The sequence below is a fragment of the Clostridium sp. MT-14 genome, from assembly GCF_042436595.1.
Lineage (GTDB): Bacteria > Bacillota > Clostridia > Clostridiales > Clostridiaceae > Clostridium_B > Clostridium_B aromativorans.
Genome location: NZ_JBHMIY010000004.1, coordinates 1 through 202,182, shown reverse-complemented (window position 1 = coordinate 202,182; position 202,182 = coordinate 1). Strand labels below are relative to the sequence as shown.

Genomic DNA, 202,182 nt, shown 5'->3' with positions numbered 1-202,182 from the left:
CTGAAAATCCTCGTGTCCCTGGTTCGATTCCTGGTCTGGCCACCAGAAGTTTCAGAGTTTATCTGGAACTTTTAATTTTTATATAGAAAAAATGTGGGAATTATGTCATAATTGATAATAAATATAATAATGTTAAGGAGAAAATATATGCAAAATAATGTGTTGGCAGTTGTCAATGGAATGGAAATAACAGAACAGGATCTGCAAAATACGATAAGAAGATTTCCAGCAGAAAGACAGCGGTACTTGGAAACTGAAAATGGTAGGAAACAATTGTTAAATGAAATAATATCTTTTGAACTCATTTATAATTATGCTAAAGATGAACACATGGAAAGTAGCGAGAGTTATTTAGCTAAATTAGAAGCCGTAAAAAAAGAAATGATGACTCAAGTGGCAGTAGATAAGATTCTGGAAGATGTCAAGGTCACAGATAAGGAAGTTGAAGATTACTATAAAGCTAATAGAAACATGTATAAAAATCCCGAAAATATAACAGCAAGACACATACTGGTGGATTCCCTTGAAAAAGCAAATGAAGTATTAGAAAAGGTAAAAACCGGGTTATCTTTTGAAGATGCTGCTAAAAAATACTCTTCGTGTCCATCAAAAGCACAAGGAGGAAACCTTGGAAAATTTACAAGGGGACAAATGGTACCTGAATTTGAAAATACAGCTTTTCAGCTAGAGATAGGAGTAGTAAGTCAGCCTGTAAAAACCCAATTTGGATATCACCTTATAAAAGTTGAAAATAAGGAAGAGGCTTCAATAAAAACTTTTGATGAGGTTAAGGATGCAATTAGGAGAGGGCTATTACAGGAAAGACAGGCTTTTAAGTATAGTCAATTTACTGAAGGTTTGAAAAGTAAATATGAGGTGGAACTTAAATAGCACTGGGGAAAATGCCTGGATTTGATTTATGCAAATCCAGGTATTTTTTACTTTCCGGGTAATTTCCTGAGACAGTCTTGTTTATATTATTCTTATAAAACACTTTTTAAAACTGTACCTATTTTATCATGTATAACTATATCAGCTCTGTTATCATAAGGAGTAGATGATTTATTTATAAGAACGAGTTTTTTGCCTTTAAAATAATTAATTAATCCTGCAGCAGGGTATACTACCAGGGATGTTCCACCTACAATTAGGATATCAGCTTGACTTATGTATTTAACGGATTTATTCAATACATCCATGTCTAAGCTTTCCTCATATAAGACTACATCAGGTTTTACCAGTCCGTTACATTTATCACATTTAGGTATGGTATCAGGACTATTTATTATATAATCCAGATCAAAAAACTTATTGCATTTGGTACAGTAATTTCGATGGATTGAACCGTGCAGCTCCAAGACATTCTTTGATCCGGCCATTTGATGAAGGCCGTCTATATTTTGAGTTACTATGGCTTTTAATTTTCCTTGCTTTTCTAATTCAGCTAGAGCATAATGTGCGTCGTTGGGCTTTGCATCTTTATATATCATTTTTTTTCTGTAAAATTCGAAAAAGTCTTCAGTATGAGACATAAAAAATGAATGACTTAACATTACTTCAGGAGGATATGAAAAATTATTTTTAGTTTTGTAAAGGCCTGCTTCGGATCTAAAATCAGGTATATTTGATTCTGTAGAAACTCCCGCACCTCCTAAAAATACAATGTTATTACTATTGTCTACAGCAGATTTTAAATTTTCATAACTCATAATATCACCTCTATGTAGTATTATAACATATATCGGTAGATACTTTTTTTATAGCAATAAATTCAATTTATGGAATAAATTTATCAAGAATTAATTGGATAAATTTGGATTGACAGAGCATACATATTAATGCTATAATAAATTTCGTTGAATATTAGACATGGCGCTATAGCCAAGTGGTAAGGCAGAGGTCTGCAAAACCTTTATCCCCAGTTCAAATCTGGGTGGCGCCTCCAAATTTGATATTGTTGATAGTTTAAAAATAGCTTATACTATAACTTCTAAAAGAAGTTGATAATATAAGCTATTTTGGCTTGTTGTAAGAGTTTTCGAGGTTGCACAAATGGCTTATAATTGCGAAAAAGGTTGGAAGACATAAATACCTTAATGCCATTTTTTAATTTTAACGTAATGCACCCTTAAAAATAAAGTTATTATAAAAGTAATTCCTACTATAAAAGCAATGCCTCCCATTTTATGATGTGGAAGATAAGTCCATACAAACAGAAAAGGTACACATATGACAAAATCGCAAAACAGAAAAGCCATTAATACTAATTCGAATTTTTTAGCAAAATAATAATAATAGAAAGCTATATCCCAGATAGCCAGAGAAATCATGAACAGCAAATATGAAATATTTTTAAATCCATTTTTACTTAACTCTCCGCTAAAATAATTAAGTAATTCATTGTTGTAGAACATACCGATGATTTGAAATAAGCAGCCTATAATAAAAATAACAGCTCCTGCCTTGATGAGCATTTTTGTAAATACACTGCGATTGTTTAATACGTGGTTCATTTCGGCTACTACGGTTTTTTCTTGCCCAAAGCGTTGTAAAGCCCTAGATATACTCTTTTCTTCACTCAAGCCCTGCTTTTTTAATTCTTCTACTTCTTCATACAGATGATCTCTCATTTCTTCTTTTAATATCTTTGTATTTTTATCTGAATTATCAAAATTTACATAAATGCTATCAATATATTCTTCAATTTTATCGATCATAATATAACCTCCATAAAATTATTTAATAATGATTTTAAAAATCTCCATTCTTTTACCTTTACTGAGAAATAATTTTTGCCTTCATCAGTGATTGTATAGTATCTTCTTCTTCCACCTCCACTACCTTTATCATCATTCCAGTAGCCTTTTAAGTAGTTCTTTTTTTCTAAACGTTTTAAAGATACATATAAAGTAGCTTCTTTCATTTCAAATTCTTCTTTTGATTTTTCTTTTATCTTTTTAGCAATTTCATATCCGTACATATCATGATTTTGTAAAACACTTAATACTATTATGTCAATATATCCCTTTAGTATTTCTTTATCAAATTGCAATGGTTGAACCTCCTTAGTAAAATTATATTATTATGTATATTACTTTATACTATATAGTAGTATTATTATACTATATAATAGTCAGAATTGCTACATTCAGCGATATAGTTTTATACGACTTATTTATAAGTTATTTTACAAAAAACTATCTTTAAGAGACATTACCTATAGCTGACTAAGTTGTGAGAATGTAAGCAAACTATAAAATAAACAGGAGAGCTTAATTGAACTTAACTCTCCTGTTCGTTTATTTTATATACTAAATTATTTCAATTATTTTACTACAGGTTCTAACAAGTTAATTTTTCCCTCTTTAAAGTCTACTTCTACATTGGCGCCAATTGGAAGAGTTATTCTGGGATATGAGTGACCGGATTGAAAATTAATTAGAGTAGGTTTTTTTAAACTCAATATTCTATCTTCCAATATTTCATTTAGAGTAAGGCTTCGTTCGTAATTGGGAAGCTGGCAATTTTTGAATTGTCCCATAATAAAACCCCTGCATTTGCGAAGATCTCCACTTAATATAAGTTGGGTAAGCATTCTGTCAATTTTATAAGGCTCTTCATTTACATCTTCTATAAACAATATCTTGTCCTCAGTGTTTACAGCATAAGGAGTGCCGAGAAGACTGCATATTAGGGAGAGATTACCTCCAACTAATTTTCCACTGGCATAGTCGCCGTTAAAATGATCTGTAGATATATTTTCAGGATTTTCTATGGTAAAAGGAGTGTAACCGGACATTATGGTATTCAGAAAACTTTTTAGTGTAAAATCATCGAAATCTGTGTTGCACATGGGAGAATGGAATGTAATAATGTTGCATTTCTCAAATATGCTATTGAGCAGAGCGGTTATATCGCTAAAGCCTGCAAATATTTTGGGATTTCTTTTTATGATATCAAAATCCATAAGATCGAGAAGTCTCGCAGTACCATAACCGCCTCGTGTGCATAATACCATATCTACCTCCGGGTCCAAAAACATGTCCATTAGATCCTGAACCCTATCAATATCTTTTCCCGCCAGGTATCCCCATCTATCATATATGTGTTTTCCCTCTTTTGTTTTAAAACCAAGGCCATTTAAAAATTTAATGCTATCCTTTATTTTTTCAGGTTCTAAGGCGCCTGAAGGAGATACAATACCTATAGTATCTCCACTTCTTAATCTTTTTCCAAGCAAAGTATCACATCCTAAAATTAAAATAAGTTCTTTTTTTTCAAGAATATTATACATATTATACAAATAAGAGCCGTTATTGCATATACGGTCCAAAAACCATTTTTATAAGCAGCAAAAGGTATTCCAGGTATATTCATTCCAAAGGAGCCGAATATTATATTGGGAATAGCCATAACTATAGTTACAGAGGCTAAAAATTTCATCACTATATTTAAATTGTTGGACACCACAGAAGCAAATGCATCCATAGTTCCACCTAGAATATTACTGTAGATGTTAGTCATCTCTATTGCCTGTTTATTTTCAATAATGACATCTTCGAGAATATCCTGATCTTCAGGGTATTTCTGTAAAATTTCTAATTTCAACATCTTTTCTAAAGTTATTTCATTTGCTTTTAAAGATGTAGAAAAATAAACAAGAGATTTTTCTAGTGATAAAAGCTGAATAAATTCCTTATTTTTCATAGACCTATGAAGTTTTTGCTCTATCATTACACTTTTTTTATCTATTTGTCTTAAGTAGAGTAGATAATAACTTGCTATTCTGTATAGTATTTGTAAAATAAATCTGGAGCGTTTAAAAGTGTAAAAAGATTTAACTTTTCCATCTATAAAATCTGTAAGTATCTTGCTATTTTTTAGGCAAACTGTTATCAGATTAAATTCTGTATGAATAATTGCCAGGGGATAAGAATCATAGGTTAATGAGTTGACCTCCATTTCTGTAAAGGGTATATCAACTATTACTAGCAAATTGTTATCTTCAGTGTCTATACGGGATGTTTCCTCCTCGTCGAGGGCCGCTCTTAGAAAATCTAATGAGACTCCAGATTTTTTTGATATTAAAAGTAAATCTTCATCTGAAGGAGCTACAATATTGATCCAGCACCCATGTTCTATGGTATCTAGAGCCTGCAACTTATTTGATGTATCCATAGTCTTATAAATTGAAATCATGTGATAATTTCCTCCGCGTAAAAGTTGAATTAAATAAGGTAATTTATTTTAGCAATTACTTTTATTATAACTTATAAAATGAAAATTTAAATATATTATTATAATATTTCATATGAATATAATAATAAAAAATAAAATTATTTATGTGGACAAAATAAATTTGAGGATAAATTGAATATTATATTAATGTAAGAAAAAAATTAACAGTAAAATTGAATATCATATACGTTAAAAGGTAAGAATCTAAATGATAAAATTAATTTACTAATTTACAAATAGGACTTACTAGGAGGATATGAATGAAAAAAAAATATTGTATCATATGTGGAAAGCCTTTAAGTAATGGTATAATAATATATGGCAGAGGAATTTGTTCCTGCTGTGAAGAAAGATTAATTAAGTTGGAAAATAATTTGGATTTTTACGAATACTATAGAAAAAGAATAAAAAAGACTATAGTTCATTATATAATAAGAGGAGAGACAATACATTGTCAGAATTACCGCTTTTAGAGGGAATTTTAAAATATATTAAAGAGAATAATATATCATTTTGTATGCCCGGACATAAAAATGGAAGGGGATTTTATAATACTTCTATAGGAAGGGAATTTGCGGACAATATTTTAAAGTTTGATATTACAGAAGTAGATGGGGTAGACAATCTTCATAATCAAAAAGATATAATATTAGATGCAAGTGGACATCTTAGAGATTTTTACGGAAGTAAAAAATCTTACTTTTTAGTTAATGGCAGTACCTCCGGAAATATGATAATGCTATTTAGCAGTTTTAATGAAGGCGATAAGATCTTGGTGGAGAGAAACTGTCATAGTTCTATATTTAACGGTATAATTATGAGGAAGTTAAAACCTGTATATTTAAAAAATATTATAAGTAAAAGATTAAATGCTCCTATTTCTATAGATCTGGAGCATTTTTTACAGGTTTTAAAAAGAAATAAAGATGCAAAGGGCATTGTAGTAACCTATCCTAATTATTATGGTATATGCAGCAATTTGAAATTTATAGTTGAAGAGGCTAAAAAATATAATATGAAGGTACTAGTGGATTGTGCCCACGGAGCCCATTTTGGAGTTCATCCAGATTTACCGGAAAATGCAGTAAAATTGGGAGCGGATATGGTAGTTACAAGTGCTCATAAAACCTTATGTAGTTTGACCCAAAGTGCTTATCTACATGTTAACAATGAAAATGATGTTGATAAAGCAGATTTTTACTTCGATGCGTTTTCGAGTACAAGTCCTTCTTATATAGCACTTTGCTCTATGGATTACGCTAGATTCTATTTAGAAAAATACGGATATAGAGATTATGAGAGACTTATTAAAAGAAATCAGTATTATAAGGGGAAAATAGATTCTATAGAGGGATTGAGCATAATTGGTAAAGAAGATATATTAAAATTTAATAGGAGCTGTATTGTAGATAAAAATATTTCAAGTGTATGGGATATAGATACAACCAGGTATACTATAAATTTGAATAAAAATTTTAGTGGGAATCTGTTGTTGAAGTACTTGAGAAAATCGGGAATACAGTGTGAAATGGGTGACAGTTCCAATGTAGTGCTTATTTTTTCGCCTTTTAATAGAGAAGAAGAATATGAGAAATTATACAATTCGTTGAGAAATTGCAATTTAAATTATTTTAAGTGTAGGAAATCAAGTATAATTGAGTATGGTGTACCTGAGATTAAGATGATGCCCTATGAAGCTTTAGAAGCGAAAAAGAAAAGCGTCAATTTAAATGAGTCTGTAGGGAAGATAAGTGGAGTAAATGTAATACCGTATCCGCCGGGAGTACCAGTATTGTTAATAGGAGAATTGATAGATAGAGATGTTGTAAGAGTCATTAAATATTATATTGATAGTGGATCGGATCTAATAGGGGTAAAAGATAATAAGATAAAAATTATAAAATAGATTTTGGAGGAAATTAAATTGAGCACATCATTAAAGGGAAAACTTATAGTTATAGAAGGATGTGATGGAAGCGGCAAGGCAACCCAGACAAAAATGCTTTATGAAAGACTTCTGAATGAAAAATATAATGTGAAAAAAGTGGAATATCCTGATTATACTAGTCAATCTTCAGCTCTGGTTAAAATGTATTTAAATGGAGATTTCGGGAAAAACCCCGAAGATGTAAGCGCCTATGTGGCTTCTACTTTTTATGGTGTCGATAGGTTTGCATCCTATAAGATGAAGTGGAAAGAGTTCTACGAACAGGGTGGAATAGTATTGGCAGATAGATATACTACGGCAAATATGATACACCAGGCTTCTAAAATTGATGATATTAAAGAGAAAAATAAGTTTTTAGAGTGGCTGTGGAATTTCGAATTTTGTATATTTGGTCTTCCGGTACCGGATTGTGTGATATTTCTGGATATGCCCCCTGAATACAGCAGACAACTTGTTATTTATAGAGACAATAAATTTACAGGGAATTCTGTAAAAGATATACATGAAAGCAACTATCATTATTTAATTAAATCCTATGAAAATGCGCTGTATATTGTTAGTAAGTATAACTGGAATAAGGTTTCTTGTATACAGGATAAGAGGATAAAAAGTATAGATGAAATACATAAAAATATATATTTTTTAGTGAAAAATATATTAAAATAAATATATAAAGAAATTTAGGAATATACTAGAATTAAGATCCGAGATCATATAATGTGACAAAATTATGTTATAATTATTATGTTAATTTAAAAAGTGATCCTTAGATAAAAAAAAGTGAGAAGGAGGAAACCTCATGAAGTTAATTATAGCTATTGTTCAAGATGACGATGCTGGCGATTTGCTAGAAACTTTGACAGAAGGTGGATTTGAAGTAACTAAACTTGCTACTACAGGAGGCTTTTTAAAGGCAGGTAATACCACTTTGATAATAGGTGTTGAAGAAGAGAGTGTAGATAAAGTAATAGGACATATAGAAGAAGTATGTAAAACTAGAAAGCAGATTATAACAACTCCTTCATCTGTTGCTAGTTCTACAGGTGTATATATGCCATATCCTGTGGAGGTGGAAGTTGGAGGAGCTAATATATTTGTGGTAGATGTAGATAAATTTATAAAGATCTAACGGGAGGAATATTTGGTGGACTCTTATAGAGTAATAGGACATCAGGGTATAAAGTTACAGATAACAAATTCTATAAAGTTAAATAGATTTTCACATGCTCATATTTTGGTGGGAGAAGATGGTATAGGAAAGAGTATGATTGCTAAAGAGATGGCTATAAGGGTACTGGGCAAAAATGAGTTAAAACCTTATGTTGATATAATTGAATTTAAAATACCTAAAGGCAGAAAATCCATCGGGATAGAAGAAGTAAAAGATATAGTTGAAGAGATAAATAAAAAGCCTTATGAAGGTGATAAAAAGGTAATAATATTATATAACTCTGATAAAATGACGGAGGCGGCTCAAAACGCATTGTTAAAAACTATAGAGGAACCGCCTTCAGGAAGTTTTATGATACTTTTATGTGAAAAGTTAGATGGTATTTTAGATACAATAAAATCAAGATGTCAGGTGTATAAATTTAACAGATTAAGTCAGGAGGATATGCTTCTATTCTTAAAAAATAGATTTCCCCAGTTATCTGGAGAAGAAGTTAAGGCTGTCTTGGCTTTTAGTGATGGGATACCGGGAAGAGCAGAAAAATTCATTTCAGATTCTTTTTTATGTGAGATAAGAGATACCGTTATAGATATGCTTAAAGAATTGAAGGATAATGATTTGGAGTATTCTTTAAAATTTTCTAATTATTTGGTTAATATGAAAGATGAATGGCAGGAAGCACTTACTTGTATTTTATCATATATACGTGATGTATTTATATATAAAGAAACGGGTAATCAAGAATTGATTATAAATGCGGATAAATTTGAATGTATAAAGACTATAGGAGAAATGTTTTCATTTAATAAATTAAATGATATTATTGATATTGTCAAGAATACGAGAGAGAAACTGGAGAAAAATGTGAATCCAGCGTTAGTTTTTGATTCTATGTTGGTGAAAATGCAGGAGGTATAAATGAAATATGGTAATGGTGGTAGGTGTACGCTTTAAAAAAGCAGGTAAGATATATTATTTTTCACCGGCTAATTTAAATGTACAAAAAGGAAATAATGTAATAGTGGAAACGGCTAGGGGAATGGAATTTGGCAAATGTGTCATAAAACCTAAAAATATAGATGAAAGCGATGTAATTCCACCTCTTAAAAATGTTTTAAGAATAGCTACAGAAGAGGATGTAAAAAAACATGATGATAATAAAAGAAGAGAAAAGGAAGCTTTTGAAATATGTTTAGAAAAAATTAAACAGCATAACTTGAAAATGAAACTTATAGATGTAGAATACACATTTGATAACAATAAGGTGATATTTTATTTTACTGCAGATGGAAGGGTGGATTTTAGAGAATTAGTGAAAGATCTTGCCTCGATTTTTAGAACTAGAATAGAACTTAGACAGATAGGGGTAAGAGATGAGGCAAAAATGATAGGTGGGTTGGGGCCCTGTGGTAGGGTTATGTGCTGCTCTGCATTTTTAGGAGATTTTGTACCTGTATCCATAAAAATGGCGAAGGAACAGAACCTATCTTTGAATCCTACTAAGATATCTGGCATATGTGGAAGGCTTATGTGCTGTTTAAATTATGAGCAGGATGCTTATGAAAAAATAAGACAAAGGTTGCCGAAAAAAGGTTCTGTTGTAAATACGGTTTATGGCAGGGGAGAAGTTATGAGTAATTCTGTAGTGAAGGAAAGTGTTAAAGTTAAAATAAAAAATGAAGATGGTGAGGATATGATAAAAGAAGTATTGATAAATCAAATTGAAATGGTTTCGGGTGGATTTGAGGGTAGTATAAATGATGAGGAAATAGAAGTTGATGTGGGAAATGAAAATTCAGATGTAATTAAACAATTATTTAAGGAAGAGTAGAGAGGTGGCGTATGAAGTCTGTACTTAAAATTTCTGATATGCGTACTGCTGAGGATGTTAATAAAATAAGATATTGTATCTCTAATAATGAAGGAATTATTGCTTTTGAGATAAATAAAGAAAAGAGTGAGGTAAGCATAGTATATGATAATTATTTTGTAACAAAGGATAAAATAATCCAATGTCTTGAAGATATGGGGTATATGGTATTATAAAATTCTCTTTAAAAGTAATTATAAATATGATAGAATAGCAAGGGATAGGATAAATAACTTGTAAGATCATAAGGAGGTGTGACGTAAATGGCATATAAAATTACAGATGCTTGTGTAAGTTGTGGCTCATGTGCTTCAGAATGCCCTGTTGATGCTATAAGTCAAGGGGATACCCAATTTGTAATAGATGCAGATACCTGTATAGAGTGCGGAAACTGTGCTAATGTTTGTCCAGTAGGAGCACCAGTTCAAGAGGATTAATCTTTAAAAAGGCTGCCTAAATATGGTGGTCTTTTTAATTTGGACAAGTATTTAATTTATCAAGTGATTCTTAGGTTCAGATGGTGTTCGCTAACAGGAAATGCTCTTTAATTGATATTTGTTCTTTGCACCTTGTACTTTGGATTTTGAATTTTATAATAAAGAGGGAGCGTTAGGATAAAAGGTGTAAGTACTATGAACGTTAAAAAATTAACAGATATGAATAAATTTATATCTTCGTATAATGTTACATTAACGGTAAAGAGTATAAAATTTTATACGAATATTTATATAGACATAATAAGTGTAAACTAAAGGCGAGGATTAAATTAACTAGATGGAGGAGAAAAAATGGATATATCTGTTATTATATTTTTGTTTTTTGGGATACTTTCAGTAGTAGTTGGTTATATAATAGAAGGTGGACAGGCAACTGCACTTTTAGGAGCTACTGCAGCCATAATAGTTTTTGGAGGAACAATTGGTGCTACAGGACTATCTTTCCCAATGGATATATTAAAAAGAATTCCCAAAATATTTAAGGTGCTTTTTAATCCCAGAAAAACAGATTTACCAGCTTTAATTTCATATTTTAAGGATGTATCCTACAAAACAAGAAAAAATGGATTATTGAGCCTAGAAAGCGAAGTGTCTAATGATCCAAATTTGGATCCTTTTATAAAAAAGGGTCTTCAGCTTGTTGTAGATGGAGTGGATCCGCAGGCTGTGAGAAGCATATTGGAATTAGAACTTGATTCTACGTCTGAAAGGCATAGAGAAGGTGCTGATATATTTGAAAGTGCGGGCGGGTATGCACCTACTATGGGTATTGTAGGTACAGTTATGGGACTGGTTCATGTTTTAGGAAATTTGGAGGATACTTCTACCTTAGGACCAAAAATAGCGGTGGCATTTTTAGCTACATTATATGGTATTGGATCTGCAAATCTTTTATGGCTTCCTATAGGAAGTAGGCTGAAACAGGCAGATGAGAGAGAAGTAAAAGAAAAGACACTTATTATTGAAGGTGTGCTCTATATTCAAGAGGGAATAAATCCAAATACGATAGCGGAAAAATTAAAGAGTTTCTTAAATAAAGAGGAGTTATTGAGATATGAGGCATTAGAAGGGAAGGCTGAGATATGAAAAGAATGAGGAAGCCGGGAAAAAAGCCAGAGGGCCTAAGATGGATGCTAACTTATTCTGACTTGATAACACTGCTTATGATATTTTTTGTTGTTATGTATTCCATGAGCCAGGTAGATCAGACCAAATACAAGCAGCTTTCTGAATCCCTAAGTGTGGCTATGGGAGGAGGCAAAACTATAATAGGCAGTGAGGATAATCCCAGTATTAAGGAAAATGTAAACAAAATGGATAATTTGAATTCTACGCAAGATGAAGAAAAAAAATTATCAGAATTAAAAGCACAAGTAGATAAATATCTTAAGGAAAATGGAATGAGTAAAGACGTATCCACTACTGTAGACGAAAGAGGCTTAGTAGTGAGCATGAATGATACTTTATTATTTGATACGGGCAAAGCGGATATAAAACCACAATTTCAACAGGAGCTTACGGAAATGGGCAAGATTTTGAATCAATTGGGTAATTATATCAGAATAGAAGGACATACGGATAATGTGCCTATTAGTAATAGTGAATACTCTTCTAACTGGAAATTATCCTGTGATAGGGCATCCAATGTTACTGAATTTCTTATAGCAAAATCCGGAATTCAACCTCAAAAGCTTTCAGCAATTGGATATGGTGAATACAGACCTATTGCTGATAATTCTAATGAAACAGGAAAGGCTAAAAATAGGAGGGTGGATGTAATCATATTAAACAGCAAATTTAATGCAGTTGAAAATAACAGTTCAAGTTCAAAGTCCTCTGGAAGTAAAGATAATACAGAAAGTCAAAATACTACAAAAAGTAATAAGTAAAATGGAACTACTATTCCCTGGAATGTTTATCTAGGGATTTTTATTTTAGAGTATTTAAAAAAAACAGTGGATTGACAGTGTTATTTATTTAAATCATAATTATAAATATCAAGTAATGAAAATTTTTGATATAGTGAAAACTGTGAGTTAGATTAGAAATGAGGTATTGAATTTGAATAGTACTTTCTTAAAAGAAGATGAAACCTTAGATGATCTGCAATTAAAGGGACTATATGTAATTCAGAAAAAAAGTACCTTTAGGTTTGGAATAGATGCAGTTTTGCTTGCTAATTTTGCCGATATAAAGAGAAATGCAAGTGTAATAGATTTATGCAGCGGTACTGGTATAATTCCTTTTATACTGGTGGGAAAAACACCTGTGGGTAAAATAATCGGAATAGAGATACAAAAAGACATGGTAGATATGGCCAATAGGTCTGTGCAATTAAATGATGTACAGGGGAAAATTGAGTTTATCCATAGAGATTTAAAGGATTTGAAATATCTAAAAACTCTACCTAAAGCGGATGTAGTTACTGTAAATCCACCTTATAAATTAAAGGATTCTGGAATTGTGAGTTTAAAAGACGAGGATGCCATTGCCAGACATGAAATTTGCTGCGATCTAGAGGATGTTATAAAAGCTGCTAAAATTGTTTTAAAAGATAATGGAAAGATTTATATGATCCATAGACCTGATAGATTTGCAGATATTATATGTACCATGAGGAAATATAAGATTGAGCCTAAATTTATAAGGATGGTTCATCCCAATATAAACAAAGCTCCCAATATGGTATTAATAAAAGGACAGAACAATGCGGGCCGTTTTTTAAAATGGGATGCACCGCTGTATGTACATAAATTGGACGGAAGTTATACAGATGAAATAGATAAAATATATGGAAGAAGTAAGAAAGGATATGGTAGATGATGGGGAAACTTTTTTTGGTGGCAACTCCTATAGGTAATTTACAGGATATAACCTTACGTGGATTAGAGGTACTTAAAAATGTGGATTTAATAGCTGCTGAGGATACAAGGCACAGTTTGAAATTATTAAATCATTTTAATATAAAAAAACCACTTGTCAGCTATCATAAATATAATGAAAATGAAAAATCTATGGAACTGATTAAAAAATTAAAAGATGGATATAACATAGCCTTGATAAGTGATGCCGGAACCCCTGGTATATCGGATCCAGGCAGCATTATGGTGCGCAATTGTATAAAATATGGAATGAATTTTGAAATAATTCCTGGAGCTACTGCTGTTACTACAGCCTTAGTTTATTCAGGATTAGATACTTCAAAATTCATTTTCATTGGTTTTTTGCCTAGAGATGTTAAAAGTAAGATGGGCATTTTAGAAGATATGGCTGAAAGAAGAGAAACACTGATATTTTATGAAGCTCCACATAGATTATTGAATACTTTAAAACAGATGAGAACTGCTTTGGGTAATAGATATGCAGCTGTTTGTAGAGAGCTTACTAAGATTCATGAAGAAATATTGAGATCCACTTTAGAGGAAATACTAAATTATTATGAAAATAGAGAGATAAGAGGAGAATTTGTAATTGTAGTAAAGGGCAAAAGTGAAGAAGAATTTATGAGAGAAAAAAGACAAAAGTGGATAAATTTGTCTGTAGAAGAGCATATAAAAATGTATATGGATGTAGGATTGAGCAAGAAAGAATCCGTGAAAAAAGTAGCTAAGGATAGAAATGTTTCTAAATCTGACATATATATCCATTCTATTAATTTACAATAATTGAAAATGAATGCAAGATGGTGCTGGACACAATTTCCATATTGTTAATAATATTACTTAAAAACAATCAGATTTTCAATAAATAACCGGGTTTTATTAAAGAAATCTAATATTTTTAAGAAAAATTTATTACAGGCGTTGAGATATACTATGATTTAATGCTATAATAAACATATGTTACTTTTAAATTTAAAATTATGCTCCTAGGAGTATCATTTTAAATTTATTTAATGTGGGAGCCCAAATTTATAATTTGGAAGGGGTAATTTAAAAATATATTAGTAGGAGGTAGATAAATTGAATAGAAAGACCTTATCTGTTGCAATGGCTCTAACATTGGCATTGTCAACAGGGACAAGTGTTTTTGCAGCATCGGGTAATTCGGGTTCACTGACTCAAGTTAAACAGCAAAAACAGGATTTGGAGATTAAAGTTGAAAAATTAGATGATGAGATAGGACAAGTTATACAGCAAATTGACAATAATAAAAAAGATATTGGCAAAGTTTCTGATAATATAGAAAACACGCAGACGAAGATGGAGTCAACGGAAAAGGATATAAAAAGCCAGCAGAAAGTATTTAATCAAAGAGTAAGGGCTATGTACATAAATGGCGTGGATAGTTATTTAGGTGTAATACTAAACGCTGACAATTTAAATGATTTCATATCTAGATTGGATAATGTAGCAAAAGTGATGGGGTTTGACAAGGGCGTTATATCGAACTTAACAGATAAAAAAGAAGAATTATCTGCCCAAAAGGAAAAATTAAATAGTGAAAATAAAAGGCTTTTAGCATTGAAGTCCGATAATGAAGAAAAATTGTCCAAGCTTAAAAGCGATAAAAACAGTCAAACCGCATTGATAACATCTTTGGACGCTAAAGAAAAGGAACTTGCAGCAGCAGATGGAGAAACTTCAAGGCTAATTGCTTCGGCAGCAAATAATGTACAGCAGATTAGAAATGCGGCACCAAGAATTACTGGCTCAAATCAGAGTATTTCAAGAGGTGGAAGCGCATCAGTATCTTCAAATGCAATAGTAGCATATGCTTCTAATTTTTTAGGGGTTCCCTATGTCTGGGGAGGAACTTCACCATCGGGCTTTGATTGCTCGGGGTTAGTTTACTACGTATATGCACATTTCGGAATTAATCTTCCAAGAACTTCACAGGCACAGCAAAATGTTGGAGTGCCTGTGTCTAGAAGTCAGCTTCAACCTGGTGATTTGGTGTTTTTCGGTTCACCGGCACATCATGTGGGAATATATGTGGGTAATGGATCATTTATTAATGCGCCTAGAACCGGAAGAAATGTATCCATAGATCCTTTGGATAATAGATCGGATTTTAGCGGTGGAAGAAGGGTCAGGTAGTCAATAAAGTATAATATTAATATATTTAGGAATTTAGACATATTTAAATAAAAAATATACATACATAGTTAAATTTCAGTGGTATTTTACAGAGTTTAGCTATGTCTTTTTTTTATATTTATGGTGATAGATAGTTAGTGTATTATAGATATAAATGGACTTCAAAAAAGCTGATATGAAATTTCCATATCAGCTTTTTTAATAGATATTACTTGCCTTCTCTTAGTTCATTTAAGCATTTCTTACAAATATTTTTACCTCTGTAATTTACTACATCCCTTGCATCACCGCAGAAAATACATGCTGGTTCGTATTTCTTTAATATAATTTGTTCACCATCAACATATATTTCTAAGGCATCCTTTTCAGCAATGTCTAAAGTTCTCCTTAATTCTATAGGAATTACAATTCTTCCCAGCTCGTCCACTCTTCGAACAACACCAGTAGATTTCATTTGTGCTCTCCTCCTTTAATTCCATAATTCGACATAACTACAATTAAATAATAGCAAAAATTACATTAAAAGTCAACATATTTTCATAAAATATTTTACAAATTTCTTATGAAATTCCATCTAAAGTTAATATACTACCAAAATATACAAAAGTCAATAATAATTAAGGTGCTTTGATTTCTGATATACACTTTGAAAGTGGGCTAATATTGGGGGTTAAGGATAAAATTAATATGGATAGAGATAAAATAAAGATAATGTTGAAGGTAATTATGAATAAAATTATAACAAATATTTATAAATAAAATAGTAATTAAATGGATAATTCAATATTATGTGTCGAAATAATTTTATAGTTTTTAATTGAGTATGCTATTTGTAATAAAAAATATAAGCTGGAGTTTTTGCTAATATTATAAAATAAATTATTTTATATGGTAAAATAATAGAGGAGTAGGTGATTGATTTGAATTATTTGAAAAAGTTTATTTATGATTTGAGAGAAATAGTAAATAATATGGAATTAGAAATTTATCTAGTAGGTGGATATGTAAGAGACAAATTGATGAATATAAAGGCTGAACCTAAAGATGCAGATTTCGTAATTAAGGGAGATATTCATCAATTTATAAAGGAAATTGGTAAAAAAGGATATAGATTTTTCACTATAAAAGAAAGTGTAGGTATATATAGATGTGTATTAGGTGAAAATACAATAGATATTTCATCTATGAGGGGTAATTCTATCGAGGAAGATTTAAGAACCAGAGATTTTACTGTAAATGCGATAGCTATGAGAGTTATCCACAATAAAATATTTGATCCATTTTATGGAAGAAGAGCATTGAAAAGTAGAATACTTAAAAGTGTAAGCGATAAAAGTTTGGAAGAGGATCCTGTTAGGATATTGAGAGGCATAAGGTTTTATATAAAATGTGGAATGCATTTTAATTTGGAGACGGAAAAGCAGATTGAAAAAATATCGGATAAAATAATGGAATCACCTAAAGAAAGAATTTGTAGGGAGATAATGCTTATAATAAAAGAAGATCAACTGGGGATAGCTTTTGAAACTATGGATAATTACGGAATACTAAAAAACATTATACCCTATATAGACGAGTTAAAAACCATAGGAAAATGCAAATATCATATGGAAGATGTATTCACGCATATGAATTTGACATATGGAGTATTTAAAGATATTTTAAGGGAAAAAATTAAGTTGAGGAATTTGGATTTAAGTATCTTTGATTGTAGAATAGGGGAATTTAGTCTTAAAGAATATCTAAGTCTGGCTTGTTTTTTGCATGATATAGGTAAATATGAAGCTTATAAAAAGGAGAATAATAAAATAAGTTTTCATGGACATGATATAAAGGGAGCCAGCATATGTAAGGCTTTTTGCGATAATTTGAAATTTCCTAAAAGAGCAGAAAAATATATAGAAAGTATAGTAAAGGGACATATGTATCCACTGGGACTTTTTAAAAACGAAGCTTTTAACAGTAAAAAAGCTACCTACAAGTTTTTTTACAATTATGGCATATGCGCAATTGGAATACTTACTACTGCATTTTGTGATAATTATGCTACTAGAATGAATCTAGATAGGCAAAATGAAAAAGAAAGGTTTAAAATATTTATTGAATATATGTTAAAAGAATATAAACTTTACTGTAAAATGAAGGAAGATAGACTTTTGAATGGAGAAGATGTTGTAAAAATTTTAGGGCAGGAAGGTCCCGTTGTGAAAATTGCTCTTGAAGATATCCACAGACTTAGATATTTGGGAAAAATAAATAATAGAAGAGAGGCAATTGATTATTTAAAATCACAGCCATTTTAAAGTACATTGAAGAAGTATTAACAACAAGAGTTATCCACGGTGTGGATAACTCTCCATTAAATTGTTGTAAGTACAATAATATCAATAATGTGACTTATCCACAGAAAATGTGCATAAAGTTGTGATTTTTGTGGACAAGTATTTGGAATTATAAACTATATTATAGATTTTGGAATAAAATGGAAAAATTACTTATCTACACTTTGAAAAGTAGAAACTATAAAATCAAACTCGTGAGCATCTGTAATTTCTCCATAACTGTCTTCAGAAATTCCAGGATAATAATAAAGTATAAACTTTTCCTTGGACACTATATTTTTAATTATAATATACTTTTTATCCAATTTTATATCTTGTAATGTAGCGAGAACAAAATATCTGTCATTTTCACCAGTCCTATTATTTACAAGATTAATTGAAAAATTATCATGTTTTGTTAAATTTATTTTTTCCCTGTCACAATATATGATGTTTGAGCCGCTTTTACATCCCAGGCAGCTGTCAAATTTACAGTCAGCGGTACAGTTTAGGCATTCGCAATCAGCGCATTTTTCAAGTTGTGATAAAGATTCTAAATGGTCATTTTTATAGGATTCCAATAGAGAAATATATTTATCTGCGTTTAATCTTTTAAAAAAATTTTTTGTATTAAGGTCACTTTCCGCAGCCTCTATTAGTTCTATATATTTTTTTAAAGTTGCTATTTTGGCAGTATATTTTCGCCTGGTCAAGATTTTTTTATCTACAAAAGGTGAAATATTGTCTATAGCATAGGTTATATCCACAAATATTTTCCCGTATTTATTCTTTTGAAGCTTTATAAATTGATGAACTTTATCCATGATATCACCTAATTTTGCTTATATTTTTTTAATTCTTCATCAATATCAACTTCATCTAATTTTTCAAATTCCTTCTCCAAAGTATCTTCTTCCTTTAAATCTCCAAGTCCTTCAGCTAGAGCTTCTTTCTTTTGAATTTTTCTTTCGATATCATCTAAGTTTATCCTATTGTTCCCCGTATCTACATTGGCCATTATTTCATTTACTTTTTTACTGGCTTCAGCATTGTTAAATCTTGCGGCAGCTTCATCTCTGTATACTCTGGTTTTGTGAATTTCCTCTTCTAGTTCCTTTAATTTGACTTTTACTGATTCAGCTTTTTCGCAGGCATCTTTGTAACTTGCCTCAAGAGATGTATAGCTTTTATCAGCCTCTAATTTTCTAGCAAGAGCCTTTTTAGCTAATTCTTCATTTCCTTTACTTAGGGCAAGTTTTACTTTGCCGTCGAATTCAGCAGATATTCTCTTTGATTCTTCCATCTTTTTTTCAATTTCGTGAACATTTCCCAATATTTGAGCTGAAGATAATTTAGCTTTATTTAAACTGTCCTCCATATCTCTTAATTTTTGATCCAGTAATTCAATGGGGTTCTCCACTTCATCTAAAGTGCCATTTACCTTTGCTCTGAAAATATTGGATATTCTCTTCAACACGCCCATAAAAAATCCTCCTTAAATTATCTTTTCCTTTTAAATTTATTTATTCTATTTATGATAAAAATTATTATGAGTACTAATATTACAAACTTAGCAAAACCCCAGAAAAAACTTGCTAAAAGACTGCTTCCTCCATAATATCCGTTATTATATCCCCAGGGTATGGGAATTGGTATAGGGAAAAAAGATCTTCTGCTTTCATTGTTATAGTTTCCCTTAGACTGAGAAGTGCTGCTGCTGGCTTTGTCATTGCTGGATTTTGAAGAAGAATTAGGTGCATTGGAAAAACTACCTGATTTAAAATTTCCACTAGAGCTGTTACCACTGGAGCTTTTATGAAAGGTAGACTTAGGTGAAGAAAAACTACCTGATTTAAAATTACCTCCGGAAGATTTTGAACTACTAATATGTGAAATAGAAGTTCCAAAACCGTGTCCGCTGGAGTGTGAACCTTTGGCATAAACAATACTGGAATTATTGTTTACAACTAAATTAGCGGACTGTATGTTAAAAATACCTGCTGATAGAAATAGGAAAGTAAGCAATAATGATATAATAAAGTATTTTTTATTATGCTTAATTTTAGTCACCCCCTTAAGTCCTCACATCTCTTTCATAGTAACATAATATTTGGTTGATAGCTACTAGAACAATTCACAATGCACAATTCAATATCGTTATGTTATTTATTATATAGTATTAAATAACACATAACAAGTCTTAAATTAACTTATTTTAGGTAACTTAAGACGATTTACTTGTAAAAATATTATATTTTTATGTATTTTATAAATGTTTAGTTTGTAAAGATTATAAATATGCCATATAATATTAGTATAAATTGAGTTTAAATAATAGAAATTTTAATGTGCTGATGAATATGTTATTTGGGAGGTTGTAAAAATTGAATGAGCAAAATTTTGAAATGAAATATATAAATAAAATAGCGCAAAACATATCAAATAATACAATAATACCTTATGAAGATTTACCGAGATATGATTTGTTTTTATCTCAGGTTATAGATTATTTAAATGATAAATTTGAGGAAGAAAACTATACCAATAACATAGTGCAGAATTATATTAAAAATGAAGTTATATCTAAACCGGAAGACGGGAAAAAAAGAGGATATACAAAAGTTCACCTAACTCAGCTTATTCTGTTAAGCTATATGAGGCCTATATTGACAACAGAAGAAATAAAGAAAGTGTTTGCATTGGCTTTTAATGAGATAAATAATGGAGAAGATGATATAATATCCTGGGAAGATGCATATAAGATATTTTCAGATCTTCAGAAAAACAGTCTTAAAGATTTGATGGCAAAAGAAAGTTTTAATGAAAAAAAGTTTCAGAATATAATGAAAAATATGCACTTGAAAATTGAGGGAAAAGAAGAAGAGAGAATAATGGTATTTTTCGTAGTTATGTCTTTGATCTGCCAGGCAAGTGCGATTAAGAAATTAGTTCAAAATATAGTTAATAATTATGAAGATAAATAAGAACTTTATGTTTCTGTTTATTTTAAAGCAGACAAATTTTTATTCAATAGACATATACTTTGAGCAGCTATGCCTTCCCCTTTTCCTGTAAATCCTAACCCTTCTTCAGTAGTGGCCTTTATGCTTATTGAAGATATGTCTATGTTTAATGTTCTGGCTATATTTGCTCTCATATATTTGATGTAAGGTGATAACTTGGGTTTTTCAGCTATTATGGTAGAATCTATGTTTTCTATAATATAGTTATTATCTCTAATTAAATCCAATACTTTAGATAATAAGCTGAGACTAGATACATCTTTGTATCTTTCATCCTGATCTGGAAAGTACTTACCAATATCGCCTAGACAGGAAGCTCCTAATAAACTATCCATTATTGCATGAGTGAGTACGTCAGCATCAGAATGACCAAGTAATCCCCTGTTGAAGGGAATGATTACTCCACCTAATATAAGATGTCTATTATAAACTAATTTGTGAACATCATATCCAAGTCCAATTCTCATGATTAATCCTCCTGTGAATAAACTTAATTTTAGTAAGAATTACTTTATTGTATTTTATCATATATAATAAAAAGGTGCATTTACAAAGCACCTTAAGATATATCCTTAGAATAATATATTATTTTTTTAGTGTCTTTATCTTTTGTCGTGGTTTCTTTAGGAGTTTTATTTGCAGAGCTAAATAATTTTGATAAAAATAATTTTGCTGAAGATAAAAATGACATATCCTTTTTCTTAACATTTTTTGAAAAATCCACTTTGATAACGTTATCTTTCATAAACTAGCCCCACCTTTCATTAAAAGAATTTCTTTACTTTTATAATATCATAAAAATAAAGAAGTGTTAAGAAAATTATGAAAAATATTCTTATTATTTTTATATTGAGATCATAAAAATTGAGGAGATGGTAAATCCCCTCAATTTTGTGAGATAGAAAGGTATATTACTTTGTATTAGGAAATGTTAACTTGTAATCTATGAGCTTTGTAATTGTGTGGATAATAATATTATATGAAGATTGCTCTAATTTGGTTACTATAATTTAAAAATTATACACATGTTGTCCACAAAAATGTGTATAATGTGTATAAGTAACAAGTTATTTACAATAAAATAAGACAAATTAATTATTGAAAATAGAAAAGAAATAAATAATAACAGGTTATAAACAAAATATGTGTGGATAATGTGTATAAGTAAAAATTTTGTTTTACTAATCAAGCATATATATATTATAATAAATGGTAGAATGTATAGGTTTAATATTAAATTGCCTTATATGATAGTTTTATTATAAAATGGAAACGTAGCACATCAAAGTTCTTTTAAGGTTCTTGAAAAAGTTTTTTCTTGTAAGCAAGTTACTGCGAACCTAAGAATGAGCTTATCCAGACGCTCAGCAGTGCCTATCTTCCTTTAGAAAGTTGGGAGTATTGGCAATGGTAGCCTTCGGATAAAATAATATGTGTCGGGAAAGTGAAAAGGATGATACATAAAAAAATTTTAATTACAATAATTTTAATATTTTTTGCTGCAGCTGCAGCCTATAGTATATATAAAATTCAAAATTGTAATAGGAACTATGGGGAAAAAAGCGGCAATAAAGTAAATTCGAAGATAGATCATCAGACTGAAAAAAAAAATATAAATGACAATGCTAATCAATTGAATATAGCTGAGGATAGGATATTTACGGGAGGAGATTTAAAATACAACACCCAGTCTATTCCAGTATTATATTATCATTCAATAGATTATGAAAAAGGAAATGAATTGAGAATTCCAAAGGAAAAATTTAGAGAGGAGATGAAGTTTTTAAGGGACAATGGATATACTACTCTTACTATGAATGAGTTCTATAATTTTTTAGCCTACAATAAGCCTATACCAAAAAAATCGGTGGTTATAACTTTAGATGATGGATATGAGGATAATTATGAAAATGCTTTTCCAATATTAAAAGAATTCGGATTTAAAGCTACTATATTTATAATTACAGGTGCAATAGATAATGGAAAAAATATCTTAACTTCAAGCCAGTTGAGAGAGATGGAACACTATGGTATAGATATTGAAAGTCATACAGTAAATCATGATAAGTTGGATAAACTGACTTATAATGAACAGTTAAGTACATTAAAAAATTCCAAAAATTTTTTGGAAAAATTATTGGGTAAAAGAGTGAATTATATTGCGTATCCCTATGGGGAATGGAATGGAGATACTGTAAAAGCTGTAAAGGCTGCAGGATATAAATTAGCTTTTACCACAGCATCGGGATGGGCTAATAAAAATGAAGGATTATATACATTAAGTAGAGTTTATATAAGTGCAAACCATAAAATGGAGGAGTTTAAAAGACGATTGACAAATGAAAAATATAATATTTCAAATTGAATTAACACATTTTGAAAAAATAGTTAAAAATTTTTGTGATTAAGTGATAATATATCATTGTGGAGGCGGAAAAATTGAGTAAAGGGAAAAAAATAAAAGTATTTATTTTGGGAGTGGCTTTTACAATTTTAATCTTCCAATTTAAGACGTTGGCACAATCTTCAGTTGGAACTCCTAGAGTGAATATAGACACCAATAAAGAGTGGACTGTTAAATTTAGTAGAGCCCTGAATCCAAGTACTGTAAATAGTTCCAATATATCTGTTACGCATGTTATAGATGGGAAAAATGTTACAGTACCGGTGATGGTAACTTTGGGAAGTGATCCCACGACTGCAATAGTGAGCCCTAGAACAGGCGGATATGAGCCGGGGGAAAAGTACAATCTTACCATAAGTGGTTCAATAGAATCAGCATCGGGAAAAAAGCTGAATAATTCTGTGACTTTACAGTTTGTTACAGATAATGCCTATTCTGATGGGACAAATTATCCGGATCTTCCAAGCATAAGTTCTAATCAGTTTGAGTATACACCACTTTTATCATCTCAAAAGCAGGGATTTTTTCTAAACGGTAATAATGGGACAAGTGTTCAGTATAGAGTATTTGTAAATGCACAAAATGAAGCGGGAGAATCCTATACAGAACTTACCAGTGGTTATACCAGTGAGGAAAATGGGAAAATAACATCTTTGAAGACATTGAGTTCGGGGTCTAATGGAGAGAAATATAAGGCAATTATCTATGTGAAAAGAACGGGAGCTCCAGGAGCACATCGAGATGCCAATACAGATTATGATAACTACTATATAGATTATTTCAGGTGTGTAGACAGTATTGATGTAAATTCTGGCGATTATGTAGATTATAATTTATCTCTGGATGACATAGTTAATACTCAGGTAAATTTAGACAGTAATAGTACTCCTGTATTTGTAGCTGACACTGCAATGGATAATGCAGCTTCGAAAAACCAAATAAAGTATTATGTAAATCCCGATAATTTTTTAGACAGCTATGGTAAATATCAGTTTTTGAAACTTACATATGAAGATGGAATCACAGTGGACAGTTTGAATAATTTTTTAAAGGGAAAAGGGATTTTCGAAGGAATGGGACAATCTTTTTTGGATGCAGCCGAAAATAATAATATAAGCGTGGCTTATTTGGTATCACATGCCATGCTTGAAACTGGAAACGGTGAATCACAACTTGCAAATGGTGGAGCTCGTGACAGCAAAAATAAGTATGTTTATGGTAAGGCTGTATACAATTTTTTCGGCATAGGGGCTACAGGCGAAGATGCTGTGCTCAATGGAACTAAAACAGCTTATGAAAATGGATGGGACACCCCGGAAAAGGCTCTCAGTGGAGGTGCCAAATGGATAGCAGCTCAGTACATAAATAATCCTTCATACAATCAGGACACGCTTTATAAAATGAGGTGGGATCCTGCTAATCCAGGACAACATCAATATGCCACGGATATAGCCTGGGCTTATAAGCAGATATCTAATATAAAGTCATTGCAGGATATATTGTCGGGATCCAATGTCAATTTAAAGTTTGAAATACCTAGATTAAAAAAATAACATTGAGATGTATAAAATAAGAAGACAGTCTTGAAATAAAAATATTTTTTATTTCAAGACTGTCTTTTCATTTTTAGGAAATAATCTGTATTATATTTCAATTAATTTAATATGTTTTTTATATTTTTCGTATTCTTATCCTTTACGAAAGGAGCGCAAAATTGAAACGTCTTTTCATGACCGCATTCGGAACAAATACAGTCACATATGTCATAGGGGATACCATTAATCACAGCTACATCTGAATCCTTAGCTATGTAGTCTCCGCCGCATATTTCACAAGGAGTATCATTTATAACAGAATATTCACTTTCAATATATTTCATCATATCTTTAATGGTCATTAGTAGCCTCCAATAAAAAAATTATCATAATATAAATTTAACACTCTTAAAGGGTATTTTCAATAGAATGAAGGGGCTTTTTAAAAAGAGTATTATAGAAATTAGACTAGCATGAGCATTAGAAACATAAGCTTGTTCTAATAAATAGGCTTATATATGCAGAATATATCATATATTAAATATATAAAAAGTAATTAGGATGTAATATTTGTCCAAACGCTGCCAGGTTTAATTTAAAGAGGTGAAATATTGTGATTAACATTATATGGTTTTTTATTTTATCTTTTGGAATATGCTTCGGAGTATTGGGGGGAAGGGGAGAAGAAATATCTAAAGCTATTATTTTATCTTCAGATTCAACGGTAAAACTTGTCATAAGTCTAGCAGGTATAATGTGCTTATGGTGCGGTGTTATGAAAATAGCAGAAAGAAGTGGGCTCATGGGGAGAATAGCTAAAATAATGAAACCAATTTTAAAAATATTGTTTAAAAAAGCTGCTAGAGATGAAAAGAGCATTGGAGCAATAGTTATGAATCTGACTGCCAATATGATGGGATTATCTAATGCAGCTACGCCATTTGGAATAAAAGCTATGGAAGAACTTAAGCGGTTAAATGAAAGAAAAGATGAAGCAAGTGATGATATGTCATTGTTTCTGGTATTAAATGCAGCCTGTATACAATTTGTACCTACTACGGTTATTTCCATAAGGGCGGCTGTTGGATCAAAAAATCCAGCGGAAACTATAGTGCCGGGCATAATAGCAACTTCTGTAGCAGCAATAGTTGGAATAATATGCTGCAAAGTAATGGAAAAATATTTTTGATTAAAATTTAGGGGAACAAAAGGGGGAGAATGATTTGGAATACATTGTAAAGGCTATAATACCTATAATAATATTTGTTATAATTACATATGGAGTATCCAAAGGGGTTAAAGTCTATGAATGTTTTATAGAAGGGGCAAAGGAAGGTATTGGAATATGTATCAAGATATTTCCATACTTACTGGCTATGATAATAGCAGTAGGAGTGTTCAGGGAATCTGGGGCTTTAAATTATTTCATATCTCTTATAAAGCCTGTTGTAAAAGTCATAGGACTTCCTCCAGAAGTGGTTCCCCTTGTACTTATAAAGCCATTATCGGGAAGTGGTGCTTTAGGAGTATTTGCTGAGACATTAAAGGAATTTGGGCCAGACAGTTATATAGGCAGGATATCTTCTATAATCATGGGGTCTACAGAAACTATATTTTATACTATTACAGTTTATTTTGGAGCAGTGGGGATAAAAAAGATAAGGCATACGTTATGGGCTGCTGTAATGGCTGATATAGCTTCTGTTATAGCTGCAGTTACGATAACTAGAATTATGTTTTAATGTAGTATTCCTATAAAATCATATTAGTTGTATAATATATAATATAATTGATAGGTATAGTTTGAGGTGAGAATTAAATTGCTAAAGTGGAAGGAATTATATGAAGAATGTGTAAATTGCCATAAGTGCGGTTTAGGTGACAATAGAACCAATATGGTTTTTGGGGACGGCAATCCTAGGGGAAGAATCATGTTTATAGGAGAGGCACCTGGTGCAGATGAGGATAGAACCGGGTTGCCTTTTGTAGGAAGGGCCGGGCAGCTTTTGACCAGAGCCCTTGAATCCATAGGCCTGTATAGAAAAAATGATTATTACATATGTAATATTTGCAAGTGCAGGCCGGAAAACAACAGGACACCTTATGGACATGAAGAAGAGGCCTGTATTCCATATTTGAGGAATCAAGTGGCACTGGTAAAACCTAAAATAATTGTCTGTCTTGGAGCAACTGCTATGAACTGTATACTGGGAAGAGATTGGAGAATTACAAGAGACAGGGGAAAATGGGTGGAAAGAAAAGGATTTTATATGACTGCTACCTTCCATCCTTCTGCAGTGCTTAGAGATGAGAATAAAAAGGATGCGTTTTGGGAAGACTTGAAAAACATAAAGAAAAAATATGAAGAAACTTTTGATAACAAAAATATTGACAGCTAAAAATATATGACATATTATATTGTTAAATGCGGTGAAGGAAAGAGTAGTAAGTTAATTTATGCGAAGAGAATCGACAATTTGGTGAAAGTCGAAGATAAAACAACTTATGAATATGGCTCCAGAGCAGGCTGTTTGAAATAATAGTAGAGTGACACGGCAGCAGCCGTTATAGTGCAGGGTAATAGATAATCTTGATGTTCTGGATTTTAGTTACCTGTTGAGGTTTTTATTGTAAAATAAAAATAAAATAGAGTGGTAAAGCGTATTTGCGCCTCTATATGAAGATATTTTCTTCATATAGAGGCTTTTTTAAGCCTGTTGCTGCTAAAAATACATTTATTTTACTATAGAATATTTTGTATTCACATAAAATTAAGAGAAAAAGGAGAGAAAAATATGACTAAAAAAACTTATTATATTACTACACCTATTTATTATCCATCTGCAAATCTTCATATAGGAAATACCTATACTACTGTAGCGGCAGATGCTCTTGCTAGATTCAAAAGACTTACTGGGTATGATGTCATGCTTTTAACTGGCACTGATGAGCACGGGCAGAAGATTCAAAGATTGGCAGAGGCCAAAGGAGTGAGCCCTAAAGAGTATGTAGATGAAATAGTGGCTGGTATCAAAGAACTGTGGAAAATGATGAATATAAGTTATGATAAGTTTATAAGGACTACAGAAGATTATCATGTAAAGGCAGTTCAAAAAATATTTAAGAAATTGTATGATCAGGGAGACATATATAAGGGAAAGTATGAAGGTTGGTACTGTACACCCTGTGAATCCTTCTGGACTGAAACTCAATTGGTAGATGGGAAATGCCCCGATTGTGGAAGACCTGTAGAAAAGACAAGTGAGGAAGCTTATTTTTTTAGAATGTCAAAATATGCTCCAAAGCTTATAGATTATATTAAAGCACATCCGGATTTTATACAGCCCGAATCCAGAAAAAACGAAATGATAAATAATTTTTTGAAACCTGGACTTCAGGATCTATGTGTCTCAAGAACATCTTTTAATTGGGGTGTACCTGTAACTTTTGATAAAAAACATGTAATATATGTTTGGATAGATGCACTGGCAAATTATATAACTGCATTGGGTTATGGCAGTGAAAATCAGGAATTATATAAAAAATACTGGCCGGCAGATGTGCATTTAGTGGGAAAAGATATACTGAGATTTCACACTATCTACTGGCCTATAATGCTCATGGCGTTAGGAGAACCTATTCCTAAAAAGGTATTTGGACATGGATGGCTTTTGGTAAATGGGGGAAAAATGTCTAAGTCTAAGGGGAATGTTGTGGATCCTGTAGTTTTAGTGAATAATTTTGGTACAGATGCTGTAAGATATTATCTTTTGAGAGAAATCCCATTTGGCGCCGACGGATTATTCAATAATGAGATATTTATAAATAAGATCAATTCAGATTTGGCTAATGATTTGGGAAATCTTTTATCCAGAACTTGTACTATGATAGAAAAATATTTTGATGGAATAATACCAGTGCCGTCAGAAAAGGAAGCTGTGGACAGTAAGCTTATAGATATAGCTCTTGATACACCTAAGAAAATGGAGAAAAATATGAATGATCTCAGGATACCTGATGCACTGGACAGCATATGGGAACTTGTAAGTGCGGCAAATAAATATATAGATGAGACTACACCTTGGATATTAGCTAAGGATGCAGATAAAAAGAACAGGCTGGGAACTGTACTTTATAATCTCTCTGAATCTTTGAGAATAATAGCAATCTGCATTTCACCATACCTTCCTGAAACCAGTGAAAAGATGTATAAACAGCTTAATGCAGACGTCGTTTCCTGGGACAGTATAGCGTCTTTTGATGGCACCAAAGCTGGAACTAGAATTCATAAAGGGGAGATTTTGTTCCCAAGGATAGATCTGGATAAAAAAATAGAGGAATTAAACGCATTAAAGCAGCAGAATTCTACAAATATACCTAAAGCAAAAGCCTGTAAGAAAGAAGTAAGTATAGATGATTTTGAAAAACTTGATTTGAGAGTGGCTAAAGTATTGAAATGTGAAGCTATAGAAGGATCAAATAAATTACTTAAATTTCAATTGGATTTAGGAAAAGAGAAACGACAGGTGGTTTCGGGAATAGCTAAATACTATAAACCGGAAGAACTTATTGGGAAAAATGTAGTTGTCGTAGCAAATCTGAAGCCTATAAAGTTAAAAGGCGAGATTTCACAGGGAATGATTTTGTCTGCAGCATCGGAAGATAATAAAAAGTTGTTTACCGTATCTGTTCCTGGAGAGCTTCCAGCAGGAAGTACAATAAGCTAAAACAAAATTTGATATTATAATCAGACAAAATACTATCAAAATTTATGGAAATTTGATAGTATTTTGTTGTAATTAAAATAAAGAGATTTGAATGTGAGGAGGGTAAAAATTGAATATAAGCATTTTTGATGCACATTCACATTATGATGATGAAGAATTTGATGAAGACAGAGATCAAGTCATAAAAGAGCTTAAAGATCACGATATAGTGGGAGTACTAAACTGTGGTTCTTCCATAGAGGGTTCTAGGTTCTCTGTAAAATTGACGAAAAAGTATGATATATTTTACGCAGCTGTTGGAATACACCCAGAGTATGCATACAAATTTAATGATGATACAATAAAAGAATTACGAGAACTGGCCAAAAATAAAAAAGTAAGGGCTATAGGAGAAATAGGTCTTGATTATTATTATAGAGAAAATCCATCGAGGGATGTACAAAAAGCTGTATTCATAAGACAGATGGAGCTGGCAAGAGAATTGAATTTGCCCGTAATTATACATGATAGGGAAGCTCATGAGGATACCCTGAATATAATAAAGCAGTTTAAGGATGTTATCGGTGAGATCCATTGCTTTTCAGGAAGCGTTGAATTTGCAAGAGAGTGTTTGAAATCAGGGTATTATATAGGTTTTACGGGAGTAGTGACTTTTAAAAATGCAAAAAAAGTGATAAATGTAGCAAGGGAAGTACCAGTTGATAGGATTTTAGTTGAAACTGACTGCCCTTATATGACACCAGTTCCCTTTAGAGGTAAAAGAAATAGATCTGAGTATATCCAATTTATTATGAGTAAAATTGCAGAAATAAAAGAATTAGAAATAGAGGAAATAAGTAAAATAACAATTTCCAATACAAAGCACTTGCTTAATTTGTAATAATAGTGTAAAATAGGAAAGAGGTTTTAGCATTTTTTATTTAAATTGTATATTTTAGTAATTAAATTTGTAGTTATAACATAGTCTATATAAAAAACCACCAAAAGATAATAAAAACTGTGATTCAAATAAAAAACTATATGGGAGATTCTGGAATAGGGATCATTTTTATATTGCAATCATAAATAAGTATTTTATTTATAAGTTTTATGCATAGGATGCATTGATATTTTGAAAAACAGTTTTATACAGGGTGATATTTGACATGAATTTAGATTCCATTTATAATGGGATATGTCGCTTTTGCCCAGAGGAGGTATTTTTATGGTGGAGAAGTTTAAAGCTTGCTTGAAGAAATATTTTCCCCGTGGTCCTAGAATAGAATTTGTTATATCTATAAGTTTAGTAATTTTGGTTTTAGTAATGTTTAGTATAAAAAAAACGGTGACAATTTCAGTAGATGGTAAGAATATAAAGGCTGTTACATTCAGCCATAACTATGGAAAGGTTTTGACCAGTAATGGAATTAAAATAGGACCGAGGGATAAGGTAATACCTAGTCTAGACAGTGAAGTGAAAGATAAAAGTAAACTGATAATTAAAAGGGCAGTAAAAGTTGAAGTAGCAGTTGATGGTAAAAAATTAAGTATAGAGTCAGCAGAAGATAATGTTGAGAATTTGTTAGAAAATGAAAATATTAAAACCTCAAACATGGATAAAATATATCCGTCTAGAGAGCATGCTATTGTAAAAGGAATGAAAATAGTAGTGACTAGGGTCCAAATTAAGGAGCTGAGGGAAAGTAGACCGATAGAGTATGAAACAGTTTTGAAAAGTGATGCACAAGTTAAATACGGAGCTAAAAGGCTTTTACGAGAAGGACAAAAGGGTGAAAAAGAGATTACAACAAGGGTAATATATGAGGATGGTAAGGAGGTTTCCCGAAAGATAATAAGAGAAATTGTGAAAAAGGAGCCTGTGCAAAAAGTAGTGGCTATAGGCACATTAGCTAACAGTACTCTTTCAAGAGGGGGAAGTACTAATTATGCCAGACACATTAAAATGAGAGCAACTGCATATACTGCAGATTATCAAAGTACAGGTAAGAGACCTGGAGATCCGGCGTTTGGCATAACAGCTTCAGGAACTGTTGCAAAAAGAAGTATTGGCAATTATAGTTCTATAGCAGTTGATCCTAGAGTAATACCACTTGGTACAAGACTTTATGTAGAGGGCTATGGCTATGCCATAGCAGAAGATACAGGCGGAGCAATTAAAGGTAATAGAGTAGATCTATTTTTTAACTCAGGATCAGAAGCTATCAATTGGGGCGTGAAATGGGTTAATGTTTACGTAATTGGGTAGGAGCAGGCGCTCCTATTTTTTCTTTAAATAATTGATTTACCATAGGAGGAAAATATGATTAAAGAGATAATAGTAGTTGAAGGAAGGAATGATGTAAGGGCAGTTAAAAGGGCTGTAGATGCGGAGATTATAGCAGTAGGTGGATTTGGAATAAATAAAGAGGTTATAAATAGAATAAAGGAAGCTCAAAAAAGACAGGGAATTATAGTTTTAACTGATCCAGATTTTGCAGGAGAAAAGATAAGGAGGATAATATCAAAGAGGGTTAAAGGAATAAAACATGCATATATATCTCAGAAGGATGGGGTAAAAAACGGAGATATTGGAGTGGAAAATGCACTTCCAGAAACAATAATAGATTCTCTAAAGAATGCAAAGTGTGAGCTCAAAGAAAAACATTGTGAATTTGATATAAATGATATGATATTTTTTGGACTTACAGGAGAACAGGATTCTAAGGAGAAAAGAGATATCTTAGGTAAAGAGCTTGGCATAGGGTACGGCAATACTTGTCAGTTTTTATTCAGGTTAAATAATTATGGAATAACAAAAGAAGAGTTTAAATTAGCTGTTAATAAAGTAAATAGAAGGATGAATAAGGTGAAGCAATATGAATAAGCTGTCTACAGAAAGTATAGTAAAAAAATACGGATTTAGATTTTCCAAAGCTTTAGGACAGAACTTTTTAATAGATACTTCAGTATTACAGGATATAGTAAATAGTGCAGAAATAGATAAAGGCGATGTAATTATAGAAATAGGTCCTGGAGTGGGAACTTTGACGAGAGAACTTTTAAAGTCTGCAAAAATGGTATATGCTATTGAATTGGATATGAATTTAATTCCTATTTTAAAAGAGGAATTAAAGGAATTCACCAATTTTCAATTAATACATAAAGATGTACTAAAGATGGATTTTTCTCAAATAATAAATGTTGAAGATAATATAAAGATTGTGGCAAATTTACCTTATTACGTAACTACACCTATTATTGCAAAAATGCTAAATGAAAACTACAATTTTAAGACTTTTATTATAATGATACAAAAGGAAGTAGGAGAAAGAATTGCAGCAAAACCTAGTTGTAAGGAATATGGAGCTTTGTCTATACTTGTTCAATATTATTGTGATGTTGAATTAATAAGAAAAGTGAGTCCTTCTTCTTTTATACCTAAACCTAAAGTGGATTCTATAATCATAAAATTAATTAAATTACACAAGCCCAGAGTTAATGTGAAAGATGAAAAGCTATTTTTTAAAGTTGTAAGATGTGCTTTTAATATGAGAAGGAAAACATTGTGGAATGCGGTAAAGCCGTTGAATATATCTAAAGAGTGTATGAAAGAGGCCTTTAATACAGCGGGAATTGATCCTAAAAGAAGGGGAGAGACATTGTCGCTGCAGGAATTTGGCAGGTTATCTGATTGTATACATGAAATATCCGAGAAATTATAATTAACAAAGCATGATTTTTGTATGGAAGTTAAAACTATTTGTTCACTTTTTGAAAGTTTCTTCATATATTATAATGAATATAATATATGGAGGTATAGGAAATTGGCACAAAAAAAGAGTTATAGTAGATACTTTATAATATTACAAGAAGATGAAAAAGGATACTCTTTAGCTTCTGATAAAATTGCTTCAGGATATGCAAAATTGGAGATGAAAAATAATAAGTGCAAAATATCCTATTATGTACAAAATCTCAAGAAAGAAAAAACACCCTATTACATGATGCTTATATGCAATAAAAAAGATATAAAAAATATAATTAAAATAGGTGAAATGAACATAGATGATTATGGAAGAGCGGATATATGTTATGAATATCCTATGGATGATGTGGCTGGCAGCGGCATATCTATGGATAAAGTATCAGGAGCTGCTATAGTCAGAATACTAGATAATAACATAATATCTGTAATGAGCGGATTTGCAAGCACAGAAATACCTCAATGGAAGAACTTTACAATGTTAGAAGATAGGAGTAAGAGCTCAAAAGAAGAAAGCGAAAAAGTTGAAGAATTGGAGACTATTGATACAGAAAAAATTGAAAAAAAGAGTGTATTTGATAAGTATGAAGAGAGTATAGAAAAAGCTAAGACAGATAGAGAAAATAAAATCAAAGAGGATGCAAAAGAAGAACATGCAGATAAAAAGGAAGAGAAGGCATCAGTAAAGGTCGAAAATCAAGTAGAAGAAAAACCATCCACGAAATCGGAAATAAAGAATGAGGAAAATAAATCAGAAGATGATAAAGAGAAAGTTGTTGAGGATACTTTTGAATCAAGAATTAAAAAAGATCTAGAAATGAAAAATGAGTCTGTAGAAGAAGATAATTCTATATACGTAGATGATTCTGTGACTGAGTCCTATAAAAAAGCAGAGATAAATAGGCATAAATGCAAAAAAATAAAAGGAATAAGTCAACCTGGTAATTATCCTCAGGGACCAGAAGGGGACTTTTTTAATAACCTTATGAATGGATTTAAGGAAATTAAAAATATAAGTAAAGAATTAAAAAGATGCAAGTGGTATAAAGTACCTGTGAGTTCTATGGAAGATATGTATAATATGAACGATTATAATAAATATGCCCTAATATATTATCCTATGATAAGTTATTATCCCTATGTAAAAAAGCACTGCCATTATTTATCAGGATATAAATGTGATAAAAAAGGTAGAGTGAAATATCTGGTGTATGGAATTTTAGGTACTAAGGATAAAAGAGATCAGCCTTATGGAGGTAAATCCGGGTTTGTTACATGGGTGTCTTTAAAGGATAAAAATAAAGTGGGATATTGGCTAATGTTTTATGACTTTAAAACAAATACAGTAGTAATACCTGTAAGAAAATAGTACTGGGTATTATTTATGAAAGTGCTATTCATAAATAAAAGAAAACTTGGAGTTACAATAATTATAATAGGGCTTATGACAATTCTCTTTGGGCTTGAGAAAAATTTTGATGTGAAATTAAAATTTACAGCTTTAATGCAAAATGACATAAAATCATTAACTCAGTACAGCGGGTTGAAAAATAGATTAAAATATAAATTACCTTCTAATTGGGATTGTAGAGTTCAGGATATATTTGGAGATGAGATAGTATACCACAGTAATTTTAAAAGCGCTGATGGCAAGATAAATGGTTTTGTCCAGGTTTGGAATTTAAAGGGAAATTTAAAAATATTCCTGCAAAATAGTAGAAGCATATCTGAAAAACAGAATTTATATAAAAGTTATAATATGAGTAGGATTAATATAAATGGCAGAAATGGTTATTTAGTTGAGTATATTATTACAAAAGAAATTGGAGATAGTTACAGGGGTATAGAATATTTTATAGAAGAGGGAAAACAATTTTGCAGATTTTCTTTTTTTGTAAAAGATATGGATTTTAAAGAAAACATGCCCACTATATTTGAAACCATTGTGAAAACTCTAGAGTATAAATGAAAAAATATATATTATCCCTTTCAGGTTTAATTGCGTGAAAGGGGATTTTTTTGTTACAAATATGCTATAATATTCATAGATTTTCAGCATGAAATAGCATAATTAATTAGGTCAATAAACGAAATTTGACCATAAAAATTGATAACATTTAATAGCAGGTGAGTAAATTGCAGCAGAAAATTAAAAAGGGATTGAGTGTATTTTTAGTATTGATTACTTTGATGACATCTATTTTATTGAGTGGCTGCGATAAAATAGATGAGCTAGAAGTTAAGGCTGGCTTAAAAAATTCGGATTTTGAGTACATAAGAGAGGGAAAAGTTGATAAAATAGTTATTCAGAATATAAGGGATCAGGGATTTAAATTTGTGGTTACTGATCAGAATGCAATTAAAGATCTATATGATATATTGTCTTCGGGTAAAAAGGTATCAAGGAAATCTTCATTGCAGCCAGATTATATATTTGAGATATATGAAGGGAATAATAAAATTCATAAATTTAATTATATAGCGGGTCTTGATAAAAAAGATTTTGGAAATCTTTATAGTAACAATCAAATATATATTGTATCAAAAAGGATAGATAATGATATGATCAACAATTTTTGGAATATAAGAATGCCTCCAAATAATTTTAAACAGGTTTATTATGGATCAATAATGAACACTTTAAATGAATATTTTAGAGACAAAGATAAAAATAAAAAGATAGGAATAAATTTTAGAGATGACATAGATGGATCCAGGTTTATACTATCTACAGAGGTAGAAGAATTTAAGTCGGATCTCAATGATAAATTTAAAAATGCCGGTATTGGTAATAACAATAAGGATAAATACGATATATGGGTTACAATAAAGACTGAAGGATATAAATCTACACTGTACAAGGCGACTATTACATTTTGGGATAAGAAAAATAAGAGTGAAAAAATTTATTATATATATGACACCTACAGCGGTGCCGGATGGGACATAAAAGTGTATAAAAATGAACCTGAGAATTTTTAAATTGTAGGAGGAAAAAAATGAGTAATTGTGATAACTGTTCAAGTAGAGCAGCATGCGGTAAAAATCAAGATGAGTGTAATTTTATATTGCCAAAATATGGCGGTATAAAGCATATAATAGGTATTATGAGTGGAAAGGGTGGAGTTGGAAAGTCTACAGTCACAGGAATACTAGCTGTAAAATTAAAGGCTGCAGGCTACAAAGTAGGAGTACTTGATGGTGATATAACAGGACCATCTATGCCCAGGTTTTTTGGAATAAATGATAAAAGAGCAGATATAATTCAAATTGATGAAGAACAGCAGGTAAAATTTCTACCCGTAGAAACCTCTTTTGGAATAAAGGTAATTTCTTTAAATCTTTTAACAGAGAAGGAGGAACAGCCCGTTATCTGGAGAGGACCTATGATAGCAGGAGTTTTAAAACAAATGTATTCTGATACAGAATGGGGAGAATTAGATTATCTTCTCATAGATATGCCGCCTGGGACAGGAGATGTAGCACTTACTATAATGCAGGAATTCCCACTAGAAGGAGTAGTTATAGTGTCTACTCCTCAGGATATGGTATCCATGATAGTAAAAAAAGTAGTCATAATGGCAGAGGAAATGGATGTAAATGTTATAGGAGTAGTGGAGAATATGTCTTATGTTAAGTGCAGTAACTGTGGAGAAAAAATAAAACTATTTAGTAAAAAATCCGCAGAAGAACAGGCTCAATATCTTGGCTTGAAACTATTAGAGGAAATGCCTGTAAATTCTGAGTTAGTAGAGAGCATGGAAAATGGGAAAGTGGAAAGCTACATAGGCAATTCTCATGATTACAATGATTTGTTGGATAATCTTATAGCTCTATCAAAATAATTCAAACGTGGATATAATAAATTAGTTTTATGGCAATAATACAGATGAAAATTATTTTATTATTGCATTATGTATTAAATTTATAAAAAGAGAGGTGAAAGTCCTGTTGTCCAACAGGAGATATTATGAAAGCGGTAGTTGATAAAGATGTCTGTATAAGTTGTGGACTATGTCCAAGTACATGTCCTGAAGTATTTGAAATGGATGAAGATGGTAAAGCAGTTGCAATTACAGGCGAAGTACCGGAAGAGTCTCAAGGCTCGGCAAAAGAAGCTGAGGAAAATTGTCCTGTTTCTGCCATTACTGTAGAATAAAAAAGTATATTGAATTGATTTTGAATCAAATAGGGAAGTGCGTTCTGAAAAAGCTTAATGGGTTTAGTCAGAACGCATTTTTGTATAATATTTTTTTAGGAAAAATTAAAATATATTCATGAGTGAAGTATTTCCAAACTTATCATTTAACTTAGATGTAAAATTTGGATTTATATTTACAGTATCTCCTATTTTTATGCTGGCAGGTAAATGAGAGATACCTATATCGGCAGTTGATCCATCTTGAAAACTTATAAGTGCTTCTGTAACATTTAAATCTATTATTTTACCAATCATATAGATTCCTCCTATAAAATTGAGTTTTTATTAGTTTTATCATTATTTTGATTCTTATTCCTAAAATTTAAAAATTGATTTTTTATATGTGGTATAGTATAATAAACCAGGTAGATATACAAGATATAGTGGTCAGGAGGAACAATATATGCTACATGTTGTGAAAAGAGATGGAAGGAAAGTTGACTTTGACTCTGTCAAAATCACCAATGCAATAAAAGGTGCTTCTGAAGAGATAGGGTATGAGTTGAAAGAGAGCGAATTTATTGATTTAACTCAGAAAGTTATACAGTGTTTGGAAAAGTTAAATTTGAAAGAAATAAATGTAGAGGATATACAAAATATAGTTGAAGAAGTGCTTTTAAAAAGGGGATATTTGAAGATAGGATTATCCTACTCAAATTATAGAAAAGAGAGAAATAATATAAGAGAGATAAAATCCGATCTTATGAAAGCCATTGACAAAATAGGAATTCAGACAGATAGGGATAATGCTAACGTAGGAAATAATTTTAGTGCCAAGCTTTTGAGAATAGCAAGTGAGTCCAATAAGTGGCACAATTTAGCTACTATGCCAAAGTATCTGGCTAAATTACATGAAAATGGAGATATATATTATCATGATTTGGATTCTTATAATCTGACTGTAAATTGTCTTCATATACCGACTAAAAAAATGCTTTTAGAAGGCTTTAATACAGGATATGGGAATATAAGATCGCCTAAGAGAATAGAATCTGCTGCAGAACTTTCCTGCATACTCTTGCAGTCATCACAAAATGATATGTTTGGGGGACAGTCTCATCCGGATTTTGACAATGACATGGCTGTTTTTGTTGAACCCACTAGAAAAGAGATAATTGAAGATCTAAGGGCAGTGGGAGTGGAAGAGAATAAAATAGCTAAAATTTTGAATAAGAAATTAAGGCGAAGTATAGAACAGGCCATGCAGGGAATAATTTATAATTTAAATACAATGCATTCAAGAGCTGGTTCACAGGTGCCTTTTAGTTCTATAAATATAGGTATACCAAGATCAGAAGATGCGGCTTTAGTCTGTGAAATATTTTTACTTGAATATGAGAAGGGACTTGGGAAAGGCGAGCAGCCCATATTTCCGAATATAATATTCAGAGTCAAAAAGGGTGTAAATAAAAATGAGGAAGATCCATACTACTATTTATTTAGCATAGCTTGTAGAGTGGCCTCAAAAAGAATGAATCCAACTTTCATGAATTTAGATGCGGATTTTAACAAGACTTATTATGACAAGGGAATTATACCTGCTACTATGGGATGCCGGACTTACGTTTGCTCTAATGTAAATGGAGAACCAGGCCCGGAGGGAAGAGGAAATATAGCTCCAGTTACTATTAATTTGCCCCGCATTGGCATTATTTCTAAAGGTAATATAAATAAATTTTTTGAACTGTTGAATAAAAGACTTGAGCTTTCCAGGCAGTCTCTCATGCATAGGTACAGCATATTAAAAAGATTGAAGGTCAGAGATTTACCTTTTGTAGCCGGACAAAAACTTATGAGGGGTGCTGAGAATTTAGAAAGCGATGATTCCATAGAGCCGATATTGAAACAGGGCACCTGGGCAATAGGTTTCATTGGTCTTGCAGAAACGTTGGTGGCATTGACCGGGAAGCACCATGGTCAGGATGAAAATTCAAGAGAACTCGGGATAAGAATAATTTCTCATATCAGAAATTATACTGATAGGCTTACAGAAGAAACTCATTTAAATTGGAGTTGTTATGCCACCCCTGCAGAAGGTCTAAGCGGGAAATTTATAATTCACGATAAGAAAATATTTGGTGAAATACCGGGAGTTACAGATAAGAATTACTATACTAATTCTTATCACATTCCTGTGGGATTTCCAATATCTATAAAGGATAAAATTGATATTGAAGCTCCTTACCATAAATTGTGTAATGGCGGACATATAAGTTATGTGGAAATAGACGATTATCCATCAGAAGAAGTGGTAAAAAATATAATTAATTATGCCTACGATAACACGAATATGAGCTACATAGGGATAAATTTTCATATAAGATATTGTAAAGAATGTGGTACTTATTTGCAAGGCGAAGAAGTATGTCCTAAATGCGGCAGTAGTAATATACAGGGAATATCCAGAGTAACGGGATATTTATCACTGGACGAGAGATTTGGAGAAGGAAAGGCCGCAGAAAGAGCAGATAGAGTATCTCATAGGAATAATGAACTTATATATTCTTAAATCATCATCTATGGGGGTAAATTTTAATGGTAAGAAAAAAAATTAGATTGGCAGGTATTGTATATGAAAGTTTGGTCAATGGCCCCGGGATGAGAAGGGTGTTTTTTGCTCAAGGATGCAGACATAATTGCAGAGGATGTTTTAATCCTTCCACACATGATTTTAATGGGGGAGAGCTTAGAGATACAGATGAATTGATTGAACAGATAAAGGGTAATCCGCTGATAACTGGAATTACATTTTCAGGAGGCGATCCCTTTGAACAGGCAGAAGAATTTTCCTATATGGCAGATAAAATTAAAGCATTGGGTTTGAATATATGGTGTTATACAGGATATACTTTTGAGTATATCCTGTATAACACTCAAAATGAATATTGGCAAAGTCTGATAAATGACATAGACGTATTGGTTGATGGAAAATTTGAAGAAAATAAGAAGGACTGCAGATTAAAATTCAAAGGTTCAAGCAATCAGAGAATTATTGATGTAAAAAAAAGTCTAAAAACTCACAAGGTTGTAGAGATATTTTATAATTAAAAGTAGTACTATTGTGATTTTAGTTGAAAGGATCCAATTAAATATATTATAATACTTCTAGTAGGGAGTTGATAATGTGAAAGATAATTTGGGAATTGAAGTGTGCTCCTGTACTGAACTTCATGAAGACTGTATAAAGTGCGTTAAAGAGAGTATGCTGGATGAAAAAGTCTTTAGGGATCTCTCCGGTCTCTTTAAAGTGTTAGGTGATTTCACAAGAATTAAAATAATATATGCACTGTTTAAGAAAGAACTGTGTGTATGTGATATAGCAGAGATACTTCAAATGAGCCAATCCGCTATATCACATCAACTTAGAATTTTAAAGACAGCTCGACTAGTTAAATTTAGGAGAGATGGTAAATCTGTATATTATTCATTGGATGATGAACATATAAATAGGCTGTTTAATGCAGGATTAGAGCACGTAGAGCACAATTAATATTTTGATGGATATCAATGTTGGTGCTTGTTTGGCAATTATTTAAAATCAAGTATTTTAACTGAATTGTATTCTTGTAAATTATTTTCTATAATTAAAGTGTTGTTCTTAACTCTTTCTGCATTTCTTGCGTATTTAAGGAATTTTTCTAGACCATCTAATTCGAAAGTTAAAGGGGAAGTCTTATAATGCATTGGAATTACTATGTGGCTGTTAATGGATTTAGCAAGTGCTGCAGCTTCTTTACCATCTATAGTAAAATTGCCGCCTACCGGAATAAATAATACATCTATGCTTCCTAATTCTTCTACTTTATCCCTAGACAATACGTATCCAATATCTCCTAAATGGCATATTCGATAGCCGTCCATTTCTATTATAAATATTATGTTTTTTCCACGTTTTGCTCCATTGACCTTATCGTGATAAGAAGGTATACCAATAATTGGTATGCCGCATAGGTTAAAAGAACCCGGCTTGTTTATAATATGGCTGTATTCTATATTTTTCGTATAATTATGATCAAAATGACTGTGACTTATTGTGATTAAATCCACCTTACCACGAAATACCTTATACCCTACAGTTTCATCAAAAGGATCTGTTAGAAGCTTGTGACCCATTGAATCTTCCAATAAAAAACTAGAATGACCTAACCATTTTATTTTCATAAAAACATCTCCTCAATGAAAAAATTTTTTATATTTATAATATTATATCATTATTATGATCATTCTATTAAAATATGATTATTTTAGATTAGTATAAAAATATAACTATATTTATGTATAAAATTAATACTTTTTATATTATAATAAAATAATGTAAGGTTTATATGGAGGTGATTGATTGAAAAATATAAAAACTTATATGGTACTGCTAGTAAGCTTTGTATTAATGTTTGCAGCACTTGCAGGAATTAATATTGTACAAGCAGCTGACTATGATGGAGCGATCATAGGGAAAAATGTTGAGCCCAATAAATCATGGAATGTAAAGTTTAGCATGAAGGTGGATACAAGTACGGTAAATAATTCTAACGTGGTTGTAACGGACAGCGAAGGGAATATAGTTCCAGTTTCTTTACAGGTTGGAAGTGATGGAAGTAGTGTGATAGTTAGTCCTGAAACTCCATATACATATGGTAAAACTTATAATTTGATTATAAAGAGCGGTTTAAAATCAATAAATGGCAGGAGCTTAAAAAAAGATGATATTAAAATGCAGTTTATAATAAAAGCCAAGCCAGCTTCCAATGGAAAGTATACTGTTACTATTGATCCAGGACATGGTATGGGACAAGATGTAGGTGCTACGGGAATAAATGGTCTTCAGGAGGATGATATCACTTTAGCGGTAGGATTAAAAACTGGAAAGATACTTGAAAGCAAGGGAATAAATGTGGTGTATACCAGAACTACGGATATGCGTTCTACTCCAATGAGTGTTATAGAGAGCCTTCAAAAGCGCTGTGACATATCAAATAATGCAAATTCTAAGTATTTTGTATGTATCCATGCCAACTATTTTGATGAACCTGGTGCCAATGGTACTGAAACTTATTATTATCCAGGAAGCTCTGAAGGTCAAAGACTGGCCTCAAATATACAAAACAGCATAATAAGAGAAGTTGGAATGTATGACAGGAAGATAAAGGAGGACGAAAGAGGGCTTTACGTACTCAAAAACACCACTGCCCCGGCAGTTCTTGTAGAATTGGGATTTGTAACTAACCCAGGTGATGCGGCAAAACTAAATAGTGATGCATACAGGCAAAAATTTGCACAAGCTATAGCTGATGGTATATTACAAACTCTCGGTTATTGATAGAAAAATAAATTGACAATAAAAAGCTCATATAATATAATAAAAGGAAATTATATCATGATTGTTTTAAAAACGTTGAAGAAGGAGAGTATCCAAGTTTATATTACTTACAGAGAGTGAGGGTGTTGAGAACTCATAGAATAATTTGGAGAAAATCACCTTGGAGTTTGGAAGTTGAAAGATGTTTTATTATTTTGAGTAAGCTTTCACGTAATTCTGCGTTAAAGAAAAGAATATAATAGTAAAAAGTATTACCATAGGTGGTATAACGAATAAAACTTCGTCCTATTTGGATGAAGTTTTTTATTGTAAATAATTAAAGTTATATATTGCATTTCGTACTGTGTATAAAATAAACATAGTAGTAAAAACTTAACAATAAGAATAGAAAGGGGTCAAATCATGTATAAAAAAATTGACAATGATAAAAGTTTTGTAGAGAGGGAGAAGGATGTTCTGAAATTATGGGAAGACAAAAAAATAGAGGAGAAGAGCTTTAAAGAGAATGAAGACGGAGAATATTTTACTTTTTATGATGGACCTCCAACTGCCAATGGAATGCCTCATATAGGCCATGTTTTGACTAGAGTTGTAAAAGATCTTATACCAAGATATAAAGCCATGAAAGGGTATAGAGTCTTAAGAAAAGCAGGATGGGATACACATGGACTTCCAGTAGAACTTGAAGTTGAAAAAAGCCTTGGAATATCAGGAAAACCACAGATAGAAGATTATGGAGTGGAAAATTTCATAAAAAAATGCAAAGACAGTGTATTTACATATGTGAGCCAGTGGAGAAAAATGTCTGACAGAATAGGTTTCTGGGTTGATATGGATAATCCCTATGTAACTTATCACAATGATTATATAGAATCAGAGTGGTGGGCATTAAAGAAAATTTGGGAAAAGGGTCTTTTGTATAAAGGTCATAAAGTTGTACCTTATTGTCCGAGGTGTGGTACTGCACTTTCCTCTCATGAGGTTTCGCAGGGATATAAGGATGTAAAAGAGACATCAATATATGTTAAATTTAAACTCAAGGGTGAAAATAAATATATGCTTGCCTGGACCACAACTCCATGGACACTTCCCAACAACATGGCACTGGCGGTAAATGAAAATTATGATTATGTGGAAGTGCTAAATAGAGGAGAACGTTTAATATTGGCAGAGGCCCTTTTAGAGAAATTAGAAGACGAATATAAGGTTTTAAGAAGATTTAAGGGGAAAGAACTGGTAGGATTAGATTATGAACCAATGTTTAATTTTGCATCTTTTCAAGGAAGAGCACATTATGTACTTCATGCAGATTATGTGACATTGACAGATGGAACGGGAATAGTTCATACAGCTCCTGCTTTTGGTGAGGATGACAGTAACAGCTGTAAAAAGTATGGTATACCTATGACCAATTCTGTAGATACACAGGGGAAATTTAAGGAAGAAGTTACACCATGGAAAGGACTCTTTGTGAAAGATGCAGAACCTAAAATAATAGAATATTTAAAGGAAAATGGAATACTCTATAAAACGGAAAAATTCACCCATTCCTATCCATTTTGCTGGAGATGTGATACTCCTCTCCTGTATTATCCAAGAGATACCTGGTTTATTAAAATGTCATCAGTTAGAGATAAGCTGGTTAGGAATACCAATAATACAAATTGGTATCCTGATAATATAAGAACAGGTAGGTTTGGAAAATTCGTAGAAGGAGTGATAGACTGGGGGCTCAGCAGAGAAAGATATTGGGGTACTCCACTTCCAATATGGGAATGCGAATGTGGTCACAAAGAGTGCATAGGAAGCATTGAAGAATTAAAAGAAAAGGGGATAAATGTACCTGAAAGTATAGAACTTCACAAACCGTATATTGATAGAGTTAAATTGAAATGTCCAAAATGTGGTGGAGAGATGAATAGATCCTCAGATGTAATTGACTGCTGGTTTGATTCAGGATCCATGCCCTTTGCGCAGCATCATTATCCCTTTGAAAACAAAGAACTTTTTAAAGAAAATTTCCCCGCTCAATTTATATCTGAAGCTGTAGACCAGACCAGGGGATGGTTTTATACTCTTATGGCTATATCCACGGTTCTGTTTGACAGAAGTCCTTTTGAAAATTGTCTGGTACTAGGGCATGTACTGGATAAGCATGGATTAAAAATGTCAAAACATAAGGGGAATGTATTGAGCCCAGAGGTGGCACTGGAAAATGAGGGGGCGGATGCAACTAGATGGTATTTTTATACTGAAAGTGCACCTTGGCTTCCATCACGATTTTACGAGGAAGCAGTTCAGGATAGTCAGAGAAAGTTTTTGGGTACTCTGTGGAATGTATATTCATTTTATGTGCTCTATGCGGATTTAGATAATTTCAATCCACTGGACTATAAAGGGTTTACAAGCAAAAATATAATGGATAAATGGATAGTTTCAAGATTAAATTCACTTATAATGGAAACTGAAGATCATCTGGATCATTATAGAATTACTCAGGCAGCCCAAAATATTGGAGATTTTGTGGATCAGCTTTCTAACTGGTATGTGAGGAGAAATAGAACAAGATTCTGGAGTGACCATTTAACAGAAGATAAAATAGGTGCTTATGTAACTCTGTATAAAGTATTGAATACGCTGATTTTGGTGGCTGCACCCTTCGTACCATTTATGACAGAGGAGATTTATCAAAATCTTGTGGTAAACCTTGATAAAGATGCTCCGGAAAGTATACACCTATGTAAGTGGCCCAAATATGATGCCAGTGCTGTTAATGAGGATTTGGAAAAGGATATGGCAGAAGCTTATAAGATAGTTAAGCTGGGAAGAAGTGCTAGAAACACCGCCAATATCAAAAATAGGCAGCCTCTTTTAGAAATGCTTGTAAGTATAAAAACTTTACCTCAATATTACGGAGATATAATAAAAGAGGAGTTGAACATTAAAAATATTGAATTCAATGCGGATCTATCAAAATATGTCAACTTTAACATAAAGCCCAATTTGCCTGTATTGGGCAAAGAATATGGAAGATTGATACCTCAAATAACGAAAGAGATATCTTCTATGGATCAGGTAGAGCTTGCACAAAAGGTAAATAACAACGAAGCTGTAAAAATAAACGTAGGAGGTTCTGAAATAGAATTGAATTCAGATAATCTTCTTATTACTATGGAAGGTCTTGAAGGTTTTGCATTTGCAAGCGAAGGAAGCATAGGAATTGTTCTGGAGACTAAAGTTACAGAACAACTTAAAGAAGAGGGAAATTTAAGAGAAATTTTAAGCAAAATACAAAATATGAGAAAAGAAAGCGGTTTTGAAGTTGCAGATAAGATAAACTTGTATATTTCCGGAAATGATAAACTTGAAACTGTAGTAAAGAAATTTGAAAACCGAATTAAAAAAGAGACTCTTTCATTAAATATTATTTATAATGCCGATAGAAAATACAATAAATGTAATATTAACGGGAAGGAGCTTGATATAGCTGTTGAATTAGTGAAATAAATTATATTGTTCAGATTCCCAGATTTCAGAAAAATTATTTGTTTTATCCGAAATCTGGGGTATCAAAATTAATTTTATGGCTTAAAATAATGATAATTGATAAAAATATGTAAATTATCTTGTAATAATGTAATTTTATAAGTATAATTATAAAAAACGCAAATTGGTAGGTGGTATAAAGTGGCGGCATCAATTAAAGACGTGGCGAGAGAAGCTGGAGTTTCGATAGCTACAGTATCTAGAGTACTTAATGATGTAGACGTTGTAAATGAAGAGACTAAGAAAAGGGTATTGGCAGCTATTAAAAAATTGGGATACAGACCCAACATAGTGGCAAGAAGTCTTAAGACACAGAGGACTAGAACTATAGGGATAATAATTCCAGATATATCCAATCAATTCTACCCTGAAATTGTAAGGGGAGCCGAGGATGTGGCAAATATATATGATTATAATATAATGCTGTGTAATACTGATTTAAATATAGAAAAAGAAATGGAGTATTTAAAAGTTCTAAAAGAAAAAATGGTAGATGGAGTTTTATATATGAGTAATTCTCTTGAACCAAATATTCTGGAACTCATAAAACAACTTGAATTTCCTATGGTTTTAGTTGAAAGTACAAATAAAAAAGAAAATATCCCCAGTGTAACCATTGACAATGAAAAGGCAGCCTATGATGGAGTTGCATATTTGATAAAAAAAGGCAACAAAAAGATAGCATACATAGGTGCTGGAGAAGATACGGTCAATGCCAGTGCCGTGAGGTATAAGGGATATAAAAGGGCTCTTGAGGAAAATAATTTAAAACTTGACAGAGATAAAATTTATTTTACCAGTTCCAAAGCGAAAAATGGATATAAGGGGATAAATGAAATATTAAATAAAGCCAAAATAGATTCAATATTTTGTACTAGTGATGAAATAGCCATAGGGGTTATAAATGCACTTAGAGATAATGGAATTAGCGTACCTGATGATATAGATGTTATGGGCTTTAACAATATATATTTGGCATCCATATTTTATCCTAAATTAACTACTGTATCACAACCTATTTATGATATGGGATCTGTGGGTATGAGAATGCTTATAAAGATGATAAACAAAGAAGAATTAAAAGAGATAAATTATGTATTGCCACATGAATTGATTGAAAGAGATTCCTGTAAAAAATAGTTATGTCTAAAAGTACTATTTTTCCATAGATCGTTAGTAATATATATGCATCCCGGCAAGAGAGGAAATAGTAATGGTAGAAAAAATAATAAATGTAGTTATTTTTGTTTTGGATAAAACTGGATATACAGGCATATTTATGGCGATGGCTTTGGAAAGCGCCTGTATACCTATTCCAAGTGAAGCTATATTGCCTTTTGGAGGATATTTGAGCTTTACGGGAAGACTGAATCCAGTACTTGTTATAATTTTTGGAACATTAGGTGGAACGATGGGATCTATAGGAGCCTATTATATTGGGAAAATAGGAGGAAGGCCTTTAGTGGAAAAATATGCGGATAAGCTTAGGCTGTCTAGATCTCACCTTGAAAAGAGTGATTATTATTTTAATAAGTATGGAGAAAAAATTGTGTTTTTTTCCAGACTATTACCTATAATCAGGACCTTTATCTCCCTTCCTGCAGGCATAAGTAAAATGGAGATTAAGAAATTTGTTGTTTATACTCTATTGGGTTCCCTGTTATGGAGTATATTTTTAGGATATGCAGGATATAAAATGGGAGAAAAATGGACAATTATACGGGAATGGTTTCATTTTGCCGATATAGCTCTGGTGGTTATAATAATAGGGTTTGTGTTCTATAAAATAATAAGGAGAAAATTGAGGAAGTAAGTTTTTACATTAAAACTTACTTCCTTTAATTTTTAAATAATTGTAGAAAAATACCGTCATGAATGTTTGAATTTTGTTTAACGAAATTTTTGAAATTTTATTTATTTAATGGTATAATTTAACATAAAAGTAAATATAATATTTAGTTGGCCATTATTAGGAGGGGAAATCATGGATTATAGGGATAGAGTAAAAAATATATTTTCTTATTTATTGAGCTTAAAGAAGTTAAATCAGAAGGTTATAAAAAGTGTTTATGATTATGAAAAATTATATTGGGAAGAGGAATTTTTTCATGTACAGGGATGTAGTGTAAACAAATTGGCGGTAAATGAACCTTGGATTGAGATAAATGCGAAATGCGGCAGACTATATGAAGAGTTTTTCCATATATATCAGGAGAATGAGAAAAACGAGGAAGGTTTTGAAATAGTTTTTGGACAAGGGTTACTCATATGGAAGAGAGAAAATGAAAAGATTATTCATCCTATACTAAATACCAGGATGAAAATAGAATTTAATAAAAGGAGGGAAGTATTTGTCTTAACACCTTCAAATAGGACTGTACTGGAAATTTCTTTATTTGAAGGGTTTGAGGAATGTAATATGCAGGGCATTTTTGCACTGGCCGATAAAGTGAATAGAATTAATTTGGATCCAAGAAACTTGAGACAGATCGAGGGCATATTTTTAAAACTTCTTTCTCATATAGATGCTCCTGGGGAATTTAAAAAAAGTAGTTTTTCTAAAAAAAGAGTTGATTTTCAGCAACGTCCAAATATCTATAACACATCCGTCATTTTTGTAAGAAAAAATAATGCTAGATTATGGCAAGTTGAGATAAATAATATAATTAAAGCCATAGACAATGGATGTGAAATACCTGAAACTGTAAAGGCATTGGTAAATGAAAAGACTATAGATTGTGATGAGAAAGAAAGACGTGAGTGGGAGAAAGTCGGGGAAAATGTACTTTTCCCATTACCTGCAAATTTAGAACAGAAGGAGATAATAAAAAAGATGGCCCAAAATTATGGGGTAGTTGTTCAAGGACCTCCAGGAACAGGTAAAAGTCATACTATAGTTAATTTAATATGCCACCTTCTTGCCCATGGTAAAAGGGTATTGGTGACAAGTCAAACGGGAAGGGCACTTAAAGTACTGACAGAGAAGATACCTGAAGAAATAAGACCATTATGTATCAGTGTATTGGGTAATGATCCCAATTCCTTAAACAGACTCAATGAATCAGTGCGGAAAATAACGGATACTTTATCTGTGGATGCTGAGGGTATATGTAAAGAAGTTGAATTATTAAAAAAGAAGTTGGATTTTTGTAAAAAAAGACAGGGGGAACTATATGGAAAATTTAGGGATATACAGGAGCTAGAAAATAGGGGCATCAGTTATAACGGCAGAGAATACAGCTCCATGGATATTGCTAAATGGGTTAGAAATAATAGGGGAAAGTATTGTTGGCTGGAAGATGAGATCCATATGGATGACATTATGCCATTATCGGAGAAAGAATTCAATTTATTAATATATTTGAGAAAAATATTGAATAAAAATCAAAAACGTAAATTTGATAATGTTAAGGGAATAATAGAGAAATTGCCTGATGATGATGAAATTTGCAATAGGATATCAGAGTATAAAAAAGTGAGATTGGAATATCATAAACATATTGAAATTTTAGAAGGGTGGCATATACCTTGTAACAATAGGTGCAACTATGATAAATTATTAGAGCTGCTAGATGAGTGTAGGAATAAAATTGCAGTGTTAGGAGAAGGCGTGTGGGGTGATATATTTAATAGTTATTATAGCAGTAAATTGGTAAGGCAGACTCTCAAAGATCTTCTGTATAAGAGTAATAATTGCATGTTGATACTCAGTAAAGTTAGAGATCAGATTAGAGATCACAAAATAGAAATTTCCGATGATATTGATACTGATAAATTTTCAGAGAGTTTTGATATATTATATAATTCCTTTGACAGGAATGGCAAAATAGGAAAGTTATTTACACTTATACATCCTGAATGTAATTATGTATTAAAAAATTGTAAGATAGACGGAATGCCTTTGAAGAATATGGAACAAGCAATAATAATTAGACTACATGTTCGACAGAAACAGGTTATTAATGAATTGAGAAATATGTGGAATAATACTATGCGAGATTATGGGCTAAAGGTAATGGCTGCTTCCATAAAACCTTCTGATATAATTTTGATGGAAAAGAATCTAAGCTATTTGTACGAAATTGTAAATTGGGATGTAAAATATAAAAGGCCAATAGAAGAAGGACTGGGGAGGATATCAGTTCCGCGGGACATGGACTGGCACAAGAGAGAATCCTATGATTATCTACTCAAATGTGTATCAGCTATAAAAGGCATTGATATATACAATAATGATAAGGCCTACATAGAAGTATTTAAAAAGACAATAAATAATACAGGAGAATTAAAAAAACTCTATGAAGCTGTGAACAATTTGAATGTAAACCAAGTTAAAGCGACATTACAGGAATTAAGAGAAATTAAAGGGGTAAAGAATAAATGTCTTAAGGTAGATGAGTTAATAGGTAAATTAAATAGAATATGTCCTAAAACTGCTAAAAATATAATAGACGACTGGGACTGCGGAAAAGAGAAATTTAATGATTGGACAAAGGCTTGGAAATGGGCACAGTGGAATAGTTTGTTAAATCACATGTATAGCCTAAATCTAGAAAAAATAGAAGAGGCCATAGGAATAGAAAAGAATAGGGAGAAAGAAATCATAAAAGATATAGTTTCAAAAAATACATGGTATAATCAAATACTTAGAACTACGGAAAATGAAAAGAGAAGTTTGTTTTCATGGATGCAGGCAGTGAAGAGGATTGGAAAGGGCAGAGGTAAGATGGTACCTGAGTACAGAAAAATAGCCCAGAGGGAAATGGAGAAGTGCAAAAAGATCATTCCAGTATGGATTATGCCATTAAACAGGGTTATAGAAAATGTAAAGCTTTCAAAAAATATGTTTGATGTAATAATATTTGATGAAAGCAGCCAAAGTGATTTGTTTTCATTGTGTGCGCTAATGAGAGCCAAAAGGGCAGTTATAGTAGGAGATGATAATCAGATAAGTCCAGAAGTTGTGGGTGTTGATCAGAGGACTATGTACAATTTAATAAATAAATATTTAAAAGAAATACCTCAAAGACAGTGGTTTGATTTACAGACAAGTCTTTATGATACGGCACTGAGAGTATTCCCAGCTAGACTTATGCTGAAAGAACATTTTAGATGTGTACCTGAAATAATAAACTTCAGCAATAATTTGGTTTATTCCGGAGAAATGTTGACTTTAAGATATCCTAGAATCAATGAGAGATTTTATCCTGTTATAAATACAATTAAGGTAGAGGAGGGAGTTAGGGATTCCAGCAAACCGGTAAATATTAAAGAAGCTGAATGTTTGGTAGATAAAGTTGCAGCCTGCTGCAGGGATAGCAAATATTCAAATATGTCTATGGGTGTTATATCACTGCTTGGTGAGGCACAGGGACGACTTATTGAAAATATGTTAAAGGATAAAATAGGTGTAAAAGAAATTATAAGGAGAAAACTTATATGCGGAGATGCTTATTCTTTTCAAGGTGATGAACGGGACATAATGTTCTTGTCTATGGTGATTTCTAAAAATGTAAAATTTGCACCTCTTACAAAAGAAAATGATATTAAGAGGTTTAATGTGGCAGCAAGTAGGGCTAGAAATCAAATGTGGCTGTTTCATTCTGTAGATCTGAAAGATTTAAATGAGGAGTGTGTACGGTATTCTCTTCTCAATTACTGTCTGAACTATAACAAACATGATAAAAATAGTGGAAATGTAGAATATATATTTCAAACTGAATTTCAAAAAGATGTCTATAATCTTATAAAAAGTAGAGGGTATAAAGTCACTCCTAAAGTAGAAATAGGTAAATACAATATGGATTTTATTGTAGAAGGTATGCGAAATAGGGTTGCCGTAATATGTGACGGCGATGTTCCATCTGAAGAATATAATTGGAAGGAGGCAGTAGAAAGACAGCTGGATTTAGAAAGAGCAGGATGGGTGTTTTATAGGATAATGGGGGGTGAATTCTATTATGAACCTGAAAAAACCATGGAAAAGCTGTGGAATAAATTGAATAACATGGGAATTGAAAGATATAGTTTACAGACATCAGATACGGAAGCCCTAAAAGTAGTATAATTATAAGCAGAATCTGTTTAGTAGAAAAAATAGTTCTTGAGAAATTTTTAAAGGACTATTTTTTATTTATGACTAATTGATTTTAAGAAATAGTTTAAATGTATGCTCAACTAATGATAAAATAAGTATGCAGGTATATTTTATATATGTATATTTAAAAATATAGGTAGGTGAGTTAATGAGTATTTTTGAATTAGTTTATAAAGTTAGGGATATAATGACGCAAGGGCTTGTAAAGGTATGCAGTAATGAGACTATAGAGAATGCTATTGATAAAATGACGCAGTCTTATAGAAATGAAGTTTTAATAATGGATGATGATGAAAAACTAATTGGTATATTTACTATGAAAGACGCAATAAGGATCAGAAATATGGGAATATCATTTAAAGATTTTGTAATTAAATATGCCTCTAAGGATGTGTCAACTATAGATTGTAATTCATCTGCTAGATATGCAAGGGATTTGATGATTAAAAAAAATATAGGAAGATTACCTGTCGTAGAAAACAATCACATTATTGGGATTATTACAAATAATAATTTTAGAGACATATTTTATATAAAAATGGATGAGCTTTTTAAACTCCAAAATTATGTATTTGATAATTTACATGAAGGCGTGTGCATGTGCGATGAAAAGGGAATAGTAAAGTACTGGAATAAAGCTTCTGAGAGAGTATATGGTGTTAAACTGAATAATATATTGAATAGATATATAGGAGATTTTTTCCCAAATGCTATGCTTTTGAAAGTATTGAATACGGAAAAGAGAATTGATAATGTGTTTCACGAGCCAGTTAAGGGCAAGTTTGTAGTACTGAGTGCTTTTCCAATATATAATTCGGATAAAAAGTTGGTAGCCGTGGTATCAACAGACAGAGATATGACAGATGAAGTGAATTTAACGAAACAGCTGGAAGATGAAAAAAAGAAGGTAGAATTCTTTAAGGATGCCTATAAAAATGAGCTGTCTTCCAAGTATAATTTTTCATTTATAATAGGCAAAAACAAAAAGATAATAGATGCAATTTCCATTGCCCAGAAAGTGGCTCCTACATCCACCAGTGTTTTGATTACAGGGAATAGCGGTACAGGGAAAGAGGTATTTGCAAAAGCAATACATAAGGCCAGTGAGAGAACTGGAAGTTTTGTAGCCATAAATTGCAGTGCCATACCTGTAAATTTATTTGAAAGTGAATTATTTGGATATGTGGAGGGAGCTTTTACGGGAGCTATAAAAAAGGGTAAAATAGGCAAATTTGAACTTGCCAATAAAGGCACCCTATTTTTGGATGAAATTGGTGATATGCCTATGGAAATGCAGGCAAAGCTGCTGAGGGTACTGCAAGACGGAGTTATATACAGGCTGGGAAGTGAAAAATCTATCATTACCAATACCAGAATAATATCCGCTACAAATAAAAACTTAAATGAATTGATATCGGAAGGTAAATTTAGAGAGGACTTGTTTTATAGATTGGCTGTGGTGCAGATAAAATTACCAGATTTGAAAGATAGAAGGGAGGATATAAGGGATTTATCTAATTTATTTTTTAGGCAGGTATCGAAAGATGAAGGTATAGAGATAAATTATATTGATGAGAAGATATATAAAATTTTAGCTGATTATAAATGGGATGGCAATATTAGAGAACTAAAAAATGTTATCCAGAGAATGGTTGTATTATCGAACGATGGGAAAATAACTGTGAAATCTATACCTGAATATATAAGAAATGAAAATATAAGAAATTATGAATATAATGATGAAAATAAATATGATCTACAAAAAATAACAGAGAATATAGAAAGAAAAACCATAGAAAAAGTGATGAAAATGGTACATGGGAATAAAAATAAGGCAGCAAAGATATTGAATATAAAAAGAAGTACTCTTTATTATAAATTAAGTAAATTTAAGTGAATATCTATCGTTTTTTAAAGTACACTCCAAATGTTAGATGAAATCTAATATTTGGAGTGTTTTTTTGTAGGCAATCGAAGTGTCAATAATTTAACAAGTGTGTTAAATTATTGACACTAAAAAAATAAAGTATAATTGGGACATGTAAAGGTTTATAAAAGATTAATGAATTTACGACTGCAAAAAGTGTCAAAAAATAATACATTCACTCATATTTATAGAAGCTATAAAAAAAACTTATAGCTTCTAGATATAGCATTAGTAAGCATTATAGCATGTATGTATAAAATAAAGCGTATTGGCATAAAATATGCTTTTAAAATTTAGTAGGCAGTTGAATTAGCCTAAATACTTAGGAGGGATAATATGGAACAGTTTTATAGTTTTCCCCTTAAAATGCATGTAGGAGGCCCTGATACACCTATTGTAAAGGAAGGCCAGAGAATAAAAAGGGGAGAATGTATAGCAGAACCAAAAGGTCTTGGAGCTAAAATACACAGCAGCGTTTCAGGAAATGTAGTAAAAATAACTGATTCGGCGATTGTAATTAAACCAGATGACAAACAGTCAGAAGAATATGTAAAAATTAAAAAATGTGATAGTATTGCCGATACGGTTTATGAAGCAGGAGTTGTAGGTGCTGGAGGAGCAGGATTTCCAACTCATATAAAATTAAAGACTAAACTTTCCAATGGATATATAATAGCCAACTGTGTGGAGTGTGAGCCAGTACTTCACCACAATATAGGGAGAATAGAAAAGAAACCCGAGGAAATAATAAAAGGGATAAGATATGCTATGAGTTCTACTGGCGCCAAAAAAGCCTATATAGCAATTAAGTCTAAACATTTAGAAGCTATAAAAGTATTAAAAAATTGTTTGAAAAATGACAATTCCATACAAATTAAGGAATTGCCTGACATGTATCCTATGGGAGAGGAAAGAGCTATTATTCATGCAATATTTGATAGATGGCTTGAACCTACTCAACTTCCAGCAGATGCAGATTGTGTAGTTCTGAATGCAGAGACTCTTTTTAACATAACTATGGCGGTAGAATATGGGAAGCCGGTAATAGATAAAGATATAACAGTTATAGGAAAATTGAAATCAGGAATAGAACCTAATGTATTTTTTCAGGTACCTGTAGGAACAAGCATAAAAAGTCTCATTGAAAAATGCGGCGGCATAGATGGTGAATACGGTGAATTGATAATAGGAGGACCCTATACAGGGACTTCACAGGATATTGACACTGCAATAGTGACGAAAACTTCAGGGGGAGCTATTGTAACCATACCTTTTCCTGAGTACAAGGGCCCTATAGGACTTTTGGTATGTGCTTGCGGAGCTAATGAAGCAAGACTTAGAGATGTGGCTTCCAAAATGAATTCCCAGGTAGTTGGTGTGACTAAATGTAAAAATGTAGAGGAAATTAAAGGTGCGAACAAATGTAAAACTCCAGGGCATTGTCCGGGTCAGGCACAGGCAATTATGTACTTAAAGAAACAAGGTGCGAAAAGGGTTCTTATATCCAACTGCAGCGATTGTTCAAATACGGTAATGTGCTGTGCACCTAAGATGGGATTGCCTGTATATCATCATACAGATCATGTATTTAGAACAGTAAACTATCCATTAACAAGAAGGCTTCCAATGGAACATGAATCTTAAAATATAAAAATCAAGGAGGATGATTTAATATGTCAATGAGTGCTGAACATGCAGAAGAAGTAAAGGATGAAGTAGCTGTTGTATGCTGCAGAACAGAAGAAGGTACCATTATCGCAGCTGAAAATCTGGAAGATCCAGATATATTTCCAGATATGGTGGACTCAGGATTGCTGACTATACCTGATAATTGCCTTAAGGTAAAGGAAGTAATAGGGGCAAAGCTTACTAAAACCATAGATTCCCTAACTCCACTTACTCCAGACATTTTGGAGGGAATTAAGACTGCAGAAAGTAAGAAGGAAGATAAAGAAGAAGTTAAAGAGGATTCAACAGAAGATAAAGTCCCTCAAATAGACAACATGGTAAATGAGGGAAATGCATCTGTTTCAGTAGTTGGTGGAACTTTGAAAATACAGATAGAAGAAGGCAGGGGAATAGATATTGAACTTCCTTTTTATATAGGGTAATAGCTGTATAAAGAGGATTTAAATATAAATTAAGTTTTAAAAAGTTCAATAGAAAATTTAGGATCAAAGAACCTTGAAAAACGAATAAGGAGGTATTATGAATGAATGCTGAAGGAGAGAAGAAGGCAGTTCTAAAGTACAACAAAAAAGCAGGAGATACTATAGAAGCTGCTGATCTGGAAAATCCAATGAATTTTGAAAAACTTGAAGATTCACTATTAATTAAATTGGATGAAAATGTGCTTTCAAGAGAAGAAGTCATTGGAAAAAAACTTAAAGTTGATGCATCAGCTCTAACGGTTGTAACTGGAGATATTCTAGAAGGCTATGTTAAAAAAGAAAGGGCTGGTAAATCGAGCAGTGTTTCTAGCGGAGTTCTTAAAATTAAAATTGCCGAAGGCAAGGGAATTAATATAGAGCTGCCACTGGGAGGATTAGGTGCAGTATCTTCTGCAAATGGGGTTACAGTACCGGCAGTAAAATCTATATCTGGTGTTAATGGTGTAGTGGAAAGCAAGAGTGGAAAAGAAGCTCCAGAAGAAGAAAAAGTAATGAGAACACTTACGAGAAAACATTATAAGATCGACGAAGTAGAATTTGGACCAGAGACAAAAATAGAGGGAACAACTCTTTATATAAGAGAAGCTGTTTGCAAGGATGCTGTAGATGAGAGCCAACTGGTTAAGGATATGAAGATTGACATAATAACACCCGACAAATATCACACTTACAGTGAGACCATAATGGATGTACAGCCAATTGCCACAAAAGAGGGAGACTCAAAGCTGGGCACTGGGGTAACTAGAGTATTGGATGGCGTTGTGATGATGCTCACAGGTACTGATGAGAATGGAGTTCAGATTGGAGAATTTGGTTCTTCAGAAGGATATTTGGATGAAAACATTCAATGGGGAAGACCAAGCTGTCCAGACAAAGGAGAAATATTTATCAAAACTCAGATGACTATTCAAGCCAAGACAAACATGGAGAGAAGAGGACCTTTAGCTGCTCATAAAGCTACAGATGTATTGACGCAAGAAATAAGAGAGGCACTTAAAAAGGTCGATGATGAATCTTTGGTGGTAAATGTAGAAGAGTTTAAGCATGTCAGAAGACCTGGTAAGAAAAAGGTTATAATAGTAAAAGAGATAATGGGCCAGGGTGCAATGCATGATAATTTAATATTACCTGTAGAGCCCGTTGGATTCCTTGGAGGAAAACCAAATGTAGATTTGGGAAATGTTCCTGTAATGTTATCACCTCTTGAGGTAGCTGATGGAGGAATTCATGCACTGACCTGCATAGGACCTGCATCTAAGGAGTGCTCCAGGCATTATTGGAGAGAGCCTTTAGTACATCAAGTTTTAAATGATGAAGAGCTGGATCTCTGTGGAGTATTATTTGTGGGAAGCCCTCAGATAAATACTGAGAAATTCTATGTATCAGAGAGAATGGGAATGATTGTAGAGGCACTTGACGTAGATGGAGCTTTTGTCACGACAGAAGGATTTGGAAACAATCACATTGACTTTGCCAGCCATGTGGAACAGATAGGTATGAGAGGAATACCTTGTGTAGCTTTCTCATTCTGTGCAGTTCAGGGAGCTTTGGTCGTTGGGAACAAGTATATGAAGTATATGATAGACAATAATAAGTCTGAAGCAGGAATAGAAAATGAAGTACTTGGCTGTAATACACTTTGTCCGGAAGATGCTGTAAGAGGTGTTGCTATGCTTAAGGCAGCTATGGCAGGAGAAGATGTTAAGAAGGCAGAAAGAAAATACAATAGAAACGTGCTTGAAAATAACCTGGATCTTGTAGAAGAAACTGCTGGTGAAAAAATAGAAAGAGCTAAAAATGAACAGTCACTTCCAATGAGTAAGAAGAGGAAAGAGAAATATTCTTAATATAAGAGGGTAAATTAGATGAAATTAAAATACGGTGACAAGATCATTGAAATTCAGGGAATAATTGTTCAGGTCGAAGATGGTGCCGTTGGAATAGATTTGAAGGGAAGACTAGGATATTTGAAAATACCTCTCAGGATGTTGATAACGGACTACCCATTAAAATTAGGGCAGGAAGTTGGATTTAAAATGAGTTTCCCAGAAGTACTTTCATTAAAGGCTAATGAGAAATATATAAGTAATATTGATAAAAAGAACGGAAAGGAAGGTAATCTATAATGGATTTAACGGTTGTTAAAGGGTTGCAATCAGAAATATATGTGCCCATAACTCCTCCTCCAGTATGGGCTCCGGTGACAAAAGAACTTAAAGATATGAAAATTGCCATTGCTTCTGCAGCAGGAGTACATTTAAAGACAGACAAAAGATTTAATTTGGCAGGAGATTTTACATTTAGGAGAGTCCCTGGTGATACTAATACTGATGATCTTATGGTTTCTCATGGAGGATATGATAATGGAGATGTAAACAAAGATGTGAACTGTATGTTTCCATTGGATAGATTGAGAGAATTGGCAAAAGCAGGTTTCATTGGTTCAGTAGCACCAACTCATATAGGATTCATGGGCGGCGGTGGAAACCAACAGAAATTCAGGGAGGAAACTGGCCCAACTATAGCTAAAATATTGAAAGATGAAGATGTAGATGCAGTTATAATGACTGCTGGATGAGGAACCTGCCACCGCTCTGCAGTATTGGTGCAGAGAGCAATAGAACAGATAGGTATTCCTACTATAATTATAGCAGCATTACCTCCTGTAGTTAAGCAGACAGGTACTCCAAGAGCAGTTGCTCCAAGAGTTCCTATGGGTGCCAACGCAGGTGAACCCCATAATATAGAGATGCAGACTGGAATAGTAAAGGACGCACTTACACAGCTTACTAAGATAACTACTCCAGGCACAATAGTACCACTTCCTTATGAATATGTAGCAAAAGTTTGATGCTTATAAAATGGTGCTCGATTTAAGAATTCTTGCTAAATGAAATGTTTTATTTATGGCAATTACAGACTGAAAAGTTTGTAATTGCTATAAGACAATTTAAAATAGGGTGAGATATATGGATAAAGAGAGAAAAATGAGAAGACTTGTTATAAAAACTTTTTCTATAGATAAGGTGGAATTTGCAGATAATACATCCATAGAGGGTAAAAATTTATATATCAAAAAGGATATAGCGGATAATATAGATATAAATGAAGATCTTATTGAGAAAGTAGATCTAAATATAATTGAACCTAATAGACATGACATTTTTGTAAATTCCATAATGGATTTTTCACCTATAGCTGTTAAGGTGCTGGGTAGAATTGGTGAAGGAATAACACATGTTTTAACAGGTGTATACGTTATGCTGACAGGCGTAGATGAAGATGGAGTCCAAGTTGCTGAATTTGGTTCTTCTGAAGGAATACTTGAGGAACAGGTAGTATTTGGAAAAGCTGGAACACCTGATAAGAATGATACTATTATCAATGTAAATGTCACATTAAAGTCTGGGAAAGGAAGCAGCCGACCGGGACCTATGGCAGCTCATGAAGTTTGTGATAAGATAATTCAGGAAATAAGAGAACATTTAAAAAAAGTACATGGTGAAAAATGTAGTGAAAAATATGAGTATTTTGATAGAATAAGATATGGTAAAAAGAAAGTTGTTATAATAAAGCAGGTGGCGGGACAAGGAGCCATGTATGATACAGGGGTTTTTGCTAAAAGTCCAGGTGGGTTCATAGGATGTAGATCTGTAATAGATATGGGAAATATACCTATAATACTAAGCCCTAATGAGTATAGGGATGGCGCATTGAGAGCTATGAATTAGAGGTGATAAAAGTGGGAATTGGACCATCTACAAAAGAGACTACGTTACATCATTTTAGAGATCCGCTTTTAGATGTGGTATCAAATGACGATGATGTAGATCTTCTGGGAGTCATTGTTGCAGGAACGCCTCAGGAAAACCAGGATAAGGTTTTTGTAGCCCAGAGAATAGCAGCCTGGGTGGAAGCCATGAGGGCTGATGGGGCTATAGTATCTATAGATGGATGGGGAAACAGCAACATAGATTTTGCCACAGCTATAGAAGAAATAGGCAAAAGAAATATACCCATAGTGGGGATGAGCTTTGTGGGAACTCAAGCGCAGTTTGTAGTTACTAATGAGTATATGGACACCATAGTAGATTTTAATAAGTCGCAAGAGGGTATCGAAACTGAAGTGGTTGGAGAAAACAATGTGACGGAATTGGATGCTAAAAAGGCATTAGCTTTTTTAAAATTAAAAATGAGAAATAAGGAGGATTAATCATGAACATTGAAAGGACTATATTTGCAATTGACTCACATACAATGGGAGAGCCTACAAGGGTAGTTGTAGGGGGAGTTCCGAATATTCCTGGCAATACAATGCCAGAAAAAAAAGCTTATCTTGAAGAGCATATGGACTATTTGAGGACAGCTATAATGCTTGAACCGAGAGGGCACAATGATATGTTTGGATCCATATTGACACAGCCAACTACAGACAAGGCTGATATAGGAATAATATTTATGGATGGCGGCGGATACTTGAACATGTGTGGGCATGGCTCCATAGGTGCATCTACAGTAGCAGTGGAGACTGGTATTGTAAAAGCTGTCGAGCCGGTTACAAAACTTACTTTAGAGGCTCCTGCAGGGCTTATACAAGCATCTGTAAAAGTAAAGAACGGAAGTGCAAAGGAAGTTTCTATAACCAATGTACCAGCATTTTTATATAAAAAGGATGTAGAAGTAGAAGTGCCTGACGTGGGAAAAGTTGTGATGGATATATCTTTTGGAGGAAGTTTCTTTGCCATAGTTAAAGCTAAAAATTTGGGAATAGAAATAGAACCTAAAAATGCACAAAAATTAATAGAAGTAGGAATGAAAATAATAAAGTCAGTAAATCAGCAAGTAGAGATACAACACCCTACCCTTTCCCATATAAAAACTGTGGATTTATGTGAAATATGGGGACCCGCAAAAAGTGAGGATGCTACTTATCAAAATGCAGTTATATTTGGACAGGGACAATTAGATAGATCACCTTGTGGGACAGGTACTAGTGCTAAAATGGCTACTCTCTATGCAAGAGGAGAGCTTAATGTAAATGAAGACTTTGTATATGAAAGTATAATAAATACAAAATTTAAAGGAAAAATACTTGGGACAACTAAAGTTGGAGACTATGATGCAGTTATTCCTCAGATAACTGGTTCTGCTTATATAACAGGACATAATCAGTTCTTTATAGATCCTGATGATCCAGTTAAATATGGGTTCATCCTTAAATAAATTAAAAAATATATAAATTTAGTACTGTATTGATTTTTGCAAAATATTTATAATTATAAGAAAAAAATAAAGGGGGTCTTTTAGTGGTAAAAATAATTTTTGGTATCCTGCTTATTTTGGTATTGTACTTTGCATTTTTATTCTTTAAAGATTATGCAAAAGCCGTTAAAGAAAAAAAATTGGAAAAAGCAAATTTCTTTGCACTAGGTGGAGTTGGATTTATAGCAAATTTTTTTGATACTCTTGGAATAGGCAGTTTTGCAACCAGCACAGCATTGTTAAAGTTTTTCAACCTTACGAAAGATAGAACTTTACCCGGTACTTTGAATGTATCTTGTACTATTCCTGTAATTGTTGAAGCACTTATATTTATAACAGTTATAAAAGTAGAGCCTGTAACACTGTTTGCCATGTTGATTTCGGCAACTGTGGGTGCGGTAATAGGTGCAGGAATAGTTTCCAAACTGGACGAGAGAAAGGTAGAATTGGGGATGGGTGCTGCATTGATTGTAGTGGCATTTGTAATGCTGGCAGGTCAGTTAAATCTTATGCCCGTAGGTGGAACTGAAATAGGACTTACAGGGGCAAAACTTGTAGTTGCTGTAATAGCTAATTTCATATTGGGAGCTCTTATGACACTTGGCATAGGACTTTATGCACCTTGTATGGCATTGGTGTTTGCACTTGGAATGAGCCCTAAGGTAGCTTTCCCTATAATGATGGGCTCCTGTGCATTTTTGATGCCGGCTGCTTCAGCTAAATTTATAAAAGAAGATTCTTATGACCGAAAGGCCTCTATGGCTATAACTATATTTGGCATTATAGGTGTACTGATAGCGGCATATATAGTTAAGTCACTACCTTTGAATATTTTGAAATGGGTTGTAATTGCTGTTTTAGTTTATACATCTGTAGCTATGTTTAGATCCGCATCAAAGCACAAGCAAAAGACTGTAGAAGCATAAAATTTATAGCTATAGAATTAATAAAATAATAGAGCTATCATGAAATCTCACACTGATATTTATAGAATATTCTCATATGTGTAAAAACTGGAATTGATATTATATAAGACCTCGTTCCCATGTGAGTGGGATACGAGGCCTTTCAATACACTGCAAGTTAAATAATAAATTTATGCAAAACAATGTTAAGTTATTAACTATGTAAACGAATAATCAATTATAGGAAGGAATGATGTGAGTGATTAAAATTTTAATGATATTACTTATTATTTCAGCATTATATTTTTTAGCAGTGTTTATTAAAGACTATATAGATAGGATAAAAAACAAATCTATTGATAATAGAAAATTTTTGACTTTTGCTGTGAGTGGCTTTATAGTTAATTTTTTTGACACTTTGGGAATAGGCAGCTTTGCCATCTTCACAGCCATATTAAAAAATTTTAAATTAACTGAGGATAGAACTATACCCGGTACGTTAAATGTTTCCTGTGCAATACCTGTAATAGTGGAAGCTATGGTATTTATAAATGTGATCAAAGTGGAACCTTTTACTCTGATATCTATGATTGTAGCGGCTACTCTTGGAGCCGTACTTGGAGCTGGATTTGTAGCTAAATTGGATGAGAGAAAAATAGAAATAGGTATGGGTTCTGCGCTTTTAGTAGTGGCTTTTATAATGTTTGCTGGACAAATAAATTTAATGCCATCGGGAGGAGCTTCAACTGGCTTAACAGGTGTAAGGTTGATCATAGGCTTAATTGGAAATTTTATATTTGGAGCATTTATGACTCTTGGTATAGGAATTTACGCACCCTGCATGGCTCTAGTATTTACTCTTGGTATGAGCCCTAAAGTAGCATTTCCAGTAATGATGGGTTCCTGTGCTTTTTTAGAAGCGGCAGCCTCTGTAAAATTTGTAAAAGAGGGAGCTTATGATGCCAGAACGCCTCTTCCTGTTATGATATTTGGATCAATTGGTGTATTGATAGCTGCTTATGTAGTTAAATCACTTCCGCTTTCCATATTAAAATGGGTAGTTATAGGGATTATAGTATATACTTCTGTAATTATGTTTAAATCAGCAAAAGGTAAGAATAGAAGCAAAATTCAGCCAGTTTAAAATGTGAAATTATTCTGTTTCACACTTAGAATGACTTACACATATTATAAAACATAGTAAGCATTATATTTGGAGTGAAGTTATTGTTATATGCGCTAATTCTTGCAGGAGGCAAAGGAACAAGGCTATTTCCATTATCTAGAGCTAAAAATCCAAAACAATTTTTAAAAATTGTAAATGATAAGAGTTTTTTACAAAATACCATAGATAGAATTATACCTCTGGTGGATAAAAAAAATATATATGTAGTTACAAATGAAGAATATATAGATAAGGTCCAAGAAGAGCTTTTAGATATAGACAAAGAAAATATATTTGCAGAACCTGAAAATAAGGAAACTGCCACTTGTATTGGCTTTTCGGCGGTGAAACTATTAAAAAGAGATCCTGACGCTACTATGATAATTTTACCTTCGGATCATTATATAGAAAATAAAAAGTTGTTTTTAGATACTGTTTCTCAGGCTGTACAGATTGCGGAAAAGAAAAGGGGCCTTGTTACCATGGGAATTAAACCTACCAGACCTGAGACTGGATATGGTTATATAGAAATGGGGGAAAAGGTTAATTTAGGAACTGCCACTTTTAAAGTTGAGAGATTTTTGGAAAAACCCAATATAGAAGTAACTAAAGATTTGATATTAAAAGGCACATATCTTTGGAATAGTGGAATATTTGTGTGGAGGGCAGATGTTTTTTTAAGAGAAATGCAGAAGTATCTTCCTAAGATGTATAAATGTATGTTATCTATGTATCAAAGCTTGAATACGAAATGGGAGGAGGAAACTGTAAAGGAGCAATATGAAATTATAGATGGAATATCTGTTGATTTTGGAATAATGCAAAAAACCAGAAAGGCATATGTAATTAAATGTGAGTTCTTTTGGGATGATATAGGAACTTTTACTGCTTTGGGAAGGCTTTTTAAAAATTTTGATGGAAATAATGTAAAGGGAAATGCGGTACTGCAGTCCAGCGAAAACTGTACCGTATTTGGAAATGACAAACTTATAGTAATGTTTGGAGTAAAGGATTTAATTGTGATAAATTGCAAAGATGTACTTTTAATTATGGATAAAAATAAAGATCAGGAATTAAAATATTTAGTGGACATTTTGAAAAATAAAAGCAATTTCCAGAAATATCTGTAAATATTAAACGTAAAGTTAATTGTAGATCTTTATTGACAAAAGGGGTTTAGTATTAAAATCGACTGATTTTCTAATACTAAATCCTTTATTTTATTATTAAAAGGTGGAAATATTTTGCGTAAATCTATCTTCTAAGTTCAATGATTTGATCAATTTTAATTTTTCCTCACGTTTCATTTTTTTTATTGAATATTCTCTATGTAAGGCCTCTTTTTTTAGGATAAATTCTTCAAAATAAACTAACTTTACAGGAGTCCTGCCCTTAGTATACTTGGCCCCTTTTTTACTGTTATGAGCTTTTAGTCTTTTTTTTAAATTATTAGTATATCCTGTATAAAAAGTGCCATCCCTACACTTTAAAATATAGACGTAATTCATGTTATAAAAATCGCTTTCATAAATTTATTTGACAGATACATAGATATTATTCTCTATATAAAATCTCCAGGGATAATCTGCTGCCTCCTGAGCATAACTGATACCTATACGTTTAGCATTTTTTATATTAAAATTGCTGAAATTATCTTCTGCAATATATAAAGTATTGCCGTAAAGATCCAGCTTATTTTCAGTTTTACCTATGGCTAGTCCCTTACATAATTTGCCGGGGCCGTTGGTCAAATTTTTTATTTGGGTCTTATTTAAAGAAGAAAATAATCTATTATATCTGTTTAGAGATATTTCATTTAAATTTTCCAGAGGTTCAACGGCTCGTATTAATACTGCCTCAGGTATGTCTTTTTTTTCAGTTACTATATTGAAACAATAATACATTCCATATATCATGTACACGTATGAAAAACCGCAGGGACCGTACATGACTTCAGTTCTTTTGGTCCGCCTTCCACCGTAGGAATGAGCGGCTTTATCTGTAATACCTTTGTAAGCTTCTGTCTCAACTATTCTTCCGGATAGCCTTTTGCCATTGATAGTGTGAACCAATATTTTGCCAAGAAGATTTTTTGCCACAGACAGAGTGTCTTTATTATAGAAATTCCGCTGTAATTTTTTCAATAATAATACAACCCCTTTTATGTTATACGAGAGATATATAATAAATTATATACTAGGTGATTGTTTTGTCAAATTAAATGTGAAAATTTCACATTTTTGATAAGAGCGTTTCAACTATGCAAAATATTCATATTTATGGTAAAATTATATTATCACATTATTAGACAAATGATTATAGGAGATTAAAAATTATGAAGATACTTTATTACGACTGTTTTTCTGGAATAAGTGGAGATATGAATTTGGGAGCACTAATAGATCTAGGAGTGGATGTGGAATATTTAACAACAGAGTTATCCAAATTAAAAGTTAAAGGATACGAAATTAATACACATAGGGATATAAAAAATGGCATATCAGGAACTAAGGTGGATGTAATTCTGAAAAAAGAACATGACCATGCTTCCCATCACCATAGAAATTTAAATGATATAGAAGATATAATAAATTACAGTGATTTAAACGTAAGGGTTAAAAATATAAGTGTGGAAATTTTTAAAAAGGTAGCAGAGGCTGAAGCCAAAGTACACAATAAACCCTTAAATGAAATACATTTTCATGAAGTAGGGGCGGTGGACTCTATAGTTGATATTGTAGGGGCTGCCGTATGTTTTGATTATTTAAAAGTGGATAAAGTGGAAGCCTCTAAAGTGGAAGTTGGCAGGGGATTTGTAAAATGCGCCCATGGTGTATTTCCGGTACCGGCACCTGCCACAGCGGAAATATTAAAGGATATTCCCATTAAATCTGAAGTACCATTTGAGGCTACTACTCCGACAGGTGCAGCAATATTATCTTATTTTTCTTCAAAATATACAGAGAATAAAAATTTTAAAATAGCTAAAATAGGCTATGGCATAGGCAATAGAGATAATGATGGCATTCCAGATGTACTGAGGGTCTTTTTAGGAGAAACTATTCCTGCAGAAAACGATGGTAAACGGAAAAATTTTAGTGAGAATAAAAATCATAAAATTGAATATATATCAATTGATAGGGAAAAACTAGGTGAACATGATTTTAATAATAAAGATTATAAGGTAGAGGATATACAGGTTATAGAGTGCAATATAGATGATATGAACCCCGAAATGTATCAATGTACAATGGATGCTTTACTGGAAAATGGGGCGTCAGATGTATATTTGACGCCTATAATCATGAAAAAAGAGAGACCTGCAGTAAAGCTTACTGTGTTATATAAATCTGAAATAGAGGAAAAAATGAGAGAAATTATTCTGACACAAACCACAACTATAGGTTTTAGAAAGTATAAAATGCAAAGAAATATTTTGAATAGGGATTTTACAAAAGTAATTACCAAATATGGAGAGGTCAATGTAAAAAATGCCTATTATAAAGGAAAGAAGATAAAGAGTAAAATTGAGTATGAGGATTGTAAAAAACTTGCGCTGAAAAATAAAGTGGGTATACAGGAAGTATATAGAGAAACTATGGCTAAGTTGTTAAAACAATGAAGGTTTAAGGACCAATTTTAGTATATTAGAGTGGTTTATATGAAAATTATAAATCATAGACTGTAGTTGTTTGAATTGAATATTGACAAATATATGTTAAAAGCTATATTATATTGGTATATAAATAACATATATTATATGATAATGTTTTTATTGTTTTTATATCCTATGTATTTAAAAGAGAAATGGATGTTTTGAAGCATTCGTTTCTTATATTATTATTATTTAGGAGGAATGCCGTATGAAGGTAACTGCAATATTGGAAAAGACAGCTAAGGATGCATTGGTTAAAGCTGGTGTAGAGTTACTTGACAGGGATCCGGAACAAAATCTTGATAAAATATTTGCACTAATAAAAAGGACGGTAAAAAATGATGAGGACAATTTAGCTAAAGTGCTTAGAGTTGAGGAATTGTATAAAACAAATCCTGCAATTCACAAACTAGCTATAAGCATTGTTAAAGATTCCAATAAAAAATGCATAGATAAATTTTTTACTAATTTTTTTGCAAATTCAGCTTGGTATGGGATACCAAAGAGAGAAAAATTTTTTCGAGAAACAGGAACAAAAACTCCTTTTACTATTTTGATGAGTCCATCTATGAGATGTAATTTAAGGTGCACTGGATGCTATGCTTCAAGCTACAGCAAGGAAGATGATATTCCTAAAGAAGAGGTAGATAGAATAATTGGTGAGGCCAGAGATCTTGGAATTTACTATTTTGTAATTCTTGGAGGGGAGCCTTTCATAAATAGCTATATGCTTGATATATATGAAAAATATAATGATTGTATGTTTACTCCATTTTCTAATGGAACTTTATTCGATGAAAAACTGGCAGATAGAATACAAAAACTTGGCAATGTACTTCCCATGTTTTCATTGGAGGGATTTGAAAAGGAAACAGATGAAAGAAGAGGCAAGGGGATATTTAAGAAAGTTATGCATGCAATGGAGCTTCTGAGGGAGAGAGGAGTTTTATTTGGAGTTTCTACGGCAGTTAGCAGGTATAATATAGATACAGTTACATCAGATGAATTCATAGATATGCTAGTGGAAAAAGGCGCTAAAATGAGCTGGTATTTTATATATATGCCTGTAGGTAAAGAACCTGATGTGGATTTGATGCTTACCCCCGAACAAAGAATACATCTTGGAGAAAGGGTTAGAAAGATAAGAACTACAAAACCATATTTTGCCATTGACTTTTTTAACGATGCTCCTTATGTTGGAGGATGCATAGCAGGTAAATTTTACTGTCATATAAATTCAGAAGAGCAGGTAGAGCCTTGTATATTTGCCCATTTTGCAGTGGACAATTTGAAGGGCAAAAAACTTGTGGATGTATTCAAGTCAGATTTTTTCAATGAACTGAGGCACAGACAACCTTATAATGACAACTTATTGCTGCCTTGTATGATGATTGACAATACAGAGCAGATTAGAGAAATTGCAAAGAAAACTGGAGCGAAACCTACAGATGAAGGTGCTAGGAGGATGCTGGAAGATCCTGAATTTCAGAAAAAATTGGATAAATTGTCAGCAGATTTTAAACCTTATGCAGAAAGTGCATGGAAAGAAGATTTTAGCTGTAATGGAAATTATAAAATGTCTAAAGGTTAAATCTTTAAAACATCCGAAGAAGAATGACTTCTCCGGATGTTTTAATTTTTTAAGATTTCTTAGATGCAGTATAAAGTTGAAAGATGTATTTTTATTTGTTAAGATTAGTATAAAATGTGTATGCTAAGTTATAATTAATGAAAATGTAGGGGAGTTTTTATGAACAGATGTGTAAAGAGGGTATTATTTTTAGTACTAGTGATAATTTTAATTTCTACTGTTTCTTGTAATGGACCTCAAGGTAAAAAAGACAGTAAAGAATTGCTTCAGGGAAATATTAAAATTGTGACTGATATGGAACACGGGCCACAGTTAAAGTTTGCGGCAAATAGATTTAGTGAGACATATAAAAAAGTTACTGTAGATGTCATAACAGTAAAAGGTACGGATGATAATATTAAGTCCATATTGGATAATTCTAAGTATCAAGCAGATATATTGACAGTGAATGACAGTTATGTGAAATATATTCTATCTGCGTATTCAGACAAAATTTTAAAAATAACAGATTCGGTGAGTTTATATAAGAATATTTTATTAAGCAATAAGGTAAACAATGATACTATAAAGGGCTCAATTTATGCATTACCTTGGGATACATGTCCTGAAACTTTAATATATAGAAAAGATATATTTGCCAAAGAGGGTATTGATGAAAATAATATAAAAACCTGGAATGATTATATAGAAGCGGGAAAAAAGATAAAAAAAGATACTGGGAAAGTGTTTATAGCAGATGTTTCTAATTATGATAGTGATATTTTTTTATTGCTTGCAAATCAACTGGGAACAAGTTATTTTAATGAAAGTGGCAAATTGGGATTTGAGTCTCAGAAGTGGTCTAAAGTTATGGATATAGCTAAAATTCTTTATAGAGAAAATTTGATAAAAGATTTTAGTTCTAAAAGTAATTTGATAAATGAATTAAAGGGAGATAAAATAGTGTCATTTATTGGGGATCCAACTTATGCTAAATCATTGATGAATACTTATTCTAAAGATAGTTATAAATGGGGCATAATGAAATTTCCCTCTTTTGAGGCAGGTGGAAATAGAGATGTCTCCGTTGGAGGTACCAATTTAATTATAAATAAAAATACTAAGCAAGCTAAACTGGCACAGACTTTTATAAACTTTGCTCTTACGGACGACAAACTGCAGATGGATTTATTGAATAAATATGGAAGATTTCCTGCAAGTATAAATATATATAATCTTGTAGATTTTAATAAACAAGTTTCTTATTTTGACAATAGGATATGGAATTTATTTGCTGAAGTAGAACAGGGAAGTTTTAATATAAACTATACTAAAGATTTTCCACGAGTAAGAGAAAAGGTAAAGAAAATTTTAACTGCAACCAATGTAGAAAATAAAGATTTTAAGACTATAATGGAAAATATAGAAATGTCTCTTAAAAGTAATTAAAAAAAATAAAATACTATTCCTTAAAATTTTAATTGAAATATATAAAAACGTTTACTAAATTTTTAAATTAGTGTATAATAAAAATATGGGGAATTAATCTTAGGGATCTTTTAACATATAAGCAAGACCTTTTAACTGGGAGCGAGAGCAGCTAAAAGGTTTTTGCTTTTTTTTATAGCAATTTTACATATCTAAAATTTTTTTATAGGCTCTTATAGTATTTTCCGAAGTTTTCTCCCAGGAGAATTTAGACGCCTGATTTAAAGCTTTTAAGCTCAGTTCCTTCCTTATACTTTCATCGTTGAGTAAGGCCTCTATAGAATACATAAGGCTTTTTATATCAGATGGATTTATAAGGATACCACCATCTCCCACCACTTCTGGAATGGATGATGTATCTGAAGTTATTACAGGAGTACCGCAGCTCATGGCTTCTAATGGCGGAAGGCCAAATCCTTCATATGAGGATGGATATATGAAAGCATCACAAGCATTGTAAAAAATAGGCAGCATTTTTTCCTCCACAAATCCCGTAAATTTAACATTATCTTTTATATTTAAATCTATACTTAAATTTTTTAGTATATCTAAGTCGTCCTTATTTGAGCCTATTATAATTAAGTCATAATTCTTATCTAAATTTTTGTGAATTTTAGAAAAGGAGGTTATTAATGAGGATACGTTTTTCCTGGGACTAAAGCCTCCTATATAGAGAATAAAAGGATTATTTATATTGTAGTTGATTTTTATACTATATTTACATTTGTCTTTTTCTAAGGGCTTATATTTTTCATCTGCGGCCAAAGGAGTTACAAATATTTTATTTTTATCCATTGGAAAGAACTTTAAGATATCATTTTTGGAATGATTGGATACGGTTATTATTCCATCAGCTAAGTCGATAACATTTGGCATTTGCTTTAAAAATTTTTCTAAGTATCCCTTTCCAACAGTTTCAGGAAGTACATAAGGTATTAAATCATGTATAGTGACAACTTTTTTGCAGTTTATATTTTCAGATATGCCGATACCGTTTTGAGGAATATGATATATATCTACAGCTTCCCTTTTTAAATTTTCGGGAAAAAAATATTGTTCAAAAAATCTATGTTGTCTTTTAGAAGACATTATTATTTTAGTATTCTTTTGCCTAAAACTTTCATATTTATTACCTGACCAATATATATTGTAAAAATTTTCCTCGTGATTTTTGATCATATATTTTAGTATTTTTTCTGTATAAGTGCCTATGCCGGTTCCCCTATACCAATTGATTCCTCTTGCATCAACGGCAATTTTCATTGTTCTCTACCTCCACACTCTAGTAACACTAAACTGATTGAAGCGTTCTAATATATATTATTAACACCTATATAAAAAGGTGAAAGCAACTTTTAAATCTGAAGCTAAATGAATTTATATCTATCACATACACGTGAGATTAGACATATACTACGTATATAATAATTTTTGGAGGAAGAAGCTTTTGGATATATTGAAAGTACGAAAATATGTTGAAGATGCCTATGATCTCCATATTGAATTTATAGAGAAGATAAAGAGCATATATAAAATCCATACCAAATACCACCAATATTGTTTGAAAGTAATAAATTATGATTTCGGACATTTTCTATTTATAATTTCCGCTATAAAGCATCTCCAAAATGAAAAGTTTAGAAACATACCTGAAATAATCAACACCAAAAATAAAAAGAATTATATAAAAATAGGTGATTCCTATGCTTATTTGTGCAAATGGATTAATTCCAGACAATGTGATTATAACAATCCGTTAGATATTTTAGTGGCTACTTCGAAGTTAGCGGAGCTTCACAGAAAAAGTCATAATTTTCAAGTTACGGATAAAATGAATCCAAGAATAGGATGGTTTAAATGGATAGAGAATTTTATGACTAGAAGAAATGAGATATTGGATTTTAAAAGAAGAATAATGAATAAACCACATAAAGAGGAGTTTGATGTATTGTATTTGGAGGCTATGAAAGAAGAAATCCGTATGGCAGAGAGTTCGATAGAGCATTTGAAAGCTTCTGATTATATAAATAGTATGAAAAGGCAGATAAAAGACGGTGGATTTTGTCATCATGACTATGCAAACCATAATGTCCTAATAGATGATCAAGGGGAGATAAATATTATAGATTTTGATTACTGTATGATGGATACTTATCTTCATGATTTGGCTAGTTTGATTATAAGGGTGATGAAAAATGGGAAATGGAGACTTGACAATGCGACTTTTATTATAGATGCATATAGTGCAATAAATAACGTAAGACAGGAAGATATACCTATTATGGCTGCTTTTATGGAGTTTCCACAGAATTATTGGCAAATAGGAATACAGTACTATTGGGAAGAACAACCTTGGGGAGAGGAGCATTTTATTAAGAAATTAAATAAGATATTTAGAGATAGGCAGGATAGACTGGAGTTTATAGAAGAGTTTCAAAATAAAAAAATATAGTTGATACAAGGAGGAGTAAGTTTATGTCACATAAAAAATCACACTCTCGAAAGATGGAAGAAATTGAAAATAATGATTTAGGATATTATGAAAACAAGGCAGAGAGTTTGAAAAAAACTGTCAAACAATTAGAAAAGATGCATAAGAAGAAAAAAGAAGTTATGAAACTTGAAAAAAAGAAACGACATATATTAAAAGAAATGAAAAAAGCTCACAGATAGAACCAAGACAAAAGTAAAATTACGGGGTGATTTAAAAGTGTATTGTGACAATATCGAGTCATATTTTATAAAATATCTAGAATCAAAGAAAATATTTGTGGTAAAAGAATTTAAGAACAAGATTAAATATGAGGACTTAACTCTAGATAAAATAAAAAGCCAAATATGTACAATGGGTGAATTTCATGAGAAAACTTTAGGGTATACAGGCGTTATGAACAGACGACTGGATAATAACATAGGCAAAGTTGTAGAACAGTATAAGATCTATACCAGGAGATTTAAAAAAGATATAGTTGAAATAGAGAAATTAAAAGATAAGACTGATTTTCAAAAAAAAATAAATGAAATAGGAGAAAAATATCTGACAAGAGCGGAGAAATGTTTGGATAATATATATCAAAGCCACTATATGGATTTAATAATAAGAAGTATGAATAGAGTTGAAATGTGCCTTAGAAATACCTATTTTGATAATTTGAGAAAAAATGAAAATAAAAATATAGAAATAATAGATATAAAAGGATGCTGCTACAATATGGTAGAAATGGATGCTATTTATTTTTTGAGTAAGTTAAAAAGAAAAAACAAAGACATTGATTTTAACCGTATTACTTCAAAGTTTTGTAAATATGAAACTTTAAATGACAACAGCGTGCAATTTATATTGTCCATGGTGTCTTATCCACGTGAATTTATGAGATGCTACAGCAGATATAAATACCATACTAAAGATTGGGGTGAAGAGGAATATTTAATGAAGTTAAATAAATCTATTGATGAAGATGGAGATAGTCTGATTTAAATTATATCAGGTAATAAAGGAGGTTTTGAATTGATAGATAGATATGGGGAAAAAAAATATTTAGCTAAATACGATTTATGTATAGAGCTTTTTGATAGATTTGATCTAAAAATAGATGATATAGTACCTGTAAGGAATGTGTATATGGTTTCTACAGATAAAGGAGAGAAGATATTAAAAAAAGTAGAATATACTTTAAATGAATTGAAGTTTATCCATGAGGTTTTAACTTATATAAGAAACAAATTTCCCAGAGTGGTTAATTTCGTAAAAGATAAAAAAGGTCATATATATACAATTTGGGAAGGTGATATGTACTGCATAATGGATATGGTTCAGGGGAAAGAATGCAATTTTAGTAATCCTGTGGATTTAGATATTGCATCTAAAGGATTGGGAGAATTTCATCTTGCTTCTGAAGGATTCAAAAGCAGTATGAACAGCAAATACAATAATGGAAGGCTCATTGATGTTTTTAAAAGAAGAGTCCAGGAAATGGAGTTTTTTAGGAATATAGCAAATGTACATGAAAAAAAAACAGAATTTGATGAAATATTTATAGATAATTCAAGGCATTATATAAAAGAAATAAAGAAAAGTGAAAAACTGCTGGAAAAATCCTGTTATTATAAGCTCTGCAGTGAAGAGGATAAAATAGCAGTATGCCATCATGATTTAGCCTACCACAATATACTGATAAATGATAACAAAGCCTATTTTGTAGATTTTGATTATGCCATTATAGATCTTAAAGTACATGATTTATGTAATTTTATAAATAAGGTTATAAAAAATTTTGCTTTTGATATGGAAAAAACAAAACTGATAATGAATGGTTACTGTGCAGAAAATAGTTTAAGCGATAGAGAGCTTGAGGTATTATTTGCTATGCTGAATTTTCCAAATGATTTTTATACTATATCAAAAGATTATTATACTAAACGAAAAGATTGGGAAGAAGAAGTGTTTTTGGATAGATTAAAGAGGAAGATAAGATATAAAGATGATAGAATGGAATTTTTAGCAGAGTTTGAGGATACAATTTTAAATAGCTAATGGTGTATTTAAAAAATGTTTTGACATATTATACACACACCCTTGAAATAAGCAGTATATTTATTTAAAGGGTGTGTGTATTTTAATAATTAATTTTTTTACCTATGATTTTATTGTATATGGTTATGGTATCACTAGCTGTTTTTTTCCAATTTAGTTGAGAAGCTCTCTGAATTCCCAGAGAGGTAAGTTTTTTTTTGAGATTATCATCGGACAGTATATTTAGCATAGCTTGACATAAATCATCTTGATCTTTGGGATTTACGAGAAGAGCTCCATCTCCAACAACTTCAGGTAGAGAAGTAGTATTTGAGGTTATTACTGGAATTCCACAGGCCATAGCCTCTATTGGTGGCAAACCAAATCCCTCATAAAAAGAGGGATATACGAATAGTTTAGCGGCATTATATATATAGGGAAGATGATCCATGGATATAAAACCGGGAAATATAACTTTGTCAGATATATTTAATATTTCAGTACGTTTTCTGTAAGTACTGTATGATTTCCCCTTTGTACCTGCTATTACAAGCTTTATGGGTTTTTTATACAGCGATATAAATTTATTGAAACTTTCAATTAAACCCAATATATTTTTTCTAGGGCTGAATCCCCCCACATAAAGTATATAATCTTCATCTATGGAATAATATCTTTTAGCTATATATTTACTTATATTTTTATCCAAAGGTTTATATATATCCTCGCTGGCCAAATGAGTAACGTATATTTTATTCTCGGGGAAATTAAAAGCCTTCATTATATCATTCTTGGAGAAATTTGAAACTGTAATAATTCCATCACATTTAGGTATTATTTCAGGGATATAGTCGGAAAAAATTTTTAAATATCTGTCACTTACAGTTTCAGGCATTTTATAGGGAATTACATCGTGAAGTGTTATAGCAAATTTACAATTTTTATCTACAGGAAGCCCTACACCGTTTTGTGGAACGTGGTACAATTCTATTTTATTGTGTTTTATTTTATTAGGTATATTTATTTCCTCCCAAAAACTGGTTTTATTCTGTGGAGGAATAGTATTTAGAGCAAAATTTTTTTTTAAGCATATATCATTTCTAAAACTTTTCGGCATGAAAAGTAAATAGTTATTTATATTATCAATATTATTTAAGCAACTTATGAGCTGATAAGTATAAGTGCCTATACCGGTACCTCTATACCATTTTGCAGCACGACCATCAATTCCTATTTTCATAGAATTATTCCTCTCTAAATTGGTATATTTCATTATATTAAAATCCAGTTAAAAATGTTAATATTCTTCTAAAATAACTTAGCCGTTCATATAGATATATAGGGGTGATTAACATGATGCGAGAATTTGAAATAGAAAGACAATTTAATGTAAAAATTGAAAATATAAGACCAAATAGAGGGGTGTATCTTTTAAAAACGGATAAAGGAATGAAATGTTTAAAGAGAATAAATTATGGAACTCAAAAACTTTTATTTGTATATGGTGCAAAAGAACATTTAATAAATAATGGATTTCCATATGTAGATAAATATTGTGTTAATATAGATGGGAATCCCTATGCTCTTGTAAATGAAGATATTTATACCCTTTCAGAATGGATTAATGGTAGGGAATGTGATTTTAAAAATAAAGAAGATGTCATAAATGCTTCTAAATGTTTGGCAAATATGCACATAGCTTCTAAAGGATATGAGCCTCCTGAAAACAGCAAACTTAAGACGGATCTTGGAAGGTGGCATCATTTAATGGAAAAAAGGGTTAGAGCTCTTGATAAAATGAAAGATATGGGCAGAAAAAAAAGCAATAAGGAAAGTTTTGATTTAAATTATATGAAGGCTATTCAGTTTTATAAAGATTTTGGCAGAAAAGCTATAGAAGTACTAAAAGACTCCAAATATGATGAACTTTGCAATATAACAAAAGAGGAAAAAGGATTTTGTCATCATGATTTTACATATCATAATATAGTGATAGATGATGACAACAATGTAAATGTAATAGATTTTGATTACTGTAAAAGAGAAATAAGAGCTTATGATATATCATCTTTTATGATTAAGGTTTTAAAAAGATCAGATTGGAATATAGAAAATGCCAAGCTTATATTTGACTCCTATAATGAGGTAAGCCCGCTTGAGGAGGAGGAATACAGGGTAATATTTGCCTTCTTATTATTTCCTCAACGTTTCTGGAGATTGGCAAATAGATATTATTATAATGAGGTTAATTGGCAGTTAAATACCTTTAATAATAAACTGGAGGAATTGATTTCAGAACAGGAAAAGTATGTTCGTTTTATTGAAGAATTTAAAAGTATCTATAACCAAAAATAGATTTAAGTTGGGAATAGGCCTATGTGGATAATGTTAAAATGAACCCGGCATAGGCCTTATTTTTTGCACTTAAAAAAGAATAAACTCATAATATATATCATGACTTTTTATATGGGGATGTTAGATTATGAAAATAGGTGATATAGTAGTGAGAAAATCCTATGGTAAAGATATAACTTTTAAAATAATAGATGTAAAAGAAGAAAAAAGCGGGAATATTTATATTCTAAAAGGGATAGATTTGAGGCTGATTGCAGATTCCACCATTGAGGATTTGGAGATCGTAGAGAATGAATCTCTTACAAAAAAGGAAATTATATTTAATAAACAAATTAACAGTTCAATTCGGGACATTCTAATTAGCAGAGGGGGCTTTAGGTATAGTGGAGGAACTGCACAAGAATATAACATAACAAAATTTGCATCACATGATTCCAAGAACGAACTTGCTTTTGGAAGGCCTGGTAAAATACTGCATGTAGATGGTGATTCGGAATATCTAGATGTATGTATTAAAGTGTATAAACAACTTTTGTTAGATGTAGTTGGCAGGAATATAGCTGAAAAGGATCAGCCGTCAAAAGTGGTAGAGTTAGTAAAAGAAATAAAACCAGATATAATTGTAATTACAGGGCATGATTCTGTGGCAAAGGGTACTACTGATTTCATGAATTTGGATAATTATAAAAATTCCAAATATTTTGTGGAAGCTGTGTCAGAACTTAGAAATTATGAATCAAATTATGATGATCTGGTAATATTTGCAGGAGCCTGTCAGTCCTGTTATGAAAAAATTTTGGATTCAGGAGCTAATTTTGCAAGTTCACCCAGTAGAGTACTTATACATTGTTTAGATCCTGTATTTTTATGTGAAAAAATAGCTTATACGAATATAGAAAAAGTAGTATCCATTCAAGAGGCCATAAGAAACACTATAACTAGGACTAATGGGATTGGAGGGCTGCAGACTAGAGGAAAATACAGGGAGGGTTTTCCAAAATCACCATATGTATAAAGATTATAAAAGTTGTAAATAATATTGTATATATGAGTGACTTGAAGAAATGGCAATATATTATAATATAAATAAAACTATGTGGGCCGTGTTTACAAAAATTTAATATTGACAAAATAAATTATTAACTGATATACTAAATGGTTTAGTTGACATAATTAACCTTACGATGTATAATATAAGATGTAGAGAGAGGGTGTTTAGAGAATGGAAGGAATGAATGTGTTAGCTTCTATAAGAAAGAACATTGAAGATCATGTAGGAGACAAAGTAACTTTAAAGGCAAATGGCGGTAGAAGGAAAGTTTTTGTGAATAAAGGAATAATAGAAAAAGCTTATCCTAGCATATTTGTGATTAGATTAGAAAATGACACCCAAAGGAAAGTGACTTATAGCTATTCGGATGTTTTAACAAAAACAGTTCAGTTGGTTTTTTCAGTTTAAACAGTGTTTAGTTCACTTAGTTATCAATTATCTCATATGTTTGTTAACCTATTTTATAAAAGTATATAAACGTAACATTTTTAAAATAGTATATAAAATACTAATTATATTTTATGTGCTATTTTTTGTTGTCAATTTACAGGGTAAGAAGAAAGATGGTAAGCTTCCATCTTTCAACTATGGTATAAAAGGGTATTGAGAATTTATGAGAGGTTATATGGTTAACAACCAATTTAATATTACGTCAAAATTTTGTAAATGTCAATATTAAGAGACATTATTGAAAATTATCAAAAACGTTAGCATATTTTTTACCTTTAATTTATATAAATAAATAGTAGGTTTTTATATGGGGGGTAATAAATATGAGTATAGATTTTGTTAAAGAAAATATAGAATGTGAACAGCTCATGGCTGAAAATTTTTCTGATACTGTAATAAAAGCAGAATATATAATACCGGATACAAATCCAGATGTTAACCATATTTTAATTCTCAATGCAAAGCCCATTATAACTAGTAAGGAAGTAATGCAGGATAAGGTATTTGTTGAGGGAAAAGTGGAATATACTATACTTTATTTAGCTAAAGAAGATGAAGCAATGGGCATCTACAGCGTAAATTATACTGGCGATTTTTCAAATTATATTGAAATACCGGGGTCCCAACATGATATGCTCTGTGATGCAGATTGCTATGTAGAACATATGAACTGCAATATAGCTAATGAAAGAAAGGTATCTATTGAAGGAATTATAAAATTAAAAGCAGAAGTATATAAAAAATATGAATTTGAAGTTATAAAAGATGTAGAAAGTTCTGGAGATATACAGATGTTGAAAAATCCTGATACTATAGATAAAATAGTTGGAACAGTCTCAGGAGATTTAGTGGCAAAAGCTGAGATTCAAATACCTGTGGATAGGCCTCAAATAGGGAATATATTAGAATGTAACGTAAATGTGCATAAGAAAAATATAAAGGTTTTAGATGGGAATATCTCTATAGAGGCATATGTGCTTATAGGTGTACTTTATAGGGGAAAGGACACAAGGGACATAGAATATATAGAGGATGATGTTTATGTAAGTAAAGAAATTCCTGTAGATGGAGTGAACTCATCTATGGACAGCTATACCGACTTTTGTGTAGATGAGATTGAAAAGAGTATAAGAGAAGATGATTTGGGTGAGAGCAGAATAATTGATATGGAAGTGTTGGTAAAATCCAATACAAAAGTGATGTATAAAGAAGATATGGATATAATAGAAGATGCTTATTCTCCTTCCTCACTTATGCAGATGGATAAAAAAGATTATGAATTGAATGTAATGCATGGCCAGAATACCACCCAAAGTATGATTAAATCAAATATAGAATTAGAAGGTAACTCCAGGCCTAAAGAGGTAATTATGTGTTATGGAGAAGTGTGCATAACAGACAAAAAAATAGTGGAAGACAAGGTAGTTGTAGATGGAGTTTTAAGTGTTAAGGCTTTATATAAGGATTTAGAAGATGAAATAAATAAGGCTAGTGACGAGATACCTTTTAGTTGCAGTGTAGATATACCTGAAAGTAAAATTGACATGCAGTGTATAGCAAAGGTGGCTTTAGAGAGTATACAGGGAGAGGTAGAAATAGACACCATAGCTATAAAGGCAGTAGCTGAAGTTTATGCAAGAGTAAATTATATTACTCATAAAGAGTTTTTGGTGAATATAGATTCTTCAGAAGGGGAATTCCCAGCTAAGAAGGCCAGTTTAACCATATATGTGATCCAGCAAGATGATACTCTGTGGAAAATAGCTAAAAAGTATTATACTACTGTGGAGGATTTAGTAAAATTAAATGATATAGAAGATCCGGAAGTTATAAAAGTGGGAGAAAAACTCATTATACCTGGAAGAGCTGTAATNAAAGTATTATACTACTGTGGAGGATTTAGTAAAATTAAATGATATAGAAGATCCGGAAGTTATAAAAGTGGGAGAAAAACTCATTATACCTGGAAGAGCTGTAATATAAGCAGGGAGCCCAAATCTTCGATTTGGTGCGAGTCGCTTACTCCGCCGGACCGAAAGGAGGTGGAGTTTCATAAAAGGGAGCCCAAATCTTCGATTAAACTTCGGCAATAAATTGCTGAAGTTTTTGTTTTACGCATAATAATTGAGAAAATGGAAAAAATATAGAATATCCGCAGGAGAGGGTGCATGACTTTGAAAAAAAAATCAGAAAAAAATTTAATAATAATAGGAGGAGCGGAAGATAAGACCGGTGAAAAAAAAATATTAAAGGAAGTCTGCAGTAGATTGGATAAACAAGAAGATATTCTTGTTATTGCAACTATTGCATCTGAGATACCGGAGGAATTAGGAGATGAATATAAAAAGATATTTCAAGAATTGGGAATAAAGAATATAAGGATACTGACTATAAGAAGCAGAAAAGATGCCTTTGACGTGAACAATCTAGAGCTCATAGAAAATATTGCATTGATGTTTTTTACAGGAGGAGATCAGCTTAGGATAACAAGCCTTGTAGGAGGTACTCCACTGTATTCGAAGATTCAAGAATTATATGAAGGAGGGTGTACTTTTGTGGGAACTTCCGCAGGGGCTTCTGTTATGAGTGATACCATGATAATAACAGGACCCGATGAAGAATCACCTAAAAAGTGTACTTTAAAAATGGCGCCTGGGTTGGGTCTCATAAAAGGTGTGATTATTGATCAGCATTTTGCACAGAGGGGTAGAATAGGAAGACTACTTGTTGGAATAGCTGAAAACCCACAGAGCTTAGGTATTGGAATAGATGAAGATACAGCAATTATGGTTAAAGACAATGATGAATTCACGGTAATGGGTTCAGGAGCAGTTTATGTGATAGATGGCTCTGGCATAACCTATACTAATGTGTCAGAACAGTATCCTGAGGAGATATTGTCTATATTTGGAGTGAAATTACATGTACTTAAATATGGAAATAAATTTAATTTTATAAATAAAAAGCCTTATAATAATTGAGAAAATTTGATTTGATGATTTGTAAATCAAATTGATTAAAAATCCGAGAAAGGGTCAAATAGATGTAAGGGAGGAGTCGTAAAAACCGTTAAATCAGCAAATAAATATGAATTATATGCTGATATACCGTTAGTTAGACGGGATTTCAAGCCCCTGGAGTATCAGGCCGAATGAAAGTAGCACAAATAGCAAAATCAGATACTATGAATGGGGAAATAAACAAACTTTTACTTAAGTGTAAATAAGTGTTTATGTAACGGGCAGTATACACAAAAATGAGGATAGATGATTTTAGAGTTTTTGAAGGAAGAAATATATTTGCTCATAGAAAATGTATAAAAATGTCTGTGGATTTAGAGGGGTATAGTAAAATACCAACTAAGGATATAAATGGATTTAATGAAAAACTGCTGACGATCATGCCTGATTTGAGGCAGCATAGATGTGGAATAAATGAAGAACATGGCTTTGAAAAGAGATTGAGAGAAGGAACTTATCTTGCCCATGTGTGTGAACATATTATACTTGCTATGCAAAATGATCTGGGTATTGATGTTAGTTATGGGAAGGCAAGGGAAATAAAGGAAGATAAATATTATATAGTATATGAATATCTTTATAAAAATACAGCGCTGGAAATTGGCAAAATAGCTGTGAATATGATCAACTCTTTGATAAAAGGAATAAATTATAAACTTGAGGAGGACGTCACAAAATTAAAGGATATTTTAAAAGCAGAGCAAGTTGGCCCCAGTACGCTGTCCATAATATCGGAGGCCAAGAGGAGAGGAATACCTGTAACAAGGATTGGAAATAACAGTGTATTTCAATTGGGATACGGAAAATACAGCAAGATTATAGAAGCCACTATATCATGCAATACATCGGCTGCGGCTGTAGATATAGCTTGTAACAAAATGCTAACTAAAGAGATGCTGAGAAATCAGTGTTTACCTGTGGCAGAGGGTGGTGAGGTGAAAAGCCTGGAGGAATTATCAGATCTCACTGCTGAGATAGGATACCCCATAGTTTTAAAACCTTGTTTTGGAAATCAGGGCAAAGGGGTATTTGTAAATATAAAAAATAAGACAGAAGCAGTAAAAGCTTACAAGATATTAGCACAGAAGTTTGATAGTATAATTTTAGAGAAATGTATAACTGGAAAAGACTTTAGGGTATGTGTGGTGAATGGAAAAGTAGTAGCTGCTGCTGAAAGAATACCGCCTTATGTTGTGGGAGATGGAATAAAAAGCATAATTCAATTGATAGAAGATGTAAACAGGGACAGCATGAGAGGAGAGGGACACGAAAAGCCTCTAACTAAAATAAAAATAGATGATGAATTGAAAGCCTGCATACTTAAAAGTGATTATAAATTGGATAGTATCTTACCTAAGAATAAAAAATTGCTCATAAGAGAAAATGGAAATTTATCTACAGGAGGAACAGCTGTAGATTGCACTGATTTAATTTGCAAAGAAAATATAAATATCTGTGAAAGGGCAGCTGATACGATTGGACTGGATATCTGTGGCATAGATATATGCTGTAAAGATATAAGTGAATCCATACTTAAAACCGGTGGAGCTATAATAGAAATAAATGCAGCACCGGGTATTAGAATGCACCAGTATCCCTGTGTAGGCAAAAAAAGAAATGTGGCAAGAGCCATAATAAATATGCTATTTTATAGATCCCGATCCATTCCTATAGTTTCAGTAACTGGAACAAATGGGAAAACCACAACTACTAGACTCATTGCACATATATTAGGCAAATCTGGCTATAAGGTGGGTATGACTGTTACAGGAGGAATATACATAGATAATAAATGTATATGTAAAGGTGATACTACAGGATATTATAGTGCTAAGACCATTTTGAGCAACAAAAATGTAGATGCAGCGGTGTTGGAAACTGCTAGAGGAGGAATAATAAAAAAAGGTCTTGCCTATGATTTGGCAGATGTGGCGGTGATAACGAATATAACTGAAGATCATCTTGGCATAGATGGAATAAATACAATGGAGGATCTAGCTTATGTAAAGGCGTTGGTTGGAGAAGCTGTTAAGAAAAATGGATATGTGGTTTTAAATGCGGATGATCTGGTAAGTTCAACTATAATCAATAGGTTAAAGGGCTCAATAATTATGTTTTCAAAGTATAAAAATAATACAATTCTCAGGGACAATATAGATAGAGGCGGATATGGAATATATATAGATGATCAGATTATGTATTTTGAAAGGCAGGGTGTTGTAGTCCCAATAGTAAAGATGCAGGATATAAGGATATCGCTGGAAGGGAAACTTATTTATAACATAGAAAATGCCATGGCTGCCTGTGGGGCTGCAATTGGGTTGAATATAGCCTATTCTGTTATAAAGGATGGTTTAAAAAGCTTTTATGGAGATGCTTCATTTAATCCAGGACGGTTCAATATTTATAATTTAAATGGAATAAATGTGGTGTTGGACTATGGTCATAATATAGAAGGATATAAAGCGGTTATAAAAGGCGCTAAAAAGTTAAATTATAAGAGATTGGTTGGAATTATTGGTGTACCTGGAGACAGAACTGACACTAGTGTTGAAAAAATAGGGCGGATTGCAGGAAGGAACTTTGACTATATATATGTTAAAGAAGATAAGGACAGAAGAGGCAGGAAGCCTGGAGAAATAGCATCAATTCTTAGAAGGGGTATAATGAAGACTGATTTTGACTTAAAGAAAATAGAAACTATATTGGATGAAAAGGCTGCACTTGAGAGAGCAATAGATGCAGGAAAACAGGGGGATTTGATAATAATATTCTTTGAGAAGATGAACCCATTAGTAGAATTGATAAGTGAAAAATTAAAAGATGGAAATAAGAGAATAGGGAATATAGCTATGGTGTAGGAACAGAGTTATAAGGTAAGCAAGTAGGATTATCAATTTAACGCAATCGGCGAGAAGTCGCCCACTTCTATAGGTGGTGTGATGGATCGCCTTTTCTTTTGATTTATGTTATAATCAGTTTTACAATATTTTTAAAGGTAGTGAGAATTGAAATGCCATTATTAAAAGCCTATGCCAAAATAAATCTTTCATTGGATGTGATTGGGAAAAGGGAAGATGGATATCATCTTTTAAAAATGATAATGCAAACTATAGATTTATATGATGTTTTAGAAATGTATAAAGCTAAAAGTGGTATACATATAACCTGTAATAAAAATTATATACCTTGTGACAATAGAAATCTGGCCTATAGAGCAGCGGAGTTATTTATACATAAATATAATATAAAAGATGGAATAAATATAAATATAGTTAAAAACATACCTACAGCAGCGGGACTTGCGGGAGGAAGTGCAGATGCTGCAGTAGTATTAAAAACTATGAGAGATATGTACGTACCTGAAGTACATGACAGTGAATTAATTAAATTGGGATTGAATATAGGTGCAGATGTTCCCTATTGTATAATAGGGGGTACTGCATTATGTGAGGGAATAGGTGAAATAGTTACTCCTCTTACTCCTTTTAAGGATCATATATTGATATTGATTAAGCCATCTTTTGGGGTTAGTACTAAGGAGGTATATAAAAATTTAGACATAAATAAGATAATGAAACATCCTGATACTAATTTGCTTATAGATGCTATTCGTGAAGGTAACCTGGAGATGTTGAGCAGAAATATGAGAAATGTTCTTGAAAATGTGACTTTAAAGAGACATTTTATGCTGCGGCAAATAAAGGGACAATTAATTAGAGCTGGAGCTTTAGGAACATTGATGAGCGGAAGCGGTCCAAGTATATTTGCTTTTTTTGATGATATGTTGGAGGCACAAATGTGTTATGATAGGATGAAAATTAAATATAGAGAAACTTTTATTACGAGAACTATATAAGAGAATAGTTAACATGTAGTTGAAAAGGCTGCCTCAAAATAGACTTTGGGGTAACCTTTTTATTTGATTGAAGAAATCAGGCTTATAATTTTATGAATAAATAGCTTGAAATAGGTAGAAAATAATTTAGAGTTATTTTGAATTGAGTGGAAAAAAGAAAGAGGGAGAACATGTGGATATCATTCACTTATTTAATAAATATTTTTTTATACTTATGATAATCCAGGGATTTTTTTTAACATTTATTGATCCTAAAAACTTTAAAAAAGACAATTTAAAAAAAACTGTTTTAAAATCTAAAATAATTGGTATATTTTTTTTTATATTTTCAATCCTGTTGTATGCCCTTTCAATTTACTCTTTCTGATAGGAGGTGAAGTACATGAAAGAAGAAGTAAGAGATTTTGTATCTCCTAAAGTCAATGAAAATGTAAAATATTTAAAGGAACTGTTTGAAGATAATTCAGATGTAGTGTTTAGAGAATTTTATATAGGAGAAGTTAAAGCCGCAATAGTGTATATAGATGGAATGGGAGATAAGATGCTCTTAAATGATTTGTTAAGAGGTCTTATGACTAGGTACAGATATATAAAAAATGTAAGCCTCATAAAGGAAAGATTGATAACTGTATCTGACATGAAAGAACTTGTTGACTTGAGAAAAGGAGTTGACTTGATTTTATCTGGTGAAACGTTAATGCTTCTGGAGGGGCTAAAAAGTTTTTATGTACTTGCCACTAGAGCCTGGCCTGTAAGAGGGATAACTGAACCTTCAGGAGAAACGGTTTTAAGAGGATCTAGGGATGGATTTACGGAAACTTTACGGTTTAATACGGCCTTGATAAGAAGAAGAATAAGGGATACTAGGCTTAAAATTGTGCCAAAGCCCTTGGGAGTGAGATCTAAAACCGATGTAGTAGTGGTGTACATAGATGATATAGTAAATGAAAAAGCATTAAAAGAACTTATGAAGAGACTGGATAACATAAAGATAGATGCCATTTTAGACAGTGGGTATGTAGAGCAGCTTATAGAAGACAATAAATGGTCCTTTTTCCCACAGATTCAGAGTACTGAAAGGCCTGATGTAGTGGCCTCAGCATTGTATGAAGGAAGAATTGCAATAGTAGTGGATAATTCTCCTTTTGCAATTATAGTGCCTACTACTATGGCAAATCTATTTCAGTCACCGGATGATTACTATCAAAGATGGATATATAGTTCAACAATAAGAATAATAAGGTTTATATCCATAATGATTACATTGATAATGCCTGCTCTTTACGTTGCAGTTACTTCTTTTCACACTGGAATAATACCCACCAGACTGGCATATTTTATTGCCGCTTCAAGGGAAGGAGTGCCTTTCCCAGCTTTTATGGAAGCTATAATCATGGAATTGAGTTTTGCCCTTCTTTTAGAATCTGTAGCTAGACTCCCAAAGTCCATAGGAGCTACCACTGGAATAGTGGGAGGTCTAATTATAGGTCAAGCTGCAGTTCAAGCTGGAATAGTGAGTCCTATAATGATAATAATAGTATCCGTTACTGCCATAACAAATTTTACTACTCCTAATTATGAGATGACCTCTGCATTTAGGCTAATTAGATTTTTACTTATAGGTGCAGCGGCTGTGGCAGGATTATATGGTATCATGATTGGACTTATAATTACTCTGATACATCTTGTAAGGCTCAAGAGTTTTGGAATATCTTATCTATCACCTACAGTAAATGAAAATGTCAGTGATTTTAAAGATATGTACTTTAGAGCGCCTATTGATTTTTTCAAAAAAAGGCCCAAATATATGAATACCAAGGATAAGGTTAGACAAAAATAATTGGGTAAATTAGTTTTTTCAAGAAGGTGATTATATGACAGGCAGAAGTTTCATAACTGGATTTGGAGTATTTACCACTATAATAGTGACTGTTATAGGTGTAGGAATATTTTCCTTGCCAAGAGAGTTAGTAAGTGCTGCAGGCACTGATGGATGGGCTGTGGTTATAATGGCAGGGTTTATTACTTATTTCTTAATTTATATGGCCTGTAAAACTTTTAAATCCAATGGATATAATAAATTCAGCACAATACTTGAAAATAATTTTGGAAAAATATTAGGTGGAATTTTAGCTGTTGGATTTGTGCTATATAATATATTTACCATATCAATTGGCATGAGAATATTTGTAGAAGTTATAAAAATGTATCTTCTTGAAAAAACACCTACGGAATTTCTGATAGTCGTAACTATATTTTCAGGAATTTATCTTGTAAGAAGTAAATTACAAAATTTAATAAAATTTAATGAAGTTTCTTTCTGGATAATGTTTATATCACTGGATATGATACTTCTGTTTACTTTAAATAAAACGGATTTTACCAATGTACTGCCTATGTTTACCAATACACCTTATACCTACTTAATGGCACTTAAAAGTGCAATCTACAGTTTTGCTGGAATAGAAATAATATATTTGATGGGACCATTTATAAAGGATAAATTTAATATAAAAAAAACAGCAATAAAGAGCATTGCATTTATAACGCTTTTTTATGCAATGATAATTGTTTTTTCACTGGCTATTTTCTCCAAAGAACAGACTAAAATTTTATTGTGGCCTACTATAACTATGATAAACTCCATAAATATAAATGGAGCTTTTATAGAGAGATGGGAAGGAGTAGTTATGGCCCTATGGGTTATGTTTTACTTTACTACTTTTTCAAATATATATTATTTGTCATCTGATATAGTAAAGGATGTATTTAAATTAGATGATGTAAAACTTTCGTCGGCTTTGATAGCACCAGTAATATATATAATAGCTTTGTATCCTCAGAATATAGCACAACTTTATGATATGAGCAATAGATTTATACCTCCGCTTTTTATATATAGTCTAGTTGTACTGCCCATCGTGATACTTTTGTTTGGCAAGGCTAGACATGTAGGTAATAGGGGTAAAGTTATATCTCTGCTTTTAATTTGTATTATACTGACTGGGTGCTGGGACAAAGTTGAAATAGAGAGAACTGACTTAGTGTCTATAATGGGAGTAGATGCAGGAGTAGATATAGGGAAGAGAAAAGAATCAAAGAATATAAAACCGACAGATCCACTGACGTCTATAGATTTAAAAAAGTTTCATGTTACTTTTGGTATACCGGATTTAAGTAAACTGGAACCAGGTAAAGGAGGAATATCTCGAGATAGATATTTAGATGTAGATGGATATTCAATTCAGGATGCAGTAAGTAATGCAATAGCTAAGAGCAGCAGATCCATAAGATTTAGCCATGCTAAAGTGTTGGTGTTAGGAGAAAATTTAATGAAATATCCCGATGCAGTAAAGGAAGCTATTGATTACCTTCAAAGAGAGCCTTCTTTAAATAGAAATATGTATATAGTTATGTCAGATGGAAATGCAGAGAAGTATGTGACATTTAACAATCCAATAGAAATGAGTGTAGAGAATTATATATTGGGTATGGTTGAAAGTGATTTTAAAAATAGTGCAGTTGTTCCAATAACTTTAAATGATTTTTTAATTCAAATGAGTGAAAATGGAAATAGCATAGTTCCCAGAATTGTTATTGATGAGAACGGGAATACCATAAAGATTTCGGGCACTTTTGTAATAAAAAACTTTACACAAAAGGGAATTTTGAATTCAGTTCAAACCTCAAATATAGAACTGCTAAAGGGTATCTTGAGAGGCGGAAAGAAAATGATATATTTAGATGGCCATCCTGTAGATATAAGAATTGACAATGCTGATAGAAAGATGAGGATGTCTCAGAAAGACGGAAAATTGATATTTAATATAGACCTGGATATAGAAGGCCAGATAAAAAATTATTATACTGGAAATGAGGCATTATCTGTGAATAAGTTGGATCAAATTCAACAGGATTTCAATGAAGCTATAAGAAAAGAATGTGAAAGTGTGGTAAGGTCTACTCAAAGAGAGCTTCAGGTGGATCCCATAGGTTTTGGAGAATATGTAGAAAAATATCATCCAATTATATGGAAACAAATAGGAAATGACTGGGATGATGTTTATAAAAATGCAGTTGTAAACATAGATGTAAATACAAAGATAAGGAGAATTGGAGTGACAAGATAATATAGTATGCAGTGAATATAACTTGAATATATGTCAATAATTACTAGTGAGGTATATATAAATAATCATAGAAAAGTGGGGATGAAATCGTGAAGAAGGTTTTATTGATATTTATAATAGGTATTTTAAGTGTATTTACTGCAAACTCTCTTTTGGCTGAAGTGAGAAATAATAACATGCAGCATGACATGGCGTCTAAGATAATAAGATTTCATGTTATAGCAAACAGTGATTCAAAAAGTGATCAAGCTCTTAAATTAAGAGTGAGGGATAAAATACTGGGATATATAGCTCCTAAATTGAAGAATTCAAAAAATATAGAAGAATCCAGAAAAATTTTAAGAGAAAACAATGGAGAAATGTTAAAAATAGCTAGCAGTGAAATAAGAAAAGAAGGTTATGATTATAAAGTCGATAGTACTTTATCCAAAGTAAATTTTCCTATAAAAACTTATGGGAATATAACTCTTCCCCAGGGGAAATATGAAGCTTATAGAATAATTATAGGCAGCGGGCAGGGGCAAAACTGGTGGTGTGTTATGTTCCCTCCATTATGCTTTGTTGATATTACAAAGGGACAAGTATCTTATGAGAAAACGGAAAATGAGATGAAAAAAGTTTTGACACCGGAAGAATATAAGATGGTGGATAATGCATCATTGGGATTAAATAAAAGAAACATAAAATTCAAATTTAAGATATTAGAAATACTGAAAAGCATAGGAGTATAAGGACCATTAAATACAATGGACAGTATTGTGAAAATACATACAAGTGGGCTTTACAGATATTAAATTCTAGTTAACAACAAATATGTAAGGAATCCGTGTCCTGATTAGCCATCACTTGTATATTGGAATTTGAGTTTATATTAGTTAATTTCCTGCAAATAGTTTTTGGGCAGTCTTGACAAAGTGTTCTTCAGCACATTTAAAAAATGTCTTAAGAGTATCTCTATTGTTTATTTTTTCGTTCCCAGTTAAGGTTTTTTTAGCTAAATTTTTTTCTATAAGCCAATTGATTAAGTTAAATATGTCATTTACAGCATAAGGTCTGGCAAATTTATTACAGTTTTCACTTATAATTTTCAATTTTTCTTTGGAGTTGAGAAGTTTTTCGATATTTTCTTTACATCTGCTTATATCGGTTAAATTTACTGCTAAATTATTTCTCAATAAAAATTGAGCATTTTTTTCCTCCTGACCGGGTATAGGAGAAAATAACCCCAGAGGTATTTTGCATATTAATGCCTCAGAAATAGTAAGCCCTCCGGGCTTGGTCAGAAGAAGATCACTGGCCTGCATGTATTTGTTTACCTGGTCGGTAAAGCCTATTATTCGGGTTTCCTTAGAAGAAGACATTTTAATTTTTAAAAGTTCCGAATAGAGCTTTTTATTTTTGCCAGTTATGATTATTATCTGAATGTCTTCATTTATTTTATCAAGTTCCTTGTATATATCTGCTATTTTACCTAAGCCTAAACTTCCTCCCATAACCAAAATGGTAAATTTCGATTGAGACAATTTTAAATTTTTCAATGTATCACATCTGTTATAGTTTATGTTAAACTCAGGTTTAACGGGAATACCTAAATTATATATGGTGTCTTTTGGTATGCCTTTAGACATCATCTTTTTTATCATGTCTTTATTGGAAATCACATAGGCATCTATATAAGGATGAAGCCAGGAAGTATGAGAATAATAATCGGTAATTATACACATACAAGGTATGCCTATATGATATTTTGATTTCAATACAGACAACATTTCTGTAGTAAATGAATGAGTAGATATTAATATATCAGGATCAAACTCATTTATAAGAGGAAGTAGCTTGTAAGTCAGAGACTCAATAAGTTTTGAACTTATTGTAGTTGTGATTGTGTAATCGCCTTCTGAATAACTGTATAATTTTCCATATAAAGAAGGAGATACTTTTAGTGACTTCAAGTAGCTGCCTATTACTACTTTATCTATTATGGGATTTATATATTTTAAGGCATCAACAATTTTTACCTTTGATGCTGGATCTCTCAAGGATATGTAGCTTTTTAGCGCCTCAGCGGCATTACCATGTCCGCCTCCAGCGGAAATTGAGAGAATTAAAACGTTCATCTAATCACCTTCTGATTAAGTATGTAATCTTATTATATAAAATGTAGTAAGAATAATAAACTCATTTAATAAACATTTAAGAAAAAATTAATAATAATCCATAAAATAGTATTGACTTTTATGAACATTATTAAACTAATAATACATAACAATTGAATAAATGCAAATAATATGAACAAAGATTGAATTTACCAGTAAAACTCTCTGTGAGAAAGAGGTGGAGTTCTGTGAAAATTGCAAAAAAGAGAATTATATACACGGCATTAGTAATTTTGATTGTAGTATTTTCAAGTACTTTTGCAGTTCTTATGACTCTGGAAAGAAATGACTATAGAAATTATCTTCAAGGTGAATATGGAAAAAGCATGTATGAGCTTATAGATGCAGTGCAAAATATAAGAGTAAATTTAACAAAAGCAGCTATAGTAGGGTCAAGAGAACAGGCGATAGTTGTTTTTGAAGAGATATTTAGATATTCTGGTATAGCTAATGATAAATTACATTCCCTTCCAGTAGATCAGCCGACAATATCTGGCACCAGCAAATTTTTAAGCCAAACTGGAGATTTTTGCTATAATTTAGGCAAGTTATCTACTAGCGGGAAACAATTGACCAATGATGATTATGACAATATAGAGAGATTAAAAAAACAGTCCGTAATTTTAGAGGGTCAGCTGAAAGCTACAGCTGATAATATAAATCAGGGAAAGGTCAAGTGGGGAGAAATAAGAAAAAAAATTACTGGTGCATTTGCAAAAAATAATGATAATTCTATATCTGAACAATTTCAAGGTATGCAGAAGCAAATAGTTCAGTATCCGGCATTGATTTATGATGGGCCATTTTCAGACAATGTACTGCAGGTTAAACCTAAAATTAATTCGCAAAAACAGGTATCAGAAAAGAAAGCAGAAGCTATAGCTAGAAAAATAATAGGAGAGGCAAAAATAGAGAGCCTGAATGTATCTTCTGTTAAGGGAAAAGCTGACATAGATGTATATAGATTTACTGCTGCCCTAAAAAATAGAAATAGAAAAGGAGACAGAGTAATATGTGAAATAAGCAAAAAAGGCGGAAGGATATCCTATTTGATAAATGATAGAGCTGTAAATAACAGCTCCATATCTGCAGAAAAATCCCGGAATATAGGAATAAGATACTTGAAAAATTTAGGATACGATAATATGGTTCCTACCTACTCTCTGAGATATAATAATATAGCAGTAATAAGTTATGTGTATAATCAAAATAATATATTAATATATCCGGATCAAATAAAATTAAAAATAGCTTTGGATAATGGGGATATCATAGGTGTAGAAGCAGATAAGTATTTAATGTCTCATATTGAAAAAAGGAAAATATCAACCCCAAAGATGAGCTATGAAGAGGCCAAAGAAAAAGTTGGGAAGAGATTGAATATAACCGGCAGAAGGCTTGTTATAATCCCTACGGAAGCGAATAGTGAAATATTGTGTTATGAATTTTCTGGAGATTATAAGAATGATGATTTTAAAGTCTATATAAATGCTGAAACTGGATATGAAGAAAAGATAATTCAAATAATTAATACTCCTAATGGAGAGTTAACTATATAGCCTATAATCATAAAATATAAATGTACCCTAAAAGGTAGATGCAGAAATAAGGCTGTGTTTAACCTATAGGGTATATTTTTGCTTGAATCATACCCAAAAATAAAGTAAAAATTCTATAAAAATCCTGGCCCATTTGATATAATAAAGTAAATTTTAAGATTTTGTTGATGTAGAAATTAGAAAGGCAGGTTAAAGTTTAACTATGAAGAAAAAGGCAATTATATCTTTATCCAGTAAGCAATCTGATAATAATGAAGTTATAGAAGTAGTTACTCCCGGAGACTTTTACAAAAAAAATGACTGTTATTATGCGGTTTATAAAGAAACTCAGTTATCTGGAATGGAGGGAACTACTACTACTTTAAAAATAAAAAATAATAAATTATCTCTCATAAGAATGGGGAGCACTAATGCTAAAATGGATTTTAATAAGTATGAAAGAAGTAGATCTATGTATAAGACACCTTATGGGGCTATAGAATTGAAGATAAAGACTAATGAAATAAACATAGATGTAGGGGAAAATGGAGGGGATGTATTGATTAATTATAGCATGAGTTTAGCAGGACAAACTGCTCAGGATACACAGTTAAAGGTGAATATAAAAACCAAGTAGCGGCTGTCAACTTTTAGCTTTTCACTTTTAATTTTCAGTCTAAAAATTTTATTTTTGATTAAAAGTTTTATATATGGCAATAATTAAATAAACAGATAAGTGTAAAAAAGGAGGGTGTATATTGAGAAGATATTTTAATGATAAAGAAAAAGTATATTCCAAAATTATTGAGATATTGTGTAAATATAAAGGACTGGATAGAAAAAAACTGTTGGAGATCTTAAAAGATGAATCCTGCAAATATCTGTTTTTTTTACTTGTTAATAAGTATGAGTGTTATGATCTAGATGTATTAAAAAAAGATTTTCCCTCTGTAAATAGGAATAACATGAAAAATAACATAAGAAAAGCGGAAAAAAAATTACTATTAAACAAGCGTATAAGAGATATGTATTTTGAAGCAGAAGAGCTAATAGATAGAGTAGAATAAAATAAATGTTTTATAAAAGCAAAAAAACCTAGAATATAAATAGAAAATATGGTATCATATTAAGTATGTTTTTGGACAAAACATACTATTTTATTTGTGAGGGTATTTTTCATTATAAAACTAATTAGATATTTTGTCAATAATATATGAGAAAATTTTTGAAAATTATTTATGCTTTTTTTTCAAATAATTTATTTAAAAAATATGCAATTTAAATTTTACCAGGATAAAAAACAGGGGGTGACACTGCTTTTAAAAGCAGAAACTTATGAATACAAAGTATATATTTGTAACTGGGGGAGTAGTATCTTCGCTGGGGAAGGGAATAACAGCAGCTTCATTGGGACGACTTTTGAAAAATAGAGGACTTAAAGTTTCAATCCAAAAATTCGATCCATATATAAATGTAGATCCAGGTACTATGAGTCCATATCAACATGGAGAGGTTTTTGTTACAGATGACGGAGCAGAGACAGATTTAGATTTAGGCCATTATGAGAGATTTATAGATGAAAATTTAAGTAAAAACAACAATGTTACTACAGGAAAAGTATATTGGTCAGTTATATCAAAAGAGAGAAAGGGAGAGTATTTAGGAAGTACGGTTCAAGTGATTCCACATATAACGAATGAGATAAAGTCCAGGGTATATAAAGTAGCGGAGGAAAAAGATATTGATGTGGTTATAACTGAAATTGGCGGAACGGTAGGAGATATAGAGTCACTGCCTTTTTTGGAAGCTATAAGACAGATAAAATATGATGTGGGAATAGAAAATGTATGTTTTATACATGTTACATTGGTTCCCTATTTAAAAAAGTCGGGAGAATTAAAAACTAAACCTACTCAACATTCAGTTAAGGAATTGAGGAGCATTGGAATACAGCCTGATATAATAGTATGCCGTTCAGAGAAATTGATTTCCAATGAATTAAAAGAAAAGATAGGGTTATTTTGTAATGTAGAGAGAGACTCTGTAATTGAAAATTTAGATGCTGAAAATTTATATGAAGTTCCACTGATGCTTCATCAAGAAGGATTGGATGATTTGGTATGCAGAAAATTAAGACTAAAAAGTGGTAAAATAGACAATACTGAATGGATAGAGATGGTAAATAGAATAAAGAAGTTATCGAGAAGTGTAAATATAGCTTTAGTTGGAAAGTATGTAGAACTTCATGACGCTTATATATCTGTAGTTGAGGCGTTGAATCATGGTGGATATGCCAATGGGGCGAGAGTTAATATAAAATGGATAAATTCTGAAAATGTTACTGAAGAAAATATAGGAGATTATCTAAAAGATGCAGATGGTATACTTATTCCAGGAGGATTCGGAGATAGGGGAATAGATGGAAAGATATTGTCTGCAGGATGGGCTAGAAAAAATAAAGTACCATTCTTTGGCATATGTCTGGGAATGCAATGTGCTGTAATAGAATTTGCGAGAAATGTGCTTGGTTATAAAGGAGCCCACAGTTCGGAAATAGATCCTTATACCAAATATCCTGTTATAGATTTGATGCCGGATCAAAAGGATATAGATAAAAAAGGCGGTACCATGAGATTAGGCAGCTATCCATGTAAGCTTTTAAATGAAAGTAATTCTTTTAAAGCTTATGGAGAAGAAGTTATACATGAAAGGCATAGACATAGATATGAATTTAATAATTTTTATAGAAATAAGTTAGAAAAAGCGGGGCTGGTACTTTCTGGAGTCAGTCCTGATTCGAGATTAGTTGAAATTGTAGAAATAAAAGATCATCCTTGGTTTGTAGGAGTACAGTTTCATCCAGAATTGAAATCCAGGCCCAATAGACCACATCCTTTATTTAGAGAGTTTATAAGGGCGTCTTTAGATTATGGGAAATTGAATGACTAGGTGATTTTTGAGTAAAGTGCTTAGTTCTTATTGTGTATTTAAAAATCCAAAGTGTAAATATCAAGTTGTAGAAGATTTTTGGCTCCTGCTGAAAATCTTCTACAACTCTATATTAAATCAATTGTGAATTGAAATAAGATCGATAGAGAAAAATAAAATAAAATTATGAAGGATTTTGGAGATATTTATAGAATATAATTGCATAGCTGTAAAATAAATTTTAAATTAAAGTGTAAATTAAAGTGTAAATTAGGGGTGAATTTTATGATACTTCAAACAAATATAAGTGTTGCTGCTAGAAATTCAGAAGGAAAATATGATATTAAAAATTTTTCCGTATTTGATGTAAATAAAATCAATGAGAGCTTCACCTCTTTAAAGATAAGTCTTGTAAATAATAAAATTTTACTTTTGAGTGTTCAATGTGAACTGTGTGGGAATATTCATTATTTTAGATATAACATCAATTATCTGGTTAGAAAAGATATTATAATTGGAGGCTGTGAGATTCTGGGATTCCCAATCTTGTATATAGGCAATTATAATGTTATAAAAAATAAAATTTTAAAGTATAATGAGATCAAGGAAAAAATATATGCACTTATATAATATTTTTATTTTTATTTATAATTATTATAAAATGAGATGGATTAAAGTCTAAAAAAGGGGTATAATGTATTTTGAAATGTAACCTTTCTATAATAGGAATTCTTTACTTATAAATATAGTATTTTTATATTATATTTTCAATTTTATTTTGATTTTCCCAAGATTACGTTAAAATATAAAATTTAATAATTGTGAGGTGTTACTTTTTGAACAGTGAAGATATAGATAATATGACAGTTGCAAAATTGAAAGATATTGCAAAGGCCCTCGAGATCAAAAATATATCTAAATATAAAAAATCTGAATTAATTGAAGAAATAAAAAGGGTTTCTCCTGCTTATATAAATAAAAACGGTATCGTACTTAGAGAGAAAATAAGCCCTAAAAATGAGGAGTTAAGCAAACACAAGGAGTTGGAACATGGTATAAAAACATCAGAGAATAAAATTCACGAATCTAAATCACAGGAACAAAGGATAAATTGTGATGAAAAAAGAGAAAAGCTTAAGGAAATGATAAGCGAATCAGATAGTGCAAGAGGAGTGCTTGAGATAATTGAAAATAATAATTATGGATTTTTAAGAGGTAAAAATTATCTTACAGGTCCTGACGATATATATGTATCCCCATCTCAAATAAGAAGATTCAATTTAAAAACCGGTGATGAGGTATGCGGAAAAGTTAGAATTCCAAAAGAAGGAGAAAAGTTTAAAGCATTACTGTACGTTCAAAAAGTAAATGGGGAGAATCCAGAAAGAGCAGTTGGAAGAAAACCTTTTGAAACACTCACTCCTATATATCCTAATCAGAGATTAAGGTTAGAAACTCAAAGTTCAAATCTGTCTACAAGACTTATGGATATAATATCACCTATAGGCAAAGGACAGAGAGGAATTATAGTTGCCCCACCTAAAGCAGGCAAAACTACTCTTCTAAAAAAAATAGCCCAGAGTATTTCAAAGAATCACCCAGAAATAAAACTTATAGTTTTACTTATAGATGAGAGACCTGAAGAAGTTACTGACATGCAGAGATCTATAAATGGAGAAGTAATTTATTCTACTTTTGACGAAGAACCGGAACATCATACTAAAGTTGCCTATATGGTGCTTGAGAGAACCAAAAGAATGGTGGAACAAGGTCAGGACGTAGTAATACTTTTGGATAGTATCACCAGGCTTTCCAGAGCATATAATCTGACTATAACTCCAACTGGTAGGACTCTTTCAGGAGGTTTGGATCCGGGAGCACTTATAATGCCAAAAAAGTTTTTTGGTGCTGCTAGAAATATAGAAGAAGGAGGAAGCCTCACTATACTTGCTACTGCATTGATTGAAACCGGAAGTAGAATGGATGATATGATATTTGAAGAATTTAAAGGCACTGGAAATATGGAGGTGCATTTAAACAGAAAGCTTCAGGAAAGGAGAATATTCCCTGCTATAGATATATATAAGTCTGGTACGAGAAGAGAGGATTTGCTTTTTGAAAGCCAACTTGAAAGGGAAACTGCTTTTAATATAAGAAAAGTGCTATATGATGACAACATTCAAAATATTACTGAACAACTAATAAACCTATTGGCAAAAACAAAGAATAATGTAGAGTTTATGAATATTGCAAGCAAGATGGAATTGAATAAATCATTAGATAAGCGTTAGAATAAAGACCTGTCTTTTTATACTTAAAGACAGGTCCTATAATAAAATGAGAAATTGTATATTTTATTGTAATTATTCTTCATTTTTCAAATTAAATTTCTTTAAGAATCTATCAACTCTTCCACCGGCGTCGACTATCTTTTGTTTACCAGTGAAGAAAGGATGGCATTTAGAGCATATTTCCACCTTTAACTCTTTTTTTGTGGAGCCAGTTGTAAAGGTGTTTCCACATGCACACTTAACTACCGCATCATGATAGTATTCTGGATGTATGCCTTTTTTCATATTGTTCACCTCTTTCAAGTTTATATGACGAAACTCTAATTTTAACTCCTGTATTATAACACAGGCATAGTGCTAAGTCAACAAACAGCCAAAAATTTCTGTGAGTAGGGCTAATTTATTATAGAGAAATCAAATAAATACTTTAATATATTTAATACCTCTGTTAGAATATATTTGATTATATAAAGAGTTGATATTTAATTTTTGCAACTTTGAGCTTTAAAATGAAGGTGAAGCCTTTAGATAAAATAGATTGCATGAGAGGTGAATACAATGTCAAGAAAAACATCTGTTGGAGGTCAAGCTGTAATAGAAGGAGTTATGATGAGAGGGATCCACGGTATAGCTATCGCTGTTAGAAAATCCAATGGTGAAATTGTAGTTAACAGGGAGGAGAGTATACCCTATAGTAAGAAAAACAAATTTTTTGGGTTACCTGTTATAAGGGGATTTGTATCTTTAATAGAATCATTGATTGTGGGTATAAATACATTGAATTATTCAGCAACGTTTTTTCAAGAAGAAGAGGAACCTACGAAATTTGATGATTGGTTTGAAGGTATATTTAAGGAAAAAAGTGAAGCCGTACTCATAGGTATAACTCTTATTATATCTCTTACTATAGCAATTTTGTTATTTTTCATATTTCCGACTTTTGCAGCAAATGTATTTAAAAAATTTGGAGTACGCGGTTCTATATCTCTTAACATAGTGGAAGGTATAATCAGAGTGTCCATATTTTTGATATATATATATGTGATAAGTAAGATGTCAGATATAAAAAGAGTATTTCAATATCATGGTGCCGAACATAAGACTATTTTTTGCTATGAAAATGAAAAAGAATTAACTCCAGAGAATGCAGCTAAATTTGGCAGACTTCATCCAAGATGTGGTACAAATTTTTTATTTTTAGTCATGATAGTAAGTATAATACTTTTTTCGTTAACCGGATGGGGAAATATTTGGCAGAGAATCTTATGTAGAATAACATTATTGCCTCTAGTATCAGGGGTTACCTATGAACTTATAAGATGGATGGGGAAAAGCAATGGATTTTTAACAAGGGTTTTATCCTATCCAGGACTTATGCTTCAAAATTTGACTACAGAGGAACCAGACTATAGTCAATTGGAAGTGGCCATTGTGGCACTGAAGTATGCGGAGGGGATAGAAAGTGAAGATGAAAAAAGCAAGTATAATGAAGATGGACAGATAAAAGATATAGTAAGCGTAGATAGAGAAGGAGTACAGCTGGGAATATGTAAAAGTACAATGAAATGAATTCAATGAAAGTAGAGAATTTTTATGAAAAATAAGATAAATGAACTTTTAAAATATGGATATGAAATCTTAAAAAATGAAGAAATAAATAGTTATATTTTGGATGTACAGCTTCTTTTGGGAAAGGCTATAAATAAGAGCAGACTGTTTATATTTATAAATGGCGATTATGAAGTTACTGAAAAGGAGGCCCAAGATTATCGTAGATATATAGAGTTAAGGGAAAAAAAGATGCCTGTAAAATATATATTGAGGGAATGTGAATTTATGGGGCTAAATTTTCTGGTAACACCCGGTGTGCTGATACCAAGGCCGGATACAGAAACTTTAGTAGAACAGGCCTTAGATAAAGTAAGGAGTAATAATTTTCACAATATATGTGACCTGTGTTGTGGAACTGGGGCAATTGGATTGTCTATAGCTAAGTTTATAAATAATGTAAATATAAAATGTTGTGATATATCCCCTATAGCTTTAAAGGTTGCAACTGAAAATATAAAAAGATTTTCTCTACAAAAAAGAGTTGAAGTGATAAAGAGTGATTTACTTCAATATTTTATTGAAAATAAAATGAAATTTCAAATGATAATATCAAATCCACCCTATGTAAAAAAAAGTATGATGGATACATTGATGGAAGATGTAAAAAACTATGAACCCTATGAAGCACTTTGTGGAGGAGAAGATGGGCTGGTTTTTTATAGAGAAATTGCGAAAGAAAGTTTGACAGTTTTAAATAAAGGGGGAGTACTTATGCTTGAAATAGGTGATGATCAAAAAGATGAAGTAAGCTGTATATTGAAAAAATACGGCTTTATAAATATATCCTGTGTCAAAGACCTATCAGGGAAAGATAGAGTAATCAGTGCGGTGGCTGGGGGAAAAATTATAGAGTAAATTTAACAGGTATTTTCTGTTTTCCAAGTTTATTGCTATAAATAAAAGTATTATGATATAATAATGTATTGTGAAAATGTTTATACGGAGTGATAAAAATTATGTTAGAAAGACTTGATTTCATAGAAAATAAATATGAGGAATTATCCATTAAAATAAGCGATCCTGCGGTTATAGAAAATCAAAAAGAATGGCAAAAACTGTGTAAGGAACATGCCGAAATGGAAGAAGTGGTTGTGAAATACAGGGAATATAAAAAGGCTGTTCAGGATCTAGAAGACAATAAGGATATGCTTAAAGAGGAAACGGATAAAGAAATGAGGGAAATGGAACAGGAAGAGGTAAAAAATCTTACAGAGCGCATAGATGAAATTGAAGATGAATTAAGGATTCTACTTATTCCTAAAGATCCTAATGATGATAAGAATGTATTTGTAGAAATTAGAGGTGGAGCAGGAGGGGAAGAGGCAGCTTTATTTGCGGCAAATCTTACAAGAATGTATACCAGATATGCAGAGCGCAAGGGGTGGACAATAGAAACCATAAGCTTAAATGCTACGGATATAGGTGGATTTAAGGAAATTGTATTTATGGTAAAAGGAAAGGGAGCCTACAGCAGGTTAAAATATGAAAGCGGTACTCACAGGGTTCAAAGAGTTCCAGATACAGAATCCAGCGGCAGGATTCATACTTCTACTGCAACTGTAGCAGTACTTCCAGAAGTAGATGATGTGGATGTAGTGGTAAATCCAAACGATATAAGAATAGATGTTTTTAGAGCATCAGGTCATGGGGGACAATGTGTAAATACTACGGATTCAGCTGTTAGAATTACACATTTACCTACGGGACTTGTTGTATCCTGTCAGGATGAAAAATCCCAGCTTAAGAATAAGGAAAAAGCCATGAAGGTACTTAAATCAAGGCTTTATGAAAAGGCAGAAGCTGAGAGAAATGCAAGTATAGCAGAAGATAGAAAGAGTCAGGTGGGAACGGGCGATAGAAGCGAAAGAATAAGGACCTATAATTATCCTCAGGGAAGAGTTACAGATCATAGAATAGGAATGACACTATATAAATTGGATGCATTTCTAGATGGAGATATAGATGAAATAGTAGATGCCCTTATAACTTCAGATCAGGCGGAGAAAATGAAAGCCATTGGCAGTAACTAACATATATGTGAAATGATTATGGAAAGTATGGAATACGGGGTAATATATAAGATGGAAGGAGCTGAAACAACCGTTAAACTCCACTTAACGGGAAAGTATGAATATAGATAAAGCTATTAGGAAGCAAAAAAAATCCCATAAGATACTTCTGCTTTCTACAGGCCTTATTTTTTTTATACTCCCGGGATATTTTATTTTGACAGGTAAATTTTACACATTTTACATAACTTACCTTATAGTGCTTGAAACACTTATTTTTTTGGCTATTATCATAAGAATTGACAATTCTTCATTGAGTTTTATTTATGACGGATATAAGTTGAAAGTAAATATGGGAATAAAAAATGGAAGGTTAAATATAATATGTGATAAAATTGTACTGGTGCATGTGGAAAACTATATGCGGAGAAATGCGGATGAAAGTGAATTTAGAATTATTCTCCTTTCGACATCTAAATTCAGAAGTGATAGAATGGTACTCGTACACAGAGAATTTCTCAAAAGACATGCTTATGTTGCCCATGAATACAACAAGCTGAAAATTTTAAGGCCTGAAGAGAGTTTTTATTATACTATAATAAAGAGAGGCCAATTGAATAAATATTCATTTTTAGATACAGTGTACAGAAGCTGTGTCTATGCGCATTTTACAGAGGAAGCTGTAGAAAAAATAAAATTTTATAGACAGAACTCAGAAAATTACACCTGGAAGAATGGAAAAATAAAAATATAATTCATATATTATGAAGTATTAAAATAAATATGAAATATAAATAATAAGCATAAGGTGATTTTTTGAGTATAAATTTAATTGACATAGTAGCAATAGGGAGTTTAGTATCTCTTACAGGTACTATGATAGGGGCTTCACTAGGTGTGGCAGTGAAAGAACCGTCTGATAAATTGCTGGGCTTTATAATAGGATTTGCAGGGGGAATAATGTTATCTGTAGTAGTATTTGATTTAATTCCCCAGTCCGTTGAAAAATGGAGTTTTGGCCTGACCATAATATTTGCAGTCTTAGGTATTGTGATCATTTCCACAATTGATGCAAAGGTGAATATAAACAGCAGCAATAAACATATGAAAATGGCATTTATGGCTTCACTTGGCCTTATGATCCATAATTTCCCAGAGGGGATAATAATGGGATGCGGATTTGCAGCAGGCAGTACCCTCGGACTGAAGATGAGTATTATAATTGCAATTCACGATATACCGGAAGGTATTGCCGTATCGGCACCTCTTATGGTATCTAAAGTAAAAATTCCAAAGATACTTTTTTATGCTTTTATAACAGCTTTTCCAACGGCTTTAGGAACCTTTGCAGGTACGTACATAGCAAATATATCTCAAAATGTGTTAGGAGCATGTCTTTCTATAGCTTCTGGAATAATGCTGTATGTGGTATGTGGAGAGATGATACCGGAATCTTCAAAACTATGGGAAGGTGTAACAAGTACACTTGGTACTCTCTGTGGTATTATCCTAGGGCTTATAATAGTACAGGTATTGTAAATTATGTACATTTAAAAAATAGTAAACTTGTAGTTTTAAAATAAAAGGTGGTTTATTAGCAGATGAATACGAAAATAAAGATGATAGATGAGACAAATTTAGATGAAGGGATTATTGAGGAGGCTGGAAAAATAATAAGAGAAGGTGGGCTTGTAGCTTTCCCAACAGAAACTGTTTACGGTCTTGGAGCTAACGCTCTTGATTCAAGAGCGGTAAAGAAAATATTTAAAGCTAAGGGCAGGCCACAGGACAATCCTTTAATTGTACATATATGGAATATAAAACAGATAGAAACTTTGACGCATGATATACCGGATATAGCTTATAGATTTATGAAGAAGTTTTGGCCTGGACCTATGACTGTAATTCTTCCTAAATCATCTATTATACCGGATGCTACCAGTGCATCACTTCCCAGTGTGGGAATTAGAATGCCATCTAATATAATAGCTAGAAAACTTATTGAAAAATCAGGAGTTCCCATTGCAGCACCGTCTGCCAATATATCCGGACGTCCAAGTCCAACAGATGTTGAAAGATGTATAGAAGATTTAAATGGGAAAGTGGATTTTATATTGGGAGGAGAGATGTGCCAGGTGGGGGTGGAATCTACAGTAGTGGATTGTACAGTTACACCTAGCTGTGTATTAAGGCCAGGTGGAATAACACTTGAAATGTTGAGGAAAATAGATAGAGAAGTTTATATAGATCCTGCAGTTATGAAAAAACCGGATAAGAACATAAGACCTAAAGCACCCGGAATGAAATATAGACACTATGCTCCCAATGCTCCGGTAAAAATAGTCAACGGAGATTTGAAAAAAACTATTGCAAAAATTAATGAAATGGTGCAAAATTATATAGATGAAAATAAAGTGGTAGGGGTAATTGCTACGGATGAAACAAAAGATTTTTATAAAAAGGGATTAGTAGTTTCTTTAGGTAGTAGAAGTAATATGCTTAGTGTGTCTAAGAATTTGTTTGAAACCCTTAGGAGTTTCGATGATAAAAAAGTTGATATTATATTGTCTGAAGCTTTTGAAGAAAAAGGTATTGGGGTTGCTGTGATGAATAGGTTAAATAAATCTGCAGGGTTTGATATTATGAAGGTGTAAGGTATACTGTTCATAGGGTACTTTTACTTTAGGGGGACTGGTTTGTGAAAAACATACTGTTTGTTTGTACAGGTAATACTTGCAGAAGTTGTATGGCAGAGGCTATATTCAATTCCATAGGTAATATGACGGATGTAAAAGCTTTGTCTGCAGGTATAATGGCATTTGATAATAGTGTGGCTTCTAAAAATTCTGCATTGGTTATAAAGAAAAATTTAAATGTAGACATAAGTAATAGAAAAGCTGTTCAGGTAAATCAGTATATGGTTAAGAATTCAATGATTGTTTTGGCTATGACTTCACATATAAAAGATATACTGCAGAAAAATTTTCATCAATTCAGAAATAAAATCTATACTTTAAATGAATTTGTTTCTTTAAAGGAGGATATAGAGGATCCTTTTGGAAAAAGTATTGTTGAGTATGAACATACATATAGTCAGTTGGAAAATAGCATTTTATTGTTAGTAAATAAGTTAAAAGAAGATATGGGCATTGATTAGATGTTATTATCTTCTTTTTTTGCGGGTATGTGCTCAGATAATGTTGAGGATCAAATAATAATATATTTTAGGAGGTATTTTTTATGAAAATCGCTATAGGGAGTGATCATGCCGGATTTCCGTTAAAAAAGGAAGTAATGAAATACTTGCGGGAAAAAGATATGAAATTTGAAGATTTTGGTACTTTTTCAGAGGATTCTTGTGATTATCCTGATTATGCACTAAAAGTTGCAGAAGAAGTTTCCAATAAGAACTATGATTTCGGCATACTTATATGTGGCACTGGTATTGGAATAAGCATTGCCGCTAATAAGGTACCGGGAGTAAGAGCGGCACTTTGTGGAGATACTTTTAGTGCTCATGCCAGTAGAGAACATAACAATGCAAATATACTTGCACTGGGACAGAGAGTAACAGGTTCAGGGCTTGCAGTTGATATAGTGGATACATTTTTATCTGCTGAGTTTCAGGGGGGCAGGCATCAAAGAAGAATAGATAAAATTACTGAAATAGAAAAAAAATATAGTAAATAGACTATTACTGTTTTTAGACTATAATTTTAAACTGTAAAATATTCATTTATTAAATTGGAGGAATTGAAATGAATAACATAACACAAATAACTCATCCCCTTGTATTGCATAAATTAGCTTTGATAAGGGACAAAAATACAGGTTCTAAGGACTTTAGAGATCTTGTAGAGGAAGTGGCTATGCTTATGGCCTATGAAGTAACTAGAAATTTTCAGACAGAAGATGTGAAAATAGAGACTCCTATAGGAAAGACAACCTGTAAAATGCTTTCCGGGAAAAAAGTGGCTGTAATACCTATATTGAGAGCAGGACTTGGCATGGTAAGTGGAATATTAAGGCTTATACCTGCAGCAAGAGTAGGTCATATAGGACTTTACAGGGATGAGACCACGTTAAAGCCTGTAGAATATTTTTGTAAATTGCCGCAGGATATAGGAGAGAGAGAGATAATAGTGACTGATCCGATGCTGGCGACAGGTGGGTCAGCTATAGATGCTATATCTATGTTAAAGAGAAAGGGTGCAAAGAATATACAACTTATGTGTTTGATAGCTGCAAGGCAGGGGATTGAGGCTGTAGTGGAAGCTCATCCTGATGTACATATATATACCGCAGCTATAGATGAAGAATTAAATGGAAATGGATATATAGTACCAGGTCTTGGTGATGCTGGAGATAGATTATATGGAACGAAGTGATAGGCCTTTTAGCTTACTGGACAATGTTCTAGAGCCCACTGTAATATAGGTGGGCTTTTGCATATTGAAGATAGAGATCAAGTGATTCTTAGGTTCAGATAGAGTTTGCTTATAAGGAATGCTTACTCCACCTGAACCTTAGAAGAACTTATCCAGACGCGTAGCAGTGCTTATCGTAAGCTTTAAGAAGTTGGAGTATTAGCAATGGTAGCGTTCGGATAAATTAGCAGGAAGTATTGAAGAGGATACCTGTTAAAAAGCAGCATCAATTGTTTTAAAATATCATTCAATAGTTTATAATATATAGTATATTCTTATGAAGCAAGGAGATATTTGTCGATGAGAAAAGATTGGGATAATTATTTCGTGGATATAGCATTTGAGGTTGCGGAAAGAAGTACATGCCCTAGGCTGCATGTGGGGGCAGTTCTTGTTAAAAACAGAAGAATAAAGGGTACTGGTTATAATGGAAGTCCCAGAGGATTAGAGCATTGTGATGAGGTTGGATGTTATCTTAAAAATAATCATTGTATAAGGACAATTCACGCAGAGGTGAATTGTTTGCTAGAAGTATCGCCAGAAGATAGAGAAAATTCAACGCTGTATGTGACTCATATGCCGTGTCCAGAATGTCAAAAATTGATAATTACCTGTGGTATTAAGAGGGTGGTGTATTCTGAAGATTACAAACCTGAAATTAATTGGTTTGAAAAAGCACCGCAAATTGAATTAATATGTTTAAAAAGAGCAGAATAACATAATATCTAAAGAACAAAAGATGTGATTGAGGAAGGTTGTTATGGATAATTTATATTTATTTGCAGTAGTTTCAGCAGCACTCTCAGCTGTTATTACACCACTTGTTAGAAAGTATGCTATAAAATTACAAATTGTGGATATTCCTAAAGATAATAGGAGGGTACATAATAAACCAATACCACTTTTAGGTGGAATGGCCATATACATTTCTTTTATGGTCACTCTATTTTTAAAATTAGGCAGGCTTACAAATTCTGAAATTGGCCTTATATTGGGTTCTACTGTAATAGTAATAGGAGGATTTCTAGATGACAAGTTCAATATAAAGCCCTGGTGTAAATTATTATTTCAATTGGCAGCAACTTTGATTTTAATAGTTTATGGAATTAAGATAGTATTGATTACCAATCCATTCAGTGGATTGTACCAATTTGTGAATTTAGGTATAATGTCAATTCCACTGACACTGATTTGGGTGATTGGAATTACCAATGCATTGAATTTAATAGATGGATTAGATGGGTTGGCTGCAGGCATTGCACTTATATCATCCATAACTATTTTTATTATAGCTGTACTGAATGGAAGAAACGAAGCTGCCATACTTACAATTATATTAGCAGGAGCTACAGCAGGTTTTTTGCCTTATAATTTTAATCCAGCATCTATATTCATGGGTGATACAGGAGCACAATTACTGGGCTTTTTACTTGCAGCTATATCTATTGAGGGAGCTGTTAAATCTGCAGCTGCTTTTTCTATAGCTGTGCCCATTCTTGCTTTGGGAATACCAATCTACGATACTTTATTTGCTATGGTGAGGAGAAAGATAAATGGGAAGCCTATCATGCAGGCAGACAGGGGACATTTGCACCATAGGCTCCTGGATATGGGACTTACCCAGAAACAGGCGGTTATGATAATGTACATTATAAGTGCAGTTCTTGGCAGCTTTTCCATAGTAGCCATGGAGATAAATGCGCAGAGATCCTATTTTTTGCTGATTATAGTAATGATTATTTTAATCTTGATAGCCTGGAAAGCTGGTTTTTTTAAACATAGAGAGTAAAATGGAGGATTTTATATGAAAAAGATCAAGAGTATTGCAATATTTGGCACAAGACCTGAAGCAATAAAGATGGCTCCCCTAGTTAAGGAGCTTGGAAACATAGAGAATATAGAAAATAAAGTCTGTGTTACAGCTCAGCACAGACAAATGCTTGATCAAGTTTTGGAGCTTTTTAAAATTGAACCGGATTTTGATTTGAACATAATGAAGAGTAAACAAACCTTGACGGGAATAACTACCAGGGTGCTTCAGGGGCTTGAAAATATATTTGATGAAGAAAAGCCGGATCTAGTTATTGTTCATGGAGATACTACTACCACTTTTGCAGGAGCTCTGGCGGCATTTTATAAGAAAATAGCAGTAGGCCATGTGGAAGCTGGCCTAAGGACTTATGATAAATATTTTCCTTTTCCCGAAGAAATGAATAGAAAACTTACTGGAGCTATAGCTGACCTGCATTTTGCGCCAACCACAGGTTCTAAAAATAACCTTCTGAAAGAAGGGGTACCTGAAAATAAAATATTTGTTACAGGGAACACAGTTATAGATGCTATGAATTTTACGGTGGAAAAAGGTTATGTATTTAACAATAATGAACTAAATCAGATAGACTATGATAACAGAAAAATTATAATGGTAACTGCTCATAGAAGAGAGAACTGGGGCAGGGGAATTAGAAATATTTGTAATGCACTTAAAAGAATTGTTCAGGATAATGCCGAAGTAGAAGTTATTTATCTTGTGCACTTAAATCCAATAGTAAAGGACGTGGTGTATAAAATATTGGATCATATTCCAAGGATACATTTACTGCCGCCTCTGGACACAAAAGAAACTCATAATTTGATGAATAAATGCTATATGGTCATGACTGATTCAGGTGGTCTTCAAGAGGAGGCACCTCATCTTGGAAAACCTGTGTTGGTACTTAGGAATGTAACTGAAAGACCAGAAGCTGTAGAAGCGGGCACAGTGAAATTGGCCGGAACTGATGAGGATAACATAGTTAAATTGGCAAATGAACTTATATTGGATCAAGATGAATACAATGTAATGAGCAGAGCCATAAATCCATATGGGGATGGTAAAGCATCTGGAAGAATAGCAGCAGCTATTTTACAGTATTTTAATATAGAAAGTGGCGAATATAAGGAGTTTCAATAAAATTTTTATTTGGAAATTGACAGGGATTACCTTATTAAAGCTAAAATCTTTGTGTTTTTTTTAACAAAAATATTGATAAAAGTCTAATTAGCTAGTATAATAAAGAGGATGACAGAAAACTTTGTAAATTAGAAATAGATAATTTAATTTAGGAGGATTAATTATGAGAGATGTAGTTATTGTAAGTGCTGCAAGGACTGCCATAGGAAAATTCGGGGGAAGTTTAAAAAATGTTTCTGCAGTAAAATTAGGTACTGCAGTTATAAAAGAGGCAGTAAAAAGGGCAAATATTAAACCAGAACTCGTAGATGAAGTTATAATGGGAAATGTATTGCAGGCGGGTCTTGGACAAAGTCCAGCAAGACAAGCTGCTGTATATGCAGGTATTCCTGTGGAAGTTCCCTCATTTACTTTGAATAAACTCTGTGGTTCAGGTCTTAGGGCAGTTAGTCTAGCAGCTCAGCTCATAAAAGTTGGAGATGATGATATAGTTGTTGCTGGAGGAATGGAGAACATGTCTGCTGCTCCATATTTACTTGAAAACGCTAGATGGGGAGCTAGAATGGGCGACGGGAAATTAGTGGATTCCATGTTGAGAGATGGTTTGTTTGATGCCTTTAACAATTACCATATGGGAATTACTGCAGAGAATGTAGCTGAACAGTGGCATATAACTAGAGAAATGCAGGATGAATTTTCAGCGTCATCTCAACAAAAAGCAGAAAAAGCTATAAAGAGCGGAAGATTTAAAGATGAAATAGTTCCAATTACCATAAAAGATAGAAAAAAGGGAGAAATAGTTTTTGATACAGATGAGTTCCCTAGATTTGGAACTACAGTCGAAACTTTATCCAAATTAAAACCGGCTTTTAAAAAGGATGGAACTGTTACAGCAGGAAATGCTTCGGGAATAAATGACGCAGCTGCAGCATTAGTTGTGATGAGCGCAGACAAAGCAAAAGAATTGGGAATAGAGCCAATGGCAAGGATCGTTTCATATGGGACAAGAGGTTTGGATCCTAAGATAATGGGCTATGGTCCTTTCTATGCAACTAAAATAGCATTGGAAAAGGCTAATTTAAAGGTAGAGGACCTGGATTTGATAGAGGCAAATGAAGCATTTGCGGCTCAGAGTTTAGCTGTGGCTAAAGATTTAAAATTTGACATGAGCAAGGTAAATGTAAACGGCGGAGCAGTAGCTCTTGGACATCCAGTTGGATGTTCCGGTGCAAGAATACTTACTACACTGCTTTATGAAATGAAGAAAAGAGATGCTAAAAAAGGCCTTGCAACATTGTGTATAGGTGGTGGAATGGGTACTGCCATAATAGTTGAGAGATAAAATTTGTATTTAATAATGTAAAATTTATAACATAGACGCAAGGGTTATGTTTTTTAGCAAAATTAATTTGTGAAATACATAACCCTTGTGTTTTTTTTGTAATAATTGTATGATTAAATCATACAGTTGTAATGTATTTAAGTAAATAATATACTATATTGAATTATAATTTAAAAAAGCATAGATTTAATAAGCAATTATGGGTTAAGATCATATAAATTGACGAAAATTACATAAAAACAATCAATTAATCGAAAAAATAGAACTTTTAGATTATATTTTTAAGGTATATAATTTTATTAGTTTATTTCTGCACGGGGGAACTTAATGGATAAACATATTTTGAGTATGGTGAAAAAGGTGTCCATCATCAATCTAATATTTATTGTTGCAATGGCCTGCCTAATACAGTTGATTTTTAAAAATTATGGATTATTTACATTGATAGGAATGCTGGTGGCAATCTTTAATTTTTTTATAAATGCTGTAGTGGGAGGCTTCGTATTTCAAAAGCTTCCCAATTCGTCTAGTTCATTATATATCATAGGTTTCATCATGAGAATTGTCATTGCGGCGGGCATAGGATATGTTATTTTTTCTTACAATAAAAATAACACCATTGCCTATTTATTTGGCTATACTTCTCATTTATTGGGAGTATATATATATTCAGTTATAGAAAGTAATAAAAACAATATAGAATAAAGAGGGGATGTGATGAAGTGGAAGGCTTTTCGCCATTGTTCCTAATACATTTGGGATCACTTAAAATTCCAATAACTTCTAGCATTATGGTACAATGGGTTATTATTGTGATTTTAGCCATTTTGGCAAAAATTTTCACTAATGGTATGAAAAAAGTACCTGATAAAAAGCAAACTGTTATTGAAATCATTGTAGAATCAATACAAAATCTTGTAAAGGATAATATGGGAAAAGAGTATGTATCATTTATACCATATGTGGGAACTCTTGCGATATATATATTGGTGATGAATATCGCTCCTGTTATTGTAGGTGTAAGGGCTCCAACAGAGGATCTGAGTGTGGCAGTGGGGCTTGCACTTATAACTTTTATTCTAGTTCAATACAATGCTATCAAGAAAAAAGGGCTTAAAAGTTATTTTAGTGCTTATGCTAAACCAGCAGTACCATTGCTGCCACTCAATATTGTAGAGAGAATAGTCCTACCAGTTTCACTGAGTCTTCGACTGTTTGGTAATTTAACAGCAGGTGCTGTAATTATTGGAATGGTGTATAAGGGACTAGGGAATATAGCATGGTTTTCTCAATTATTGATACCGATTCCCTTACATGCTTTTTTTGATTTATTTGATGGTTCTATACAGATGATAGTATTCGTTATGCTTACAGTAATGAATATAAAGGTTATAGCTGAAGAATAATGGTTTATATTCAATATTTATTTTAAGGAGGATTTTTTATTATGAATTTAGATGCAAATACATTCATATCGGGAATGGCAGCAATTGGTGCAGGATTAGCTGCTATAGGATGTTTAGGAGGAGGTATTGGAGTTGGTAATGCTGCAGCAAAAGCAGTTGAAGGTGTGTCCAGACAGCCAGAGGCAAGTGGTAAGATATTGAGTACATTTTTTGTAAGTGCTGCTTTATCAGAAGTAACAGCTATTTATTCTTTGCTGATAGCTCTTATTTTAGTATTTAGAGTTTGATTATATCTATACCTCACCAGTTTACATATAATTTTAGAGGGGAGGATTGAAGTTCAGTATGCAAATTGATTTGACTCGAGTTGTTATAACAATAATAAATTTTATTATATTGTATTTTATTTTAAAACATTTCTTTTTTAAACCTGTGGATACTACCCTCACTAATAGGCAAAATGAAATTGATTCTAGAATTAAAAATGCTGTTGAAAATGAAAAAAAATCAAAACAACTGGTAGCTCAGCACGATGAATTGTTGAAAAATTCAAAAATAGAGGGTAGAACTATTGTTGAAGATTATAAAAATAAAGCCGAGAGAGTTTCTGAAGATATATTAGGTGATGCTCATAAAGAGGCTCAACTTATATTAAACAGGGCAAAGATTGAGGCGGATAGACAGAGAGAAAAGGCACAGGATGAGATAAAAAATCAGGTGGTTGATCTGGCTCTTTTAGTGTCTGAAAAAGCTTTAGAGGGTTCTATTGATGAAAAGCAGCACAGGAAACTTATTGAGGATTTTATAGCTAAGGTAGGTATCTAATTATGTATGAATATTTAGATAGAAGGTATGCTCTTGCACTCTATGAGATAGCGGAGGAAAAGGGGAAAGTAAAGGAGTACCTGGAGGAATTAAAACAGGTCGTAGATATCATAAATAAGGATACTAAATTTTTGGAGATTATGGAACATCCTGAGGTCAGCACAGCAGATAAGAGAAGGATGTTTACAGAAATATTTAAAGATAGAGTAAATAAAGATATTCTTTCATTTTTATTGATTCTTATAGATAAGGGAAGAATCAAGCAATTAGATGGAAAACTCAAGGAAATGAAGGATATATATCTTGGAAAACACAATACTGTTGTCGCAAAAGTAAAGACAGTTATCCCATTGAAAGACAATGAGAAAAAAGATCTGATTCAGAAATTAGAAAAAAAATTTAATAAAAAAATTTTGATTGAAGAAGAAATAGATCCAAGTATTATAGGCGGAGTTTATGTAGATGTAAATAATGAAGTCATTGATGGTACTATAAGGTCAAAACTTTCTGAAATGAAAAAAATAATGCTTAAAGGAGAACAGAGGTGAGCCTATGAACGTAAAACCTGAAGAGATAACTTCAATTATAAAAGATGAAATACAAAAATATGAAAAAAAAATAGAGACAGTTGATTCAGGTACAATAATTCAAATTGGTGATGGTATTGCCAGAGTTTATGGCCTTAACCAGTGTATGTCTGGAGAACTTTTAGAGTTCCCAAATGATGTCTATGGTATGGCTTTAAACCTTGAACAGGATAATGTAGGTTGTGTTCTTTTAGGTTCTGAAGAGGGAATAAAAGAAGGAGATACAGTCAAAAGGACTGGTAAGGTAGTAGAAGTACCTGTGGGTGATGCCCTTATGGGTAGAGTGGTAAATTCCCTTGGCCAACCTATAGATGGGAAAGGTCCTATTAAAACCAGTGAAACTAGACCTGTAGATCTGGTTGCACCCGGAGTTATAACAAGACAATCTGTTAAAGAACCGCTCCAGACTGGAATAAAGGCAATAGATTCCATAATACCAATTGGTAAAGGACAGAGAGAGTTAATAATAGGAGACAGGCAGACAGGTAAAACTGCCATTGCTATGGATACTATAATAAATCAAAAGGGAAAAAATGTGATATGTATTTATGTGGCTATAGGACAGAAACAATCCACTGTAGCGCATATAGTGAATGATTTAGTGGAAACAGGTGCCATGGATTATACCATAGTTGTATCTGCATCTGCGTCGGAATCAGCACCGCTTCAGTATATATCCCCTTATGCAGGATGTTCTATGGGTGAGTATTTTATGAATAAGGGAGAAGATGTACTTATTATCTACGATGATCTGTCTAAACATGCTGTTGCCTATAGAGAGATGTCGCTGCTGCTTCGTAGACCACCAGGAAGGGAAGCCTATCCTGGAGATGTATTCTACCTTCATTCACGACTTTTGGAAAGGGCGGCAAAACTTTCAGACAAACTAGGAGGAGGTTCTCTTACTGCACTTCCTATAATAGAGACTATGGCAGGCGATGTTACTGCATATATACCGACAAATGTCATATCAATAACAGATGGCCAGATATTTCTTGAAACAGAGCTTTTCTATGCAGGGCAGAGACCGGCAATAAATGCAGGAATATCAGTATCTAGAGTTGGAGGTAATGCGCAGATTAAAGCTATGAAACAAGTTGCTGGAACACTGAGGATCGATTTAGCCCAATACAGAGAACTTGCTTCATTTGCTCAATTTGGTTCTGACCTGGATAAAGAATCAAAGAGATGGCTTGAAAAAGGAAAGAGATTGACGGAAATACTGAAGCAGCCTCAATATAAACCAATGCCTGTAGAAAAGCAGGTAATGATATTATTTGCTGCTTCCAGAAATTATATAATGGATGTACCTGTTGAAAAGATCTCCCAATTTGAAGAAGAATTTCTTGATTACATGGATACTCATCATGGTGAAATTGGAAAGGAAATTCTGGAAAAGAAGATTTTATCGGATGAACTCAGTGACAAACTTGGCAGTGCTGTAGAAGAATTCAAAAAAATATTTTTAGCAGAGTGATATTTGCTCTGCGGGAGGTGAAGTATGGCAGGGGCAGGACTTGTTACAATTAAAAGAAGAATTAAATCAATAACTAGTACCCAAAAGATAACAAAGGCCATGGGACTTATTGCCACCTCTAAACTTAGAAAAGTTAGAAGAAAGCTTGAGGTAAATAATAAATATTGTGAACTTTTTAATTCTATTGTAAATGAAATTGTTTTAGAAGCTGAGAAAAATAATATTTATATAAAGGGCAATGGTTCCAATAATAAGCTCTACATAACTTTAAATTCAGATACGGGATTATGTGGGGGATTCAATGTGAATGTTGTAAATGAAACAGATGCCGTTATATCAAAAGAGAGGGATAATTCTCTTTTGATAGCTGTAGGCCAAAAGGGCAGAATGTATTTTAAGAGACTTGGGTACAGTACAGAGGCAGAATATGTGGATATTCCCGATATTCCTACGGTAAAAGAGGCAAGTACTATAGTGTATAAAGCCCTGGATTTTTATAGAAGTGGTAAAGTTGGAGAAGTTAATATAGTATATACTAGATTTATTTCTACAGTTAGACAGAATGTAATTGTTGAAAAATTACTCCCGCTGGAGAGTAACAAAAGTGAAAAGAGAAATTTTCTTATAAAATTTGAACCATCTGCAGATAAGATGATAGATGATATGGTGGTTCTGCACTTAAAGCAGAAAATACTTAATTGTATGATAAATTCAAAGATTAGCGAGCAAGCTTCCAGGATGACAGCAATGGATGGGGCTACTAAAAATGCAAATGACTTACTCAGTGATTTGAATCTCAAATACAATAGAGCAAGACAGAGCGCCATAACACAAGAAATAACCGAAATAATTGGAGGAGCAGAAGCTCTGAAGTAAGGAGGGACGTTGATGCCAAATATAGGCAAAGTTATTCAGGTTATAGGACCTGTAGTAGATATAAAATTTAATACAGAAAACCTTCCTAACATATACAATGCCATAGATATACAATCAGGAGATAAAAAAATTGTTACAGAAGTTGCTCAGCATTTGGGGGATGATATAGTGAGGACTATATCTATGGAGAGTACAGATGGGTTGGTTAGAGGAATGGAAGCCGTAGATACTGGCTCACCTATATCTGTACCTGTAGGAGAACAAGTTTTGGGAAGACTTTTTAATATGTTAGGTCAGCCGATTGATGAAAAGGGAGAAGTAAAATCAGATAAATATTATCCTATTCACAGACCAGCTCCAAGTTTTGAAGATCAATCTGTAAAACCTGAGATGTTTGAGACCGGCATTAAAGTTATAGATCTAATTGCACCGTATCAAAGAGGTGGAAAGATAGGGCTGTTTGGAGGGGCTGGCGTTGGCAAGACAGTTATTATTCAGGAACTTATAAATAATATAGCCAAAGAACATGGTGGACTCTCTGTTTTTACGGGCGTTGGAGAGAGAACAAGAGAGGGAAATGACTTGTATTATGAAATGCAGGATTCTGGTGTCATAAATAAAACTGCCCTGGTATTTGGGCAGATGAATGAACCGCCTGGAGCAAGGATGAGAGTTGCGCTCACAGGCCTTACCATGGCAGAATATTTTAGAGATCAGGGTCAGGATGTGCTTTTATTTATTGACAATATATTTAGATTTACCCAGGCAGGTTCAGAGGTTTCTGCACTTCTTGGTAGGATACCTAGCGCTGTTGGTTATCAACCGACACTTGCCACGGAAATGGGTGCACTGCAGGAAAGAATAACATCTACAAAGCAGGGTTCTATTACATCTGTTCAGGCTGTATATGTACCGGCAGATGATTTGACTGATCCGGCACCGGCAACTACTTTTACACATCTTGATGCTACTACGGTTCTTTCTAGATCTATATCAGAGCTTGGAATTTATCCTGCAGTTGATCCACTGGCATCTACTTCTAGAATTCTGGATCCTAGAATTGTAGGAGAAGAGCATTATAAAGTGGCTTCAGGAGTTAAAAACATACTCGAAAGATATAGTGAACTCCAGGATATTATAGCTATACTAGGTGTAGATGAGTTGTCAGAAGAAGACAGACTGGTGGTTTTGAGAGCGAGAAGAATACAGAGATTTTTATCTCAGCCTTTTACTGTTGCGGAACAATTTACAGGTTATAAGGGAGAGTATGTTCCTATAAAGGAAACTATAAGAGGATTTAAAGAAATACTCGAAGGCAAATATGATGATTTGCCTGAAGCAGCTTTTCTCTTTAAAGGGACTATTGACTCAGTAGTTAAAGCGGCTAAAAATATGGCACAGAGTTAAAGGAGATTAATATGTCAGAAGTGTTAAAATTGACTATCCTTACTCCCGATAGGGAATTTTATGAGGGAGAAGTGATAGAATTGATAACGGAAAGTACTTTAGGAGGCATAACAATTCTTCCAGATCATATGCCTTTAATAACTACTTTGAGACCTGCTGATACAGTGATTGTTCAAAAAGATAACAAGAAACTAAAGGCATTTACATCTGTTGGAATATTGGAAGTAAAAGAAAATAAATTAAAAATCTTGTGTGATGCTTGTGAATGGCCAGAGGAAATAGATATAAGGAGAGCAGAAGAGGCCAGGGATAGGGCAAAAAAAAGACTGACCAATAGAGATGGAATTGATGTACAAAGAGCAGAACTGGCACTTGCTAGAGCGCTGGCTAGAATTAATCTAAAGCAATAGATGTGTTTTTATAGTTTATTTAAATGTGAAAAAACACTGTCAAACTTCATTTATATAATGATTTTGGCAGTGTTTTTTATTTGAAAATATGCACCTTTTATTGAGTAAATTTATATATTAATATAAAGTCCCTTCTATGGAATTTTATTTTTTTTGAATATTAGTATAAAAGTTGTCCATAATGTTTAAGAGAAAAGGGGGGAAGGTTTTGTGAAATATTTTCACAAAACTGTTTTATATGAAAAATATAAAAATATTATTTTGCTTATTATTGTGTATATTTTCTTTTCAGTACTATGTAAAAGCTTATGGAAGTAGTGTAGGTAGTTTAAGTTTTCCAAAAAATATTGTTTTGAATGAAAAAAAAGCTGATCTATTTAAATATATACTGGATGATACTCATAGTAGTCCTGAGGAATGTAATGTCATGGCAGTTTTTAGCACTGATGAACAGGGAGAAAAAGTTGTAAATAGAATATTTCAGAATTTACTTGAATATGAAAAACTCGACAAAAAAGTTTTGAGAAATAATGGATTATATTCAATAGAATTTGGCCATAGTTACATAAATGGCTACATAGAAAGTGTTCAGTATGAAAATCATAATATTATAACTGTTAATGTTGTTGAAAAATGTGATGATTATGAATTGCCATATCTAAAGAATATGGTTGAAGAATGTTTATCTAATGTAGGAGAAAAATGTCAGTACTATCAATATGTAAAAGCTAAGGTACAAATGGGGAACGTTACAACTGTAAATAGAAAACTGGAGGATACTTTGAAAAACATAGGTACATCTAATATCAAAACTGTGCCCTTAAATCAAGGATACAGCTCTACTGCATATACTCATATGTTTGATCCAATACAGAGTAACGGAGATTTGATAGATTTTAATTATTCTGTTGTAAAATACTCTACTGGAATCTATATAATTATGGGAACACCGGAAATAATGACAACATACTAGTATAGTAGTACAAAATAATTAACATATCAGCAAATTATAGAATGGAGGAACATTATGAGTAAAATAGTGGTTAGGGGAGGAAATAAACTGCATGGAGAAGTAAACATCAGTACTGCTAAAAATTCTGTGTTACCTGTTATAGCAGCTTGTATTTTAAGTGGGGACAAATGTATAATAGAGGAAGTCCCGATGCTTGAAGATGTCTTTGTAATAAGCGATATACTGAGAAGTATATTTGCAGATATAAATATAGATAAAAATGCAAATAAGATTATAATAGATACTTCCAATATAAGGGACTGCAGTCCCTGTAGTGAGCTGGTAAAAAAAATGAGAGCTTCATTTCTAATAATGGGTCCTATGATATCTAGGTTTGGTAGATTTAAATTATCTCTCCCAGGGGGATGCAATATTGGAACCAGACCTATAGATTTGCATTTAAAGGGTTTTAGTGCTCTTGGAGCAGAAGTAAATATAGGACATGGATATGTGGAGGCACAAGCTAAAAAGTTAATAGGCAGTAAAATATATTTAGATTTTCCATCTGTGGGAGCTACGGAAAATATAATGATGGCAGCAGTAATGGCTGAAGGAGAAACTATAATAGAAAATGCAGCAGAAGAACCGGAGATAAAAGATCTGGCCAAATTTTTGAACAGCATGGGTGCTAGAATTGTAGGGGCAGGATCCGGGACTATTCATGTAATAGGAGTTAAAGATTTAAGGGGAAGTACTCATAAACCCATATGTGACAGAATAGAAGCTGGAACTTTTATGGTTGCTGCTTCCATAACCAGAAGCAAAATTAAAATAAATGGCATAAATGAGGAACATTTAAAACCTATAATTGCTAAATTAACTGAAGCAGGAGTGTATATAAGAGTGGAAGGAAATAGTTTGATTGTAGATGGAGATAGAAATCTAAGACCTATAGATATTAAAACAATGCCTTATCCTGGATTTCCCACTGATATGCAATCTCAGATGACTGGCCTTTTATGTACGGTTAAAGGGACGAGTATAATAACTGAGACTATTTTTGAAAATAGATTTATGCACGCAGTGGAGATGAAAAGAATGGGAGCAAACATAAAGATAGATGGAAGGAGTGCTGTCATAGAGGGAGTTGATAAACTTACAGGAGCAGAAGTGAGGGCAACAGATCTTAGGGCTGGTGCTGCTCTAATACTCTGTGGTCTGGCAGCAGAGGGAGAAACAGAAGTTACTGATATATATCATGTAGACAGGGGATATGTGGATATTGAAAAAAAACTCAGAGGATTAGGTGCTGATATTGAGAGGATAAATTGATAATTTAATGATGTGTAGAGAAGAAGATTAATCAAGATCTTCTTTTTTTTAATGTGCAGTTATATTTGCAGAATTATTGTACAGCTTTAATAGAGGTTTTTAAATATGTCCGTGATTGGAATATTTTAGATGTAATAATAATAAGAATATACTATTGAAAATATAGATGGGTGTGGAATAGTAGAGAGGTAAATCATGAACTTTTTAAAAAAATCTGCAATATTGATATTTATGAGTGTACTTTTTATCATTGTACTTTCTTTCATCATAGTGGGAAAAGAAAATGGAGGGGATAGTCTGCCAGAATTTATAATGAAATCAAAAAATATAATATTCAGAGAAGATCATGACAATTCAAAAAGTATAAGAGTGTATATAACCGAGAAACATAAAATAGAAGAAATGAGTTTGGAGGATTATGTTCTGGGAGTGGTGGCAGGTGAAATGCCAGCGGAATTTTCAAAAGAGGCCCTTAAAGCTCAAGCTGTGGCAGCGAGAACTTTTGGAGCTGCCCATATGGAAGTATATGGTGGGAAAAAATATAAGAGTAATACAGGAGCAGATGTATGTGACACTGTGGCATGTCAGGTGTTTCAAAGCAAAGAGAATAGGATGAATACCTGGCCAAAGGCAAAAGCTGAAGAATACTGGGATAAGATAGAACAAGCTGTACAAGCTACATCGGGGCAGGTATTGTCCTATAAGGGTAAATTAGTTATGGAACCTTATTATTTTGCCATAAGTGGAGGGAGGACGGAAAATGCAGAAGATGTATTTAAAGAAGGAGAGGGGTATTTGAAGAGCGTGAAAAGCCCAGAGGAAGAGAGTGCACATAATAAATATAAAACTTCAGTGGGAATGTCCTATAAGAACTTTGTAGATAAGGTAAATATGTATTATCCTAGCTCGGGACTGAGTTTAAAAAGCCTATCTAAAGAAGTAAATGTACAGGACAGAACGGAAGGAGGAGCAGTCAAGGAGATTAAACTTGGTTCGATTACTATCTCTGGAACTAAATTTAGAGCTATTATGGGGCTGAATTCTACAAATTTTACTGTATATTTTAAAGACAAGGTTTATATTGAATGCCTGGGATATGGGCATAGAGTTGGAATGAGTCAATGGGGGGCCAATACTATGGCTAAAGAGGGTAAAAATTACATGCAGATTTTAAGTCATTATTATACTGGTATAAGTTTAAAAAATGTATCTTTATTTCTAAAGTAAACATAATATTCTATGCGGCATATTACAAAAGGGAATGCTGTAAAACTATTCTTAAAAACGGTTTTACAGCATTCCCTTTTTTTACAAAAAATTTATAAAAAATTTATAAAATATGTATTTTTTGTTATTCTCTGGACAAACTACAAAAAGGAGGTGTTCATATGGACAAAAAATTTTCAAATAAAGCGATTAACTTTTTGAAAAAGGAGGGTTTTTACGTAATATTATTTATTTGTCTTTGTATAGTTGCAACAGTTGCACTGCTGACTGCAAAAAACAATAAAGAACAGAGTGCTGAGCTGCAGAAAAGTCAAGCCATAGAACAAAAGCAGGTTAAGCAAACTGCAAAGGCGGATAAAAATCCTTCTTCAAGCTATGACAATGCCCTTCAAGTTAAAGAGAACAGCCAGGCAAATGCTGAGAAGGAGGCTTCGAAAGGAGTATCCAATTCAATGAGTACTTCATTCCAAAAACCAGTGGAGGGAGTTATTGCAAGAGGATTTTCAGAAGATCCGGTATATTGGAATTCTACTGGAACGTACAGACCCAACTTAGGATATGATATACAAACAGATTTGGGGAAACCAGTATTTGCAGCAATGGATGGAAAAGTAGAAGCGGTAAATACTGCAACGCAAGATGGAGTGGAAGTCATATTAGATCATCAAAATGGATTGAAGACCATTTATTCTAATTTAGATCCAAACGTTAAAGTCAGTGCAGGTCAGACGGTAAAAAAGGGAGCAGTTATAGGAATAGTGGGCAAGACTACTTTGAGATCAGCCTATGAAAAATATGGGAATCATCTACATTTTGCTGTTTTGAAGGGAAAAGAATTTGTTGATCCAGGTAAATATATAAAATATTAATATTTGGCCATTTCTCTTAGGTTTTATAGAGAAATGGCTCATATACAATGAATTTTAAGGTATAAAGGGGCATATTTATATATGGAAGGACAAGTATATACTAAAAGTTTTTTAAATTACGTAGAAAATGTTTAAACGATTTTATAATAGAAAGTTTTGAATAATAACATTTTTGTATGAAGGAGTTGAATGAGTTTGAAAGATTATATTGAAGAGAGAGTTATGGAAGTTGCTAAATATATAATAGGATCTAAAGCTACTATAAGAAAAACTGCTAAAGTTTTTGGAGTCAGTAAAAGTACTATACACAAAGATATGACTGAGAGGTTGCCAAAAATAAATCCACAGGTTGCCCAGGAGGCCAAGAGTATATTGGATTATAATAAAGCAGAAAGACATATAAGAGGTGGAAAGGCCACCAAAATGAAATATAAAGCTATTGAAGGTTAAAAAACATTCCCATTATAATTATAATATGATATTATAATTAATAGTAAATGTATTTACATTTTATTATGAAAAGCAAGTTAGAGTAGGAGTGAAAAAAGGGATGTTTTTTAATATAGGAACTGATATGGGAATAGACTTAGGTACGGCTACGGTGCTTGTATATATTAAAGGCAAGGGGGTAATTTTAAAAGAACCTTCTGTGGTTGCCATAGATAAGAGTAAAAATAGAGTGCTGGCTGTGGGAGAAGAAGCATGGCAGATGATAGGCAGGACACCGGGTAATATTGTTGCAATTCGTCCGTTAAAAGATGGAGTTATATCCGATTACGATGTAACGGAAAAAATGCTGAAGTATTTTATAGGAAAAGCTTGTGGGAAGAAGAGAATGTCAGCGCCAAGGATAGTTGTTTGCATTCCCTGCGAGGCTACTGAAGTTGAAAAAAGAGCTGTAATCGATGCAGCTAAAAATGCAGGTGCAAAAAAAGTATTTTTAATTGAAGAACCATTGGCTGCAGCTATAGGTGCTGGAATCGATATAACTAAAGCGAGTGGAAGTATGGTAATTGATATAGGAGGAGGAACCACCGATGTGGCTATAATTTCACTGGGAGGAATAGTGGTAAGGGCTTCAATTAAAGTAGCAGGAGACAAATTTGATGAAGCTATAATGAAATATATTAGAAAAGAACATAAATTGATGATTGGTGAGAGAACTTCAGAAAACTTAAAGATAAAAATAGGTTCTGCATTTCACAAGGATGAAGAAAATAGCATGGAAATAAGGGGAAGAGATTTAATCACTGGACTTCCTAAGAACATGGAAATATCTTCTAAAGAGATGAGAATAGCTTTGAAGGAAACTGTAAATGCTATAGCAGATACAACCAAGGCGGTATTGGAAAAAACTCCTCCAGAACTATCTGCAGATATAGCGGAAAAGGGCATAGTTATGACTGGAGGAGGAGCTTTGCTAAATGGCTTAAGTGATTTAATACAGGAAGTTACCTGTGTGCCCGTTTATGTAGCCGAAGATCCAATATCCTGTGTAGCTTTAGGTACAGGTAAAGTTCTTGAATATTTGGATAAAATGGAAGTTATTTTTACAGGCGATGACATAACTTTAATAGATTAAATAAAAGAGTAAAATCATATATATTATAATAATATCTTATTGTAGTAGAGGTAGTATGAGTGAATCAATGAATAGAGTATTACTTCAGCCATATTTAAAATTAGGTTTAAGCGTATGTTGCTGGTATTGCTGAATACATCTTCACTGCTGTTTGAGTCTACTATCCCTATTATTGATGAATCTCCTACGTTTGGAAGAGATTTTCCTACTCCTTTGCCAGGGTGTACAGGGAAATCTCTTGCCTGTATTTCACCTATGGCTTCATGATCACCTAGACAAGCATCAATTCCTATAATATTATTATTGGGGTGAAGCAATTTTATTTCGTTTAACTTACTTTCAATGTTTAAAGCGTGTATTGGCTCTGGTATTGTACCATAAACGGGTAGAGGAAAATGCTTGCATTTTAATAGGGTACCTACTAGAGGACCAAGGCAATCTCCTATATATTTATCTGTACCAATGCACACTATAACGGTGTCTTTGTTGATGTGATCTTTTAAAAAATGGGCTAAATCGTAATATGCCAGTGGGTTTTTATAATTGGATTTTATTTTACTCAATATATTCACCTTCTTTTATGTATACAATGCTTATGGATAATGTTCACAGCAAACACTATATATAATTTATATGATGAAATCATGTAAATTATTAGGACTAAAATAGAGGTATATGATTTTAAAAGAAATAACGAGGTAGGCAGAGAAATAAACGTTTAATATTAAATTTTACTCAAATATGAAATTTGAAAATAATCTTGTAAAAATGTATACTAAACTACGTTAAACGTTAAATGCCTTTATATTTTATCTAAAATGTGGTTTTATATAAATAAGCTGGCATAGCTCAGCAGGTAGAGCAACTGACTTGTAATCAGTAGGTTGTGGGTTCGAAGCCTACTGCCAGCACCAAATGTGGAGGAATTCCCGAGCGGCCAAAGGGGGCAGACTGTAAATCTGTTGTCAGTGACTTCGATGGTTCGAATCCATCTTCCTCCACCAATACTGTGGGCGCATAGCTCAGCTGGGAGAGCATCTGCCTTACAAGCAGAGGGTCACAGGTTCGAGCCCTGTTGTGCCCACCATTATTTTATATAACAAAATAAGCTGGCATAGCTCAGCAGGTAGAGCAACTGACTTGTAATCAGTAGGTCGTGGGTTCGAAGCCTACTGCCAGCACCAAATGTGGAGGAATTCCCGAGCGGCCAAAGGGGGCAGACTGTAAATCTGTTGTCAGTGACTTCGATGGTTCGAATCCATCTTCCTCCACCAATACTGTGGGCGCATAGCTCAGCTGGGAGAGCATCTGCCTTACAAGCAGAGGGTCACAGGTTCGAGCCCTGTTGTGCCCACCATTATTTTATATAACAAAATAAGCTGGCATAGCTCAGCAGGTAGAGCAACTGACTTGTAATCAGTAGGTCGTGGGTTCGAAGCCTACTGCCAGCACCAAATGTGGAGGAATTCCCGAGCGGCCAAAGGGGGCAGACTGTAAATCTGTTGTCAGTGACTTCGATGGTTCGAATCCATCTTCCTCCACCAATACTGTGGGCGCATAGCTCAGCTGGGAGAGCATCTGCCTTACAAGCAGAGGGTCACAGGTTCGAGCCCTGTTGTGCCCACCATTATTTTATATAACAAAATAAGCTGGCATAGCTCAGCAGGTAGAGCAACTGACTTGTAATCAGTAGGTCGTGGGTTCGAAGCCTACTGCCAGCACCAAATGTGGAGGAATTCCCGAGTGGCCAAAGGGGGCAGACTGTAAATCTGTTGTCAGTGACTTCGATGGTTCGAATCCATCTTCCTCCACCATAAAAAGCACTATTGGAGTGTTTTTTATTTTATAAGGATTTTTTGTAAATATTGTAAGCTCATAATAAAAGCTCTTATCCAGAGAGGTGGAGGGAAAATGGCCCGATGAAACCCGGCAACCAGTAGAAATTTTGCCAAGGTGCCAATTCCTGCAAGTTGACTTTGCAAGATAAGAGAGCAGTTAATTATTTAACCTCTTCTTACTTGAAGAGGTTTTTATTTTTATATAGTGTGGAGGTATTGAAAGTGAGAAAATTATTTACGTCTGAATCAGTTACAGAAGGACACCCGGATAAAATGTGTGATCAGATTTCAGATGCTATTCTGGATGCTATATTGGAACAAGATCCTTATGGAAGAGTAGCTTGTGAAACTGCTACCACTACAGGCATGATATTGGTTATGGGAGAAATATCGACTAAGTGTTATGTGGATATTCCCAAAATAGTTAGAAAAACTGTAAAGGAAATAGGATATACCAGGGCTAAATATGGATTTGATTGCGATACTTGTTCTGTGATAACTTCAATAGATGAACAATCATCAGATATAGCAATTGGTGTTAATAAGTCTTTAGAAGCAAAAAAAGGACAAATGGAAGAAATAGATGCTATAGGAGCCGGAGATCAAGGTATGATGTTTGGATTTGCCACTAATGAAACTCCTGAATACATGCCTATGCCAATAAGCCTAGCTCATAAACTGGCAAAAAGGCTTTCTCAGGTCAGAAAAGATGGTATCTTGAACTATTTAAGACCGGATGGTAAAACTCAGGTTACTATAGAATATGAGGGCGATAAACCCATTAGAGTTGACACTATAGTTGTATCTGCCCAACATGATGAATTGGAAACTAAAGAACAGATTGAAAGAGATATAATTGAGAATGTCATAAAGCCAATTGTACCATCCGATTTCTTAGATGAAAATACTAAATATCTTATAAACCCTACAGGAAGATTTGTAGTTGGTGGACCCCAAGGGGATTCAGGACTTACAGGAAGAAAGATAATAGTGGATACCTATGGTGGATATGGAAGACATGGCGGCGGAGCATTTTCGGGAAAAGATCCGACTAAAGTGGATAGATCAGCTGCCTATGCTGCAAGATGGGTGGCGAAGAATTTGATAGCTGCAGGTGTGGCAGATAAATTGGAAATACAACTTGCTTATGCCATAGGAGTAGCAAAGCCTGTGTCCATAAATATAGATACTTTTGGTACAGGAAAAATGCCAGAGGAGAAAATAGTTGACATAGTGGAAAAGGTATTTGATCTGAGACCTGCTGCTATAATAAGAGATTTGGATTTAAGAAGACCTATATATAAACAGGTTGCAGCCTATGGACATTTTGGAAGAACAGATATAGATTTGCCCTGGGAGAGATTAGATAAAGTCGAAGATATAAAAAAATATATTTAGAAATTCAAAAGCTTTGTATATGATAAATTATACAGAGCTTTTTTAAAATTGGATTGATGTGTTATAATTATACTCAAATGATATGTTATATTGAAATGGGAGAGATTCTATGCAGGATTTACAGGGAACTATAGAAGATGTAATATTTCAAAATAAGGACAATGGATATGTAGTTGCTAAAATGAAAGAAGGAGAGAACATAGTAACTATAGTAGGCTGTATACCCTATATAACTGAGGGAAAGAATTTAAAGGTCATGGGGGAATGGGTACTGCATCCTCAGTTCGGGCGTCAGTTTAAAGTTAAAGTTTCTGAAGAAATAGTGCCTAATACTATTACTGGTATAGAAAGATATTTAGCTTCAGGAATAATATCGGGCATAGGACCTGTCACTGCAAGAAAAATAGTCAAGAAATTTGGAGAAGATACTCTTCATGTATTAGATGATAACATAGATAGACTAAGGGAAATAGAAGGTATAGGAGAGAAAAAAATAGCTCTAATAGCAGAGTCTTATTCCAGGCAAAATGAGATAAGGAACATAATGATATTTTTACAAACTTATGGGGTAACTCCAAATCAGTGTGTAAAAATACACAAGAAATTTGGAAGTGATTCTGTGCGTAAGGTAAAAGAAAATCCCTATATACTTACGGAAGAAATAGGTGGGATAGGATTTAAAACGGCCGATAGAATAGCTGCTAGTCTTGGAATAGAAAAGAATTCTGATTTTAGGATACAGAGCGGAATAAGGTATGTAGTAAATCAGTTTTGTAGTTTAGGAAATACTTATATGCCCATAGACAGACTTATAAAGGAAGGTAAAGATATACTTGGAGTAACTGAAGAAGAATTAGAAAAGAATATATATGAGAACTCAATAAATGGCAAAATAAAATTAGAAAAATATGAGGATAAACTATGTGTGTTTCCGATGGCATATTACTATTGCGAATTGAGTGTAACCAAAAAGATTTTAACCCTAGCTTTTTCAAATTATGAGAATATAGGCTTTGATGTAAATAAGGAGATTGAAAATTTTGAGAATGTAAATCACATTGAATTTGCACCTTCTCAAAAAGAAGCTATTGAAGGAGCGGTAAAAAATGGTGTAGAAATAATAACAGGAGGGCCTGGTACGGGAAAAACCACAATTATAAATTGTATAATTCAGTTGTTTGAGAAGGCAAATTATAAAGTCCTTATGGGTGCACCTACTGGGAGAGCAGCAAAAAGAATGTCAGAGGCTACTAAAAGAGAGGCAAAAACTATACACAGGCTGCTTGATATGGGAGTAGAAAATGATGAGGAATCCATGTTTTTCTCTAGAGGAGAAGAGTCACCTCTTCAATGTGATGTGGTAATTATAGATGAGGCTTCTATGATAGACATAATGCTTATGAATAATTTATTAAAGGCTATTTCAGTTGGAACCAGACTTGTAATAGTAGGAGATGCCCAGCAGCTGCCCTCAGTGGGACCGGGGAATGTACTCAGAGATTTTATTGATAGTGGCTGTATTAAGGTAGTTAGATTAAAGGAGATATTCAGACAATCCAGGGAAAGCATGATCATAGTGAATGCACATAAGATAAATTCAGGGGAAATGCCTATTTTAAACAGAAAACTAAAGGATTTCTATTTTATAAAATGTAGAGAACCCTCTGCTATAATGGATATACTCATGGGATTGATCGATAGAAGATTGCCAAATTTCAATAAAAAGTGGAATAAAATGCAGCATATTCAGATATTGTCTCCAATGAGGAAGGGGATTTTGGGAGTATCCAACTTAAATTCAAGACTTCAGGAAGTGTTAAATCCAAAATCTTCGGAAAAGAAGGAAAAGAAAATTGGGAATACTGTCTTTAGAGTGGGTGACAAGGTAATGCAGATTAAAAATGATTATACTTTGAAATGGACTGGAATTTCAGAACAAAATCCAGAAGAAGGTATAGGAATTTTTAATGGCGATTTTGGATATATCGAGTGCATAGATGAGGAAAAAAATACATTGACTGTTGTATTTGATGAGGACAAAAGGGTCGTATATGATAGTATGCACTTAGATGAATTGGATTTGTCTTATGCAATAACTATACATAAAAGTCAAGGCAGCGAATTTCCGGTAATTGTTCTTCCAATATTTATGGGGCCTCCTTTGCTGATGAACAGGAATTTATTGTATACTGCCATAACTAGAGCAAAGCAGATGGTGGTATTGGTAGGAGATTTAAGGGCTTTAAGTTTTATGATAAATAACAATAGAAGTTTTGAAAGGTATTCGTTATTAAAATACAGAATAATGGATATAATGGAGAGTGAAACGGATGTTACTTTGGAATAGTACGAATTTTATAAGTAAAATGGAGCAAATAAAGAGTGAAATAGTGAAATGGAATGGGTCTGGAGAACATTTTCTAAGCATTATTTCTGTTCCATACAATTCTTCCGAGTTTTTTATAGATATTATTATAACCTATGTTAGACAAAATAAAAATGTAATTTATATTACGGATGAGAAACCTAATAGAGTTAGTATAATAAAAAATGTAAAAAAATATACGGATTTTAGGAATTATGCCTACATAAAAAAAGAAGGAAACGATATGAATTGTTTACTTGAAGTATGTAGTTTTCATAGTGCGCTTAAATTAGAAAAGAAATTTCAGCTGGTAATATACGATGATATAAATAGCTTTTCGATATACAACAAATATGAGGTAGTTAATTTAATTGATAGACTTACTTATAAACAGGGTAAAGCGATTGTATATTCCATAGAAAATATATTTGAAAATAGCAGAGAATTGTTTTTCCCCATTGGGAGGGAAGGCCCTATAGTAGAACCTAGAACTATACTCACTAGATTTGATATGAATAAGAACATACCATTTGTAGTATATGACTATTTGAAATGGTCTTTAAGTGAAGGTAAGAAAGCAATAATATATGTTCCGGATGAATTTAAAGCAGCAAACGTTTATTCTTATACACATAATTATTGTAAAAATTTATGTAAAAATATCTTGTGCTATACCAAAAAAGAGGAATCCTGTAAAAAATCTGTGAGCAAGTTTTTTGAAATGAAGGATTCAATATTGATAACTGATAGTTTCAAGCAGATTATATCTAATGGCAAAAATTCAAATATAATGGTATATTTTGCTGATAATATGGATTTTAACTACAAAGAATTTGTTTATTTATGTGGGAGTATGAAAAGAGGTGGAAGGAACGTAAAGGGAGAGGTTATATTGGTAGCCAATTTAGAAACGAAAGATATGGAAAAAGCCGGAGATATAACCAGGAACTTTAACAGAGAAGCATGGGATATGGGTTTGTTGAAAATTTAGCTTTTTTGTGGGATTGTGTATTGGGATTGATATACTGTAATGATGAGAAATGTGTACTCTGCAAGAAGGATATATATGACGGTGAAAATATATGTAGGACTTGTAAGGATAATATAAAAATTTGCAGGGATAGATTTCAAATTGAAAGCAACAACTGTCAATTTAACTGTTACAGCAGTTCATATTATTCAGGTGCCATGATGGAACTTATAATAAAATTAAAATATAAGAATTCTTTTAAGTCGGGGGATATAATAGCATCTTATATGAAAGATACAATATGCAACAACAATATACATTTTGATGTGCTGACATATGTTCCCATGACAAGGAAGTCTTTTAAAAAGAGAGGATATAATCAGGGTGAATATTTAGCGAGAACTTTGGGAAAACATTTTAGGAAACCTGTTGTGCATTGTTTAACTAAGACTAAAGATACTATGGATCAAATAGGATTGAGCAGGGAAGAAAGATGGAACAACATATATGGAAGTTTTAAAGTTTACAATAGCTGTTGTATTAAAGGCAAAAGTGTTTTGTTGGTAGATGATGTTTTAACTACTGGAGCCACTGCTTTTTGCTGTGGTTCTGAACTTTTGAAAAATGGAGCAAAAAAAATTAATATATTGACTGGAGCGAAAAGTAGGGTATAATTTTAATAGTTGAGCTAGGTCTGTGGTTGAAAGTCGATGCCAGTCGCAGGCAAAACGATCCACGTAAGTTAAATAAGATATTTAATGAGCATGGTGCGGCTTAGAAGTAAGTCCTGCCGCTGTAAACGCGAGAGGGTTAGTAATGAGAGGATAAATCCGGGTAGTGAAAATTCCAGCAGGCGAGTGTGGGGTCAAAGACCAGGTCAGCTAGCTCGACAATGCACTGATAGTGCGGTATGGCAGTCCTTTATAGACTGTCATATTTCCTTTTTAAAATAAAAATTCCCGACCTAATTGGTAATTATTTTTATTTTGTTCATAGGATGGTAAAATTTATTACAAACAGTTAATAAATATGACACTAAGCTGTAATGGAAACCATATATACTTATAAGTGGTCTAAGGAAATAACCTTAGCGAAAATAAGAATGATTATTTGAAAGGATGAGTATAATGTATGATTTTCCAAATGCTACCATTGCATTTTCAACCAGCACAGAAATAACGTATCACATGAAAATTACAAAAATATAATATATTTTAACCATAGTAGTTATATATACTATATTTAAAGTTAAATTTAACTTTAAATAATTTAATTCAGGAGGTACAAGAAAATGTTAAAGATGAAATACAAAGTAATATCAGCTGCTATGGTTATTGCACCAATATTAAGTACAGGAGTTGCTACAACAGTAAGTGCTGCTCCAGGATATAATGGCCCCGCACCAAAACTAGGAGTTGTTTACAAGTATTCCTATGGGAGTTTCACAGCAAGACTTAATAATCTGGTAGCATCAGGGGTCATAAATTCCTATCAGGAATCTAGAATATTAGCGGTGTATAATTCTACAGGAAATTTCAAAATTGGACTTGATAATTTGGTTGCAGCAAATGTTATAAATAGTTATCAAGAATCAAGAGTATTGGCTATATTTACTTATTCTACATCAGGATATAAACCTGCATCAAGACAAGGGCATAAAACTACGCCTGCATCAAAAAATGTTGGAAATCAAAAAGCTGGCAATAAAGGCGGAGCAATAAATAAAGACAGCGGACATCAGAGTGGCAGTATTAATAGAACTGCTGGAAATAAATCTGGAACTGTAAACATCGGAACACATAAGTAGGATATATGGAATAACATAGGTTGTCAGGTTGGAATCTTAATTTCCAGCCTGACAATAAAACCAGAAAGAGAATTTTTAAGAAAGGTGATTATTATGAGGGATTTAATAAAATATATTCCAGTATTCTTAGAATTGTGGCTTGGGTTAAGTATGGTTGGGATGGTAATTTGCTGTATGGTTGCAAATAACCTAAAGAAAAAACATGAAATGTACTGATTAACCGCTCTATATTAACGATATTAATTAAAACTGTTGACATGCTATTCATGAAATTATAGGATCATAGTATGGATGTTAGACAATGTCTAATATTATATTTAATCTATTAGGAGGAAAAAATAATGAATACTTATTACAATCCAGAGGATTTACTTCAGTTTGGGAACATGGGAGAGGATGCACCTGAAATGTGGAAAAAATTTATGGATTATTATAGCCATGTGTTTGCTGATGGTGCGTTGACAGCTAAAGAAAAAGCACTTATTGCTTTTGGAGTGGCACATGCCATTCAATGCCCTTATTGCATTGATTCCTATACACAGGCACTTCTGGAAATGGGTGTGAATCAGGAACAGATGATCGAAGCCGTTCATGTTGCTGCGGCTATTAGAGGTGGGGCCACATTAGCTCATGGTATGCAGGCAAAGAACGTAATTAAAAAGCTGGAATTATAGAGGAAATGAATATGAAACAGAATTTATATTTGGAACAAATTGATGGAATTCCTCTTTTTTCAGAAAGAGTTAAGGGTCAGAAATTTTGTAGGACAAGGTCCCAATTGGATATCATGCAAGTAAATATTACAAATCGCTGCAATTTATCTTGTAAGCATTGTCACGTGGATGCTGGACCCACATGCACTGAGATCATGAGCCGCCAAACTATGAAGGATTGTCTTCAGGTATTTGAAGAAAATAAATTTTCTGTGCTTGACATTACGGGAGGATCACCTGAGATGAATCCTGATTTTCAATGGTTGATAGAGGAAGCATCAAAAAAAGGAATACATACTATAGTCCGTTCTAATTTGATTATTTTAACAGAAAAAGGTTATACTCATTTGCCTGAATTATACGCTCATCACAATGTGGAAGTTGTAGCCTCTTTGCCGTACTACTCAGAAAAGGATACCGACAGGCAAAGAGGCATTGGAGTTTTTAAAGCATGTATTGATATGCTGCGAAAATTTAATCAATTGGGATATGGTAAAACACCGGATTTGGTGTTGAATCTAGTATACAATCCTGGGGGTGCTTTTTTACCACCAAAACAAGATAGCTTGACTCTGGAATATAAGAGAAAATTGATGGAACAATATGGAATAACATTTAATAAACTGTATACAATTACAAACAGCCCTATTGGCCGATTTGGTAAATTTTTAGAGAGAAGCGGCAATTTGAAACCTTACATGAATCGCTTGTGGTCTGCTTTTAACCCTGAGACACTGGAAAATATGATGTGCCGTAATCAGCTATCCGTAGGATGGGATGGCCTGTTGTATGACTGCGATTTTAATCAGGCACGAGGATGGACAGCAGAGAGCAAACACCAAATTCAAGATTTAAAGGGGAAGTCTGTGGCTGCTCGAAAAATTGTTTTTGGAGATCATTGCTATGCTTGTACAGCTGGCAGTGGTTCTAGCTGTGGAGGAACTATTGCTTAAATGCTGACAAATATAGCAGATAAATTTGTTCAAAAACGGGGAGGAAATGCCGATGAGAGAAAATGAAGTTGTAGAATTGTTTGAACAAGGTTTTGACTGTGGACAGGTAGTGCTGAGCAATTTTGCAAAAGAACTGGGTATTGATGTAAAACAGGCAAATAAAATTGCTGCCAGCTTTGGCGGGGGCATGTTCTCCGGAGAAACCTGCGGTGCAGTTATTGGTGCGTTGATAGCAATTGGTCTTAAATATGGTCATTATTTGAAGAATACCCCCGACGTCAAAAATCAAAATGTAGCTAAAGTAACTGAATTCAGGAAAAAATTTTTAATGAGATATAATTCTACAGTTTGCAGGGAATTATTGGGATATGACATCAGTAAACCAGAGGAAATGAAAATTATTCTGGAAAAGGGATTGCTCTTGAGTTTTTGCCCGAAATTAACAGTTTATGTTACAGAGATTTTATCTGGGATATTATCGGAAGATGTACAATAATGTAGAAAAAATAAATTTTTTAGAACAATTAATGTTTATTTTGAATTCATTGAGAATATATTATAAATTGCTGCTGGCTTATGGCCAGCAGTTTACAATATTTCCATGTTAAAATATAGTTTCAATTATATTCTACTGATCATACACATTCCTGTTACAGCACCCCAATCCAATAGTGTTAATGATTGTGTTCCAAAGTACGGGCTTATAAATGGTAGATATATTATACTTAGCAGCATAGCCATGGAAGAAGCAACTCCAATGTTTATATACCTATTGGACAATGCAGGTTTATTTCCCCTACAATCGTATAGGTTTAAAAATTGAGAACAGATTAGATTGGAAAAAGCTAAAGTCCGAGCTTTATTTAAACCTGCTCCCAAAATCAGAGATCCTTCGAATATTGCAAAGGTAGTTAAACCTATTCCAAGACCCCTTCTGGCAATTTGTAACCCTAGTTTTTTGCTGATCAAAGGTTCATATCTTTTCAAAGGTGACGAATTCATCACGTCATCACTGGATGGTTCTGTAGTTAAAGCAGAACCTAAAATACTTTCTGAAATTAAATTTGTCCATAGTATTTGTATAGAAATAAGAGGTAGTATTCCTCCTACAGTAGAGGCTAGGGCAATGGCAATTATTTCACCAAGATTACCTGCCAACAGATACTTCATGGAATTTTTTATATTATTGTTGACAGCTCTTCCTTCTTCAATAGCTTTTACTATTGTACAAAAATTGTCGTCAACAAGAGTTATGGAGGCAACATCTTTAGCTACGTCACTTCCATTATTTCCCATAGCTATACCTATGTTGGCTTCTTTAATAGCAGGGGCATCATTAACACCGTCACCTGCCATAGCGACTACATATCCAAATCGTTTAAAAGCCTTTACGATTCTATGCTTCTGCTCGGGAGAAGTTCTTGCAAAAATTTGTACTTTACAAATTTTACAGTCTAATTCCTCATCTGTTATATTTTCCAGTTCGTTTCCTGACATAACCAGGCCATTGGTTAATAGACCTAACTCTCTCCCTATGGCAGCTGCGGTGTTTTTGTGATCACCTGTGATCATGACAACTTTTATGCCTGCTCTGTGACATTTTTTTATACAATCTTTGACACCTTTCTTTGGTGGATCCTCCATTCCAACTATCCCCAGGAAGACGAAATTATTATCGACGTTTTCAGAACCTTTACAGTTAATTTTCTTATATGCAAAAGCTAAAACCCTGAGAGCATTTTTCCCCATTTCATCGCCTATTGACATAAGTCTCTCTTTATCCGTTGACGTTAGAAGCCTTTCTATTCCATTTTCATAAATAGTTTTACATTTTTCGATAACAGAATCCAGCGAACCTTTACAAAAGGCATTTTTACCTTCTGACTTCTCTATTATTACGGTCATGAATCGTCTGGAACTATCAAAGGGAATTTCCTTTATACGGGGATTAAAATTTCTGAGCATATTTTCATCTAATCCCAGTTTACGGGCGGCGGTTATTAAAGAACCCTCTGTTGGATCACCCTGCACAGCCCATTTATTGTTGTTTCTTACTAAGAATGCATTGTTGCAGATTACTCCAACAGCTAACAGTTTTTTAAGGCAGTTTTCTCCTGTAGGATTTCCATCGATAAGATTGATACTGCCTTTGGGGTTGTAGCCTGAGCCAGTTACATCATACAGGCATCTGTCCGTGTAAATTCTTCTAACTGTCATTTCGTTCATGGTAAGAGTTCCGGTCTTGTCACAGCAAATTACATTAGTGGAACCCAATGTTTCCAGGGCGGTCAGTTTTCTTACAATGACGTTTTGCTTACTCATTCTTTGTATTCCCAAAGCCATGGCAACGGTGACAATAGCTGGAAGGCTTTCAGGCAGAGCTCCTATAGAAAAACTTACTGACATGGTTAAAACCTGGACAAGACTTTTACCGGCAAGCAGGGCACCAAAACCGATAAATGCACAGCAGGCCAGGCATATTTTGGTTAAGTTGGCAGTAAAATTTTGCATTTTTATCTGGAGAGGAGTTGCCTGGGATTTTATGTTTTGAAGCATTGCAGCAATCTTTCCTATCTCAGTATTCATTCCTGTGGCCACTACAATTGCTTTACCTGTACCGCAAATAACGTTAGTTCCCATAAACAGCATGTTGTGTCTATTGCCAAGTTCAGTGTATTTATGACATAGATCAGCGGATTTAGTTACAGCAGTGGATTCGCCAGTTAGTGATGCTTCAGTGGCCTTTAAATCGTAGCATTCAATTATTCTGGCATCGGCTGGTATTTTATCTCCTGCCTGAATTAAGATTATATCACCTGTAACTAAATGCTTGGCATCTATATAAGTTTCATGTCCATTTCTAAGTGTTCTAGCTTTATGCACCATTACATCCTTTAGAGAATACATGGATTTCTCTGCCTTATGCTGTTGGGCAGTCCCAAGTACCGTTTCAATGAATACTATACTGAGTATAGCTATGGCATCTGGAATCTGTCCCAAGATAAATGAAACTGCACTGACTCCAAGGAGTAATTTTATTGAAAAATTATTGAAACTTTCCAAAATTTTAGAGATTAGCGAACTTCTTTTTTTCTCTGATAGCACATTTAATCCAAGCTCTTTTATTTTTTTTGATGCCATTTTACTGGTCAGACCGTATTTGAGGTTCGCATTCAGCATAGTCTCAATTTGATCTTTATCCATTGTATGCCATGGTGTTAAGTTGTTAATTGTTGAAACATTTGATATTGGTGTATTATCTTCAAAACCAATTGGCAGAGCTGTTTCTTCATTTATATTATTGATTTTAATTATGTTGGAATCATGAATAACTTTAGTTTTTTTTATATAAATATTGATCTGTTTTTCGATGTATCTCTCTGATACTATATCTTCATCAAATAAGATCAATACTTTACCAGTTATGGTATTGGCTTTGGCTAATTTTACTCCTTTTATAGACATGATATATTTAGTTATTGGAGATACCGCCGATTGGTTTCTATAAACAGATTTAATTGGTATCCTTATTCTTTTATATAAAAAATCATAGTCGTCCATACGATTTTTGATATTATTATTTGAATGAAGCACTCTGTTACATCTACCTTTCCCATTTGTAAACTGCTGAATTGATTTATTTTGGATTACTTAATTATATTTTCCGATAAAATTATAAATTATTCCTTGATTTTTACTTTAACGTTGGTTTAACATTTGCTTTATGTCCAGTTTACTTTTGAGTAATAAAATAATAAAAACGGATGTTGAATTTAAATAGATATTATTTAATGATAGAATCTTTTGTGAATTGTAATAGGAGGATACTATGAAGGGTTCACATTTTTATTCCCAAAGCAATATAAGTGAACTTGAAATGTCTTGTATTTTACTAGTGGAAAGAGAGCTGGATATATTTTTTTCTGTCCATATGAAACAAGCAGTTGTCTATTCTCGGATGCTGGCTGATAATTTGACGTTACACGGGGAAAAGAACTTTGCAGAAGGAGTATTGTCGGATTGCCAGGTTAAAGAGTGCATAGAGAGTATATTATCTAAGGTCAATATGGAAATTGTTAAAAATATGGGATATTTGCATTTGAGTGCTGTATCAATAGGATCAATAGAAGACTATTATGTTGATCTTCTTGGGGGGACGATTAATAGTATTGAAATTACTCAAATAACATCTAGAATTTGCGAAGATATTATAGATCTTAGTATATCATGTATTTTAAATAAAATATGCTGGAGTAGTGTAGTAAAGGAAATGCTAAAAAAGAGCATTTCAGGTAAAAATATATTAAGCAAAAATAACCTGGCAAATCAAAAGAAAAAACATCAAGAATTAATATACAATCAAATAAAGGGGTTGTTGATAAATGTAAGGGTAAATTTAAAAAATGAATTAATTAAAGCCTTCATTATGAGTATAAATAACATTGAGAATATACTTGATGCACGTAACTTAAAATCTGCAAGTTTTTAAATAGAATTGTTGAATAAAAGCCGATGATGTGAGAAGAAACTTTGTTTTATCAGAGCTTCTTTTTATTTGGTTTATTCTCAAGGAGAAATTGTTATAATTATGTATTATTAAAGAAAAATTGTGAATAATAAACTTGATTATAATCTTTAGAAAGAGGTTGATTGGAAATGAATAACGATAATAATGAAGCTCATGTAGAAGAATTACAGAAAAAGATGCAGCAGAAATTGGATGCACTTGAACAAAAATATAGTCAAATAAGTACCCAGATGCAGAAACTTCAGGATGATAGATCTGATTTGAAAAATAATATTAAAACTATGAATGATAGATTTCAACAGATTAATAAAAATGTAGAAGATATATTATCTAAACTTGACAATATTGGTGACAATAATAAGAACGTGGATGACGAAAAAACAGATTTTTCAGTAGGGAAAGCACTTTTCAGCCCCCTGCGAAAGTTAACAGTGGGCGCTGTAGGTTCAGTTCTTGCAGTGATAGACAAAACTGCTGAATTGGCTTGTGGAGCAAAAGAAGAATTTGAGGATATAGTGGCAGAAGCGCAATATCAGCGCAAAAGAAAACGTAAGACCTCAATGGATGAGGCATAGGACTTGAAATGGGTGCTGCAGGAATTGATATAATAAAAATTATCTCCTCACTTCCAGGAAGAGTCAGAGTCAATGTAAAGGGTTTACTGAAAAATGAGCAAAGGATACTCAGGGTAAGAAGTGGATTGACTAGATATGATAGTATATTGTCTTTTCATGTGAGTAAAAATACAGGAAATGTTCTTATATATTATAATGAGAATGAAATTGACGAGAACAAAATAGTGGTTATAATAGAAAAAGCTTTTAATGGTCCAGAAGTAGCAGCTGTTGAGAATATAGATAAGAGCTCTCTGCTAAAGACTCTAATTGATGCAGTAAATCCTTTCTTTTTATTTAAAAAAAAGCTTTCAGAACAAGTATATAGAGATGAATACAGTATCTCCAGTAAAATATTAAAAATTTCAATGGGCATAGCAGCTATTGTATTTGTGTTTACTGGTAATGTTATCAATACTATTTCTATATTTGTATTGAGTTATCCAGGAATTTTGTTTGGCGTAAGGGCATCCTCCTATTACTATGCGTCGGTTAAATTGAATATGGAAAATATATATTTGAAAGATAACACTTCAATGAGTTTCCTCAGTAATGTTAATACTTTGTTAATAGAAGATGACATCTTTAGAAATGGATTCAATGAACGGGATATGGACATTATGAATTTAAACGAATATGAAATACAAAAGCTAGTCATATTGGGGAAATTAGATGATCCAATTAATGATAACATGAAATTGATTATAGATAATATACGTATGTTGGGAATTAACAATATATTTATAATTGGAAACAGTGAAGATGGTATTATACGTTATATTGGCTATGTATTGGGAATAGAAGTATTGGATAAAAATGACCTGGATGGAAAGAAAAATTGTCTGATAACTGATAAATCTGATAGTAATACTATTCTAATAGTTACAGGGAAATTCCCTGAAAATGAATTGAGCTATATGTGCAGTGATTGTGTTATATGTTTGTACAATGAATTGAGTAGCTTAAAGGCAGATATTAATTTGAAATATTCTAGTATGGATAAATTGATTTTGTTAATAAAATTGGGTTATTTTTGCAGGGAGGTAAATGTTCAAGTTGAAAATACAGCAATTACATTGAACATATTGGGAATATTACTTGCAGTATTGAATTATTTAACGCCTTTATATTCTATAATCTATTATATTTTAAATACTTTGCTTATGGTTTTGATTTTAAAATTGAAATTTGATTTTTATGAAAGTTTCAATAAAATACCCTACATTAAATTACGTTATTTGACGAACTAAAATATTTATATACAAGGAGCTTTATATATGGAAAACAATGCAGATATTTCAGCTAATGCAATTTTAATAAATGATAGCTTAAATAGAGCTGAAGCAGTTTTACAGGACTTATTGATTTTTAGTCTAGAGGAAATTAAGAATAATCCTTCATCTGAGGAAAAGATATTATCATTATGGTCTGAATCCATAACGGATTTGGGCAACTTTTTCTTTCAAGAGTGTCAAAAAGTGAATAATAAGAGATTGTATAAACATGTAATGAGGTCGTTGATGTTTAAACGCTGATAAGTGTAATTGTAATCAGAAGGCAGAGTGAAAAAGTTAACAATTTTTAGTGCTGCAAGGAGGATGAATTTTAAAGTTGAGGGAATTGAGTGTGTTACCTGGAAGAGTGAGATTTAAATGTGATGAAGCATATTTAAACAAGGGATTGGCAAAATATATTGATATATATACAGAAGGTCTGTATGGAGTAGAATACAGTAAGGTAAATTATAATATTGGAACTATTCTGGTTTTGTATGATGAAAAAAAGACCGATCTTAAGTCAATTAAAAATAGTATTGAGCAGACACTGACTTCTGAAATAAATTATAATGATGAAATTTTCAAAGCCTATGATTCATACTACAATATTAAAAATAAAAGGAATATTGTTAAAAATAATTTTATAAGATCCACTCTAGTATATTTATTTTTTAAAATTAAACAGCTTCTGTTTGGAAAATTTTTTTTAAGCGGGAGTCTTGCTATGGTAGAAATGGCCTCTCTTGTAACAATAGTAGGTGGATATTCTGTATTTAGGAGTGCTTATAATAGGCTCGCAGGGCGCATATATCCTCATCCAGATGTTTTTCTAAAGTTAGCCGGTCTGATTTTGACTATTTCTAGAGAAAGTACAGAAGGTTTATTTTTGATTTTGATGACTGATTTTACAGATTATATAAAAGTGTCTGCGGATTTAAAGTGCCAGTGCCTGTTGAGAAAGAGTACAGCTAATCCTCCCAATACAGCCTGGATTGTTACAGGTGATGGCAATGAAATATTGACTTCAGTTAAATCATTGGAAGTAGGAGATACTATATTAGTCCATAAAGGGGAAGTTATTCCTGTAGATGGAAAAGTTCTGGAGGGAAGAGCTGCAGTAAATAGTTTTTACTATACGGGACAGCCTCTTGTATCTTTAATAGAAGAAGGCAGCAAAGTATATGAAGGGATTGTTGTGATATCTGGAGAACTGAAAGTTCGAATATCGAGATTAGCTGAACCTCTTGAGAAAGAGGATATTTCTATTGATAAGCTGAATTTAAGAAAAAGTGTTATAAGATATCAGGAGAGGGCGCTGCCTGCTGCGATGGTATTGTCAGCCTTAAACTATGTGTTTACAGGTGACATATTAAATGCACTGTCGATAATATTGCTTTTGTGCCCGGCATCCTCAGAATTGGCATTGAGTACGGCAATAAAGAATTATGTACATTGGCTGAGTAAGTATGACATATATATTAAGAATCCCAACACTCTCGAAAAAATTATCAATATCAATAGCTTAGTTTTTGATAAAACGGGAACTCTTACTTATAAGAACATGAGCATTGCCCATATTGAATCCTTTAATGAAAATTACACAATTGAGGACTTGTTGAAAATATGTTCTGCCTGTGAAGGCGAAAGCTGTGAAGAGATTCCGAATATTTCTCAAGGTATATCGATGGAAACAAGTTTTTATGAGGCAGAGGGAAAGCTGGAAAAAATAGTTTTATTACCTTCGAAAGGAATAAGTACGAGATATAATGGCCATAAAGTATTGATTGGAGATAATGGTTTTCTTAAGGAAAATAATGTTGATTTAAATGATGTTCTGGAAAGGTACGCATATTATGAAGGCGGCCTATACAGTCCTATGCTTGTGAGTATAGATAATGTAGTAGCAGGTCTGATTGTGATGAAGGAAGCTATACGAAAAGGTGCTTGCGATTTGATCAATAAGCTTGAATTCAATCATGTGGAGAACATATCTTTAGTAACAGGTGACTGTTGTGAGAAAGGTAGATATATTGCCGATAAATTGGGAATAAAAAATGTCTATGGCGGTTGTAATAGTGAAGAAAAGCTTCAAATTATATTAGATCAGAAATCTCAGGGGACTGTTATGATGGTTGGAGATGGAATAAATGATATTATGGCAATGAGAGCCGCAGATATAAGTGTGAGCTTTGCAAACTATTCCAGTAATGAGATTAAATTTAATTCAGATTGTATTATCTTTGATGAGGATATTAATAAATTAGATGATCTAATAATGCTATCTCAGAATGCATACAGAGTCATACAGCAAAATATTACAATGTCAAATTTATTTAATATTTTTTTAGGAACTATTGCTTTTTTCGGGAAATTCGATATATTTTCTGCAAAGTCAATAGATACAATAAATTCTATTTTGGCTTTAGTCATGAATGAAAGAGTCAGGTTGGGTCCGAGATTGTTAAAATAATAGATGCTTTTTAAAAGATCCATCAATTACCTAGAATAATTTTTGCAGTAATGTACAAACTGTAATTGTAAGCAGTAAAATTTACTATAAAAAGGAGTGTGTATTATGGCATATAGTAATAAACCAGTAGTTCCACAAGCTAAAGAAGCTTTAAATCAATTTAAAATGGAATCAGCAAAAGAGGTTGGAGTAAACTTGAAAAATGGGTATAATGGAGATCTAACAGCTAGAGAAGCTGGTTCAATAGGTGGAAATATGGTTAAGAAAATGATAGAAGCATATGAGCAAAATTTAAGGTAGATCTGATGAAAAAACCTGTACTTTATATAAAGTACAGGTTTTTTTATGTGAATTTTTAATAGAAGTTCTATAAATGTTTTAATTTAAGCATGAATTTTATTTGAAGTGAAATTGTTTAAATAGGTAGCTATTGTAATTTATAATTAGTAGTATTACAATAATATTAACAAATAAAAGTATATTGATTCTAAACATACTCAATCAGTTTAGAATAACTATAGGAAAGGGGCTGAAAATATGAAAATAATTGTAACTGGAAAGAATATGGTGATAACTGATGCATTGAAAAATGTTGTGAGAAAAAAATTATCTAGGCTTGATAAGTATTTCAACCCTGATGTAGAGGCTCATGCTACATTAAGTGTACAGAAAAACAGGCAAAAAATCGAAGTAACCATTCCCTTTAATGGAGTTATACTAAGAGGCGAAGAAGAAAATGGAGATATGTATGCTTCAATAGATCTGGTTTTAGATAAATTAGAAGGACAAATACGCAAGCAGAAAACAAAGCTTTTGAAAAGAAACAATTCTGAATCTCTAAGATTTCAATTTATACCAAATGATGCAGAAGAAAACGAAGAAGAACATAAAATAGTAAGAACTAAAAAATTTGCAGTGAAGCCTATGTCGTCAGAGGAGGCAGTACTTCAGATGGAGCTTTTAGGCCACAGCTTTTTTGTATACAGGGATGCTGAAAATGGGGAAGTAAATGTAGTTTATAAAAGACGGGATGGAAATTATGGTTTAATAGAACCTGAATTTTAGATTATTACTGGAGGGGAAGCAGGAGCTTCCTCTTCTTTACACTTTAAAATACAGCTTATATTATTAAACTAAAGTAAACTATTATTTCTATGAGTTGAATAGCTAATAGTTAGATGATATAATTTAAAAAGCATGTATTTTTATAAAATTTAATGTGGTGAGGATGAAAAAAAAATGAAACTTTTTCAGAAATTATTTAAGTCGTACAGCGAACGGGAAGTAAAAAGAATTATCCCTATAGCGGATAAAATAGATAGTATGGATTCTGAAATGAAGCAGTTTAGTGATGAAGAGTTGAGAGCTAAAACAGATGAATTTAAGAATAGAATTTCCAAGGGAGAATCTCTGGATTCGATACTGCCTGAAGCTTTTGCAGTTGTCAGGGAAGCAGGATATAGAAATGTAGGGTTGAAACAGTACAAAGAACAGTTAATAGGTGGAGTGGTATTGCACCAGGGGAGGATAGCAGAGATGAAAACCGGTGAAGGTAAAACTCTGGTTGCCACGGCACCGGCTTATTTAAATGCTCTTACCGGCAAGGGAGTGCATATAGTAACTGTGAATGATTATCTTGCTAAAAGGGATAGGGATTCCATGGCACCTGTATATGAGGCATTAGGTCTTACAGTGGGTGTTATTTTGCATGATATGGATCAAAAACAGCGTCAGGAAGCCTATAGGTGTGATATAACCTATGGAACAAACAGTGAATTTGGCTTTGACTATTTGAGAGACAACATGGTTATATACAAGGAAGAGAGAGTTCAAAGAGGATTGAATTTTGCCATAGTGGATGAAGTTGACTCAATTCTGATTGATGAAGCAAGGACACCGCTTATTATTTCGGGAGAGGGAGAAAAATCAACTGAATTCTACAATGTTGCAGATAGTTTTGCAAAGTCCCTGCAAAAAGAAGATTATACGGTAGATGAAAAGGCAAATGCAGTCATACTTACAGATACAGGTGTAAAAAAAGCTGAAACTTTCTTTCATTTTGACAATTATGCCGATCCTGAAAATATGGAAGTACAGCATTATGTGGTTCAGTCCCTAAAGGCCAATTATATAATGAAGCGGGATAAGGACTACATGGTGAAAAATGGAGAAGTACTGATAGTGGATGAATTTACAGGAAGGATGATGGAGGGGAGAAGATACAGTGACGGGCTTCATCAGGCCATAGAAGCTAAAGAAGGAGTCAAGGTTGAGAGAGAATCCAAGACCCTTGCCACCATTACCTACCAGAATTATTTTAGAATGTTCAATAAATTATCCGGTATGACAGGTACTGCACAAACGGAGGAAAATGAATTCAGAGAGATATATGAGCTGGATGTAATAGCTATACCTACACACGAACCGGTTATAAGAAAAGATTATCCAGATGTTGTTTATAAAAGTGCAAAGGGAAAATTCAATGCCATAGCTGATGAAATATACGAAACATATAAAAAGGGTCAGCCGGTGCTGGTAGGTACTGTGAGTATAGAGAAATCAGAACTTCTATCAGATATGCTTAAGAAAAAGGGAGTTCCCCATCAGGTTTTAAATGCTAAATTTCATGAAAAAGAAGCGGAGATAATTTCTCATGCAGGTGAAAAGGGGACTGTTACTATAGCTACCAATATGGCTGGCCGTGGTACTGATATAAAACTCGGAAAAGGTGTTGTTGCCCTGGGAGGACTTAAGATAATAGGTACAGAGAGGCATGAATCCAGGCGAATTGACAACCAGCTCAGAGGTCGTTCAGGCCGTCAGGGCGATCCTGGAAGTTCAAGATTCTATGTATCTCTTGAAGATGATCTCATGAGAATATTTGGTTCAGACAGACTTCAGGGTGTAGTGGAAAAACTGGGGCTTAAAGATGATGAAGCCATAGAGAGTAAAATGGTTACAAATGCCATAGAAAATGCACAAAAGAAAGTGGAAGGAAATAATTTTGACATAAGAAAAACACTTCTTCAGTATGACGATGTTATAAATAAGCAGAGGGAAATCATATATAGACAGAGATCTCAAGTCCTTGAGGGAGAGGATTTGAAAGATGATATGTTAAAGATGATAGAGGATTTGGTATCTTCTATTGTAGATTCTCATATATCTGGTATAGAAGAGGATTTTGAAGATGAAATAGTGAAACTGATTGACTATATGGAGGAAATTTATATACCCAAGGGTTCTGTTAAAAAAGATGATATTATAAATCTTTCCAATGAAGAAATTAAAGCTAAATTTACAGATATAGGGATAAAAATGTATGAGGAGAAAGAAAAGGAATTTACCCCGGAACAGATGAGAGAAATTGAAAGAGTTATTCTTCTCAGGGTTGTTGATACAAGGTGGATGGATCACATAGATGATATGGAGCATCTAAAGAGAGCTATTGGGCTCAGAGCTTATAGGCAGCAGGAACCTGCCCAGGCATATCAATTTGAGGGCAGTCAGATGTTCAATGAAATGATCTACAATATCAAAGTGGATACAATCAAGTATTTGCTTCATGTACAGATAGAGAGAGCACCGGAAAGAGAAAGAGTAGCTAGAAACGTAAGTACTAATCAGCAGGAGGATAGTGTGGTAAAAAAGAAACCTATAAGAAAGGCGAAGACTGTGGGAAGAAATGATCCATGTCCCTGCGGCAGCGGTAAAAAATATAAAAATTGTTGCGGAAGAACTGCCTAAAATTATAAAAGGAGAGTGATTAAATGGTATTTCAATTGGAAGAAGATATGAATAAATTAAATGATCTGGAACAGAGTATAGAGCAAATGAGGGATTCACTTTGACATAGAAGGTTCTAAAAATAGAATAGAAGAACTCCAGATGAAAATGCAAAAGGCTGGCTTTTGGGATAATGTAGAAGAAGCTCAAAGGGTATCCAGTGAGGAAAAAGATCTTGAGGATAAGCTCAATGAATACAAGAGTCTCCTGCAGAGAATAGAGGATGCTAAAGTTCTCATTGAAATTGCATCGGAAGATGAGAGTATTTCACCTAAGGATATATCAGGTGAAGTAAAAAATATACAGTTTCATGTAGAAAAGTTCAAAACGGAAACGCTTCTAAATGGTGAGTATGACAGAAATAATGCCATATTGAATTTACATGTAGGAGTAGGAGGAAAAGATGCGCAGGACTGGACGGAAATGCTCCTCAGGATGTATACAAGATGGTCAGAAAAAAAAGGTTACAGAATTGAGACATTGGATATGCTTGCTGCGGATGATGCTGGAATAAAAAGTGTTTCTCTGAGAATTATTGGAGAATTTGCCTATGGATATTTAAAAGCAGAGAAGGGAATTCACCGACTGGTTAGAATATCTCCTTTTAATGCAAATGGGAAAAGACAGACCTCTTTTACGTCAGTAGAGGTGCTTCCTGAACTCACAGGGAGTCAGGATATAAGTATAAGAACTGAAGATCTAAAAATAGATACTTTCAGGGCAGGAGGCGCAGGGGGACAGTATGTAAATAAAACTGAATCAGCTGTTAGAATAACCCATATACCTACAGGCATAGTTGTCCAGTGTCAAAATGAAAGAAGCCAGCACTACAACAAGGAGCAGGCACTGAAAATGTTGAAATCAAAGCTGGTAGAACTTAAGGAGAGAGCACATAAAGACAAAATAGAGGATTTGACAGGAGAGCTTAAGGATATGGGATGGGGAAGTCAGATAAGATCCTACGTGTTTCATCCTTATACACTGGTAAAAGATCACAGGACAGGTGTTGAAAGTGGAAATATATCTTCCATAATGGACGGTAATATAGATGATTTTATAAAGGGATATTTAAATCAGCAAACAAAATAGATGTAATTAATATACTGCCGGATTTTAATTATCAGGCAGTATATTAATTTTAAACAGTTGGGAGGGGCTATGACATTGAGCACTGGAACAAAATTCAAAGATACCTTTATTTCACTTAATCATAGAGATTTCAGATATTTTTTATCCGGACAATTTTTGTCACTTATGGGAACCATGATTCAGAATACGGCACTGAGCTGGTACGTTTATAAAATAACCAATTCTCCTTTTTTGCTTGGACTTATAGGTGTGTTTCAATATGCTCCGGTGCTTTTAATAACCCTGTTAAGTGGTGTAATTGTGGAAAGGCATCCCAAGAAAAGGATTCTTCTTGTAACCCAGATATCCTATATGCTGCAGGCTTTTGCACTGAGCTTTTTTGTATATATGGGTGAGAGCAAATACTGGATACTTGCTCTGCTGGCGGCTATAAATGGAATCATAACAAGCTTTGATATGCCCACCAGGCAGTCCTTTTTTATTGAACTTGTGGGAAAAAGAGATCTGCCCAATGCCATATCCTTAAATTCCACCGTATTCAATATGTCACGTATAATTGGACCTGCGGCGTCGGGAATAATAATGGATGATCTCGGAGTGTTCCAGTGCTTCCTGATGAATGCCGTCAGTTTCATACCTGTAATATATGGGATAGTCAAGATAAAACATATGGGAAATCCCGTAATTAGAAATACTGAATCCAATTTGCTTAAAGATCTGAAAGATGGTATATTGTATACAGTACATAAAAGAATATTGATATCCACAATGTTCATGATGGCAATAGTATGTACTTTTGCGTTCAACAGCAATGTGATTGTTCCTGTTTTTGCAAAAGAAGTCATGGAAGGCGGAGCCAGGACCTATAGTTTGCTAATGAGCCTTATAGGTCTGGGTTCTCTTCTTGGAGCCATGTTTATGGCAGGACAGGGCAGGAGAATTAGAGCTAGATATTATCTTATTATAAATTCCTTTATAATTGCAATTTTACAGATAGTAACTCTGTTCACAAAAAATTTTATATCTGTAAGTATGATTTTTGTGCTCATAGGATTTTTCAATCTTACTTTTTTAAATAAAGCCAATACCATAATCCAATTTAATACTGAAGATGCATATAGAGGAAGGGTGATGAGCATATATTCTCTTTTAAATATAGGAAGCACCCCTCTTGGGAGTGCTTTTGCAGGTGTAGTGATGGAAAAATTCGGTGGAAAATTTGGATTTTTCAGCTGTGGTTCAATTATATTTATAGTTGCTGTTATAATAATGATTTTTATTGAATTCAGGAAAAAAAGTGCAAAACCTTTTTCAGATACGTAGTTTCAATATTATTAGTATGCCTAAGAGAGATAATATAAATGAAATGCGGCAGTATAGAACATAAAAGTTATTACTAAAGGCATAATTTAATATTTCATCCGAGACTATACTAAAACACCTGCTTATAGAAGCTGTACTTATATATCTATTTTTATCTTCCGGCGTATGTATTTTTGACATATCTTCATCTGACAGAGTAACAGCATCTATAGCATAAGCTCTGAAGTATTCGTGGTCACTGGAATTTTCAAAGGTATATTTAAATTCCACATTATTTTTGCGGCACAAATTAGCTATTTCTTGGACAAGACTTGATTTTTTTGTGTCCCATTTACTGCCCATTATAGTGAGAGGTATTTTTTTATCACTGCCTATCATATCAAAATTTATTACTTTACAGCCTTTTAATTCATTATAGTATTTTTGGACAAAGGCCTTTGAACCCAGACAGCCAAATTCTTCGGCATTGAAAGATACAATTACTATATTTCTATCCGGCTTTCCAAGGGAGTTTATATATTTTACAAGTCCCAGTAAAAAAGAGGTACCAGAGGCATTGTCCAGAGATCCGCTGTATACTTTTCCAGATAGATCAGTGCCAAGGTGATCAAAATGCGCACATAAAACAAGAGGCGGGAGGTTTGTATTTTTTCCCTCTATGTATCCTATTATATTGTATACAGATGTTAATTTATTCTCAATGGGAATGAAACAACTGACTTCATAACCAGAATCTACATATTTTTTTATATCTTGGGCAGTTTGTTTTTTTACCATTACGTACATGGATTGACTGGAGTTTGCCATAAAGGAACTTCTGAAATTCAGATTATCGTTTTCTGGATTGTAGAATACAAAATATTTGCCGTTCTGGTATATTTGGAAATTGTTTCCCCTTTCCACAAGAATATCGGATTTTTTAAAGGATATTTTGTTGTCCTTGAAATTCAGCATATCTTCTTTATAATCCGCTCCATATTTGTATTGCCGTACTATGAAACCATTTTTGTCTATTACCCTGAGATAGGGGACACCTTCTATTCTTTTGGGGTAAAGTACATTGAAGTTCTCCAGATAGTTGCCTTTGTAGGGCCTTAAGTGCTGATTTTGAAAGTAATTTTTTATAAAATTTACTACCTCATAGTTTTCCAGAGTGCCGGGAAGCCTTCCTTTAAATGAATCAGAGGATAAATAGGAGATATTGTGTTTTACCTCAGCTGAGTCTAAAGGGGTTATGAGATAACAGTATTGAAAACTCAAAGAACAGGTAAGACACAATACAGCAAATAATAAACGCAGCATGAAATTTTTCATTATAAATAAACCTCTTTAATTGATGTCTTTATAAATATATTAATTTGCCAAAATGTATATAACTGTTGTAATATATTTTTAGCTGCATTATTTCAGACAAAAATCTATCAGGAGGAAAATATGGATAATATAACAAATACGCTGGCACTGGAGCTGGGAGTAAATAAAAAATATATAGATAATGTAATTGAGCTTTTAGATTCAGGAAATACAGTGCCTTTCATAGCCAGATACAGGAAAGAGCTAACTGGAAGCATGAGTGATGTGATTTTGAGAAAACTTGAAGAAAGGCTTGTATATCTCAGGAATCTTAAGGAAAGAAAGGAAGATATCATAAGAATAGTGGGGGAGCAGGGCAAGCTGACAGAAGATTTGCAAAAATCTATAGAAAATGCCACTACTCTTACGGAGGTAGAAGATATATACAGACCCTATAAGCCTAAAAAGAGAACCAGAGCTATTATTGCAAAGGAAAAAGGACTTGAATCACTTTCACAGGTAATTTTAGACGGGAATTTTAAAGGAGATATAGGAAGATATGCGGAACAATTTGTAAGTGATAAAAAAGGAGTTCAATCCATAGATGAAGCATTAGATGGCGCTGTGGATATAATAAGTGAAATTATTTCTGACAATGCTGAGTATAGAAAATGGATAAGAAAATTTGTCTATGACAACGGTGTAATTGAAAGCAGAGGGGAAAGTAAAGAAACTACTCCCTATGAAATGTATTATGATTATAAAGAGGCGGTTAAATCCATTCCCGCCCATAGAATACTTGCCATAAACAGGGGCGAGAAAGAAAAGGTTTTATCAGTAAAAATAACCTGCAATATGGATAATATAATAATTTATTTAAAAAATCACTGCTTGAAGGGCAACAGTATAACTGATTCATATATAGAAAAAAGTATTGGAGATTCTTTAAAAAGACTGATCTACCCTGCTATTGAAAGGGAAATAAGATCTGAACTTACGGACAGAGGAGAGGAAGGGGCTATAAAGATATTCAAGGCCAATCTAAAGGCCCTTCTAATGCAGCCTCCTATAAAAGGCAAAAATGTACTTGGCTATGATCCTGGTTTTAGAAATGGATGTAAGATTGCGGTACTGGACGATACGGGTAAGCTTTTAGATACTGCCATAGTATATGCTACTGCTCCCCAAAACGATATAGATGGATCTATAAAAAAACTCAAAGAGCTGATTTATAAATATAATGTTGATGTTATATCTCTTGGAAATGGAACTGCCAGCAGAGAGTCTGAAGAAGTAATAGGAAGACTTATAAAAGAAGTAAAAGCAGAGAAAAACAGGGATCTCTATTATGTCATAGTATCTGAAGCGGGAGCTTCCATCTATTCTGCCTCTGAACTTGCAGCAAGGGAATATCCAGATATAAATGTATCCTTAAGGGGAGCTATATCCATAGGAAGGCGGCTTCAAGATCCACTTGCAGAACTTGTTAAGATAGATCCTAAATCCATAGGAGTGGGACAGTATCAGCATGATATTGCTCCTAAAAAATTAGATGAATCACTAAAAGGTGTGGTAGAGGATTGTGTAAACAGTGTAGGGGTGGATTTAAATATAGCAACGCCATCTCTCTTATCCTATATATCAGGAATAAATTCAACTATAGCAGCTAATATTGTAGTCTACAGAGAGGAAAATGGAAAATTTAAAAGCAGAAAAGAACTCTTAAAGGTGAAAAGACTTGGCAGCAAGGCTTTTGAGCAGTGTGCTGGATTTCTCAGAGTGATGGAAAGCGCCGAACCGCTGGATAATACTTCAGTACACCCCGAATCCTATAGTGCGGCAAGAGGACTTTTAAAAACTTTGGGGTATACTTCAGAAGATCTTAAAAAACAAGATGTCTCCCATATTGATGATAGAGTGGAAAGGATAGATATGCAAGTCCTTTCTGAAAAACTTCAGGTAGGAATACCCACTTTAAAAGATATAATAAAAGAGATAAAAAAACCAGGAAGAGATCCAAGAGAAGAGCTTCCAAAACCTGTGCTTAAGACAGGTATTATGGATATAAACCAGCTTAAACCTGGAATGGTACTTACTGGTACAGTTAGAAATGTAGCTGATTTCGGTGCTTTTGTGGATATTGGGGTACATCAGGACGGACTGGTGCATATAAGCCAGCTTTCAGATAAATTTGTACAACATCCTCTTGATGTTGTACAGGTAGGAGACATTGTACAGGTGACCGTGCTTGAAGTGGATGCTAAGAGAAAGAGGATTTCTCTCAGCATGAAGTAAAGCGGTTCCCAATAATATATAATTTTTCTAGTGAAGGGATTTTTCAAAAACTTTCCTTATTATCTCCTGGGATGGAACTCCCTCATGAATTTTGGTGTTTCCTACGAAATATGTAGGTACATAATAATAGTCATATTTTTTGGCTATTTCTGGGTGTTTCTCTTCATCAATTATTTCAACATTGATATTTTTATATTCAGGAATTTTGTTTTGAAGTTCCTTCATCCAGGACAGTGCCTGCCTGCAGTAAGGACACCAGCTTGTTACGAACATGTGTACAGGTTTCATTATTACATCACCCAACTTTATATATTTTTTAATAGCTTTTACATTTTATAACTTAATTATATATCAAAGTAATGTATTTTTTACAATATAATTTAAGAAAATATATTGAAGTATGGGTATAAAAGTATTATAATGAATTTGAAAATTAAAAAGTAATCTTCAGGGCGGGGTGTAATTCCCCACCGGCGGTACAGCCCGCGAGCCCCAAAGGGTATGATTCGGTGAAATTCCGAGGCCGACAGTAAAGTCTGGATGGAAGAAGTGAGAATGTAATGTTTATTAGCCCTGGTATTTATTTATCAGGTTTTTTTATTATGTTTGCTCACCTGGAAGATTATATTTGATGTTTTAGGAGGGTGTCAACTGATGAAAAATAACAAATTAAATAGGTTAGTAAAAATATCATTACTGGGAGTAGTTGGCTTTTTGCTTATGTTTATAGAATTTGCCCTTCCAATATTCCCATCGTTTTTGAAAATTGATATAAGTGATTTACCGGCTTTGATGGGAACTTTTGCGCTGGGACCAGGAGCTGGAATTGCCATAGAATTTTTGAAGAATATACTTCATGGGATATTTAACGGAAAGACTGCCTTTATAGGTGAAGTTGCCAATTTTGCAGTAGGATCAGTTTTAGTTTTTACGGCAGGGTATATATACAGTAAAAAGAAAACCAAAAAGTCAGCGGTAATCAGCCTTGGAGCTGGAACTATTGCCATGTCGGCAGCAGCTGCACTGCTAAATTATTTTATACTACTTCCTCTTTATGAAAAAGTACTTAATTTTCCTATAAGCGCAATGGTAGCGGTGGCAGGAAAGATAAATGGGAGCGTAACGGATTTAAATACACTGGTATTATTTGCCATTGTGCCATTCAATCTGTTAAAGGGAATAGCACTTACAGCCCTTACGCTTGTTCTCTATAAGAGTGTATCTCCAATATTAAAGCAGGAACAGGCAAGAGATGGGAAGTTAGCAGAAAATAAAAATTAACTTAACTGAGGAGTCATAATAAGAAAATCTGGGATATTCCCGGATTTTTTTATTATGAAACAGGGATTTCATACGATAAATTATATATAGAACAAAAATTTTTAGTAAATTAAAAAGGGTGATGAATTTGTCAGGGATTTGGAATATAAGCAGCACCTATAATGTAAATAATAAAAAAATATCTGCAAAGCTTTCTTTTCAAATAGGAGAGAAATTTTCTGCTAGAGTTATGCAATTAAATAAATCAACAGGAGAAATACTTTTAAAGCTTTTAGATGGATGGCAATTTTCAGGTGAACTGGAAAGTTATCAGAATATATTAGAAAATCAATTGATAAGACTGGAAGTAGAAGGGTTTGAAAATGGAAAATTAAAATTAAAAATTGTGAATTCAGAAGGAGAGCATAATAACAGTGGCAATGATCCCATAAGTTTGTTTATCAAAGAAAATGATTTTAATCTCAGTAATGAAGATTATGATCTTATATATAAAATGGTTAAACATGAAATCCCGCTTACAAAAGATAATATTTCCAACATAAAAAGTGTACTGGAATTTATGAACAAGATAAAACAGAATCCGGAGGAACAGGATATCTTTATTCAGAAATATTTAATCAGTAAAAATCTATCACCCGACAGTGAAGAAGGCAAATTTACAAATACTACTTTGAAAAAATTTTTTAACCAGCTAAAGAGTATAAACGGAGATGATCTGTTTACTTTTTTGGAGAACAATATAGAATTAGATGAAAATAATATAAAGAGTTTTAACAGTATATTCAAAAACAAGGGAACTATATATAATGAAGTTAAGAATCTTGGACAGCTTTTACCAAAACAAATTGTCCAGCAAGATCAATCTGAAAATATCCAATTACAGGATAAGGCTAAAAATGCTGAAGATAGTTTAAAAGAAAACAATGTGGGCATTATTGATAAAAGTAAAAACCAATTTGCCATACTCCAGGGTGAAGAAGACAGGACAGGTTTAAAAACAAAACTGGAGGGTGAAAAAAGCAGCATAGGTTTAAAGACAAATGCTTTGAAAACTGCAGCAGATGCTGAAGAAAATTTAGGTGTACAGAATTTGAAAAGCCAGGAAACTTCCAAAAATGAAATAAATATAAAGAGTAAAACTATTGAAACAACCGGAGAGACAAGTGGTATGGGGGATTCAGGTAAAGTTCATCCTGATAATGTTCTGAGTTCTTTTGTAAAAGATAGGATCATGCCTTATGTTTCACATAGAGGCAGAGCTGCAAGTGAAAATAATATAGGACAAATTGCTGTACAGATAAAAGATCAAATAGATGCAAAGATCAATGATATGAAAGATATTGTGAGAGAAATATTAGAACAAAAAAATAGCGGCAAAAATGATATTTCCGAAAATATAAATCATATACTGAATAATAATATAAATGATTTTAAAATATTCAATACTATTTCAAATTCCTATTATTATATGGATCTTCCCATAAATTTGAATCAGAACAATTATCAGTGTAGGCTTATGATTAAAGATGAAAGGAAAAAAGGGAAAAAAATAGATTCCACAAATGTCAAAATAGCTGCTTCTATAAGCACTGAAAATATGGGAGTAGTAGATACCTATTTGACTGTGAATGGTCACAATATGGATATAGATATTAAATGTAATGAAAAATGGCTGGATCTACTTAGCAGAGAGCACGAGAAAATACTGGAGAGCTTATCGGATGTGGGGTATAATGTAGATGTCAGATTTCATGAGAAGGTAGAAGAAATGAACATATCCACCTGCGGGGAATTTTTTGAGGACAAGGATATAAGTATACTCAATGCTAGAGTATGAACCATATTTAACGGAGTAAAAAGGGGGAAGGAAGGTAAGGATAAAAGAATGAGTGAAAGAAAAAAGGCAGCAGCTTTAAAATATGAACAGAGCTATGAGTCGCCTATGGTCACTGCTGCAGGTATAGGACAGATAGCAGATAATATATTGGAGAAAGCAAAAGAAAATAGAGTTCCTATAGTCTATGACAAGGAATTGGCGGATCTTTTGATCAATGTAGATGTAGGGAACTATATACCTGTTGCATTATATGATGCGGTGGCTAAGGTTATAGCATATGTAATAGATATAGATGAAAATATAAGTAGAAGGTGATGATTTGGCTTTATTTGCAATATCAGATTTGCATTTAGATATGACTGGGGATAAGCCTATGGATATTTTTGGGGACAATTGGATTGGACATGATAGAAAAATAAAATCAAATTGGATGAATAAAATAACTTGTGAGGATACGGTGATTATAGCAGGGGATATATCCTGGTCTATGAATATGGGAGATGGATTTTTGGATTTGCAGTGGATTCATCATCTTCCGGGGAAAAAAATATTGGTAAAGGGAAATCATGATTATTGGTGGAACGGCATCACAAAATTGAACAGTTTATATGATGATATGAGTTTTATACAAAATAATTTTTTTCCATATAAGGATTATGCATTGTGCGGAACTAGAGGATGGAATTGTCCAGGTAGTGAAAATTTCTCCCAACACGATGAAAAAATATATAAAAGAGAACTTATGAGAATGAGGAATTCATTGAGCTGTGCAGTAGAAGCGGGATACAGTAAATTCATAGCTGCCATTCATTATCCTCCCATAGGTGAAAAATTTATGAGTTCAGGATTTAAAGATATATTTGAGGAATATAAAGTAGAAAAAGTTATATATGGACATCTCCATGGAGAAACCTCTTTAAAAGCTGTGACAGGAGATTTAAATGGAATAGAGTATATATTGACTTCTGCAGATTATATAGATTTTGATCCTAAAATAATAATTGGCAGATAAGTTTATCCTATAAGGGAAAAATTTATTTGCCAGATCATCTGCTATTTGTGAAATTTAACGAATAGGCCGTGAGCTTTATTCTCTTTGAGAATTTTTTTAGGCTGTCCTTCGGAAGGCAGTGATTTATTCTTAAGAAAATCTTTTACAAGATCCTTTTGATCTCTGGCCATATTTTTAATTCTTGAAGATGCTGCAGTAGAAGTTACTACTTGGCTGAACCATCTCAATGATTCTTCTTCTTTTCCTGTACGTCTCATAAGTTCACCTATGAGATAGATGGTGGTGTACCTGTCCATGCCGCATATTGGTAGGCTTTCATTGTAATATGCGGTGCTAAAATTGTCTAATGCCTGATTTAAGGATCTTATCTCATTTTCATTATCATTTTTAAGCCTATACATCCAGGCAATTTTTAGAAAGTTAATTGCCTTTTTACTGGCTTTGGCATCTATGACATAATAATTTAAAAGAGATAGCTTGTACCTTTGAATAGCTAATTCAATATCATATACCTCTGGGTAATTTTTGCGGTGCCATTTAGGGGAAATCTTATTCCTTATTGTATCTGCATCATGTTCATTTAAATGAAGAAAATCGTTTTTTATAGCAGCGTAACCACAGTTATCACATACCCATACGTCATAAAAATAGGGATTTATTATAGAATACCTTATAAAAAAATCTGAATCCCTTTTTGTTATCCTGTATGAAGATTTTTTAATGGCCCTGGCATTAAAGGAATTTTCACAGACAGGACAGGTTATTTTTCTATCGTACAACATGGATTTTTGCTTGTCTTTTGATTTTAAACTTTCTGGATTTAAGGATATTTCTCTAGACATATTCTATCACCTTTACTATTGATCATATAAATTTTATAATATAAATTAACCCTCTTTAACCATTATATCAAAAATTTAGTTAAAATAATAGTTCTTAAACTTTCCATATTTTTGATATAATAGTATTATTGTACTAGATGAATTAATTTTATAATATCTGTTAGGGGTGATTTATGTGGCAATAAGAGAGTGGAAGACATTTCTACTACCATATAATCAAGCTGTTGAGGAATTGAAGGTAAAATTTAGGAGCATAAGAAAAGAGTATAGGAGAAAAAATGAATATTCACCTATAGAGTTTGTTACAGGAAGAGTAAAGGAAATATCAAGTATACTGGAAAAGGCAAATAAGTTTAATATACCCTTGGATAGAATAGGATATGAAATGGAAGATATAGCAGGAATCAGAATAATGTGCCAGTTTGTAGATGATATAAGTAAAGTAGTTAATATAGTTAGAAATAGAAAAGATATGGAGATAATGTATGAAAAGGACTATATAACCAATGTAAAAGAAAGTGGTTATAGAAGCTATCATATGGTGATCAAGTATCCCGTGAATATGTCGGATGGGGAGGTTGAGATATTAGCTGAATTTCAAATAAGAACACTGGCAATGAATTTTTGGGCTACTGCGGAACATTCTCTAAATTATAAATATAAACATGATATACCAGATGCCATTAAATTAAAATTGAAAAGTGCGGCAGATGCTGCATTTCAACTTGATGAACAAATGCTTGAAATCAAGGATGAAATAAAAGATGCACAAAAGCTGTTTGAGGTAAAATCCAGTCTGGTCTCGGATATAATGAATAACATATTGACACTGTCATCTATGGGTAAATTAACTGAAGCTACCAGATATCAGATGCAGTTAAATAAACTGACTGAAGAGGGAGAAGTCTTTGAATTGTCTAATTTATTACATTCTACAGAGAAGGCGCTTCAAGTATATAAATAAAATTGAATTATTTTTAAATAGTAAAAGGGCAGCTAAAGCTGCCCTTTTACTGAATTATTTTGCAACTATATTTACAAGTCTTCCTTTTACTACTATGACTTTTTTTACATCCTTACCTTCTAACAAAGGTTTGATATTTTGACTTGAAAGAGATAATTTCTCTATTTCTTTTTCATTTAAATTTGTAGGAATATTTATCTTGGATCGTATCTTCCCATTTATCTGTATAGCCATTTCAACTTCATCTTTTATAAGAGCATCTGGATTAAATTCAGGCCATTTTTCATTGAATATGGAGTAGTCCATACCTAAATTCTCCCACTGATCTTCTGAAAAATGGGGGGCAAAAGGAGCTAGGATTTTTATAAAATCAAGTATGCTGTCTTTTAACAGGGGTAAATTCTTTTTATCCTCCTGGGTGTATTTTGAAAGAGCATTTGTAAACTCCATAATTCTGGCAATAGCTGTATTGAATTGAAATTTGCCGGCATCTTCCGACACGGATTTTATCGAAAAATTTCTTACATAGTTTAATTCTTTTTCCGCACTGTCCATGGAAGTCTTGCTGTTATCTTTATTTTTAAGTATTTCTTTTATAGAATTTACGAGTCTCTCTATTCTGTCTACAAATCTATCCATGGATTTAATGCCGTCTTCACTCCAGGCACCACCTTCTGCGTAATCAAATCCAAACATCAGATACATTCTAAATACGTCAGAACCGTATTGTTGTATGCAGCTGTCTGGAGATATGGTGTTGCCTTTGGATTTACTCATTTTCTGACCGTCAGGCCCAAGTATTATACCCTGATGTCTTAAAGACAGAAAAGGTTCGTTGAAATTTAGAAATCCCATATCCCTGAGTGCCTTGGTGATAAATCTGGCATATAGAAGGTGCATGCATGCATGTTCCGGACCGCCCACATACATATCCACAGGCAGCATTTTATCTATTGTGTCTTTGTCAAAAGCCTGTTTATCGTTTTTATTGTCTGCATATCTTAAGTAGTACCAGGAAGAGCATACAAAGGTATCAAGAGTGTCAGCCTCTCTCCTGGCAGGACCTCCACAGTGAGGACAGGTTGTATTTATAAATTCTTTTGATTTTAAAAGAGGTGATTTCCCATCAGGAGAAAATTCCACATTATAAGGAAGTCTTACGGGAAGCTCATCTTCTGGTACCGGAACTACTCCACATTTATCACAATATATTATTGGAATGGGAGTTCCCCAATATCTTTGTCTTGATACAAGCCAGTCTCTCAGCCTGTAATTTACTGTGCCAGAACCCATCCCCATTTTCTCCAGTTCTTTAGTTACAGCTTTTTTACCTTCCACAGTGGATAATCCATTGAATTTACCGCTGTTAATCATCTTCCCGTATTCTACATATGGAAGAGAATCTCCTCCCTCTATAACTCTTTCGATAGGAAGATTATATTTTGTGGCAAATTCATAATCTCTTTCATCGTGAGCTGGAACTGCCATTACGGCACCAGTGCCGTAAGTGTTGAGTACGTAATCTCCTACCCATATGGGAACTTCTCTACCATTTATGGGATTTATGGCGTAGGAACCAGTAAATACACCGGTTTTTTCTCTTGTTATGGATTGCCTTTCAATATCAGTCTGTTTTTTTGCCTGTTCCTTATATTTTTCAACTTCATCTTTATAGACATTTTTAGTTACTTTATCTACTAAATTATTTTCGGGAGATATGACTACATAAGTGACACCAAATAGTGTATCCACCCTGGTAGTAAATACACTGAATTCTAAAGAAGAATCTGCCACCTTAAAAGTTACATTAGTACCTGTGGATTTGCCTATCCAATGCCTTTGCATGGCCTTTGTCTTTGATGGCCAATCTATTATATCCAGATCCTGAAGCAGTTCCTCTGCATAGTCTGTGATTTTGAAAAACCATTGGGTTAAATCCTTTTTAGTTACCTCAGTGCCGCAGCGTTCACAGCAGCCTTCCTTTACCTGTTCATTGGCGAGTACTGTTTTACAGCTGGGACACCAGTTCACAGGTGCATTTTTTCTGTAAGCTAATCCATGTTTGTATAACTGTAAAAATAGCCATTGATTCCATCTGTAGTAATCAGGATGACAGGTAATGACTTCATTTTCCCAGTTGAACATGGCACCCATGGATTTAAGCTGTTTTTCCATGGTTTCAATGTTTTTTTCAGTGGAGTCTTTTGGATGAATTCCGGTTTTTATAGCATAGTTCTCAGCGGGAAGGCCAAAGGCGTCAAATCCCATGGGTTGAAATACATTGTATCCCTGCATTCTTTTCAGTCTGGCCCAGGAATCTACAGGAGCATAGTTGAACCAATGACCTGCATGTAGCTGGCTGCCAGATGGATAGGAGAACATCTCCAATACATATAATTTATTATTTAGATTATTTTTATCAAATTTATAGAGCTCTGTTTCTTCCCATTTTTTTTGCCATTTCTTATCAATTTCAACACTATACATAAAATCTTCTCCTTTGCTCATAATTTTATAATTAAACTTTATCATTGATGCACAATTAAAAAAGCCTTTCGTCTCTAGAATTTTAAGAGACGAAAAGCTAAATTTCCGCGGTACCACTCTAATTAAATCAATAAGTTGATTTCCCTTAAAAGATAACGGCTTTTTTACCGTATCTGATTTTTCAGATAAGCTCTTAAGGTGAGTTCATATCATCTTCACGCTGTTTTTCACCTGACAACAGCTCTCTTTAGTGGTATATGAGAATACTACTACTCCTTATTCAAAGCTTTATATTGACTTATTTCACATTTTATAATATTAAGTAATGTTTTGTCAAGAATTAATTTAAAAAATTGTTAAAAAAGAACTCTTTATAAAGAGTTCTTTTTTGGCTGCCCATGCTGGATTCGAACCAACACATGCCTGTTCCAGAGACAGGTGCCTTACCGTTTGGCTAATGGGCACTGTTATGTGAATCTCAACACTAAATATTATATCATCAAAAATTCATATGTCAATAGTATACATACGGAATTTGTATTATTTTAGTCCTTTAGCTAAATATTTGTTTATATAGTTTATAAATAGAGTTAAAAGGTAATCATATATTAAAAATGCTATCTGCCATCCTGCTATAATTATATAAAAGTGAAAATTTATTTTTAAAAGTCCAGGGAAGAACAAACTGTATATTAAAAGTAGTAAAACTGTGCATAAGTTAAAAAAAACCAGCTTAAGTATGATTTCAAAAGGTAATTTTCTCAACTTTTCAATATAATATTTAGTAAATCCGTAGAGACCAAAAAATATTATATAAGCTATTACTGTTATTTTTAATCCGCATATAAGTAAAGATAAAAGCGAAGTGGCAGCATAAACTGTAAAGGCATTTTTCAAATTTGTAATCAGTACAGCCAGGGGGATGAGCAATGAGGATAAAGCCAGTATAAAGCCTTGATTTAAGGGAACTATACTGCTTATATAGATCAGAATAACGCCAATGGTAGTTAAAAGTCCCCCTTTAGCTATATTAGAAGCTGCATTTGTTTTTTCTGCCATTTTAAAATCACCTCGTCAATTCGTTAATTATTAGCAACCGCCGCAATCTCCACCACCGCAAAGACAATCCAGACAGTATAGGGTAGCACAGATGTTGCATATATCAGGATCTCTTCTCTGGTTTCCATAATAGGGCTGTCTGTAGGAACTGTTCATTCCAGATAATCTATTTAAGGCACTTTGGTATTTAAAATTATTTGGGTCTAACCTGCAGGCAGTACTCAGGTTGTTATAGGCATCATTATACCAGCCTTTTCTCATATTTAAGATTCCCATAAGATAGTTCCATTCAGCATCTCTTGTACCCATTCTTAAAAGTTCCGATTCAGCATCTCTAAAATTACCGCTGTTGATATTATTCTCTACAGATTGATACATGGCAGAGCCATTTCCGCTGTAGGAATTATCGCCTGTATTCTCATAGCTGTTGTTTGGATTATTTTTCATCAGATAGTCGTAAGCTTCATTTATTTCTCTCATTTTACTTTCGGCTAAATCCCTTAATGGATTATTGTCATATTGATCGGGATGATATTTTTTAGCCAGATTTCTGTAAGCCTTTTTTATTTCCTCTTTTGAAGCATTTTCTTTTACTTCAAGTACTTCATATGGATTTTTCATCTTTGTAAACGCCCCTTCTAAAAACTTTATCCATTTTATCTAAAAGTCCATATTGTATTATATTGTAAAGTAATTCTTCATTTCTTTTTATAGGAAGTGCCTTAAAAGCATTCATGCATTGTGCGGCACAGGTGCCTAAAATAAAATCTATTCTCGTTTCTATACGTTTTGAAAATTCTTCGAAACGTAGATTTTCGCTATTGAAGCAGTGATTTATAGCATTGAATTTTCCATGGCTCATATCTGTATTTAAATCGTCCAATGCATCGATAATATATATCCATTTTCCAAGATTATACCCGAGAAAATAAAGATCATTTTTGACGGTATCTTTTTTAGAGGAACTTAATATAAAACCGGTGAGCTCTCCAAAGGGATGAGCCAGGAGATCTATGGATCTGTTTTCCAGATTTTTTTCTAGCTTGTATAAATTTTGAAGTTTGTCGTTTATAATCTGAAAATTTTTCTTGAAATCTTCAGGCATAGAACTCAGGTAGCTTCTTAAATAAGAAGACAGTATCTTGCTCTTTATAGACATATCGTCATTTGTGTCATCTAGAAGTTTGAAATAGGTAAGAGATATATTGCAAAAAGCTGCATATTTTAAAGAAGTATTATCCTTTAAAATGATTTTTTTCTTCATAGGATGAAGAACACATCTTTTTTTAGTATAAATTTGTCTACCGTCTTCCAGAGAATCTAAAAGTATTGCTAGAAAAGTCATGTCATAATTCAAAAAAATCCTGGGAATATTTCCAATGTTATGTTTAATAGATCTGCATAATCCGCAGTAATATGCTTTGAATTTTTCATAGTCTTTTATTTTAAGTTCCATTTTATAAGGAGTTACATAACCAAACATATATTCACCTATTTAGTATTAAAGTATTTTGCAGCATTCAAAATTGTGTATCCTTGTGCAGTATTTCATATATAGTTTTGGAAGTGGTGTCTTTTATGGAATATCCCAGTAAATCAACTATTTCAACAAGCTCGCTGTCATTTTTGGTCTCTATTTCTACATAGGCAAATGAACAGAATGATTTATCGTTTATGTCTATTTCAATTAAGCTGTCTTTGTATTTATAGCTTTCCCTATATTTGTTTATTGATTGCAGTAATTTTAATCCAAGGGATTCAAAAATCTTTTTACCAGCTTTCCAGTCTGATATTTCTGTTTCATTTTCTTCCATTACTTTATATTTTTTCTGACTTAAAAGTTTTTTTGTAGTCATATAAAAATGATTGGAATTATGTATTAAATCCTCCACTATCCTTATTCGAGCGTAACCTCTGCCTTTTATCAATTTTCTGTCTTCAAAGTCGTATATGTAATTTGTCTGATTTTCCATTTTAACTTTTAAAGCTGCGGCATTGCTCAGCCTCAAGCGTATATTATCGGGTTCTATTTTTATTATTCTTGTTTCACACTCTTTTATATAAGCTCACCTCCTGGTGCTGCAGATTGCTACTATTTGAATTATACCATAAAAATCAATCGTCAAAAATTAATTATATGAAAATTAAGGGCATTATGAGTATAAAAAATCAGGAGACTTTCTTAGATCTATGGAAGGTCTCCCAAATATTCATATATATGTGGTTTTATGCTAGAGAATTTTCCGAACCCAGTACATTTTCTATTTTGTCTTCCACCACTTTTTGTACAGCATCTCTTCCAGCGCCCAGATATTTTCTAGGATCAAAAATTTTTGGGCTGTCACCGAAAGTTTTTCTTACAGCAGCAGTCATGGCCAATCTTAAATCCGTATCCACATTTATTTTGCAGACTGCCATGGAAGAAGCTTTTCTGAGCATATCTACTGGAATTCCCTTGGCACCACTTAAGTCTCCACCATATTTATTGCAGGTTGCCACAGCATTTTGATCTACAGATGAAGCTCCGTGCAGGACTATGGGGAAATTAGGCAGTTTGTTCTGAACTTCCTCCAGTATGTCGAATCTCAACTTAGGTTTGAAATTTGGCGGAAATTTATATGCCCCGTGAGAAGTACCTATGGCTATAGCCAGGGAATCCACGCCTGTTTTATCTACAAAATCAGCTGCCTGATCTGGATCCGTATACGTGTGTTTTGATGCAGATACGTCATCTTCAACTCCTGCAAGAATGCCAAGTTCTGCTTCTACTACCACGCCGTACTCATGGGCGTATTTCACGACTTCTTTAGTTTTTGATATATTTTCTTCATAATCCAAATGCGATCCGTCAAACATCACCGATGTAAAACCTGTTTCCACACATAGTTTTACAGTTTCAAAATCAGGGCCGTGATCCAGATGGAGGGCAAGGTCAATTCCGGTTTCTTCTATGGCGGCATCCACCATGGCTTTTAAGTATTTTGGACCTGCATATTTTAATGCACCTGCGGAGCACTGTAAAATAACAGCAGAATTTTTAGCTTTTGCTCCATTTACCACACCTTGAATTATCTCCATGTTGTTGATGTTGAAAGCACCTATTGAATATTTACCATCGTATGCCTTCTTGAACATATTCTTAGTAGTAACTAATGCCATTTAATATTCCACCTTTCAATAATAAAATATTTTATGTTAAAAAATTATATTTGTTGTTTATTCACCTTATATTATAAACTATTAATTGTTGTTTTTCATAGTGACATTGTAGTCTTTGAAGAAAATTATTTGCAGTATTTAACATAAATCTGCAAAAATTAGAGTAGATTTTGAATATTTAACCGCTGCATTTCAAGTATATGTTCCAGTGAATTCTGTATTATATTTGTAGAGGACAGGGATTCCTCCGAATTTTTATAAAGTATATGGTTCATGAGTTTATAGGATTCATTATTAATATCTTCCATTTCATCATGATCTGAGAAAATAGACAGTTTTGGAGAATATTTTTTCCACTCCGCCATAAAATCCTGAGAACTTTTATAAGCTTCATTCCAGGAGTTTAATTGGATTGACTTTTCTATCTGCATACTTGAATTTTGCAATCTTGTGCATATGGAATTTAGATAATTTATTGAAAATATTATACAAAAAATCATCAGCATAAATATGGAAAAAGATATTATTGTACTTTTCATGTAATCACGTCCTATTCATTTTTTTCTTTTAACTGGCAGTAAAATTTCCCTTTTGAATCCAGCATGGCCACGAGAACGTCTTTTGCAGAAGATATGCTGTTTTTTTTCATCATCTGGTTTAACCAGGTTTCATCTTTTTTTGCTGTAATTAAATTTTTAAAATTTATTTTGCCGTCTAATATGAGGGTTATAGGTAAACCTTCCTGGGCTGGTTTTATCTTTAAATCCTGTTTAGTTGAGGGAGAGAGTTCTGTTTTGGGTATGACAGAAAGCTGGCCGCTGGTCTCAAGTATAGCATATTCTATATCTGACAGATTGAAATATCCCTGCATTCTCAATTCTTCCATTAAATTGTTTATATTAAATTTTTCATCTGTCAGTTTCTTTAAGTCCAATTTGCCTTTATTGATCAATATACTTGGTTTGCCGCTGAAAATAAACCTCATTTTTTCACTCTTAAGCTGCAGAAGTCCCAGTAGAGTTTGAAGGGTCAAAAGAGTTATTATGGGGATTATACCGTGTGTTATAGATATTCTGGTGTCCTGCATGGGAAGAGATGCCAATTCAGATATCATTATTGCCACGGCTAATTCAAAGGGTTCCATTTCTCCTATTTGCTTTTTACCCATAAGTCTCATGGATACTACCACAAGTAAATATAATATAATTGTTCTAATAAGTACTGTAAACATAAAACATCACATCGCCTTTCAGGTTAAATACTTTTAAATTTTTTACTTATTTATATTCTTACATTAATATAAAAAAATATGAGTAAAATGAGAACATTTCCGGGCAAATATGAAGTATAATAATAATGACACTAAATTGAGGGGATGAAGTTATGAATGAACTGGCTACTGACTTGAGGTATAGAAATACCAATACCTTGAGAAGCAGAGAAGAGAATATGTTAAACCTTAAATTGGGATGCAAAAGTATTAAAGTAAAATATAATACAATTTTATATAAAATATTTAAGGACAATTATGAACCGCCGGATATACCTACAGTACTGGCCAAAGTAAATGGAGAATATTTTGAGTTTACAAGTCCGTTAAAGGAATCTGGAAGTTTTGAAATTGTAGATATAAGAGATGCTCTGGGAAACAAAACCTATGTGAGAACTCTTCAATTTGTACTGATTAAGTCTGTATACGATTTGTTCCCTGAATCTAAAGTAACTATAGAGCACTCTTTGAGCAAGGGGATATTTGGAGAAATCCATAAAGATACTCCACTTTTGGAAAAAGATATAAAAAAGATAAAAAACAGGATGAAGGATATAATAAAATTGGACATACCTATAAGAAAGATAAGTATGGACAGGAAAGAAGCTATAGAGATCTTCAAAAGCTATAATATGGAGGATAAGGTCAGGCTTTTAAATCATGTAAATACAGAAGAAGTGAAATTATATGAATTAGATGGAAGATATGATTATTTTTATGGCTCCATGGCTTTTTCCACTGGAGTACTGAAAACATTTGATCTCATGTATTATAAACCTGGATTTATATTGAGGTATCCTGTGGAGTCAGATCCCTATCATCTTCCTGAGTTTGTGGAATATAGGAAATTGAGTAAAATATTTTACGAAACAGAACAGTGGGGAAATATACTGGATGTAGGAGATGTAGGCTCCCTGAATAACAAGGTGGAAAATGGAGAAATTGTAGATATTATAAGAGTGGCAGAAGCTCTTCATGAAAAGAAAATAGCGAATATAGCGGATATGATAAATGACAGAAAAGAGGTAAAAATTGTCTTGATTGCAGGCCCTACTTCTTCGGGAAAAACCACTTTTGCAAAGAGACTGGCAGTTCAGTTAAGAGTAAATGGAATAAAACCTGTTCCTATATCTTTAGATGATTATTTTGTAGATAGAGAGCATACTCCTAGGGATGAGAATGGAAATTATGATTTTGAATCTATATATTCACTGGATTTGGAGCTTTTCAACTATCACCTGGAAGCTCTTATGAGAGGTGAAGAGATTGAAATTCCAGTATTTAATTTTAAAAAAGGAGCCAGGGAGTGGGCTGGCAGAAAAATAAGGATTCCAGATAATGGCGTAATTGTAATTGAGGGCATACATGGTTTAAATGAAGTTCTCACCCAATCTATACCTAGAAAATATAAGTTTAAAATATATATAAGTGCTCTTACTCAGTTGAATGTAGACGATCATAATAGGATAGCAACCACTGATGTGAGAATTATAAGAAGGATGGTGAGAGATTACCTTTTTAGAGGATATAATGGTGAAGATACTTTGAAGATGTGGCCTTCTGTAAAAAGAGGAGAGGAAAAAAATATTTTTGTGTTTCAGGAAAATGCAGATGTTATGTTTAATTCAACGTTGGTATATGAACTCTGTATATTGAAAAACTATGCCCTTGAGCAGCTGGAAAAAATAAAGAGTTCAAGTCCAGTATATTATGAAGCTTTGAGGCTTAAAAGTTTTCTCCACTTTTTTAAAGACGTGGACAAAAAATTTGTTCCATCCAATTCCATTTTACGGGAATTTATAGGAGGAAGCGAATTCGAAGATTAGAAGTTTGATTTTAACAGTTCACCGTTACATGTGAACTGTTAGTTATTTTTAAACTCATGTCCATAATTAGTTGAAAATTATAAGCATAATCAATATAATTATTATTGAAGGAAATGTTTAAATTTAATATATTTTGTCTATGAGGTGAAAAAATTGGATGAAGCCGACTTGAAAAAGTTACTGGAAGATGTTAGAGAGCAGAAAGTGAATGTGGATGAGGGCGTGAAGATATTAAAGGATTTACCCTTTAAGGATCTGGGATATGCTATGATAGACAATCACAGGGAAATAAGGGTTGGATATCCTGAAGTCATATATTGTGCAGGGAAAACCGTGGATCAGGTAAAGGGAATTGTAGAATTTATGCTTACAAAGGGAAACAATATATTGGGAACGAGGGCAGACGAGGAGATGTACAGAGCAGTAAGAGAACTTTGTCCCTATGCAAAATATAACAAGGCGGGCAGAACTATAACCATAAGGAAAAAGGAACAGAAGGAAACGGATTCCTATATTGCAATAGTGACTGCAGGTACATCTGATATTCCTGTGGCAGAAGAGGCATTTGAAACTGCCAGAATATTTGATAATAAGGTAAAAAAGGTCTTTGATGCAGGGGTAGCTGGGATACACAGGCTGTTTAATAAGATGGGCATTATAAGACAGGCAAAAGTAGTTATAGTGATTGCAGGAATGGAGGGGGCACTTGCGAGTGTGGTAGGAGGGCTTGTAGATAAGCCGGTTATTGCGGTGCCTACAAGCGTAGGATATGGAGCAAATTTTGGAGGTATAACAGCGCTTCTTTCCATGCTCAACAGCTGTGCCAGCGGAGTGAGTGTAGTAAATATCGACAATGGTTTTGGAGCAGGTTACCTTGCAAGTATTATAAATAAACTGTAATATGAAATGCTTTTTCATATGTAGACATTTTTCTACATGTTGTGATAAAATTAAAGATAAATCGTGTCTGAATAATTTAGATTTATTAAAATAGTTTTTAAATGTATATTCAAATTTTTATACGGCAAAATTAATTTATGGGAAGTGGGCTAAATATGGATGATTCGGTAATAGCGTATATAGACAAGACAGTTGTGAGGATAAAGGGCGTTAATGTGAAGGGACTCAAGCCTTTTGAACTTGAGAAAAAACTTTCAGAATTTATACAGAGAGGGATAAGGGTGATAGGGGTAACAGGGGAATCCATAGAAATGGATGTTTATAATATAGATCCTGAAGCCATATTAAAAGATGAAAGTGGAATAATAAAGGCAATTTCTACAGTGGAGGGAATTACAGCTACAGAACTTACTAAAATTGATTCCGCAAAAAAGATAGTTGAAGTGAATATAGATAATATTCCCAAAGGGCAGCAGTATGGATGTCAGAAGGAAAGGTGGAATAATATTGATAAATAATGTTGTTATTATACCAACAGGGAATGAAGTTTTAAGCGGAGTTGTAACCGATACAAATAGTCCGGCAATAATGCAGTTGATTTTGGAACAATATCCTGAATGCAGAGTTATACGTTTAAAGCCAGTATCTGATAATGAGGATGAAATAATAGAGCAGCTTGAGGAATGTATTCATGAAAATGTAGATTTGGTAATTTTCATAGGAGGATCCGGAGGAGGGCACAGGTATGTATCTACTTTGGCCAAAGATTTTACTCATAGTGCTATAGAAAAGTATATAAGCGAATACAAGTACAAAGAGATATATGGCAAAAATGGTCATATGTGGTCTAAGCTTGTTGCGGCAAGGCAAGGTAATACGCTGGTAGTAAATGTGCCGGGACCCTATGTAGAGGCTGTTGAAGCAGCTAAGGCCTGTATGAAATGTTTGGCTGAAAACGAAAAAGATTTGAATGTTATAGTTGACAGAATATCCAGTGCAGTTTTATCAAAATACCCTAAAAATTAGATTGGTGTTGATAAGATAATGAAAAGCTTTGAATTTTTGCAAGTAAATGATACATTTATAGATATTATTAACTCGCTGAATGAGGGAGTGAATGTTGTAGATAAACAGGGGGATCTTATTTTTGTCAATGAAATGTCTGCGCAGTACGTAAATTCCACGCCTGAAAACATGGTTGGTGATCATATATCTAAATACTATCCTCAGGCTGCACTGCTGGAAGTAATAGATGAAAAGACTACGGTATTTTATGGAAAAGTAAATCACGCTAATGGAAGAAAGTATATGGTAAAAGCAAAACCTATATTTGTAGATGGGGAATTAGAGGGTGGATTTGCAATATTTTCTGATATTACTGAAATGGAAAATTTAAATGACAAAATAAGATGTCTCAGACACAAGATCTCATTAAAAAGTAAAAAAGATGCATTTTCAAATATTATAGGCTCTGATTCAAGTTTGAGTTCAACTATTGAAAAAGCCAGGAAAACTGTTGGAGCTCTTGGAGGACCGAGGCACTGCATTATAACCGGTGAGTCTGGTACGGGAAAAACCCTTCTGGCAAGATGTATTTACTACTATGCCAAGGAAATAGGAGTAATAAAATCAGATGCCCCCTTTATTGAAATAAATTGTGCTCAGTTTACCAATAAGGATATTGCAGCTATGGAGATATTTGGATGCAGTGAGGGTTCTTTTACTGGTTCAAAAGACAAAAAAGGATTGTTTGAAATGGCAAATGGGGGTATTTTATTTTTGGATGAAGCCCATGCATTAGATAATTATCAGAATCTTCTGCTTAAAGCTATAGAATCGGGAACTATAAGGCGCATTGGAGGAAGCCGTGATATACCTATAAATGTCATAGTAATAGCAGCTTCTACAAAAAATTTAGAAGAAGTACTACTGCCGGAATTATATCAAAGGCTTGGTCAGTATGATTTGTACCTGCCGCCTTTAAGGGAAAGGTCAATTGATGATAAAATTCAAATACTTATTGAATTTATAAATAGATATGAGGCAAATGTTTATGATAAATACAATATAAATTTAAATGTGATGTTTTCAGATGAAGCCAAAAAAATATTGCTGAATGGATATTATCCTAGAAATATAAGACAATTCAGGGACATAGTCAATCAGAGTATAGACTGCGCTGCACCCCTTATAAGCAATGTCAAAGATTCTAATTTGAACATTTTAGTGGATGTACAGCATCTGCCTGTTGATTCCATTTGTACTTCTGAAAATGATAAGAGTAGAAATCCTGATGACAAGTTAAAAAGTGATCCTGAAGTAGTAGATAATATTATTTTGGAATTGAGAAAAAAGGGTCTTGGGCCCAGGAAGATAGCTAAAGTGCTCAATAAAAAAGGTATAGATATCAAGTATTATCAGGTTGCATATAGATTGAAGCAAAAAGGTTCTTAAATGCTGTGTTGTAGGGCTATTGCAAATAAACTCATACAAAAATATTGCATAGAAAATGCACTTTGATTAAGCTTGTTAAACTCTCTCATTGTGCATTTTTGGGTTTTTAGAATATTTCTTTGTGTAAATTTATTATTTTATAACAGTTTTTTGAAATATTAATATTTCTGCAGAGTCAGTATACCTACACATATGCCTCCAATTACAGCCATGATTACTAAAAACAATAACCCTGTTACATAACTGCCGCTTAGGGCGATAAAATACCCCATTATTGATGGAGCAAGAGCAGAACCTCCATTGGCAACTCCATTGGTTATACCGGCACCAGCTCCAACTGCTTTACCTGGTACAATTTGTTGCAGCAAAGACCATATGGCAGTGGAAGCAATTGCCAGTGAACCTATAGCTATTGTTAAAAGTATGGCAGCAATTATGTTGGATTCAGCATACGCTGCGCCAAATATGCAAATTGCCACTATTACCATTGCTAAAAGAGGGAAAGGGGCTCTTCTTCCAACCTTATCTGAAATACGTCCACTTATTATAAGTAATATAGCTCCCAGTATATATGGGGAAGATGACCATGCTCCCATAGATGCCCAGGAAAATCCTCTGGCTGTTTTTAGGTATGAAGGAAGCCATGTCATAGTTCCCCACCATATACAGCATTGGCATGTATAATATATTGTAACGAGCCAAAAATGATAATCCTTTATAAATGATTTTATGCTAGTTTTTATTGTAACATTTCCCTGTTTATTTTCTTCTGCTTCTTCAGCTTTTAATCCAGTTTCAATCCAATCTAATTCTTCCTTGTTTACTTTTTTACTTTGGCTTGGATGATCTGTAGTAAAAAACCATACTAAAAGCAGAGGTATTAAACTTACAACGGCTAACAGGTAAAAAGATGTTTTCCAAGGTGTCCTAGATAAGAGCCAGGTAAAAAAAGGAGTGCCGATTGCAGGACCAATAAATAGACCTAATATCCATATACTATTGGCTTTAGCCCTTTCCTGAGGCGGAAACCAGTTTTTTACAAACTTACTCTGCATTGGCCAGTGTAGACCTTCTCCTAGACCTAATACAACACGTGTTAGAAGCAGTACTCCAAATGCAGTTGCCAGACCTCCTAAAACCATGGAAATTCCCCACATAGCTAATGATAGGCACATTGCTTTTCTGGGACCTATATAATCTCCAACTGGACCGAGTACTGCATTGGATATGCCATAAGCTATTAGAAAGAATGTCATTAATAATCCCTGCTGCAAAGGTTTTCCTGAGATGCCCATGGCATTTAGAAATTGAGGATCAACAATTAGTACAGATACATTAATACGATCTATAAAAGCCACTAAGAGTGTTATAAATAGTATAAAGGCAATAAAGTATCTTTGTCGGGTTTGTTTATGTCCTGAATCCAATGGTTGGTTATTATTGGTTATGGTGTTTGAACCATTCATAAAATATCCTCCTTCAATATTAAAAATATTTTTTTAACCATTCCACAATTAAGGATTGTATTATATGATGTTTGTTTATATATATATGATCTATTCCTTTTAATTTGTGGAAAACTTTTTCACCCTTGTACCTTTTATATAGTTCTTCTGAACCTGAAATTGGTACGGCGCAATCTTCAGTTCCATGTATGATAAGCAGAGGAGTCGAATAAGTATCTGTGACTTCTAAAGGTTTATAATTTCCATGAAGCATGTCTGCAACAAAAATACCATCATCTAACGTAAAAGCTTTATTGAAGAAATTAGAAATCGTTTTTCCTGAAACCGCTTTATCCCACAATTCTTTTCCAAATATACCTTCTGCACTAAATGTTTCAACAGGATGTACTACTGAAGAAAGAGCCATTCGTCCTTTAATTGCATCATCCTTTGGATAGGATAGTGCAATAAGACCTCCTAAACTATGGCCGCATAGTATAATGGGAGAACCAGAAAATTCCGGACTGTTTTTTACCCAACTTACTATGGTATCTAAGTCCTGCTGCCATCCCGATATGGTGGTGTCTTTTGAGAACTCCCCGTAGCTTTCACCTGAACCTGCAAAATCAAAACGTATTGCAATATATCCTGCGGCTTCTATGCCTTTGGCCAGGTTTAATATAAGTTGATTAGGGCCTATTTTATCACCGGTAAAGCCATGGCAAAGGATTACAATAGGTGTTCCATCAGCTTTTTCTCTGTAATTGTGAACCATTACAGACAGTTCCTTTCTACCTTTTACGAAAAAGTGTTTTTTTAAGACGTTTTTCAAATTATTACCCCCTTGTGTAAATTTTAATACTCCATTGTGTAATTTTGACACAATCTTGTGTAATTTTAATACACGCATATTCTTTAGCATATAGTGTGCCAAAAATTTTTATATTTGAAAGTAAGATTTCTGAACGAATTCAAAATAGTGAGTGTTCAGAATAATTTGGCTGAAAGTCAGATTTTTATAAAAGAGTTTTCATGTTAGTTTGTTGTTATAGAGTGTTGTAATTACAACATTTTAATTAGTAAGGTTTTTTGACTTTTAAGATCCTTTTATATTTATAATGGTTATTTTGCTTAATGAATTATATAAAAATGAAAGTGATGAGCAAAATTGATTTGATTGGCATTAAAATTGCTTAAATATAAGGATGTTGAAATGTAATTTCTATTTAGATTTTAGAAGGGGGTTAATGATGAGTAATAATATTATTGAAATTAGATGGCATGGAAGAGGAGGACAAGGTGCTAAAACAGCATCGCTGCTTTTGGCCGAAGCTGCATTTAAAACAGGCAAATATGTTCAGGGATTTCCTGAGTATGGACCGGAGAGAATGGGGGCACCTATAACTGCATATAACAGAGTTAGTGATTTGCCTATTAAAATACACAGCAATATTTACAAACCGGATTATGTAGTAGTAGTAGATGAAACTCTCATGAACAGTGTAAAGGTTACAGCTGGCTTAAAGGATTCCGGTGCGGTAGTGATAAATACATCAAGAAAACCTGAGGAGATAAAGTCATATTTTAATGATTTTAAAGGAGATATATACACTATCGATGCCAGAAAGATTTCTGAGGAAGAACTTGGCAAGAATTTCCCTAATACACCTATGTTAGGGGCTATAGTTAAAATTTCTAAAGTTATGGATGAAGATGATTTCATAAAAAATATGGAAGGTTCCTTCAAACATAAATTTGCCACTAAACCACAGGTAATAAACGGCAATATGGCCGCATTGAAAAGATCTCTAAAGGAGGTACAAAAAATATGAGTGATAAGAATTACTATTCTACAGAATGCAAATGGCAGGATACAACCCCTGGAGGAATAATTATTGATACGGGAAATGCTTGTGAATTTAAAACCGGAGACTGGAGAACTACAAAACCAATATGGAATAGTGAAAAATGTAAAAATTGTTTTTTATGCTGGGCTTTCTGTCCGGACATGTCTATAATAGTTGAAAATGAGAAGATAAAAGGTATTGATTATGACCACTGCAAAGGATGCGGCTTATGTGCTGCCCAATGTAAATTTGATGCCATACAATTGGTTGAGGAATAACTAAGAAAGGGTGATGAATATGGCAAAAAGAGTAAGTTTAAGCGGTAATGAAGCTGTTGCAACCGCAATGAGGCAAATTGAACCGGATGTAGTAGCAGCATATCCTATAACTCCATCTACAGAAGTTCCACAGTATTTTTCCCAATTTGTAAACAATGGACAGGTTAAGACAGAATTTATACCGGTAGAATCAGAGCACAGTGCAATGAGTGCATGTATAGGTGCTTCAGCAGCTGGTGCGAGAGTGATGACTGCAACATCTTCAAATGGACTTGCATATATGTGGGAGCCACTTTATATTGCTGCATCATTGAGAAGACCAATAGTCATGGCAGCAGTTAACAGGGCACTGTCAGGGCCTATTAACATACACAATGATCACAGTGATTCTATGGGTGCGAGAGATTCGGGTTGGCTTCAGATATATAGTGAAAATGTACAAGAAGCATATGACAATTTCATACAGGCAGTTAGAATTTCAGAGAATGCGGATGTAAGACTACCGGTAATGGTATGTTATGATGGGTTTATAACAAGTCACGGGATTGAAAACATGGTGCTTCTTGAAGAAGAAGAAGTGAAAAAATTTGTAGGAGAACACAAGGATGACTATTTCCTTCTTGGGGATACTCCTATTGCACTAGGAACATTTGATGGAAACCAGTATTATTTTGAACACAAAAGGCTTCAGGCTCAAGGAATGATAAATGCAAAAAAAGTTATTCTTGAAATTGCAGCTGAATATGAAAAAATTACAGGAAGAAAGTACAATTTCTTTGAAAAATACAAAATGGATGATGCGGAAATTGCAATAGTTGTCATTGGATCCTCGGCAGGCACTTCAAAAGTAGTAGTAGATGAACTGAGAGAAAAGGGAATAAAGGCAGGACTTATTAAAATCAGGGTATTCAGACCTTTCCCGGCACCTGAAATAGCTGAGGCACTTAAGAATGTGAAAGCACTGGCTGTTTTAGATAAAACGGATTCATTTGCCACTACAGGGGGACCTCTTTTCAAAGAAGTAAGAAGTGCCGTATATGGAATTGGAGACAATAAAGTTGTGAAAAGTTATATTTATGGATTAGGCGGAAGAGATGTAACCGTAGACAGTATTAAGGAAGTTTACGCAGAGCTTCGAGAAGATCTAACTACAGGGAAATATGAAATTTACAACTATCTGGGCGTTAGAGAATAGGAGGAGATAAAATGGCAGTAAATTTAAAAGAATTATCAAAAAAAGCGGACAGAATAACTGCAGGACATAGGATGTGTGCTGGATGTGGTGCACCAATAGTGGCAAAATGGGTGCTTAAGGCATTGAAAACTGAAGATAAGGCAGTTATTGCAAATGCCACTGGATGTATGGAGGTTTCGACGTGCTTGTATCCTTACGTTGCATGGAAAGATTCCTACATTCACTCTGCATTCGAAAATGCAGGAGCCACTATAAGTGGTGTTGAGACTGCATATAATTCCCTGAAAAAGCAAGGTAAGGTAAAAGATAATTATAAATTTATAACTTTTGGAGGAGATGGGGGAACTTATGATATAGGCCTTCAGTCACTTTCTGCTACTATGGAAAGAGGACATGATGTTGTATATGTCTGCTACGACAATGGAGCATATATGAATACTGGAATTCAGAGATCCTCTGCTACTCCTTTTGGTGCAAGTACTACTACTTCTCCTCAGGGAAAAGCAGTTCCAGGAAAGCAGCAGTATAGAAAAGATTTGACCAGTGTAATAGCTGCACATCATATTCCCTATGCAGCTCAAACGGTTGCTTCAAAATGGAAAGACCTCTATGAAAAATCCGAAAATGCAATTTATACAAAAGGACCTGCATTTATAAATGTACTTACACCTTGTGCAAGAGGCTGGAGATGTGATACTCAAAAAGAACTTCAGATAGTTGATTTGGCCGTGGAAACTTGTTTTTGGCCGCTGTATGAAATAATTGATGGTAAATATGTATTAAATTACAAACCTAAGAAAAAGCTTCCCATAACTGAATGGTTAAAACCACAGGGGAGATTTAAACATCTATTTAAACCTGGAAATGAATATATGATAGACGCAATTCAAAAAGAAGTAGATAAAAATTGGGAAGAACTTCTTAAAAAATGTAATTTATAGCTTAGTTTTCAAGTTTTGGGAGCAAAGTTCTATGCCGAATTTTTAAAATATTTAATAATAGTGTTATAATCATAACAGTTAATGTAATAAAATCTAACACAATATTATCTGTTAATTATGAATATATAGATGTTTTATTGATTTCAGCGCCTAATATATGTTATAAAAAATGAAAACATAAACATTATTGAAATTTACGCAGTTGGCATTAAACTTGCTCCTATTTTTAATATGTGTAAGTATAATTAATTGTTATTTAAGTTAAGGAGATGAGAATTATGAAATTGATGCATACTAAGCTTCCAGAGTTTATTGAAAAGATGAAGAGGGCTGTTGTTAAAAATACTCCGGATAAAACCATTGAAATCAGAGGCCTTGAAAATTTGAAATGTGCAAAAATGCAGTCTCTTAGAACAGGAAGAATCGAGCTTTCAGTAGAGGAACTTGCGAAGAGAGAAGATGTCCAGAAAGTTGAGCTCATTGTCATACCAAGAGTTCCTGAAACTATGCACACTGTCATTGTCAAAGGAATTGACAAAGATGGAAAAGCAAAGAAGGCAATTTTAGAGGTTATCAATATTATACATCCTACTGAAGAGGTGGAAACTGCAGATTGTGAAGAAGTAGAAGACAGAAGGCCACCTTTGGGGAAACATTAAGGAGGAATAATCATGAAAAAGCTGTTATATAGAATGATAAAACAGGGCCTGGTCAAAGACTTTTTAATTCCCTTGAACATAGTATTTGTAGACAAAAAGGATATTGAAAATTCAGGGATTGAAATAGATCAGGCAATTGAAAAGATAGCTCAGCAGATAAAGGGACCAGCCGGCATAAATGTTTTTGATATGGATGCCTGCACTACCAGCAGCGATGGTATTGTGCTGGATAGTGCTATAATTAAAATGGCTGCATCGGATAATGGAAAAATTCATAGGGAATTTGGAATGCTTCCAATGGAAGAAATGAAAGTTACAGATCAGTTGATATCTGAAGAACCACATCTTGCCCAGTGGAAAAAATATTACAACGGCAGAAAGCTTTTCAGAGGACCTAATCCTGCAAAAAAGATGATACCTGTGCATAATGCAGTTATGACAGGCAGGGCTGTTAACAATAATTCTGCTACTGAGATGATGAATGTAGTTACTATGGAAGAAATATTACTTCCTATTTTTGGACAGCTTCAGATAATGAAGGATCAGGATGTCCTTATAGGATACACAGGAGAATTTATATCCGTGGGAATTGGAATGACTGTTGCTGAAAAATATGGCAGAGTATTTCCTACCAGACAATTCAAGGCAGGAGATACAGCCCATGGTTCAGGGGAGTACGCAAAAACTCTTAAAAAACATATTCCTTGTATAGTAGCTCCTAAACAAGTTATTGCCAAATATACTATTGATGCATTGGAAGCTGGTATGATTCCTGGAAAGCATATTGGATGTTCTCCAGTAGTTTTGACAATTGCCAAATACTTAGGTGCTGATATAGATTTTGACAACATTACTGAAAAAGCCCAGGCAGAGCTGGCAAGCGTGGGGATTACTTTTGATTTTCTAAAAGCTCCGGTTAAAAAGCTGTCTAAAGAGGAAATTATAGCAAAAGCGGATGATATTATACCGGGTGTGGAGAAACCGGTAAGAATAAACAGTACTGAATTTGTTACAAAAGAAACTCTCGAAGTATAATTTTTTAGGTTAAATAGTTGTGTATAATATAAATGTTGTGTATAATATAAAAGATCTTACTACTTTTATGGTGAAAACTATAACTGAAGAGTCCTATCCTATAATTATATGTGGAATATGTGATAAAAATAAAAGACAGGAAAGTTTGGATAATCTTCTGGAGCTGAAAAAAATAAAATTTAACGGATTAAAAGATCCATTTTTTATTGATTATAGATTGGCTGAAAAGGTGAAAACCATATCGCCTGATTATATAAAGGCTTTGGGTGTAAGCATTGCTATTGGAGGTGTTCATCAGTCTACTGGTGGAATAATTGGATCACCTAAAAGTGATATAACTTCTTCAGATAAAGATATAGAACTACTGGATGGTGGATTAGCTGTTGTTTCAATACCTGGAGGACCTGGATTTATAGTCAGAAGTGATGAGATCACAGCTAAAAAGATATATGGGGAATCTATGCTAAATGATAAATCAGTTATTGATAGAGTACTTAGTATATTGTCCAATATGATAAAATATGATGTAAATCTGGGACTTATTATTACAGACGGATGTGGGCCAGACAGCAGGGGAAGTGCAGTGACTGTAGAAAATGACAGAATATGTATGAGAATATTATAGGGTAAAATTGATATGACTATGAAAGTGAATTTACATGACAAATGCTTTCATAGTCATTTTTTAGGGAGGGTAAAATATGAGAATTGCTTATTTTCAATGTACTGCCGGAATAAGCGGAGATATGATTCTAGGAGCATTGGTGGATGCAGGATTAAAACTGGATACTTTAAAAGGGGAGCTTATGAAACTTAAAGTACCTTTTGAACTAAAATCAAGGCATGTATTGAAAAATGGAATAGGAGGTACAAAAGTAGACGTAATTGTAGAGGAAGGTCATGTCCATAGACATCTGAGTCACATTAAAACCATCCTTCAGGAGAGTGAACTCAAGGGAAAAGTTAAGGCGGACATAATAAGGATATTTACAAATCTTGCAGAAGCAGAAGCTAAAGTACATAATACTACTGTGGAGGCTGTACATTTTCACGAAGTGGGTGCAATGGATTCCATAATTGACATATGTGGTGCAGTTATTGGATTGGACCTTTTGAAGATTGAAAAAATATACTGTTCTCCTATACATATAGGAACGGGATTTACAAAGTGTGCTCACGGTATTATACCTCTGCCGGCACCTGCTGTAGTTCAGCTGCTTCATGGCATAAAAATATATTCGAAAGGGATAGAAAAAGAACTGGTTACCCCTACAGGTGCTGCTGTTATCTCGACTCTCTGCGGTAACTTTGGAGATATGCCTTCTATGAATATAGAAAGCTGTGGTTATGGGGCAGGGGATAGGGAGCTTGAAATACCTAACCTGCTTAGAATTTGTATAGGGAATTTGGAAGACAGCAAAAATAGAAATTTTGTAAAAGAAGGAGAGGCAGTAAAAGTAGAAGCCAATATAGATGACATGAATCCCCAGTTCTATGAATACATATCCCAGAAACTGTTCTCCGCAGGAGCGAAGGATGTATATCTGCAGACAGCTTTTATGAAAAAGAACAGGATTGGAAGCATACTGTGTGTCAATGCTGGCGGCGGGGATCTAGATAGGATTTTAAAAGTCATATTTGAGGAGACTACCACTATTGGAGTAAAAGTGTTCAATTTTCATAAATACATGCTGCCCTATGAAATCAAAAAAATAAATACGGAATTGGGGGAGTTTTCTGTAAAGGTAGCGTTTTATGGCAGTAAAATTTCAAATATCTCCCCTGAGTATGAAGAATGTTGTGAAAGAGCAGAGGAGTATAATATGCCTGTTAAAAAGGTATATGATATAGTAAAGCAGACTGCTGCCAGGCAAAATATTATATAATTTTTCCCAAATATCCCGGGTAATATACCCCGGGATATTAATTTTTTTGAATTTTATAGTGTTCTGAAAGCTCATTTAAATTATTCTTTATTTTTATGAATTTAGCACCTCAATTTTTATAAGTAATATAAGTATATCTATAATAATGTATCAGTTAAGTTTGCTTATTGCATATATGAATTTTCAGCATATAGATTATTTAATTAATTAATTGTTATGTATAAAGTTAAAGTAAGAGGTTAGGGACAGGAGTGAAGACAAATGAAGGATAAGGAATCGATTAATGGGCAGGAAGTGGGCCGTAGAATTCGCGGGAAGAGAGAAGAACTAAATCTAACAAGAGAAAAATTTGCTGAAATGGTAAATCTCTCTACACTTTATATAGGGCAATTAGAACGGGGAGAAAGGCAGATGAGTCTTACAGCTTTAGTGAGAATAGCCAATTGTCTCCACGTTACCACTGATTATTTAATATATGGGGAACAAAAAGACAATGGTAAAAATATTCTGATTAGGGAAAATTTAAGAAAGTACAAGCTATCCGGCACTGAGGATAATTCCGTATTGTATGAACTCCTTGGAAGGTGTTCCAAGAGAGAACTGGATTTAATAGAAAACATGGTGAAATTGATTTTACCTTATATCAGATAAATGATTTTTTAAAAATTCAATTTAAAATGTATAGTGAAGAGTCAATGGTAAAGGAAGATTTTGGTAAGAATACACGAGCTTGATGCGGCATGGAAAACTATACTGGAGGATTTTGAAGCTGAGTTAGTAGAACTGATTTTTCCGGAACTGTTGATTGCATAGAAAAATTTTGATATAATTATATCATAATAATGGTATAAAAGAGGTGAAAAATATGATTATTAAAGCATCGGCGGCACTTAGAAATGGATATTCAGCAATATCGGCATTAGCTCATGAAACAAAAGAGCCAATCTATATAACTAAAAATGGTGAGGGTGATGTTGTTTTAATGAGTATAGATGCTTTTGAAAAGAGAGAACAGATTTTACAGCTCAGAGCAAAGGTTTTGCAGGCAGAGCAGGAGAGAATCAATGGCGAAAAGACTATGAGCATTGCAGAAGCTAGAAACGGTTTAAGGGAACGTGTAAATGAGATACAGGGTTGAAATTCTGCCTGCTGCCTGGGAGGATCTAAAAGCTATTGAAGATTATTACTGCATTGAATTTAGTGTAGAATCAGCAATTAAAGTGAGTGACAGTATTTTAGATGCTATTGAAAGATTAGAAAAATATCCGGATTCTGGTTCTAAAATACCTGATAATTGGTTGAATGAACAAGGATACAGGATGGTTATTAGTGGAAAATATGCGGCAATTTATAAGCATATAGAAGATGTAGTATATGTGTATCATTTTGCAAATACGCAGACTGAATATACTAAATTGTTTTATTAGCTTAAAAATGAAGTCACTGCAAAAGCTGGATTTGACATGGAGAATATGGAGGATTTCAAAAAATATTTTAGTGAATTTGGTTTGAAGTGTATAGTGAAGAGCTGATAGTAGAGTAAAAATTTCAGCTAATGCCGAAAATCTACTGATACTGTCGGCTCTTAATTTTTAACTCTTGTTTATTGGTAAATTGTATACAGTAAGCATATAGCTGATTTTACATAAATTTTGTAAAAAATTAGGGGCAAATTTCTGAATAGTCTGAAATGGCATTGACTCTGCCAATTCTATCCTCTATAATTAACATAAAAGTGTCAGATAATTTATAAAAATTTAATATTTCGTATCAGGTGCTGTCAGTTTGACAGTTAAAAGGAAAAGCGGTTAAAAGCCGCTGCAGCCCACCGTTGCTGTATAGAGGATGAAACCTCAATATGCCACTGGAGTTTATCTCCGGGAAGGCGAGGGAGTAAGATGAATCTAAGCCAGAAGGCCTGCCTGATATATTGTTCAAGCTGTTTGCTCTGTTGTCTGTCAATATATTGTTTTTAGTAAACAGTTACATAAAAAGATGTAAATTAGGAGAGTTCCCCGGAACTCTCCTTTATTTATTTCTGAAGATAAAACTTGCATCAATAGGTATTATTCTAGCTGTGATTATAAGCATTATGGGTACCAATGCATCCAGTGTTTTGGCAGAGGACAATAATAAAAGCATAAATATTCATATTGCAGTAGTGGGAATGTATAATGAAGTGATCTTTAAGCCTCAGCAAATTACAGTTAATTATGAGGGTGAAAAATCTACGGCACAAGATGGATTAAATGCAGCAGGACTGGACTCAACTGTTAATGATCAAGGTATGATAACTAGTATAAATAATGAGGAAAATGGAACAGATGACGGGTATTATGGCTCTCAAAGCGGATGGATGTATAAGGTTAATTTCATGGTTCCTTCAGATTTTCCTAAAAATCAAGTTATAAGTGATGGAGATTATCTGCTGTTTGTATACGCAAAAGATCATTATGATCTACTGCCATCTTATGATTCATATCAGAATGATTTTGTAAATGTTACGGTAAAAGGAATACAAAAAGGAAATAGCTTTAGCCAGCCAGTTAATTAAAAATGGGGGATCTTCTGTTTTAACTGCCATGATGAAACTTCCGGAGAGAGAAGTGTACAAACTAAAAGCATTTGTTTGGGACAGCCTCAAAGAAATGAATTCCATTTCTGATGTTATAGAAATACCAGTTAAATAACATAAGAGCACTCTTTACAGCTGCGGCAGGCAAAGGGTGCTTTTTAGAGATTTTTAATATTTGAGATAATTTAAGGATTTTTCATGATGTTATTGAAGTTAGAATGTTTATGGAATAGAATAGTGATGTATATAAATGAACTTTGATTTAGTCTAAAACAATTATAGCTTGTAAGGAGGGTTCTAATGAAGAGAGTTATTTTATTTTGTTTAGTTATAGGTTTGCTTTTTAGTGGATGCAGTTCTGGTAATGAAAGCAGTAGCAAGTCTATCAGCATAAATGGGCCAAGCACCGGTACTGTATTTATTATGGGTGGAAAGATTGCAACAGATGACAGTATAGATGTGAGTTCAAATATTACTGGAAAAATTGTGGAAGTGTCTGCGGATCTAGGTAAAAAAGTGAAGGCCGGGGATGTAGTAGCCAGGCTGGATACCACAGAACTTCAGAGTAAAGTAGATGAAGCACAATCGGCTGTAAGTGCTGCTCAGACTGGTCTGTCTAATGCTCAGAGTAGTAAAAATTCAAATTCTTCTGATGTCAGCGGATATCAATCTCAGCTTTCCCAGGCTCAATCTCAGTTGAAAGCCTCTCAGGAAGCACTGGATGCTGCCGTTATTAAAGCACCTATTTCAGGTACGGTGAGTTCAAGAAATGCAAATATAGGGGATACGGTAACTGAAGGTGAATCGATTATCTCAATAGTCAACACGGATAATTTATATGTAAATGCATATGCTCCAGCCCGCATCTTAAATCAGATTAATGTTGGACAAAGTGTAGCTGTAAAAATACCTGATATATCAGATGACGAGTTTTCGGGAAGGATAGCAGTCATAAATTCAAAACTGGATCCAAGAAGTTCAGATGTACTTGTGAAAGTAACTTTAAACAATAAAAATAAACTTTTAAAACCGGGTATGTTTGCAGAAGTTGGATTGCAGTAATAGAAGAGGTGGGTTAATATGAAATTTGATATAATTTCTGTTATAAGAGAAAATCGAAAAAAGATGATTTTAGGGATCTTAATAGCTGCTGCAGTAATAGCGGTGAGCTTGATATCACATTATGTGTATGAACATATCTACTATGTCTTCACTGACGATGCAAAAGTTACTGCGGATTTGATCAATGTAAGCCCGCAAATTCGTGGAAAATTGCTGGAATTTGATGGAGATGAAGGTGATACGGTTGTGAAGGATCAGATAATAGCCCGTCAGGATTCGGGAAATCTTCCTGATTCAAATGTAGATCAATCTCTCATAAGAGCACCTATTGATGGCCTGATTGTAAAGAAACAGGCAAATGTTGGAGACAACTTGTCTCCAGATAAGACCATAGCACTTCTGGCTGATCCAAATAGCTATTACATAATCGCCAATGTAGACGGTACAGAAACCAGGAGACTGCAGTATGGAGAGAAGGTGTATATATCCATAGATGAATATGGATCAAAAAAATTTACAGGTAAAGTCCAGTCCATAGGGAAGATGTCTCAGGGTGCACTGAAGCCTGATTCCTATTCGAAGGATGGAAAATATAAAAAAGTAATTCAAAAAGTGCCTGTAAAAATCAAGTTTGACAGTTCGAGCAACTTGAAGGATAAGTTCACCATAGGCGACAATGCATCGGTAAAAATTCGTGTTGTAAATGATAAATAAAAATTCAGGTATATGATCAATTATTGATCATATACCTGAATTTTTTTATTTAAAGAAGTAGTTGAATTTATAAGACTAAATTAGACTGCTTTGTGGATAAGGGTCTATTTTACTTTTTCAATTAAGGCTTATATTTTATTATAAAGATTTATAACATAAATTGTTGACATTTGTAATATTATTAAGTATAATACTGTTAATGAAAAAAATAGAGAATTCAATACGACAATATAGCACAAAATTGTATTTAGTAAATTTATTTTGCTGATATTTATATTAATTAGGGTAAATTAAAAATATATTTATTTTTTAAAATTTTTGAAAACGATATTCTATGTTGCATTTCATTAATTCTAAATATAAATAATATTTTTTTAAAAAATAATAAAAACATTATACGATAATATAGTACAATTTAATTTTTGTTCTAAGAAAAGGAGATGTAAATATGAATAAAGTCAAAGTAGGTATTATTGGGCCTGGAAATATTGGTTCTGATTTGATGTATAAGATTATGCGAAGCCAATATATCGAGCTGGCTATGATGACTGGCGTAGTTGAATCAGAGGGTATAAAAAGGGCGAGAAAGCTGGGGTTTAGTACATCAATAAAGGGAATTGATGCAATACTTCCAGAGAAGGATATCAAAATTGTATTTGATGCTACAGGTGCACAGCATCACTTAAAACATGCACCGCTGCTCAAAAAAGCCGGCAAAATAGCCATTGATCTTACACCGGCAGCTGTCGGGCCTTATGTGGTTCCCTGTGTAAATCTTGATAAGGTAAAAGAAGAGCCGAATTTAAATATGGTAACTTGTGGAGGACAAGCTACTGTACCTATAGTTTACGCTGTTAATAGAGTGGCAGGAGCGAAATATGCAGAAATCGTATCCTGCCTTGCATCAAAGAGCGCTGGCCCGGGAACTAGACAGAATATTGATGAATTTACGCAGACAACAGCTAAAGCATTGGAAGTTGTAGGGGGGGCAAAAAAAGGCAAGGCCATAATAATATTAAACCCGGCGGAGCCGCCTATCATGATGACCAATACTATATATGTACAGGTTGAAAATCCAGATATAAAAGCTATTACTGAATCAGTAAATGAAATAGTGAAACAGATAGAGGTCTATGTACCTGGTTATAAACTCAGGGTGCCGCCTATTATTGATGGAGATAAGGTGACAGTTATCGTACAGATTGAGGGACAGGGAGATTTTCTTCCTAAGTATTCTGGAAACCTTGATATAATAACATCTGCTGCCGTAAGGACAGCTGAGAAATTGGCACAAGAGATTATTGCAGAGGAGGGGAAATAATATGGGTGAAAAGAAATTTATAAATTTAGTGGATACAACTTTAAGAGATGGAAGTCATGCTGTTTCTCATGAGTATGACGTGGAACAGGTTAAAGCCATAGTATCCGGGCTTGATAGAGCAGGAGTTAAGTATATCGAATTATCCCATGGTGATGGACTTGCAGGTTCTTCTTATAATTATGGATGGTCTAAAACAAGTGAAGAAGAACTTTTAAAAGCGGCAAGTGATGTAATTGAAAAGGCAAATCTTACGGTACTTTTGTTGCCGGGAATCGGGACTATTGAGGATTTAAAAATGGCATCCCATTATGGAGCTAAAGTAGTAAGAGTTGCAACCCATGTTACGGAAGCAGATATAAGTGAGCAGCACATAGGCATGGCTAAAAAGCTTGGCATGATGGCAGTGGGATTTTTGATGATGACCCATATGGCACCGGTGGAGAAAGTTGTGGAACAGGCAAAATTACTCGAGTCCTATGGGGCAGATTATGTGAATATAGCAGATTCTGCAGGGGCAATGCTTCCAAAGCAAGTTACAGAGAGAATCAGTGCAGTTGTAGATGCATTGGATGTACCAGTGGGATTTCATGCACATAATAATTTAACTTTGGCTACTGCAAATTCTTTAGCAGCAATTGAAGCAGGAGCAACGTTCATTGATGGAGCATGCAGGGGACTTGGAGCTGGAGCAGGCAATACACAGATAGAAGTTTTAGCAGGACTTCTCCAGAAGCTGGGCTATGAAACTGGCGTAGATTTTTACAAAATCATGGATGTAGCAGAAGATGTAGTAGAACCGATCATGAAGCGTCCGCAGGTTGTGCGCAATGCTCCTTTGATGTTGGGATATTCAGGAGTTTATTCGAGTTTCCTACTTCATACCTATAATGCAGCAAAAAGATTCAATTTAGACCCGAGGGATATACTGGTTGAGTTAGGAAAGAGAAAAATGGTTGGCGGGCAGGAAGACATGATTATAGATGTTGCCTATGAACTGTCAAAAAAATAGAGATTAATATAATTAGATTGTTACGCCGATTAACTGTTGTAAAATTTTACATATAGGATGGCCTTAATATTTTTATTAATCTTTCCTATATGTATATTTTAAATTTTATTTCTATAGGGGGTTTAAAAATGGTAAATAAAAGTTTTGTTTTTCAATTGGGAACAGTAGTTTTGTTTGGAGATCATGTCATTGAAAAGTTATCTGGTAAGGTGAAGGAGTTTAAAAGGGATAAGGTTTTGATTGTGACCGATAAGGGGGTTGAAAAAGCCGGCCTTCTTGAGAAAATTGAAAAGGTACTCAAAAATGATAAAATTGAGATTAAAATTTTTGATGATGTAGAACCTGATCCAAGTCTCGATACTATTATGAAAGGAGCAAAATTTTTTAAAGAATCGGATTGCAATATAATCATTGCATTAGGCGGAGGCAGTGCAATGGATACTGCTAAGGGGATTAGAGTTGTAGCTGACAATGGTGGACATATTCGTGATTATGCCGGCGTAAATAAAGTGCCAGGCAGAGCTTCAGTTCCTCTAATTACTATTCCTACTACATCGGGTACGGGCAGTGAAGTGACTATTTTTGCAGTTCTTTCTGATTGGGAATATAACATGAAGATAACTGTAACAAGCCCTTACTTAGCTGCTGATTTGGCTATAGTTGATCCTTTAATGGCTGCTACGGCGCCTCCGAAGGTTAGAGCAGCTAGTGGAGTTGATGCCCTTGCTCATTCTGTTGAAACTTATGTTTCAAATATATCGCAACCTCCAGCTGATGCTTTAGCCATAAAGGCTATTGGTATTATAAGTGCTAATTTAAGGGGAGCTGTTGCTAATAATAATAATTTGGAAGCAATAAATCAAGTATCTCTTGGAAGTTTAATATCAGGAATGGCTTTTAATAATTCATTTTTAGGGTTGACTCACTCTATTGGGGCGGCTTTAAGCGGCCATGTTCATGTAAGTCATGGTGTGGCAATAGCATTATTATTGCCTTATGTTATGGAATATAATTCAATAGCGAATATGGAAAAATATCGTAATATAGCAATTGCTTTAGGTGCCAAGGTTCAAAATCTAAATTTACGAGAAAGTGCTTTGGAGGCTGCTAAAGCCGTTTCTGAATTAGTAGAAGATGTAGGACTTCCTAGACATCTGAAAGATCTTGGAACAAAAAAAGAAGATCTAGCTGCTATTGCAAAAGATGCCATGGGTCATGGTATGGTTAAAATGAATCCCCGTAAGCCTACTGAAAATGAAATTTTAGCTGTTTTACAAAAAGCCTATTAAAAAACACAATTTCTGTTTTTGTATAATAGCTATAAAAATTTTGCAGGTAGAAAGATCATACCTGCAAACAGTTTTAATGAGTAATGAATAATTAACAACATTTTAATTATACACCTAAATTTGATAAATAGGAGAGATAACTATGGAAAAAAATATTAATACTGTTAGCAATAAGCAGATTGCATCTGCTACATTTGCATCGGTAATGGGATGGTCCCTTGATTTGTTTGATCTTTTTCTCATATTATATGTGGCGCCGACAGTAGCAGGTTTATTTTTCCCTTCTAAGATTCAGACTCTTTCACTCGCTTCTGTTTTTGCAGCTTTTGCTGTGAGTGTCATAGTAAGACCTTTCGGTTCAGCTTTCTTTGGCAATTATGCTGATAAATGGGGAAGAAAACGTTCCATGATTATAACAGTAGCAGGTGTAGGAATAGCAACTAGTTCTTTGGGAATTTTACCTACGTTTGCATCTGTTGGTTTTATTGCTCCAGTTTTATTCCTTTTAATACGTATTTTACAGGGCTTTTTTGTAGGCGGAGTTACTGCTTCGACGCATACAATAGGAACAGAAACAGTTGCTGCAAAGTGGAGAGGTTTGATGTCAGGAATAATAACAGGAGGAGCAAGTATTGGCGCCTTATTGGCTTCTTTTGTATTATTTATAGTAAACAAAATATTTCCAGGTCCTGCATTTAAAATTTGGGGCTGGAGGTGCATGTTTTTTTCAGGATTGCTGTGTATAATTTTAGCTATAGTAATGTACAAAGTTCTTGACGAATCACCTTTGTGGTTGGAAATGAAGCAAAAAAGGGAGGAAGAGCCGAAGAATAAACAGACTAAATCACCGTTGAAAATATTGCTATCGAAAAAGTATGCTTCTACTATGATTATAAATATAATGGTTGTTGCCGGAGCATCTTCAATATATTATCTTACATCAGGATATTTACCTACATTTTTGGAGACGATTAATAAGATTCCAGCTTCTAGTTCTGCTAAGTTACTGATGCTAGTGAGTGTCATTGCTTTTATATCTCCAATGTTAATAGGTCAATTGAGTCAGGTTATTGGACGCAAGAAAACGTTTTTGATAACTGGAATTGCCTGCTTAGTAATTATGCCCTTCTTATATATACATCTTGCTCAAGCCCATGATGTTATCGGCAGAGTACTTTTATTTACAATATTGATTTCTGCTCTTGGTAATGCGCCGTATTCACCCGTACTTATTTTTCTAAATGAGCGTTTCCCAACTGAAATCAGAGCTAGCGGTACAGCTGTAAGCTGGAATGTAGGTTTTGCCATAGGAGGACTAATGCCTACATTTGTAACGGCGGTTAGCCCTACGATTTCCCAGATACCTTCAAGATTAGTTGTGTTTTTAATTATCATGGGTTTAATATTCATAATAGGAAGTATTCTTTCACCTGAAACGAAAGATAATTTTAATTAAAATATAAATAAACAATATTTAATTGGAGGAGTGTGTAAAATGACTGCAAAAACGTATTTGAATTATATTAATGGAGAATGGGCTTGCTCTAGTACAGAAAAAACTTTTAATATGCTTAATCCGGCAAATCAGGATCTTGTTGGATGTGCACAAAAATCTAGTGAGTCCGATATGCAAAAAGCTATTGATGCTGCAAGTCGAGCTTTTGAAAATACTACATGGAAAAAAAATTCATCACTTCGAGCTAAGGTACTGCTGGAATGGGCTTCCATTCTGGAAGAAAAAATAGAAGATCTAGCATACCTGTATACGATAAACAATGGAAAGAGAATTGCTGAAGCAAGAGGTGAATTGAAAGGATCCATTGATTCAATTCGATATAATGCTGGATTGGCAAGAAATGTTTTTGGCCGTACTATTGAACCGGCAGAAAATTCATATTCTTATATTATGAGAGAACCTTTAGGTGTAGTTGGTATTATATCGCCATGGAATTGGCCTGCACAACTTATGCTGAGAGAAATGGTGCCTGCATTAGCGGCAGGAAATACTGTAGTTTTTAAACCCGCTTCACTTACTGCTGCCATATCCATGGAGATAATAAAGGCTTTGTCTGAAGTTAAAGACTTACCTAAGGGAGTGGTTAATGCAGTTTCGGGTTCAGGGAAAGTTTTAGGAGAATATATGGCAGACAGCAAGCAAGTTGGTATGATTAGTTTTACAGGAAGTACTGGTGTGGGAAAGAGAATATCAGAATTGTCATCTAAAACTTTAAAAAAGGTTACTTTGGAGCTTGGCGGCAAGTCGCCTAATGTAGTTTTTGAAGATGCAAATTTAGATAATGTAATTCCAGCAGTATTAAATGCAGTTTTTCTAACTTCTGGACAAGTATGTATGGCGGGTACCAGGCTTGTTGTACAGGATACAGTTTTTGATGAAGTTGTAGAAAAAGTAAAAACGGAAACGGAAAAGCTAAAAGTGGGAAATGGTCTGGAAAAGGATACTGATCTTGGGCCTCTAGTATCTGAAGAACAATTGAAAATAGTAATGGAGTATATAGAATTGGGTAAAAAGGAAGGAAAATTGATTACAGGCGGGAATCGTCTGAAAGGGAAGGAGTATGATAAAGGATTTTTTGTAGCTCCTACGGTATTTGCTGATTTGGATAATAATTCAAGACTTATACAAGAGGAGATCTTTGGTCCTGTACTGGTTATACAAAAATTTCATACTGAAAAGGAAGCCATTGATATTGCTAATGGAACCAAATATGGACTTGCTGGGGCAATTTGGACTAATGACTTGAACAGGGCTTTAAGAGTTGCCAATAAGGTAGAAGCTGGCACGGTTTGGCTGAATACTTACTATAAATTGTATAATCAGGCTGAATTTGGCGGATATAAGGAAAGTGGGGTTGGCAGAGTACGTGGCATTGATGGACTTAATGAGTTTACCCAGACTAAAAATATATGCATTGACGTTAAATAAGTAATATTTTACAATATTAAAGATTGTAAAGTTATCGTTACGTGCAATTTAATTGATAGATCAGGTGGAAATCATAGAATAATTTTTACTTGATCTATTTAACTAAAAAATTAATTTAATTTGGTTATAAAATTTAAAAAAGCAATATGATTACTATATTGTTGACATATTTGGAATAGGTATTTATAATTAACATAGAAACATAAAACGTAATACGACTATATAGCACAAACTGTGCTTACATATAAAATATAAGCAATTGGAGGAGTGATAGCTGTGAGTTGTATATCATTGCGTCAGTGGATTAAGCAATTGGATAGAGAAGGTTATTTAAAACATGTTAAAAGAGAAGTGGATTTTAAATATGAGCTTGCATGTCTTGGTAAAAAGTCAGATGGAAAGTATTCTTTGTTTTTTGATAATGTAAAGGATTCAAATATTCCTGTTATTACTGGAATTGCAGGAACAAGGGAGCTTTTTGCTCTAGCTATGGGTGTGCCGTCTGATAAAGTAGCTGAACATTTTGCAGAGGCACAGGCAAATCCCGGAGATTGCATTATGGTAGATTCTGATAAAGCACCTGTTAAAGAAGAAATCACTTTAAAGGTAAATCTTAATAATTTACCTATTCCGATTCATCATGAAAAAGATGGTGGACGTTATATAACATCAGGAGTGCTTATAGCCAAGGATCCAATAACGGGTATTAGAAATCTTTCAATACATCGTCTGCAAGTGTTGGCAGAAGATCGCCTTGGCATACTCATTCTGCCGAGACATTTGTCCAATTTTTTTAGAGAAGCTGAGAAAAGGAATAAGCCGCTTGACGTTGCCATAGCTGTTGGATTAGATCCGCTATTTCTTTTAGCATCTCAAGCATTAACTCCTCCAGGTGTCGATGAACTGACCATTGCAAGTTCTTTATATAATAGACCTGTTGAATTAGTTAAATGTAAAACAGTGGATTTGGAAGTACCTGCACAGGCTGAAATAGTTCTCGAAGGACATATTATTCCAGGTGTTAGAGAAGAAGAAGGGCCCTTTGGTGAATATCCTAAATATTATGGACCTAAGTCACTAAAACCAGTAATCAAACTGACAGCAATGACTTCGAGGAATAAGCCTATTTATCATACTATAGTTCCTGCTACAATGGAGCACATGCTGCTGGGAGCGATACCACGTGAGGGAGGACTTTTACAGCTAGTTAGAAATGCTGTGCCAACTGTTTGCGGAGTTCACTTTACACCCGGAGGTACATGCCGTTACCATGCAGTAATATCTATAGACAAGAAAAACAGGGGAGAGGCAAAAAATGCTATTTTTGCAGCTTTTGGAAGCAGTCAGGAAGTCAAACATGTAGTAGTGGTAGATAAGGATGTAAATATATTTGATCCTGTGGATGTAGAATGGGCCATAGCTACAAGATGCCAGGCATATAAGGATGTTTTTATAGTACCCTGTGCATCGGGAAATGTCCTGGATCCATCCAGTGATAAGGGTTTAAGTGACAAAATGGGTATCGATGCAACTGTACCTCTTGATGCAGAGCCTGGGCGTTTCGAGAGAATACGTATTCCAGGAGAAAATGAGATTAAACTTGAAGAGTATATAGAGTGAATTGGATGTATAAATTTGTATGTAAGGGGGAAATTGGTTATGAGGTTAGTTGTAGCAATTACAGGAGCAACAGGATCAATATATGCTGTGAATTTATTGAAGGCCCTGAAAAGAAAAAACATAGAAGTCCACTTAGTAGTGAGTAAATGGGCTTTAAAAACATTGAAGATTGAAACTGGTTTGCAGATTGAAGACCTTAGAAGTTATGCCAGTTATATCTATGATGAAACTGATATGGATGCATCAATTTCCAGTGGTTCATTTCATCATCAAGGCATGATAATATTGCCCTGTAGTATGAAAACATTATCCGGAATTGCAAATGGCTTTTCATATAACCTGATTATTCGTGCTGCTGATGTGACGTTGAAAGAAAAACGTAAATTGATATTAGTACCGCGTGAAACTCCATTAAATAGTATACATTTAGAAAATATGTTGGTACTTGCAAAAATGGGCGTCTCTATTATACCTCCAATACCTGCATTTTATTACAATCCTAAGACTATAGACGAGCTGGTTAACCATTTAGTAGCTAAAGTATTGGATCAGCTTGGATTACAACAAAATTTAATACCCGAATGGGGAATAAAATTAGATAAATAAAATTTAATGTAAAAATTAATTATATTTAATTTTATTGAGAGGGGATAATAATTGTGGAACTTAGAGAGTATCTTTTTTCTGATATAAGAAGTTATAAATGGAATTTTAAAATAGTTTCTAAACAAAAGGGAGTTTTTTCTGGAAGCCAAAGGTTAAAAAAAGTGGCAGATGAATTGAGGATAGAAAGTGAAAAGATATATTCCGAAGGGGATAAGGTCAAAGCAGGTGATTGTGTATTTTCAGGAAATGGAGATGCAGAACAGATTATAAAGGCTGAAGAGATGCTTTTAGGGACTATTGGAAAATTTTCAGGAATTGCCACTGCTGCATATAAATTTTCCAGAGAAGCGGGTTGTAATGTAAAAGTTGTGTGCGGTGCATTTAAAAAAATACCAGTTGAAATCAAAAGAGATGCTCGACAATCCATTCTCTCTGGAGGAATAGGAGCTCGTATAATAGATGAACCTTTCGTATATCTTGATAAAAATTATGTTAGACTTTTAGGATGTGTTAAAAAAGCTGTTAAAAAAGCCAGACAATATGACAGCACCAGAATTGTAGTTGTACAGCTTAAAGGCGAAATAAATCCTATTGAGGAAGAAGCAATTCAGGCGATAGAAGCTGGAGCAGGAATACTAATGGTGGATACGGGCAATATAGGTGATTTAAAATCTGTTGCCAGCATAGCGAATAAATATAAGAGCTCTAAAGATATTAGAATTGCATATTCTGGTGGAATAAGTTTAAAGGACATTAGTATTATAAAAAATTATGGCGCCGATATTGTGGATGTAGGAAGGGCGATTATAGATGCTCCGATGCTGGATTTTAGCCTTGATGTTGTCAAGTAATTCTTAAAATTCATAATTTGCTATTTGCATTTTAAATTTCTAAATAAATAATGGAAGCTACGGGATAAAAATTTTGAAAGGATGATTTTAATTGGAATGGGATTTACTTGAAAAGACCACTTTTTGGATTGATGATGTAAATTTAAAAAATGCTAATTTAGATGAGATTGCAGAGAAAGTTTCTCATGTACTTGATATGACAACTAAAGAAATTATGGTTGTGGATGTAAGACCTGGGCTTTTGGCATTTGATATTATGAAACGCAAGGTTCAGGCTGAATCTGTAATTGGGAAAGAAAAAGAGGTACTTTCTAAACTGTCTGAAATTTCTGGAGTAGAGCTTGGAAATGATGCTGCAGTACATTCTGAAGGCATACTCGGACTTATTGGGCTTGATTCTAAAGAAGCAAAGGATGTTCTGGAAAAATCAGCAGGGCTTACTAGGCAGATAAAGAGAGCAGTTTCAAAGCGTGCGAAGGTGTTTGCATCAGGTGCAGAAGTCATAGCCGGTAAAATAGAGGATACAAATTCTCCATATATCATAAAATCTTTGGAAAAATACGGGTATAAGGCCAAATTTGGGGGAGTTTTAAGAGACGATGTATTGGATGCTGAAAACGGCATAGAAGAAGCACTTGAAGAAGGATATGGGCTGATCGTGACTACAGGAGGGGTTGGAGCCGAAGACAAAGATTTTAATGTAGAGGCCATACTGAAAATAGATAAAGATGCCTGTACGCCCTGGATTTTAAAATTTAAGCCAGACTATCACAGACACCATAAAGAAGGAGTCCGAATTGGAGTGGGAAAAGTTGGAATGAGTTATATAGTTGCTCTGCCGGGACCCCATGAAGAAGCTAAATTAGGCTGTGATATTCTGATAAGAGGAATTCAAAGTGGACTTGACAAGGATTTATTGGCAGAAACTATTGCCAGTGCTTTGCGCCAGCGATGGAGAAATAAAATGAAGTAAAAAAATATAAGGTGGAGGATGAAAATATGAATTACAGTGAAGAAGCAAAAAAACTTTTGGAATCGGAGGCATCTAAAATTCCTATAGGCCCGCTTACGGAAAAATATCCCAATCTGAGTATTGAGGATGCATATCAGATACAACTTGCAGGAATTGACATGAAACTTTCTCAAGGACGTAAGATAATAGGAAAGAAAATTGGACTTACAAGCCGTGGAATGCAGAAACTTCTTGGCGTAAATGAGCCGGACTATGGTCATTTATTGGATGACATGCTTATTTTAGAAGGTGATACTTTAAGCCGAAACGATCTCATTGCACCGAAAGTAGAAGGAGAACTGGCATTTGTTCTGAAAGAAACTCTCAAGGGGCCTGGAATAACTATTGCAGATGTTTACAGGGCCACTTATGGAATTTTACCTTCTTTTGAGATTGTAGACAGCCGTGTTAAAGATTGGAAGATTAAACTGGCAGACACAATTTCGGATAATGCCTCCAGTGCAAGATTGGTTCTTGGGAGCAAAATGGCTTCCATAAAGGATTTAGATTTAAAGCTCATTGGAATGATGTTTGAGAAAAATGGAGAGATGGTAAGCAGTGGTGTAGGTGCAGAAGTTTGGGGAAACCCTGCAGCGGCTGTAGCATGGCTTGCGAATAAGCTCAGTGTATTTGATATTGCACTTGAAAAAGGAGAGATCATCCTTGCAGGTGCATTCACAGCAGCAGAAAAAGCTGAGGCAGGAGATATATTTACGGTTTCTTTTTATGGTCTTGGAAGTGTAAGTGTAAAATTTATTTAGTACCAGGTAAAATTTGAATATTCTCCTCCTATTGTTAAAATATGGCTTTTATATAGGAGGAAAATATAGAACCTAATGTACAATTAGGAAAATAGATTTATATAATCATTTTATACTAAGGAGGGAATAAATACAATGAAAAAAGTTACACTTTTGCCCCGTGTGGATAATGACAAGTGTAGGGCATGCCGCACTTGTGAGAAAGTATGCCCTGTTCTTGCTATAAAAGTTGAAGATCATAAGGCTGTAGTTGATGCCGACAGATGTAGGGGCTGTGCGAATTGTGAACAAAGATGTCCATTTGATGCTATAACTATGACAAAAAGGGATAAAGTTATTGAGGTTGGTGTAGATATAAACAGTGTAGATTACGAAGATATAATAGATCTCTGTGTAAAAGCGCATCTGCATCCGGAACAGACAATTTGTTATTGTGTAGGAGTTAGAGCGGAGGAAGTGGCTGCAGCTATTTTAAAGGGAGCAAAAACTCCTGAGGAGGTTTCACTTGAAACCGGAATTCGTACAGGCTGTACAATAGAGTGCATACAGCCGATACTAAGACTTCTTGATGCTGCAGGATATAAGCTTAATCCAATTGAAGGAGGATGGCAGTGGTATGGTAAAACAGCTACTGCATGGGATTTGCCGGAAGAAATTAAAAAGAAATATTCTTCACGTGGATTCTATTTTGAAGAGGACAGAGAAGTATTAGATAAAATTATTGATGGGTGTAGGAAAGGAGAGGATAAATAATGAGACCAGCAATTGCGCCGATATCTCCAAAGAAATCACAATATGGTATTGATCCCTCTCTGGTAAAGACCAGGGCAGCAGATCTTCCAGGCATGACTTCCATTTATCTAAAGGAACTGTTTCCTGATTTGCCGGATGTGATTTTTCCAGGAGAAAATGGTATAGAGAAGGTGAGAAAGGCTGCAGAAGAAGCTCTTATGAAAGTTGACATGAGCATGATAAAACCTGAACATTCAGTAAATATTCTAGCCTCTCATCATGGTTTTACTCTTTTAGGAGGGCAGCCCTATGCAGAACTTTTGAAAACTGTAAAGGATGTAATAGAAAAGAGAACCGGATGTAGGGATATACGATTGCGTGCGGGTGTTGGAATGCGTTTTCGTGAAACTGAAGAATATATAAAAAGATATGAATTGGATAAGTATTTTAATGGAAAGGCAGTAGGAGTAGCTCCTGTAGATCAGGGAATTCCCATAAAAACTGAGATAGGCACATTATATGGACTTAAGAAGGTCTATGATGCTGACTGGATAGTGCACACACACCACAGTGATGTCAGGGAAGTACATTTTCACCGCCAGGTGGATAAGGCAGTAAAGCCCTTTGGAATGTCCTATGCACGTATTGAAACGCGATCCACTTATCATCAAAACCTTGGACCGAGAGGTGCAAATTTTGTGGCAAGGGCTCTGTTTGATTCGGATTTTGTACAGAAAAAATTTGCATTTGCAGCCTTTCTGGATGTTGCTCCAAATGGAATTGTGGGTGTGGATGTAAATAATGATCTGTATGAATTGAACAATAAAGTAACTTTTATAGGCTGTAAACAGTATGGAAAGATAATGACACTGTTTGGTGAAATAGATAAGTGTATAGCTGTACTTGATTTTCCATGTCCTGTTCCCTATGTATTTTCAGCCGGGGTAATATATGCCAATTTTGCAGGGGCAAATACGGATCTGTATGATTTAGATAGACCTCTTCCACCATATACCTGGTATACGGAAGCTTTTTATGGGAAAAATGGGAGACCTTTGCTTGACAGTATACCGCCTATAAATCCTGCAATAAAGATGTGCATTCACAATTATGCTTGGACAGGTTATCCTTCTGCTTTCTTTGCACAGCATATACCTACTTTGGTTGTAGGAAGCGAACAGGCAGAGCTGTTTAATAGGGATCCGCTGAATTTGAACTATATGGACTATGCAGCTCTAGTGAAGGATACTGAAACTGCCGTTAATTTTGCCTATACTGCTGCGGGAACTAAGAATGTAATTATATTTGATGGGGCAATGGGAGCACTAAATGTAAGTGAATCTCTTGCAGCACTGCTTCTTGAGAAGGCACCAGAAGTGAGTGAAAGAGTTGACAGGGAATTACTCCCTAAATGGCTTCGTCAAAGAGGTGTCGATATGTCTGTATTGAAAGAGTAATCTTATTTTGTGTTCAACCTGTATCCGTTTTATATCAGGTACAGGTTGAATATATAGAATTTTTAGAAAGAGTGGTTTATGAAGACATCTTATTCTCAGTGTACCGAAGAAATATATGGAAATATGATAATGAAGGTCCTGGTTAATACAGGGAAAATGGAATTGTGGGTATTTTGAATATAAGTGCATTTCAAAAAGATGCAAATAAGCTCCTGAAAATAATATTTGAGGGAATTGCTACTATTGGAGTAAAATTGTTTAAATTCCATAAATATATGTTGTCCTATAAGAATAGAAAGAACTCCTGTCCCTTTATGTAATATTTCAGTGAAAATAGCATTTTTTAAAGGTTAAATGCCAAATTATCTTTTGAATATAATGAGTATTGCAATAAAGCTGGGGAATGTGATATACCTATAAAAAAAGTATATGATATAGTAAAATTATCAGCTGACAGATATATGAAACAAAAGTATAATAAAAATATATAAATTTATCATTTATGATAATAAATGTAATTATAAAGGGAAAAGGTGTATAGAAGATGCAAAAGAGCAAATCAAACTTAATTCAATCAGTAGATAGGGCACTGCAGATACTGGAATGTTTTTCTAGAAAAGACAATGAGCTGGGGGTTACGGAAATTGCCAATCGTCTGGATTTGCATAAGAGTACGACTTTTGGACTCCTTAGCACATTGGAAAGCAGAGGATATTTAAAGCAGAATTTAGAAAATGGGAAATATAGATTAGGGATGAAGCTTTTTGAATTGGGGAAATTGGTTGAAGAAGGCATGGATTTAAGAGCCAGTTCATTCCCCTACTTAAAAGAATTGGTGGATAAGTATGACGAAACAGCTCATTTAGCCGTATGCAACGGAAACCAGGTAGTGTACATAGACAAAGTTGAAGGGGAAAGTGCTATTAAAATGAGTTCACAAGTCGGAAGGAGCGCCTATATGTACTGCACTGGAGTGGGTAAGGCTATACTGGCTTTTATGTCTGAAAAAGACATAGATAATATAATTCAAAACACTGATTTTAATCAGTTTACATGTAATACAATTACAGATCCTGATAAATTAAGAGATGAACTGAAGGAGATCAGAAAAAGAGAGTACTGTATTGATAATGAAGAGCTGGAAGTGGGATTAAGATGTGTAGCCGCACCTATCATAAATTATAATGGATATCCTGTAGGTTCTATTAGTGTATCAGGTCCTACCAGCAGGATGAGTGATGAAAAATTGGAATCCATAGCAAAGGATCTAAAACGTATTGTTGTTGAGATCTCTGAAACATTCGGATATAAAACAGAGAAGTGTAAAAATTTATAGAAAATAAATTTTTAAAAATGACTGTAATTTTTGATAGAGCAAAATTTTATCTCCTAATTATACTCAAATAATTAGGAGATAAAATTTGTATGATTAAAATAGGCCGATTTGTGGATAAGGGTCTATTTTATTTTTGCAGCTGAGAAAATTTAGCAGCCAAAATTGTGTGTAAGTAATTGTTGACCTGTAAAAAATTTTGATATATACTAGCTAATAAGAAAGATATTTTGTGAAAATTTAATATGTACTGTTAGGTGCTGTTATTTTTAGAAGACATTTAAATGACAGTTAAAAGGAAAAGTGTAAAAAACACTGCAGCCCACCGTTACTGTATGGAGGATGAAACCTTATTTATGTCACTGGTATTATACCGGGAAGACAAGGAAGTAAAATGAATCTGAGCCAGGAAGCCTGCCTAATGTGTTGTTAATTCTTTCGGAGGGGGAGATATTGCATGACTTAAACAAATTTTTGCATAGATAGAGGTTAATAGATATGTGAAAACAGTATTTTATATAATCTTTATATTTTATGCAGTGTATTTTAATTTGTAAACAGTTGTATTTTATATAAAAAAGAGAATCCCTTTGGGTTCTCTTTTTTTTTATTAAACAGGTAAACAAATTGATTTTTAAACTCAAGTGGAATTTGCTCGTAATAAGAAGCTTTTTCCATCTCGATCTTGGAAGAACTTATCCAAGGCCATAGAGTGCTGCTTATATTTCACTTTATGGATTGTAATATGAGCGATTGCAGTTATGGCACAAAATTTTTTAAAAGGTGGTTTTAAAATGATCTCTACAAAATTGGAGAATTTATATAAAAGTAAATTGGTAAGTGCAGATGAAGCTGTATCTAAAATCAAATCGGGTGACAATGTGGTTTTTGGAACCGGATGTGCAGAGCCTCTAGTGCTTCTCAATGCGCTGGTGAAAAACAAAGAGAAATATGAGAATTTAAATTTATACAGTATGCTGCCTAGATCTGAAGGTAAGTATGCACAAGAAGGTACGGAGAAATACATTCACTACAATTCATTGTTTGTAAGCAGTGGTGTAAGAGATGCTGTCAATTCAGGAAGAGCAGATTATGTTCCATGCTTTTTTCATGAGATGCCAAGACTTTTCAGAGAAGGATACATTCCTTTAGATGTGTCATTGATTCAGGTAAGCAGGCCGGATAGTCACGGCTTTTGCAGTTTTGGAACTTCAAATGATTTCATAAAACCGGCAACGGAATGTGCTAAAGTTGTAATTGCAGAAGTCAATGAAAATATGCCAAGAGTTCTAGGTGATTGTTTCATACACATTTCCGATATTGACTGTATAGTTGAAAATACACATCCTGTGGTTGAGGCGGCACCTTCTAAAATAGGAGATGTAGAAAATAAAATAG

Annotated in this window: 196 protein-coding genes, 13 tRNA genes, 1 pseudogene, 4 riboswitches and 3 other annotated features; of the genes and pseudogenes, 174 read left to right on the top strand and 36 right to left on the bottom strand. The window is 33.3% G+C overall.

Features of this window, described 5'->3' with window-relative positions:
* Positions 1-147: 147 nt before the first annotated feature.
* Complete coding sequence (locus ACFHWD_RS05510; RefSeq protein WP_150358876.1) at positions 148-891, top strand: peptidylprolyl isomerase; 744 nt, start codon at positions 148-150, stop codon at positions 889-891.
* Between the two features lie 92 nt (positions 892-983).
* On the opposite strand, the gene ACFHWD_RS05505 is transcribed toward ACFHWD_RS05510, so the two are convergent.
* A complete protein-coding gene (locus tag ACFHWD_RS05505; RefSeq protein WP_229980735.1) occupies positions 984-1,709 on the bottom strand; it encodes an NAD-dependent protein deacylase in 726 nt (241 codons plus the stop codon).
* A 162-nt stretch (positions 1,710-1,871) separates the two neighbouring features.
* Here ACFHWD_RS05505 and ACFHWD_RS05500 point away from each other — a divergent pair.
* Positions 1,872-1,945: transfer RNA gene (locus tag ACFHWD_RS05500), tRNA-Cys, on the top strand.
* Between the two features lie 148 nt (positions 1,946-2,093).
* On the opposite strand, the gene ACFHWD_RS05495 is transcribed toward ACFHWD_RS05500, so the two are convergent.
* The 4 genes from ACFHWD_RS05495 to ACFHWD_RS05480 all read right to left on the bottom strand — a co-directional run bounded on the left by ACFHWD_RS05495 (position 2,094) and on the right by ACFHWD_RS05480 (position 5,199).
* Positions 2,094-2,717: a permease prefix domain 1-containing protein gene (locus ACFHWD_RS05495; RefSeq protein WP_229980734.1), complete on the bottom strand. Its 624-nt coding sequence runs from the start codon at positions 2,715-2,717 to the stop codon at positions 2,094-2,096.
* Positions 2,714-3,052 carry a PadR family transcriptional regulator gene (locus tag ACFHWD_RS05490; protein WP_150358878.1) on the bottom strand — a complete coding sequence of 113 codons (339 nt, stop codon included), beginning with the start codon at positions 3,050-3,052 and terminating at the stop codon, positions 2,714-2,716. The genes ACFHWD_RS05495 and ACFHWD_RS05490 overlap by 4 nt, the downstream gene beginning before the upstream one ends.
* A gap of 273 nt (positions 3,053-3,325) precedes the next feature.
* A complete protein-coding gene (locus tag ACFHWD_RS05485) occupies positions 3,326-4,240 on the bottom strand; it encodes an LD-carboxypeptidase (protein ID WP_229980733.1) in 915 nt (304 codons plus the stop codon).
* A 17-nt stretch (positions 4,241-4,257) separates the two neighbouring features.
* A complete protein-coding gene (locus tag ACFHWD_RS05480; RefSeq protein WP_150358880.1) occupies positions 4,258-5,199 on the bottom strand; it encodes a magnesium transporter CorA family protein in 942 nt (313 codons plus the stop codon).
* A gap of 299 nt (positions 5,200-5,498) precedes the next feature.
* Here ACFHWD_RS05480 and ACFHWD_RS05475 point away from each other — a divergent pair, with 299 nt between their 5' ends.
* The 13 genes from ACFHWD_RS05475 (at position 5,499) to ACFHWD_RS05415 (ending at position 15,763) form a co-directional block, all read left to right on the top strand.
* Positions 5,499-5,711 (top strand): sigma factor G inhibitor Gin, encoded by a 213-nt coding sequence (locus ACFHWD_RS05475; RefSeq protein WP_150359042.1) that lies wholly within the window; start codon positions 5,499-5,501, stop codon positions 5,709-5,711.
* Positions 5,690-7,144 (top strand): aminotransferase class I/II-fold pyridoxal phosphate-dependent enzyme, encoded by a 1,455-nt coding sequence (locus tag ACFHWD_RS05470; RefSeq protein ID WP_150359041.1) that lies wholly within the window; start codon positions 5,690-5,692, stop codon positions 7,142-7,144. The genes ACFHWD_RS05475 and ACFHWD_RS05470 overlap by 22 nt, the downstream gene beginning before the upstream one ends.
* Positions 7,145-7,162: 18 nt before the next feature.
* On the top strand, positions 7,163-7,852 hold the full coding sequence (locus ACFHWD_RS05465; protein WP_179978157.1) for a deoxynucleoside kinase: 690 nt from the start codon (positions 7,163-7,165) through the stop codon (positions 7,850-7,852).
* Between the two features lie 133 nt (positions 7,853-7,985).
* Positions 7,986-8,315, top strand: a complete 330-nt coding sequence (locus tag ACFHWD_RS05460) for a cyclic-di-AMP receptor (protein WP_150358701.1) — start codon at positions 7,986-7,988, stop codon at positions 8,313-8,315.
* Positions 8,316-8,330: 15 nt separating this feature from the next.
* Positions 8,331-9,275, top strand: a complete 945-nt coding sequence (locus ACFHWD_RS05455) for a DNA polymerase III subunit delta' (protein ID WP_150358702.1) — start codon at positions 8,331-8,333, stop codon at positions 9,273-9,275.
* Between the two features lie 7 nt (positions 9,276-9,282).
* The gene (locus ACFHWD_RS05450) at positions 9,283-10,188 is read left to right on the top strand and encodes a stage 0 sporulation family protein (RefSeq protein ID WP_150358703.1); all 906 of its coding nucleotides are present in this window, start codon (positions 9,283-9,285) and stop codon (positions 10,186-10,188) included.
* An 11-nt stretch (positions 10,189-10,199) separates the two neighbouring features.
* A complete protein-coding gene (locus tag ACFHWD_RS05445; protein WP_150358704.1) occupies positions 10,200-10,403 on the top strand; it encodes a heavy-metal-associated domain-containing protein in 204 nt (67 codons plus the stop codon).
* An 87-nt stretch (positions 10,404-10,490) separates the two neighbouring features.
* Entirely contained in the window at positions 10,491-10,664 is a 174-nt protein-coding gene (locus ACFHWD_RS05440) for a DUF362 domain-containing protein (RefSeq protein ID WP_106010910.1), read from the top strand.
* A gap of 351 nt (positions 10,665-11,015) precedes the next feature.
* Positions 11,016-11,810 (top strand): flagellar motor protein, encoded by a 795-nt coding sequence (locus tag ACFHWD_RS05435; protein WP_150358705.1) that lies wholly within the window; start codon positions 11,016-11,018, stop codon positions 11,808-11,810.
* On the top strand, positions 11,807-12,613 hold the full coding sequence (locus ACFHWD_RS05430; RefSeq protein WP_150358706.1) for a flagellar motor protein MotB: 807 nt from the start codon (positions 11,807-11,809) through the stop codon (positions 12,611-12,613). Before ACFHWD_RS05435 ends, ACFHWD_RS05430 begins: the two co-directional genes overlap by 4 nt.
* A 172-nt stretch (positions 12,614-12,785) precedes the next feature.
* Positions 12,786-13,547: a tRNA1(Val) (adenine(37)-N6)-methyltransferase gene (locus tag ACFHWD_RS05425; protein ID WP_229980732.1), complete on the top strand. Its 762-nt coding sequence runs from the start codon at positions 12,786-12,788 to the stop codon at positions 13,545-13,547.
* On the top strand, positions 13,544-14,389 hold the full coding sequence (gene rsmI / locus ACFHWD_RS05420) for a 16S rRNA (cytidine(1402)-2'-O)-methyltransferase (protein ID WP_229980731.1): 846 nt from the start codon (positions 13,544-13,546) through the stop codon (positions 14,387-14,389). Before ACFHWD_RS05425 ends, rsmI begins: the two co-directional genes overlap by 4 nt.
* Before the next feature lie 297 nt (positions 14,390-14,686).
* Positions 14,687-15,763, top strand: a complete 1,077-nt coding sequence (locus ACFHWD_RS05415; protein WP_229980730.1) for an NlpC/P60 family protein — start codon at positions 14,687-14,689, stop codon at positions 15,761-15,763.
* Between the two features lie 208 nt (positions 15,764-15,971).
* Here ACFHWD_RS05415 and ACFHWD_RS05410 read toward each other — a convergent pair whose 3' ends face one another.
* Positions 15,972-16,217: an AbrB/MazE/SpoVT family DNA-binding domain-containing protein gene (locus ACFHWD_RS05410; protein ID WP_150358710.1), complete on the bottom strand. Its 246-nt coding sequence runs from the start codon at positions 16,215-16,217 to the stop codon at positions 15,972-15,974.
* Between the two features lie 457 nt (positions 16,218-16,674).
* Between ACFHWD_RS05410 and ACFHWD_RS05405 the strand changes: the two genes are divergently transcribed.
* The gene (locus ACFHWD_RS05405) at positions 16,675-18,066 is read left to right on the top strand and encodes an HDIG domain-containing metalloprotein (RefSeq protein ID WP_378060933.1); all 1,392 of its coding nucleotides are present in this window, start codon (positions 16,675-16,677) and stop codon (positions 18,064-18,066) included.
* A gap of 188 nt (positions 18,067-18,254) precedes the next feature.
* Here the strand turns inward: ACFHWD_RS05405 and ACFHWD_RS05400 are convergent, their stop codons facing one another.
* From ACFHWD_RS05400 to ACFHWD_RS05390, 3 genes are read right to left on the bottom strand one after another with little or no spacing between them, the layout of a single operon-like run.
* Positions 18,255-18,908, bottom strand: a complete 654-nt coding sequence (locus tag ACFHWD_RS05400; RefSeq protein WP_150357447.1) for a DUF1292 domain-containing protein — start codon at positions 18,906-18,908, stop codon at positions 18,255-18,257.
* Between the two features lie 8 nt (positions 18,909-18,916).
* Positions 18,917-19,567 carry a PspA/IM30 family protein gene (locus ACFHWD_RS05395; protein WP_150357449.1) on the bottom strand — a complete coding sequence of 217 codons (651 nt, stop codon included), beginning with the start codon at positions 19,565-19,567 and terminating at the stop codon, positions 18,917-18,919.
* 17 nt (positions 19,568-19,584) lie between these two features.
* Positions 19,585-20,154, bottom strand: a complete 570-nt coding sequence (locus ACFHWD_RS05390; protein ID WP_150357451.1) for a hypothetical protein — start codon at positions 20,152-20,154, stop codon at positions 19,585-19,587.
* A 335-nt stretch (positions 20,155-20,489) separates the two neighbouring features.
* On the opposite strand from ACFHWD_RS05390, the gene ACFHWD_RS05385 reads away from it, so the two are divergent.
* Positions 20,490-21,068 (top strand): DUF1836 domain-containing protein, encoded by a 579-nt coding sequence (locus tag ACFHWD_RS05385; protein ID WP_150357495.1) that lies wholly within the window; start codon positions 20,490-20,492, stop codon positions 21,066-21,068.
* A 17-nt stretch (positions 21,069-21,085) separates the two neighbouring features.
* On the opposite strand, the gene ispF is transcribed toward ACFHWD_RS05385, so the two are convergent.
* On the bottom strand, positions 21,086-21,574 hold the full coding sequence (gene ispF, locus ACFHWD_RS05380) for a 2-C-methyl-D-erythritol 2,4-cyclodiphosphate synthase (protein WP_150357453.1): 489 nt from the start codon (positions 21,572-21,574) through the stop codon (positions 21,086-21,088).
* A gap of 92 nt (positions 21,575-21,666) precedes the next feature.
* Positions 21,667-21,852: a hypothetical protein gene (locus ACFHWD_RS05375; RefSeq protein ID WP_150357455.1), complete on the bottom strand. Its 186-nt coding sequence runs from the start codon at positions 21,850-21,852 to the stop codon at positions 21,667-21,669.
* Positions 21,853-22,560: 708 nt separating this feature from the next.
* Between ACFHWD_RS05375 and ACFHWD_RS05370 the strand changes: the two genes are divergently transcribed.
* A complete protein-coding gene (locus ACFHWD_RS05370; RefSeq protein ID WP_179978153.1) occupies positions 22,561-23,472 on the top strand; it encodes a polysaccharide deacetylase family protein in 912 nt (303 codons plus the stop codon).
* A 74-nt stretch (positions 23,473-23,546) separates the two neighbouring features.
* The gene (locus ACFHWD_RS05365) at positions 23,547-25,064 is read left to right on the top strand and encodes a glucosaminidase domain-containing protein (RefSeq protein WP_179978152.1); all 1,518 of its coding nucleotides are present in this window, start codon (positions 23,547-23,549) and stop codon (positions 25,062-25,064) included.
* A 101-nt stretch (positions 25,065-25,165) separates the two neighbouring features.
* Here ACFHWD_RS05365 and ACFHWD_RS05360 read toward each other — a convergent pair whose 3' ends face one another.
* Positions 25,166-25,408 (bottom strand): metal-binding protein, encoded by a 243-nt coding sequence (locus ACFHWD_RS05360; protein WP_179978151.1) that lies wholly within the window; start codon positions 25,406-25,408, stop codon positions 25,166-25,168.
* Positions 25,409-25,659: 251 nt separating this feature from the next.
* Between ACFHWD_RS05360 and ACFHWD_RS05355 the strand changes: the two genes are divergently transcribed.
* From ACFHWD_RS05355 to ACFHWD_RS05295, 13 genes are all read left to right on the top strand, one after another.
* Complete coding sequence (locus ACFHWD_RS05355; RefSeq protein ID WP_229980727.1) at positions 25,660-26,235, top strand: nucleoside recognition domain-containing protein; 576 nt, start codon at positions 25,660-25,662, stop codon at positions 26,233-26,235.
* 34 nt (positions 26,236-26,269) lie between these two features.
* Positions 26,270-26,788, top strand: a complete 519-nt coding sequence (locus ACFHWD_RS05350) for a spore maturation protein (RefSeq protein WP_150357464.1) — start codon at positions 26,270-26,272, stop codon at positions 26,786-26,788.
* A gap of 78 nt (positions 26,789-26,866) precedes the next feature.
* Complete coding sequence (locus ACFHWD_RS05345) at positions 26,867-27,445, top strand: uracil-DNA glycosylase family protein (RefSeq protein WP_150357466.1); 579 nt, start codon at positions 26,867-26,869, stop codon at positions 27,443-27,445.
* A gap of 22 nt (positions 27,446-27,467) precedes the next feature.
* Positions 27,468-27,724: a binding site (T-box leader), on the top strand.
* A 117-nt stretch (positions 27,725-27,841) separates the two neighbouring features.
* On the top strand, positions 27,842-29,773 hold the full coding sequence (gene metG / locus ACFHWD_RS05340; RefSeq protein ID WP_229980725.1) for a methionine--tRNA ligase: 1,932 nt from the start codon (positions 27,842-27,844) through the stop codon (positions 29,771-29,773).
* A gap of 109 nt (positions 29,774-29,882) precedes the next feature.
* On the top strand, positions 29,883-30,653 hold the full coding sequence (locus ACFHWD_RS05335; protein WP_179978148.1) for a TatD family hydrolase: 771 nt from the start codon (positions 29,883-29,885) through the stop codon (positions 30,651-30,653).
* Positions 30,654-30,977: 324 nt separating this feature from the next.
* Complete coding sequence (locus ACFHWD_RS05330) at positions 30,978-32,018, top strand: 3D domain-containing protein (protein WP_150357470.1); 1,041 nt, start codon at positions 30,978-30,980, stop codon at positions 32,016-32,018.
* Between the two features lie 54 nt (positions 32,019-32,072).
* Complete coding sequence (rnmV, locus tag ACFHWD_RS05325; RefSeq protein ID WP_179978147.1) at positions 32,073-32,636, top strand: ribonuclease M5; 564 nt, start codon at positions 32,073-32,075, stop codon at positions 32,634-32,636.
* The gene (gene rsmA / locus ACFHWD_RS05320) at positions 32,629-33,474 is read left to right on the top strand and encodes a 16S rRNA (adenine(1518)-N(6)/adenine(1519)-N(6))-dimethyltransferase RsmA (protein ID WP_229980723.1); all 846 of its coding nucleotides are present in this window, start codon (positions 32,629-32,631) and stop codon (positions 33,472-33,474) included. The genes rnmV and rsmA overlap by 8 nt, the downstream gene beginning before the upstream one ends.
* A 102-nt stretch (positions 33,475-33,576) precedes the next feature.
* Complete coding sequence (locus tag ACFHWD_RS05315; protein ID WP_150357476.1) at positions 33,577-34,884, top strand: hypothetical protein; 1,308 nt, start codon at positions 33,577-33,579, stop codon at positions 34,882-34,884.
* A 15-nt stretch (positions 34,885-34,899) separates the two neighbouring features.
* Positions 34,900-35,484, top strand: a complete 585-nt coding sequence (locus ACFHWD_RS05310; protein ID WP_150357478.1) for a PsbP-related protein — start codon at positions 34,900-34,902, stop codon at positions 35,482-35,484.
* Positions 35,485-35,705: 221 nt separating this feature from the next.
* Entirely contained in the window at positions 35,706-36,497 is a 792-nt protein-coding gene (locus ACFHWD_RS05305) for a hypothetical protein (protein WP_179978349.1), read from the top strand.
* 17 nt (positions 36,498-36,514) lie between these two features.
* The gene (locus ACFHWD_RS05300; RefSeq protein WP_150357482.1) at positions 36,515-37,360 is read left to right on the top strand and encodes an Mrp/NBP35 family ATP-binding protein; all 846 of its coding nucleotides are present in this window, start codon (positions 36,515-36,517) and stop codon (positions 37,358-37,360) included.
* A gap of 125 nt (positions 37,361-37,485) precedes the next feature.
* Positions 37,486-37,674, top strand: coding sequence for a ferredoxin (locus ACFHWD_RS05295; protein WP_150357484.1), 189 nt, complete (start codon positions 37,486-37,488; stop codon positions 37,672-37,674).
* A 105-nt stretch (positions 37,675-37,779) separates the two neighbouring features.
* Here ACFHWD_RS05295 and ACFHWD_RS05290 read toward each other — a convergent pair whose 3' ends face one another.
* Complete coding sequence (locus tag ACFHWD_RS05290; protein WP_150357486.1) at positions 37,780-37,971, bottom strand: hypothetical protein; 192 nt, start codon at positions 37,969-37,971, stop codon at positions 37,780-37,782.
* A 148-nt stretch (positions 37,972-38,119) separates the two neighbouring features.
* Between ACFHWD_RS05290 and ACFHWD_RS05285 the strand changes: the two genes are divergently transcribed.
* The 3 genes from ACFHWD_RS05285 (at position 38,120) to ACFHWD_RS05275 (ending at position 41,206) form a co-directional block, all read left to right on the top strand.
* Positions 38,120-40,225: an anaerobic ribonucleoside triphosphate reductase gene (locus tag ACFHWD_RS05285; protein WP_150357488.1), complete on the top strand. Its 2,106-nt coding sequence runs from the start codon at positions 38,120-38,122 to the stop codon at positions 40,223-40,225.
* A gap of 26 nt (positions 40,226-40,251) precedes the next feature.
* Positions 40,252-40,764 (top strand): anaerobic ribonucleoside-triphosphate reductase activating protein, encoded by a 513-nt coding sequence (gene nrdG / locus ACFHWD_RS05280; protein ID WP_150357490.1) that lies wholly within the window; start codon positions 40,252-40,254, stop codon positions 40,762-40,764.
* Between the two features lie 76 nt (positions 40,765-40,840).
* Positions 40,841-41,206 (top strand): helix-turn-helix transcriptional regulator, encoded by a 366-nt coding sequence (locus ACFHWD_RS05275; RefSeq protein WP_150357491.1) that lies wholly within the window; start codon positions 40,841-40,843, stop codon positions 41,204-41,206.
* A gap of 38 nt (positions 41,207-41,244) precedes the next feature.
* Here the strand turns inward: ACFHWD_RS05275 and ACFHWD_RS05270 are convergent, their stop codons facing one another.
* Positions 41,245-41,877 (bottom strand): MBL fold metallo-hydrolase, encoded by a 633-nt coding sequence (locus tag ACFHWD_RS05270; protein WP_150357493.1) that lies wholly within the window; start codon positions 41,875-41,877, stop codon positions 41,245-41,247.
* A gap of 178 nt (positions 41,878-42,055) precedes the next feature.
* Here ACFHWD_RS05270 and ACFHWD_RS05265 point away from each other — a divergent pair, with 178 nt between their 5' ends.
* The 17 genes from ACFHWD_RS05265 (at position 42,056) to ACFHWD_RS05185 (ending at position 65,236) form a co-directional block, all read left to right on the top strand.
* On the top strand, positions 42,056-43,033 hold the full coding sequence (locus ACFHWD_RS05265; RefSeq protein ID WP_229980719.1) for an N-acetylmuramoyl-L-alanine amidase: 978 nt from the start codon (positions 42,056-42,058) through the stop codon (positions 43,031-43,033).
* A 66-nt stretch (positions 43,034-43,099) separates the two neighbouring features.
* Positions 43,100-43,324 (top strand) — a binding site (T-box leader).
* A gap of 111 nt (positions 43,325-43,435) precedes the next feature.
* Positions 43,436-46,540: an isoleucine--tRNA ligase gene (gene ileS, locus ACFHWD_RS05260; RefSeq protein ID WP_150356135.1), complete on the top strand. Its 3,105-nt coding sequence runs from the start codon at positions 43,436-43,438 to the stop codon at positions 46,538-46,540.
* 180 nt (positions 46,541-46,720) lie between these two features.
* A complete protein-coding gene (locus ACFHWD_RS05255; RefSeq protein WP_378060921.1) occupies positions 46,721-47,719 on the top strand; it encodes a LacI family DNA-binding transcriptional regulator in 999 nt (332 codons plus the stop codon).
* A 73-nt stretch (positions 47,720-47,792) separates the two neighbouring features.
* Entirely contained in the window at positions 47,793-48,392 is a 600-nt protein-coding gene (locus ACFHWD_RS05250) for a DedA family protein (RefSeq protein ID WP_150356137.1), read from the top strand.
* A 171-nt stretch (positions 48,393-48,563) separates the two neighbouring features.
* A complete protein-coding gene (locus tag ACFHWD_RS05245) occupies positions 48,564-52,646 on the top strand; it encodes an AAA domain-containing protein (protein ID WP_378060918.1) in 4,083 nt (1,360 codons plus the stop codon).
* Between the two features lie 178 nt (positions 52,647-52,824).
* Positions 52,825-54,573, top strand: coding sequence for a sigma-54 dependent transcriptional regulator PrdR (prdR, locus tag ACFHWD_RS05240; protein WP_294182226.1), 1,749 nt, complete (start codon positions 52,825-52,827; stop codon positions 54,571-54,573).
* Positions 54,574-54,939: 366 nt separating this feature from the next.
* Complete coding sequence (gene prdC / locus ACFHWD_RS05235; RefSeq protein WP_179978142.1) at positions 54,940-56,247, top strand: proline reductase-associated electron transfer protein PrdC; 1,308 nt, start codon at positions 54,940-54,942, stop codon at positions 56,245-56,247.
* 29 nt (positions 56,248-56,276) lie between these two features.
* Positions 56,277-56,714 carry a sugar transporter gene (locus ACFHWD_RS05230; RefSeq protein WP_150356141.1) on the top strand — a complete coding sequence of 146 codons (438 nt, stop codon included), beginning with the start codon at positions 56,277-56,279 and terminating at the stop codon, positions 56,712-56,714.
* Positions 56,715-56,815: 101 nt separating this feature from the next.
* Positions 56,816-58,621 (top strand): D-proline reductase (dithiol) proprotein PrdA, encoded by a 1,806-nt coding sequence (gene prdA / locus ACFHWD_RS05225; RefSeq protein ID WP_378060915.1) that lies wholly within the window; start codon positions 56,816-56,818, stop codon positions 58,619-58,621.
* Between the two features lie 18 nt (positions 58,622-58,639).
* Positions 58,640-58,900, top strand: coding sequence for a CBO2463/CBO2479 domain-containing protein (locus tag ACFHWD_RS05220; RefSeq protein WP_378060913.1), 261 nt, complete (start codon positions 58,640-58,642; stop codon positions 58,898-58,900).
* Positions 58,900-59,625, top strand: a complete 726-nt coding sequence (gene prdB / locus ACFHWD_RS05215) for a D-proline reductase (dithiol) protein PrdB (protein WP_150356143.1) — start codon at positions 58,900-58,902, stop codon at positions 59,623-59,625. The genes ACFHWD_RS05220 and prdB overlap by 1 nt, the downstream gene beginning before the upstream one ends.
* A gap of 118 nt (positions 59,626-59,743) precedes the next feature.
* Positions 59,744-60,505, top strand: coding sequence for a proline reductase cluster protein PrdD (prdD, locus tag ACFHWD_RS05210; RefSeq protein WP_150356144.1), 762 nt, complete (start codon positions 59,744-59,746; stop codon positions 60,503-60,505).
* An 11-nt stretch (positions 60,506-60,516) separates the two neighbouring features.
* Positions 60,517-60,987, top strand: coding sequence for a glycine/sarcosine/betaine reductase component B subunit (locus tag ACFHWD_RS05205; protein WP_150356145.1), 471 nt, complete (start codon positions 60,517-60,519; stop codon positions 60,985-60,987).
* 2 nt (positions 60,988-60,989) lie between these two features.
* Positions 60,990-61,997: a proline racemase gene (locus ACFHWD_RS05200; RefSeq protein WP_229980703.1), complete on the top strand. Its 1,008-nt coding sequence runs from the start codon at positions 60,990-60,992 to the stop codon at positions 61,995-61,997.
* Positions 61,998-62,080: 83 nt separating this feature from the next.
* Positions 62,081-62,962: a sulfite exporter TauE/SafE family protein gene (locus ACFHWD_RS05195; RefSeq protein WP_150356147.1), complete on the top strand. Its 882-nt coding sequence runs from the start codon at positions 62,081-62,083 to the stop codon at positions 62,960-62,962.
* 238 nt (positions 62,963-63,200) lie between these two features.
* Positions 63,201-64,085, top strand: a complete 885-nt coding sequence (locus tag ACFHWD_RS05190) for a sulfite exporter TauE/SafE family protein (RefSeq protein ID WP_150356148.1) — start codon at positions 63,201-63,203, stop codon at positions 64,083-64,085.
* Positions 64,086-64,168: 83 nt separating this feature from the next.
* The gene (locus ACFHWD_RS05185; RefSeq protein ID WP_150356149.1) at positions 64,169-65,236 is read left to right on the top strand and encodes a mannose-1-phosphate guanylyltransferase; all 1,068 of its coding nucleotides are present in this window, start codon (positions 64,169-64,171) and stop codon (positions 65,234-65,236) included.
* A gap of 96 nt (positions 65,237-65,332) precedes the next feature.
* Here ACFHWD_RS05185 and ACFHWD_RS05180 read toward each other — a convergent pair whose 3' ends face one another.
* Positions 65,333-65,614 carry a GIY-YIG nuclease family protein gene (locus tag ACFHWD_RS05180; RefSeq protein ID WP_150356150.1) on the bottom strand — a complete coding sequence of 94 codons (282 nt, stop codon included), beginning with the start codon at positions 65,612-65,614 and terminating at the stop codon, positions 65,333-65,335.
* Positions 65,615-65,638: 24 nt separating this feature from the next.
* Complete coding sequence (locus ACFHWD_RS05175) at positions 65,639-66,250, bottom strand: DNA-3-methyladenine glycosylase (RefSeq protein ID WP_229980701.1); 612 nt, start codon at positions 66,248-66,250, stop codon at positions 65,639-65,641.
* 191 nt (positions 66,251-66,441) lie between these two features.
* Here ACFHWD_RS05175 and larC (ACFHWD_RS05170) point away from each other — a divergent pair, with 191 nt between their 5' ends.
* The 3 genes from larC (ACFHWD_RS05170) (at position 66,442) to ACFHWD_RS05160 (ending at position 70,780) form a co-directional block, all read left to right on the top strand.
* The gene (larC, locus tag ACFHWD_RS05170; protein ID WP_378060908.1) at positions 66,442-67,728 is read left to right on the top strand and encodes a nickel pincer cofactor biosynthesis protein LarC; all 1,287 of its coding nucleotides are present in this window, start codon (positions 66,442-66,444) and stop codon (positions 67,726-67,728) included.
* A 241-nt stretch (positions 67,729-67,969) separates the two neighbouring features.
* On the top strand, positions 67,970-69,352 hold the full coding sequence (locus ACFHWD_RS05165) for a radical SAM protein (RefSeq protein ID WP_150356153.1): 1,383 nt from the start codon (positions 67,970-67,972) through the stop codon (positions 69,350-69,352).
* Positions 69,353-69,511: 159 nt separating this feature from the next.
* Entirely contained in the window at positions 69,512-70,780 is a 1,269-nt protein-coding gene (locus ACFHWD_RS05160) for an ABC transporter substrate-binding protein (protein WP_378060905.1), read from the top strand.
* A gap of 183 nt (positions 70,781-70,963) precedes the next feature.
* On the opposite strand, the gene ACFHWD_RS05155 is transcribed toward ACFHWD_RS05160, so the two are convergent.
* Positions 70,964-72,082 (bottom strand): glycosyltransferase family 1 protein, encoded by a 1,119-nt coding sequence (locus tag ACFHWD_RS05155; RefSeq protein WP_150356155.1) that lies wholly within the window; start codon positions 72,080-72,082, stop codon positions 70,964-70,966.
* Positions 72,083-72,266: 184 nt separating this feature from the next.
* Between ACFHWD_RS05155 and ACFHWD_RS05150 the strand changes: the two genes are divergently transcribed.
* The 4 genes from ACFHWD_RS05150 to ACFHWD_RS05135 are packed head-to-tail and all read left to right on the top strand — an operon-like array spanning position 72,267 to position 75,353.
* The gene (locus ACFHWD_RS05150) at positions 72,267-73,271 is read left to right on the top strand and encodes a CotS family spore coat protein (RefSeq protein ID WP_229980695.1); all 1,005 of its coding nucleotides are present in this window, start codon (positions 72,267-72,269) and stop codon (positions 73,269-73,271) included.
* Positions 73,272-73,294: 23 nt separating this feature from the next.
* Positions 73,295-73,492, top strand: a complete 198-nt coding sequence (locus ACFHWD_RS05145; protein WP_150356157.1) for a hypothetical protein — start codon at positions 73,295-73,297, stop codon at positions 73,490-73,492.
* Between the two features lie 37 nt (positions 73,493-73,529).
* On the top strand, positions 73,530-74,297 hold the full coding sequence (locus ACFHWD_RS05140; RefSeq protein WP_150356158.1) for a spore coat protein: 768 nt from the start codon (positions 73,530-73,532) through the stop codon (positions 74,295-74,297).
* Between the two features lie 30 nt (positions 74,298-74,327).
* Complete coding sequence (locus ACFHWD_RS05135) at positions 74,328-75,353, top strand: CotS family spore coat protein (RefSeq protein WP_378060902.1); 1,026 nt, start codon at positions 74,328-74,330, stop codon at positions 75,351-75,353.
* A gap of 82 nt (positions 75,354-75,435) precedes the next feature.
* Here ACFHWD_RS05135 and ACFHWD_RS05130 read toward each other — a convergent pair whose 3' ends face one another.
* Positions 75,436-76,572, bottom strand: a complete 1,137-nt coding sequence (locus ACFHWD_RS05130; RefSeq protein WP_150356160.1) for a glycosyltransferase family 1 protein — start codon at positions 76,570-76,572, stop codon at positions 75,436-75,438.
* A 113-nt stretch (positions 76,573-76,685) separates the two neighbouring features.
* Between ACFHWD_RS05130 and ACFHWD_RS05125 the strand changes: the two genes are divergently transcribed.
* From ACFHWD_RS05125 to spoIIR, 12 genes are all read left to right on the top strand, one after another.
* A complete protein-coding gene (locus tag ACFHWD_RS05125) occupies positions 76,686-77,687 on the top strand; it encodes a CotS family spore coat protein (protein WP_150356161.1) in 1,002 nt (333 codons plus the stop codon).
* A gap of 127 nt (positions 77,688-77,814) precedes the next feature.
* A complete protein-coding gene (yabG, locus tag ACFHWD_RS05120; RefSeq protein ID WP_150356162.1) occupies positions 77,815-78,702 on the top strand; it encodes a sporulation peptidase YabG in 888 nt (295 codons plus the stop codon).
* A gap of 207 nt (positions 78,703-78,909) precedes the next feature.
* The gene (locus tag ACFHWD_RS05115) at positions 78,910-79,146 is read left to right on the top strand and encodes a Veg family protein (RefSeq protein ID WP_150356163.1); all 237 of its coding nucleotides are present in this window, start codon (positions 78,910-78,912) and stop codon (positions 79,144-79,146) included.
* Positions 79,147-79,511: 365 nt separating this feature from the next.
* Positions 79,512-81,104, top strand: coding sequence for an SPOCS domain-containing protein (locus tag ACFHWD_RS05110; RefSeq protein WP_378060898.1), 1,593 nt, complete (start codon positions 79,512-79,514; stop codon positions 81,102-81,104).
* On the top strand, positions 81,079-81,171 hold the full coding sequence (locus tag ACFHWD_RS05105; protein ID WP_378060896.1) for a hypothetical protein: 93 nt from the start codon (positions 81,079-81,081) through the stop codon (positions 81,169-81,171). The genes ACFHWD_RS05110 and ACFHWD_RS05105 overlap by 26 nt, the downstream gene beginning before the upstream one ends.
* A gap of 191 nt (positions 81,172-81,362) precedes the next feature.
* A complete protein-coding gene (locus ACFHWD_RS05100; protein WP_150356175.1) occupies positions 81,363-82,169 on the top strand; it encodes a cyanophycinase in 807 nt (268 codons plus the stop codon).
* 275 nt (positions 82,170-82,444) lie between these two features.
* On the top strand, positions 82,445-85,069 hold the full coding sequence (gene cphA / locus ACFHWD_RS05095) for a cyanophycin synthetase (RefSeq protein ID WP_378060894.1): 2,625 nt from the start codon (positions 82,445-82,447) through the stop codon (positions 85,067-85,069).
* A 152-nt stretch (positions 85,070-85,221) separates the two neighbouring features.
* Positions 85,222-86,067, top strand: a complete 846-nt coding sequence (gene ispE, locus ACFHWD_RS05090) for a 4-(cytidine 5'-diphospho)-2-C-methyl-D-erythritol kinase (protein WP_150356166.1) — start codon at positions 85,222-85,224, stop codon at positions 86,065-86,067.
* A 172-nt stretch (positions 86,068-86,239) separates the two neighbouring features.
* Positions 86,240-86,434 carry a CLC_0170 family protein gene (locus ACFHWD_RS05085; protein ID WP_150356167.1) on the top strand — a complete coding sequence of 65 codons (195 nt, stop codon included), beginning with the start codon at positions 86,240-86,242 and terminating at the stop codon, positions 86,432-86,434.
* A 15-nt stretch (positions 86,435-86,449) separates the two neighbouring features.
* Entirely contained in the window at positions 86,450-87,907 is a 1,458-nt protein-coding gene (locus tag ACFHWD_RS05080) for a spore germination protein (protein ID WP_378060891.1), read from the top strand.
* Positions 87,908-87,941: 34 nt separating this feature from the next.
* Entirely contained in the window at positions 87,942-90,197 is a 2,256-nt protein-coding gene (locus tag ACFHWD_RS05075) for a Ger(x)C family spore germination protein (protein ID WP_229980688.1), read from the top strand.
* An 89-nt stretch (positions 90,198-90,286) separates the two neighbouring features.
* Positions 90,287-90,928, top strand: coding sequence for a stage II sporulation protein R (gene spoIIR / locus ACFHWD_RS05070; RefSeq protein ID WP_179978137.1), 642 nt, complete (start codon positions 90,287-90,289; stop codon positions 90,926-90,928).
* Between the two features lie 144 nt (positions 90,929-91,072).
* On the opposite strand, the gene ACFHWD_RS05065 is transcribed toward spoIIR, so the two are convergent.
* Entirely contained in the window at positions 91,073-92,314 is a 1,242-nt protein-coding gene (locus ACFHWD_RS05065; RefSeq protein WP_179978136.1) for a glycosyltransferase, read from the bottom strand.
* 227 nt (positions 92,315-92,541) lie between these two features.
* Between ACFHWD_RS05065 and ypeB the strand changes: the two genes are divergently transcribed.
* From ypeB to rho, 6 genes are all read left to right on the top strand, one after another.
* The gene (ypeB, locus tag ACFHWD_RS05060) at positions 92,542-93,912 is read left to right on the top strand and encodes a germination protein YpeB (protein WP_150356172.1); all 1,371 of its coding nucleotides are present in this window, start codon (positions 92,542-92,544) and stop codon (positions 93,910-93,912) included.
* A gap of 202 nt (positions 93,913-94,114) precedes the next feature.
* Entirely contained in the window at positions 94,115-94,528 is a 414-nt protein-coding gene (locus ACFHWD_RS05055) for a DUF1934 domain-containing protein (RefSeq protein ID WP_150356173.1), read from the top strand.
* Between the two features lie 121 nt (positions 94,529-94,649).
* The gene (locus ACFHWD_RS05050) at positions 94,650-94,958 is read left to right on the top strand and encodes a ribose-5-phosphate isomerase (protein ID WP_150356174.1); all 309 of its coding nucleotides are present in this window, start codon (positions 94,650-94,652) and stop codon (positions 94,956-94,958) included.
* 268 nt (positions 94,959-95,226) lie between these two features.
* A complete protein-coding gene (locus ACFHWD_RS05045; protein WP_179978135.1) occupies positions 95,227-96,840 on the top strand; it encodes a CTP synthase in 1,614 nt (537 codons plus the stop codon).
* A 264-nt stretch (positions 96,841-97,104) separates the two neighbouring features.
* Positions 97,105-97,449, top strand: coding sequence for a hypothetical protein (locus tag ACFHWD_RS05040; RefSeq protein WP_229980685.1), 345 nt, complete (start codon positions 97,105-97,107; stop codon positions 97,447-97,449).
* A gap of 230 nt (positions 97,450-97,679) precedes the next feature.
* The gene (gene rho, locus ACFHWD_RS05035; RefSeq protein ID WP_378060947.1) at positions 97,680-99,110 is read left to right on the top strand and encodes a transcription termination factor Rho; all 1,431 of its coding nucleotides are present in this window, start codon (positions 97,680-97,682) and stop codon (positions 99,108-99,110) included.
* 72 nt (positions 99,111-99,182) lie between these two features.
* Here the strand turns inward: rho and rpmE are convergent, their stop codons facing one another.
* Entirely contained in the window at positions 99,183-99,395 is a 213-nt protein-coding gene (gene rpmE, locus ACFHWD_RS05030) for a 50S ribosomal protein L31 (RefSeq protein WP_150357586.1), read from the bottom strand.
* Positions 99,396-99,668: 273 nt separating this feature from the next.
* On the opposite strand from rpmE, the gene ACFHWD_RS05025 reads away from it, so the two are divergent.
* From ACFHWD_RS05025 to ACFHWD_RS04890, 28 genes are all read left to right on the top strand, one after another.
* On the top strand, positions 99,669-100,679 hold the full coding sequence (locus ACFHWD_RS05025; protein ID WP_179978132.1) for a DUF1385 domain-containing protein: 1,011 nt from the start codon (positions 99,669-99,671) through the stop codon (positions 100,677-100,679).
* 24 nt (positions 100,680-100,703) lie between these two features.
* Positions 100,704-101,576: a peptide chain release factor N(5)-glutamine methyltransferase gene (prmC, locus tag ACFHWD_RS05020; RefSeq protein ID WP_179978131.1), complete on the top strand. Its 873-nt coding sequence runs from the start codon at positions 100,704-100,706 to the stop codon at positions 101,574-101,576.
* A 101-nt stretch (positions 101,577-101,677) separates the two neighbouring features.
* Positions 101,678-102,751 carry a peptide chain release factor 1 gene (gene prfA, locus ACFHWD_RS05015; protein WP_150357581.1) on the top strand — a complete coding sequence of 358 codons (1,074 nt, stop codon included), beginning with the start codon at positions 101,678-101,680 and terminating at the stop codon, positions 102,749-102,751.
* A 97-nt stretch (positions 102,752-102,848) separates the two neighbouring features.
* Entirely contained in the window at positions 102,849-103,484 is a 636-nt protein-coding gene (locus ACFHWD_RS05010) for a hypothetical protein (protein WP_229980683.1), read from the top strand.
* A 122-nt stretch (positions 103,485-103,606) separates the two neighbouring features.
* Positions 103,607-104,269, top strand: a complete 663-nt coding sequence (locus ACFHWD_RS05005) for a ZIP family metal transporter (RefSeq protein ID WP_378060945.1) — start codon at positions 103,607-103,609, stop codon at positions 104,267-104,269.
* Positions 104,270-104,331: 62 nt separating this feature from the next.
* On the top strand, positions 104,332-105,384 hold the full coding sequence (locus tag ACFHWD_RS05000) for an L-threonylcarbamoyladenylate synthase (protein ID WP_229980681.1): 1,053 nt from the start codon (positions 104,332-104,334) through the stop codon (positions 105,382-105,384).
* Between the two features lie 44 nt (positions 105,385-105,428).
* Positions 105,429-105,887 carry a low molecular weight protein arginine phosphatase gene (locus ACFHWD_RS04995; RefSeq protein ID WP_150357573.1) on the top strand — a complete coding sequence of 153 codons (459 nt, stop codon included), beginning with the start codon at positions 105,429-105,431 and terminating at the stop codon, positions 105,885-105,887.
* An 83-nt stretch (positions 105,888-105,970) separates the two neighbouring features.
* On the top strand, positions 105,971-106,420 hold the full coding sequence (gene rpiB / locus ACFHWD_RS04990; RefSeq protein ID WP_150357571.1) for a ribose 5-phosphate isomerase B: 450 nt from the start codon (positions 105,971-105,973) through the stop codon (positions 106,418-106,420).
* A 68-nt stretch (positions 106,421-106,488) separates the two neighbouring features.
* Positions 106,489-107,118 (top strand): uracil phosphoribosyltransferase, encoded by a 630-nt coding sequence (upp, locus tag ACFHWD_RS04985; protein ID WP_150357569.1) that lies wholly within the window; start codon positions 106,489-106,491, stop codon positions 107,116-107,118.
* A 339-nt stretch (positions 107,119-107,457) separates the two neighbouring features.
* Positions 107,458-107,874 carry a dCMP deaminase family protein gene (locus ACFHWD_RS04980; RefSeq protein ID WP_150357567.1) on the top strand — a complete coding sequence of 139 codons (417 nt, stop codon included), beginning with the start codon at positions 107,458-107,460 and terminating at the stop codon, positions 107,872-107,874.
* A gap of 43 nt (positions 107,875-107,917) precedes the next feature.
* Positions 107,918-108,946, top strand: coding sequence for an MraY family glycosyltransferase (locus ACFHWD_RS04975; protein WP_229980679.1), 1,029 nt, complete (start codon positions 107,918-107,920; stop codon positions 108,944-108,946).
* A gap of 15 nt (positions 108,947-108,961) precedes the next feature.
* Positions 108,962-110,110 carry a non-hydrolyzing UDP-N-acetylglucosamine 2-epimerase gene (gene wecB, locus ACFHWD_RS04970; RefSeq protein WP_150357563.1) on the top strand — a complete coding sequence of 383 codons (1,149 nt, stop codon included), beginning with the start codon at positions 108,962-108,964 and terminating at the stop codon, positions 110,108-110,110.
* A gap of 163 nt (positions 110,111-110,273) precedes the next feature.
* Positions 110,274-111,452: an acetyl-CoA C-acetyltransferase gene (locus tag ACFHWD_RS04965; protein ID WP_150357561.1), complete on the top strand. Its 1,179-nt coding sequence runs from the start codon at positions 110,274-110,276 to the stop codon at positions 111,450-111,452.
* Between the two features lie 327 nt (positions 111,453-111,779).
* Positions 111,780-112,157 (top strand): ATP synthase subunit I, encoded by a 378-nt coding sequence (locus tag ACFHWD_RS04960; protein WP_150357559.1) that lies wholly within the window; start codon positions 111,780-111,782, stop codon positions 112,155-112,157.
* 17 nt (positions 112,158-112,174) lie between these two features.
* Positions 112,175-112,858 (top strand): F0F1 ATP synthase subunit A, encoded by a 684-nt coding sequence (locus ACFHWD_RS04955; RefSeq protein WP_150357557.1) that lies wholly within the window; start codon positions 112,175-112,177, stop codon positions 112,856-112,858.
* A gap of 41 nt (positions 112,859-112,899) precedes the next feature.
* Positions 112,900-113,145, top strand: coding sequence for an ATP synthase F0 subunit C (gene atpE / locus ACFHWD_RS04950; protein ID WP_106008346.1), 246 nt, complete (start codon positions 112,900-112,902; stop codon positions 113,143-113,145).
* A 58-nt stretch (positions 113,146-113,203) separates the two neighbouring features.
* Entirely contained in the window at positions 113,204-113,683 is a 480-nt protein-coding gene (locus ACFHWD_RS04945) for a F0F1 ATP synthase subunit B (protein ID WP_150357555.1), read from the top strand.
* 2 nt (positions 113,684-113,685) lie between these two features.
* A complete protein-coding gene (locus ACFHWD_RS04940; protein ID WP_150357553.1) occupies positions 113,686-114,231 on the top strand; it encodes a F0F1 ATP synthase subunit delta in 546 nt (181 codons plus the stop codon).
* A gap of 4 nt (positions 114,232-114,235) precedes the next feature.
* The gene (gene atpA / locus ACFHWD_RS04935; protein ID WP_150357551.1) at positions 114,236-115,747 is read left to right on the top strand and encodes a F0F1 ATP synthase subunit alpha; all 1,512 of its coding nucleotides are present in this window, start codon (positions 114,236-114,238) and stop codon (positions 115,745-115,747) included.
* A 24-nt stretch (positions 115,748-115,771) separates the two neighbouring features.
* Positions 115,772-116,623, top strand: a complete 852-nt coding sequence (gene atpG / locus ACFHWD_RS04930; protein ID WP_150357549.1) for an ATP synthase F1 subunit gamma — start codon at positions 115,772-115,774, stop codon at positions 116,621-116,623.
* 12 nt (positions 116,624-116,635) lie between these two features.
* The gene (gene atpD / locus ACFHWD_RS04925; protein WP_229980674.1) at positions 116,636-118,030 is read left to right on the top strand and encodes a F0F1 ATP synthase subunit beta; all 1,395 of its coding nucleotides are present in this window, start codon (positions 116,636-116,638) and stop codon (positions 118,028-118,030) included.
* Positions 118,031-118,041: 11 nt separating this feature from the next.
* Complete coding sequence (locus tag ACFHWD_RS04920; RefSeq protein WP_150357545.1) at positions 118,042-118,440, top strand: F0F1 ATP synthase subunit epsilon; 399 nt, start codon at positions 118,042-118,044, stop codon at positions 118,438-118,440.
* 352 nt (positions 118,441-118,792) lie between these two features.
* Positions 118,793-119,413, top strand: a complete 621-nt coding sequence (locus ACFHWD_RS04915; protein WP_179978124.1) for a hypothetical protein — start codon at positions 118,793-118,795, stop codon at positions 119,411-119,413.
* A gap of 54 nt (positions 119,414-119,467) precedes the next feature.
* On the top strand, positions 119,468-120,724 hold the full coding sequence (gene murA / locus ACFHWD_RS04910; protein WP_150357541.1) for a UDP-N-acetylglucosamine 1-carboxyvinyltransferase: 1,257 nt from the start codon (positions 119,468-119,470) through the stop codon (positions 120,722-120,724).
* A 195-nt stretch (positions 120,725-120,919) separates the two neighbouring features.
* Positions 120,920-121,951: a stage II sporulation protein D gene (spoIID, locus tag ACFHWD_RS04905; RefSeq protein ID WP_378060876.1), complete on the top strand. Its 1,032-nt coding sequence runs from the start codon at positions 120,920-120,922 to the stop codon at positions 121,949-121,951.
* A gap of 161 nt (positions 121,952-122,112) precedes the next feature.
* Positions 122,113-122,820 carry a M23 family metallopeptidase gene (locus ACFHWD_RS04900; protein ID WP_179978123.1) on the top strand — a complete coding sequence of 236 codons (708 nt, stop codon included), beginning with the start codon at positions 122,113-122,115 and terminating at the stop codon, positions 122,818-122,820.
* A gap of 195 nt (positions 122,821-123,015) precedes the next feature.
* Positions 123,016-123,270 carry a sporulation transcriptional regulator SpoIIID gene (gene spoIIID / locus ACFHWD_RS04895; RefSeq protein WP_150358613.1) on the top strand — a complete coding sequence of 85 codons (255 nt, stop codon included), beginning with the start codon at positions 123,016-123,018 and terminating at the stop codon, positions 123,268-123,270.
* Positions 123,271-123,370: 100 nt separating this feature from the next.
* Entirely contained in the window at positions 123,371-124,402 is a 1,032-nt protein-coding gene (locus ACFHWD_RS04890; protein WP_150358612.1) for a rod shape-determining protein, read from the top strand.
* A 23-nt stretch (positions 124,403-124,425) separates the two neighbouring features.
* Here the strand turns inward: ACFHWD_RS04890 and yyaC are convergent, their stop codons facing one another.
* A complete protein-coding gene (yyaC, locus tag ACFHWD_RS04885; RefSeq protein ID WP_150358611.1) occupies positions 124,426-124,965 on the bottom strand; it encodes a spore protease YyaC in 540 nt (179 codons plus the stop codon).
* 275 nt (positions 124,966-125,240) lie between these two features.
* Here yyaC and ACFHWD_RS04880 point away from each other — a divergent pair.
* The 19 genes from ACFHWD_RS04880 to ACFHWD_RS04790 all read left to right on the top strand — a co-directional run bounded on the left by ACFHWD_RS04880 (position 125,241) and on the right by ACFHWD_RS04790 (position 134,942).
* Positions 125,241-125,316: transfer RNA gene (locus tag ACFHWD_RS04880), tRNA-Thr, on the top strand.
* 5 nt (positions 125,317-125,321) lie between these two features.
* A tRNA-Tyr gene (locus ACFHWD_RS04875) sits at positions 125,322-125,406 on the top strand.
* Between the two features lie 7 nt (positions 125,407-125,413).
* Positions 125,414-125,489 (top strand) — tRNA-Val (locus ACFHWD_RS04870).
* Positions 125,490-125,510: 21 nt separating this feature from the next.
* Positions 125,511-125,586, top strand: a tRNA-Thr gene (locus ACFHWD_RS04865).
* A gap of 5 nt (positions 125,587-125,591) precedes the next feature.
* A tRNA-Tyr gene (locus ACFHWD_RS04860) sits at positions 125,592-125,676 on the top strand.
* Positions 125,677-125,683: 7 nt separating this feature from the next.
* Positions 125,684-125,759, top strand: a tRNA-Val gene (locus ACFHWD_RS04855).
* Positions 125,760-125,780: 21 nt separating this feature from the next.
* Positions 125,781-125,856, top strand: a tRNA-Thr gene (locus ACFHWD_RS04850).
* A 5-nt stretch (positions 125,857-125,861) separates the two neighbouring features.
* Positions 125,862-125,946, top strand: a tRNA-Tyr gene (locus ACFHWD_RS04845).
* Positions 125,947-125,953: 7 nt separating this feature from the next.
* Positions 125,954-126,029, top strand: a tRNA-Val gene (locus ACFHWD_RS04840).
* Positions 126,030-126,050: 21 nt separating this feature from the next.
* Positions 126,051-126,126, top strand: a tRNA-Thr gene (locus ACFHWD_RS04835).
* A gap of 5 nt (positions 126,127-126,131) precedes the next feature.
* Positions 126,132-126,216, top strand: a tRNA-Tyr gene (locus tag ACFHWD_RS04830).
* A gap of 71 nt (positions 126,217-126,287) precedes the next feature.
* Positions 126,288-126,392: riboswitch (SAM riboswitch) on the top strand.
* Positions 126,393-126,462: 70 nt separating this feature from the next.
* Positions 126,463-127,638, top strand: coding sequence for a methionine adenosyltransferase (metK, locus tag ACFHWD_RS04825; protein WP_179978122.1), 1,176 nt, complete (start codon positions 126,463-126,465; stop codon positions 127,636-127,638).
* 109 nt (positions 127,639-127,747) lie between these two features.
* Positions 127,748-129,985 (top strand): ATP-dependent RecD-like DNA helicase, encoded by a 2,238-nt coding sequence (locus ACFHWD_RS04820; RefSeq protein WP_150358609.1) that lies wholly within the window; start codon positions 127,748-127,750, stop codon positions 129,983-129,985.
* Complete coding sequence (locus ACFHWD_RS04815; protein WP_179978121.1) at positions 129,969-130,994, top strand: hypothetical protein; 1,026 nt, start codon at positions 129,969-129,971, stop codon at positions 130,992-130,994. Before ACFHWD_RS04820 ends, ACFHWD_RS04815 begins: the two co-directional genes overlap by 17 nt.
* Positions 130,967-131,647 carry a ComF family protein gene (locus tag ACFHWD_RS04810; RefSeq protein WP_150358607.1) on the top strand — a complete coding sequence of 227 codons (681 nt, stop codon included), beginning with the start codon at positions 130,967-130,969 and terminating at the stop codon, positions 131,645-131,647. The genes ACFHWD_RS04815 and ACFHWD_RS04810 overlap by 28 nt, the downstream gene beginning before the upstream one ends.
* A 617-nt stretch (positions 131,648-132,264) precedes the next feature.
* Positions 132,265-132,780, top strand: a complete 516-nt coding sequence (locus ACFHWD_RS04805) for a hypothetical protein (protein WP_179978120.1) — start codon at positions 132,265-132,267, stop codon at positions 132,778-132,780.
* Positions 132,781-133,121: 341 nt separating this feature from the next.
* On the top strand, positions 133,122-133,454 hold the full coding sequence (locus ACFHWD_RS04800) for an arsenosugar biosynthesis-associated peroxidase-like protein (protein WP_150357897.1): 333 nt from the start codon (positions 133,122-133,124) through the stop codon (positions 133,452-133,454).
* Between the two features lie 11 nt (positions 133,455-133,465).
* A complete protein-coding gene (gene arsS, locus ACFHWD_RS04795; protein ID WP_378060871.1) occupies positions 133,466-134,446 on the top strand; it encodes a radical SAM/Cys-rich domain protein in 981 nt (326 codons plus the stop codon).
* 52 nt (positions 134,447-134,498) lie between these two features.
* Positions 134,499-134,942 carry a C-GCAxxG-C-C family protein gene (locus ACFHWD_RS04790; RefSeq protein WP_150357895.1) on the top strand — a complete coding sequence of 148 codons (444 nt, stop codon included), beginning with the start codon at positions 134,499-134,501 and terminating at the stop codon, positions 134,940-134,942.
* Between the two features lie 125 nt (positions 134,943-135,067).
* Here the strand turns inward: ACFHWD_RS04790 and ACFHWD_RS04785 are convergent, their stop codons facing one another.
* On the bottom strand, positions 135,068-138,040 hold the full coding sequence (locus tag ACFHWD_RS04785) for an HAD-IC family P-type ATPase (protein WP_378060868.1): 2,973 nt from the start codon (positions 138,038-138,040) through the stop codon (positions 135,068-135,070).
* A gap of 235 nt (positions 138,041-138,275) precedes the next feature.
* On the opposite strand from ACFHWD_RS04785, the gene ACFHWD_RS04780 reads away from it, so the two are divergent.
* The 10 genes from ACFHWD_RS04780 (at position 138,276) to ACFHWD_RS04735 (ending at position 149,533) form a co-directional block, all read left to right on the top strand.
* A complete protein-coding gene (locus ACFHWD_RS04780; protein WP_179978118.1) occupies positions 138,276-138,935 on the top strand; it encodes a hypothetical protein in 660 nt (219 codons plus the stop codon).
* Positions 138,936-139,102: 167 nt separating this feature from the next.
* Complete coding sequence (locus ACFHWD_RS04775) at positions 139,103-139,549, top strand: hypothetical protein (protein ID WP_229980668.1); 447 nt, start codon at positions 139,103-139,105, stop codon at positions 139,547-139,549.
* An 8-nt stretch (positions 139,550-139,557) separates the two neighbouring features.
* Complete coding sequence (locus ACFHWD_RS04770) at positions 139,558-140,838, top strand: HMA2 domain-containing protein (protein ID WP_179978117.1); 1,281 nt, start codon at positions 139,558-139,560, stop codon at positions 140,836-140,838.
* 27 nt (positions 140,839-140,865) lie between these two features.
* On the top strand, positions 140,866-141,123 hold the full coding sequence (locus tag ACFHWD_RS04765; protein WP_150357892.1) for a hypothetical protein: 258 nt from the start codon (positions 140,866-140,868) through the stop codon (positions 141,121-141,123).
* Positions 141,124-141,199: 76 nt separating this feature from the next.
* Positions 141,200-143,335 carry a cation-translocating P-type ATPase gene (locus ACFHWD_RS04760; protein WP_179978116.1) on the top strand — a complete coding sequence of 712 codons (2,136 nt, stop codon included), beginning with the start codon at positions 141,200-141,202 and terminating at the stop codon, positions 143,333-143,335.
* 105 nt (positions 143,336-143,440) lie between these two features.
* Positions 143,441-143,635 carry an alpha/beta-type small acid-soluble spore protein gene (locus tag ACFHWD_RS04755; protein ID WP_106008317.1) on the top strand — a complete coding sequence of 65 codons (195 nt, stop codon included), beginning with the start codon at positions 143,441-143,443 and terminating at the stop codon, positions 143,633-143,635.
* A gap of 237 nt (positions 143,636-143,872) precedes the next feature.
* Positions 143,873-144,400 carry a ribosome hibernation-promoting factor, HPF/YfiA family gene (gene hpf / locus ACFHWD_RS04750; protein WP_150357890.1) on the top strand — a complete coding sequence of 176 codons (528 nt, stop codon included), beginning with the start codon at positions 143,873-143,875 and terminating at the stop codon, positions 144,398-144,400.
* 174 nt (positions 144,401-144,574) lie between these two features.
* On the top strand, positions 144,575-147,082 hold the full coding sequence (gene secA, locus ACFHWD_RS04745) for a preprotein translocase subunit SecA (RefSeq protein ID WP_150357889.1): 2,508 nt from the start codon (positions 144,575-144,577) through the stop codon (positions 147,080-147,082).
* 23 nt (positions 147,083-147,105) lie between these two features.
* Positions 147,106-148,210 (top strand): peptide chain release factor 2 gene (prfB, locus tag ACFHWD_RS04740; RefSeq protein WP_150357888.1). Its coding sequence is split into 2 segments (ribosomal slippage): positions 147,106-147,171 and positions 147,173-148,210, totalling 1,104 coding nucleotides; the frame shifts between segments, so codons are not numbered across the junction.
* Positions 148,211-148,285: 75 nt separating this feature from the next.
* Complete coding sequence (locus ACFHWD_RS04735) at positions 148,286-149,533, top strand: MFS transporter (protein WP_229980664.1); 1,248 nt, start codon at positions 148,286-148,288, stop codon at positions 149,531-149,533.
* Here the strand turns inward: ACFHWD_RS04735 and ACFHWD_RS04730 are convergent.
* A complete protein-coding gene (locus ACFHWD_RS04730; protein WP_150357886.1) occupies positions 149,522-150,847 on the bottom strand; it encodes a M28 family metallopeptidase in 1,326 nt (441 codons plus the stop codon). The two genes, ACFHWD_RS04735 and ACFHWD_RS04730, sit on opposite strands and share 12 nt — an antisense overlap.
* Positions 150,848-150,967: 120 nt before the next feature.
* Between ACFHWD_RS04730 and ACFHWD_RS04725 the strand changes: the two genes are divergently transcribed.
* A complete protein-coding gene (locus ACFHWD_RS04725; RefSeq protein ID WP_229980662.1) occupies positions 150,968-153,121 on the top strand; it encodes a Tex family protein in 2,154 nt (717 codons plus the stop codon).
* 27 nt (positions 153,122-153,148) lie between these two features.
* Here the strand turns inward: ACFHWD_RS04725 and ACFHWD_RS04720 are convergent, their stop codons facing one another.
* On the bottom strand, positions 153,149-153,409 hold the full coding sequence (locus ACFHWD_RS04720; protein WP_150357884.1) for a thioredoxin family protein: 261 nt from the start codon (positions 153,407-153,409) through the stop codon (positions 153,149-153,151).
* Between the two features lie 151 nt (positions 153,410-153,560).
* A riboswitch (FMN riboswitch) is annotated at positions 153,561-153,677 on the top strand.
* Between the two features lie 98 nt (positions 153,678-153,775).
* Here ACFHWD_RS04720 and ACFHWD_RS04715 point away from each other — a divergent pair.
* From ACFHWD_RS04715 to ACFHWD_RS04700, 4 genes are all read left to right on the top strand, one after another.
* Positions 153,776-154,402 carry an ECF transporter S component gene (locus ACFHWD_RS04715; RefSeq protein ID WP_150358882.1) on the top strand — a complete coding sequence of 209 codons (627 nt, stop codon included), beginning with the start codon at positions 153,776-153,778 and terminating at the stop codon, positions 154,400-154,402.
* Positions 154,403-154,523: 121 nt separating this feature from the next.
* The gene (locus ACFHWD_RS04710) at positions 154,524-156,239 is read left to right on the top strand and encodes a hypothetical protein (RefSeq protein WP_229980660.1); all 1,716 of its coding nucleotides are present in this window, start codon (positions 154,524-154,526) and stop codon (positions 156,237-156,239) included.
* Between the two features lie 48 nt (positions 156,240-156,287).
* Positions 156,288-156,554: an EscU/YscU/HrcU family type III secretion system export apparatus switch protein gene (locus ACFHWD_RS04705; RefSeq protein WP_179978113.1), complete on the top strand. Its 267-nt coding sequence runs from the start codon at positions 156,288-156,290 to the stop codon at positions 156,552-156,554.
* 4 nt (positions 156,555-156,558) lie between these two features.
* Positions 156,559-157,251: a metallophosphoesterase gene (locus tag ACFHWD_RS04700; protein WP_179978112.1), complete on the top strand. Its 693-nt coding sequence runs from the start codon at positions 156,559-156,561 to the stop codon at positions 157,249-157,251.
* 41 nt (positions 157,252-157,292) lie between these two features.
* Here the strand turns inward: ACFHWD_RS04700 and ACFHWD_RS04695 are convergent, their stop codons facing one another.
* A complete protein-coding gene (locus tag ACFHWD_RS04695; protein WP_150358886.1) occupies positions 157,293-158,093 on the bottom strand; it encodes a DUF2225 domain-containing protein in 801 nt (266 codons plus the stop codon).
* A gap of 175 nt (positions 158,094-158,268) precedes the next feature.
* On the opposite strand from ACFHWD_RS04695, the gene ACFHWD_RS04690 reads away from it, so the two are divergent.
* Positions 158,269-159,057, top strand: a complete 789-nt coding sequence (locus ACFHWD_RS04690; RefSeq protein WP_150358887.1) for a GTP pyrophosphokinase family protein — start codon at positions 158,269-158,271, stop codon at positions 159,055-159,057.
* Between the two features lie 54 nt (positions 159,058-159,111).
* Here the strand turns inward: ACFHWD_RS04690 and leuS are convergent, their stop codons facing one another.
* The 9 genes from leuS to ACFHWD_RS04645 all read right to left on the bottom strand — a co-directional run bounded on the left by leuS (position 159,112) and on the right by ACFHWD_RS04645 (position 166,993).
* The gene (leuS, locus tag ACFHWD_RS04685; RefSeq protein WP_378060860.1) at positions 159,112-161,544 is read right to left on the bottom strand and encodes a leucine--tRNA ligase; all 2,433 of its coding nucleotides are present in this window, start codon (positions 161,542-161,544) and stop codon (positions 159,112-159,114) included.
* A gap of 82 nt (positions 161,545-161,626) precedes the next feature.
* Positions 161,627-161,837 (bottom strand) — a binding site (T-box leader).
* A gap of 96 nt (positions 161,838-161,933) precedes the next feature.
* Positions 161,934-162,008: transfer RNA gene (locus ACFHWD_RS04680), tRNA-Gln, on the bottom strand.
* A 76-nt stretch (positions 162,009-162,084) separates the two neighbouring features.
* Positions 162,085-162,603: a hypothetical protein gene (locus tag ACFHWD_RS04675; protein WP_150356977.1), complete on the bottom strand. Its 519-nt coding sequence runs from the start codon at positions 162,601-162,603 to the stop codon at positions 162,085-162,087.
* A gap of 30 nt (positions 162,604-162,633) precedes the next feature.
* The gene (locus tag ACFHWD_RS04670; RefSeq protein ID WP_150356978.1) at positions 162,634-163,224 is read right to left on the bottom strand and encodes a J domain-containing protein; all 591 of its coding nucleotides are present in this window, start codon (positions 163,222-163,224) and stop codon (positions 162,634-162,636) included.
* Positions 163,208-164,086: a DUF5685 family protein gene (locus ACFHWD_RS04665; RefSeq protein WP_150356979.1), complete on the bottom strand. Its 879-nt coding sequence runs from the start codon at positions 164,084-164,086 to the stop codon at positions 163,208-163,210. The genes ACFHWD_RS04670 and ACFHWD_RS04665 overlap by 17 nt, the downstream gene beginning before the upstream one ends.
* A gap of 37 nt (positions 164,087-164,123) precedes the next feature.
* The gene (locus ACFHWD_RS04660; RefSeq protein ID WP_378060943.1) at positions 164,124-164,663 is read right to left on the bottom strand and encodes a class IV adenylate cyclase; all 540 of its coding nucleotides are present in this window, start codon (positions 164,661-164,663) and stop codon (positions 164,124-164,126) included.
* Between the two features lie 166 nt (positions 164,664-164,829).
* Positions 164,830-165,762, bottom strand: coding sequence for a class II fructose-1,6-bisphosphate aldolase (gene fba / locus ACFHWD_RS04655; protein ID WP_150356981.1), 933 nt, complete (start codon positions 165,760-165,762; stop codon positions 164,830-164,832).
* Positions 165,763-165,920: 158 nt separating this feature from the next.
* Complete coding sequence (locus ACFHWD_RS04650; RefSeq protein ID WP_179978105.1) at positions 165,921-166,301, bottom strand: DUF4363 family protein; 381 nt, start codon at positions 166,299-166,301, stop codon at positions 165,921-165,923.
* 11 nt (positions 166,302-166,312) lie between these two features.
* Positions 166,313-166,993, bottom strand: a complete 681-nt coding sequence (locus ACFHWD_RS04645; protein ID WP_179978104.1) for a DUF421 domain-containing protein — start codon at positions 166,991-166,993, stop codon at positions 166,313-166,315.
* Positions 166,994-167,211: 218 nt separating this feature from the next.
* Here ACFHWD_RS04645 and ACFHWD_RS04640 point away from each other — a divergent pair, with 218 nt between their 5' ends.
* The 5 genes from ACFHWD_RS04640 (at position 167,212) to ACFHWD_RS04620 (ending at position 172,212) form a co-directional block, all read left to right on the top strand.
* Positions 167,212-168,858: a nucleoside kinase gene (locus ACFHWD_RS04640; RefSeq protein ID WP_179978344.1), complete on the top strand. Its 1,647-nt coding sequence runs from the start codon at positions 167,212-167,214 to the stop codon at positions 168,856-168,858.
* Positions 168,859-169,011: 153 nt separating this feature from the next.
* On the top strand, positions 169,012-169,758 hold the full coding sequence (gene larB, locus ACFHWD_RS04635; RefSeq protein ID WP_378060856.1) for a nickel pincer cofactor biosynthesis protein LarB: 747 nt from the start codon (positions 169,012-169,014) through the stop codon (positions 169,756-169,758).
* A 155-nt stretch (positions 169,759-169,913) separates the two neighbouring features.
* On the top strand, positions 169,914-170,276 hold the full coding sequence (locus ACFHWD_RS04630; protein WP_378060854.1) for a hypothetical protein: 363 nt from the start codon (positions 169,914-169,916) through the stop codon (positions 170,274-170,276).
* Positions 170,266-170,784 carry a molybdopterin-binding protein gene (locus ACFHWD_RS04625; protein ID WP_378060852.1) on the top strand — a complete coding sequence of 173 codons (519 nt, stop codon included), beginning with the start codon at positions 170,266-170,268 and terminating at the stop codon, positions 170,782-170,784. Before ACFHWD_RS04630 ends, ACFHWD_RS04625 begins: the two co-directional genes overlap by 11 nt.
* An 18-nt stretch (positions 170,785-170,802) precedes the next feature.
* Entirely contained in the window at positions 170,803-172,212 is a 1,410-nt protein-coding gene (locus tag ACFHWD_RS04620) for a sigma 54-interacting transcriptional regulator (protein WP_150356987.1), read from the top strand.
* A 158-nt stretch (positions 172,213-172,370) separates the two neighbouring features.
* Here ACFHWD_RS04620 and ACFHWD_RS04615 read toward each other — a convergent pair whose 3' ends face one another.
* On the bottom strand, positions 172,371-173,678 hold the full coding sequence (locus tag ACFHWD_RS04615; protein ID WP_378060850.1) for an MFS transporter: 1,308 nt from the start codon (positions 173,676-173,678) through the stop codon (positions 172,371-172,373).
* 19 nt (positions 173,679-173,697) lie between these two features.
* On the bottom strand, positions 173,698-174,489 hold the full coding sequence (locus ACFHWD_RS04610) for an alpha/beta hydrolase (RefSeq protein WP_378060848.1): 792 nt from the start codon (positions 174,487-174,489) through the stop codon (positions 173,698-173,700).
* Between the two features lie 418 nt (positions 174,490-174,907).
* Between ACFHWD_RS04610 and ACFHWD_RS04605 the strand changes: the two genes are divergently transcribed.
* From ACFHWD_RS04605 to ACFHWD_RS04465, 29 genes and pseudogenes are all read left to right on the top strand, one after another.
* Positions 174,908-175,489: a 2-oxoacid:acceptor oxidoreductase family protein gene (locus ACFHWD_RS04605; protein ID WP_378060846.1), complete on the top strand. Its 582-nt coding sequence runs from the start codon at positions 174,908-174,910 to the stop codon at positions 175,487-175,489.
* Positions 175,486-175,782, top strand: a complete 297-nt coding sequence (locus ACFHWD_RS04600; protein WP_150356991.1) for a 4Fe-4S binding protein — start codon at positions 175,486-175,488, stop codon at positions 175,780-175,782. The genes ACFHWD_RS04605 and ACFHWD_RS04600 overlap by 4 nt, the downstream gene beginning before the upstream one ends.
* 19 nt (positions 175,783-175,801) lie before the next feature.
* Positions 175,802-176,977, top strand: coding sequence for a pyruvate ferredoxin oxidoreductase (gene porA, locus ACFHWD_RS04595; RefSeq protein WP_179978101.1), 1,176 nt, complete (start codon positions 175,802-175,804; stop codon positions 176,975-176,977).
* Positions 176,978-176,988: 11 nt separating this feature from the next.
* Positions 176,989-177,918 (top strand): thiamine pyrophosphate-dependent enzyme, encoded by a 930-nt coding sequence (locus ACFHWD_RS04590; protein WP_378060843.1) that lies wholly within the window; start codon positions 176,989-176,991, stop codon positions 177,916-177,918.
* A 278-nt stretch (positions 177,919-178,196) separates the two neighbouring features.
* Positions 178,197-178,577 carry a hypothetical protein gene (locus ACFHWD_RS04585; protein ID WP_150356994.1) on the top strand — a complete coding sequence of 127 codons (381 nt, stop codon included), beginning with the start codon at positions 178,197-178,199 and terminating at the stop codon, positions 178,575-178,577.
* 12 nt (positions 178,578-178,589) lie between these two features.
* Positions 178,590-179,612 carry a hypothetical protein gene (locus ACFHWD_RS04580; protein WP_378060841.1) on the top strand — a complete coding sequence of 341 codons (1,023 nt, stop codon included), beginning with the start codon at positions 178,590-178,592 and terminating at the stop codon, positions 179,610-179,612.
* 19 nt (positions 179,613-179,631) lie between these two features.
* On the top strand, positions 179,632-180,237 hold the full coding sequence (locus tag ACFHWD_RS04575) for a hypothetical protein (protein ID WP_378060839.1): 606 nt from the start codon (positions 179,632-179,634) through the stop codon (positions 180,235-180,237).
* Between the two features lie 76 nt (positions 180,238-180,313).
* The gene (gene larC, locus ACFHWD_RS04570) at positions 180,314-181,498 is read left to right on the top strand and encodes a nickel pincer cofactor biosynthesis protein LarC (protein ID WP_378060837.1); all 1,185 of its coding nucleotides are present in this window, start codon (positions 180,314-180,316) and stop codon (positions 181,496-181,498) included.
* A 261-nt stretch (positions 181,499-181,759) separates the two neighbouring features.
* Positions 181,760-182,149 (top strand): helix-turn-helix domain-containing protein, encoded by a 390-nt coding sequence (locus ACFHWD_RS04565; RefSeq protein WP_378060835.1) that lies wholly within the window; start codon positions 181,760-181,762, stop codon positions 182,147-182,149.
* Between the two features lie 214 nt (positions 182,150-182,363).
* A complete protein-coding gene (locus tag ACFHWD_RS04560; RefSeq protein WP_378060833.1) occupies positions 182,364-182,636 on the top strand; it encodes a type II toxin-antitoxin system Phd/YefM family antitoxin in 273 nt (90 codons plus the stop codon).
* The gene (locus ACFHWD_RS04555; RefSeq protein ID WP_378060831.1) at positions 182,620-182,925 is read left to right on the top strand and encodes a type II toxin-antitoxin system RelE/ParE family toxin; all 306 of its coding nucleotides are present in this window, start codon (positions 182,620-182,622) and stop codon (positions 182,923-182,925) included. The genes ACFHWD_RS04560 and ACFHWD_RS04555 overlap by 17 nt, the downstream gene beginning before the upstream one ends.
* A gap of 328 nt (positions 182,926-183,253) precedes the next feature.
* Positions 183,254-183,439: riboswitch (cobalamin riboswitch) on the top strand.
* Complete coding sequence (locus tag ACFHWD_RS04550) at positions 183,429-184,052, top strand: DUF4430 domain-containing protein (protein WP_378060829.1); 624 nt, start codon at positions 183,429-183,431, stop codon at positions 184,050-184,052. (Overlaps the previous riboswitch by 11 nt.)
* Before the next feature lie 321 nt (positions 184,053-184,373).
* The gene (locus tag ACFHWD_RS04545) at positions 184,374-185,135 is read left to right on the top strand and encodes an efflux RND transporter periplasmic adaptor subunit (protein WP_378060827.1); all 762 of its coding nucleotides are present in this window, start codon (positions 184,374-184,376) and stop codon (positions 185,133-185,135) included.
* 18 nt (positions 185,136-185,153) lie between these two features.
* Positions 185,154-185,849 (top strand): HlyD family efflux transporter periplasmic adaptor subunit, encoded by a 696-nt coding sequence (locus ACFHWD_RS04540; RefSeq protein ID WP_378060825.1) that lies wholly within the window; start codon positions 185,154-185,156, stop codon positions 185,847-185,849.
* Between the two features lie 448 nt (positions 185,850-186,297).
* The gene (locus ACFHWD_RS04535; protein ID WP_378060823.1) at positions 186,298-187,170 is read left to right on the top strand and encodes an acetaldehyde dehydrogenase (acetylating); all 873 of its coding nucleotides are present in this window, start codon (positions 186,298-186,300) and stop codon (positions 187,168-187,170) included.
* Between the two features lies 1 nt (position 187,171).
* Positions 187,172-188,179: a 4-hydroxy-2-oxovalerate aldolase gene (gene dmpG / locus ACFHWD_RS04530; RefSeq protein ID WP_378060821.1), complete on the top strand. Its 1,008-nt coding sequence runs from the start codon at positions 187,172-187,174 to the stop codon at positions 188,177-188,179.
* Between the two features lie 128 nt (positions 188,180-188,307).
* Positions 188,308-189,468: an iron-containing alcohol dehydrogenase gene (locus ACFHWD_RS04525; RefSeq protein WP_378060819.1), complete on the top strand. Its 1,161-nt coding sequence runs from the start codon at positions 188,308-188,310 to the stop codon at positions 189,466-189,468.
* 142 nt (positions 189,469-189,610) lie between these two features.
* Positions 189,611-190,924 (top strand): MFS transporter, encoded by a 1,314-nt coding sequence (locus tag ACFHWD_RS04520; RefSeq protein ID WP_378060817.1) that lies wholly within the window; start codon positions 189,611-189,613, stop codon positions 190,922-190,924.
* A gap of 39 nt (positions 190,925-190,963) precedes the next feature.
* Positions 190,964-192,412 (top strand): aldehyde dehydrogenase family protein, encoded by a 1,449-nt coding sequence (locus ACFHWD_RS04515; protein ID WP_378060815.1) that lies wholly within the window; start codon positions 190,964-190,966, stop codon positions 192,410-192,412.
* Between the two features lie 276 nt (positions 192,413-192,688).
* The gene (locus tag ACFHWD_RS04510; protein ID WP_378060813.1) at positions 192,689-194,032 is read left to right on the top strand and encodes a UbiD family decarboxylase; all 1,344 of its coding nucleotides are present in this window, start codon (positions 192,689-192,691) and stop codon (positions 194,030-194,032) included.
* 39 nt (positions 194,033-194,071) lie between these two features.
* Positions 194,072-194,638: a UbiX family flavin prenyltransferase gene (locus ACFHWD_RS04505; RefSeq protein ID WP_378060811.1), complete on the top strand. Its 567-nt coding sequence runs from the start codon at positions 194,072-194,074 to the stop codon at positions 194,636-194,638.
* A 53-nt stretch (positions 194,639-194,691) separates the two neighbouring features.
* Positions 194,692-195,489, top strand: a complete 798-nt coding sequence (locus ACFHWD_RS04500; RefSeq protein WP_378060809.1) for a nicotinate-nucleotide pyrophosphorylase — start codon at positions 194,692-194,694, stop codon at positions 195,487-195,489.
* Between the two features lie 91 nt (positions 195,490-195,580).
* Entirely contained in the window at positions 195,581-196,462 is an 882-nt protein-coding gene (locus ACFHWD_RS04495; protein WP_378060807.1) for a molybdopterin-binding protein, read from the top strand.
* Between the two features lie 26 nt (positions 196,463-196,488).
* Positions 196,489-197,262, top strand: coding sequence for a 2-keto-4-pentenoate hydratase (locus ACFHWD_RS04490; protein ID WP_378060806.1), 774 nt, complete (start codon positions 196,489-196,491; stop codon positions 197,260-197,262).
* 135 nt (positions 197,263-197,397) lie between these two features.
* The gene (locus ACFHWD_RS04485; RefSeq protein WP_378060804.1) at positions 197,398-198,015 is read left to right on the top strand and encodes a 4Fe-4S binding protein; all 618 of its coding nucleotides are present in this window, start codon (positions 197,398-197,400) and stop codon (positions 198,013-198,015) included.
* Positions 198,015-199,451 (top strand): hypothetical protein, encoded by a 1,437-nt coding sequence (locus ACFHWD_RS04480; RefSeq protein WP_378060802.1) that lies wholly within the window; start codon positions 198,015-198,017, stop codon positions 199,449-199,451. Before ACFHWD_RS04485 ends, ACFHWD_RS04480 begins: the two co-directional genes overlap by 1 nt.
* Before the next feature lie 164 nt (positions 199,452-199,615).
* Positions 199,616-199,771 carry a hypothetical protein gene (locus tag ACFHWD_RS04475; RefSeq protein WP_378060800.1) on the top strand — a complete coding sequence of 52 codons (156 nt, stop codon included), beginning with the start codon at positions 199,616-199,618 and terminating at the stop codon, positions 199,769-199,771.
* A 224-nt stretch (positions 199,772-199,995) separates the two neighbouring features.
* Positions 199,996-200,787: an IclR family transcriptional regulator gene (locus ACFHWD_RS04470; RefSeq protein ID WP_378060799.1), complete on the top strand. Its 792-nt coding sequence runs from the start codon at positions 199,996-199,998 to the stop codon at positions 200,785-200,787.
* Positions 200,788-201,022: 235 nt separating this feature from the next.
* Positions 201,023-201,221, top strand: a riboswitch (cobalamin riboswitch).
* Between the two features lie 357 nt (positions 201,222-201,578).
* Positions 201,579-202,182, top strand: a pseudogene (locus tag ACFHWD_RS04465) (4-hydroxybutyrate CoA-transferase); the annotation flags it as partial.

Coding starts and splice junctions, on each gene's coding strand:
- ACFHWD_RS05510 (WP_150358876.1), top strand. CDS start 148: ATGCAAAATAATGTGTTGGCAGTTGTCAATGGAATGGAAATAACAGAA.
- ACFHWD_RS05505 (WP_229980735.1), bottom strand. CDS start 1,709: ATGAGTTATGAAAATTTAAAATCTGCTGTAGACAATAGTAATAACATT.
- ACFHWD_RS05495 (WP_229980734.1), bottom strand. CDS start 2,717: ATGATCGATAAAATTGAAGAATATATTGATAGCATTTATGTAAATTTT.
- ACFHWD_RS05480 (WP_150358880.1), bottom strand. CDS start 5,199: ATGATTTCAATTTATAAGACTATGGATACATCAAATAAGTTGCAGGCT.
- ACFHWD_RS05475 (WP_150359042.1), top strand. CDS start 5,499: ATGAAAAAAAAATATTGTATCATATGTGGAAAGCCTTTAAGTAATGGT.
- ACFHWD_RS05460 (WP_150358701.1), top strand. CDS start 7,986: ATGAAGTTAATTATAGCTATTGTTCAAGATGACGATGCTGGCGATTTG.
- ACFHWD_RS05450 (WP_150358703.1), top strand. CDS start 9,283: ATGGTAATGGTGGTAGGTGTACGCTTTAAAAAAGCAGGTAAGATATAT.
- ACFHWD_RS05445 (WP_150358704.1), top strand. CDS start 10,200: ATGAAGTCTGTACTTAAAATTTCTGATATGCGTACTGCTGAGGATGTT.
- ACFHWD_RS05440 (WP_106010910.1), top strand. CDS start 10,491: ATGGCATATAAAATTACAGATGCTTGTGTAAGTTGTGGCTCATGTGCT.
- ACFHWD_RS05435 (WP_150358705.1), top strand. CDS start 11,016: ATGGATATATCTGTTATTATATTTTTGTTTTTTGGGATACTTTCAGTA.
- ACFHWD_RS05430 (WP_150358706.1), top strand. CDS start 11,807: ATGAAAAGAATGAGGAAGCCGGGAAAAAAGCCAGAGGGCCTAAGATGG.
- rsmI (WP_229980731.1), top strand. CDS start 13,544: ATGATGGGGAAACTTTTTTTGGTGGCAACTCCTATAGGTAATTTACAG.
- ACFHWD_RS05410 (WP_150358710.1), bottom strand. CDS start 16,217: ATGAAATCTACTGGTGTTGTTCGAAGAGTGGACGAGCTGGGAAGAATT.
- ACFHWD_RS05400 (WP_150357447.1), bottom strand. CDS start 18,908: ATGGATAAAGTTCATCAATTTATAAAGCTTCAAAAGAATAAATACGGG.
- ACFHWD_RS05395 (WP_150357449.1), bottom strand. CDS start 19,567: ATGGGCGTGTTGAAGAGAATATCCAATATTTTCAGAGCAAAGGTAAAT.
- ACFHWD_RS05385 (WP_150357495.1), top strand. CDS start 20,490: ATGAAATATATAAATAAAATAGCGCAAAACATATCAAATAATACAATA.
- ispF (WP_150357453.1), bottom strand. CDS start 21,574: ATGAGAATTGGACTTGGATATGATGTTCACAAATTAGTTTATAATAGA.
- ACFHWD_RS05375 (WP_150357455.1), bottom strand. CDS start 21,852: ATGAAAGATAACGTTATCAAAGTGGATTTTTCAAAAAATGTTAAGAAA.
- ACFHWD_RS05370 (WP_179978153.1), top strand. CDS start 22,561: ATGATACATAAAAAAATTTTAATTACAATAATTTTAATATTTTTTGCT.
- ACFHWD_RS05360 (WP_179978151.1), bottom strand. CDS start 25,408: ATGACCATTAAAGATATGATGAAATATATTGAAAGTGAATATTCTGTT.
- metG (WP_229980725.1), top strand. CDS start 27,842: ATGACTAAAAAAACTTATTATATTACTACACCTATTTATTATCCATCT.
- ACFHWD_RS05330 (WP_150357470.1), top strand. CDS start 30,978: ATGGTGGAGAAGTTTAAAGCTTGCTTGAAGAAATATTTTCCCCGTGGT.
- rnmV (WP_179978147.1), top strand. CDS start 32,073: ATGATTAAAGAGATAATAGTAGTTGAAGGAAGGAATGATGTAAGGGCA.
- rsmA (WP_229980723.1), top strand. CDS start 32,629: ATGAATAAGCTGTCTACAGAAAGTATAGTAAAAAAATACGGATTTAGA.
- ACFHWD_RS05310 (WP_150357478.1), top strand. CDS start 34,900: ATGAAAGTGCTATTCATAAATAAAAGAAAACTTGGAGTTACAATAATT.
- ACFHWD_RS05305 (WP_179978349.1), top strand. CDS start 35,706: ATGACATCTATTTTATTGAGTGGCTGCGATAAAATAGATGAGCTAGAA.
- ACFHWD_RS05300 (WP_150357482.1), top strand. CDS start 36,515: ATGAGTAATTGTGATAACTGTTCAAGTAGAGCAGCATGCGGTAAAAAT.
- ACFHWD_RS05295 (WP_150357484.1), top strand. CDS start 37,486: ATGAAAGCGGTAGTTGATAAAGATGTCTGTATAAGTTGTGGACTATGT.
- ACFHWD_RS05290 (WP_150357486.1), bottom strand. CDS start 37,971: ATGATTGGTAAAATAATAGATTTAAATGTTACAGAAGCACTTATAAGT.
- ACFHWD_RS05285 (WP_150357488.1), top strand. CDS start 38,120: ATGCTACATGTTGTGAAAAGAGATGGAAGGAAAGTTGACTTTGACTCT.
- nrdG (WP_150357490.1), top strand. CDS start 40,252: ATGGTAAGAAAAAAAATTAGATTGGCAGGTATTGTATATGAAAGTTTG.
- ACFHWD_RS05270 (WP_150357493.1), bottom strand. CDS start 41,877: ATGAAAATAAAATGGTTAGGTCATTCTAGTTTTTTATTGGAAGATTCA.
- ileS (WP_150356135.1), top strand. CDS start 43,436: ATGTATAAAAAAATTGACAATGATAAAAGTTTTGTAGAGAGGGAGAAG.
- ACFHWD_RS05250 (WP_150356137.1), top strand. CDS start 47,793: ATGGTAGAAAAAATAATAAATGTAGTTATTTTTGTTTTGGATAAAACT.
- ACFHWD_RS05245 (WP_378060918.1), top strand. CDS start 48,564: ATGGATTATAGGGATAGAGTAAAAAATATATTTTCTTATTTATTGAGC.
- prdR (WP_294182226.1), top strand. CDS start 52,825: ATGAGTATTTTTGAATTAGTTTATAAAGTTAGGGATATAATGACGCAA.
- prdC (WP_179978142.1), top strand. CDS start 54,940: ATGGAACAGTTTTATAGTTTTCCCCTTAAAATGCATGTAGGAGGCCCT.
- ACFHWD_RS05230 (WP_150356141.1), top strand. CDS start 56,277: ATGTCAATGAGTGCTGAACATGCAGAAGAAGTAAAGGATGAAGTAGCT.
- prdA (WP_378060915.1), top strand. CDS start 56,816: ATGAATGCTGAAGGAGAGAAGAAGGCAGTTCTAAAGTACAACAAAAAA.
- ACFHWD_RS05220 (WP_378060913.1), top strand. CDS start 58,640: ATGAAATTAAAATACGGTGACAAGATCATTGAAATTCAGGGAATAATT.
- prdD (WP_150356144.1), top strand. CDS start 59,744: ATGGATAAAGAGAGAAAAATGAGAAGACTTGTTATAAAAACTTTTTCT.
- ACFHWD_RS05200 (WP_229980703.1), top strand. CDS start 60,990: ATGAACATTGAAAGGACTATATTTGCAATTGACTCACATACAATGGGA.
- ACFHWD_RS05180 (WP_150356150.1), bottom strand. CDS start 65,614: ATGAATTACGTCTATATTTTAAAGTGTAGGGATGGCACTTTTTATACA.
- larC (WP_378060908.1), top strand. CDS start 66,442: ATGAAGATACTTTATTACGACTGTTTTTCTGGAATAAGTGGAGATATG.
- ACFHWD_RS05165 (WP_150356153.1), top strand. CDS start 67,970: ATGAAGGTAACTGCAATATTGGAAAAGACAGCTAAGGATGCATTGGTT.
- ACFHWD_RS05160 (WP_378060905.1), top strand. CDS start 69,512: ATGAACAGATGTGTAAAGAGGGTATTATTTTTAGTACTAGTGATAATT.
- ACFHWD_RS05155 (WP_150356155.1), bottom strand. CDS start 72,082: ATGAAAATTGCCGTTGATGCAAGAGGAATCAATTGGTATAGGGGAACC.
- ACFHWD_RS05145 (WP_150356157.1), top strand. CDS start 73,295: ATGTCACATAAAAAATCACACTCTCGAAAGATGGAAGAAATTGAAAAT.
- ACFHWD_RS05130 (WP_150356160.1), bottom strand. CDS start 76,572: ATGAAAATAGGAATTGATGGTCGTGCTGCAAAATGGTATAGAGGTACC.
- ACFHWD_RS05125 (WP_150356161.1), top strand. CDS start 76,686: ATGATGCGAGAATTTGAAATAGAAAGACAATTTAATGTAAAAATTGAA.
- yabG (WP_150356162.1), top strand. CDS start 77,815: ATGAAAATAGGTGATATAGTAGTGAGAAAATCCTATGGTAAAGATATA.
- ACFHWD_RS05115 (WP_150356163.1), top strand. CDS start 78,910: ATGGAAGGAATGAATGTGTTAGCTTCTATAAGAAAGAACATTGAAGAT.
- cphA (WP_378060894.1), top strand. CDS start 82,445: ATGAGGATAGATGATTTTAGAGTTTTTGAAGGAAGAAATATATTTGCT.
- ispE (WP_150356166.1), top strand. CDS start 85,222: ATGCCATTATTAAAAGCCTATGCCAAAATAAATCTTTCATTGGATGTG.
- ACFHWD_RS05080 (WP_378060891.1), top strand. CDS start 86,450: ATGAAAGAAGAAGTAAGAGATTTTGTATCTCCTAAAGTCAATGAAAAT.
- ACFHWD_RS05075 (WP_229980688.1), top strand. CDS start 87,942: ATGACAGGCAGAAGTTTCATAACTGGATTTGGAGTATTTACCACTATA.
- ACFHWD_RS05065 (WP_179978136.1), bottom strand. CDS start 92,314: ATGAACGTTTTAATTCTCTCAATTTCCGCTGGAGGCGGACATGGTAAT.
- ACFHWD_RS05055 (WP_150356173.1), top strand. CDS start 94,115: ATGAAGAAAAAGGCAATTATATCTTTATCCAGTAAGCAATCTGATAAT.
- ACFHWD_RS05045 (WP_179978135.1), top strand. CDS start 95,227: ATGAATACAAAGTATATATTTGTAACTGGGGGAGTAGTATCTTCGCTG.
- ACFHWD_RS05040 (WP_229980685.1), top strand. CDS start 97,105: ATGATACTTCAAACAAATATAAGTGTTGCTGCTAGAAATTCAGAAGGA.
- rho (WP_378060947.1), top strand. CDS start 97,680: ATGACAGTTGCAAAATTGAAAGATATTGCAAAGGCCCTCGAGATCAAA.
- rpmE (WP_150357586.1), bottom strand. CDS start 99,395: ATGAAAAAAGGCATACATCCAGAATACTATCATGATGCGGTAGTTAAG.
- ACFHWD_RS05025 (WP_179978132.1), top strand. CDS start 99,669: ATGTCAAGAAAAACATCTGTTGGAGGTCAAGCTGTAATAGAAGGAGTT.
- prmC (WP_179978131.1), top strand. CDS start 100,704: ATGAAAAATAAGATAAATGAACTTTTAAAATATGGATATGAAATCTTA.
- prfA (WP_150357581.1), top strand. CDS start 101,678: ATGTTAGAAAGACTTGATTTCATAGAAAATAAATATGAGGAATTATCC.
- ACFHWD_RS05010 (WP_229980683.1), top strand. CDS start 102,849: ATGAATATAGATAAAGCTATTAGGAAGCAAAAAAAATCCCATAAGATA.
- ACFHWD_RS05005 (WP_378060945.1), top strand. CDS start 103,607: ATGATAGGGGCTTCACTAGGTGTGGCAGTGAAAGAACCGTCTGATAAA.
- ACFHWD_RS05000 (WP_229980681.1), top strand. CDS start 104,332: ATGAATACGAAAATAAAGATGATAGATGAGACAAATTTAGATGAAGGG.
- rpiB (WP_150357571.1), top strand. CDS start 105,971: ATGAAAATCGCTATAGGGAGTGATCATGCCGGATTTCCGTTAAAAAAG.
- upp (WP_150357569.1), top strand. CDS start 106,489: ATGAATAACATAACACAAATAACTCATCCCCTTGTATTGCATAAATTA.
- ACFHWD_RS04980 (WP_150357567.1), top strand. CDS start 107,458: ATGAGAAAAGATTGGGATAATTATTTCGTGGATATAGCATTTGAGGTT.
- ACFHWD_RS04975 (WP_229980679.1), top strand. CDS start 107,918: ATGGATAATTTATATTTATTTGCAGTAGTTTCAGCAGCACTCTCAGCT.
- wecB (WP_150357563.1), top strand. CDS start 108,962: ATGAAAAAGATCAAGAGTATTGCAATATTTGGCACAAGACCTGAAGCA.
- ACFHWD_RS04965 (WP_150357561.1), top strand. CDS start 110,274: ATGAGAGATGTAGTTATTGTAAGTGCTGCAAGGACTGCCATAGGAAAA.
- ACFHWD_RS04960 (WP_150357559.1), top strand. CDS start 111,780: ATGGATAAACATATTTTGAGTATGGTGAAAAAGGTGTCCATCATCAAT.
- atpE (WP_106008346.1), top strand. CDS start 112,900: ATGAATTTAGATGCAAATACATTCATATCGGGAATGGCAGCAATTGGT.
- ACFHWD_RS04945 (WP_150357555.1), top strand. CDS start 113,204: ATGCAAATTGATTTGACTCGAGTTGTTATAACAATAATAAATTTTATT.
- ACFHWD_RS04940 (WP_150357553.1), top strand. CDS start 113,686: ATGTATGAATATTTAGATAGAAGGTATGCTCTTGCACTCTATGAGATA.
- atpA (WP_150357551.1), top strand. CDS start 114,236: ATGAACGTAAAACCTGAAGAGATAACTTCAATTATAAAAGATGAAATA.
- atpG (WP_150357549.1), top strand. CDS start 115,772: ATGGCAGGGGCAGGACTTGTTACAATTAAAAGAAGAATTAAATCAATA.
- atpD (WP_229980674.1), top strand. CDS start 116,636: ATGCCAAATATAGGCAAAGTTATTCAGGTTATAGGACCTGTAGTAGAT.
- ACFHWD_RS04920 (WP_150357545.1), top strand. CDS start 118,042: ATGTCAGAAGTGTTAAAATTGACTATCCTTACTCCCGATAGGGAATTT.
- murA (WP_150357541.1), top strand. CDS start 119,468: ATGAGTAAAATAGTGGTTAGGGGAGGAAATAAACTGCATGGAGAAGTA.
- spoIID (WP_378060876.1), top strand. CDS start 120,920: ATGAACTTTTTAAAAAAATCTGCAATATTGATATTTATGAGTGTACTT.
- ACFHWD_RS04900 (WP_179978123.1), top strand. CDS start 122,113: ATGGACAAAAAATTTTCAAATAAAGCGATTAACTTTTTGAAAAAGGAG.
- ACFHWD_RS04890 (WP_150358612.1), top strand. CDS start 123,371: ATGTTTTTTAATATAGGAACTGATATGGGAATAGACTTAGGTACGGCT.
- ACFHWD_RS04820 (WP_150358609.1), top strand. CDS start 127,748: ATGCAGGATTTACAGGGAACTATAGAAGATGTAATATTTCAAAATAAG.
- ACFHWD_RS04815 (WP_179978121.1), top strand. CDS start 129,969: ATGTTACTTTGGAATAGTACGAATTTTATAAGTAAAATGGAGCAAATA.
- ACFHWD_RS04810 (WP_150358607.1), top strand. CDS start 130,967: ATGGGATATGGGTTTGTTGAAAATTTAGCTTTTTTGTGGGATTGTGTA.
- ACFHWD_RS04805 (WP_179978120.1), top strand. CDS start 132,265: ATGTTAAAGATGAAATACAAAGTAATATCAGCTGCTATGGTTATTGCA.
- ACFHWD_RS04800 (WP_150357897.1), top strand. CDS start 133,122: ATGAATACTTATTACAATCCAGAGGATTTACTTCAGTTTGGGAACATG.
- arsS (WP_378060871.1), top strand. CDS start 133,466: ATGAAACAGAATTTATATTTGGAACAAATTGATGGAATTCCTCTTTTT.
- ACFHWD_RS04790 (WP_150357895.1), top strand. CDS start 134,499: ATGAGAGAAAATGAAGTTGTAGAATTGTTTGAACAAGGTTTTGACTGT.
- ACFHWD_RS04780 (WP_179978118.1), top strand. CDS start 138,276: ATGAAGGGTTCACATTTTTATTCCCAAAGCAATATAAGTGAACTTGAA.
- ACFHWD_RS04775 (WP_229980668.1), top strand. CDS start 139,103: ATGAATAACGATAATAATGAAGCTCATGTAGAAGAATTACAGAAAAAG.
- ACFHWD_RS04770 (WP_179978117.1), top strand. CDS start 139,558: ATGGGTGCTGCAGGAATTGATATAATAAAAATTATCTCCTCACTTCCA.
- ACFHWD_RS04765 (WP_150357892.1), top strand. CDS start 140,866: ATGGAAAACAATGCAGATATTTCAGCTAATGCAATTTTAATAAATGAT.
- ACFHWD_RS04755 (WP_106008317.1), top strand. CDS start 143,441: ATGGCATATAGTAATAAACCAGTAGTTCCACAAGCTAAAGAAGCTTTA.
- hpf (WP_150357890.1), top strand. CDS start 143,873: ATGAAAATAATTGTAACTGGAAAGAATATGGTGATAACTGATGCATTG.
- secA (WP_150357889.1), top strand. CDS start 144,575: ATGAAACTTTTTCAGAAATTATTTAAGTCGTACAGCGAACGGGAAGTA.
- ACFHWD_RS04730 (WP_150357886.1), bottom strand. CDS start 150,847: ATGAAAAATTTCATGCTGCGTTTATTATTTGCTGTATTGTGTCTTACC.
- ACFHWD_RS04725 (WP_229980662.1), top strand. CDS start 150,968: ATGGATAATATAACAAATACGCTGGCACTGGAGCTGGGAGTAAATAAA.
- ACFHWD_RS04720 (WP_150357884.1), bottom strand. CDS start 153,409: ATGAAACCTGTACACATGTTCGTAACAAGCTGGTGTCCTTACTGCAGG.
- ACFHWD_RS04715 (WP_150358882.1), top strand. CDS start 153,776: ATGAAAAATAACAAATTAAATAGGTTAGTAAAAATATCATTACTGGGA.
- ACFHWD_RS04710 (WP_229980660.1), top strand. CDS start 154,524: ATGAATTTGTCAGGGATTTGGAATATAAGCAGCACCTATAATGTAAAT.
- ACFHWD_RS04705 (WP_179978113.1), top strand. CDS start 156,288: ATGAGTGAAAGAAAAAAGGCAGCAGCTTTAAAATATGAACAGAGCTAT.
- ACFHWD_RS04695 (WP_150358886.1), bottom strand. CDS start 158,093: ATGTCTAGAGAAATATCCTTAAATCCAGAAAGTTTAAAATCAAAAGAC.
- leuS (WP_378060860.1), bottom strand. CDS start 161,544: ATGTATAGTGTTGAAATTGATAAGAAATGGCAAAAAAAATGGGAAGAA.
- ACFHWD_RS04675 (WP_150356977.1), bottom strand. CDS start 162,603: ATGGCAGAAAAAACAAATGCAGCTTCTAATATAGCTAAAGGGGGACTT.
- ACFHWD_RS04670 (WP_150356978.1), bottom strand. CDS start 163,224: ATGAAAAATCCATATGAAGTACTTGAAGTAAAAGAAAATGCTTCAAAA.
- ACFHWD_RS04665 (WP_150356979.1), bottom strand. CDS start 164,086: ATGTTTGGTTATGTAACTCCTTATAAAATGGAACTTAAAATAAAAGAC.
- fba (WP_150356981.1), bottom strand. CDS start 165,762: ATGGCATTAGTTACTACTAAGAATATGTTCAAGAAGGCATACGATGGT.
- ACFHWD_RS04650 (WP_179978105.1), bottom strand. CDS start 166,301: ATGAAAAGTACAATAATATCTTTTTCCATATTTATGCTGATGATTTTT.
- ACFHWD_RS04645 (WP_179978104.1), bottom strand. CDS start 166,993: ATGTTTACAGTACTTATTAGAACAATTATATTATATTTACTTGTGGTA.
- ACFHWD_RS04640 (WP_179978344.1), top strand. CDS start 167,212: ATGTTAAACCTTAAATTGGGATGCAAAAGTATTAAAGTAAAATATAAT.
- ACFHWD_RS04630 (WP_378060854.1), top strand. CDS start 169,914: ATGGATGATTCGGTAATAGCGTATATAGACAAGACAGTTGTGAGGATA.
- ACFHWD_RS04620 (WP_150356987.1), top strand. CDS start 170,803: ATGAAAAGCTTTGAATTTTTGCAAGTAAATGATACATTTATAGATATT.
- ACFHWD_RS04615 (WP_378060850.1), bottom strand. CDS start 173,678: ATGAATGGTTCAAACACCATAACCAATAATAACCAACCATTGGATTCA.
- ACFHWD_RS04605 (WP_378060846.1), top strand. CDS start 174,908: ATGAGTAATAATATTATTGAAATTAGATGGCATGGAAGAGGAGGACAA.
- ACFHWD_RS04600 (WP_150356991.1), top strand. CDS start 175,486: ATGAGTGATAAGAATTACTATTCTACAGAATGCAAATGGCAGGATACA.
- porA (WP_179978101.1), top strand. CDS start 175,802: ATGGCAAAAAGAGTAAGTTTAAGCGGTAATGAAGCTGTTGCAACCGCA.
- ACFHWD_RS04590 (WP_378060843.1), top strand. CDS start 176,989: ATGGCAGTAAATTTAAAAGAATTATCAAAAAAAGCGGACAGAATAACT.
- ACFHWD_RS04585 (WP_150356994.1), top strand. CDS start 178,197: ATGAAATTGATGCATACTAAGCTTCCAGAGTTTATTGAAAAGATGAAG.
- ACFHWD_RS04580 (WP_378060841.1), top strand. CDS start 178,590: ATGAAAAAGCTGTTATATAGAATGATAAAACAGGGCCTGGTCAAAGAC.
- larC (WP_378060837.1), top strand. CDS start 180,314: ATGAGAATTGCTTATTTTCAATGTACTGCCGGAATAAGCGGAGATATG.
- ACFHWD_RS04565 (WP_378060835.1), top strand. CDS start 181,760: ATGAAGGATAAGGAATCGATTAATGGGCAGGAAGTGGGCCGTAGAATT.
- ACFHWD_RS04560 (WP_378060833.1), top strand. CDS start 182,364: ATGATTATTAAAGCATCGGCGGCACTTAGAAATGGATATTCAGCAATA.
- ACFHWD_RS04555 (WP_378060831.1), top strand. CDS start 182,620: ATGAGATACAGGGTTGAAATTCTGCCTGCTGCCTGGGAGGATCTAAAA.
- ACFHWD_RS04545 (WP_378060827.1), top strand. CDS start 184,374: ATGAAGAGAGTTATTTTATTTTGTTTAGTTATAGGTTTGCTTTTTAGT.
- ACFHWD_RS04540 (WP_378060825.1), top strand. CDS start 185,154: ATGAAATTTGATATAATTTCTGTTATAAGAGAAAATCGAAAAAAGATG.
- ACFHWD_RS04535 (WP_378060823.1), top strand. CDS start 186,298: ATGAATAAAGTCAAAGTAGGTATTATTGGGCCTGGAAATATTGGTTCT.
- dmpG (WP_378060821.1), top strand. CDS start 187,172: ATGGGTGAAAAGAAATTTATAAATTTAGTGGATACAACTTTAAGAGAT.
- ACFHWD_RS04525 (WP_378060819.1), top strand. CDS start 188,308: ATGGTAAATAAAAGTTTTGTTTTTCAATTGGGAACAGTAGTTTTGTTT.
- ACFHWD_RS04520 (WP_378060817.1), top strand. CDS start 189,611: ATGGAAAAAAATATTAATACTGTTAGCAATAAGCAGATTGCATCTGCT.
- ACFHWD_RS04515 (WP_378060815.1), top strand. CDS start 190,964: ATGACTGCAAAAACGTATTTGAATTATATTAATGGAGAATGGGCTTGC.
- ACFHWD_RS04505 (WP_378060811.1), top strand. CDS start 194,072: ATGAGGTTAGTTGTAGCAATTACAGGAGCAACAGGATCAATATATGCT.
- ACFHWD_RS04490 (WP_378060806.1), top strand. CDS start 196,489: ATGAATTACAGTGAAGAAGCAAAAAAACTTTTGGAATCGGAGGCATCT.
- ACFHWD_RS04485 (WP_378060804.1), top strand. CDS start 197,398: ATGAAAAAAGTTACACTTTTGCCCCGTGTGGATAATGACAAGTGTAGG.
- ACFHWD_RS04480 (WP_378060802.1), top strand. CDS start 198,015: ATGAGACCAGCAATTGCGCCGATATCTCCAAAGAAATCACAATATGGT.
- ACFHWD_RS04470 (WP_378060799.1), top strand. CDS start 199,996: ATGCAAAAGAGCAAATCAAACTTAATTCAATCAGTAGATAGGGCACTG.